Source organism: Chryseobacterium sp. GW821-FHT04C04 (genome assembly GCF_059420365.1).
On record NZ_JBWKTO010000006.1, the window covers coordinates 57,672 to 288,357 of the forward strand.

The 230,686-nt window shown below is 35.9% G+C and carries 208 protein-coding genes, 18 tRNA genes and 1 pseudogene (2 of these 227 only partly in view); 98 read left to right on the forward strand and 129 right to left on the reverse strand.

What is annotated here, in order from left to right; all coding sequences use genetic code 11:
- The 3 genes from AC07UM_RS19765 to AC07UM_RS19775 all read right to left on the reverse strand — a co-directional run.
- A protein-coding gene (locus AC07UM_RS19765) for a carboxymuconolactone decarboxylase family protein (protein WP_103234818.1) crosses the window boundary here: on the reverse strand, positions 1-172 show its 5' end (the start). 272 nt of this gene lie to the left of the window's left edge; the window shows 172 of its 444 coding nt (coding positions 1-172); its start codon is at positions 170-172; its stop codon lies off the left edge, out of view.
- Positions 173-179: 7 nt separating this feature from the next.
- Complete coding sequence (locus AC07UM_RS19770) at positions 180-611, reverse strand: DoxX family protein (RefSeq protein ID WP_494684314.1); 432 nt, start codon at positions 609-611, stop codon at positions 180-182.
- Between the two features lie 63 nt (positions 612-674).
- Positions 675-1,247 carry a Crp/Fnr family transcriptional regulator gene (locus AC07UM_RS19775; protein WP_494684315.1) on the reverse strand — a complete coding sequence of 191 codons (573 nt, stop codon included), beginning with the start codon at positions 1,245-1,247 and terminating at the stop codon, positions 675-677.
- A gap of 64 nt (positions 1,248-1,311) precedes the next feature.
- Between AC07UM_RS19775 and AC07UM_RS19780 the strand changes: the two genes are divergently transcribed.
- The 4 genes from AC07UM_RS19780 (at position 1,312) to AC07UM_RS19795 (ending at position 5,152) form a co-directional block, all read left to right on the forward strand.
- Positions 1,312-1,677, forward strand: a complete 366-nt coding sequence (locus tag AC07UM_RS19780; protein WP_494684316.1) for a DUF1304 domain-containing protein — start codon at positions 1,312-1,314, stop codon at positions 1,675-1,677.
- Positions 1,678-2,216: 539 nt separating this feature from the next.
- Positions 2,217-3,467: a quaternary amine ABC transporter ATP-binding protein gene (locus AC07UM_RS19785; RefSeq protein ID WP_494684317.1), complete on the forward strand. Its 1,251-nt coding sequence runs from the start codon at positions 2,217-2,219 to the stop codon at positions 3,465-3,467.
- Between the two features lies 1 nt (position 3,468).
- Complete coding sequence (locus AC07UM_RS19790) at positions 3,469-4,296, forward strand: ABC transporter permease (protein ID WP_076356605.1); 828 nt, start codon at positions 3,469-3,471, stop codon at positions 4,294-4,296.
- Between the two features lies 1 nt (position 4,297).
- A complete protein-coding gene (locus tag AC07UM_RS19795) occupies positions 4,298-5,152 on the forward strand; it encodes a glycine betaine ABC transporter substrate-binding protein (RefSeq protein WP_494684318.1) in 855 nt (284 codons plus the stop codon).
- Positions 5,153-5,472: 320 nt separating this feature from the next.
- On the opposite strand, the gene AC07UM_RS19800 is transcribed toward AC07UM_RS19795, so the two are convergent.
- Positions 5,473-5,850 (reverse strand): winged helix-turn-helix transcriptional regulator, encoded by a 378-nt coding sequence (locus AC07UM_RS19800; protein WP_494684319.1) that lies wholly within the window; start codon positions 5,848-5,850, stop codon positions 5,473-5,475.
- A 91-nt stretch (positions 5,851-5,941) separates the two neighbouring features.
- Between AC07UM_RS19800 and AC07UM_RS19805 the strand changes: the two genes are divergently transcribed.
- A complete protein-coding gene (locus AC07UM_RS19805; protein ID WP_494684320.1) occupies positions 5,942-6,931 on the forward strand; it encodes an NADP-dependent oxidoreductase in 990 nt (329 codons plus the stop codon).
- 3 nt (positions 6,932-6,934) lie between these two features.
- Positions 6,935-7,405, forward strand: a complete 471-nt coding sequence (locus AC07UM_RS19810; protein WP_494684321.1) for a cupin domain-containing protein — start codon at positions 6,935-6,937, stop codon at positions 7,403-7,405.
- Positions 7,406-7,681: 276 nt separating this feature from the next.
- Here the strand turns inward: AC07UM_RS19810 and AC07UM_RS19815 are convergent, their stop codons facing one another.
- On the reverse strand, positions 7,682-8,146 hold the full coding sequence (locus AC07UM_RS19815; protein ID WP_494684322.1) for a thioredoxin fold domain-containing protein: 465 nt from the start codon (positions 8,144-8,146) through the stop codon (positions 7,682-7,684).
- Entirely contained in the window at positions 8,143-10,209 is a 2,067-nt protein-coding gene (locus AC07UM_RS19820; RefSeq protein ID WP_494684323.1) for a TonB-dependent receptor plug domain-containing protein, read from the reverse strand. Before AC07UM_RS19820 ends, AC07UM_RS19815 begins: the two co-directional genes overlap by 4 nt.
- 123 nt (positions 10,210-10,332) lie before the next feature.
- On the opposite strand from AC07UM_RS19820, the gene AC07UM_RS19825 reads away from it, so the two are divergent.
- The 9 genes from AC07UM_RS19825 (at position 10,333) to AC07UM_RS19865 (ending at position 20,201) form a co-directional block, all read left to right on the forward strand.
- Entirely contained in the window at positions 10,333-11,484 is a 1,152-nt protein-coding gene (locus AC07UM_RS19825) for a homogentisate 1,2-dioxygenase (protein WP_077414097.1), read from the forward strand.
- Between the two features lie 160 nt (positions 11,485-11,644).
- A complete protein-coding gene (gene scpC / locus AC07UM_RS19830; protein WP_494684324.1) occupies positions 11,645-13,156 on the forward strand; it encodes a succinyl-CoA:acetate CoA-transferase ScpC in 1,512 nt (503 codons plus the stop codon).
- A gap of 211 nt (positions 13,157-13,367) precedes the next feature.
- Positions 13,368-14,642 carry an acetyl-CoA hydrolase/transferase family protein gene (locus AC07UM_RS19835; protein WP_494684325.1) on the forward strand — a complete coding sequence of 425 codons (1,275 nt, stop codon included), beginning with the start codon at positions 13,368-13,370 and terminating at the stop codon, positions 14,640-14,642.
- Between the two features lie 139 nt (positions 14,643-14,781).
- Positions 14,782-15,573 (forward strand): hypothetical protein, encoded by a 792-nt coding sequence (locus tag AC07UM_RS19840; protein ID WP_494684326.1) that lies wholly within the window; start codon positions 14,782-14,784, stop codon positions 15,571-15,573.
- A gap of 238 nt (positions 15,574-15,811) precedes the next feature.
- Positions 15,812-16,942 (forward strand): 4-hydroxyphenylpyruvate dioxygenase, encoded by a 1,131-nt coding sequence (hppD, locus tag AC07UM_RS19845; protein WP_494684327.1) that lies wholly within the window; start codon positions 15,812-15,814, stop codon positions 16,940-16,942.
- A gap of 70 nt (positions 16,943-17,012) precedes the next feature.
- Positions 17,013-17,474, forward strand: a complete 462-nt coding sequence (locus AC07UM_RS19850; protein WP_494684328.1) for a hypothetical protein — start codon at positions 17,013-17,015, stop codon at positions 17,472-17,474.
- A 55-nt stretch (positions 17,475-17,529) separates the two neighbouring features.
- On the forward strand, positions 17,530-18,777 hold the full coding sequence (fahA, locus tag AC07UM_RS19855) for a fumarylacetoacetase (protein WP_124530682.1): 1,248 nt from the start codon (positions 17,530-17,532) through the stop codon (positions 18,775-18,777).
- 100 nt (positions 18,778-18,877) lie between these two features.
- Complete coding sequence (locus tag AC07UM_RS19860; protein ID WP_494684329.1) at positions 18,878-19,327, forward strand: GxxExxY protein; 450 nt, start codon at positions 18,878-18,880, stop codon at positions 19,325-19,327.
- Positions 19,328-19,376: 49 nt separating this feature from the next.
- Positions 19,377-20,201: a flavin reductase family protein gene (locus AC07UM_RS19865; RefSeq protein WP_494684330.1), complete on the forward strand. Its 825-nt coding sequence runs from the start codon at positions 19,377-19,379 to the stop codon at positions 20,199-20,201.
- Between the two features lie 178 nt (positions 20,202-20,379).
- Here the strand turns inward: AC07UM_RS19865 and AC07UM_RS19870 are convergent, their stop codons facing one another.
- Positions 20,380-20,886: an Ivy family c-type lysozyme inhibitor gene (locus AC07UM_RS19870; protein ID WP_494684331.1), complete on the reverse strand. Its 507-nt coding sequence runs from the start codon at positions 20,884-20,886 to the stop codon at positions 20,380-20,382.
- A 49-nt stretch (positions 20,887-20,935) separates the two neighbouring features.
- A complete protein-coding gene (locus AC07UM_RS19875) occupies positions 20,936-21,778 on the reverse strand; it encodes an alpha/beta hydrolase family protein (protein ID WP_494684332.1) in 843 nt (280 codons plus the stop codon).
- A 155-nt stretch (positions 21,779-21,933) separates the two neighbouring features.
- On the opposite strand from AC07UM_RS19875, the gene AC07UM_RS19880 reads away from it, so the two are divergent.
- The 4 genes from AC07UM_RS19880 (at position 21,934) to AC07UM_RS19895 (ending at position 26,171) form a co-directional block, all read left to right on the forward strand.
- Positions 21,934-22,707, forward strand: coding sequence for a HipA family kinase (locus AC07UM_RS19880; protein ID WP_494684333.1), 774 nt, complete (start codon positions 21,934-21,936; stop codon positions 22,705-22,707).
- Positions 22,694-23,077, forward strand: coding sequence for a DUF3037 domain-containing protein (locus AC07UM_RS19885; protein WP_494684334.1), 384 nt, complete (start codon positions 22,694-22,696; stop codon positions 23,075-23,077). The genes AC07UM_RS19880 and AC07UM_RS19885 overlap by 14 nt, the downstream gene beginning before the upstream one ends.
- Positions 23,078-23,097: 20 nt before the next feature.
- Positions 23,098-24,135, forward strand: a complete 1,038-nt coding sequence (locus AC07UM_RS19890) for an alpha/beta hydrolase fold domain-containing protein (protein WP_494684335.1) — start codon at positions 23,098-23,100, stop codon at positions 24,133-24,135.
- Positions 24,136-24,329: 194 nt separating this feature from the next.
- Entirely contained in the window at positions 24,330-26,171 is a 1,842-nt protein-coding gene (locus AC07UM_RS19895; RefSeq protein WP_494684336.1) for a carbon starvation CstA family protein, read from the forward strand.
- A 260-nt stretch (positions 26,172-26,431) separates the two neighbouring features.
- On the opposite strand, the gene AC07UM_RS19900 is transcribed toward AC07UM_RS19895, so the two are convergent.
- A complete protein-coding gene (locus tag AC07UM_RS19900; RefSeq protein WP_494684337.1) occupies positions 26,432-29,200 on the reverse strand; it encodes a TonB-dependent receptor plug domain-containing protein in 2,769 nt (922 codons plus the stop codon).
- A gap of 407 nt (positions 29,201-29,607) precedes the next feature.
- On the reverse strand, positions 29,608-31,938 hold the full coding sequence (locus AC07UM_RS19905; protein WP_494684338.1) for an ATP-dependent helicase: 2,331 nt from the start codon (positions 31,936-31,938) through the stop codon (positions 29,608-29,610).
- A gap of 277 nt (positions 31,939-32,215) precedes the next feature.
- Here AC07UM_RS19905 and AC07UM_RS19910 point away from each other — a divergent pair, with 277 nt between their 5' ends.
- The 3 genes from AC07UM_RS19910 (at position 32,216) to secG (ending at position 36,108) form a co-directional block, all read left to right on the forward strand.
- Complete coding sequence (locus AC07UM_RS19910; protein ID WP_494684339.1) at positions 32,216-33,529, forward strand: M16 family metallopeptidase; 1,314 nt, start codon at positions 32,216-32,218, stop codon at positions 33,527-33,529.
- Between the two features lie 53 nt (positions 33,530-33,582).
- Complete coding sequence (locus AC07UM_RS19915; RefSeq protein WP_494684340.1) at positions 33,583-35,628, forward strand: M16 family metallopeptidase; 2,046 nt, start codon at positions 33,583-33,585, stop codon at positions 35,626-35,628.
- 132 nt (positions 35,629-35,760) lie between these two features.
- A complete protein-coding gene (secG, locus tag AC07UM_RS19920) occupies positions 35,761-36,108 on the forward strand; it encodes a preprotein translocase subunit SecG (RefSeq protein WP_494684341.1) in 348 nt (115 codons plus the stop codon).
- Positions 36,109-36,160: 52 nt separating this feature from the next.
- Here secG and AC07UM_RS19925 read toward each other — a convergent pair whose 3' ends face one another.
- Together AC07UM_RS19925 and recR are read right to left on the reverse strand one after the other, a co-directional pair.
- Positions 36,161-37,000, reverse strand: coding sequence for a glycosyltransferase family 2 protein (locus AC07UM_RS19925; protein WP_494684590.1), 840 nt, complete (start codon positions 36,998-37,000; stop codon positions 36,161-36,163).
- The gene (gene recR, locus AC07UM_RS19930; protein ID WP_494684342.1) at positions 36,996-37,607 is read right to left on the reverse strand and encodes a recombination mediator RecR; all 612 of its coding nucleotides are present in this window, start codon (positions 37,605-37,607) and stop codon (positions 36,996-36,998) included. Before recR ends, AC07UM_RS19925 begins: the two co-directional genes overlap by 5 nt.
- A 252-nt stretch (positions 37,608-37,859) precedes the next feature.
- Between recR and AC07UM_RS19935 the strand changes: the two genes are divergently transcribed.
- The 5 genes from AC07UM_RS19935 to AC07UM_RS19955 all read left to right on the forward strand — a co-directional run bounded on the left by AC07UM_RS19935 (position 37,860) and on the right by AC07UM_RS19955 (position 41,725).
- Positions 37,860-38,465, forward strand: coding sequence for an LURP-one-related/scramblase family protein (locus AC07UM_RS19935; RefSeq protein WP_103234885.1), 606 nt, complete (start codon positions 37,860-37,862; stop codon positions 38,463-38,465).
- 22 nt (positions 38,466-38,487) lie between these two features.
- On the forward strand, positions 38,488-38,979 hold the full coding sequence (locus tag AC07UM_RS19940) for a hypothetical protein (protein WP_494684343.1): 492 nt from the start codon (positions 38,488-38,490) through the stop codon (positions 38,977-38,979).
- 81 nt (positions 38,980-39,060) lie between these two features.
- A complete protein-coding gene (locus AC07UM_RS19945) occupies positions 39,061-40,503 on the forward strand; it encodes an aminoacyl-histidine dipeptidase (protein WP_494684344.1) in 1,443 nt (480 codons plus the stop codon).
- Positions 40,504-40,568: 65 nt separating this feature from the next.
- The gene (locus tag AC07UM_RS19950) at positions 40,569-41,111 is read left to right on the forward strand and encodes a hypothetical protein (protein WP_494684345.1); all 543 of its coding nucleotides are present in this window, start codon (positions 40,569-40,571) and stop codon (positions 41,109-41,111) included.
- Between the two features lie 32 nt (positions 41,112-41,143).
- On the forward strand, positions 41,144-41,725 hold the full coding sequence (locus AC07UM_RS19955; protein ID WP_494684591.1) for an LOG family protein: 582 nt from the start codon (positions 41,144-41,146) through the stop codon (positions 41,723-41,725).
- Positions 41,726-41,782: 57 nt separating this feature from the next.
- On the opposite strand, the gene AC07UM_RS19960 is transcribed toward AC07UM_RS19955, so the two are convergent.
- On the reverse strand, positions 41,783-42,112 hold the full coding sequence (locus AC07UM_RS19960; RefSeq protein ID WP_494684346.1) for a 2Fe-2S iron-sulfur cluster-binding family protein: 330 nt from the start codon (positions 42,110-42,112) through the stop codon (positions 41,783-41,785).
- Positions 42,113-42,124: 12 nt separating this feature from the next.
- Positions 42,125-43,180 (reverse strand): NAD(P)/FAD-dependent oxidoreductase, encoded by a 1,056-nt coding sequence (locus tag AC07UM_RS19965; RefSeq protein WP_109738698.1) that lies wholly within the window; start codon positions 43,178-43,180, stop codon positions 42,125-42,127.
- 153 nt (positions 43,181-43,333) lie between these two features.
- Here AC07UM_RS19965 and AC07UM_RS19970 point away from each other — a divergent pair, with 153 nt between their 5' ends.
- On the forward strand, positions 43,334-44,104 hold the full coding sequence (locus AC07UM_RS19970; RefSeq protein ID WP_494684347.1) for a DUF3108 domain-containing protein: 771 nt from the start codon (positions 43,334-43,336) through the stop codon (positions 44,102-44,104).
- 281 nt (positions 44,105-44,385) lie between these two features.
- On the opposite strand, the gene pheS is transcribed toward AC07UM_RS19970, so the two are convergent.
- Positions 44,386-45,396: a phenylalanine--tRNA ligase subunit alpha gene (gene pheS, locus AC07UM_RS19975; protein ID WP_236851331.1), complete on the reverse strand. Its 1,011-nt coding sequence runs from the start codon at positions 45,394-45,396 to the stop codon at positions 44,386-44,388.
- A gap of 127 nt (positions 45,397-45,523) precedes the next feature.
- Positions 45,524-46,183 (reverse strand): YceI family protein, encoded by a 660-nt coding sequence (locus tag AC07UM_RS19980; RefSeq protein WP_124530702.1) that lies wholly within the window; start codon positions 46,181-46,183, stop codon positions 45,524-45,526.
- 75 nt (positions 46,184-46,258) lie between these two features.
- Here AC07UM_RS19980 and AC07UM_RS19985 point away from each other — a divergent pair, with 75 nt between their 5' ends.
- Positions 46,259-47,194 (forward strand): sulfate/molybdate ABC transporter ATP-binding protein, encoded by a 936-nt coding sequence (locus AC07UM_RS19985; RefSeq protein WP_494684348.1) that lies wholly within the window; start codon positions 46,259-46,261, stop codon positions 47,192-47,194.
- A gap of 293 nt (positions 47,195-47,487) precedes the next feature.
- Here AC07UM_RS19985 and AC07UM_RS19990 read toward each other — a convergent pair whose 3' ends face one another.
- Positions 47,488-47,832 (reverse strand): zinc ribbon domain-containing protein YjdM, encoded by a 345-nt coding sequence (locus tag AC07UM_RS19990; protein WP_124530704.1) that lies wholly within the window; start codon positions 47,830-47,832, stop codon positions 47,488-47,490.
- A 305-nt stretch (positions 47,833-48,137) separates the two neighbouring features.
- On the opposite strand from AC07UM_RS19990, the gene AC07UM_RS19995 reads away from it, so the two are divergent.
- Positions 48,138-49,343 carry an RsmB/NOP family class I SAM-dependent RNA methyltransferase gene (locus AC07UM_RS19995; protein WP_494684349.1) on the forward strand — a complete coding sequence of 402 codons (1,206 nt, stop codon included), beginning with the start codon at positions 48,138-48,140 and terminating at the stop codon, positions 49,341-49,343.
- Between the two features lie 27 nt (positions 49,344-49,370).
- Here the strand turns inward: AC07UM_RS19995 and AC07UM_RS20000 are convergent, their stop codons facing one another.
- Positions 49,371-50,321, reverse strand: a complete 951-nt coding sequence (locus AC07UM_RS20000; RefSeq protein WP_494684350.1) for a hypothetical protein — start codon at positions 50,319-50,321, stop codon at positions 49,371-49,373.
- Positions 50,322-50,506: 185 nt separating this feature from the next.
- On the opposite strand from AC07UM_RS20000, the gene AC07UM_RS20005 reads away from it, so the two are divergent.
- The 13 genes from AC07UM_RS20005 to AC07UM_RS20065 all read left to right on the forward strand — a co-directional run bounded on the left by AC07UM_RS20005 (position 50,507) and on the right by AC07UM_RS20065 (position 63,010).
- Entirely contained in the window at positions 50,507-52,174 is a 1,668-nt protein-coding gene (locus tag AC07UM_RS20005) for a GLPGLI family protein (RefSeq protein WP_494684351.1), read from the forward strand.
- 319 nt (positions 52,175-52,493) lie between these two features.
- The gene (gene asnB / locus AC07UM_RS20010) at positions 52,494-54,164 is read left to right on the forward strand and encodes an asparagine synthase B (protein WP_494684352.1); all 1,671 of its coding nucleotides are present in this window, start codon (positions 52,494-52,496) and stop codon (positions 54,162-54,164) included.
- A 242-nt stretch (positions 54,165-54,406) separates the two neighbouring features.
- A complete protein-coding gene (locus AC07UM_RS20015; protein ID WP_494684353.1) occupies positions 54,407-55,249 on the forward strand; it encodes a hypothetical protein in 843 nt (280 codons plus the stop codon).
- A gap of 141 nt (positions 55,250-55,390) precedes the next feature.
- Positions 55,391-56,794 (forward strand): MFS transporter, encoded by a 1,404-nt coding sequence (locus AC07UM_RS20020; RefSeq protein WP_494684354.1) that lies wholly within the window; start codon positions 55,391-55,393, stop codon positions 56,792-56,794.
- Positions 56,795-56,913: 119 nt separating this feature from the next.
- The gene (locus AC07UM_RS20025) at positions 56,914-57,789 is read left to right on the forward strand and encodes a pirin family protein (protein ID WP_494684355.1); all 876 of its coding nucleotides are present in this window, start codon (positions 56,914-56,916) and stop codon (positions 57,787-57,789) included.
- Positions 57,790-57,938: 149 nt separating this feature from the next.
- Positions 57,939-58,250, forward strand: a complete 312-nt coding sequence (locus AC07UM_RS20030; protein WP_494684356.1) for a GNAT family N-acetyltransferase — start codon at positions 57,939-57,941, stop codon at positions 58,248-58,250.
- Between the two features lie 56 nt (positions 58,251-58,306).
- Positions 58,307-59,206 carry a pirin family protein gene (locus AC07UM_RS20035; protein ID WP_152290815.1) on the forward strand — a complete coding sequence of 300 codons (900 nt, stop codon included), beginning with the start codon at positions 58,307-58,309 and terminating at the stop codon, positions 59,204-59,206.
- 14 nt (positions 59,207-59,220) lie between these two features.
- Complete coding sequence (locus AC07UM_RS20040) at positions 59,221-59,760, forward strand: NADPH-dependent FMN reductase (protein WP_494684357.1); 540 nt, start codon at positions 59,221-59,223, stop codon at positions 59,758-59,760.
- Positions 59,753-60,331 (forward strand): TMEM175 family protein, encoded by a 579-nt coding sequence (locus AC07UM_RS20045; protein ID WP_236851342.1) that lies wholly within the window; start codon positions 59,753-59,755, stop codon positions 60,329-60,331. Before AC07UM_RS20040 ends, AC07UM_RS20045 begins: the two co-directional genes overlap by 8 nt.
- A gap of 1 nt (position 60,332) precedes the next feature.
- Complete coding sequence (locus AC07UM_RS20050) at positions 60,333-60,551, forward strand: (4Fe-4S)-binding protein (RefSeq protein ID WP_494684358.1); 219 nt, start codon at positions 60,333-60,335, stop codon at positions 60,549-60,551.
- Positions 60,551-60,946 (forward strand): OsmC family protein, encoded by a 396-nt coding sequence (locus tag AC07UM_RS20055; protein WP_494684359.1) that lies wholly within the window; start codon positions 60,551-60,553, stop codon positions 60,944-60,946. Before AC07UM_RS20050 ends, AC07UM_RS20055 begins: the two co-directional genes overlap by 1 nt.
- 1 nt (position 60,947) lies before the next feature.
- Complete coding sequence (locus tag AC07UM_RS20060) at positions 60,948-61,235, forward strand: GNAT family N-acetyltransferase (RefSeq protein WP_002984420.1); 288 nt, start codon at positions 60,948-60,950, stop codon at positions 61,233-61,235.
- A 215-nt stretch (positions 61,236-61,450) separates the two neighbouring features.
- Entirely contained in the window at positions 61,451-63,010 is a 1,560-nt protein-coding gene (locus AC07UM_RS20065) for a sodium:solute symporter (RefSeq protein ID WP_494684360.1), read from the forward strand.
- Positions 63,011-63,079: 69 nt separating this feature from the next.
- On the opposite strand, the gene AC07UM_RS20070 is transcribed toward AC07UM_RS20065, so the two are convergent.
- Positions 63,080-65,314 carry a reprolysin-like metallopeptidase gene (locus AC07UM_RS20070; RefSeq protein ID WP_494684361.1) on the reverse strand — a complete coding sequence of 745 codons (2,235 nt, stop codon included), beginning with the start codon at positions 65,312-65,314 and terminating at the stop codon, positions 63,080-63,082.
- A gap of 550 nt (positions 65,315-65,864) precedes the next feature.
- Here AC07UM_RS20070 and AC07UM_RS20075 point away from each other — a divergent pair.
- From AC07UM_RS20075 to AC07UM_RS20085, 3 genes are read left to right on the forward strand one after another with little or no spacing between them, the layout of a single operon-like run.
- Positions 65,865-66,719 carry a transketolase gene (locus AC07UM_RS20075; RefSeq protein ID WP_494684592.1) on the forward strand — a complete coding sequence of 285 codons (855 nt, stop codon included), beginning with the start codon at positions 65,865-65,867 and terminating at the stop codon, positions 66,717-66,719.
- 8 nt (positions 66,720-66,727) lie between these two features.
- Entirely contained in the window at positions 66,728-67,381 is a 654-nt protein-coding gene (locus AC07UM_RS20080; protein ID WP_494684362.1) for a hypothetical protein, read from the forward strand.
- Between the two features lie 15 nt (positions 67,382-67,396).
- The gene (locus AC07UM_RS20085) at positions 67,397-68,341 is read left to right on the forward strand and encodes a transketolase family protein (protein WP_152290811.1); all 945 of its coding nucleotides are present in this window, start codon (positions 67,397-67,399) and stop codon (positions 68,339-68,341) included.
- 193 nt (positions 68,342-68,534) lie between these two features.
- On the opposite strand, the gene AC07UM_RS20090 is transcribed toward AC07UM_RS20085, so the two are convergent.
- The 5 genes from AC07UM_RS20090 to AC07UM_RS20110 all read right to left on the reverse strand — a co-directional run bounded on the left by AC07UM_RS20090 (position 68,535) and on the right by AC07UM_RS20110 (position 71,256).
- The gene (locus tag AC07UM_RS20090) at positions 68,535-69,053 is read right to left on the reverse strand and encodes a hypothetical protein (RefSeq protein ID WP_494684363.1); all 519 of its coding nucleotides are present in this window, start codon (positions 69,051-69,053) and stop codon (positions 68,535-68,537) included.
- Positions 69,031-69,510 carry a hypothetical protein gene (locus tag AC07UM_RS20095; protein ID WP_124530721.1) on the reverse strand — a complete coding sequence of 160 codons (480 nt, stop codon included), beginning with the start codon at positions 69,508-69,510 and terminating at the stop codon, positions 69,031-69,033. Before AC07UM_RS20095 ends, AC07UM_RS20090 begins: the two co-directional genes overlap by 23 nt.
- Before the next feature lie 70 nt (positions 69,511-69,580).
- Entirely contained in the window at positions 69,581-70,132 is a 552-nt protein-coding gene (locus AC07UM_RS20100) for a hypothetical protein (RefSeq protein WP_494684364.1), read from the reverse strand.
- 14 nt (positions 70,133-70,146) lie between these two features.
- The gene (locus AC07UM_RS20105; protein ID WP_494684365.1) at positions 70,147-70,683 is read right to left on the reverse strand and encodes a DMP19 family protein; all 537 of its coding nucleotides are present in this window, start codon (positions 70,681-70,683) and stop codon (positions 70,147-70,149) included.
- A gap of 39 nt (positions 70,684-70,722) precedes the next feature.
- Positions 70,723-71,256 (reverse strand): DUF4303 domain-containing protein, encoded by a 534-nt coding sequence (locus AC07UM_RS20110; protein WP_494684366.1) that lies wholly within the window; start codon positions 71,254-71,256, stop codon positions 70,723-70,725.
- 791 nt (positions 71,257-72,047) lie between these two features.
- Here AC07UM_RS20110 and AC07UM_RS20115 point away from each other — a divergent pair.
- The 10 genes from AC07UM_RS20115 (at position 72,048) to gwsS (ending at position 80,620) form a co-directional block, all read left to right on the forward strand.
- Positions 72,048-72,257 (forward strand): TIGR04139 family peptide modification target, encoded by a 210-nt coding sequence (locus tag AC07UM_RS20115; RefSeq protein WP_494684367.1) that lies wholly within the window; start codon positions 72,048-72,050, stop codon positions 72,255-72,257.
- Positions 72,258-72,384: 127 nt separating this feature from the next.
- Positions 72,385-73,215, forward strand: coding sequence for a hypothetical protein (locus AC07UM_RS20120; protein WP_494684368.1), 831 nt, complete (start codon positions 72,385-72,387; stop codon positions 73,213-73,215).
- Complete coding sequence (gene gwsG, locus AC07UM_RS20125; RefSeq protein ID WP_494684369.1) at positions 73,172-74,074, forward strand: grasp-with-spasm system ATP-grasp peptide maturase; 903 nt, start codon at positions 73,172-73,174, stop codon at positions 74,072-74,074. The genes AC07UM_RS20120 and gwsG (AC07UM_RS20125) overlap by 44 nt, the downstream gene beginning before the upstream one ends.
- Positions 74,075-74,588: 514 nt before the next feature.
- Positions 74,589-75,158: a GNAT family N-acetyltransferase gene (locus tag AC07UM_RS20130; protein WP_494684370.1), complete on the forward strand. Its 570-nt coding sequence runs from the start codon at positions 74,589-74,591 to the stop codon at positions 75,156-75,158.
- Positions 75,151-76,047 (forward strand): helix-turn-helix transcriptional regulator, encoded by an 897-nt coding sequence (locus tag AC07UM_RS20135; RefSeq protein ID WP_494684371.1) that lies wholly within the window; start codon positions 75,151-75,153, stop codon positions 76,045-76,047. Before AC07UM_RS20130 ends, AC07UM_RS20135 begins: the two co-directional genes overlap by 8 nt.
- Positions 76,048-76,286: 239 nt before the next feature.
- Positions 76,287-76,487, forward strand: a complete 201-nt coding sequence (locus tag AC07UM_RS20140; RefSeq protein WP_494684372.1) for a grasp-with-spasm system A modified peptide — start codon at positions 76,287-76,289, stop codon at positions 76,485-76,487.
- Positions 76,488-76,546: 59 nt separating this feature from the next.
- Positions 76,547-77,437, forward strand: coding sequence for a hypothetical protein (locus tag AC07UM_RS20145; protein ID WP_494684373.1), 891 nt, complete (start codon positions 76,547-76,549; stop codon positions 77,435-77,437).
- A gap of 58 nt (positions 77,438-77,495) precedes the next feature.
- Complete coding sequence (gene gwsG, locus AC07UM_RS20150; RefSeq protein WP_494684374.1) at positions 77,496-78,398, forward strand: grasp-with-spasm system ATP-grasp peptide maturase; 903 nt, start codon at positions 77,496-77,498, stop codon at positions 78,396-78,398.
- 175 nt (positions 78,399-78,573) lie between these two features.
- Complete coding sequence (locus AC07UM_RS20155; protein ID WP_494684375.1) at positions 78,574-79,458, forward strand: hypothetical protein; 885 nt, start codon at positions 78,574-78,576, stop codon at positions 79,456-79,458.
- A 91-nt stretch (positions 79,459-79,549) separates the two neighbouring features.
- On the forward strand, positions 79,550-80,620 hold the full coding sequence (gene gwsS, locus AC07UM_RS20160; protein WP_494684376.1) for a grasp-with-spasm system SPASM domain peptide maturase: 1,071 nt from the start codon (positions 79,550-79,552) through the stop codon (positions 80,618-80,620).
- Positions 80,621-80,706: 86 nt separating this feature from the next.
- Here the strand turns inward: gwsS and AC07UM_RS20165 are convergent, their stop codons facing one another.
- From AC07UM_RS20165 to AC07UM_RS20175, 3 genes are all read right to left on the reverse strand, one after another.
- Entirely contained in the window at positions 80,707-81,084 is a 378-nt protein-coding gene (locus tag AC07UM_RS20165; protein ID WP_494684377.1) for a hypothetical protein, read from the reverse strand.
- Between the two features lie 69 nt (positions 81,085-81,153).
- On the reverse strand, positions 81,154-81,624 hold the full coding sequence (locus AC07UM_RS20170; protein WP_034696982.1) for an Lrp/AsnC family transcriptional regulator: 471 nt from the start codon (positions 81,622-81,624) through the stop codon (positions 81,154-81,156).
- A gap of 134 nt (positions 81,625-81,758) precedes the next feature.
- Positions 81,759-86,555: a translocation/assembly module TamB domain-containing protein gene (locus AC07UM_RS20175; protein ID WP_494684378.1), complete on the reverse strand. Its 4,797-nt coding sequence runs from the start codon at positions 86,553-86,555 to the stop codon at positions 81,759-81,761.
- A 4-nt stretch (positions 86,556-86,559) separates the two neighbouring features.
- On the opposite strand from AC07UM_RS20175, the gene tsaD reads away from it, so the two are divergent.
- The 3 genes from tsaD to AC07UM_RS20190 are packed head-to-tail and all read left to right on the forward strand — an operon-like array spanning position 86,560 to position 88,660.
- The gene (tsaD, locus tag AC07UM_RS20180; RefSeq protein WP_494684379.1) at positions 86,560-87,576 is read left to right on the forward strand and encodes a tRNA (adenosine(37)-N6)-threonylcarbamoyltransferase complex transferase subunit TsaD; all 1,017 of its coding nucleotides are present in this window, start codon (positions 86,560-86,562) and stop codon (positions 87,574-87,576) included.
- Entirely contained in the window at positions 87,573-87,968 is a 396-nt protein-coding gene (locus AC07UM_RS20185) for a hypothetical protein (protein WP_494684380.1), read from the forward strand. The genes tsaD and AC07UM_RS20185 overlap by 4 nt, the downstream gene beginning before the upstream one ends.
- Complete coding sequence (locus AC07UM_RS20190) at positions 87,965-88,660, forward strand: RsmE family RNA methyltransferase (RefSeq protein ID WP_494684381.1); 696 nt, start codon at positions 87,965-87,967, stop codon at positions 88,658-88,660. Before AC07UM_RS20185 ends, AC07UM_RS20190 begins: the two co-directional genes overlap by 4 nt.
- A 74-nt stretch (positions 88,661-88,734) precedes the next feature.
- Here the strand turns inward: AC07UM_RS20190 and AC07UM_RS20195 are convergent, their stop codons facing one another.
- On the reverse strand, positions 88,735-89,409 hold the full coding sequence (locus AC07UM_RS20195) for a TrmH family RNA methyltransferase (protein ID WP_494684382.1): 675 nt from the start codon (positions 89,407-89,409) through the stop codon (positions 88,735-88,737).
- Positions 89,410-89,577: 168 nt separating this feature from the next.
- Between AC07UM_RS20195 and AC07UM_RS20200 the strand changes: the two genes are divergently transcribed.
- From AC07UM_RS20200 to AC07UM_RS20215, 4 genes are all read left to right on the forward strand, one after another.
- Positions 89,578-90,594, forward strand: a complete 1,017-nt coding sequence (locus tag AC07UM_RS20200) for an asparaginase (protein ID WP_494684383.1) — start codon at positions 89,578-89,580, stop codon at positions 90,592-90,594.
- A gap of 55 nt (positions 90,595-90,649) precedes the next feature.
- A tRNA-Ser gene (locus AC07UM_RS20205) sits at positions 90,650-90,736 on the forward strand.
- Between the two features lie 236 nt (positions 90,737-90,972).
- On the forward strand, positions 90,973-91,389 hold the full coding sequence (locus AC07UM_RS20210; protein WP_103231625.1) for a hypothetical protein: 417 nt from the start codon (positions 90,973-90,975) through the stop codon (positions 91,387-91,389).
- Positions 91,390-91,527: 138 nt separating this feature from the next.
- Positions 91,528-92,262, forward strand: a complete 735-nt coding sequence (locus tag AC07UM_RS20215; RefSeq protein ID WP_494684384.1) for a hypothetical protein — start codon at positions 91,528-91,530, stop codon at positions 92,260-92,262.
- A 71-nt stretch (positions 92,263-92,333) separates the two neighbouring features.
- Here the strand turns inward: AC07UM_RS20215 and AC07UM_RS20220 are convergent, their stop codons facing one another.
- Entirely contained in the window at positions 92,334-94,805 is a 2,472-nt protein-coding gene (locus tag AC07UM_RS20220; RefSeq protein WP_494684385.1) for a TonB-dependent receptor domain-containing protein, read from the reverse strand.
- 454 nt (positions 94,806-95,259) lie between these two features.
- On the opposite strand from AC07UM_RS20220, the gene AC07UM_RS20225 reads away from it, so the two are divergent.
- Together AC07UM_RS20225 and AC07UM_RS20230 are read left to right on the forward strand one after the other, a co-directional pair.
- The gene (locus AC07UM_RS20225; protein ID WP_494684386.1) at positions 95,260-96,051 is read left to right on the forward strand and encodes a hypothetical protein; all 792 of its coding nucleotides are present in this window, start codon (positions 95,260-95,262) and stop codon (positions 96,049-96,051) included.
- A gap of 181 nt (positions 96,052-96,232) precedes the next feature.
- Positions 96,233-98,401 (forward strand): right-handed parallel beta-helix repeat-containing protein, encoded by a 2,169-nt coding sequence (locus AC07UM_RS20230; protein WP_494684387.1) that lies wholly within the window; start codon positions 96,233-96,235, stop codon positions 98,399-98,401.
- 179 nt (positions 98,402-98,580) lie between these two features.
- On the opposite strand, the gene AC07UM_RS20235 is transcribed toward AC07UM_RS20230, so the two are convergent.
- Positions 98,581-99,276, reverse strand: coding sequence for a hypothetical protein (locus AC07UM_RS20235; protein WP_494684388.1), 696 nt, complete (start codon positions 99,274-99,276; stop codon positions 98,581-98,583).
- Positions 99,277-99,579: 303 nt separating this feature from the next.
- Positions 99,580-101,112, reverse strand: a complete 1,533-nt coding sequence (locus AC07UM_RS20240; RefSeq protein WP_494684389.1) for a M20/M25/M40 family metallo-hydrolase — start codon at positions 101,110-101,112, stop codon at positions 99,580-99,582.
- A gap of 174 nt (positions 101,113-101,286) precedes the next feature.
- On the opposite strand from AC07UM_RS20240, the gene AC07UM_RS20245 reads away from it, so the two are divergent.
- Complete coding sequence (locus tag AC07UM_RS20245) at positions 101,287-101,874, forward strand: FMN-dependent NADH-azoreductase (RefSeq protein WP_494684390.1); 588 nt, start codon at positions 101,287-101,289, stop codon at positions 101,872-101,874.
- A gap of 302 nt (positions 101,875-102,176) precedes the next feature.
- Here AC07UM_RS20245 and map read toward each other — a convergent pair whose 3' ends face one another.
- Positions 102,177-102,941, reverse strand: a complete 765-nt coding sequence (map, locus tag AC07UM_RS20250; protein ID WP_236851371.1) for a type I methionyl aminopeptidase — start codon at positions 102,939-102,941, stop codon at positions 102,177-102,179.
- 89 nt (positions 102,942-103,030) lie between these two features.
- Between map and AC07UM_RS20255 the strand changes: the two are divergent.
- A pseudogene (locus AC07UM_RS20255) lies at positions 103,031-103,123 on the forward strand (XRE family transcriptional regulator); the annotation flags it as partial.
- An 88-nt stretch (positions 103,124-103,211) separates the two neighbouring features.
- On the opposite strand, the gene AC07UM_RS20260 reads toward AC07UM_RS20255, so the two are convergent.
- The 14 genes from AC07UM_RS20260 to AC07UM_RS20325 form a co-directional block, all read right to left on the reverse strand.
- Complete coding sequence (locus tag AC07UM_RS20260) at positions 103,212-103,604, reverse strand: hypothetical protein (protein WP_103231633.1); 393 nt, start codon at positions 103,602-103,604, stop codon at positions 103,212-103,214.
- A gap of 42 nt (positions 103,605-103,646) precedes the next feature.
- Complete coding sequence (locus AC07UM_RS20265; RefSeq protein ID WP_494684391.1) at positions 103,647-104,879, reverse strand: RHS repeat domain-containing protein; 1,233 nt, start codon at positions 104,877-104,879, stop codon at positions 103,647-103,649.
- Between the two features lie 317 nt (positions 104,880-105,196).
- Positions 105,197-105,904, reverse strand: coding sequence for a hypothetical protein (locus AC07UM_RS20270; RefSeq protein WP_494684392.1), 708 nt, complete (start codon positions 105,902-105,904; stop codon positions 105,197-105,199).
- Positions 105,905-105,919: 15 nt separating this feature from the next.
- On the reverse strand, positions 105,920-107,068 hold the full coding sequence (locus AC07UM_RS20275; protein ID WP_494684593.1) for an RHS repeat-associated core domain-containing protein: 1,149 nt from the start codon (positions 107,066-107,068) through the stop codon (positions 105,920-105,922).
- Between the two features lie 85 nt (positions 107,069-107,153).
- Complete coding sequence (locus AC07UM_RS20280) at positions 107,154-107,642, reverse strand: hypothetical protein (RefSeq protein ID WP_494684393.1); 489 nt, start codon at positions 107,640-107,642, stop codon at positions 107,154-107,156.
- The gene (locus AC07UM_RS20285; protein WP_494684394.1) at positions 107,617-108,516 is read right to left on the reverse strand and encodes an RHS repeat-associated core domain-containing protein; all 900 of its coding nucleotides are present in this window, start codon (positions 108,514-108,516) and stop codon (positions 107,617-107,619) included. Before AC07UM_RS20285 ends, AC07UM_RS20280 begins: the two co-directional genes overlap by 26 nt.
- A gap of 338 nt (positions 108,517-108,854) precedes the next feature.
- Complete coding sequence (locus AC07UM_RS20290) at positions 108,855-109,418, reverse strand: hypothetical protein (protein ID WP_494684395.1); 564 nt, start codon at positions 109,416-109,418, stop codon at positions 108,855-108,857.
- Positions 109,399-112,962, reverse strand: a complete 3,564-nt coding sequence (locus tag AC07UM_RS20295; protein ID WP_494684396.1) for a DUF6443 domain-containing protein — start codon at positions 112,960-112,962, stop codon at positions 109,399-109,401. Before AC07UM_RS20295 ends, AC07UM_RS20290 begins: the two co-directional genes overlap by 20 nt.
- Positions 112,963-112,967: 5 nt before the next feature.
- Complete coding sequence (locus AC07UM_RS20300; protein ID WP_494684397.1) at positions 112,968-115,805, reverse strand: hypothetical protein; 2,838 nt, start codon at positions 115,803-115,805, stop codon at positions 112,968-112,970.
- A gap of 5 nt (positions 115,806-115,810) precedes the next feature.
- Entirely contained in the window at positions 115,811-117,439 is a 1,629-nt protein-coding gene (locus tag AC07UM_RS20305) for a T9SS type A sorting domain-containing protein (protein WP_494684398.1), read from the reverse strand.
- A 492-nt stretch (positions 117,440-117,931) separates the two neighbouring features.
- The gene (locus AC07UM_RS20310) at positions 117,932-119,389 is read right to left on the reverse strand and encodes a TolC family protein (RefSeq protein WP_494684399.1); all 1,458 of its coding nucleotides are present in this window, start codon (positions 119,387-119,389) and stop codon (positions 117,932-117,934) included.
- The gene (locus AC07UM_RS20315) at positions 119,361-122,552 is read right to left on the reverse strand and encodes an efflux RND transporter permease subunit (protein WP_494684400.1); all 3,192 of its coding nucleotides are present in this window, start codon (positions 122,550-122,552) and stop codon (positions 119,361-119,363) included. Before AC07UM_RS20315 ends, AC07UM_RS20310 begins: the two co-directional genes overlap by 29 nt.
- A 21-nt stretch (positions 122,553-122,573) precedes the next feature.
- Positions 122,574-123,656, reverse strand: coding sequence for an efflux RND transporter periplasmic adaptor subunit (locus AC07UM_RS20320; protein ID WP_124530942.1), 1,083 nt, complete (start codon positions 123,654-123,656; stop codon positions 122,574-122,576).
- A 148-nt stretch (positions 123,657-123,804) separates the two neighbouring features.
- Complete coding sequence (locus tag AC07UM_RS20325; protein ID WP_103232168.1) at positions 123,805-124,191, reverse strand: hypothetical protein; 387 nt, start codon at positions 124,189-124,191, stop codon at positions 123,805-123,807.
- A 656-nt stretch (positions 124,192-124,847) separates the two neighbouring features.
- On the opposite strand from AC07UM_RS20325, the gene AC07UM_RS20330 reads away from it, so the two are divergent.
- Positions 124,848-125,240: a multicopper oxidase domain-containing protein gene (locus AC07UM_RS20330; protein WP_494684401.1), complete on the forward strand. Its 393-nt coding sequence runs from the start codon at positions 124,848-124,850 to the stop codon at positions 125,238-125,240.
- Between the two features lie 36 nt (positions 125,241-125,276).
- Entirely contained in the window at positions 125,277-125,711 is a 435-nt protein-coding gene (locus AC07UM_RS20335; RefSeq protein WP_494684402.1) for an META domain-containing protein, read from the forward strand.
- Between the two features lie 71 nt (positions 125,712-125,782).
- Here the strand turns inward: AC07UM_RS20335 and AC07UM_RS20340 are convergent, their stop codons facing one another.
- From AC07UM_RS20340 to AC07UM_RS20380, 9 genes are all read right to left on the reverse strand, one after another.
- Complete coding sequence (locus AC07UM_RS20340; RefSeq protein ID WP_494684403.1) at positions 125,783-126,040, reverse strand: SemiSWEET transporter; 258 nt, start codon at positions 126,038-126,040, stop codon at positions 125,783-125,785.
- 34 nt (positions 126,041-126,074) lie between these two features.
- Positions 126,075-127,109: an NAD(P)/FAD-dependent oxidoreductase gene (locus AC07UM_RS20345; protein ID WP_494684404.1), complete on the reverse strand. Its 1,035-nt coding sequence runs from the start codon at positions 127,107-127,109 to the stop codon at positions 126,075-126,077.
- 141 nt (positions 127,110-127,250) lie between these two features.
- Entirely contained in the window at positions 127,251-128,189 is a 939-nt protein-coding gene (gene porN / locus AC07UM_RS20350) for a type IX secretion system ring subunit PorN/GldN (protein ID WP_494684405.1), read from the reverse strand.
- Between the two features lie 22 nt (positions 128,190-128,211).
- Positions 128,212-129,801: a type IX secretion system motor protein PorM/GldM gene (gene porM, locus AC07UM_RS20355; RefSeq protein ID WP_494684406.1), complete on the reverse strand. Its 1,590-nt coding sequence runs from the start codon at positions 129,799-129,801 to the stop codon at positions 128,212-128,214.
- A gap of 53 nt (positions 129,802-129,854) precedes the next feature.
- Entirely contained in the window at positions 129,855-130,553 is a 699-nt protein-coding gene (porL, locus tag AC07UM_RS20360) for a type IX secretion system motor protein PorL/GldL (RefSeq protein WP_103232175.1), read from the reverse strand.
- A gap of 53 nt (positions 130,554-130,606) precedes the next feature.
- Positions 130,607-132,031, reverse strand: a complete 1,425-nt coding sequence (porK, locus tag AC07UM_RS20365; protein ID WP_236851389.1) for a T9SS ring complex lipoprotein PorK/GldK — start codon at positions 132,029-132,031, stop codon at positions 130,607-130,609.
- A gap of 108 nt (positions 132,032-132,139) precedes the next feature.
- Positions 132,140-133,993: a glutamine--fructose-6-phosphate transaminase (isomerizing) gene (gene glmS, locus AC07UM_RS20370; protein ID WP_494684407.1), complete on the reverse strand. Its 1,854-nt coding sequence runs from the start codon at positions 133,991-133,993 to the stop codon at positions 132,140-132,142.
- A 31-nt stretch (positions 133,994-134,024) separates the two neighbouring features.
- Entirely contained in the window at positions 134,025-135,662 is a 1,638-nt protein-coding gene (locus tag AC07UM_RS20375; protein ID WP_494684408.1) for a DUF4270 family protein, read from the reverse strand.
- Between the two features lie 13 nt (positions 135,663-135,675).
- A complete protein-coding gene (locus tag AC07UM_RS20380) occupies positions 135,676-136,446 on the reverse strand; it encodes a glycogen/starch synthase (protein ID WP_124530764.1) in 771 nt (256 codons plus the stop codon).
- Positions 136,447-136,617: 171 nt separating this feature from the next.
- On the opposite strand from AC07UM_RS20380, the gene panC reads away from it, so the two are divergent.
- The gene (gene panC / locus AC07UM_RS20385; RefSeq protein WP_494684409.1) at positions 136,618-137,466 is read left to right on the forward strand and encodes a pantoate--beta-alanine ligase; all 849 of its coding nucleotides are present in this window, start codon (positions 136,618-136,620) and stop codon (positions 137,464-137,466) included.
- Positions 137,467-137,507: 41 nt separating this feature from the next.
- On the opposite strand, the gene AC07UM_RS20390 is transcribed toward panC, so the two are convergent.
- The 4 genes from AC07UM_RS20390 to AC07UM_RS20405 form a co-directional block, all read right to left on the reverse strand.
- A complete protein-coding gene (locus AC07UM_RS20390) occupies positions 137,508-137,846 on the reverse strand; it encodes a hypothetical protein (RefSeq protein WP_494684410.1) in 339 nt (112 codons plus the stop codon).
- A gap of 116 nt (positions 137,847-137,962) precedes the next feature.
- A tRNA-Lys gene (locus AC07UM_RS20395) sits at positions 137,963-138,035 on the reverse strand.
- A 55-nt stretch (positions 138,036-138,090) separates the two neighbouring features.
- Positions 138,091-138,173 (reverse strand) — tRNA-Leu (locus AC07UM_RS20400).
- Between the two features lie 36 nt (positions 138,174-138,209).
- Positions 138,210-138,282, reverse strand: a tRNA-Lys gene (locus tag AC07UM_RS20405).
- Positions 138,283-138,397: 115 nt separating this feature from the next.
- On the opposite strand from AC07UM_RS20405, the gene AC07UM_RS20410 reads away from it, so the two are divergent.
- Positions 138,398-138,913: a shikimate kinase gene (locus tag AC07UM_RS20410; protein ID WP_103232181.1), complete on the forward strand. Its 516-nt coding sequence runs from the start codon at positions 138,398-138,400 to the stop codon at positions 138,911-138,913.
- An 18-nt stretch (positions 138,914-138,931) separates the two neighbouring features.
- Here AC07UM_RS20410 and AC07UM_RS20415 read toward each other — a convergent pair whose 3' ends face one another.
- Positions 138,932-139,369, reverse strand: coding sequence for an RNA-binding S4 domain-containing protein (locus AC07UM_RS20415; protein WP_494684411.1), 438 nt, complete (start codon positions 139,367-139,369; stop codon positions 138,932-138,934).
- A gap of 55 nt (positions 139,370-139,424) precedes the next feature.
- Between AC07UM_RS20415 and AC07UM_RS20420 the strand changes: the two genes are divergently transcribed.
- On the forward strand, positions 139,425-140,183 hold the full coding sequence (locus AC07UM_RS20420) for a hypothetical protein (protein WP_494684412.1): 759 nt from the start codon (positions 139,425-139,427) through the stop codon (positions 140,181-140,183).
- An 86-nt stretch (positions 140,184-140,269) separates the two neighbouring features.
- Here the strand turns inward: AC07UM_RS20420 and AC07UM_RS20425 are convergent, their stop codons facing one another.
- From AC07UM_RS20425 to AC07UM_RS20445, 5 genes are all read right to left on the reverse strand, one after another.
- Positions 140,270-141,787: an FMN-binding glutamate synthase family protein gene (locus AC07UM_RS20425; RefSeq protein WP_494684413.1), complete on the reverse strand. Its 1,518-nt coding sequence runs from the start codon at positions 141,785-141,787 to the stop codon at positions 140,270-140,272.
- A gap of 53 nt (positions 141,788-141,840) precedes the next feature.
- Positions 141,841-143,187: a tRNA (N(6)-L-threonylcarbamoyladenosine(37)-C(2))-methylthiotransferase MtaB gene (gene mtaB, locus AC07UM_RS20430; protein ID WP_152290525.1), complete on the reverse strand. Its 1,347-nt coding sequence runs from the start codon at positions 143,185-143,187 to the stop codon at positions 141,841-141,843.
- A gap of 66 nt (positions 143,188-143,253) precedes the next feature.
- Positions 143,254-143,844, reverse strand: a complete 591-nt coding sequence (locus AC07UM_RS20435; RefSeq protein ID WP_494684414.1) for a DUF1572 family protein — start codon at positions 143,842-143,844, stop codon at positions 143,254-143,256.
- Positions 143,845-143,932: 88 nt separating this feature from the next.
- Entirely contained in the window at positions 143,933-146,035 is a 2,103-nt protein-coding gene (locus AC07UM_RS20440) for an FIDD domain-containing protein (RefSeq protein ID WP_494684415.1), read from the reverse strand.
- A 155-nt stretch (positions 146,036-146,190) separates the two neighbouring features.
- Positions 146,191-146,988 carry a hypothetical protein gene (locus AC07UM_RS20445; RefSeq protein WP_103232617.1) on the reverse strand — a complete coding sequence of 266 codons (798 nt, stop codon included), beginning with the start codon at positions 146,986-146,988 and terminating at the stop codon, positions 146,191-146,193.
- 203 nt (positions 146,989-147,191) lie between these two features.
- Between AC07UM_RS20445 and glgP the strand changes: the two genes are divergently transcribed.
- Positions 147,192-148,856: an alpha-glucan family phosphorylase gene (glgP, locus tag AC07UM_RS20450; protein ID WP_494684416.1), complete on the forward strand. Its 1,665-nt coding sequence runs from the start codon at positions 147,192-147,194 to the stop codon at positions 148,854-148,856.
- Between the two features lie 56 nt (positions 148,857-148,912).
- Here the strand turns inward: glgP and AC07UM_RS20455 are convergent, their stop codons facing one another.
- Together AC07UM_RS20455 and AC07UM_RS20460 are read right to left on the reverse strand one after the other, a co-directional pair.
- A complete protein-coding gene (locus AC07UM_RS20455; RefSeq protein WP_494684417.1) occupies positions 148,913-149,101 on the reverse strand; it encodes a DUF6496 domain-containing protein in 189 nt (62 codons plus the stop codon).
- An 11-nt stretch (positions 149,102-149,112) separates the two neighbouring features.
- Positions 149,113-149,586, reverse strand: coding sequence for a hypothetical protein (locus tag AC07UM_RS20460; protein WP_124530772.1), 474 nt, complete (start codon positions 149,584-149,586; stop codon positions 149,113-149,115).
- A gap of 125 nt (positions 149,587-149,711) precedes the next feature.
- Here AC07UM_RS20460 and AC07UM_RS20465 point away from each other — a divergent pair, with 125 nt between their 5' ends.
- Both AC07UM_RS20465 and AC07UM_RS20470 read left to right on the forward strand, forming a co-directional pair.
- The gene (locus AC07UM_RS20465; protein ID WP_494684418.1) at positions 149,712-149,933 is read left to right on the forward strand and encodes a bacteriocin-like protein; all 222 of its coding nucleotides are present in this window, start codon (positions 149,712-149,714) and stop codon (positions 149,931-149,933) included.
- A 93-nt stretch (positions 149,934-150,026) separates the two neighbouring features.
- Positions 150,027-152,156 carry a S9 family peptidase gene (locus tag AC07UM_RS20470; RefSeq protein ID WP_494684419.1) on the forward strand — a complete coding sequence of 710 codons (2,130 nt, stop codon included), beginning with the start codon at positions 150,027-150,029 and terminating at the stop codon, positions 152,154-152,156.
- Between the two features lie 67 nt (positions 152,157-152,223).
- On the opposite strand, the gene AC07UM_RS20475 is transcribed toward AC07UM_RS20470, so the two are convergent.
- The gene (locus AC07UM_RS20475; RefSeq protein ID WP_494684420.1) at positions 152,224-153,021 is read right to left on the reverse strand and encodes a GLPGLI family protein; all 798 of its coding nucleotides are present in this window, start codon (positions 153,019-153,021) and stop codon (positions 152,224-152,226) included.
- Between the two features lie 202 nt (positions 153,022-153,223).
- A complete protein-coding gene (locus tag AC07UM_RS20480; RefSeq protein ID WP_494684421.1) occupies positions 153,224-153,397 on the reverse strand; it encodes a bacteriocin-like protein in 174 nt (57 codons plus the stop codon).
- A gap of 262 nt (positions 153,398-153,659) precedes the next feature.
- Between AC07UM_RS20480 and AC07UM_RS20485 the strand changes: the two genes are divergently transcribed.
- The 6 genes from AC07UM_RS20485 to recG all read left to right on the forward strand — a co-directional run bounded on the left by AC07UM_RS20485 (position 153,660) and on the right by recG (position 162,182).
- Entirely contained in the window at positions 153,660-155,315 is a 1,656-nt protein-coding gene (locus AC07UM_RS20485; protein ID WP_494684422.1) for a peptide MFS transporter, read from the forward strand.
- Between the two features lie 132 nt (positions 155,316-155,447).
- Positions 155,448-157,202 (forward strand): peptide MFS transporter, encoded by a 1,755-nt coding sequence (locus AC07UM_RS20490; protein WP_124530779.1) that lies wholly within the window; start codon positions 155,448-155,450, stop codon positions 157,200-157,202.
- 59 nt (positions 157,203-157,261) lie between these two features.
- Entirely contained in the window at positions 157,262-157,825 is a 564-nt protein-coding gene (locus AC07UM_RS20495; protein ID WP_494684423.1) for a DUF1016 N-terminal domain-containing protein, read from the forward strand.
- A gap of 70 nt (positions 157,826-157,895) precedes the next feature.
- Positions 157,896-159,371, forward strand: coding sequence for a peptide MFS transporter (locus AC07UM_RS20500; RefSeq protein WP_494684424.1), 1,476 nt, complete (start codon positions 157,896-157,898; stop codon positions 159,369-159,371).
- 34 nt (positions 159,372-159,405) lie between these two features.
- Complete coding sequence (locus AC07UM_RS20505; RefSeq protein ID WP_494684425.1) at positions 159,406-159,939, forward strand: thioredoxin family protein; 534 nt, start codon at positions 159,406-159,408, stop codon at positions 159,937-159,939.
- A gap of 155 nt (positions 159,940-160,094) precedes the next feature.
- On the forward strand, positions 160,095-162,182 hold the full coding sequence (gene recG, locus AC07UM_RS20510) for an ATP-dependent DNA helicase RecG (RefSeq protein ID WP_494684426.1): 2,088 nt from the start codon (positions 160,095-160,097) through the stop codon (positions 162,180-162,182).
- A gap of 616 nt (positions 162,183-162,798) precedes the next feature.
- Here recG and AC07UM_RS20515 read toward each other — a convergent pair.
- From AC07UM_RS20515 to dapA, 4 genes are all read right to left on the reverse strand, one after another.
- Positions 162,799-163,245 (reverse strand): response regulator, encoded by a 447-nt coding sequence (locus AC07UM_RS20515; RefSeq protein WP_494684427.1) that lies wholly within the window; start codon positions 163,243-163,245, stop codon positions 162,799-162,801.
- Positions 163,238-163,819 carry a helix-turn-helix domain-containing protein gene (locus AC07UM_RS20520; RefSeq protein WP_124530785.1) on the reverse strand — a complete coding sequence of 194 codons (582 nt, stop codon included), beginning with the start codon at positions 163,817-163,819 and terminating at the stop codon, positions 163,238-163,240. Before AC07UM_RS20520 ends, AC07UM_RS20515 begins: the two co-directional genes overlap by 8 nt.
- 295 nt (positions 163,820-164,114) lie before the next feature.
- Complete coding sequence (locus AC07UM_RS20525; RefSeq protein WP_494684428.1) at positions 164,115-164,618, reverse strand: GNAT family N-acetyltransferase; 504 nt, start codon at positions 164,616-164,618, stop codon at positions 164,115-164,117.
- A gap of 121 nt (positions 164,619-164,739) precedes the next feature.
- On the reverse strand, positions 164,740-165,615 hold the full coding sequence (gene dapA, locus AC07UM_RS20530; protein WP_494684429.1) for a 4-hydroxy-tetrahydrodipicolinate synthase: 876 nt from the start codon (positions 165,613-165,615) through the stop codon (positions 164,740-164,742).
- A gap of 107 nt (positions 165,616-165,722) precedes the next feature.
- Between dapA and AC07UM_RS20535 the strand changes: the two genes are divergently transcribed.
- The 4 genes from AC07UM_RS20535 to recO are packed head-to-tail and all read left to right on the forward strand — an operon-like array spanning position 165,723 to position 170,371.
- Positions 165,723-166,481 carry a 5'-nucleotidase C-terminal domain-containing protein gene (locus AC07UM_RS20535; RefSeq protein ID WP_494684430.1) on the forward strand — a complete coding sequence of 253 codons (759 nt, stop codon included), beginning with the start codon at positions 165,723-165,725 and terminating at the stop codon, positions 166,479-166,481.
- A complete protein-coding gene (locus AC07UM_RS20540; protein ID WP_494684431.1) occupies positions 166,481-167,431 on the forward strand; it encodes a bifunctional metallophosphatase/5'-nucleotidase in 951 nt (316 codons plus the stop codon). The genes AC07UM_RS20535 and AC07UM_RS20540 overlap by 1 nt, the downstream gene beginning before the upstream one ends.
- Before the next feature lies 1 nt (position 167,432).
- Positions 167,433-169,685: a type IX secretion system anionic LPS delivery protein PorZ gene (porZ, locus tag AC07UM_RS20545; protein WP_494684432.1), complete on the forward strand. Its 2,253-nt coding sequence runs from the start codon at positions 167,433-167,435 to the stop codon at positions 169,683-169,685.
- Entirely contained in the window at positions 169,685-170,371 is a 687-nt protein-coding gene (gene recO / locus AC07UM_RS20550) for a DNA repair protein RecO (RefSeq protein ID WP_494684433.1), read from the forward strand. The genes porZ and recO overlap by 1 nt, the downstream gene beginning before the upstream one ends.
- A 17-nt stretch (positions 170,372-170,388) precedes the next feature.
- On the opposite strand, the gene AC07UM_RS20555 is transcribed toward recO, so the two are convergent.
- From AC07UM_RS20555 to AC07UM_RS20570, 4 genes are all read right to left on the reverse strand, one after another.
- Positions 170,389-173,058 carry an MGH1-like glycoside hydrolase domain-containing protein gene (locus AC07UM_RS20555; RefSeq protein ID WP_494684434.1) on the reverse strand — a complete coding sequence of 890 codons (2,670 nt, stop codon included), beginning with the start codon at positions 173,056-173,058 and terminating at the stop codon, positions 170,389-170,391.
- Positions 173,059-173,179: 121 nt separating this feature from the next.
- Positions 173,180-173,989, reverse strand: a complete 810-nt coding sequence (locus tag AC07UM_RS20560) for a glucose 1-dehydrogenase (RefSeq protein WP_494684435.1) — start codon at positions 173,987-173,989, stop codon at positions 173,180-173,182.
- Between the two features lie 73 nt (positions 173,990-174,062).
- Positions 174,063-174,536 (reverse strand): GNAT family N-acetyltransferase, encoded by a 474-nt coding sequence (locus AC07UM_RS20565; protein ID WP_494684436.1) that lies wholly within the window; start codon positions 174,534-174,536, stop codon positions 174,063-174,065.
- 4 nt (positions 174,537-174,540) lie between these two features.
- Positions 174,541-175,158 (reverse strand): DUF1684 domain-containing protein, encoded by a 618-nt coding sequence (locus AC07UM_RS20570; protein ID WP_494684437.1) that lies wholly within the window; start codon positions 175,156-175,158, stop codon positions 174,541-174,543.
- A gap of 131 nt (positions 175,159-175,289) precedes the next feature.
- On the opposite strand from AC07UM_RS20570, the gene AC07UM_RS20575 reads away from it, so the two are divergent.
- Positions 175,290-176,870, forward strand: a complete 1,581-nt coding sequence (locus tag AC07UM_RS20575; protein WP_494684438.1) for a GMC family oxidoreductase N-terminal domain-containing protein — start codon at positions 175,290-175,292, stop codon at positions 176,868-176,870.
- Between the two features lie 2 nt (positions 176,871-176,872).
- Here AC07UM_RS20575 and AC07UM_RS20580 read toward each other — a convergent pair whose 3' ends face one another.
- The 3 genes from AC07UM_RS20580 to mqo form a co-directional block, all read right to left on the reverse strand.
- Positions 176,873-177,739 (reverse strand): AadS family aminoglycoside 6-adenylyltransferase, encoded by an 867-nt coding sequence (locus AC07UM_RS20580; protein WP_494684439.1) that lies wholly within the window; start codon positions 177,737-177,739, stop codon positions 176,873-176,875.
- Position 177,740: 1 nt separating this feature from the next.
- On the reverse strand, positions 177,741-178,142 hold the full coding sequence (locus AC07UM_RS20585; protein ID WP_103233227.1) for a hypothetical protein: 402 nt from the start codon (positions 178,140-178,142) through the stop codon (positions 177,741-177,743).
- Between the two features lie 64 nt (positions 178,143-178,206).
- Complete coding sequence (gene mqo, locus AC07UM_RS20590) at positions 178,207-179,712, reverse strand: malate dehydrogenase (quinone) (RefSeq protein WP_124530799.1); 1,506 nt, start codon at positions 179,710-179,712, stop codon at positions 178,207-178,209.
- 512 nt (positions 179,713-180,224) lie between these two features.
- Between mqo and AC07UM_RS20595 the strand changes: the two genes are divergently transcribed.
- The 3 genes from AC07UM_RS20595 to AC07UM_RS20605 are packed head-to-tail and all read left to right on the forward strand — an operon-like array spanning position 180,225 to position 182,942.
- Positions 180,225-181,328 (forward strand): phage tail-like protein, encoded by a 1,104-nt coding sequence (locus AC07UM_RS20595; protein WP_494684440.1) that lies wholly within the window; start codon positions 180,225-180,227, stop codon positions 181,326-181,328.
- 11 nt (positions 181,329-181,339) lie between these two features.
- Entirely contained in the window at positions 181,340-182,161 is an 822-nt protein-coding gene (locus AC07UM_RS20600) for a phage tail-like protein (protein ID WP_494684441.1), read from the forward strand.
- Positions 182,162-182,171: 10 nt separating this feature from the next.
- Complete coding sequence (locus AC07UM_RS20605; RefSeq protein ID WP_494684442.1) at positions 182,172-182,942, forward strand: phage tail-like protein; 771 nt, start codon at positions 182,172-182,174, stop codon at positions 182,940-182,942.
- Positions 182,943-183,018: 76 nt separating this feature from the next.
- On the opposite strand, the gene AC07UM_RS20610 is transcribed toward AC07UM_RS20605, so the two are convergent.
- Positions 183,019-184,059: an NAD(P)H-dependent glycerol-3-phosphate dehydrogenase gene (locus AC07UM_RS20610; protein WP_236854343.1), complete on the reverse strand. Its 1,041-nt coding sequence runs from the start codon at positions 184,057-184,059 to the stop codon at positions 183,019-183,021.
- A gap of 225 nt (positions 184,060-184,284) precedes the next feature.
- Between AC07UM_RS20610 and AC07UM_RS20615 the strand changes: the two genes are divergently transcribed.
- Positions 184,285-185,310, forward strand: coding sequence for a M23 family metallopeptidase (locus tag AC07UM_RS20615; protein ID WP_494684443.1), 1,026 nt, complete (start codon positions 184,285-184,287; stop codon positions 185,308-185,310).
- A gap of 205 nt (positions 185,311-185,515) precedes the next feature.
- Here the strand turns inward: AC07UM_RS20615 and AC07UM_RS20620 are convergent, their stop codons facing one another.
- From AC07UM_RS20620 to bamJ, 5 genes are all read right to left on the reverse strand, one after another.
- Positions 185,516-186,688, reverse strand: coding sequence for a MoaF-related domain-containing protein (locus tag AC07UM_RS20620; RefSeq protein WP_494684444.1), 1,173 nt, complete (start codon positions 186,686-186,688; stop codon positions 185,516-185,518).
- Between the two features lie 16 nt (positions 186,689-186,704).
- Entirely contained in the window at positions 186,705-187,358 is a 654-nt protein-coding gene (locus tag AC07UM_RS20625) for an NAD(P)-dependent oxidoreductase (RefSeq protein ID WP_494684445.1), read from the reverse strand.
- A 59-nt stretch (positions 187,359-187,417) separates the two neighbouring features.
- On the reverse strand, positions 187,418-187,828 hold the full coding sequence (locus AC07UM_RS20630; protein ID WP_494684446.1) for an Rrf2 family transcriptional regulator: 411 nt from the start codon (positions 187,826-187,828) through the stop codon (positions 187,418-187,420).
- 65 nt (positions 187,829-187,893) lie between these two features.
- Entirely contained in the window at positions 187,894-188,844 is a 951-nt protein-coding gene (locus AC07UM_RS20635; protein WP_494684447.1) for a hypothetical protein, read from the reverse strand.
- Positions 188,845-188,979: 135 nt separating this feature from the next.
- A complete protein-coding gene (gene bamJ / locus AC07UM_RS20640) occupies positions 188,980-189,414 on the reverse strand; it encodes a BamJ family beta-barrel-assembly machinery protein (RefSeq protein WP_103233616.1) in 435 nt (144 codons plus the stop codon).
- A gap of 226 nt (positions 189,415-189,640) precedes the next feature.
- On the opposite strand from bamJ, the gene AC07UM_RS20645 reads away from it, so the two are divergent.
- Positions 189,641-190,648, forward strand: a complete 1,008-nt coding sequence (locus AC07UM_RS20645) for a catalase family protein (RefSeq protein WP_494684448.1) — start codon at positions 189,641-189,643, stop codon at positions 190,646-190,648.
- Positions 190,649-190,746: 98 nt separating this feature from the next.
- Here the strand turns inward: AC07UM_RS20645 and AC07UM_RS20650 are convergent, their stop codons facing one another.
- The 9 genes from AC07UM_RS20650 to AC07UM_RS20690 all read right to left on the reverse strand — a co-directional run bounded on the left by AC07UM_RS20650 (position 190,747) and on the right by AC07UM_RS20690 (position 198,054).
- Positions 190,747-191,160: a DUF1348 family protein gene (locus AC07UM_RS20650; RefSeq protein WP_494684449.1), complete on the reverse strand. Its 414-nt coding sequence runs from the start codon at positions 191,158-191,160 to the stop codon at positions 190,747-190,749.
- 3 nt (positions 191,161-191,163) lie between these two features.
- Positions 191,164-191,691 (reverse strand): TetR/AcrR family transcriptional regulator, encoded by a 528-nt coding sequence (locus AC07UM_RS20655; protein WP_494684450.1) that lies wholly within the window; start codon positions 191,689-191,691, stop codon positions 191,164-191,166.
- Between the two features lie 351 nt (positions 191,692-192,042).
- Positions 192,043-193,089, reverse strand: coding sequence for a TerC/Alx family metal homeostasis membrane protein (locus tag AC07UM_RS20660; RefSeq protein ID WP_494684451.1), 1,047 nt, complete (start codon positions 193,087-193,089; stop codon positions 192,043-192,045).
- Between the two features lie 85 nt (positions 193,090-193,174).
- On the reverse strand, positions 193,175-193,783 hold the full coding sequence (locus AC07UM_RS20665) for a TerD family protein (protein WP_494684452.1): 609 nt from the start codon (positions 193,781-193,783) through the stop codon (positions 193,175-193,177).
- An 80-nt stretch (positions 193,784-193,863) separates the two neighbouring features.
- Positions 193,864-194,811, reverse strand: coding sequence for a hypothetical protein (locus AC07UM_RS20670; RefSeq protein WP_494684453.1), 948 nt, complete (start codon positions 194,809-194,811; stop codon positions 193,864-193,866).
- Positions 194,812-194,827: 16 nt separating this feature from the next.
- Positions 194,828-196,003, reverse strand: coding sequence for a toxic anion resistance protein (locus tag AC07UM_RS20675; RefSeq protein WP_185151294.1), 1,176 nt, complete (start codon positions 196,001-196,003; stop codon positions 194,828-194,830).
- A 2-nt stretch (positions 196,004-196,005) separates the two neighbouring features.
- Entirely contained in the window at positions 196,006-196,563 is a 558-nt protein-coding gene (locus tag AC07UM_RS20680) for a TerD family protein (protein WP_124530814.1), read from the reverse strand.
- Complete coding sequence (locus AC07UM_RS20685; protein WP_494684454.1) at positions 196,553-197,377, reverse strand: phosphoribosyltransferase family protein; 825 nt, start codon at positions 197,375-197,377, stop codon at positions 196,553-196,555. Before AC07UM_RS20685 ends, AC07UM_RS20680 begins: the two co-directional genes overlap by 11 nt.
- A gap of 8 nt (positions 197,378-197,385) precedes the next feature.
- Positions 197,386-198,054 carry an HAD family hydrolase gene (locus AC07UM_RS20690; protein WP_494684455.1) on the reverse strand — a complete coding sequence of 223 codons (669 nt, stop codon included), beginning with the start codon at positions 198,052-198,054 and terminating at the stop codon, positions 197,386-197,388.
- 625 nt (positions 198,055-198,679) lie between these two features.
- Between AC07UM_RS20690 and fusA the strand changes: the two genes are divergently transcribed.
- Positions 198,680-200,746, forward strand: a complete 2,067-nt coding sequence (gene fusA, locus AC07UM_RS20695) for an elongation factor G (RefSeq protein WP_494684456.1) — start codon at positions 198,680-198,682, stop codon at positions 200,744-200,746.
- 125 nt (positions 200,747-200,871) lie between these two features.
- Here the strand turns inward: fusA and AC07UM_RS20700 are convergent, their stop codons facing one another.
- Complete coding sequence (locus AC07UM_RS20700; RefSeq protein ID WP_494684457.1) at positions 200,872-202,410, reverse strand: SulP family inorganic anion transporter; 1,539 nt, start codon at positions 202,408-202,410, stop codon at positions 200,872-200,874.
- A gap of 618 nt (positions 202,411-203,028) precedes the next feature.
- On the opposite strand from AC07UM_RS20700, the gene AC07UM_RS20705 reads away from it, so the two are divergent.
- The gene (locus tag AC07UM_RS20705) at positions 203,029-203,457 is read left to right on the forward strand and encodes a transposase (protein WP_494684458.1); all 429 of its coding nucleotides are present in this window, start codon (positions 203,029-203,031) and stop codon (positions 203,455-203,457) included.
- 12 nt (positions 203,458-203,469) lie between these two features.
- Complete coding sequence (locus AC07UM_RS20710; RefSeq protein WP_494684459.1) at positions 203,470-203,808, forward strand: helix-turn-helix domain-containing protein; 339 nt, start codon at positions 203,470-203,472, stop codon at positions 203,806-203,808.
- Positions 203,809-204,824: 1,016 nt separating this feature from the next.
- On the opposite strand, the gene AC07UM_RS20715 is transcribed toward AC07UM_RS20710, so the two are convergent.
- The 4 genes from AC07UM_RS20715 to AC07UM_RS20730 all read right to left on the reverse strand — a co-directional run bounded on the left by AC07UM_RS20715 (position 204,825) and on the right by AC07UM_RS20730 (position 208,671).
- Positions 204,825-205,046, reverse strand: a complete 222-nt coding sequence (locus AC07UM_RS20715; protein ID WP_494684460.1) for a phosphate ABC transporter substrate-binding protein — start codon at positions 205,044-205,046, stop codon at positions 204,825-204,827.
- Positions 205,047-205,288: 242 nt separating this feature from the next.
- On the reverse strand, positions 205,289-205,912 hold the full coding sequence (locus AC07UM_RS20720) for a DUF6584 family protein (RefSeq protein ID WP_494684461.1): 624 nt from the start codon (positions 205,910-205,912) through the stop codon (positions 205,289-205,291).
- 421 nt (positions 205,913-206,333) lie between these two features.
- Positions 206,334-206,990: a hypothetical protein gene (locus AC07UM_RS20725; RefSeq protein WP_494684462.1), complete on the reverse strand. Its 657-nt coding sequence runs from the start codon at positions 206,988-206,990 to the stop codon at positions 206,334-206,336.
- A 163-nt stretch (positions 206,991-207,153) separates the two neighbouring features.
- Entirely contained in the window at positions 207,154-208,671 is a 1,518-nt protein-coding gene (locus tag AC07UM_RS20730) for a TROVE domain-containing protein (RefSeq protein ID WP_494684463.1), read from the reverse strand.
- Between the two features lie 492 nt (positions 208,672-209,163).
- Here AC07UM_RS20730 and AC07UM_RS20735 point away from each other — a divergent pair, with 492 nt between their 5' ends.
- Positions 209,164-209,616 (forward strand): VOC family protein, encoded by a 453-nt coding sequence (locus AC07UM_RS20735; protein ID WP_494684464.1) that lies wholly within the window; start codon positions 209,164-209,166, stop codon positions 209,614-209,616.
- Positions 209,617-209,763: 147 nt separating this feature from the next.
- On the opposite strand, the gene AC07UM_RS20740 is transcribed toward AC07UM_RS20735, so the two are convergent.
- The 3 genes from AC07UM_RS20740 to AC07UM_RS20750 are packed head-to-tail and all read right to left on the reverse strand — an operon-like array spanning position 209,764 to position 214,686.
- The gene (locus tag AC07UM_RS20740; RefSeq protein WP_494684465.1) at positions 209,764-211,107 is read right to left on the reverse strand and encodes an SWIM zinc finger family protein; all 1,344 of its coding nucleotides are present in this window, start codon (positions 211,105-211,107) and stop codon (positions 209,764-209,766) included.
- A gap of 3 nt (positions 211,108-211,110) precedes the next feature.
- Complete coding sequence (locus tag AC07UM_RS20745; protein WP_494684466.1) at positions 211,111-213,807, reverse strand: DUF6493 family protein; 2,697 nt, start codon at positions 213,805-213,807, stop codon at positions 211,111-211,113.
- 6 nt (positions 213,808-213,813) lie between these two features.
- The gene (locus AC07UM_RS20750) at positions 213,814-214,686 is read right to left on the reverse strand and encodes a DUF7825 domain-containing protein (RefSeq protein ID WP_494684467.1); all 873 of its coding nucleotides are present in this window, start codon (positions 214,684-214,686) and stop codon (positions 213,814-213,816) included.
- Between the two features lie 358 nt (positions 214,687-215,044).
- Between AC07UM_RS20750 and AC07UM_RS20755 the strand changes: the two genes are divergently transcribed.
- The 3 genes from AC07UM_RS20755 to AC07UM_RS20765 are packed head-to-tail and all read left to right on the forward strand — an operon-like array spanning position 215,045 to position 216,706.
- Positions 215,045-215,470 carry a MarR family winged helix-turn-helix transcriptional regulator gene (locus AC07UM_RS20755; RefSeq protein WP_494684468.1) on the forward strand — a complete coding sequence of 142 codons (426 nt, stop codon included), beginning with the start codon at positions 215,045-215,047 and terminating at the stop codon, positions 215,468-215,470.
- A 7-nt stretch (positions 215,471-215,477) separates the two neighbouring features.
- Positions 215,478-215,816 (forward strand): GIY-YIG nuclease family protein, encoded by a 339-nt coding sequence (locus AC07UM_RS20760; protein WP_494684469.1) that lies wholly within the window; start codon positions 215,478-215,480, stop codon positions 215,814-215,816.
- 2 nt (positions 215,817-215,818) lie between these two features.
- A complete protein-coding gene (locus AC07UM_RS20765) occupies positions 215,819-216,706 on the forward strand; it encodes an alpha/beta fold hydrolase (protein ID WP_494684470.1) in 888 nt (295 codons plus the stop codon).
- Between the two features lie 65 nt (positions 216,707-216,771).
- Here the strand turns inward: AC07UM_RS20765 and AC07UM_RS20770 are convergent, their stop codons facing one another.
- From AC07UM_RS20770 to AC07UM_RS20895, 26 genes are all read right to left on the reverse strand, one after another.
- A complete protein-coding gene (locus AC07UM_RS20770; protein WP_494684471.1) occupies positions 216,772-217,323 on the reverse strand; it encodes a 3'-5' exonuclease in 552 nt (183 codons plus the stop codon).
- 106 nt (positions 217,324-217,429) lie between these two features.
- Positions 217,430-217,972 (reverse strand): 3'-5' exonuclease, encoded by a 543-nt coding sequence (locus tag AC07UM_RS20775; protein ID WP_494684472.1) that lies wholly within the window; start codon positions 217,970-217,972, stop codon positions 217,430-217,432.
- Positions 217,973-218,078: 106 nt separating this feature from the next.
- The gene (locus tag AC07UM_RS20780; protein ID WP_494684473.1) at positions 218,079-218,642 is read right to left on the reverse strand and encodes a metallophosphoesterase family protein; all 564 of its coding nucleotides are present in this window, start codon (positions 218,640-218,642) and stop codon (positions 218,079-218,081) included.
- A 191-nt stretch (positions 218,643-218,833) separates the two neighbouring features.
- Positions 218,834-219,778 carry an MBL fold metallo-hydrolase gene (locus AC07UM_RS20785; protein WP_494684474.1) on the reverse strand — a complete coding sequence of 315 codons (945 nt, stop codon included), beginning with the start codon at positions 219,776-219,778 and terminating at the stop codon, positions 218,834-218,836.
- Positions 219,779-219,951: 173 nt separating this feature from the next.
- The gene (locus AC07UM_RS20790; RefSeq protein ID WP_494684475.1) at positions 219,952-220,968 is read right to left on the reverse strand and encodes an RNA ligase, Rnl2 family; all 1,017 of its coding nucleotides are present in this window, start codon (positions 220,966-220,968) and stop codon (positions 219,952-219,954) included.
- A 6-nt stretch (positions 220,969-220,974) separates the two neighbouring features.
- Positions 220,975-221,538, reverse strand: coding sequence for a DinB family protein (locus AC07UM_RS20795; RefSeq protein WP_494684476.1), 564 nt, complete (start codon positions 221,536-221,538; stop codon positions 220,975-220,977).
- Positions 221,538-221,909, reverse strand: coding sequence for a cyclic-phosphate processing receiver domain-containing protein (locus AC07UM_RS20800; RefSeq protein ID WP_494684477.1), 372 nt, complete (start codon positions 221,907-221,909; stop codon positions 221,538-221,540). Before AC07UM_RS20800 ends, AC07UM_RS20795 begins: the two co-directional genes overlap by 1 nt.
- A 39-nt stretch (positions 221,910-221,948) precedes the next feature.
- Positions 221,949-222,434 (reverse strand): ribonuclease H-like YkuK family protein, encoded by a 486-nt coding sequence (locus AC07UM_RS20805; RefSeq protein WP_103232785.1) that lies wholly within the window; start codon positions 222,432-222,434, stop codon positions 221,949-221,951.
- 78 nt (positions 222,435-222,512) lie between these two features.
- Positions 222,513-222,583 (reverse strand) — tRNA-Trp (locus AC07UM_RS20810).
- An 8-nt stretch (positions 222,584-222,591) separates the two neighbouring features.
- Positions 222,592-222,663, reverse strand: a tRNA-Gln gene (locus AC07UM_RS20815).
- Between the two features lie 97 nt (positions 222,664-222,760).
- Positions 222,761-222,833: transfer RNA gene (locus AC07UM_RS20820), tRNA-Phe, on the reverse strand.
- A gap of 38 nt (positions 222,834-222,871) precedes the next feature.
- A tRNA-Leu gene (locus AC07UM_RS20825) sits at positions 222,872-222,947 on the reverse strand.
- Positions 222,948-223,467: 520 nt separating this feature from the next.
- Positions 223,468-223,539, reverse strand: a tRNA-Glu gene (locus AC07UM_RS20830).
- 81 nt (positions 223,540-223,620) lie between these two features.
- Positions 223,621-223,704, reverse strand: a tRNA-Tyr gene (locus AC07UM_RS20835).
- 483 nt (positions 223,705-224,187) lie between these two features.
- A tRNA-Asn gene (locus AC07UM_RS20840) sits at positions 224,188-224,261 on the reverse strand.
- Positions 224,262-224,265: 4 nt separating this feature from the next.
- Positions 224,266-224,339 (reverse strand) — tRNA-Ile (locus tag AC07UM_RS20845).
- A gap of 5 nt (positions 224,340-224,344) precedes the next feature.
- Positions 224,345-224,416 (reverse strand) — tRNA-Glu (locus AC07UM_RS20850).
- A 6-nt stretch (positions 224,417-224,422) separates the two neighbouring features.
- Positions 224,423-224,494, reverse strand: a tRNA-Pro gene (locus AC07UM_RS20855).
- 68 nt (positions 224,495-224,562) lie between these two features.
- Positions 224,563-224,636 (reverse strand) — tRNA-Arg (locus AC07UM_RS20860).
- A gap of 3 nt (positions 224,637-224,639) precedes the next feature.
- Positions 224,640-224,716: transfer RNA gene (locus tag AC07UM_RS20865), tRNA-Lys, on the reverse strand.
- A gap of 75 nt (positions 224,717-224,791) precedes the next feature.
- A tRNA-Ile gene (locus tag AC07UM_RS20870) sits at positions 224,792-224,865 on the reverse strand.
- A gap of 8 nt (positions 224,866-224,873) precedes the next feature.
- A tRNA-His gene (locus AC07UM_RS20875) sits at positions 224,874-224,941 on the reverse strand.
- A gap of 575 nt (positions 224,942-225,516) precedes the next feature.
- On the reverse strand, positions 225,517-225,645 hold the full coding sequence (locus AC07UM_RS20880; RefSeq protein ID WP_047428305.1) for a hypothetical protein: 129 nt from the start codon (positions 225,643-225,645) through the stop codon (positions 225,517-225,519).
- Positions 225,646-225,830: 185 nt separating this feature from the next.
- On the reverse strand, positions 225,831-226,859 hold the full coding sequence (locus AC07UM_RS20885; RefSeq protein ID WP_494684478.1) for a soluble NSF attachment family protein: 1,029 nt from the start codon (positions 226,857-226,859) through the stop codon (positions 225,831-225,833).
- Positions 226,846-228,543 carry an APC family permease gene (locus AC07UM_RS20890; protein WP_494684479.1) on the reverse strand — a complete coding sequence of 566 codons (1,698 nt, stop codon included), beginning with the start codon at positions 228,541-228,543 and terminating at the stop codon, positions 226,846-226,848. The genes AC07UM_RS20885 and AC07UM_RS20890 overlap by 14 nt, the downstream gene beginning before the upstream one ends.
- On the reverse strand, positions 228,533-230,686 hold the 3' portion of the coding sequence (locus AC07UM_RS20895) for a hypothetical protein (RefSeq protein ID WP_494684480.1). Its footprint extends 225 nt past the window's final position; the window shows 2,154 of its 2,379 coding nt (coding positions 226-2,379); its start codon lies beyond the right edge, outside the window — the gene reads right to left on this strand; the stop codon is at positions 228,533-228,535. The genes AC07UM_RS20890 and AC07UM_RS20895 overlap by 11 nt, the downstream gene beginning before the upstream one ends.

Genomic DNA, 230,686 nt, shown 5'->3' on the forward strand with positions numbered 1-230,686 from the left:
CTTTTGTATGCATATCAAGACAAAAAGCACATTTATTGATCTGTGAAGCTCTGATCTTAATCAGTTCCTTCTGAATGTGTGTCAATGAAATTGTTTGTAGGTATCCTTCCAATCCAAGCATCGCTTTATACGCTGCTGAGTCTACTGTTGCAATATTTAATCTTGCGCTCATTATATTATTATTTTTGGGTTAATTGATCTATACTTAGAGAATATTGGTGTTGAACTGCCAATAAAAGAGCCGCAGCACTTGCCACCCAAACAGAATAGTTCAGTGGAGCTTTTGGTCCTGATGCAATGGTCATGGATATGGCGAAAATCAACAGCAGCATACTGCTTCCGTAAGCCGCCATTTTAGTTTTAAATCCTACAATCAGCATCAGAGGAAAAAGGATTTCTAAAAAGGTAGCAGCATATGCTGAAAATGTACTCAAAGCTTCCGGCAGAAAAAACGTCAGCTGTCTTGTATATTCTTCAAAACTGGCCATGTTTCCCCATGATGAGTTTTCTTTGCTCCATAACCCGAACCGGTCTGCCACTGCAGAAAGCATGGTTATACCAAGAGCAAGTCTTAAAAATAACTGTGGAAATTGATTTTTTGTTTCTGTCATTGTATTGGCTTTTAATAACATGACAAATTTCCGGTTTCTGATCCGTAAAAATCTTAAACTGGTTTAAGAACGTAATTTTGCCCTGATTTCACTCAGATATTCCGGAGTAAAACCTAAAAAGGAAGCAATTAAGTATTGCGGAATTCTTTGGATAAACCAAGGATACAACGTACTGAAATGCACATAATATTCTTCCTTCGTCATCTCATAAATATAACGGATTCTTTTTTCCGCAGCAGCATAAGCTGTTTGGTATACCATTCTGAAATAACGTTCCATAACGGGATGCTTTTCCAATAAAAGTTCCTGAGATTGAAAATCTATGGTTAAAATTTTGGAATTTTCTACAGACTGAATATTGAAATTTGATTTCATCTGTTTTTCAAAAGCAAAAGTGTCTGACATCCACCAGTTTTCTATAGCAAACTCCGTGGTTTGTTCTACTCCTTTTTCATTGACAAAAAACTTTCTCAGACATCCTTCCAAAACAAAATACTTCAACTTACAAACATCACCCTCAAGCATCAGGTTTTCTTTCTTTTTAACTTTTAAAACTTGAAAAAAAGAAATGATGGAAGCAAATTCCTCGTCATTAACCGTAATAAATTTATCTAAATGTGCTTTGAAAGTTTCCATTGTAAAATTTAGTAATCAAACTTAACTTTATTTTTTTAGTTTTACAATGAGAAAATATTGAATCATGGAAATCATTGCTAAAATTCTGATCGCAGTCGTTGCACTGGAACATATTTATATTCTTTGGATGGAAATGTTTGCATGGGAAACCAAAGGAAAAGAAGTTTTTAAAGCTGCTCTTCCTGCGGAAATGTTTAAACCTACCAAAGGATTAGCCGCCAACCAGGGCCTTTACAATGGTTTTCTGGCTGCAGGATTGATCTGGTCATTTCTGATTAAAGATCCGCAATGGCAGACGAATGTAGCACTCTTCTTTTTAGGATGTGTAGCCGTAGCAGGAATCTATGGAGCTATTTCAGCGACTAGAAAAATATTTTTCGTTCAGGCTTTGCCCGCTATCTTGGCCATTATTGCCGTTTTATTGAAGTAATTTCATTGTCCCTATTTTTAAAGATCTTCTTAAAAATATTTACATGATCAATACCTTATTATCTTTTATGATAAGGGAGAAATTGCTATGAATATCTCCTCCCGGCATCAGACTTAAAACCAGCTTCTTACGTCTCAAAAAATCCATTTAATATAAAATTCGTAAATTTGCATCGTCATAAAAGATTGATACACAGTTTTTTTATATGGACCTGCATTGTGATGAAGTGCAGAAATTCAAGTTGTTCAGTACACATATCCGTAATTACTTCATCAGTAATTTAATTGTAGAATCGATGTAAAAGATTAAGTTCTTTTTACATGATACACTCTTTTTCTAGAGTATAATCTATTGAAATATTTAAAATAAACATAAGGCTTAGATGCTTTGTGGCTTTATTTTTTTGTAAAAAGCTTCTATCATGATAAGAAGCTTAGTAGATTATTTTATGCTATCGTCATCACCAGAACAACAACGTAAAATGGGGTATAATGAATTGGTGTACAATTTTTTATACCATTAATTAAAAAAATCTGAATATGGAAAAAAATGAAAACAGTAGAAAAGTAAAACTTAAAGTTGAAGATCTGACTATTATTTTTGGTAAAAACAAAGAGAAAGCACAGGAACTTTTAGACAAAGGTTTTTCCAAAAAGGAAATTCTTGAAAAAACAGGCTGCACCATAGGAATCAACAAAGCAAGCTTTGAAATCTATGAAGGTGAATTCTTTGTCATCATGGGATTGTCAGGAAGTGGAAAATCTACTTTACTGCGCTGTCTCAACAGACTGAATGAGCCCACTTCAGGAAAAGTATACATCAATGACGATGATATTACCAGTAAAAACAATAAAGAACTTCTGGAAGTAAGAAGAACAGAAATGAGTATGGTGTTTCAAAAATTTGGATTGCTGCCTCATCATACTATTTTAGACAACGCCGGTTTCGGACTCGAAATCAGAGGAGAAGACAAAACTTCCCGTGATGAAAAAGCACAGAAAGCACTGGACATTGTTGGATTGAATGGTTTCGAAAATCAGTATCCTTCCCAACTTTCAGGAGGAATGCAGCAGAGAGTAGGACTGGCAAGAGCTTTGGCCAACGATCCGGAAGTATTACTGATGGATGAAGCTTTCTCCGCACTGGATCCTTTGATAAAATCTGAAATGCAGGATCAAATGCTTGAGCTGCAAAATACCTTGCAAAAAACCATTGTCTTCATTACCCATGACCTGGATGAGGCCATTAAAATTGGTGACCGTATCGTCATTATGAAAGATGGTGTCATCGAACAAATAGGAACAGCCGAAGACATTTTGACTAATCCTGCAAGCGACTATGTAAAAGCATTTGTAGAGAAAGTGGATCGTAAAACAATTATCACCGCCAGATCTTTGATGTTCGACAAAGCTACGGTGGTACGTTTCAGAAAAGACGGCCCTGAAGGAGCTTTAAGAAAAATGAGAGCAACAGGATTGGAAAACTTACCTGTCGTAGATTTTCAAAATAAATTTCTGGGATTTGTGACCCTTAATGATGTCGTTCGAATTGCAAAAAAGAAAGAACCTACAGTAGAATCAATTATCAACAGCAACGTTCCTTCAGTCTATCCGGAAGTTACTGTAGAAGAAATGTTACCGTTAATTTCAGGAAATAAATCGGCCATCGCCGTGGTAGACGAAAACAATAAATTTTTAGGTCTTATCACCCAATTATCTCTCATCATAGAAGCGACTAAGTTTAACGAAGAAGAGATCATTGAATTAAAAGAAATCGCAAACAATCAATAAGATGAATAAAACTATAGATATAGGTCAATATGTAGAAACTGCAATCAATTGGCTCACAGAAAATGGAAAACCTGTATTTGATGTCATAAAACATGTGGGAAACTCTTCTATTATGGGAATTGAATGGGTTTTGGTACACACTCCCTTTTATGTTATCATTCTCTTTTTTACGTTGCTGGCATTATGGAAAGCCGGAAAAGGCATCGCTGTTGTCACGGCAGCCGGGTTGAGTTTAATATTTTTAATGGGATTATGGAAAGAAACCATGGAAACCCTGGCCCTTATTTTTGTAGCAACCATTACGGCCCTTATTATTTCTATCCCTCTGGGAATTTGGGCTGCCAAAAGTAAAATAGCCGCAAAAATTATCCGCCCTTTACTGGACTTAATGCAGACAATGCCTGCATTTGTCTATCTGATTCCCGCTGTCCTATTTTTCAGTATTGGTAAAGTACCCGGAGCTTTTGCAACGATCATTTTTGCAATGCCGCCTGCGGTACGATTAACGACGTTGGGAATTGAAGCCGTTCCGAAAGATATCGTAGAAGCAGCCAGAGCTTTTGGAGCTACCAACCGTCAGATTCTTTTTAAAGTAGAACTTCCTTTAGCCATGAAAACGATTTTAACAGGGATCAATCAAACCATACTATTATCCTTATCCATGGTTGTTATTGCGGGGATGATTGCTGCAGGTGGTTTAGGTGAAAAAGTATTGGAAGGAATTAATAATCTGGATATCGGATTAGGATTTGAAAGTGGTTTATCCGTTGTGATTTTAGCCATTATCCTTGACCGGATTACCCAGGGATTTGTAAAGAAAAAACAATAAGATGAAACAATTAAAATATCTATTTTTTCCCTTTTTAATAGTGGTATTTGCTGCCTTACATTCGTGTGAAAATATAAAAAACTCTAAATATATCACCATAGGAATGGTAGATGGCTGGGCGGAAGATGTGGCGATGACTCATGTTGCTAAAGCCATTTTGGACCAGCAAGGGTATCATGTTATTATTCAAAAAGCCTCTACGGATATGATTCTGGCTTCGATGAATAATGAAGATACAGACCTTTTCATGGGAGTCTGGCTTCCTTACACGCACGCTAAAAAACTAGCTAAATTTCCAGGATTAGTTCATCTTGGAACCAATTACAACAACGGCCGTATAGGATTGGTCGTTCCGGAATACGTTCCGGTTCATTCCATTGAAGAACTTAATCAACATCAGGAGCAATTCGATCATAGAATCATTGGAATTGAGAAAGGAGCCGGATTAACAACCGGAACGGATAAAGCCATTATTGATTATAAATTGGATTATAAACAGATCAACTCTTCTACCATTGCCATGATCACTGAATTACAGAATGCCATACAACGTAAACAATGGATTGTGGTAACTGGATGGCAGCCCCACTGGATGTTTGGCAAAATGAAGCTTAAGTTTCTTGACGATCCCAAAAAGATCTTTGGTGAAGCAGAACAGATTAAAACATATGCCAGAAAAAGCTTTGGTAAAGATTATCCGGAGTTAGCCAAATTCTTTTCTAAACTCCATTTTGATGATGAAACGATGTCTGATCTTTTAATCCAGATGGAACAGAGTAAAAATAAAGAAGCCACCGCTAAGGAATGGGTAGAAAACCATTCTGAACTGGTCAAATTATGGCTAGATAAAAATTAATATAACGATACAATTTGGTATTACTTAAAATCCTCAACTCTCCATGAGTTTGAGGATTTTTTTATTGATACATCTATGATTCAGAAGAATTCATCGATTATTTGATCTTTTCTCTATGAAACAATATTTATTAGTAATCGCAAAGGCGCAAAGAAATTTAATAACATACTGCTTTAAGGCGCAAGAAAATCAAAGATTTTCAGCAAGTTTGTTTCAGTTAAATTCAACAGAATTAAATTTTATCAAAGATAAAATCCTTGCGCCTTAAGACATATTTAAAGGAAAATTCTTGCGTCTTTGCGTTTTCCAATATCTCATAACTATCCCATTGATTCTTTGATCTTTTCTCTATGAAGTATGCCCCAGTTAACCAGCGTTTCTGTCACCGGAAATACGGATTTCCCATACTCTGTCACTGCGTAGGTTACTGTAATAGGTTTCGTATCCTGAATCGTTCTTGTTACCAGGAGATTGGTTTCCAGTTCTTTTAATTCTTTGCTCAGCATTTTAGCGGAAATCCCCTCAATACTGCGTTCCAGTTTTTTAAAATGAATCATCTGATCCGGTCTGTTCGTCAGATACCGTAAAATCATCAGTTTCCATTTTCCTCCCAATACATCCAGACTGTCACGCATTGCAAACAATTCTTCCGTGCAGTTTGCTTCTCTTTCGATGCCGTTTTCTATGATTTTTGCCATAATAGTTTCATCAAGGTAACTAGTTACCATTAGTTAACTAGTAGCAAATATAAACTATTCCCTCTTTACATTTGTATATCAAATTAAACGTATGAAAGCAGTTATTATAAATAAAAACGGAAAACTGGAAGACGGTTTTGCCGAACAGCCCCAGCCCAAAGGCAATGAAGTTTTAATCCAAATCAAAGCAAGCGGTTTCAATCCTATCGATTACCAGATGCTTGAAAACGAGCTCGAAAGAAAACTGATCAGTTCCCCGATATTGGGAAGAGAATCATCGGGAATTATAGTTGACAAAGGTCCCGAAGCTACACAATTTAATATCGGTGACGAAGTCTATTGTGGCAGCGGTTCTATGGGAAGCAATGGTACTTATGCTGAATATATTTCTGTCCCTGAATCTATTGTTTCTTTTAAACCAAAGAATATTTCGTTTGAACAGGCGGCTTCCATTCCTTCGGTAGGACTTACTTCTTTACAGATCTTTAACCGTTTGAAACTAAATCCGGAAAATACTATTCTTGTAACGGGTGCAACCGGAGGAGTTGGTTCATTTTTGATTAAACTCTTACTCGCTCATCATATCCGGCAGATCACAGCAACTGTTGGCAGTGAAGAAAACAGACAGGTTCTTCTCAATATGGGGCTAAAAGATCATCAAATCATCAATTACAGAGAAGAAAACATTATTGAAAACATTTTAAAAGCCAATAATAATCAACCTTTCGAGTTTGGGATTGATCTGGTTGGAAACTACATGTCGGAAGTGACTGCAGAAGTTTTAAAGATCAACGGAACATATGTGGATGTGACAGCCTTGGTCACTAAAGATGCCCATGAAACCCTTTTCAACAAAGGAACTCTGATTATGAATATCTCCAATTATACTTATGGAATGGTCAAAAAATATGAGTATTACAAAAACAGTTTACTTGAAATAAAAAAACTCATCGAAACCGAAATTATTACACCACCTCAGCATAAGATAATAGGAAATCTTTCTCTCGAAACCATTCTGCAGGCACATTCTATTTTAAAAAACAATCAGACCCAAGGTCATAAACTCATCATGAAACATTAATCTATGAACAAAATACCAAGACGAATCGTAACAGGAAGTAAGGATGGAAAATCTATCATTATAGAAGACCAGCAGGTAGAAAATGCAGTGGAACATTTTCCGGGACTTATCATCTCAGATGTTTGGAATACGCAGACAATGCCGGCAAGCTTAGATATTGAGACCAGGATTCCCAATACAGGATTTCCACAGACTCCTAAAAATGGCACCTATTTTCGGTATGTAGTTATTCCTCCTGATAAAGACTTAGGGGTTAAATGGAAGGAGAATGAGCCTCACCCAATGATGCATCAGACTCCGACACTGGATTATATCATCATCCTTTCCGGTGAACTCTACCTCATCATGGAAGAAGGAGAAACCCTTCTGAAACCTGGAGATATTGTCATTCAAAGAGGGACTAATCATGCGTGGAGTAACCGCTCTGATGAACCATGTATTCAGCTGGCGGTGTTGATCGATGCAGAGATTTAAATTAAAATTTATTTTGTTGGAAAACGCAACGGCGCAAAGAAGAATAAATTATATGTTATTTTTAAGACGCAAGAAATGATGTATAAATTATTAGGAATGTACAATTTTATCGCAGATAAAATCCTTGCGACTTAAAAACAGTTAAAAAAAGAAAAGCTTTGCGCCTTCGCATTTTCCAACAAAACCCAGAAACATTAAAAAAACTCACGCAGATTTTACATAAACATCTGCGCAATCTGTGTAATCTGTGGGAAATAATATATAAATAACATTCAATTACAAAGCCAAAATTTCCAACAGTTTCTGCTTCATTTTTTCAGGCGTCATCTGCCCTTCCTGATAATAGACCAAATTCTGATGCTTATCAAGGAATACCCATAACGGATACACCGGCTGATTTTTATTCTTTGATAAGGCCAGCGCCAATTCATGAATTCCGGAATTTCCATTCTGCAGATATTCAAACTCCTGATTCTGGAAATGGATTTTCTCCTTCGTTTTCTCTGCCTCGAAATTGACAAAATAAAAATGATCATTTAATATATTCACCAGCTCTTTATCTTTACTCAAGCGAAAAGATTCAATTTTACACACAGCACACCAATCGGTATAAAGATGGATGACAACCGGCCTCGGATTTTCTTTTTGCAAAACATCCAGATCAGAAAAAGTGCCTGTCTTCATCTGAGACAGATAAAAACAGGGCACTAACATTAAAAATAAAGCTATTTTTTTCATCATAAGGTATATTTTACCCCCAGAAATCCTCTGATACGCTGCATAGGTGCATAGCCGTATGCGGTATCAAATGTATAATGATTGGGATTGTTGATAGGGTCATCAACATGTTTATTAAATGGGTCAAACGGTCTCATCAAAGGATCTTTAGGAGTAAAATTGAATAAATTCTTCACTCCGCAATACACCTCAAGTCCTGATTTGAAACTCTTGGACACCTGAATATTGGCCAAAGAATAGAATGGTGAATATTCAGGACGGTAGTCGTTCACTAAAACAGGAAGTCGCATCGGTCCGTAAAACTGTCCGGTAAAATCTACCGTCAGGTTATTCGGAAATTTATAGGTCAGGTTATAAGTTCCACTCCACTTTGGAGCATGCAGTTGCTGTGTTTTCTGATTTTCATTATCAAATTTCTGATAGACATCCAGATAAGTCACTCCCAGATTAACACTCAGGGGAAATTGAAAACTAAAATCCACATTCAATGAAGCTCCTCTCGAAATTCCATATCCATGCAGGTTATCATAAATAATTTTAGTAGGATCAGAATCAAAATCACCTACAATTTTATTACTGAAATAGGTATAAAATGCAGAAGCATCAAGGTTTACCATTCGGTTTCCTACAGGAATCTTCCAGATATAATTCAGGTTTCCATTGACCGATCTTTCCGGTTTCAGGTCTGATTTTATAACCACTTCCCGGGAGCCTGTTAATGCTGCATGATCTTCTGTAAATAAATTGACAACTCGGAATCCTGTTCCGAAATTGAAACGCAGGGTGTGATATGGGTTTGGGGAAAACTTCCATGCGAATCTCGGAGAATGAATAGAATGATGTACTTTATCATAATCATATCTGTATCCTAGCAACAAAGTGTGTTTTTCATTGATTTCCCATTGATCCTGGATAAAAGATCCCCAGATCGGAGATTTCATCGGTGCATTCGTGATCCCGTCCGGCGCTAAAGTTCCCGGTGTGTTATCATCATAAAATGTTCTTTTAAAAGTAAGTCCGGCCGTGATATCGTGTTTTCCGAACCTTCTGTCCCAATAGGTCTGGACAAAAGCTACTTTTTGTGTGGCATTGAAAGAATTGGTTCCGTAAAACGAATTCTGGTCATGGTAATTGTAAGAAAATTGGGTTACGATATGTTCTTTCATAGGCCATTCATACAATCCGAAAACCTCTGCCCTGTTCGTATAAATACTTTCTCCGTAGACCTGATCACTACCGCGAAAAGATTTGTTCCATTGCATTTCTCCCCCAAAACGATCTTCATACAGATACCTCAAAGCGAAACTCGCCTGTCGGTTTTCTTTTCTTTTAAAATTCCATTTGTTGAAGATGGAAATTCTACTCTGCAAAGTAGCATCCGTAAAATTATCTTTATTCTGATCTATTTTTTCTTTAAAACTGAAATAATTTAAACTTAATAATGAAGCAGCATTTTTTCCTACATTGAATTTGGTTGAAAGATCCACATTATTTTCAAACCAACCGGTTGTCATCAGATCAACACTCAGCTTGGGAGCCGTCAGTGCATTTTTGGTGATAATATTGATCACACCTCCCATTGCTTCAGAACCGTAAATAGAAGATGCAGGACCTTTTACCACTTCTATTCTATCCACCAGGCTATTCGGAATTCCGCTCAGTCCATATACTGTGGAAAGAGAACTTACAATTGGCATTCCATCAATCAGGATCATGGTGTACGGTCCTTCCAATCCGTTGATATGAATATCTCCTGTATTGCACACAGAACAATTCAGCTGAGGCTTTACTCCATTTACCATTGCAATAGCCTCAAAAATACTTGGTGTCGGGTTTTTCTGAAAAAATTTCTGACTGTAGATTTCAACCGCTACCGGGCTTTTTGATCTGCTCATCGGTTTTATGGTTCCCGTAACCACTACATCCTCTATATTACTCGTCTTGATTTCTCTTTTGGTAACTTTTGCAGAATCTATGTTTTTATTATGTTGTAAACTTAAGCTGTCTGTCTCCTGGGCAAAACAATAGGTTGATAAAAAAGTAATAGAAAATAATATTCGCTTCATGAAATTAAAATTGTTAGACAAATCTAACAATTATTTTTTAATTACAAAACTTTATGGAGAAAATATTGATTGAGCCAATTCATGAAAAATGATTAAATTTGAGAAACTACATATGAAAGTAAAATGAGATATCATCTAGCGGGAAATATCCCACCAAAAAGACATACGATCTTTAAGTCTCCAGAAGATAAATTTTACTATGAACAGCTCTTCGGCACAGAAGGCTTCCATGGTATTTCTTCTCTGTTATATCATATCCACCGCCCTACACAGATTAAATCTATCGGTGAGCCGAAAGATGTCACTCCCAAAATAGCTGTGGAAAAAAACATTGCCCCAAGAATGTTCAAAGGGATGAATGTTACTCCTGAAGATGATTTCATGGACAGCCGAAAAATCCTTTTGATGAACAATGATCTGAAAATGGGATTGGCAAAACCAAGAAAATCAATGGATTATTTCTACAAAAATGCGGAATGTGATGAGCTTTTATATGTTCACCAGGGAACAGGAATTTTAAAAACATTTGTAGGAGATCTTGAATTTGTAACCGGAGATTATCTTATTATTCCAAGAGGAACAATCTACCAGGTAGAGCTGAAGTCCGATGATACTGTATTTTTTGTATTGGAAAGCCACTCGCCTATTTATACACCAAAAAGATACAGAAATGAATTCGGACAGCTTTTGGAGCATTCTCCATTCTGCGAAAGAGATATGATTGCACCTGCTTTTAAAGAGCCTATTGACGAAAAAGGAGAATTCTTAATCAAAGTAAAAAAAGAAAACCAGATTACAGATTTCATCTATGCTACTCATCCATTTGATGTAGTAGGCTGGGACGGATATTTTTATCCTTATAAATTCAATATTAAAAACTTCGAACCTATTACAGGAAGAATTCACCAACCGCCACCGGTGCACCAGAATTTTGAAGGACACAATTTCGTAGTTTGTTCATTCTGCGCAAGAATGTATGACTATCATCCACAGGCTATTCCGGCACCTTATAATCACTCTAATATTGATTCTGATGAGGTATTATTCTATACAGAAGGTGATTTCATGAGCCGTAATCACATTGATCTGATGGACTTCACCCTTCACCCAGGCGGAATTGTACACGGACCTCACCCGGGTGCGATGGAAAGAAGTATCGGTAAAAAATTCACAGAAGAATATGCGGTAATGGTAGATCCATTCCGTCCATTAAAAATTACGGAAGAAGCTTTAAAAGTGGAAGATCCTTCTTATAAAACTTCATGGCTGGAATAAAACAAAAAAGTATTGGTGAATACATACAAAAGACGCTTTAAATCCTTTATTTAAAGCGTCTTTTTTCGTAAATTTGTGAGGTATGGTTAACATATTTGACCATCATTATTTTTCATAACGTATCCTAAGTAATGGTGGTTTAAAACAAAATCAATATTACATGTTAGAAAGAATCAGATTAGAAAGTTTACGCCAAAAAGTAACCACGGCAGAAAATGCTGTAAAAATCATTAAAGATGGTATGACCATAGGGTCCAGCGGCTTTACAAAAGCAGGTGACAGCAAGGCTATTTTGCCGGCACTCGCTGAAAGAGGAAAAACAGAAGACCTTAAAGTCACTTTAATGACCGGAGCTTCACTCGGCCATGGTACCGACGGAAAACTGGCCGAAGCTAATGTTTTAAAGAAAAGAATGCCCTTTCAGGTAGATCCTATCCTAAGAAATAAGATCAACAGCGGAGAAATTCTCTTTATCGACCAGCATCTAAGCGAAAGTGCCGAACTTCTTCACACTAAAAATCTTCAAAGCATTGACGTAGCAATTATCGAAGCGGCTTATATTGAAAGAGACGGAAGCATTGTTCCTACCACTTCTGTGGGAAACTCAGTGACATTTGCAGCTTTGGCTAAAAAAGTGATTATCGAGATCAATACGGAAGTTCCTGAAGAAGTCTACGGAATCCACGATATTTACCAGGCAGAAGATTATCCTTACAGAAATGTTATTCCTATTGTAGCACCATGGAACAAAATCGGAAGAAAAAGTATTCCTGTTGATCCCGATAAAATTGAAGCCATTGTTTTTACCAACCTTAAGGACAGTCCTGCAGACATTGCAGAACCGGACGAAAAAACAACCGCTATTGCCAAACATCTTCTTGGTTTCTTTGAAAACGAAGTGCTTTTAGGACGTCTTACAGATCGACTGCTGCCGCTTCAGGCTGGTATTGGTAAAGTGGCGAATGCAGTGCTTACAGGATTCAAGGACAGTAACTTTTATGACCTGACGATGTTTTCAGAAGTCCTTCAGGACAGTACATTTGATCTGATAGATTCCGGTAAACTAAGCTTTGCTTCTGCATCATCCATTACTGTTTCCAAGGAATGCTATGAGAGAGTCCTGGGAAATCTTTCAAAATATAAAGACAAGTTCGTTTTAAGACCTCAGAATATTTCCAATACTCCGGGACTGATCAGAAGATTAGGAGTAATAGCGATCAACACTGCTATTGAATTTGATATCTATGGAAACGTAAACTCTACCCATATCGGAGGTACAAAAATCATGAACGGAATTGGAGGTTCCGGAGACTTCGCAAGAAATGCTTATTTAAGTATTTTTGTAACTCAGGCAGTTTCAAAAGGTAACAATATCTCCCATGTCCTTCCAATGGTCTCTCATACCGATCATACAGAACATGATGTAGACATTCTTGTGACAGATATTGGATTGGCTGACTTAAGAGGATTAGCACCAAGAGAAAGAGCACAGAAAATTATTGATAATTGTGTTCACCCCGATTATAAGGAAGAATTACAATCTTACTTTGACAGAGCTTGCGAAAAAGGAGGTCACACCCCTCATTTGCTACAGGAAGCATTCAGCTGGCATCTGAGATTCTCCGAAACAGGAAGCATGAAACAGAAAACAATCGCTGAAATTTCTAATTAAGAATTTCATCAAATAGTATAAAATAAAAGGACTGAATGCAAAGTATTTAGTCCTTTATTTTTAGATTTATCCCAATCTGCTCCACATGACAAAAGTCTTTCTATTCTAGTTAAGATATTTGGAATCGGTGTGATTATAAATATTATCTTTGAAAGAAGAGGTATTGTATGAACAATATAAATACTCTGAACACCCTTAAAAAGAACAAAATATGAATAATTACATCAGCGCAGAAGAAGCAATATATACCATAAAAAGTGGAAACCGTGTCTTTTTTCACGGCAGTGCATGTACTCCCAATTACCTGATTGATGAGCTGGCAAGACAGTCTAATCGTTTGCAAAATGTGGAAATGGTTTCCATTACTCAGCAGGGCAATGTGGAAATTGCAAAACCGGAATACAAAGACAGTTTTTTTATCAACTCTTTATTTGTTTCCACACCTGTGCGTGATGCTGTGAATTCTGACCGCGGAGACTTTGTACCAGTCTTTCTCAGTGAAATTCCTATTTTATTCAGAAAGAACATTCTGCCTCTGGATGTCGCAATTATTACGGTTTCCCCTCCTGACAGACATGGCTTCTGTACATTAGGAACTTCTGTAGATATCGCTAGAGCAGCCGTGGATACTGCAAAGATTATTGTTGCCATTGTGAATCCCAGAATGCCCAGAACACACGGAGATGGTATGATCCACATCAGCAGAATCCATAAACTGGTTTGGCATGAGGAAGAGCTTCCAACAGTAGATTATGGTTCAAAAGTAGGCGCTGAAGAAATGCTTGTAGGAAAAAATGTGGCTGAACTTATTGAAGACAGGTCTACCCTTCAGATGGGGATCGGAACTATTCCTGATGCGGTTTTGAAATGTCTTACCAATCACAAAGACCTGGGAATTCATACCGAAATGCTGAGTGACGGAGTTATTGACCTGATTCAGGATGATGTGATCAACAATAAATACAAAGGGTACAACGATAATAAAACCATTACGAGTTTCTGTTTTGGAACCAGAAAACTCTATGATTATGTGGATGACAACACTGTATTTGCCTTTAGGGATGTAAGTGAGGTCAATTTCCCGATCAATATCATGAGAAACAAAAAAATGGTAGCCATCAATTCGGCCATTGAAATAGACCTTACCGGACAGGTTTGTGCTGATTCTATCGGAACGATGCAGTACAGCGGAATCGGAGGACAAATGGACTTTATGCGCGGCGCCGCTTTAAGTGATGACGGAAAACCTATCATAGCCATTACCGCAAGAACGAAAAAAGGAATTTCAAGAATTGTTCCTTTCCTTAAACAGGGAGCAGGCGTAGTAACAACCAGAGGTCATATTCATTATGTTGTTACCGAATACGGAACGGCTTATCTCTACGGAAAGAATCTCCGACAGAGGGCACAAGAGCTCATTAGCATTGCCCATCCAGACGATAGAGAAATGCTGGAGAAAGCCGCCTTTGAAAGATTTAAACATTGATAACCAAAACATAAGAATTTTTAAGTTACTTTTACGTCTGAAACGGTAAAACATATTTTGAACCGGCATCCGTAAAATCATAAAAAAGCACTAATATTTTGGCAGTATTTTTGATAAAACTCTTTCAAAAACAAGGAAATTGAAAACTATATATAATTCGATACGAGAAGAAGTTGTAAAGCATTCTAAGGTAAGGAATTCTGTTTTGGGGAATGTGAATGAATGGAAAAGAAGCCATTATATTATTCTTTCCGAAATTATTAAAGATGAACTCTCTGAGGCTGAGGAACTAAAAGGAGGGAAAAAATTTGAAATTGGAAATACCATTTCCCATGTCACCCTTCAGCGATTTTTTGAAAACGATTACCAGGACAAAACACATAATGATCTCAGGTTTTTAAAAACCCTGGATAAGATCTGTATTTTCTTAGGGTACAAGGATCTTAATGATTATATCCTTTCTATAAGATACAAGAAACAGAACGATGAAGAAACTGATGATCAGTCCTATCTTACACAGATGGTTTATGACTACTGTGCAACAGCTTTTGAGTTCTGTAAACAGTTTCCCAATCATAATACAAAACTTTTTAAAGACCTGGTTTTTGATGACTCTCCATTTTTGGAAAGGGTTTCGCAGTTCAGCAAAGAATTGTGTGATAAAGATTTCCATCTGGTCACCAAAAATAACAGATCCAATTATGAAGTTTTTGACATTCAGGTGGTCACTGATGAGCCGGATAAAAAAATACTTGAGTCTCAGGAATTCTGGAATCTTCTGTTCAAAGTAGGAGAAACAGGAGAAGAACATTTTGTTAATCAGCTGAGTACACAGATTTATTTCATCCGAAAAATAAACAACACCTGGAAGATATGGGATAACTATAATCCCGATGCCGGTATGCTCAACAGGAAAATTGAAACAGTCTAAAAAATAAAAAGCCGTAGAGAATCTCTACGGCTTTCATGTTTCGAAACATTTTTTCTCACTTGTATTTTGTATTACAAATGTAGGAAGACGATTTTAAACGTAAGAAACTTAAATATACTTAAGTAAACTCTTCTTTAACGTTATGTTAAATATATTCAATGAATACAAGGGAATATTTTCGCCATATCTAAGAATTTTGTAATTTGCATACCAATAAAATAAAAGTAAAAGAGAAAATATGTCAACACTTACATTTGCCGAGAAAATTGCTCAAGCAGAAAATTTCTTACCGATTAACGGTACAGATTACATTGAGTTTTATGTAGGAAATGCAAAACAGGCTGCCCATTATTACAAAACCGCTTTCGGTTTTCAGTCTGTAGCTTATGCCGGTCCTGAAACAGGAGTAAGAGACCGTGCATCTTATGTGCTTCAACAGGGAAAAATCAGATTGGTATTAACGACCGGATTGAAGTCTGACTCTCCTATTAGTGAGCACGTAAAAAAACATGGTGACGGAGTAAAAATTTTGGCACTTTGGGTAGATGACGCTTATGCAGCTTTCGAAGAAACAACTAAAAGAGGTGGAAAACCTTATTTAGAGCCTGTAACGTTAACTGATGAGCATGGTGAGGTAAGAATGTCGGGAATCTATACGTATGGAGAAACCATTCACATGTTTATTGAAAGAAAAAATTATAACGGAGCTTTTATGCCTGGATATGAAAAGTGGGAAAGTGATTATAAGCCTGAAGAAGCAGGTTTATTATACGTAGACCACTGTGTAGGAAATGTTGACTGGAACAGAATGGTCCCAACCGTTGAATGGTATGAAAAAGTAATGGGATTTGTAAATATTCTTTCTTTTGATGACAAGCAGATCAATACAGAATATTCTGCATTGATGTCTAAAGTAATGTCAAATGGAAACGGATTTGCAAAGTTCCCTATCAATGAGCCTGCAGAAGGTAAAAAGAAATCTCAGGTAGAAGAATATCTTGATTTCTATGAAGGGGAAGGAGTACAGCACATCGCTGTGGCTACAAAAGACATTATTCACACGGTAACTGAGCTGAAAAAACGTGGTGTAGAGTTCCTTTCTGCTCCACCAGAAGCTTATTACGATATGGTTCCTGAAAGAGTAGGCCATATTGATGAAGATCTTAAAAAACTTCAGAATTTAGGTATACTTATTGATCATGATGAAGAAGGGTATTTACTACAGATCTTTACTAAACCTGTAGAAGACCGCCCTACTCTATTCTTCGAGATTATTGAAAGACACGGTGCACAGAGTTTTGGTGCCGGAAATTTCAAAGCTTTATTCGAAGCATTGGAGAGAGAGCAAGAAAGAAGAGGTAATCTTTAATTTTACGTTAAAAATATAAGTTTTGTCAGAATACCGTATTCTGGCAAAACTTTTTTATAAAACACAGTATATGAGAAAATTTTTAATCGGGACTCTTTTTCTGGGAACATTAGGGCTTAAAGCTCAATATGGATCTTTGAATGAAATCCTTAACCGACTTGAACAAAGAAAGGGCATCAATCAGCATCTTGAAAATGTAAATATTGACAACAAAAAGTTCATTTTCATCAAAGATGAAGCCGATCATACAGAACGGGACTTTATTATTATCAAAGGCAATAATGCCACTTATGTAGAAGTTTTCGATGATAAAGCTACAGGAGAAAGCAGTTCCAATGTTTTTACCGGTGATATTATCAGGAAAAAAAATATTATTTCTTTAAGAGCAGACATGCTTGAAAACAAAAAAATCCCAATGCCTGTTACCAAAACTCTATTATTGACCCAGCAGGACAATATTCTGTACCTCATCGATGTCAATACCAGAGATCGATGGATTGATGAAGCATCTTACTCAAAAAAAGCAAAATAAATATTCTGAGGAAATCTCTCAGCGTGATCTTTAAATCTAACTAAAATCTAAACTTATGAAATCATTTGTAGACTATTCCTCAAATTCGGATTTTTCCATCCACAATATTCCTTTCGGAGTCGCAGTTTTTAACAAAGAATATATCGGATGCTGTACAAGAATCGGAGATCAGGTAATTGATCTTGCTACCTTGTACGATCTTGGGTATTTCGAAGATATTGAAGGATTAGACGACAATGTTTTTGAAGCCTATACCATCAACGAATTTATCGAACTGGGTAAACCTGTTACCAATGCCATTCGTACTAAAATTCAGACCTTATTACAGGAGGGTTCCATTTTATCAAAAGATCAGAAAACGATTGAAGAAGCCTTCTATGATCTGGATAAAGTAAAAATGATGATGCCTCTTCACATCCCGAATTACACTGACTTTTACAGCAGCATTGAACATGCTACCAACGTAGGAAAAATGTTCCGCGATCCTGAAAACGCTTTATTACCCAACTGGAAACATTTACCGGTAGGTTACCACGGAAGAGCCTCCTCTATCGTAGTTTCAGGTACAGAAATCAACCGTCCAAAAGGTCAGATGAAGCCTGCAGATGCAGACAAGCCTGTTTTTGGGCCATGCAAACAACTGGATTTCGAATTGGAAATGGCTTTCGTCATCAACAAAAATACGGAGATGGGAGAAAGTATTTCTACAAAAGAGGCAGAAGATGCTATTTTCGGAATGGTAGTTTTCAATGATTGGTCTGCAAGAGATATTCAATCATGGGAATATGTTCCACTAGGGCCATTCCTTGCGAAAAACTTCGGTTCTTCTATTTCTCCCTGGGTAGTTACTCTTGAAGCTTTAGAACCATTCAGAACGGCTTCTCCAACTCAGGATCCTGAAGTTTTGGATTATCTAAAATTTGAAGGTGATAAAAACTACGATATCAACCTTGAAGTGTACATTCAGCCTGAAAATGGAGACCAAAACCTGATCTCCGAGAGCAACTACAAACACATGTACTGGAATATGACTCAACAACTGGCACACCACACCGTAAACGGATGTAATGTGGAAGTGGGTGACCTGTATGCAAGTGGTACCATTTCAGGAAGTGATCCAAAATCTTTCGGTTCTATGCTTGAACTTACCTGGAGAGGACAAAATCCTTTATCACTTAGCAACGGCGAAGAAAGAAAATTCATTGAAGATAATGATACCGTTACCATGAAAGCTTGGGCTGAAAAAGATGGTGTGAGAGTAGGCTTCGGTGAAGTTTCCGGTAAAATTATTCCAACACTTTAATAACTATTTAAACACTTTAGTTTTTTAAGCTAAAAAATTATGATAAAATCAAGTTCACTTTAGTTTTTGAAAATCTACGATTTTCATTTTTCCCTTCATTATGATTACTCAAAAAATAATTAATGATCTGTCTTATAAAGTTGTTGGAGCTTGTATTGAGGTCCATAAACTAGCAGGTCCTGGCTTATATGAAGAGGTTTATCATCAGTGTTTGGAAAAAGAATTTAAATTATTAGGTTTAAAATATCAAAGTGAACTTGAAATACCATTTTTCTATAAAGAAAGCTATATAGATTGTAAATTAAAATGTGACTTTTTGATTGAAGATTTGATTGTTTTAGAAATAAAATCAGTTGCTGAAATTCATCAGATTCATAAAGCACAAACTATGAATTACATGAATCTATTAAATCAACCTCGCTCAATTTTAGTTAATTTCAATGTTACCAACCTTTATCACGAAGGCTGTGAGTTCTTTGCTTCTAACTATTTAAAGAACTTCCCAAAGAATGAAAATCACAGATTTTCAAACTTAAGTGCTCTTCAATAAGGCATTGTCATAAATTACTAAAAACAACTTAAGTGTTAAAAACAAAAATATGAAAACAGTAATCCCCTCCGAGATAACCTCCGTACAACTGCAGACGATCATGCAGACGGCTGTTTCACCACGCCCGATTGCTTTGGCTTCTACTGTAGATAAAGATGGTACGATCAACTTATCTCCGTTCAGTTTTTTTAATATGTTCAGTACGGTTCCTCCGATTTTGATTTTTTCACCATCAAGGAGAGTACGTGACAATACAACGAAACACACGCTGGAAAACGTTCTTGAAGTACCGGAAGTCGTTATTGGAACAGTAAATTTTCCAATTGTACAACAAATCTCTTTAGCTTCTACAGAATATGAAACCGGAGTGAATGAGTTTATCAAATCCGGTCTTACGATGAAAGAGGCAGATCTTGTACAACCTAAACTGATTGAAGAATGCCCCGTAAACTTTGAATGTAAAGTTTTAGAGGTAAAATCGTTGGGAGATCAGGGAGGCGCCGGAAATCTTGTGATTTGTGAAGTTCAGAAAATCCATATCAGAGAAGAATATCTGAATGAAGCCGGAAATCTGGATCAGAAAAAACTGGATATGGTAGCCCGTTTAGGCAGCAATTGGTATTCCAGAAGCAACGAAAACAGTCTTTTTGAAGTTCCAAAACCTTTGGTAACGAAAGGAATTGGCTTTGACCTGTTACCGGATTCCATTAAGTACAGCAAAGTGTTTACTGGAAATGATCTTGGGATGCTTGCCAATACAGAAATATTACCTGCGGGTGACTTCCATGCCGATGAAAATATTCATGCGGATGCCCAGAAATTACTTCTGGAAAGCAAAGTTGAAGAAGCCTGGGTTTTACTCACTATCCAATAAAAAAGCGGCCTGAAATTTCAGGCCGCTTTTTTATTGGAAGTTGGATACCAGAGGCTGGGAGTTTATAAAGTCTTCTGAATAACTTTTTCCCAATTAATAATCTTTTGGAAAAAATTTCTATTTTGGTTTCAATAGATATAGAACACAGTTAATAACTTTCAGCTTCCTTACTTATATTTTACTTTGCTTTCAATGATTCTGAAATAGTAATTTTTCCTTTTTCAGCAAAGTCTGCCGCTTTGCCATTTTTATCAATGGAAACATTCAGGTTGTCATTTTTAGCGTCATAGTAAATGCTGGTAGCATATCCTGGACAATCGTGCTGCTTGCATCCTGTCAGCTTATAAATTCCGTTGTCGGAAGTAACAGGACTTTCCACATTGAAATTCTTTACCATTTCATCATATTGGGTTCCTACTAACTTTTTCAGCCTTTCTGTGATGCCCTTATCTTCAAAGAATTTAATATCATGGGGATACTTTCCTACATTTTTAGTAATAATAGTGGATGCTCCTGAAGCAGAAGAAGGAGATGCAACAGAATCGTTTTTTGGAGTTGATACAGAATCTTTGGGCATTACTGTGGCTAAGGTATCTGTGTTTACGGAAGATTCTGTTTTTGTCTCTTTTTTACATGAAACAACACATAATGACAGCGCAAATGCGCCTGCAATAATTTTTTTCATAATGATACTGATAAGGTGGTTAATCTGTTATAACGTAATTTCAAACGTTTTATTTCAATTTTTTATTTATAAAATCAATAGACTTCTCAGTTACGGTGTTCAGATCTTGTGGTAAAACAGTTTCTATCCATGGTTCTTTGGCTCCGAATGTATGGTTGGCATTTTCAATCAGAAACAGTTCAGAATTGGGGTGAAGGATATGAAGATGTTCAGCCTGTTTCACCTCCACTGCTTCATCCTCTGTTCCATGAATAATCAGCATATGAGCCTTGGCCATTTCTGTAGCCCGCTCTACATCAAAACGATGAATATAGTTCTCATAATCTTCATAAAACTGATAATAGTGGGGCATTTCCTGTTGGGTACGCCCGTTCAGAGCATAATATACCCCGTTATTTTTCCAGTTTTCGAATGCTTCTCCCTTTGGAAAACGGTCTAAAGTATCTACACTCGCCAATGTAATCAGACCATTGATTCTTTCGTCCTCAAAAGTTTTAACAATCGAAATACCTCCTCCTCTGCTGTGTCCGATCAAAATAATCTTTTCATCATCAACATGAGGATCTTTGCTAAAATGATCAATAACGACTCCCAGATCAGAAAGTTCCTTAGAATAATTATTATGACCAAAAGCTTCAAGATCTGCAAAATCCGTCGGATTATCCGTTGTTGTTCCGTTGTGTGAAAAATTAAACTTAACAAAGAAAAAACCTGCTTCAGCAAATTTTTTGGCCATCAGATCCCAGGCTCCCCAATCTTTATAACCTTTATATCCATGAACAAATATGACGAGTGGAAGCTTTTCTTCAGTATCTGTATAAAAAATATCCGCAAGAAAACCTTTCGTTTCTTTATTTTCTAAATATATATTCTTTTCACTAATTACATTCATAAAACAAATGGGGCTTATTTTTTAATATTATATACACTTATGTCATGTATTCAAATTGAAATTTATGAAAAAAACTCTGTTTTTCAATGTAAATTCCTAGTTTCTTTTATCTAAAGTCAAGCTGAAGTTTATAAAAATAGCCTTATTTTTGTTTCATGCAGAATTTAAGAACTGTAACCGTGATGCGTTACATTCTGCCCCTGAGAGAAGGAGGATCTCTTCCCGCTCTGGCAGAAGCTGATGATGATTTCAAATATGTATTAAAATTCCGTGGTGCAGGCCATGGGGTAAAAATGCTGATCTCCGAACTTTTAGGCGGAAAAATTACCGAAGCATTAGGACTTAAGATTCCTGAACTTGTTTTTGTCAATCTTGATGCTGACTTCGGAAGAACGGAAGCTGATGAAGAAATACAGGATCTCCTGAAGTCTTCCGAAGGCCTGAATCTTGGGTTACATTATCTTTCCGGTTCTATTACCTATGATCCTGGAGTAAATGTTGATCCGCTTCTGGCCTCAAAAATAGTGTGGCTGGATGCTTTCATTACCAATATTGACCGTACTTTTAAAAATACAAACATGCTGATGTGGCATAAAGAACTTTGGATCATTGATAATGGAGCTTCGTTCTATTTCCATCATTCATGGCAGAATTTTGATACTGCGGCAAAAACGCCTTTCAAATATGTGAAAGACCATGTACTTCTTCCAAAAGCAAAAATGCTTGACGAAGCAGACAAATTTGGCCACGAAGTATTGAATGACAAATTTTTCAGAGAACTTGTCAATATGATTCCTGAAGACTGGTTACATTGGAATGATGCCGATGAAACGCCTGATGAAATCCGTGAGATCTATTTTCAGTTTATGAAAACCAGATTAGAAAATTCTCAAATCTTTGTAAACGAAGCGAAAAATGCAAGAGGATAAAATATATGAATATGCGGTAATACGCCTGGTACCTAAGGTTGAAAGAGAAGAATTTTTCAATATCGGATTGGTGATGTTTTCCAAAAAGGAAAAATTCATCAAAGCGGAATTCTATTTGTGTCCTGATAAATTCAACCTGATGCATAGCAAGCTGGATTATGATGATGTTATCCATAATCTGGAAAGCTTTCAGAAGATTGCCAGTGGAGATAAAAACGGTGGTCCTATTGCTCTCCTTGACATCCCGGAACGCTTCCGCTGGCTAACCGCCGTAAGAAGTGCTGTTGTACAGACATCGAGACCTCATCCCGGAAAATCCAAGGATCTGAATGCTACTTTTGGTAAGCTTTTTGAGGAGTTAGTAAAATAGCACATCCTAAAAAATTTATTATGAATTTATCGATAAACAACATATTAAACTACAGGTTTTTAACAAACCTGTTTTTTGTTTTATTCTTAAGTCTTTCAAATTTATTTTTTTCTCAAAACTTTTCACAAGTTCCCAACCCGGCACCTTCCGTAAAAAGTACATTACTTCCCGAAATAGCCAATCTGTCTGAAGATATTGTCTATAAAACCAACAGGAAAGGAAATCCTGTTAAACTGGACGTTTTTACACCCAAAAACATTTCAGCCAGCCAGCAGCTTCCTGTTCTGATCTATGTACATGGAGGCGGATGGGTTGAAGGTGATAAGATAATCCATTCGGATAATTATGTTGAAACTACCATTGCAAAACTGATGGCAAAGCAGTATGCTGTAATCAGTATCAATTACACTCTTCTGAATGACAGTACTCATTTTCCGTTACCTTTGGAAGACACTAAAGATGCCATAAGATGGGTAAGAAAGAATGCCGAAAAATATCATTTCGATGGTAATAATATTGGGCTTTTCGGAGCCTCAGCAGGAGCTCATCTTTCTTTGCTTGCAGCCTATACTCCGGATAATACTTTTATTGGAAATCCGGAACTTTCCTCTTATTCTGCCAAAGTCAATTATGTGATTGATCATTATGGACCTGCTGATCTGAACAAGTTATTTCATACCAAACTTGGAACAATTCCTGTAGCCATGATCGGACTGATGTCGAAAAAAATCGTCAGTTTACAGCAAAATCTGGTGAAGGGACTTTCCGGCTATGATGTCAGAAAAGATCAGGACAGAGCGATCAATTATTTAGAAACCATATCTCCCGTTAATTTTGTTTCAGGAGGTGTCCCAACTTTAATTGTTCAGGGAAATAACGATAAAATCGTCCCTTTGAGCCAATCTAAAAAGCTTCACAGGAAACTCAACAGGGCAAAAATTCAGAATTCTTTAATCATCGTTGATGGCGGAGTACATGGTTTTGGTACTACTGATAAAGCTTATCTGGATCAACTTACAGATCAGATGGTAGATTTCATTCTTTCACAGAAGAAATAATATACATTGAGCTATTTAAAATAAAATCAATTCATTAAAAACCAATATAATAAAATAAATAACAACAACAAATTTGCTAAATTGATATACATATTGATATTTTTTAATTGAGAATTAATTACCTTGGCTATTGTTTAAACTATTTATAACAAAAATGCTAATAATTTAGTTATTCATTAATAAAAATAAGTAATATGGAATATTTAAATAATATCAATGCTCTTACCCTCATATTTGCTTCTGTTCTTATTTTTGCCATAGCGTACCGGTTCTATGGTATTTTTATCGCTAATAAAGTTCTCAGGCTGAATGACCAGAATGTAACCCCTGCTGTAGAGTTTGCAGATGGTAAAGATTACGTAGCCACCAATAAAAATGTGCTTTTCGGGCATCATTTTGCCGCTATTGCTGCTGCCGGACCGTTAGTAGGTCCCGTTCTCGCAGCACAATTTGGGTATCTTCCAGGCGCATTATGGATTCTGATCGGTTGTGTATTGGGAGGCGGGGTGCATGACATGGTTGTACTCTTTGCTTCTGTAAGACATAAAGGTCAAAGTCTCGCGACTATCGCTTCGAAAGAAATCGGAAAAGCAACAGGAACGGTAGCTGGTTTTGCGATTCTTTTCATCCTTATTCTTACGCTTGCCGGTTTATCTTTGGCTTGTATCAATGCGATGCATGAAGCCTCATGGTCTCTTTTTACGGTAGTGATTACCATGCCCATTGCAATCATTATGGGACTGATCATGCGTTACAAAAAGAACAGTGTTTTGTTTGCAAGTATTTTAGGCGGTATACTTTTGATTGCCGGAATCATTGGAGGTCACACTCTGATGCAGAACCCTACCATGAATAATCTGTTTTCCTGGGATATTAAAACAATTTCTATCGCGATTCCTCTGTATGGTTTTATTGCTTCTGTATTACCTGTCTGGCTGCTTTTGGTTCCCAGAGATTATCTTTCTACCTATTTAAAGATAGGAACGATTATTATGCTGGCAATCGGGGTAATTGTCATTCATCCAACAATACAGATGCCGGCTATTACTGAATTTGTAAATGGTGGAGGTCCTATTATTGGAGGTCCGGTACTTCCTTTTATCTTCATTGTGATTGCCTGTGGGGCGATTTCCGGATTCCACGCTGTGATAGCGACGGGAACAACTCCGAAAATGCTCACTAAGGAAAGGGAAATCCTTTTCGTAGGATATGGAGCAATGCTTGTAGAAGGTTTTGTAGCTTTAATGGCACTTATTGCAGCCTGTACATTGATGCCGGGGGATTATTTTGCAATCAATACGCCTAAGGAAGCGTATGATACTTTTCTTGCAACGCACCCTTCTCTTCACGGGGTAGACATCGATTATTATTCCCAAAAGATTGGCATTGACCTTTATGGCAGAACCGGAGGGGCAGTTTCTCTGGCGGTAGGAATGGCTCATATCTTCAATAAAATCCCGTATATGGATCAGCTGACTGCGTATTGGTATAATTTTGCGATTATGTTTGAAGCAGTATTTATTCTTACTGCCATTGATGCAGGAACAAGGGTTGGACGTTTCTTTTTACAGGAAATGCTGGGCTCTGTAGTTCCAAAATTTAATGATAAAAACTGGATTCCCGGAATTATTATCAGCAGTCTTCTTTTCACTTTTGCCTGGGGATATCTCGTGTACACCGGAAATGTAAATAGTATCTGGCCGTTATTCGGGATCAGTAATCAGCTATTGGCAGCCTGTGGACTTATCGTCTGCACAACAATGCTGATAAGGATGAACAGAGGAAGATATGCTTTATGCTCGGCTGTTCCCGGAGTTTTTATGGCCATTATTACTTTCTGGGCCGGCTATATTCAGGTCACCGCTATCTATATTCCAAAAGGACAATATTTACTGGCTGCATTAGCGGCAACAGCAATGATTCTTATGCTTATTGTATTTATAGGAGCCTTCAGGAAATGGTATCAACTTCTTCGGATCAACACAACGGAGATTGATCATTATGGTGAACCGGTGAAAGAACTGGTAGAAAGATAACATTCATATTATCATAAAGAAAAAACAGTTCAGAAATTCTGAACTGTTTTTTTATAAGAGTTGTTTAAACTTATAAAAAATGTAAGATATATATTAAAACCATTAAGAAGGATTTAAGAAATAAAGTATACTTAAGATGAATCATTCTGATTTTAAGCTTAAAGCAAAGCTTATCTTAATACTCTTAACACCTTAATACAGTCTTAATGTTTCCAAAATAAAAGTTTAAACAAGTTGATAAGTATGATCTGTTATTGTATTTAAAAATTAAAATTAAGTCTTGCAAAAACATATCTTCCATTCTGCCCAAACTGTGAAGTGGAACGCGAATAGATGAACTGATCGTTATTTGTAGAAGCAGTAAGATTTTTCGTTGGATAAATATCAAATAAGTTATTTACTCCCAATGTCAATCCTACATTTTTCGTAAACTGATAGGCAGCAGACAGGTCAGTAATAATCTTATCTCCGATCTGTTGGTGCTCATTAAAATCAATGATACCATCTCCATTCACATCAATAATATCAGCCCCTGTCACTTTTCCAAAATAAGTATTTCTCAGATAGAAAGTAGCACTTTTCCATGCAAGAGTATGGGAAAGACTGGCTTTCACTCTTGGCACTGCTTCTTCCAGATACACTCTTGATTTTTCTGAGAAATATACTTTCTCAAGCTGTGGCGACTGTAAAAGTCCAGCAGAATGAATATCTCCTACCTGTTTGGTTTTATTAAGGTTAATGGCAAAGCTGTTATCCAACTTAAATCCTGAGAATCTTGCATTATGGGAGATGACAACATCCAGCCCTTTTGTTTCTGTATCAATCGCATTGGTAAAGAACTGTGCAGCATTGATTCCTAATTGATCATAAGCTTCCTGTGCTTTCTGAGGAACATTTGCTCTTAAAAACTGATCGGTAAGGATGACACGGTTATCAATTCTTGTGAAATATCCATCTGCAGTGAAGCTAAGCCCTACTGAAGGAATTTTGTAGGTAAATCCTACACTTGCAGATTTGGAAGTTTCCTGTTTCAGTTTTGGCATATCCAATAACCCGGCAAGTTGAGAATCATTACTGAAAGTCCCTACTTCCAAAAGTTGATTATTCGTAAATAATGTAGATGTTACATTATAATAAATCTGGTGGATAGATGGTGCTCTGAATCCTGTAGAACCTGCAAATCTCACGTTGAAATTAGGGGCTACTTTAATTCTTGAAGCTAATTTATAATTGAATGTAGAGCCAAAATCAGAATAATTTTCATATCTCGCTGCAGCATCTACCAATAACCAGTTTGTGAAATTGAATTCAACATCTGCATAGGCTGCCACCGATTGTCTGTTTTTATCCACAGCATTCTCAGGCTTGAATCCGTTGAATACCTGTGATCCTCCCGGAAGCGCTGCTCCAAAGAAATCCGTAGGTCTTACAGAATTTCCGTTCCATATATTTCCGGAAGCATCATACGTTGCATAAGAAGCTTCTTCACCCTGGGTAATTTTAAAATTTTCATAACGGTGTTCTGCTCCAAAAGCAACATTGATTCCTTCCCAAACATCATATTTTTTTGAGAAATCTAAATTGATCGTATTTTGAGAAAATCGTAATCCACCTGCATTAAATTCTCTTGGTGAAGCAAAACGTAAGGAAGTGTTTCCTGTATTCTGAATATTATAAGTAAATGAATTCTGTCCATAAGTGTTACTGAAATCAATATTCCAGCCCTCCCATTTTCCTTTGATTCCGGCAGCTAATGAAATATCCTGAATATCTGTTCCAATCTGTGGAAGATAACCGTTTGGATATAATCCTGTAAAAGTTCTGCTTTCGCTTGGTCTTCTGTAAAATCCTCCTGAAGTTCCGTGTCTTATGCTGTAACCACCAAAAGTATACACTTTCCAGTTGTCATTGATTGGCAGCTCGGCATTCACAAAAAACTGGTGATTGTTGAGCTTAGACTGCCCTACCTGCATATTAAAATCCTTTCTCGTCTGCCCTCTGTAAGCCAGTTCCTGATCTGTGATATAATTAAGCTGATCTCTGGTAAAACTTGCTGACTTCAAAACATTCTGCAATGCGGAAATGGTATTGGCCCCCTGGATAGAATTTTGCAAATCCTGAGAAAAGTAATTTACATTCTGTGCATACTGGTGTACATAGTTTACAATCTGCTGTGAATTGGGTGTATTATTGATATTTGTAAAAAGAGAAGAAAGATTCACACCGTCATTCAATGCACGTTGTTCAATCGCGTTATAAGCGTTGTAAATAGGACCACTTTCTGTTCCTGCTCTGTAAGTCGGATTTCTGAACTGTGAAGACCATGTAATATTAAAAAAACCGCCTTTGGTTCCGATTTTATTCCCATAGTTCAAATCCAGCTGAATATTCTGACCATCGAAATCTCCGGTATGGTCGTTTGCCGTTGGCGTAAGGTTCCCTCCATAGCTGATCTGCCCTGCCAGTTTTCCTGTATCTCTTTTCAGATCAAGATTGATCACTCCGGCAATGGCATCAGATCCATATTGTGCAGAAGCTCCATCTCTTAATACTTCAATTCTGTTTAATGCAAAGGACGGAATGGCATTCAGGTCGGTTCCTACTGTACCTCTTCCCGGTGTTCCGTTGACATTGACCAATGCGGAAGTATGTCTTCTCTTTCCATTCACCAAAACTAGCACCTGATCTGGTCCCAGCCCTCTCAGCTGTGCGGGATCCAAATGGTCTGTTCCATCTGAATTAGTCTGAATAGTGGATGTGAAAGAAGGCGCTACAGCATTCAGTATTTGCCCGATATTGGTTTGAGGAAGTATAATTGAAGATTCTTTCACGTTGAATACATCTACAGGAACCGGGCTGTCTGTTTTAGATCTCGCTCCGGCTCTTGATCCCAATACGACTACTTCTTCTACATTATTGGTCTTTATAGTGTCTTTTTTAGTTTGTATGCTGTCTTTTTCCTGTCCGTAAGTAAATACACCGAGGAAAAATAAAACAGAAGCCGAAAGAATAGTTTTTTTATTAGTCATAGTTTAGAATTTGATTAACATTTATGTTTTTTACAAGGTGCAAATGTAAAATTTATTTATTAGTCTACAAAAACAATAGACTTTGTTTTTGTAAAAAATGGTAATCGTTTCTTTCTATCCCTCATTTAAAGTTATGATAAATTAAGAACATTTCAATAAAAAACATTGTTTTATAGAGTTTTAGATCTAAAATAAAAACGCCATGATCGCAAAAAATTTGTAGCTTATTAGTCTGACGATCGCAAAGGCACTTCGTTCAGCAGAGAAATCTGTCTTTGCTAAGTAAACACCTTTGCGATCGAAAAATAAACAGATCTTAATAACCACATTGTGACCTCAGCGTTTAAACAATAAAAAAACGGATCCAAAAATTGAATCCGTTTTCTTTATATTGTATTATTCTGAAATTAAATCTTGGTCAGTTTAGCATATTTCAGGATCAGGTTTTTCTCTCCTTCATGGATGAAAATAACCTTCGCTTTGATATTCTGAGGATCTGTTCCGTCCAGAAAACTTACTTCTCCTATTCCGAAACGGTCGTGTCTTACTTTATCTCCCACTTCAATATCCTGGGACGAAGCTCCGCTTGGATTGATAATTTTTGCGGTGCTTACCGGCTTCAGTTTTCTTACCTCCTGTGCCGGTTTTGACATATCTCCTTTATCAATTGTCTTTTTCTCAACCTTTTTAAAAGATTTCATTTCAGAAGGATGTTCATCAAAAATATTAGATTTCACTCCTGCATTATTGATAAATCTTTTTTCCAAAGCCGGATTAAGAAATTCAATGTATTCATCATCAATTTCACTTAAGAATCTTGAAGGCTCCGCATCCGTGATTTTTCCCCATTGGAAACGGGAAACAGCATACGAGAAAAACACCTGTTTTTCAGCTCTTGTAAGTGCTACATAAAATAGTCTTCTCTCCTCTTCCAAATCTTCTCTGGTTGCAGAACTCATAAAGCTTGGGAAAAGATTTTCTTCAAGTCCTACCAAATGAACTACCGGGAATTCCAATCCTTTTGAAAGGTGAATCGTCATCAATGAAACCATATCATCTTCCAGATTCTTATCCTGGGTATCTGCAGAAAGCGCAATGTTTTCAAGGAAGTTAGAAAGGCTTGGATCTCCATCTTCCAGCTGTATCTGCTCCTCAATGAATCCCTGCATAGAGTTCATCAATTCCTGAACGTTTTCTACTCTGGAAATTCCTTCCGGAGTCTGGTCATCTTTCAAGAATTTGATTAAACCACTTCGTTTTGCCACTTCCATAGCAACACTATAAGCAGTCTCTGTTTTCAGCAATACCTGGAAAGCTTTTATCATGGACCAAAAGTCATTCAGCTTGTTTAAAACTCCATTGTTCAAACCTAATTGCGGTGAATACATCGGAAGATTATCCAAAACTTTTGAAACCGCAATATTATGAGCATCTGCAAAAACGATCAGCTTGTTCTGTGTGGTCTCTCCAATTCCCCTTGCAGGATAATTGATAATTCTCATCAACGCTTCAGAATCATTTTCATTGATCAGAAGACGCAGGTATCCAATAAGGTCTTTCACCTCCTTTCTTTGGTAGAAAGAAAGTCCTCCATACACTTTATATGGAATATTTTTACGTCTCAGTGCATCTTCAAATGCACGGGTCTGAGAATTGGTTCTGTATAGAATAGCAAAATCGCTGTACTTCCTTTGGTCTCGGTTGCGAAGTTCCCAGATATTTCCGGCCACGAAATTCGCTTCATCCGCATCGGAAAGAGACCTGTATATTTTGATCTTATCCCCTTCTTCATTATCACTGAACACGTTTTTCTTAAACTGCTGCAGGTTTTTTGCAATCACAACATTAGCCGCATTTACGATATTCTGTGTAGAACGGTAATTCTGCTCCAGCGATACCGTTTTAGCATCCGTATAATCTTTTTTAAAGTTTAAGATATTGTAGATATTCGCACCACGGAAAGAATAGATGGACTGTGCATCATCTCCCACCACACAGATATTTTCAAATTTTGAAGCCAGTGCTTTTACAATAAGATACTGTGAGTGGTTTGTATCCTGGTACTCATCTACCATGATGTATCTGAATCTATCCTGATATTTTGCCAGCACTTCCGGAAAACGAGTAAGCAGCTCATTCGTTTTCAATAACAGGTCATCAAAATCCATAGATCCGTTTCTGAAACACTGATCAACATATCGCTGGTAAATCTGACCGATGAATTTCATATTTGCCTTTTCATCAGCCTCCATCAGTTCGGGATTGTTGAAATAGGCCTTTACCGTAATCAGGTTGTTTTTATAATTTGAAATTCTTGCCTGAACTTTCTTTGGTTTATAAAGATCTGCGTCAATATTCATATCCTTCAGCACTTTTTTGATCACGTTCAGGGAATCCTGCTGATCATAAATGGTAAAATTGGAAGGATATCCAAGATAATGCGCTTCAATTCTTAAAATTCTTGCAAAAACCGAGTGAAAAGTTCCCATCCAAAGGCTTCTTGCATTACTGTCTCCTACTACTTTTGCGATACGGTCTTTCATTTCACGTGCCGCTTTATTGGTAAAGGTAAGAGCCAGGATATTGAAAGGGTCTATTCCATTGTGTATTAAATGGGCAATACGCATGGTAAGTACACGCGTTTTCCCGGAACCAGCTCCTGCAAGCACCATCAAAGGTCCTTGTAAAGAAGTAACGGCTTCATATTGTGATTCATTGAGTCCTTTCAAATAATCCATACAGCAAAAAAATTTTGGGAACACAAAATTAATGTATTCAGAGGAGAATTCAAACTTTCATATAGAAGTTAGATTATTAGAGGTTAGAATTTAGAGACTAGCAGGCCGTTGGTTTGAAAAAAGGGTTTGTAATTGAATTGGTGAAATAATGAAGCGGTAACAAAAATATATTTTTTATAGATGGGTTCTGGTTTTCGATTTCTTATGATATATTTTATAAAGATCTGTAACAATTAATTCACTTTTTATACTAATTGGTAAACAATTTCTAAATTTTATGAAAAAGCGACTTCTTTCTGCTGCTGCCGTAGCTTTCTTCGGGCTAATGCTGAATGCACAGCAAATCAAATTCGAAGAATATGACCTTCCCAATGGTCTTCACGTAATTCTTCATCAGGATAATTCGGCACCGGTTGTCACGACAGGTGTAATGTACCACGTAGGTGCAAAAGATGAAGTAAAAGGCAGAACAGGTTTTGCTCACTTCTTTGAACACCTTTTATTCGAAGGAACTCCTAACATTAAAAGAGGAGACTGGTTCAAAATCGTTTCTTCAAACGGGGGAGAGAACAACGCCAACACGACCAATGACAGAACGTATTACTACGAAACATTCCCTTCCAACAACGAACAGCTTGGACTTTGGATGGAAGCGGAAAGAATGCGTCACGCAGTTATCAACCAAATTGGAGTGGATACACAGAGAGAGGTTGTAAAAGAAGAAAAAAGATTGAGAATGGATAACCAGCCTTATGGAAATCTTTTCACAACAATTCAGAAAAATTTATTTACCAATCACCCATACAACTGGCCAACAATTGGTTCTATGGAAGATTTAAATTCTGCTAAGCTAGAAGAATTCCAGGCGTTCTACAAAAAGTATTACGTTCCGAATAATGCTACTTTGGTAGTGGCAGGAGACATCAAGCCTGAGCAGACTAAAAAATGGATCGAAACCTATTACGGAGGAATTCCAAAAGGAACAATTTACCCGAAAGATTTCCCGAAAGAAACTCCTATTACTCAGGAGAAAGAAGTTACTGCTACTGACCCGAACATTCAGCTTCCAGCTTATATCTTTGCCTACAGAACCCCTGCTAACAAAGAAAAAGATGCTTATGTTTTAGATATGCTTTCTTCTTATTTAAGTAATGGTAAATCTTCAGTTTTATATAAAAAATTAGTTGACCAGGAAAAGAAAGCGCTTCAGGTAGGAGCCTTCAATCAGGGTCTTGAAGACTACAGTATTTTCGCATTCTATGCGATTCCGATGGGACAGACTACGAAACAGATTTTACAGGCTGACATTGATGCTGAAATCAAAAAGGTACAGACTACTTTAATCTCTGAAGAAGATTATCAGAAGCTTCAAAACCAGTACGAAAACCAGTTTGTAAACGCCAACTCCAGTATTCAGGGAATTGCTGCTTCATTGGCAACCAACCATGTATTGATGGGTAACACGAATTTGATCAATAAAGAAATCGACATTTACAGAGGGGTCACAAGACAGGATCTTCAAAATGCGGCTAAAAAGTATCTTAATTCTAACCAAAGAATAATCATTAATTACGTACCTGAAAAAAAGTAATCATTTCAACTTCTCAGGTTAAACTATGATTATTTAAAATTAAATTTTTACAAATGAAAAAGCAATTAACATATATAGCTGCAGCGTTTTTCTTTACAGGAATGGTTTCAGCACAAAAAATAGATCTTAATGCAATGCCGAAACCGGGACCTACTCCTGCGATCAACATTGCCAAGCCAAAAACTTTCCAGCTAAGCAACGGTCTTACGGTAATGGTGGTGGAAAATAACAAACTGCCAAGAGTAAGCGCAAGCCTTTCTATGGACAGACCTCCGTACAATGAAGGAAGTGTAACCGGAGTAAGCCAAATTATGGCTGAACAGTTCGAAAACGGAACAACAAACATCAGCAAAGATGACTTCAACAAAAAAGTAGATTATCTTGGTGCTAATCTTAATTTCTCTTCTAATGGAGCTTCTGCCAACTCACTTTCAAAATATTTCCCTGAAGTATTAGGTTTGATGGCTGATGCGATCATTAATCCTAAATTCTCCGCTGAAGAAATTCAAAACTCTAAAGAAAGAGCGGTGGAAGGATTAAAGTCTGAAGAGAAAAATGCATCTTCTATTGCTGGAAGAGTTTCTTCTGCTTTGATGTATGGAAAAAATACGTCAAGAGGTGAATTTGAAACGGTTGAATCTATCAACAAAATTCAGTTAGCTGACGTACAAAATACCTATAAAAAATACTACGCTCCGGATAATGCTTACTTAGTAATCGTTGGAGACGTAAAATTTGACCAGGTAAAATCTTTGATCGAGAAATCTTTCAACGGTTGGAAAAAAGCCAATACTCCTGTTGCACAGTTAGAACCGGCTTCTAATGTTGCTAAAACAGAGATCAATGTAGTGGATGTTCCTTCTGCAGTACAGTCTGTTGTTTCATTAAACAACCTGAACAACCTGAAGATGAAGGATGCCAACTATTTCCCTGCAACAATCGCTAACTACATTCTTGGTGGTGGTGGTGAAGCAAGGCTTTTCATGAACCTTCGTGAGAAGAACGGATTTACTTACGGTGCGTATTCTAGTATGGTTGCCAGCAAGTATTCTCCACAATTCTCTGCAAGTGCGAGTGTAAGAAATGAAGTTACAGACAAAGCTGTTAAAGAATTCATGAATGAACTTAACGCTATTTCTACTGTAAAACCGGAAGAGTTGGAAAATGCTAAAGCTAAACTGAAAGGCTCTTTCATCATGTCTTTGGAGCAGCCAGCTACTATCGCAAGATTTGCTTTAAACCAAAAAGTTCAGGACTTACCTGCTGACTTCTATACCAATTACTTAAAATCTATTGATAAAGTAACTGCTGCAGACGTATCAAATGCTGTAAAAACTACAATTTTACCCAACCAAAGCAGAATTTTCATCGCGGGTAAAGCGTCTGATATTTCTGAAGGATTGGAGAAACTTGGATATCCTGTAAAATATTTCGATAAGGAAGCAAATCCGGTAACTAAACCTGCTGTACAGAAAGTAGATGCAAACGTTACCGTTGGATCTGTTGCAGATAAATATATCAACGCGATCGGAGGAAAAGCTAATCTGGCAAAAATTACTTCTTACACAACAAATGCTTCAATGTCTATGCAAGGGCAGAATATAGATTTTAAAATCGTTAAAGCACAAGGTGGAAAGGAGCTGACAATGGTAACAGCAATGGGACAGGTTGTTCAGAAGCAGGTATTCGACGGAAAAACCGGTTATTCCATGCAAATGGGACAAAAAGTTGATATCACGCCAGAAGAAATTGCTGAAAAACAAAAGAATCCGGAACTTTTCGAAGAATTAGGTTTTGCAAAATCTGCTGATTATAAATTAGGGGGAATTGAGAAAATCGCTGGTGAAGATTCATATGCAATCAAAGGTGGAGATACTACATATTACTATAGTGTTGCAACAGGATTAAAAACCGGAGAAACAAAAAAAATAAAAGCTAAAGGTCAGGAGATAATAATTCCTACAACATTCTCTAACTACAAAGATGTAGAAGGAGTAAAAATGCCTTACACAATCTCTGTAAGCCAAATGGGAATGGACATGACGATGACTGTAAAGTCTTATGAGATCAATAAGGCTACTGATGCTGATTTTAAATAATAACATCCTATTTTTATAGAAAAAACGGCAACAATTGTTGCCGTTTCTATTTTTATCAACATTTGGCGACATCTTTCTTTGTCATTCAGTAAAAAAAGATTAAATTTGCCCATTCAAAAAGATATCAAATTAATGGATACTATATTTACACTATTGATGGTTCTTGTTATGGTTGCCAGTGTTTTATTGGTAATTATCGTTATGGCACAAAATCCAAAAGGAGGAGGCCTTTCCAGTACATTCGGAGGTGCATCATCTGCACAATTTGGAGTACAAAGAACCAATGATTTCATGGAAAAAGCAACATGGACTCTGGGCGGAACTATCATCGTTCTTATCCTTTTAAGCGTTGTTATTACAGGTAAGCCGTCTCAGGTAGCCCCTAATCAGCCAGCGAAGAAAGAAGCTCCTGCAAAACAGTCTGCTCCTGCTTCTTCTACAACAACTCCGGCTAAAGCTCCTGTGGCACCGGCAAAATAAGAAGAATACAATCATACATAAAACAAAAGCAACTCAAAATTGAGTTGCTTTTTTATTTTAACTTGATCTTTTCTATCTGATGCCGAAGCTTTAATCCTGCTTTTAAAAATGAATACTGCACAGGCTTCGATTCTTTATAATATTTATCAATAAAGATCTGCATAGCGCCGTAGAATCTCTTAAAATATACTTCATCTTTGATCGTACTTTCTCCCTTGTGATGAAGAATGGAAACTTTTCCATAATAAAAGTTCTTATACCCGTTTCTTAAAAAAGTATAGCAAAGATCAATATCTTCACCATACATAAAGTAAGCTTCATCCAGACCTCCTATTTTTTCGTAAACCTCTCTTTTAGCCAATAAGAATGCTCCTGTGATCACTTCTATTTCAGCAACAGCATCTTCTTCAATATCATTTCTGTAATAAGTTTTTGAATTGTTCTTTTTAAAATTGGTAAACAGCTTTTCAAAAGAATTAAACATATCTGGTACCGAGCGTTTACTTTCAGGCAGAAAATGCCCTTCCGCATCATGCATTCTTACTCCCAGACACCCGAAAGAAGGCTGCGAATCTGCAAAGTCCAGAAGTTCTTTCATATAAAACCCTTCTAATTCCGTATCAGGATTCAAAAGCAGGATATATTCTCCTTTTGCAGTTTGAACCGCCTGGTTATTCGCTTTTGAAAACCCTCCGTTCGTTTCAGAAGATATAAAATGTACACTTGGAAACTCGGAAATAAGGTTTTTCCATGAGTTGTCTGTAGAAGCATTATCAATAACAACCACTTCATATTCTACTCCTTGTATATACTTCTGAAGAGACAAGAGACAGCTTCTGAGCAATCGGGCAACATTATAATTAACAATAATAACGGACAGCTTCATATTAATCCTTTTCGTTGTATGGAAGCCTGTTGATAATAGATCTTCCTAAAGAAATTTCATCCGCATACTCCAATTCATCTCCTACTGAAATTCCTCTTGCAATGCTTGAAAAATTCACATTAAATCTTTTAAATTTCTTGTAAATATAATAAGCTGTAGTATCCCCTTCCATGGTGGCGCTCAAGGCAAAAATAAATTCTTTCACCTTACCGTCATTCAGTTTCTTTTCAATGCTTGGAATATTCAGCTGGCTGGGTCCTACCCCTTCCATTGGAGAGATTTTCCCGCCAAGGATTAGATATTTCCCTGTATATTTCCCTGTATTTTCAATCGCAATTACATCCCGTACATCTTCAACAATACAGATCAATTCACCATTTCTCTTTTCATTGCTGCATATTTCACAGATATCAAAATCTGAAAAATTATGACATTCTTTACAATATTTTATTTCGTTGACAAGATTAATCACGGAATTTCCAAGACTTACGGCTCTGGAATTGGGCTGCTTCAACAAATGTAATGCTAATCTTAAAGCCGTTTTTCTTCCAATCCCAGGTAATCCCGAAATCTCATCTACCGCCTTTGCCAACACTTTACTTGGGTAATCCATAGGTACAAAAATAAGGATTAAAGTTCAAAGTTGAAGAGTTAGATGAAAGTGAATAGTCAATGGTCAATTCGCCGTGTTTCTGAATTTTCATACAGCTATCATTCACTATTGACTTTGCAAAGCAAAAATTGACTATTGAAATACAAGTCCAACATTGTCTCAAAACGATATTTTAAATTTTCCCAATACCCATAAACTCTAAAAAAACCTTTATATTTGCGGCTTAAATTAATATGAAAAAAACAAACTAACATGGTACTTAACAATCTTAATTATCCTCTGGATTTCAAATTCAAAATCACTACTTTAGCAAGTGACTTCAACATTACTGACAAAAACGGGAATTATGTAGCGTATGTTCGTCAGAAAATGTTCAAGTTAAAAGAAGATGTTATCGTTTTCAATGATGAGAGCAAGTCTAAAGAACTTTTCAGAATCAGAGCAAATAAATGGATTGATTTCAATGCATCCTATTCTTTGAATGACATTGTTGATAATAAAAACTTCGGTAGATTGGCAAGAAAAGGAATGCGTTCTATCTGGAAAGCAAGTTATGATATTCTGGATGCCAAAGACCAGCCTAAGTTTAAAGTTCAGGAAGACAGTGCATGGGTCAGATTCTGGGACAGCTTTGTAGGAGAACTTCCTATCATTGGAATGTTCACGGGATATTTCCTTAATCCTTCTTATACTGTAACAGGTATTGACGGAAAGGCTTATTTTAAACTGAAAAAAATGCCTTCATTCTTTGGAAGAAGATTCCAGCTGGACAGATTGATCGATATTGATGACGAGGAGGAAAGCTTGGTAATCCTTTCTTTATTAATGATGACACTTCTTGAAAGAGCAAGAGGGTAATAAATAATAAAACCACAAACACATGAAATATTTAATCATTGTATTTTCCGCATTTCTACTGGTAGCCTGCAAAAAGGAAAAAGAAACCGTTTCAGGTTCTGCTCCTGCTGATTCTTTACATATTGCTAAAGACTCTGCTTCAACTGGATCTTCATCAGGAAATATTCTGGTGGGAACGATTCCTTTTCCGAAAGAGATCAAAGAATGTTCATGCTATTTTGCTATAAGCAAAGCTGATTTTGAAAATGAAAGATACATCTATGCTGATGATGCCGGAAAAACAGCTTATATGATGCTGGACGGCAAAAGACTGGCTCTTAATCTTATCTCATCAAGTGATATGGAAGTAGATGAACTGCTTACCAAGGAAATAGAAAACGATGATTATAAAATTTCTGTAAAAGGTAAAAAAATAAAAGGCGAAGAAGCTTTACTGTTTGAAGGAACTCTGACAATTGAGAAACCTGATGGCACTACATTCACTACTCCCATCTATGGAGAATGTGGATGTTAATAAAAGCGAAATCATACAAAAATGCTTCTGTACCTCACGGAAGCATTTTTTATTTCGTAAATTTGAGAAAAATAAAATTCAATGGAATTATCTAATATAGAACCGCAGATTATATGGAAAAATTTCTCCAAATTAAATGCTGTTCCAAGACCTTCAAAAAAGGAGGAAAAAGTAATAGCTTTTATCAAAGGATTTGGTGAAAATTTAGGACTGGAAACTACGGTAGATGAAGTAGGAAACGTTATTATTAAAAAACCTGCTACTGCAGGAATGGAAAACCGTAAATCGATTGTGCTTCAATCGCACCTTGATATGGTTTGCCAGAAAAACAATGATGTTAATTTTGATTTTGAAACGGAAGGAATCAAAATGGAGATTGATGGGGACTGGGTAAAGGCAAAAGGAACTACTTTAGGGGCCGACAATGGCTTGGGAGTAGCTACTATCATGTCTATCCTTGAAAGCTCAGATATTCCTCATCCTGCATTGGAAGCTCTTTTCACGATTGATGAGGAGACAGGAATGACGGGTGCTTTAGGATTAAAACCAGGTCAATTGGCAGGACAAATTCTATTGAATCTTGATACGGAAGAAGATGACGAGATCGATATCGGTTGTGCAGGAGGAGTTGATGTAACGATTACTCAAAGTTATCCAACTGAAGCATCAAAAGGACAAATTGTAAAGATCACTGTAAATGGTCTTCAGGGAGGACATTCCGGAATGGATATTCACAAAGGGTTCGGAAACTCAAATATTATTTTGGGAAGACTTCTTTATAAAGGGTTGGAGAAACAAAATATAGAATTGATCTCTATCGACAGCGGTGGATTGAGAAATGCAATTCCAAGAGAAGGTGCTGCGATTATTTCGGTAAGAAATGCGCAGGAATTTATGGAAGAAGCAACCGCTCTTAAAAAGGATATTTTGGAAGAATTTGCTTCTGTAGAACCGGGACTTCAGATCAATATTGAGAACTCTACGTCTTCTGACAAAGCTACTTCTGAAGCAGATTCTAAAAAGATCATCCTTACTTTAAAATCTCTTCACAACGGAGTATACAGAATGAGCCCGGATGTGGCAGATCTTGTAGAAGCTTCCAATAATGTAGCAAGAGTAGAACTAAAAGGTGGAGAGCTTAAGATTTTAAATCTTACGAGATCTTCTGTAGATTCTTCTAAATATTCGGTAGCTGAACAATTGAAATCTGTAGCAGAACTGGCTGGAATGAATGTTGAATTCAGCGGTTCATATCCAGGATGGAAACCAAAACCAGGTTCAGAGATTGTACAATTGATGGAGAAGCTTTACACTGAGAAGTTCAATGAAAAACCTCATGTAGTAGCTTGTCACGCTGGTCTTGAGTGCGGTATCATCGGTGCCAACTATCCAGAAATGGAGATGGTAAGCTTTGGACCAACGATCAGAGGAGCACACTCACCTGACGAAAGAGCCAATATTCCTTCAGCACAAAAATTCTGGAGTTTCCTGAAAGATATTTTAGCGAATATTCCTCAGAAATAGAACATTAAAATTACTATATTGAATATCCAAAGTCTTATGATTTTGGATATTTTTAATTTTTAAATATGATGAAAAGAATATTATCCCTAGTTTTTCTCATAATATCATTTTTATATGTAAAGGCTCAAAATTTAGAGTTTAGAGTTTATTCTTGTGAAACGACGAGCTTAGTGATAATAAAAAATGGAAAGTTGCATTTTTTGAATACACTTCTAGAACATGTTGAATATGAATCAGAAATTTCAAAAGATGACTTAACCATATTAAATAATAAAATTAGAGATATAGCTAATAAAAAAGGTGATGAAGTATGGCTAAACCATTGTATAGATGACGGAACAAATTTAAAATTCAAAATCATTGATAATAATGTTCTTGTTAAAAAGGTTTTTGTAGGAAATTATATGGATCGACGACTAAATAAAATTATCTTAATTATTGATAAGTATTTACAAAAAATCAACTCCAATAAATTTATAGCAACATTTAGCTATGGCTCTGATGATGAAAAATACATCAAAACTAAAATTGCTAATCAAAATTCATGTCCAATGATAGCACCAAAAAAATATAAAAAAGCAATGTTAAATAATTGGTGTGAGTTTTAAAAAATACATAGATAATGAATATATTAAAAACAATGAAAAGTATCACCGTATTCTGCGGCTCAAGTTTCGGCTCGCATGACATTTACAAAGAACAGGCATTTCTGCTTGGACAAACCTTAGCAAAACAAGATATACAACTCGTTTATGGCGGTTCGGAAACCGGCTTAATGGGAACAGTAGCCAATGGGGCTTTAAGTGAAAATGGTAAGGTAATCGGAGTCCTGCCCCAGTTTTTACAAACCAAAGAAATTGCCCACAAAAATCTGACAGAGCTCATCATCGTGGAAACAATGCATGAAAGAAAGACCAAAATGAATGAACTCTGCGACGGAGTCATCGTTCTGCCAGGCGGTTATGGAACACTGGAAGAACTCTTCGAGATGATCACCTGGGCACAACTTGGGCTTCACAAAAAGCCAATCGGAATTTTGAATATTGACGGTTTTTATGATGATCTGATCAAACTGATTCAAACCATGGTAGATAAAGAATTCTTAAAGCAGGTCAACAAAGATATGCTTCTAATCAGTGATACTATTGAAGAGCTGCTGGAAAAGATGAGAAACTATCAGGCTCCTACAGTTTGGAAAGTGATTTCTAAAGACGAAGTATAAAAACAAAACCCGTCCGAAAATTCGGACGGGTTTCTTATTAAGATTAAAAAATATTTTCTAAGGATAAGGAGCAATTACCACTTCGAGCCCTTCCATGGCATCGGCAATATGTAACTGACATCCCAATCTGCTGTTCTCTTTCACATGGAAAGCTTCAGCAAGCATGGCATCTTCTTCATCTCCCATTGTTTCCAAACCGGGATCATTGATTACATATACCTGGCATGAAGCACACATCGCCATTCCTCCGCATACACCAATAGTACCTTCTTCTGCCAATTCATAAGCACGGATAATTTCCATTAGATTCATGGACATATCCGTAGGAGCTACGACATCGTGGGTTACACCTTCTCTGTCGGTGATTTTAATATTAACATCTGACATAATTCTGCAAAACTAGTCAATTTTTTTCACAACTGCTTTCTCTGCTTCTTTACGGCTTCCGTCAAATCCGTCTACACCACTTACGGTTGTATATTTTAAAACGAATTTTTTACCTGGATTTAATCTGTTGTACACACTCTGACACATCAAAGTAGCTTCGTGGAAACCACAAAGGATCAACTTCAATTTTCCAGGATACGTATTGATATCTCCAATGGCGTAGATTCCGTCAATGTTTGTCTGATAATCAAGAGCATTGTTTACAACAATTGCATTTTTCTCAATATTCAATCCCCAGTTTCCGATCTCACCCAATTTTGGAGTCAACCCGAATAAAGGAATAAAATAATCTGTTTCAATATCGTAAGCATCCTGCCCGTCAACCTGTACTGTGATAGCTTCAACCTTTCCGTCACCTTTAACACCAGTAACTTCAGCAGGAGTAATTAATTTAATTTTCCCCTGGTTTTTAAGATCCTGAACTTTCTCTACAGAATCCAAAGCTCCACGGAACTCATTTCTTCTGTGAATCAATGTCACTTCACTCGCAACATTGGAAAGGAAAACACTCCAGTCCAAAGCAGAATCTCCCCCTCCGGCGATCACTACTTTTTTGTTTCTGAAATGCTCAGGCTCTTTAACGAAATATTCAAGACCTTTTTCTTCATAATCAGCAAGATTATCGAAAGCAGGTTTTCTAGGTTCAAATGTCCCTAATCCACCAGCGATTGCAATTGCTTTACATCTGTGAACCGTTCCTTTGTTAGTGATCACTTCAAACCACTCATCATCTACCTTTGTATAAGAAACAGCGGTCTCACCTAAAGTAAATCCTGGCTGAAACTGCTTGATCTGCTCCATCAAATTATCCACCAATTCTCCAGCATTCACTGAAGGATAACCTGGGATATCGAAAATAGGTTTTTTAGGATAAAGTTCCGCCAACTGCCCTCCCGGTTGTGGAAGCGCATCAATAATATGGCACTTCATTTTTAATAAACCAGCTTCAAAAACTGCAAAAAGTCCTGTAGGTCCCGCACCTATGATCAATATATCAGTGGTTATCATAATCTTTAAGATAATTTAATTATACATGTAGCTGCAAATTTACTAATTTTAATGCGAAGCATATTTAATTGATTCTAAATAAAAACCTGAGATTTGTCAAATATCTATCAATTAAGATTTTAAATTTGGCAACGTTTTTGTAAATGTCTTGTTATGAAGAAAATTTTAAACCTTTTTGCAGTACTTATATTCTTTTTAGGTTCGGCCCAGATTGATAACATCGCAGACGGCGAATCTATCACTCTTAGAATTCACTACGGTTTCCTTAATGCAGGAACTGCGAACCTTACGACAAAGCAAACCAACTACAAAGGGGTACCCCATCTCTATGTGAAAGGGACAGGGCAGACTACAGGTGCTGTAAAAGCTTTCTTCAAAGTGGAAGATTTATATGAAAGTTTTATCAATACACAGACAGGGTTACCAAGCTTTTATGTCAGAAATGTACGTGAAGGAAGCTATCGCCAGCATTTTGAAACGGTTTTCAATCACGATAATAATACGTTGATTTTAACGGATAAAAAGACACCTGCCAATGGTTCTAAGGTTTTAAAATCTATAAAAGGAGTTCAGGATATGCTTTCCTGTTTTTACTATTTAAGAAGTAAAAGCCCGGATGAATTGAAAGTGGGAACTATCATCAATATGAATGTATGGATTGATGACGAAATGTTTCCTTTTCAGCTAAAGGTGACAGGGACAGAAAATTTAAAGACAAAATTCGGTACCATCAATTGTTTAAAAATTATTCCATCTGTAAAAAGCGGAAGGGTATTTAAAGAAAAAGAAGGGGTAACGATGTGGGTTTCCAACGATGCCAATCACGTTCCTATGCTGTTGAAAGCTGAACTGGCAGTAGGTTCATTAAAAGCTAGTATTGATGATTATAAAAATGTAAAATATCCTTTAAAGTTTAGCAAATAAAGAATATTTTTTAAAATTAAAGCCTGTAAATAATTTTACAGGCTTTTTTCATGTTCAATGTAATAGAATGTTAATATTGATTGTCTTAATGATAGAGGCAGACAAAAGAGCTGCAGCATGTCAATACTTCGTTGAGGTATCTAACAGATTCGAAACCGAAGTATGGGCATAAGAAACAGACACGTGTAAATTTTTCAATAAAGATCAGTTTTTAGTTACGTTTTGTTTCTTAGGTCAGTAATTAAAAACAAAAACCTCCGGAGCTCCGGAGGTTTGATTTTTTATAGTGTTTTGAACTGTTCCAGTGTTCTGATATCATTTTCGAAGAACATTCTGATGTCACTCATCTGGTAAAGAAGCATCGTGATTCTTTCAATACCCATTCCGAATGCATATCCTGAATATTTCTCAGAATCAATATTCACATTTTTCAGTACGGCAGGATCTACCATTCCGCATCCCATGATCTCCAGCCATCCTGTTCCTTTCGTGATTCTATAATCTGTTTCAGAGTTCAATCCCCAATACACATCAATTTCAGCACTTGGCTCAGTGAACGGGAAGAATGAAGGTCTCATTCTGATTTTAGATTTTCCGAAAAGTTCAGTCGTAAAGAACTGAATCGTTTGCTTTAAGTCTGCAAAGCTTACATTCTCATCAATATACAATCCCTCAATCTGATGGAAAATACAATGAGAACGTGAAGAGATCGCTTCATTTCTGAAAACTCTTCCCGGAGATAAAATCCTGATTGGCGGCTGGTTTTCTTCCATATAACGGGTTTGTACGGAAGAAGTATGCGTTCTTAGAAGAATATCAGGATTCTGCTCAATAAAGAACGTATCCTGCATATCTCTTGCCGGGTGATATTCCGGAAGGTTAAGCGCCGTAAAGTTATGCCAGTCATCTTCAATCTCAGGACCGTCTGCTACTGCAAAGCCAATCGATTTGAAGATTTCGATAATTCTGTTTTTAACAAGATTGATCGGATGTCTTGAGCCCAAATCCAATGGAAAAGCAGGTCTTGTAAGATCTTCTTTTTCTACCACAACAGAAGATTCAGAAGAACTTTTCAAGTCTTCCAATTTTACAGCAACTGCTTGTTTTAAAGTATTGATCTTCTGTCCGAATTCTTTCTTCTGGTCGTTAGGAACTTCTTTAAATTTTTCAAAAAAATCATTCAGAACCCCTTTTTTACCGTTGTACTTGATTCGGAAGTTTTCGATATCTTCCTTAGAGCTAGCATTGAAGCCGTTTACTTCGATCAGTAGTTCTTCTATCTTTTCTATCATTATTTTACCCTTTCAAAATGTTTTGCAAAAATACGACTTTTAAGTTTAAAAATAAGTCCGTTATAAAAAAATCTGCCTCTTTTTCGGGAGGCAGACTTCAATCACTTATTTCACTTAAATAAAAAAATTATTTCTTTTCTAAAGCTTTAACGCTGATCTGAAGAGTTACCTCGTCTTTAATTACACCGTTTTCAGCAGGAGCCTGGAACTTCACCCCAAACTCTTCTCTCTTGATATCTTTCGGTTCAGTAGCTACACTCACCTCTCCATCCTTCACAGAAACATTAGCCTTAAACTGAACGGGTTTTGTAATTCCTTTAATGGTTAAATTACCTTCTAAAAGAGTATTATAATCTCCTTCCGTAGCCGGAGTTACTTTTGTAATTTCATAAGAAGCTGTCGGGAATTTTTCAACTTCAAAGAAATCCCCGCTCTTAAGGTGACCATTTAATTTCCCTAAATCTTCCGGGCTGTCTTTCAAGTCCACAGAAGTTAATGAGTTCATATCAGCAACGAATTTTCCGCTTTCGAGTTTTCCGTCTTTCACCGTCACATCTCCACTTTCAAACTTGATTGTTCCAAAATGGCTCGTATTTTCAGATTTAAATACTTTATATCCCTTCCATTCAACCTTACTGTTTAACGTATCCAAAGTGAACTGGCTACCTTCTTTGGTAGTCGCCACCTCATTACTTTCACTAGTAAGCGGTTTATCTTTTTTACAAGAAACCATTACAGCAGCAATAAATAACGCAGGAATCGCTAACGAAAACAGTTTTTTTCTCATTTTTGATTTATTTTTATTAGTTCCGCTAATATAATAAAAAAAATTATGTTTTCATAAAAACCTTACATTTGTAATATGCTATTAGAAATAAACAATTTATTTTTCTCTCACACCAAAGAAACCCCCCTGTTTCAGAACCTTAACCTAAGGTTTGAAGAAAACAGAATTATAGCACTTGCGGGAGAAAGCGGATGCGGAAAATCTACTCTTCTCAACCTTATTTATGGTCTTCTTGACTGGGAAAGCGGAGAAATTATTTTTAACGGAACACGGCTTTTGGGACCGAAAGGAAACCTCGTTCCCGGAGAAGCAGAAATGAAATTCGTAGCACAGAATTTTGACCTTATGCCTTACGCTACCGTTGCCGAAAATGTAGGGAAATTTATTTCAAATATCAATTTAAAACAAAAGAAAGAAACCGTAACGGAACTTCTAGAGGTAGTAGGACTTCAGGAATTTACCAATGTACTTCCCAAATATTTAAGCGGCGGGCAACAGCAAAGAGTGGCCATTGCCAGAGCCTTATCTGTGCTTCCAAAACTTCTGATTTTAGATGAACCTTTCAGCAATCTGGATTTTCCGAGAAAAATTGAACTCAGAGAACGGCTTTTCAGATATGTAAAGCAGCATGGCGTTTCTTTAATCATCTCTACTCACGAACTTCAGGATATTATGCCATGGCTGGATCAGATCGTCATTTTACAGGATGGAAGACTGATTCAAAATGACAGTCCGGAAGAAACTTACAGACGTCCTTACAACTCTTATGTTGCGAAATTATTCGGAGAAGTAAATATCTTCAGTGAAACTGAAGCTGAAAATTTCCAGCTTTCAAAATTCTCCTATTACCCTAAAGAAATAAAAATCACTGAAACCGGTCTCGAAGCCGAAGTCCTTGAAAGCCGATTTGCAGGAAACTATTATTGGAACAAAATTAAAGCAAGGAATAAAGAAATAGTGGTTTATACTGATGAAAAACTAGAGGGATTGATTACTATTTCTTTTATGTAAAGCAAAAGGCAAATTTATTTACCAGATGAGTCTTTATTTACAATTTTGCTTTTCAGTATACATCACATAAGACCTACATTTCCTTATACTTACCCATAAAAAAATACAAACATAAGAATCAGTTATAAAACTTTTTCTTACATTTGTACCTCCAAAGCATAAGGAAATTTTTGGTTATTTCTCTTTCTGCCTTCCAGACGGACATTAGCAATCTTGCAATTAAGTCTTATGAAAGATTACCCTGTCCAATCTTTTCCTTTTCTTATTTTTATGACATAAAAAACAACGTTTTCTTATGCTTTCTTTACAAACTCTGACTTAAGAGCCATCGCTCCGAAACCATCAATTTTGCAATCAATATTATGATCACTTCCTGGTCTTAAACGGATATTCTTCACTTTAGTACCCGCCTTTACAGGTTTTGGCGCTCCTTTTACAGGAAGGTCTTTTACTACCACTACAGAATCTCCATCCTGAAGTTCATTTCCGTTTGAATCCAATATTTTTCCTTCGCTGGCTGCCTCAGAAACTGCTTCCTCAGGGTTCCATTCGTAGAAGCACTGGGAACAGACCATCATATTATCGCTCGGATAGGTAAACTCGGAGCTGCATTTCGGACAAAGTACTGTATCACTCATATTTTTAATTTTTGCAAAGGTAGAGCTTTTTAGGGGTTGAAGTCAAGGGGAATAACAGCACTGTCAATAAGTCAATTTTTGCTTTGCAAAGTGAATGAGCAATCTCCCATTAGAAAATCTCTCTGTATAATATATTGATGGTTCATAACCTCGCCTCTCGAATCACGCAACCCGAACAAAAAAATTCACAAGCCAAGCGGCTTGACCATCCACTATTCATCGTCCTTTATCAACTCTCCCACCCCAAATTCTAAACTCTCAATTAAAAGTCGTATTTTTGCAGATTCAAACAGCGAAGCAAATTTATGGAACTTATTCACAGAAACTTGGCAATCGGAATTCACGATGCCCTACAGGAGACATTTTTTGAGAAAAACAAATATGCCGATAAAGTTATTGAAAGACTTTTGAAAGCAAACAGAAAATGGGGAAGCCAGGACAGAGCTGTTGTTTCTGAAATTTTTTACAATATTATCCGTTGGAAAAAACGCCTTGAATACTATATGGGTGAAGGGGTGAAACCAAACAATATCTACAAACTCATCATCGCCTATTTGCTTTGGAGCAAAACCAATTATAAAAAATTTGAAGAATTTGACGGAATCAAAATCGCCGATATTCTTACAAAGCTTAAAAAGAATAGTGTTCCTACAAAAGCAATAGAACATTCTATCCCTGAATGGCTGGCTGAAACCCTTGAAAAAGAATTGGGGACTAACTGGGAAAGAGAAATGCTTGCTTTGAACGAGCAGGCTCCTACAGTTTTAAGAGCGAACTCTCTAAGAACAACTCCCAAGGAACTTATTTCGGATCTTTCTGATGAGGGAGTCGTTGCTTTTCCTATTAAAAATTATCCTGATGCTGTTCAGCTGGAAGAAAAGAAAAACGTTTTCCTTACCACAGCTTTCAAAGAAGGATTATTTGAAGTTCAGGATGCCTCTTCTCAGAAGATCGGTTATTTCCTTGATGTACAAGAAGGCCAGAGAGTAGTGGATGCGTGTGCAGGTGCAGGAGGAAAAACACTTCACTTGGCAGCAATCATGAAAAACAAAGGTCAGATCATAGCATTAGACATCTTTGAGTGGAAATTAGCTGAATTGAAGCGTCGTGCAAAAAGAGCAGGTGCTCACAACATTGAAACCCGTATGATTTCTGACAACAAAGTCATCAAACGTCTTCACGAAAAAGTAGACAGACTTTTGATCGATGCACCGTGTTCAGGTCTTGGAGTTTTAAAAAGAAATCCGGACAGTAAATGGAAAATTGATCAGGACTTTATTGACAGAATTAAAAAAGAACAGCAACAAATTCTTCAGGACTATTCTAAAATGCTAAAAAAAGGAGGAAAAATGGTATACGCAACGTGTTCTATCCTTCCTTCTGAAAACAATATGCAGGTAGAAGAATTCATCAAAAGCAATCCTGGATTCAAAATGGTTAAAGATGAAAAAGTAATGCCTAGCCAAGGGTATGACGGATTCTATATGGCTTTGATTGAGAGAGTTTCTTAATCCAAACCCAATTGACAATACATAAAACTACTCTATTCTTTGGAGTAGTTTTTTTTTGAAATTATACACATAGAAATACCTATTATTATCAAATAAAATTATTTTATCCCTGAAGTTATCTTTCGAGGACTGAAACGGATACCATGAACTATTTTCAACTTCTATTTTAGCTGATGTATTATCACGGCTTCCATCAAAATAAGTAAATAATTTGGGAGAATGAAAAATCAAAAAATATTTTGAATAAGCAGAATCTACATAATATTTGAAATCTTCAATTTCATAATCACTTAATTCACACTTATGGTAATCACCGCTGGTTGGATAAATGCAATTCATTCCAAATATAAATTTTCCATTTTTCCAGGAAATTTTGGTTTCTAAAAATCCATTATTCAATAATTCAACATTGTTATTAATAACTTCATCGACTAATTTGGATTGCATTTTACATATTTTTCGAATAAAATCTTCAGAATTTGCTAATATCATCAACTTTTCTTCTCCATAAAAGTAGGTTTTGGTAATAAGTTTCTTATTAAGTTTCTTGCGATTCAGAATAGAATATTCCACAAGCTTTAAAACATCAACCACGTTTATATTTTCACTCAAAATCCTTATAGCTAACCCCTTATTATTACTTTTCAGCAAAATACCTCGATCCAAAACAGCGAGCTTATACTGAGAATTATTATTTTCCAGAATAAAAAACTTCTGATTGGGATCATGAGGATAATAGGTTTTTCTTTCAATCATAATCGTATCAGAATATCCCAGGTTTTCAGCAATAACACTTGAAAGCTGCCCAATGACCCGTATCTTTAAATCTTCTGATCCAATTGTTTTAGGATTAAAATTAAATTCTGATTGAAAATATGTCTTTACATTTCTAAAAGTTTCAACTCTTATTTTAGGTTTATGAGCCTCTGCAAAATTTGATGATATAAGAAATAGGAAGAATAAGAAAAAATGTTTCAAGGTTAGTTTTTTGATTGAACGTAAGATTTGTAAAATTATTTCAAGCCCAAGATTGTTTTAAAATCTTTCCAAAAAATGTAATAATTTTTGTAACATTTCTACTACGTTGTCTACTAACTGTATAGATTAAAACCGTATGATGCTGTGGAAAGTTTATAATAACTTTGCAGCAAACTCATTTATTTATGCATATAAGAATTGTTTTCAATTTTCTAGCTGTTTTTTTATACTGTCTGTTTTCTGCACAGACCTACGAAATTCAGTATATCAGTTCATATAACGGAAAAACAACTGCTGACCAGCCCTCCACCATAGTTTGGGTTAATGAGAAAGAAAATTTCATCCTCAACAGCACAATCAAAGAACAAAAAAGCAACTTCCCTTATGAAATCACTAAGGTTGAAAAGCCGTTAAATACAATTGTTTCGTATGCTTTTTTAAAACCAGAATCCATTATTTCAACATCTGATGCCGAGTCTGTAGGAAAACAGGATTTTGAACTCACCAATGAAACAAAAAAAATCTTAGGATATAACTGTAAAAAAGCCGTTACAAAAGTCAATTCAAATACCATTGAAGTCTGGTATACAAATGACCTGAAGCTGAAAGGCGGACCTTCTGTTTTGGGACAGAATTTAGGGCTGGTTCTGGAAGTTGAGCGAAATAAAAACTCTTTAGTGACAGCCAGTTCCATTAAGAAAATTAAAAATACAGGAATTGAAAATATCCTGAAAGGAAATATACAAACTACCGATCAGCTAGGGTATAAAGACCTTCTTTGGAAAAGCAGATTTACCACCCTGACCGTTTTTGAAAATGAGACCATCAATTTCTCTGATGCCTCCAAATCCGACGATCAGATCAAGAGATATGCTAATGGTACCATTATTCTTAAAAAGATAAAATTTCCTGCTATTACAGAAGGTGAAAATATTTTTGTAGAACTGAAACAACAGTCGAACGGAGATGCCTATGACAGAACCGGAACTGTATTTTTCATTCCACAGGATAAAGAAAAGTCTTTTTTTGATGGATTAGAAAAAGGAGCAAAAACACTTCCTGTCTACGAAAACGGAAATGGAAAGCAGTATTACGGGATAACGACTACAGACAGCTACAGCCCTGCTATGGAAATGATGCGATTCTTTACCCCTTTTGGAATCCAGAAGTTCAATCATATTCAGCTTAAAGGAAAAACCTGGCAGACAATCAGCCCTTACCGAGAAGATATCACAGAGCTGAAACCTGCATTATCAGGAAAAGAGCTTTGGGTAGGTACATTTATTGGCAATTATGATAAGGGAGGACACAAAGTAAGTCTTGATATTACCATTCACAAGAGTGACCAGAATATTTATAAAAATAATATCGCCATCCCTTTGTTTAATACTTTAAATATTATGGAAATGGCTGGGCAGGATTATTCCACAATGTTTAATCAGGATAAAGGACTGCTTGTTAGTTTCACTCTACATAAAGATCTGAAGAACGCGCAGCTAAGATATACTACTACCGGACATGGAGGCTGGGAAAACGGAGATGAATTCGTTCCAAAAGCCAATTCTATTTTTGTTGATGAAAAACCGGTATTTTCATTTGTACCATGGAGAACAGACTGCGGATCATATCGTCTTTACAATCCTGCTTCAGGAAATTTCCCGGACGGACTTTCTTCATCAGACCTCAGCAGATCAAACTGGTGCCCGGGAACGGTTACCAATCCTAACTTCATTCCTCTTGGAGATTTGAAAGCGGGAAAACACACAATTCAGGTAAAAATCCCACAGGGTCCTACAGAAGGAACAAGTTTCAGCTCATGGAATGTTTCGGGAACGTTACTGGGAGTCCAATAAAAACAAAACCTTCTTGCATGAGAATTGCAAGAAGGTAAAAACACAAATGATGAAAAAAAATTATTTCGAGCCACAAAGTAAGGGTTAAAATTCATATAATAAATTACCATAGATTAATAAATATGTCATTTTTATTTCGTATGGAAATTGCATAAATTTTAGCCAACGAAAAAAATTAATCAAACACCTGTCAATTTCAATAAATAGTTAAAATTTTTAACTTAAAAACACAAATTGATTAAATATTTTCTCTTTTAAATATTTTTTATTGTTATTTATAAACATCGCCTTTACATTTGTTTCATAAATAATAAAAATTATGTGTGGAATTGTATGTTTATTCGACGCCCAGCAGAAAACTGAAGTATTAAGACCTCAGATTTTAGAAATGTCAAAAAAAATCCGTCACAGAGGACCGGATTGGAGCGGAGTTTTTCAGAACGAAAAAGTAATTTTCTCTCATGAAAGACTTGCCATTGTAGACCCTACCTCTGGAAAACAGCCTTTATTTACAAAAGACGGAAAAGTAGTATTAGCGGTCAACGGCGAAATCTACAACCATAGAGAATTAAAAGAAGAATTTCCTGATTATGAGTTTCAGACCCAGTCTGACTGTGAGGTTATTCTGGCTCTTTATAGAAAATACGGAAAAGATTTCATTGAAAAACTGAACGGGATCTTCGCATTCGCATTATATGATACTGAGAATGATGTTTATCTTATCGCCCGTGATCATATGGGAATCTGCCCTCTGTATCAGGGCTGGGACAAAAACGGAAACTATTATGTAGCTTCCGAACTGAAAGCTCTTGAAGGCGTATGTAAAAAAATAGACACCTTCCTACCGGGACACTTTGTTTACAGCAAAGACGGTGCTGATCTTCAGCAATGGTACACCAGAGACTGGGACAGTTTTGATCAGGTAAAAGAAAACGAAACAGATATCGCGAAGTTGAGAAAAGGTCTTGAGGATGCTGTTCACAGACAATTGATGAGCGATGTACCTTATGGAGTACTTCTTTCAGGTGGCCTAGACTCTTCTGTGATTTCAGCAATTACTGCAAAATATGCCCGTCAGAGAATTGAAAGCGGGGATACACAGGAAGCGTGGTATCCAAGACTTCACAGTTTTGCTGTAGGACTTGTAGGTTCTCCCGATCTGGCAGCAGCTCAAAAAGCAGCGAAACATATCGGATCTGTTCATCATGAAGTCAACTTTACAGTTCAGGAAGGGCTGGATGCCATACGCGATGTCATCTATCATCTTGAAACATATGATGTAACCACGATCAGAGCCTCCACCCCAATGTATCTTCTGGCTAGAGTGATCAAATCTATGGGAATCAAAATGGTGCTTTCAGGAGAAGGTTCTGATGAATTGTTCGGTGGATATCTATATTTCCATAAAGCACCCAATGCAAGAGAATTCCATGATGAAACGGTAAGAAAGCTGGGTAAACTTCACCTTTACGACTGCTTAAGAGCCAACAAGGCATTGATGAGCTGGGGCATTGAAGGCAGAGTTCCTTTCCTTGATAAAGAGTTTATGGATATTGCGATGACTCTTAATCCACAAGATAAAATGATCAATACTGCTGAAGGAAAAATTGAGAAATGGGTATTGAGAAAAGCTTTTGAAGATATGCTTCCTGATTCTATTGTATGGAGACAGAAAGAACAATTTTCAGATGGTGTAGGCTATTCATGGATCGATACTTTAAAAGAAGTTGCTGAAAAAGAAGTGACGGATGAAATGATGGCTAATGCAAGATTCAGATTCCCGCTAAACACTCCTCAGAACAAAGAAGAATACCGATACAGAACTATTTTTGAAGAGCATTTTCCAAGTGAAACAGCTGCGGCTACAGTGCCATCTGTGCCATCCGTTGCCTGCTCCACTCCTATCGCTCTGGAATGGGATGAAGCTTTCAAAAAAATGAATGACCCAAGCGGAAGAGCCGTGAAGGTGCATGAAACTTCATACGAGTAGAGAATAGATTAGTCGATTACCAACCGTCAATTCGTTGCCTTTGTGAATTTTCATCGTGTAAAATAATTCACGATTCACTTTACACAGTAAAAACTGCCTATTGACAATCAGGCACAACCGCTAACTCCCTCAGTTATAATTTATCAATCCTGTAGCAATACAGGATTTTTTCTTGAATTAACGATAATAATATAGCATAATTTAACTGACAATCCAAAATAATATCTAATAAATAATTATATTTGGAAAACGAAAATATCAATTATAAAAAAATGAGAAGAAACCTTACTGTTTTATTTGCTTTATTAGCCATAAGTTTTGCTTTTGGACAGGGAAAATATGGCAAATATCTGAATTCAAAAAAGCTTGCTTTAGCTTATAAGAGTGTGAAAGATGCAGATAAAGATGACTACTATCAACAATTCTACTGGCTTGTAAAAGCAGAGCAGCTAAAAACGTATCCTCACCTTAAAGATATAAAACCTATCGTTTTATATGAGTTTGTAAAATATGTAAACCCTCAGAATCCAACAAAAAAATTGGATGACAGAGGCAAAGAACTAAGGGCGACAGCAGAATTATCATTAAATCAATATTTTAAAAATAAAAAATTTGAAAACAATTCTGTTTTAATGTACAACCTTGAAACGTATGTAGATCCTTCAAAAGGCCAGTATTACACAAAGGTAGATCCTGAAAAAATCAAGGAGCTTGTACCGAAGGAATTATTTGCTTTCAACTCTGTCAACAGAAATGTTGGAGAAGAAAAAACATATTACCTTTGGATCGATAAGAAAAAAGATGATCTGAACATTGTAGATATCATTCCTAACGAAAAAGAAGATAAAGCTTTCTACGCTAGACTGAAGCAATATCTTCCAAGCTATAAGTTTTCAAAATATGTTCCTTCTGTAAAAAAAGGAAACAAATCTGATAAAACGGATATCGATTACTATTACATCATGCCGTTTGAACAAAACACTGATAACATTGAATATAAGACAAAGGATTTCAAAACTTTCATCTTAAGCCAGTATAGAAAAGCCGGTGACGAATGGAAAGGAGTAGAAAAACCTAGAAAATAAATCAAAAAGTCCTGTGAAATATCGCAGGACTTTTTTAATTTTATATGGATTTCCTGATCTAAAGATCAAACCGCTTAAAGCAAGCAATTTCTTCACATAAAAATAAGTCTGGAAGTTTTTTGACTGCCCAGCCTATACCCAATGACAGAAGTAAGCACACAACAGACGTCCATAAAGAAAATACTTCCCCTGATTCTCGCTACTGCTATTTTCATGCAGATGCTGGATTCCACAATCCTGAATACTTCCCTGCCTTCTATTGCAAAAGACCTGAAAGAATCTCCGCTTAATATGCAGAACGCCATTATCAGCTATGTTCTGACTTTAGCCGTTTTTATGCCTGCCAGCGGATTTCTTGCAGACCGGTTTGGGACAAAAAAAATATTCATCTTTTCATTGGTATTGTTCAGCTTAGGTTCACTGTTTTGTTCCCTGTCGCAAAATCTTACCCACCTGGTTATTTCAAGGGTTATCCAGGGAGTTGGAGGAAGTTTGATGACCCCTGTGGGAAAGCTGGCACTGATCAAAACGTTTGATAAAAGCGAACTGCTCAAGGCCATGAACTTTGCTATTATCCCAGCTCTTATTGGTCCCGTACTGGGTCCGTTAGTCGGAGGTTATATGGTAGACTATCTTTCCTGGCACTGGATATTTTTGATTAATATTCCCATTGGTATTTTGGGAATTATTTTGGGATTAAAATTTATGCCCAATTATAAATCTGATGATGTAGATTTTGATTTAAAAGGCTTTTTAATTTTTGCGGCCGCCTCTCTCCTGCTTTCCATTTCACTGGAACTTTTTGGAGATATGCAAAATATTTCCCCTGTTTTACTTGTATTTATCATGGGCTTTCTATTCCTGTACTATTATTATAAACATGCAAAAAGAGGAGGAAATCCTATATTCCCATTAAATCTGTTTCAGGTAAGAACTTTCCGCGTAGGTATTGTAGGAAACCTTGCTACCAGATTAGGCATCAGCTCTGTTCCACTACTCCTTCCACTCATGATTCAGATTGCATACAAACAATCTGCCGTAACTTCAGGCTGGATCATTGCTCCCATGGCTTTAACGGCTATCTTCGGGAAATCATCTGTTATTAAAATTTTAGACAAATATGGTTATCGTCAGACTTTAATGGTAAATACGTTCATTATTGGTACCCTGATCTGTCTGCTCGCTATTCCTGATATACACACTTCTTTATATTGGTTTGTACCTATTATCGCTGTATTAGGTTTTTTCAACTCCATCCAATTCACCTCTATGAACACTATTTCTATTGCCGACCTCAGGAATTTCCAGACGAGCAGTGGAAACTCATTAATTTCAGTGAATCAACAGCTGGCCATCGGATTTGGAATAGCATTCGGGCTGATTGTTTTAAAACTATTTGAAAATACAGACCTGATCAAAGGTGAAATTCACAATGCATTCCGTTATACATTTCTCACCGTAGGAATATTGACAATTGTATCTGGGTTTGTTTTCAGAAGACTTCATATTTCGGATGGAAAAAATATGAAGTCGAAGGAAGAATAGTCGGGTAAAATCACAATCCCGAACATTTGCCTTTTCACCCTTCCTACGAACTTATCACAGATCAATGCTTTTCGTTGATAACTATGATATTTTTGCTTATATAAAAAATCAACAATGTGATGGCAACTAAAAAAGTAGAAATCGTAGTATCTCCACGACCTGCACATTTTGTAGGCGATGGTTTCAGGGTTCATAATTTTATTCCGGGAGTACCTGGTTTAGAAATGAAAAGAATGGATCCGTTCATTATGCTGGATTACAATTCGAAATTTCATTTCAATGGATCAGAAATACCAAAAGGTGTGGGAGTTCACCCGCATAGAGGTTTTGAAACAGTAACCATAGCTTATAGCGGAAAAGTGGAACATCATGACAGTGCTGGCGGCGGCGGCGTTATCGGAGAAGGTGATGTTCAATGGATGACTGCCGCAAAAGGAGTTCTTCATAAAGAATATCATGAAACAGAATGGGCAAAAGAAGGAGGAATTTTTCAGATGGTTCAGCTTTGGGTGAATCTTCCGGCAAAAGATAAAATGAGCTGTCCAAAATATCAGGCTATTGAAAACTCAGCAATGGAAAGAGTCGATTTAGGGGAGAATGGTTTTATAGAAGTAATTGCCGGAGAGTATAGCGGTCATAAAGGTCCCGCTTCTACTTTCACTCCACTTCATATGATGAATGCAAAGCTTAAATCAGGAGGAAAAGCAGAATTTAATTTTCCACCTCACTTCAATACTGCCGCTTTGGTTATTGAAGGAAGTATCATCATCAACGGGGAGGAAAGTGTGAAGACCGATCATTTGGCACTGTTTAAAAATGAAGGCGAAATTTTCACCATAGAAGCAAAAGAAGATTCAATTGTTTTGATCATTAGCGGTGAGCCTATCAACGAACCCATTTATCCTCATGGCCCTTTTGTAATGAATTCCAGAGAAGAAATCATGCAGGCCTTCGAAGATTTCAATACCGGAAAATTCGGATATCTGGAAGATTAAAAGATTTAAATATATCTTAATCTTTGATTATTCCTTTTTTATTAACTTTATATAATGGCAAACCTTATAGGTTTCTAAAACCTATAAGGTTTAACTGTCATAATGAGCAAATCTTGTTAAAAAAACAGACCGCTCTTAATACAAAATACATGAAAGCAGAATTTGAAAATATACCTCTCATAAAAGCAGAGAAAAGATTTGAAATAGAATTCAACGGGCATTACGCATTCATCGATTATCGTGAGACGACCCACCAGATTGCTTTGGTACACACAGAAGCAGAGCCTGAATTAGCAGGAACCGGTGCCGCTGCAGCCGTAGTTGAGAAAACGCTGAATTACATTGAAGAAAGTGGGAAAAAGCTTCTTCCATTCTGTCCTTACGTTTTTGCTTTTATCAAGAAGCATCCTGAATGGAAACGTATCGTGGATGAGAAATTTGAAGGATATGACAAACTTTAACCCTTCAGCAAAACCACTTATTTATTGAATAACATTTTAACAAGTATCACATCATCATGTCAAATATCGGACTTATCATTGAAGAAAAAGCAGCAGACATCGGAAACTTTCTGGTAGGAAGGCTTCTTCCTTTCCGTGAAAAAAGAGCTGTTGGACCATTCGTTTTTATCGATCATATGGGACCTTCGGAATTAAAGGATTATCAAAACCTTGATGTTCCGCCTCATCCGCATATCGGTTTATCTACGTTAACGTATCTGTTGGAAGGTTCTATTTTCCACAGAGACAGTATCGGAAGTGCTCTTGAAATAAAACCGGGTGCTGTGAACTGGATGACGGCCGGAAAAGGGGTTGTACATTCAGAAAGAACACCTGAATATTTAAGACACAGTGATAAAAGACTTCACGGATTCCAGATTTGGGTAGGACTTCCGAAGCACCTTGAACAATCGGAGCCTACATTTCATCATAGTGAAGCGGATGATATTCCGGTTTGGGAAGAAGATGGCATTCAGTATAAATTAATTGCCGGTGAAGCATTTGGAAGAACATCTCCGGTTCCTGTACACAGCAAGTTATTTTTCATTGAGATCAAAACAAAAGAGGCTAAGAAAATAAGCATTGGAAAAGATCTTTATGGGGAAGCTGCAATGTATGTGCTGGACGGGACTGTTACTACAGATGGAAACTCATATGGTTCAAAACAGCTGATGGTTGCTAAAGACACCAAGCTTTGTGAATTTGATATGAGCGAAAACGGAACAGTTTATCTTTTTGGAGGTGAACCATTTGATGAAGAACGGTTTATATTCTGGAATTTCGTTAACTCAGATAAAGAAAAGCTCGACCAGGCCAAAGTAAACTGGAATGATCAGAATCATGATGCTTTTCCTTTGGTTCCGGGTGACGAAAAAGAATATGTTCCACTTCCTAAGGCTATTTTAAACAGAAAATAAATTCAGTTCAGATCATGAAAATATTAGCATTTGCGGGAAGTACTTCTTCCACTTCTATCAACAGGGAACTGGTAAAATTTGTTCTGAAAGATTTTCAGGATGAAGAAATCAATCTGATAGACCTCAACGATTTCACAATGCCTGTTTTCTCCGTAGATCTTGAAAAGAAAGGTTTTCCGGATGAAGCCCATCGGTTTTTAAAAGTTATTGAGGAGTGTGATGTGATTATCTGCTCTCTTGCGGAACACAACCGTTCTTACAGCGCTGCTTTTAAAAATGTTTTTGACTGGTCTTCAAGGATTAATGTAAAAGTATTTCAGAATAAACCTATGCTTCTGATGAGTACGTCTCCCGGAGGTTATGGCGGCGGAAATGTGATGAATACAGCCAAAACATTTTTCCCTCAGTTTGCAGCAGATATCAAGGATACTTTTTCATTACCAAAGTTTTATGAAAATTTTGATATGGAAAGCGGAGTGATCAATCCGGATATGCTGAATGATCTGAAAGATAAAATACAAAACTTTAAAAATCAGGTTAAAACGAATGACTAAAGGAAGATTAGAGGCATTCAGCGACGGTGTCCTCGCTATTATTATTACCATCATGGTGCTTGAACTCAAAGTACCTGAGGGAAATAGCTGGACAAGTCTCAAACCTCTTCTTCCCAAATTCCTGGCTTATATTTTCAGTTTTATTTATGTAGGAATCTACTGGAACAATCATCATCATTTGTTTCAGACGGTAAAGAAAGTAAATGGCAGTATTCTTTGGGCCAATCTTCACCTTTTGTTTTGGCTCTCTCTGATGCCAGTTGCCACAGAGTGGATCGGCACTACAAGTTTTGCAAAAAATCCTGTTGCCGTCTATGGTATCGGGCTCATTATGGCGGCGATTGCTTACACCATTCTGGAGCATGTCATCATCAAATGCGAGGGTGAAGATTCCAAGCTGAAAGAGGCCATTCACTCGAAATATAAAGAATATATCTCTATTATATTTTATGTCCTCGGGATCGCTACTTCATTTTTTTATCCTTATATTGCCATAGGTTTTTATTATCTCGTGGCTCTCATATGGCTGATTCCGGACAGAAGAATCGAAAAAACATTAAAAGAAAATTAATATGGAAACACACGAATATCCCAATGGTAACATTACGGTCATCTGGCAGCCTGAAAAGTGTATCCACTCTGCTATATGTGTAAAAACACTTCCAAAAGTCTACAATCCTAAAGAAAGACCTTGGATAAAAGCAGAAAATGCAACTCCGGAAGAACTTAAAAAGCAGATAGACTTATGCCCTTCAGGTGCATTAAGTTATAAATTCAATACAGAAAAATAATGGCGGTAACAGTAAAAGCAAGTTTAGGAAAAACAAAATATTATACAGAAGTAACAGCCGGCGAAAATACGATCATCACTGATGAACCGATTGATAAAGGCGGACAGAATAAAGGTCTTAATCCTATGGAAATTCTGGCTACATCTCTGGCAAGCTGTACAGCTGCTACACTGAGAATGTACATTGAAAGAAAGGAATGGGATGTGGAAAACATCAATGTGGAAGTAGAACTTGAAAATTATCCATTAACAAAAAGAGCCGTTTTCAAAAGAGATATCACCTTTGAAGGTATTCTGGATGAGGAGCAGCTGAAAAGACTGCATACCATTGCTGATGCCTGCCCTGTTCATAAAATATTAACTAACGACATAGAAATACTAACTAAATTCTCATAACATGATCGAAGTAAAACAAAACAACGACGAAAAACACGGAAGTTTTGAAGCTTTCATAGATGGAAGACGCGCAGGAATGATGACCTATACCTGGGCAGGAGAAGAAAGATTTATTATAGACCACACGGAGGTGGAAGAAGCCTACAACGGAAAAGGTGTAGGTAAGGAAATGCTTCTGGCAGCAGTAGATTTTGCCAGGAAAAACGGGAAAAAGATTATTCCCCTCTGTCCTTTCGCTAAAGCAAGTTTTCAGAAAAGTGAGGAACTTCAGGATGTATTAGTGAATTAATCACTGTTTCCACACTTACCATATAAACCTTTCAGAGTATTTCTGGAAGGTTTTTTATTTTTAAATTTTTAAACAAAATCTATATCCAGAGCACTTATAAAATAAACTGCAGAGCAAATTAACGGTTCATAATTCACTATAAAACTGACAGCTTTGTAAATTCGCAATTCACGACTGATCTTTTTTATATATTTGCTAAAATTTAAAAATCAAGCATGAATCCAGGAACTATCCTTTTGCTATTTGTTTTCATTTATTTTATCGGCCTTTTGGTGATTTCTTATTTCACCAGCAGGAACTCTGATAACCAGTCGTTTTTTATTGGTAACAAAAAGAGTAAATGGTGGCTCGTTGCATTCGGGATGATAGGAACCAGCTTAAGTGGGGTTACTTTTATTTCAGTTCCGGGAACTGTTGGTAAAATGACCGGTTCCGAATATATTTACGGTGGTTTTGAGTACTATATGATGGTCATTGGGTTCTTCATCGGGTATTTTATTGTAGCAGCTGTACTGCTCCCACTCTATTATAAGATGAATCTGACTTCCATTTATACCTATTTAGGAAGAAGATTCAATGTGGAAGCCCATAAAATAGGCTCTATATTTTTTATTATCTCAAGAGCCATTGGTGCTACGGCAAGATTATACCTGGTGGTGAATGTTTTACAGATTTTCTTACTGCAGGGCCTGGGAGTCCCTTTCTGGGTGACTTCTCTTATTCTTTTGCTGATGGTCCTTCTGTACACTTTTGAAGGCGGTGTAAAGACTATTGTTATCACCGATACTCTGCAGACTTCTTTTATGATTATCAGTCTTGTAGCGTGTATCGTTTTTATTTTATCAAACCTGAATTTATCTTTTGGTGAAGCATATACGATTCTGGAACAGAAAAATTATACTCACTTCATCAATTTTGATCCTAATTCTAAAACCTTTTTCCTGAAAACCATTTTGGGAGGGATTTTTATTACGATTGCCATGACTGGACTGGATCAGGAAATGATGCAGAAAAATATTTCTGTAGACAATCTTAAGAATTCAAAGAAAAACATGCTGACTTTTGCAGGAACCCTTCTTTTGGTAAATCTTGCCTTTTTATTCCTTGGAGGATTACTTTATCTTTTTGCGATACAACACGGCGCTGAATATGGAACTCTTAATTCTGAAACGATAACTAATATTTTTGGATTTAAAGATTCAGCAGGAAATATTAAAAATATAATGGGCGACGACCTTTTTCCTGCTTTATCACTTCAGGGGTATTTCCCAATGGCTATTTCCGTTATTTTCATTATCGGATTGATTTCAGCATTGTTCCCTTCAGCAGATGGAGCTTTAACGGCTGTAACGAGCTCTTATTGTGTAGATCTATTAAACCTTAATGAAGATAAAACCAAAACTGAAAAAGAAAAGAAACGTCTTCGTATGAAAGTACATTTAATTTTCACAGTAGTTTTCTTCATCCTGATTATGGTTTTCAAAGCATTGAATGACAAGTCTATTGTTTATCTGATCATGGAAATTGCAGGGTATACATATGGACCGCTTTTGGGACTTTTTGCTTTTGGAATTTTCACTAAGTTTCAGATTTCCAGAAAATACTCCATTCTTGTGGTTACTCTTTTAGCTCCTGTATTAACTTATTTCATCAATCTGGCGGTTACGACTTATACAGATTACAGAATTGGGGTAGAACTGATTGTCCTTAACGGGCTTCTAACCTTTATTGGTTTATGGCTGGTCAAAAACAAACAATATTTAAAAGTTGTTTAATCTTTATACAAAACAAAAAAGGCTGTTTTCAATAGAAGACAGCCTTTTTTTTATTCAATAGTGGATTACTTATTCTTTAATCCACTTGATTGTTTTCTCTAAATTCTTAGATTTAACCTTGATCAGATAATCTCCTTTTATCAGTTGAGATAGGTCAAAAGTACCTACTTTATCATGGTTCAATTTATTATTTGCCTGGTTGAATACTAATCTTCCGCTTACATCATACACTGTAATATCATACACTTCATTTGAGCTGGTAAATTTGATATTGAGAAGTCCTTTACTTGGATTAGGATATACTACGAAGACATCTTGATTTGCAGCTGCTTCACTCACCCCCAATGTCTGAGTAATGGTAAAGTTAATAGGGTTAATGTTGTAGAAAACATTCGTCTCTGCTGCTACCATAATTCGTGCTTGTGTGGTACTCACATTAGGAATAGTAATGGTCTCGGAACCATCGTTCGGAGTAGAAGCTAAGATCACCGTGGGATACGTAAGACCTCCGTCCGTTGAAAGGTAAATATTCACAGTAGCAGCATTCACAGGAAATGCTGTTGTATTCGCTACATTCCATGTGATGGTTTGAGTAGAATTACCCGCCCAGCTTACGGCTGTAGTCGGCGCCGTTACAGTGAACGGTCCTGAGTTTCCATCAACGGTAATGATTGCATCATCATTGGCAACTCCTGCGCAGCCTGCATTATTATCTCTTACAGTCAGTCTGAATTCCATCGTTCTGGCATAAGATGGTAAAATTTCTCCTCTGGTTACTGTATTATTGATTACATCTGTAATTTTAGGGAAATATCTGTAAGGAACTGTTACAGGAACAAATGATCTGAATATAGCAGCGTTTAATGTTGGTGCATTCCAGTCACCTTGCGGGCCTACATCATTCTGTTCCCAGCAGTAAGTAAGTGGATTGTTGTCTATATCTGAAGCGGATCCTTCTAGTCTAAAAGGTGTACTTTTAGGTATGGTATAATCACCTCCTGCATTTACTGTAGGAGCAAAATTATTAGAAGGAATTGTTACCTGACATGATGTTGACTGAACTTTCGCCGTGATAGATTGGAATGATTTGGTATGGAAAATAGGAATACTATTGGCTGCTAGGTTATTGACACTTCCACAGATACCGGCATAAGCCATAATGGTAATACCACTTCCTGGCTCTACGGCATTAGCTCCACTACGGTTACCATTGCAGCTTCCTGTGACTGCATTAAAAGTATGTGGACCTCCAAACTGATGTCCTACTTCATGGGCAACATAATCAATATCATAAGGATCCCCTACAGGATTAGATGAACCGGTGATTCCTCTTCCTTTACCACTATTATTACAAATCACTCCCAGCCCTGCTAATCCACCACCACCGGTACTGAAGGTATGTCCGATGTCATAATTGGCATTTCCTATAAGTAAATCAATCTGAGTCTGACTTTCGTTAATTAATGTACCCGCAGCATTATTTCCGTTAAATGGATCTGTGAGTGCATTGGTAAAGACTACATTGGCTTCATTATCCACTAATACCAATCTTGAAGCTACTTCCTGCTCATACACTCCATTTACTCTGTTTACAGAAGTTACAATTGCAGAAAGCGTTTGTGCAAGAGTAGGCGTAGCTGTACCTGTTGCCGCTACTGCATATTCTCCTGTACAAGCTACAGCAATCCTGAACACTCTAATTTGAGTTCCTACGCTTGGAGCTGTGGTTTTTTGAGCGTTTTTTTTTCCTAGCGGAGTATCGTCTTCATCTTTTACTCCACAAGACCTTGGGGTTTTATCAATTAAGTCACTTTTCTTATAAATGATATAATTGTTAATATCCAATTTTGCATAAGGATCAATATAAGTATCTCCAGCTACCACAGATTTTATTTGCGCATGGAATCCCAACTCGGTAAAATCAAGTTTTATAGTAGCATATTTATCATCTATTCCCTGCCCTGTCAAAGTAACGATCTGAGGGAATTGGCTGGCGAGTCCTGGAGCCATTACGGAAGACTTCCAGATTCTGAACTTTGCTTTTGTACCGTCAGGCATTGGCAGTACAATAATGGGTGCGTTATCTTTACGATCACTGTCTTTTAGCTCCGGAACGGAATTAAAATAGCTTTTCATTCCAGCTACATCCAAAGTATAGGTCAATGACTTTTCCGGTTGTACTGTTCTATTTTTAGGATCTGCCTTAATAGACCTTTCACTGATGACTTTAAAGAAGTCCTGTGCCTTCCCTGAGGAAATCGATATGACGAATATCCCCAAATAAAATAATTGTTTAATTTTCATATATAATGGTATGTAATTTTTATTTAAATAAATAATAAGACCAAAAACTAAATAATTTTTAGTTAAAGATCAATAATTCAAATAATATAGAATTATAAAATTAGTTAAATTATTCCAATTATCACATATTAAAATTCAAAAAAAAGCAATGTTCAATTGCAAAAAAGCAACAATCAAGCTACCACAAAGCATTCAACTTAATAAGTAAATTTTTAATTTTTCTCTTTATTAAAATAACTGATTTTATAGACTTTTACATTTTACTTATCTTTGAAAAGGATAATATAAATCCATTAGAAAATTCATTAGAATAAAAAAACAAAACGATTAAAGATTCCGGTTATTTCAATGTAAAAGAAAGCCAGGCGGGGACCCTATTAAGCTTTAAGTTTGTTAATAATATTGTTACTGAAATTTCCGTTTACCTCAACGAAGGCTGTTAAAAGCGGGAAAATATTCAAATTAGTCAAAATCTGGATTTTTATATCTGGATTTTTGCATTTCCATAAGCCGGTAAAAAATTGTAAATTCGCATGTAAATAAATCAGATATAATGAGTAAAAGTATTGAAGAGTTAAAAACTCTTACTACGCAGATCAGAAGAGACATTTTAAGAATGGTTCATGCTGTAAATTCTGGTCATCCAGGTGGAAGTTTAGGTTGTACAGAATTCTTCACAGCCCTTTACGGAAAAGTAATGAATTATACTTTGCCTTTTACAATGGAAGGTAAAAATGAAGATCATTTCTATCTTTCAAACGGACACATTTCTCCGGTATTCTATTCTACTTTAGCTAGGTTTGGTTTTTTCCCGGTACAGGAATTAAGTACTTTCAGAAAATTAGATTCAAGATTGCAAGGTCACCCTACAACTCATGAAGGTCTTCCGGGAATCAGAGTGGCTTCAGGGTCTTTGGGACAAGGTCTTTCTGTGGCTTTAGGGGTAGCTGAGGCTAAGAAATTAGATAGAGACAGCTCTTTGGTATATACTCTACATGGAGACGGAGAATTGCAGGAAGGTCAGAATTGGGAAGCTTTCATGTATGCTTCTGCTAAGAAGGTGGATAACATCATTTCTACAATAGACTATAACGGACAACAAATTGATGGAAGCACAGACAATGTACTTTCATTAGGAAATCTTCATGCAAAACTGGAAGCTTTTGGATGGACTGTTTTGGAAGAGAAAAACGGGAACGATCTTGAAGCGGTAATTGCTATTCTTGAGAAAGCAAAAACAGAAACTGGAAAAGGAAAGCCGGTTGTTATTCTTCTTCATACAGAAATGGGTTACGGAGTTGATTATATGATGGGTTCTCATGCTTGGCACGGTAAAGCTCCTAATGATGAGCAACTGGACACAGCATTCAAGCAATTATACTTAGAAGCTCCAGCTGATTATTAATTATTAAAGTGAAAGCTCAATTATTTTTTTTACTATTATTCATATCCATCAAATTATGGAGCCAGCGTTCTGTGGTTTTAAAATATGAACTGGATTATCAAAATGATAATAAAGTATATATTGATAAGGATAATGAAATGATAATAAAAGAAATTAGCGCAGACGTTCCATACAATATTGAGATTATAAAAAACAGAAAATCTAACTACTATGGAGGGAGCATCAAAAAGACCTTCAATTTAGTAGTAGCTTCTGATTATAATACTGAGGTTAAGGATGTTGTAAATACCTATGAAATTTTATACAACGAGAATAAAGGAATCACAAGTATAAATGGCTTTACCTGTAAAGAGTATGTAGTTCTAAAAAATAAAGAAATTTATTTCCGGGTACTTATTGATAGTGAAAATGCTATCAATAATACAGAATTACTAAATTTTATGACAAGCATTCCTTTTTCACAAGTTATTTTTCCCAAAGGTTTAATTATAGGCATTAAAAATGAAAAAGGAAAAATGTCATTTGAGCTTAAGAAAATTACCAGTATCAATTTCAAAATTATGTACGATATTGAGAATGACATCAAAAAAAACAATGAATTGGAACGTAAAAAATCACAAAAATTCAAATCTAGCGGTGTTTATTATACTCCCCCTAATTAAATTTAAATAAAAAAAATGAAATATACATATACAGAAAAAAAGGACACTCGTTCAGGATTCGGAGCAGGATTAGCTGAACTTGCAGATAAAAACCCTAATGTTGTAGCACTTTGTGCAGACCTTATCGGTTCTTTGAAAATGGAGAAATTCATTGAAAAAGCTCCGGAAAGATTCTTTCAGGTAGGGATCGCTGAAGCGAATATGATTGGTCTGGCTGCAGGTCTTAGCATCACAGGGAAAATTCCTTTTACAGGAACTTTTGCTAACTTCTCTACTTCAAGAGTGTATGACCAAATTCGTCAATCTGTTGCATATTCTAATAAAAATGTAAAAATCTGTGCCTCTCATGCAGGTCTTACTTTAGGAGAAGACGGTGCTACCCACCAGGTTCTTGAAGATATAGGAATGATGAAAATGCTTCCTGGAATGACGGTAATCAATACTTGTGATTACAACCAGACAAAAGCTGCTACATTGGCAATTGCTGATCATGAAGGTCCTGTATATTTAAGATTCGGAAGACCGGTAGTTCCTGTTTTCATTCCGGAAGATATGCCTTTCGAAATCGGGAAGGGAATTATGCTTCAGGAAGGTACTGATGTAACGATTGTTGCAACAGGACACCTTGTATGGGAATCTCTCCTTGCTGCTGATGAGCTTGAGAAAGAAGGTATTTCTTGTGAAGTAATCAACATTCACACAATCAAGCCTCTGGATGAAGAGATCATTTTAAAATCTGTTGAAAAAACAGGGAAAATTGTAACGGCTGAGGAGCACAACTACCTTGGTGGTTTAGGAGAATCTATTGCGGGTATGCTTGCAAGAAAAAGACCTACAAGACAAGAATTCGTAGCGGTAAATGATACTTTCGGAGAGTCTGCAACACCTGCAGAATTGATGAAAAAGTATAAAATAGATGCTGCTGCAGTGAAAGAAGCTGTAAAGAGAATTTTAGCTTAAGATAAGCTATTTTATAGAGACAAAACTCGGCGGTTTCTTCGAAACCGCCGAGTTTTTTTATTGTAAAAAGTTGATTGTCGCTGATAACTACCCCGTCAAAAATTCTTTGAATTTTTGCCACCTCTCCGGAGGATGGGAATGGTAATACTTATAGTCGTCATTTGAACCTCAACCTTACGTTTTCGTTACGATTTTATTGTTCTTGGTGATTCAGGGGAATTCCTGCAGCGATCAGAACAGGAGATAAGATTTCCTGTATGTATTCATCTTCTCTTCTGCCGGAAGCTTTTGAACCTGAAAAATAATTGCTGATTCTATAGTTTTTTACAAACTGATTTCTCTTCTTCCCGATGGAATAATAATACGTTCCTCTTTCATCATTAACAAAATAGGTCATTTCATCAAAGTTCATGAGCTTTTTGGAAATTAACAGTTTTCTGTAAATACACTTCTCGGATTTATCAAATACATATTTCACAGGAACTCTGAAAACCAGGTCAAACAGGAAGTAGATCATGTAAATTGCCCATATTCCCAACGTAATATTAAACTGGTCTCTGGACATTTTATCCATAAAATAATATATAATCACTGGAAGGGCAATCACCCCCAAGGCAAGCCACCACACCAAAGTACGTAGGAAATTGTAATTGGGCATAAAGCTTATTTCACTTCCGTTTTCTTCAAATTTATAACGGTCTGTTACGTTCATTGTCTGCTCCGTTGATGTTCATAATGTCTTCTGTTTCGTTTACCATTTTCTGTATTCCTTTTTGGGTAATGGCCTGTCCTATCGTAAGTTTCTTTTCTTTACCCTCTACTTCAAAATAAATAGACAGTATTACATTGGTGGTAATAAACCCCATGTATTTTGTTGCCAGTACATGGAAATTCCTGAAATTCTCTATCGGATAGGTTCTTGCCGGAACAAAAATGGTGTGTTTTCCTGTAATGGTCATTCGGTCCATATCAATGATGAATTTCTTGGTAAAAAAATTAATCGAAATAAGCACTACCACTGCAATAAGAACATAGCTAAGAGTTCTGACACTATTAAAGAGTAATCCTGCTACGATCAGAAAGAAAATACAAAGCACCATTACAAATACGGGCTGATTTTTAAAGATATATTGGTTTCCTTCTTGTTTGTAAAATTTGTAATTGTTCATAATTAATAATTGCTGTTGATAATTTGATTTGGGTTTACTGTTATAAAAATAGGTTTCTCAAAGATTCCATCTATTCAAAACGCTGGGCAATTTCATCTTCATTAAGGGTTTTCAGAGTATTCAGATCTGTTCTGAAATAGGTGTCATGAATGGAGAAATAGGCATCCATTTGTATGCTGGTCTGTTCTGATGCTTTTTTCCAGCATGTAAAAAACCACTGTTCAAACAGGCGGTACTTTTCATCATTATATTCATCCATAATTTCATCAAAATCATCCTCTTCATAATCATCCTGAACATCTGAAGCTTTCTGCCATATTTCTTCTGGAATCAATGCAGTCCACTTTTCATCATCATTCTTGTTCTTTTTTGCTGGCAGGGAGATTGTTTCTGTTGCGATTTTACCTTTACTGTTAACACCCCAGAAGATGATATTCAGATATTCAAATTCATATTCAAAATAAAAAGCTTTGATATCGGATTGCGTATTGCCGTTAAGATAATTGATTCCTTTACCTTCCAACAAGTGAATCAGGTCTTCAGTAAGCGGTACACTGATGTCATCCAGGTAGTGTTCAAATTCAATATTAAGTTTCTTAAGGTCTTCCATAGCTCTATTCATGTAAGAATTCAATATTATCTCTCGATTTCCCTTCCTACCCATTTCTCAAGCTCTGAAAACATGTCATCGATAGTCAGAACTTTCAGATCCGGGTGATTTTTTAACCATTGGGCATGACGCTCTGTTAAGTCTTCCTCAAGATCGTAAAATGAATCATTTTTCAAGGCATCTCTTGTTGGATTGGAACCAAAATATTCGCTTTCCAAAAACGTTTCCAATTCTTCTTTCTTCAAACTCTCTACCTTTGAGGACTGTTCCAGAAACAGGTCCAAATGTTTTTGAGCGCCTATTTTCTTTAAACCTTCTTCAATAATCTTGTTAAGTTCTGCCGACCATCCGGAGTTCCATACAAACTGAGAAAAGTTTCCGTTTTTATACTGACTGATATAGTAATCAACATAGTAACTGGTGATTGAATCCTCATGCATATTCTCTTCTTCTATTCCTTCTTCGCCTAAGAGGTTTACCACAGAGATATTAGAATGGATTATATCATAAGGCTCGCTGCTTTTATAAGAGGCTTCTGAGACAATTATTTTATCGGTCTTCATATGTATATATTTAAAGTGTTTTTTTAATTCCCCATTCTTTTAATTGCCCCAGGTAGCCATCCAGTCCAGATATTCACTTTTGTATTCATTATCATTGAGTCTGATGATAATATCCTGCAGATCTTTCGTCTCAAACTCATACTCTGAAACTGTAAATATCAGAAAAACCTCTTTGCCTGCGATTTGTGTAAAAAAGTTTTCATTTTTAAGTTTCTCCAACACTTCGATGCATGTAGAATAAAGCGTAGTCTGAAAACCTTCAAACCACTCATCATCATCGTCATGTTTATCCAATTCTACCCTCAATTGAGTACAGATTTCATTGAATTCTTTATCGGCTCCCTGCATTTCATAGATCCATTCTGCCGGCTCATATTTATAATAAAGAATATCATCTTCATCTGCTGTTTCCATTACTTTCATCGTATTGGCAGCAGGACATACCGTCATTGCTCCCTCGTCACTGTACAATGCAAAACTGTAAATTTCTTCAGCTCCATGTTTTTCATACACTTCTAAAAAAGCCTTCTTAGCAGCATTTTCTATCTGCTGTTTCAAAATTTCAAAATCCATACTTCTTTTCTTTTTTAAAATGGGCGGTAAAATTACCTTTATCCTGCCAAATCAGAGCATTATATTTTTTAGAAGTCTAGCCAGATTCATGATTATGGATAACTTATTTTAGATTTCTGTAATCATCAGACTTGTCATTTCGTCGATCAATCCTCAAAAATATTACTATGATCAAGAATATATCCTGCTTCTCTTAGAATATTATTTTTTATTGAAATTCTGCCATATCATTTCTCAATCTAGTGATATTTTTAGAGAAATTTGTTTCGGTAAGCATTCATATTTGTTGCATGATGGGAATTATCAATGATTTTTTGAGTCCAAAATCTTCATTTCGAAGATGATTACCCGAACTTTTTGGGGCAAAAGTTTATGAAACTACGAAATTTTCTCACAAAAAAACGTACTAGAACCCTGATTTTCAATACCAATTTAGCTTATTGTACAATAGAATATATTCCCGTACAACATATTATAATGATCTGATATTTTCTTTACATAATCAGACTTCACTTTATACTTTTCCTAATTTCAGATATTTCACTAAATCCAAGCTATCGTCCAGGTCAAAAATTGCATTTGTGCATAGAATAAAAAACAAATGAATTGCACATTTTATCCTACCGAAGTGATCTAAATATTTATAGTTTTACTCCAATCAACGTTGACGAAATACATTCTACATCTTTAAAATGTATGTGTACAGTACATGATAAATATGAGAATTATTGACCCCAATGTCAGGGATTACATGACATAAATAATCTATATAAATTTAAAAATTTACCAACATGAAAAAATTAAATGGAATGAAGAGAAGCTTCTCTTCTTTGGAAAACAAAAGACTGAAAGATCTTAAAACAATTCAAGGAGGCAGCTATAATGTTAAATCCAACGTTTCCGTTGGAGAAGGCTGTGAAGAATATGATACCTATACAAGCCCAGGAGGTAAATATATAGGTAGAATTACTGTGTGTAATCCAACACAGTCATTAAACTAATGAATGGGGGGCCTTGCCCTCCATTTTCATACTTTAAGTTAACCTTCGTTACAGGCTTATGAAACAACATACTAATTATATTCTATTTTTTATTTTGACCTCAATGTTATCATGTAAAAATCGGGAAGTGAATTATATTACTTATTATAACAAAGTAAATGAAATTGACAGTATTTACAGAATGGCTAATAAACCTGAGAAAGCCTTAAAAAAATTCAAAAAATTATTTCAGAAGTATAAACCTAAAAACCAAGAGCTTACTGAAGAATATAAAACCTATATTACACTTGCAGATCAGTATCATAAAAACTTTGGTGGGAAAAAGGGTCTATACAAACTTATTACATTGGTCGCTCCTTATCGTAATGAATATAAAAAGCTTTATCCGCTTTGCAAGAAATATGGAATAGACAGTCTGGAAGTCAACCAAAAAGTAGCCGACTGGAAAAAGAACTTGAATAAAAGACTCGTAGACTCCTTTACTATTGCTATGATCCGTGACCAGGAGGGAAGGCCTGAAAATATAGCCCTTGTAAATAAAAACATTGAAAAAAATGCAGATCTTTTTTTCTGGACATTCAAGCACTATGGGTTTCCTGATGGACAAAAAATAGGTAAGTTCGGAAACAATGACGTTTTCATCACTATGCCTACATTGCTAAGCCATATGATTGCTTCAACAAAGTATCCTGAATTCAGAAAAAAATTATTCGAATATGTAAAATCAGGCAATTGTTCTCCACAAGAATATGCTTTAATGTCCGATACATATGACTACTATAGAAATACTGCTGTACGATACAGCTTACGGAACAATAATCAGGATTCAGTGCGGATTAACCGCAACCGAAAAAGTATTGGACTTCCTAGTATAAAACATTCATCTAAAATCAGAAAAGATAAAATTAAGAAAAATGATTCTCATTCTTTCTACCAATCAGGAAACAACAACAAATGAAGTTATTAAGTGGCTCAAAGCATTAGGTAAAGCCTTTATTCGTATACATGAAGATGAAATTTTTGAAATAAAAGAATATCAAAAAAGAATCTTTTTGAAAAGTCAAAGACATAGTTTTTTTATTAATGATATTACCAGTGTTTGGTATCGAAGAGGAGGACTACAATTTATAAGAAAAGAATATGATAACCCTTCGATTAATGCTTATATGGATGAGACTCAATATTGGCTTGAAGATTATGTAATAAAAATGCTTGAGACAAAAAAACATATTAATAAGCAAAGCAACAGTCATTTGAATAAAATTTTAGTACTTGAACAGGCAAAAAAAGCAGGCTTGAAAGTCCCGGAATATTACTTAGCAGAAAACACAGATCAACTAATTGTGAATAAAACTATTACAAAATCTATTGCTGAAAATATAATATTAAAATCAGTTGATAATTTTTCTGAAGGCATTTTGTATACTTCACTTGTTACAGAAAAGGAAAAGGAAAATTTCTTTATTACCTTTTTTCAGGAGATGATTGAAAAAGATTTTGAAGTACGAGCCTTTTATCTGGATGGTAAAATATGGGCTATTGCTATTTTTTCTCAAAATGATAAGAAAACCCGAATCGATCATAGAAAATATAATCATGAGATGCCCAATCGGAATGTCAGATATAATCTTCCAAAAGAGATTGAAGAAAAAATACATACCCTTATGCAACAACTCAATATAAACTGTGGCTCACTTGATTTTATAAAAAACAAAAATGATCTTTACTTCTTAGAAGTAAACCCTGTTGGTCAGTTTTTGGGATTATCTGCAATTTGTAATTATTTACTTGAAAAAGAAATAGCAGAATACTTATGAAAAAGAAATTCAAAGAAAAAAATAAACTACCTCTTACCCTAAAGTATATAGAAAACTTTAGAAATGCTTCAGCTGAAATACAGGATAGTCATAAGATTAATTATGTTACCTCTATAGAATATCAAACTGATTTTTTAATGAGAATAAAACCTACAAAATCACTTGTAAGATTAATATGAAATCAATAGTCTTATGCTAAATAATATGAATTCATAACAGTAAGCGAAACTTCAGAGAGTAAGCCCATCTATCTGATGAGCTGATGAAGATGTATAAAATTGCAGCAGCAGCGAAAGTGGCTGTAAAGGGAATTTTAAAAAAATAATTTTCTGTTAAAAACAAAGTAAAGCATCTCATTTAGCATATTTTTTTGATATATGCAGAAATAAATACCACAAAACAACAGTAAAATATAATTTATTTCACCTATAAAAACAAACATAACTAACTGAATATCAATAAACAAATACGCCGTTTTACATAATTATTCATATTTTTAAAAAAAACAAAATGTATGAAAAAAGCTACTTATCAAGATAGAGAAAAGGCAGTTGATATATTATGTCAGGCTTTTATGGATGTTCTTATCCCCAACTCTATCAACTTTGTTATAAATAAATCGGGTAATAGATATAGCCGCTTGAGAGCTTTAATGGAATTTCAGTTTGACTTATCAATGCTCAATGGGAATGTTTTTTTAAGGGATGATTACAAGGGATGCATTTTATATCTAGATAAAACAGGGTTTAGCTTTAAAAAGTTATTGTTGGAAATTAAATTATTATTTGCTTGTATTGGTTTAACCAATATGTTTAAAGTTTTAAGAAGGGAAAAACTTTTGAAAAATTTTCATCCTAAAGAAAAATTTATTCATTTATGGTTAATGGCTGTTGTTCCAAACGAACAAGGAAAAGGTATAGGAACAAAACTATTAAACGAATCATTAGAATTTTATACAGGCGAATTAATTTATATAGAAACGACAACTGCTGAAAATTGTACTTTTTATACTCAAAATGGATTTACTATTTTTCATGAAACTTTTGAGCTAAACTACCCCCTTTATTTTTTAAAATATGTTTAATACTGAAATGAACTTTAGTACATTTCTTTATATAATAATATTTGTACTATTAATTATAATTGTTTCCATACAGCTTACTTTGGCTTGGAGAAGAAGAGATAGAAGATTTTATTTAAAATTTTTAGGACTTATTTGTTCTGGCTTAATTTACAATGCTGTAGAAGGATTACTTCCTGATAAAAATCTTGGAGTCAATATCATGTCCCAGAATATTTTTGCCTGGATTGTAGGAGTAGGTGTAGCTTATCACTATTTTACTTTTATAAAAAAAGAATATAATTTGAACTTTATTAAAGAGTTCTCTTTAAGTACAATAGCTATTTTTGCATTGCTAACACTTATTATTCTTTTTATACTTCCTTATACAATTACTGGTTCTTTAAGTTATTCACGAATATGCTTTTTAACTTTTATTCTTGCCCTTTTATCACTTACAATAATTCTAGTAGGTAAGCAGCAAATAAAAAAATTGAAAAAACACAAAAATGTCATATTCAAAATTCATGATATTGTAGGAATATTGTCATTCATAGGGCTAATCTCATTGCCTTTGACCATACTACTATTCGGAGATAATCAATTGATTGAACAGACATTTTTCAGCGTAGGCTTTTTCATAATATCAATTGACTATTTTTTATATCCCTTTAGAAAAAAGGAGATCAAAAAGAGTATCCCGTTTGAAAAACTTTCAGTAAGAGAAGCGGAAGTTTTAATGATTCTTTTAGAGAACCCTAATTTGAAATATCCAGAAATAAGTCAAAGATTGAATATCTCAGAGAAAACATTATCGACTCATTTATCAAATATTTACAAGAAAACTGAAATAAAAGGGAAAAAAGAAATACAGGAAATGAGTAAAGTATATAAACATTCATTAATAATCTGAATATTTTAAAAACCTGAAAATCAAAATTTTACTCACCCTTATTTTATATCCTTAGTAATTTAAGTAAAAGTTTAAGGGTGAAAATTTAAACTTTTAATGGTTGTTCATTCTATGTTTGCTGAAGAAAACACAAGTGATCTTTTTGTTTGTGCGCACGACAAAAAATAAAAGCTGATCAGCAAAACCCATGTCAGGGATTGTATGACAAAATTAAATATTAAAATTTAAAAAAATTCAATATGAAAAAACTAAATGGAATGAAGAAAAACTTTTCTTCTTTGGAAAACAAAAAGTTAGCAAATACAAGAAGTATTATTGGTGGAGGAGCAACCAATGAAAAAACTACTTCTCCCTCTGGGCCTAACGGTCAACCAGGTAATACCGGTGATACTGTCATCTGCATTGATGGAAAGCAAGTAGCTACCGTAACTATTGATTAAATATGACGGGAGGGGGAAACTCCTCTCCTTTTTCAAAAACCAGAATATAAATTTCAACAATGAAGGGAAAAATAAATTTCATACTACTTATTGTGTTATTCTTCTTTTCTTGTAAAAGCAAAAAACTGAATTATATTGATTATTATAATAAAGTATATGCTATAGATAGTACACTTAGAGTAAATAAAGATACTCTTGCTACCATCAAAAAATATAAAAAATTATTTAAAAAATATCCACCATCACAAAATGAAAGAATAGAAGAATATGAAAATTATATTAAATATTCTGACCGATACAATAAAAATTTCGGAGGGCATAAAGGCTTAGATAAACTGATAACGCAGGTAGCACCTTATTGGAAATATAAAAGAGAAGATTCAGCTTTTTTTAAGCTCTATAAAAAATATGGAATTGATAGTATAGCAGTAGAACAAAAGGTTGATCAATGGAAAAAAGGACTAAATAAAACATTAGTTGATTCTTTCAGTATTGCATTTGAAAGAGATCAATACAATGAACGAAGTGGGCCAATAGTTGAAATCAATGATAGAAAAAATGCCCATCTTCTCTTATGGTCGTTTAAAAATTATGGTTTCCCATCCAAGCAAAAAATTGGACTGACAGGCAACAATAACAGATTCATGCCAATGGGTGTACTGCTCAATCATATGGGAGGATCACAGAATTATGAGTATTTTAAGGTGATGTTATTGGAATATGTGAAATCTGGGGAGTGTACCCCTAGAGACTACATAGATATGATAGATAAACATCAATATATTAACCATCTTGAAACTATTTACGGGATATTCATTCATTATTCCACACCTGATTTTAGTGCATCAGATTCAGCACGGATAAACAAAAACCGAAGAGCAATTGGATTTCCAAGCCTAAAGCAATCTTCAAAGATCACCAAAGATTTTCAAAAGAAAATGAAACAATAACATCCCCTGTCATTCGTAATCTAAATTGATCTACAAATATTTTCCATAAAAAACACTTATGATACTTATAATCTCTCAAAAAAATGAAACAGCTACTATAGAAGTCATCAGGCATTTGATCCTCATGAAAAAAAAATTTATTAGAGTTCATGAAGATGAAGTATTTGAGATAAAAACTATAAAAAAAAGAATTCTAATTGAAAGCAGCCGTAATAAATTTTTTATTGATGAAATTGAAAGCGTTTGGTATAGGAGAGGTGGATTAAAGTTCAATCGCCTGAAATACAACAATCATTCAATCCTTCTTAATATGAACGAAACTCAATATTGGCTTGAGGATTATATACAAAAAACATTAGAATCTAAAAGACATATCAATAAGGAAAGTACTTCAAATGTTAACAAACTCATTGTACTTGATAAAGCCAAAGAAATAGGGTTGGACATACCTGAATACTTTTTGGCAGAAAACACAAATCAGGTTAAACTTAATATGACAATTTTAAAGACAATCACTGGAAATGCAATTTTAGATGAAATAAAAAAAGATTTCAGCGGGTTTATGTACACAACTATAGTTCAAGAACATGAAAACAATGATTTTTTCATCACTTTTTTTCAGGAAAAAATGGAGAAAGATTTTGAAATAAGAACGTTTTATTTCAATGGTAATTGTTGGTCGATGGCCATTTTTTCGCAAAATGATGAACAAACCAAAATTGACTTCAGAAAATATAACAAAAAGAAACCCAATAGAAATGTACCTTATATGCTGCCAAAACATATTGAGAAGAAAATCAGTTTATTAATGAGATCTTTGGATATCAATTGTGGTTCTTTAGATTTTATAAAAGAGGGAGAGAAATATTATTTTCTGGAAATCAATCCAATTGGTCAGTTTTCAAGCTTATCTCATATCTGCAATTATTCATTAGAACAAAAATTGGCCGAATATTTATGAAAAGGTTATATAAAGAAAAAAATAAACTACCATTAACTTTCAAATATCTTGATATTTTTAAAACTAAGAATACAAGTAAATTAAATAGTAAATCCTTATACTATTTGAGCTCGGATAAATGTCAGACAGCATATTATCCCAGAGAAAAGCCACTTAAATCACTAACCCGGTTATTATGAAGTATTTTAATATAAAAACACAAAATAAAAACATTAATACTTATATAATTTGTTCGATTCTATGTATATTTCTTTGTGCCTGCAAAAATCGAAATTATATTTTATATTATAATAAGGTAAACGAAATTGATAGCATTTACAGAATAGCCAATCAACCAGAAAAGGCTATACAACAATATAAGAAGTTATTCAGTAAGTATAATCCGAAAAATCAGGACCGCATTAAAGAGTACGAAACCTATATCAAACTTTCGGATCAGTACCAACAGAACTTCGGAGGAAAGAAAAGCCTTTACAAACTTATTTCTTTGATTGCCGCTTATGAAGGTTCTTATCAGAATTATTTCCCCCTTTACCAAAAATATGGCATAGACAGCACTGAAGTCAAACAGAGAATTGCAGATTGGAAAAAGGGCTTGAATAAACGACTGGTAGATTCTTTCAGTATTGCTTTTGTCCGTGATCAGGCGGAAGACAGGAAGAATCCTCAGCTTATGGAAAAGAATGACCTTATCAATGAAAAACTACTGAAATGGACTTTTGAAAACTATGGGTATCCTTCGATACAGAAAATAGGACTTATCGGAAATGATGGAGTCTTTATGCCAATGCATCCTTTGTTCAGTCATATGATAGATTCAAAAGAATATTCTTATTTCAAAGCGAAAATGCTGGAGTATGTAAAATCCGGAGATTGTATTCCCAGAGACTACGCCAATATGGTTGACAGACATGATCTGCAAATCAGTAAAAAAGAGATGCCTTATGGTTCTTACCCAAATTATACCTCTATCATTGATACTGTAAAAGTAAACCGCAATAGGAAAACTATAGGATTACCTGCTTTAAGGCGTTCATCTAAAATCAAAAACAAATTGTGAAATGATCCTTATTATTTACAATAACAACTAAAGAACTACCATTAAAATTACAGAATGGTTATTTCAAATGTAAAAAAAATTATCTGTATTCATGAACTATTTTAATCTATTCAGCAACATTCTGATCACCAAAGGAGCCACCCGGATATTGATCTCAGATCTGCAGAGAAATGCGTCAGAATTGTATCCATTGGAACTGTATGAGCTTATAGCAGAGCTAAAAACCCATTCTATTGAAGATATCCTGAAAGATTATGATAAAGAATCCATATCAATTGTTCAGGAATATATTAATCTCCTGCTGGAAAAAGAATATGGATTTATCACAGAGAATGATTGGGACAAAAATTTCCCTCCTCTTTCTTATGATTACCATGAACCCAGTATCATTACAGATCTCTTTGTAGAAATGGAAGACATTGAGTTACTGAAAAAAATAAAACCTTCCATAGAAAACCTTGGAAGTAAGCATTTGGTTATTTACAGTATAAAACCATTAACAACAAAAGAATTTATAGAAATTGATGATCTCTTTAAAACTTCAGTATTATCAGGAATAGAAATATTTTCACCCTTCCATCAGGAAACAAATCTATCTTTTATACAGGTCCTTCAAAAAAATACAGTCAGAATATACAGCCTCATTTTCTACAATTGTTCGAAATCTCCTTTCAAAGCTAAAGATGAATATAGATTCTCACTTCATTTCCTAGAAGATGATCTGAAACTATCTGCCTGTGGAAAAGTGGAATTGAAATATTTCAATACCAACCTTCCTAAAGTGCTGGAAGCTATGAACCACAATTCCTGCCTGTATAAAAAGATAGGTATTGACAAAAACGGTAATATCAAAAACTGTCCGCTGATGATCGAAAATTTTGGAAACATCCATAATCAAAGCCTTGAAGAAGCAATCGCCCAACCGGGTTTCAAAAAATACTGGGATCTGACCAAAGATAATATAGAAATCTGTAAGGACTGTGAGTTCCGTTATGTCTGCACAGACTGCAGAGCGTATACCGAAAATGCAGAAAAAAGTAAAGAAGGCCTGAATGTATCAAAACCTTTAAAATGCGGCTATAATCCCTATACAGGAGAGTGGAAAGACTGGACAAAAAATCCTTTGAAGCAAAAAATTTTTCATTCGTTAGAACTCAGATAGCATTTCTCATCCTCTTATATTCAACAAACGGCTTTTAAATTCCATTTAAAAGCCGTTTGTTGTTTTTATTATAAAGTGATTAATTCCTATTTGAAAAACTTCCATTTCGGGATAATGGCAAGCATTCCGAATCCTGTAAACAGGAAAAGATTGGTAACATCTGTATACAGGAAAGTAGACAGATAATAATTATGCATAAAGAAATGCATTACCAGTAAAGCCGGGAACATAAAGATCCCCACTTTTCTGTAGAAGAACATCAGTACCAGCCCAATCATCATCAACACATCAATTGAAAAAATAACGTAGAAATACCACCTCGGGATCTGCAGGTATTCATGCTGCAGATATTCATCTACATCAATTCCCAAACCCATTATCGTAAACAACATCAACGCTGCAAATGCCAGAACAAATCCCCATCCTTTCTTCGGATTTTCGTCAAAATAACTGTATTCTTCCATACCTACAAAAATAAAGAACTTATGAGAGATTTCATAAGTTCTTTTATAATTATTCGTTTAAAATTTGACTTACACAGATATAGCGTTGATCAGTCTGTTTTTGTCACTTAAGAATTCTTCCATAGAAATCATACTTTCAGTTCTCATTACGTCCTGAATGTCATCTATCTGGTAAATAATTCTTTTAGCATCATCAGTATTCTTAGCTCTTACTTTACAGAAAATATTATATTTTCCGGAAATAACGCTAGCCTCAATTACGTTTGGTAAAGTTGACAATTCTTTCAATACTTCCTGAGTACGGTTTGATTTTGTCAAAAGGATACCTATGAAAGCTGTAAAGTGGTAATCTAGCTTACCATAATCGATATTAAGAGATGATCCCAAAATAATACCTGCATCTTCCATCTTTTTCACTCTTACGTGAATTGTTCCAGCAGAAACGTCCATCTGCTTTGCAATTTCAGTAAAAGGCATTCTTGTGTTTTCTACTAAGAAATCAAGAATCTTCTTGTCTATTTCGTCCAGTTGATAGTTCATATTAGTTAAATTACAATTTCTTTAAAAAATCTATGTATTTTTTGCAAATTTACGAAAAATAATTTAACTAAAAAATATATATCAAATATTAACAATAATTAACACAGATGATAAAAATCATTAAAATATTCTAATTATTTAGCATTCGATTTTATAGAATCTGTTTTTATTTCACCTTTTGCACCTGTGGTTTTTTTGTCTTTTTTCTTCTTTTTAAACAAAGAATTGAAGCTTTTACTCCACACGACCCCTCCTCCATAGGCTTGGTTAGCAGAACCGTTTGTACTCACCATACCCATACCAATATTGGTAGGTTTAGAATATCCACGTATGATTAAACTTCCATCATTCTTTTTGGAAAGGTCATATTCTACAGATCCTTCTCCGGAAAGATAGTTATTCTGTGTGTTATCTGTTTTCGATAGAGGAATTCCCAATCCGGTCTTAATATTAACTCTAGGAGAAAGCGCTACACTTACTCCTGCATTAGCTCTGTCTCCGACGGTCGAGTTCTGGTCCCCTTTTACATAATTAAGGTCAATCTGAAATTCATTACTCATGGTATTAAGAACAGATCCCAGCTGTTTAAGAAGCATGTTATATCCTTGCGATTCCGCAACATTACCTACATTTACTTCTACCCCACCACTGTTGGATACGTTAAAGGTACTCAACAAAAGAACTGAACCGAATTGGAGTACTTTCTCCCCCTCCTGGCTCATTTTAGCTGCCAGCGTTTCTCTTACTTGGCTGGACACATCCATAGCAGTTACATTCAGATCAATCTGAGGGTCTACCAAAGACTGGGTAATATGGGCCTGTAAAAGAACACTGATAGGCTGCAGCTTTCCCATACTCAGATATTCCCCAACATTGGCCACCATTCTCATATAATTGGCATTAATATCTAATGCAGGCTTCATGGCATCACCATCCCATCTGATACTGCTGTTTTTTTCAATCTGGAACGTTTTATTAAGGATTGCCTTAGAGACAAATGTTCCGTTATCCACTTTATAAGTACCACTCATGGCAATATTCCCCTGTCTGTTCATATGGAATCTCAACGGATCTGCAGAACCTTTTACGGTAATATTTCCAACATCATCACCCACCAATACATTTACAGTGGTTCCTTTATCTACTGCCAGATTGAAATCGATATTCATATTGGATCCTGTTTTTTTCTTTTCTTCCAATGTAATCAGACCGTCTTTTCCTTCTTTCAGGAACCTCAGCATTTTGAATTCTTCAACATTGGAAGTGGAACTGGAATTAAAGGTAAAAGTACTTCCATTAAGTGCCTTCATATTAGGAGTGGTTATACTCAATCCCGAAACGGGTCCGTCTACGTAAAGATCCCCCTGCCCATAGACTCTTCCCCAGAACAGGTCAAAATCTTTTTGTGAGGTATTCAGCATCAGCAGGTTGTCTGCTCTCATTACAAGAGACACCCCCATTGAAGAAAGGGTTTCAAACTGGATCGCCCCGGAAATGTTCCCTTTAGAATTACTTCTTCCGTCATGCACCTCAATATTGTTGAGAATGGCAAGACCTTTTGTCAGCTGAATCACTGTGTCATCAAACGCATAATCTACTCCTGTGAATAAAAGCTTTAATCCAAAATCTTTTAAAGCAATATCTCCATTGTAATCCAGGTTGCTAAGTTTTCCATTGATTTTAAGATCTCCTGTAGCCTTACCACGAATGTTTCCAAAAATAGTATGTACAAACTGTTGTGTAAATGACAGGTCAAAATCACGCATTTCCGCGGTAAGATCAATGATCGGCGAAGAAGTGTTATTATTGACAGTTCCTGTCAGATTAAGGCTGTTATTTCCAAGTACTCCTGCAGAATGTACTTTTACATCAATATCATATACATTCAGAGAGAATCCATTGGTAGCAGAAATAGAGATATCCCCCATATCATTGCCATTCATTTTGATATCATCAATGGTAAGATCTACCAGTGGCTGCAGTGTGCTTTTATCCATTTTGATTTTCACACTTCCGTTGGCAAGCCCCTTTATATCCATGGTGTTACCTCCGGATTGCATTTCAAGAAGCTTTTCCACAGAAAATTCGTTGATATCAGCATCTACGTAAAAATCTTTAGCTGATTTAAACTGTGCTTCTTTAATAAACAAAGCACTCTTATCAGAATAAACCCTCAGGTTTCTGATATCAAAATCCCCGGTTTCTCTTCTATATGTAATGGAATGATTCAGTTCCGGACTTGTATCAATAGCCCAGGTAACTTCATTGAATTTCACTTCTGTAGGTTCAAACCTGAATACATAATCCCCTGCTGCATCGGTAGACTGATCTACATTGATAGCATATTCTTTAAGCTTTTCATTCAATTCATCATCAGGACTTCCGTGTTTAAATACGGTCGCTAAATGAAGGGTATTTCCATTTTCATTATTCCCTTTAAGCTCAAAATCCTTGATTACGTTTTTGTTGTAAACAACTCGGTTGATCTTGGCATACAATTGCTGGTTAAGGTCTGCTGTGTTGATTCTAACTTTAACACTATCAACCATAGCACTATCTCTGTTGAGATTCTTGCGGTCATTCACTTTATAATCAGGATTGGAAGCTGCCAGAGCCTTATCAGCATCAGTAATTTCCTCTTCTTTCGTCATGATATATTTCAAAGAAGCTGCATCCAGATTCAGAATCAGATTATTTGAATTGCCGTCATATTCTCCTTCCACCAATGCTCCGCTTGGCAATTTCAGGTCGGGTAAAAAGTAATTAACCAGTCCTTGCTGAATATCAAACTTCAGGGCAAAATTCTGCCCATGGTATAGTTTTCTCGGTGGCGGTCCTACCAAAATTCGTCCTACCCCATTCTCTACCATTCCGACAAGATCTGCCAGGCTGTATCTTCCGGATATTTTCCCGGTAGCTGCTCCCGGCGCATCTACATCAATCACACGTCCTCCCGCTTCTACGAATGTTTTCAATTTGGCATTCGGAATATTATATTTTTGAGTAGCTGTAGCAAAGTGAAGATTATTGGCGTTAACATCTAAAGTAAGATCATTAATGGAAGACATGGCCATCTTCCCATCAACCTGACCGCTTACCACCTGACTGCCAGGCTTATTGGTGAAATAGTTCATGTTCAGGTAAGTGACATCTGCATTGACATCCATTGCCACTCTTGAAGTACTGAAATCTATCAATCCTTTGATCGTAGCTTTTGCCTGCTCATCATTGACAGTGATAAGTCCGTTGTATTTTTTATGATCTAATAATCCGTCCAGATAGAGATTATTGATCGTTTTATTCATAATTTCAATACTAGCAATCTGAGATTTGGTTGTCAGACGCATTGTATTCACATCAAAGCTCTGTCCGTTCAGATCAAATTTACCGGAAATTAAACCTACTGTTTTATTTTTTGTAATGACAGAGGTATTAAGATCTTTCACATCAAGATATCCTGAGTATTTGGGCATCACAGTACTATAGCCTGTCAATGTCAGCTTAGAAATTTTAGCCTGCCCGATTCCTGTCATTAAGTTTCCGCTATCCACATAGATCTGATCCGGATTTACTCTTGCCGTCCCATTGTACTTTAACTTTCCGAAATCATCTGCAAAGTTCTTCATCTTTTTGGAGATAAAGGAAGGCATCATTGCTTTTAAATCTTTATAAGTAAAATCTGTAGAAAGGTCTTTCGTTTCAATGGCAAAATGTCCTTTCAGCAGATTGTCAACCTTCATTGTTTTGGTTGCAATATTGACATCTGGGTTTCTAATCAAAAAGTTTTCCAGGTGGAATTTATTCAAAGGACCCGTCATCGTTCCCGAAAGATTAAACGGTTTTATATTATCCCAGTTCGTTACAAAATAACTGATATCGTAACCACTAATCTGGCTTCCCTGCTGAATATTCATGTCCCATCGTACCCTGTCAGCAAAGTCTGACCATGAACCGTCATGAAGATTAAATTTAATATTCCCCTGAAGTAAAGTATGGTCCGTATTCAGCGTAAGATCTTTTAACGATAAAAACTGTTTCGTTAAAGACAGTTCTGTGGAAAAGGTATCTACAATATGAGATTTCCCCCATCTTGAAGTGACAAATGACATGTTATTGATCAAGGCTGAAACATTCGGACCGTTGACCTTAACATTGGGTGCTTTTAAATTGAATTTGGTTGCTGTAAGCCATTTCCCCTGTTCTCCGGGAGAATTTTCATTAACAATAGAAACTTTAGAATCAATGATCTGCACTCTGGAATTGAGCTGAAAAGGAGGTTTCTTAGGATCTCTTTTTTTCCCGTCATCAAAGAGTTCTGTAAATCTTACAAAATTGGAGATACTGTCTCCTTTATAGGTAATAACTTTTACATCAGCATTTACAAGGGTCAGAGAATTGAAACTTAGAGAATTGCTTTTTCCGGAGATGGCATTCACCGCGAGGGATATCCAGTCCGAATCTGCACGGAATTCACGGGCTGTAATAAAATCAAATCCTTTATAATCTTTTACTTTTAAGCCTTTTATAGTGACATCTCCAAAGTAGTTTACATCTACACTTTCTGTGGAAAAACCTGATTTAAAATCTTTGTTTACGATCTGAAGAGCCTGATCTGCTGCCCATTGTTTGGTGACCGGAAGATTGATGACAACAAGTACACCTCCAACAAGAACAATACCAAGCCAAAAGAGAATCAAAAGGAGTTTTGCCCACCATGTATAGCTGGTAACATCCTTCACCGCCTGCTTCCCAAACTCCTCAGCTGTTTCCACAGGATGATGTATGGCATCTGAAGCCAGCTCAGATGCTTCTTTCACTGTCTCCCGAACTTTTCCTTCTACATTTTCGACAGTTTTTTGTACCTGATCCCCTAGGTTTTCAGCTACTGATTTTTTATTCTTATTCTCGTTATTATTCTCTAACTTTGCCATTATTATGAGCGACTCTATAATTTTAGGTATTGAATCGTCCTGTGACGACACCTCAGCAGCTATCATCAAGGGAAATTCTATTCTTTCAAACATTGCCGCGAATCAGGCCATCCACAAAGAATATGGAGGTGTTGTTCCTGAATTAGCTTCACGGGCCCATCAGCAAAATATTATCCCCGTTGTTGAAAAATCTTTTTCTAAAGCAAATATACAACAAAATGCTATCTCTGCTATAGGATTTACACGTGGACCTGGACTTTTAGGATCTCTTCTTGTAGGAACATCATTTGCTAAGTCTTTGGCTATGAGCCTTAATGTTCCATTGATTGAAGTAAATCACCTTCAGGCACACATTTTAGCCCATTTCATCGAAGATGCAAATCCTGTGCCGCCTACCTTTCCTTTCTTATGTCTTACCGTAAGCGGAGGACATACCATGATTGTATTGGTAAAAGACTATTTTGACATGGAAATCATCGGGAAAACCATTGATGATGCCGCCGGAGAAGCTTTTGATAAAATCGGAAAGATTTTTGACCTCGACTACCCTGCCGGACCTATCATTGACAGACTCTCTAAAGAAGGAAATCCTGATGCTTTTACGTTCAATAAACCAAAGCTTGAAAACTACGATTATTCTTTCAGCGGAATTAAAACTTCAGTATTGTATTTCATTCAGAAAGAAGTCAGAAAAAATCCGGATTTCATCAAAGAAAACTTAAATGATCTATGTGCTTCTGTACAAAGGACTATTATCGAAATTCTGATGAATAAACTTGAAAAAGCAGCCAAAGATCTCAATGTGAACCAAGTTGCTATTGCAGGGGGTGTTTCTGCCAATTCTGCGCTAAGAAAAGCCATGGAAGATAACAAAGAAAAACTAGGCTGGGATATCTACATTCCCAAATTCGAATATACTACAGATAATGCTGCAATGATCGCCATGGTAGCGAAACTGAAATTCGAGAGAGGAGAGTTTACCGATTTGAGAACTTCAGCAACAGCAAAATATGATTTATGAAAATACTCTTAGAAGAAAAGGTACTGGGAACACAGTCTAAAAAAAATTCAAAATATTACTGGGTATTAGAAACCATTACAGGAAAAAATGATAGCCCGGAAAATTCTTTAGATTATTTTCCATCAAATTCTGAAAAAGGATACATTCAGGATATAAAAGAAGAAATTTTAAAATCAATCAATTCTGAACATCTTTTTAGTTTTCCTTACACTCCAAAAGAAGGAGATTATTTGTCTATTAAAAATAATCTGAGAAAGCAGGAATACTTAAATCTTATTTTTATTAATAATAATTGGATTGAAGAAATATTCATGTGCTCTTACCGGGACTGCGATACAGACATCTATACAACCATCAAAACAGGAGTTGCATTTTTAACCCAGGATATATGAAATTATTTTACGGAGAAATAGCAGATCAAAAAGTGATCATCAACGATGAAGAGCAGCTGCATATCATAAAAGTTCTTCGGATGAAAGATGGTGAAGGTATTCATGTAACAGATGGAAAAGGAAAGCTGGCTGCCGGAAAACTTTTTATAGAAGGTAAAAAAGCAGGTATTGAAGTTTCTGAGATCAAAGAAAACCTGCCGGAATTCAATCCAAAGCTTCATATTGCTATTGCTCCAACCAAAAATATTGACAGAATTGAGTTTTTCGTGGAAAAAGCTGTGGAGATGGGCATTTCTGAGATCAGTATTATCATCACTGAAAAAACGGAACGTAAAAATATCAATATTGATAAGATCAGGAAACAGGCTATTGCTGCATCAAAACAAAGTTTGAGATTTCATTTTCCTGTCATCAATGATGCTGTAAAGCTGTCAGACTTCCTAAAAAATATTGATCCGGATTATACTTTTGTGGCGCACTGTCATGAGAATCTGGAAAGAATTGACCTTAAAAATATTCCTCAACTGGAACAGCTTACTTTTTTAATAGGGCCTGAAGGTGATTTTTCTGAAAAGGAAATTGCATTTCTGGCAGAAAATAATGTAAAAGCAGTATCACTCGGAAATCAAAGACTGAGAACAGAAACTGCCGGAGTTTTTGTAGCAGCATGGAATTATTATAATATGATATAGATATTAAATCAAAAAATAGTTTTCTGAGCTATTGACGACAATAATAAAGGAGGCTACTAACCTCCTTTTTTTATTTATTTCCAATCAATATTATTTTCTCTCAGATATTTTTCAAAAATCTGCTGTCCACTTCTGATGGAATTGACCGTCCAAAGGATTTTCATTCTCAAAAGTTTTTCTTCATCCAATTTATACTCAATACCAGATTTTATAAGCTTTTGTTTCAATTCATACATACAGATGGAAGCTGCCACTGACACATTAAAACTTCTCGTAAATCCATACATCGGAATTGCCAGCGTTTCATCTGCAAAATCCAGAATTTCCTGAGATACACCTTCCATTTCGGTTCCGAAAACCAAAGCAATGGGTTCTGTGATCTCATATTCGGGCAGCATTTTAGCATTATTTTCCAAAGAAACCACTACTATTTTGTATCCTCTGTCTTTAATATTCTGAAAGGATTCCATATTTCGGGGAAGCTTTTCAACCTCAACCCAGGTATCTGCCCCTTTTGTGACCCGGAGATTGGGCTCAAAGCTGTATTCTTCCTGCAAAGCCACTACTTTATGAAAACCACAAGCTTCCACAGAACGTACAATGGCTGCGGCATTTCTAAACTGATAGACATCTTCTACAACCGGAAGTACAAAATCTGAACTTTCCTGGGAGAAATGTTCAATTTTCGCCAGTCTTTCTTCTGTTAAAAACTGTTTTAAATATTCAAAAGTAGGTGCTAAATCATTCATCTGCATTTAATTATTTTTTTCAATAGCCTAATGTAATACCTACGATTATTATCCTATTATCATAAAATTTTACCGTAAGCGTTTCATTCATTTTCAAATCTTTGCAAATTAACGTAATTTTGGGCTATGAACCCTAATCGGGCTCCAATTCTTAATTAAAAATAGTACATGAAGCGAAAAGTCCTGCTCATCTATACCGGTGGAACCATCGGGATGGAAAAAGATTATGAAACCGGAAGTCTCCGTGCCTTTGATTTTGGTAATATATTTGAAAAGATGCCTGAAATGAGACTCATGGAATGTGAAGTCTTTGTTCATCCTTTCGAAACACCGCTTGATTCTTCGGATATGGGGCCTGAAGAATGGAGAGTTATCGCCAACTATATTCATAAAAATTATGATGACTACGACGGTTTCCTGATTCTTCACGGAACAGATACCATGTCTTATACAGCATCAGCATTAAGTTTTATGCTAAAAGGATTAAGAAAACCTGTGATTATGACCGGATCTCAGCTTCCCATTGGTGACCTGAGAACGGATGCCAAAGAAAATCTTCTGACCAGTCTTTATTATGCCAGCCTTTATGAAAATGATGAAGCAGTCATTCAGGAAGTTGCCATTTACTTTGAGTATAAATTATTAAGAGGAAATAGAACTTTGAAATATTCTGCTGAATATTTTGACGCCTATGCAAGTCCGAATTATCCTATATTAGGACAGTCCGGAGTGCATTTGAATATTATCAAAGACAGCTTATTCCGTTGTGATCCTAAAGTAGAATTTCATGTGGATGAACATATTTCAGAAGATATTTTATTCTGGAGAATCTTTCCGGGTATGCATCTGAGCCATTTCAAAGAGATCCCAAAAATGAAGGTTCTTATTCTTCAGGTTTTTGGCTCCGGAACGATTTTCAGCAGTGCAAAAACACAGGAAACACTTCAGGAAATCAGAAACAACGGAACTGAAATTGTAGTGGTAAGCCAATGTATTTCAGGAGGTATCTCATTCGGAAAATATGAAAACAGCAATATTTTCTCCAGAATCGGTGCCATCAGCGGAAGAGACATGACTGCAGAGACAGCGATCACTAAAGCAATGCACCTTATTGATAATCCAAGCTACTCCGGAAGCTTTGCCGATAATTTCACCAGAAGCCTTTGTGGAGAAATTACAGATTAAATTGCAAGAATAATTTGGATATTAAAGAAAATAGACTATTTTTGCAATCTCAAAAAGAGAGGTGTCCGAGTGGTTGAAGGAGCTACCCTGGAAAGGTAGTATGCGGGTAACTGTATCGAGGGTTCGAATCCCTTCCTCTCTGCAAAGAAAACTAAAGCCTGTGCTAACATTAGCACAGGCTTATTTTTTGGATAAAACTCTTTACTTTTTTATCATTTTTTGATGGAAGATTTCTACCCATTTACAAAAGGGTGATATCGCTCCTCTTCTTTAATACGTATTTATACCCAACTTGATAATTGGTCATTTGTACTATAAAATATCTCTTTTGTTCTTTGTTACTTTGGAATATAAAACAACCACAAAAACCAACTTAACATGACATCTACAAGTGTAAACGCAAATTCCTCAGGCAATGTGCAACTTGGAAACGGAGCACAGTTCTGGGTATATCTTTCTCCTCAAAACGAAACATCCAAGATGATTTCTACATGGAGAGTTACATTCTCACAGGGAAACTGGAGTGATTCCATTTCAAGTGAAAATCCTACCAAGCAAATTCACACCCCTAATCTTTCAGGGATCTTTGATATTAAGGTAGAATTATTAAGTGCATCTACCGGTACATGGCGTCAGATTCCGCCTCAGGCCGGAAGCTATAATGAAATAGGCTGCAACTCCAATTGCGCCTCTATGGTGGGGATCGTTGCTGATAGCACAAAACCTCCTATTGGAGCGATCAATGCTCATTTTTGGACCACATGGGATGCCATGTGTAAAACAGGAAAAAACTAAACTAAAAATCACAGTCCACAGTTCCATAAATCAGAATTGCCACAGTATTAAATATTGTGGCAATTTGATGTGAAATAACAAAATTTTCCATATCCCATTTTTCACTACATTAGCCTATTAAAATATGATTTGATCAATATGTATAAACTACGGACAGTATTCCCTTTACTGTTATTTTTAGCTGTTTTTCTATTTCCCCAACTTACAAAAGCCAGTGCTTACTGGATGGAAATTCATGGATCGGGAAAATTAAAAGATCCTGTAAAAATTCAGGTCTGCTATGGCTTTATTAATGATCTTAGTGAGCGACATCGTACTACCGGACCGGAATTTCATGAGATTAAGAATTTCAAATTCTATATTCTTAACATCAAAGGAGAAAAATCAAAGCTTGAATTACAAATGATGGGAGATCATTGGGAAGGAACTTTCACTCCTGATAAAGAGGGAAGCTACCGGATTTTAGGAATGAACGATCAGCTGCCTGTACTGCTGCGTTCTAAAAATCCTCAGGAAAATGTACGTCCCATTGATTTTATGTGTGGTGATTACCATGTTGGACAGCATTCAAATATGGCATCCCCTACCCAGTTTATGGATATTATTCTTCAGGAAAAAAATGGTGTTTACACCGTTTCTCCATATCGAAATATGAAACCCGTAGAAAAGGGAACTCCAATCAGAATATTCAACCCTGAAAACTGGGAAAAGAATATTTCAATTGATGAAAATAATCAAGCGGTTTTTAAACCTACTCTTCCGGGATTGTACGTAATCAGGCAAGACTGGCAAGACAATACTCCAGGAACATTTCAGGGAAATACCTATGGAAAAATACGGTATCGCAATAATTATTGCCTTTGGATCAACTGACCCTATCTTAATTATAAAAAATAAAAATCCCAGACTTACATCTGGGATTTTCCAATTATTGTATATTCTATTTAAAACTTTAAAGAAACGCTTCCAAGAAAACGCGATGGAGCCTGAGGGGTCAAACGTACAGACCACGCTTTTTCATTGGTAATATTATCGAATTTCAGTCCTACTCTATATTTTGGCTGATCATAGAATATCCCCAAATCAAACATTTTATAGGATGGAATAATTACTTTGGCTGTTTGTGTATTGGTCTGATAGGAAGATGACCCCATATTTCCACCACCCCCTATTCCAAGGCCTTTTAATTTACCTTCAGAAATCCTGTAGCTGATCCAAAAATTGTACATATTGGCAGGTCCTGATAATGCAGGTCTTAAACCATTAACGGAAGGATTGGCATTCGTATATTTACTGTCGTTATAAGCATATCCAGCTACAATATTCAATCCATCAAACGGATTGGCAGTAATTTCAGCTTCTATTCCTTTGCTTAGCTGTGTCCCATCCTGTATTGAATAGTTGATATCATCAGGATTGGTTCTTAAAATATTATCTACACGGATGTTATAATAGCTTAATGTTCCTACCAATCTGTGGTTGAAAATATCTGCTTTCACTCCAAATTCCAACTGATTGGCATATTCCGGTCTGAATGTATTTCCATTAATATCTACTCCGCTTACATTATTAAAACCATTCATATAATTTCCAAATAAGGAAAGTTTATTCTTTAATACTTCGTAAACAATTCCCATCTTAGGTGAAAGAGCCGTCTGTCCATAAGGTCCCGATTGAGTTCCACTATTGCTCAGCCCCCCTTTGATCTCCCCTGTGGTGATATCATATACTCCTTTAAACTGAAACCGATCTACCCTCAAACTGGCCATCACCGTAAGCTGGTCGGTGATATTGAATACATCCGATACATACGCAGCATAGGTATTATCACTATTATTTTCTTTTCTGAAAGCAGACGTTGCGGTAAGGGCATCAATTATATTTTGATTGACTCTAAAATCTGCTGAAGGATGAACAAAGTTGAATACCTTGGTATTGGTATGATAACGGTCAAAATGATTGGAATTGTTATAATAATCTAATCCTACAACCATTCTGTTTCTAAAACGTCCGATATGGAAATCTCCAATAAAATTCTGTTGGATATTGGTTGCAATAAACGAAGTTGTACCCACCATCACCTGAGCACTTGCCGTAGAGTCTGTTTTCCCGTTAATCGCAGAAATATACCCATTGATTGTAGATCTTGCTCGGGATAATATAGTCTGTGAGGTCCAGTTTTCAGAAACTTTATAATTCAATTGAGCAAAGATGTTCATCATCTGTGTTTCATACGCCAGATCATCACCCAGGAATTTTTTATAGTAGGGAAACTTCATATCCGCAATAGACTGAGTTTTATTGCTTCCTGTATAAGGATTAAAACGAACAACGGATGTTCCCTTTGCCTGGTTGAATTCCACATCCAGAAGAAGCGACATACGATCATTTATCTGATAAGAAAAACTTGGAGCAATGGCTAAAGAATTGGTAAATCCGAGGTCCTGAAAACTCTTTTCAAACGTTCCTGCAGCGTTAAGACGGAAAAGAGCTGTTCTGTCTTTGTTTACGGGGGTATTCACATCCACTGTCAATCGGTTATAACTCCAGCTTCCTCCTACATAGCCTACTTCGCCACCAAATTTATTATAAGGTTTTTTCGTTACTCTATTGTATACACCTCCATAGCTGCTGGCTACACTTTTTCCAAACAAGGTAGCCGACGGCCCTTTAATAGCTTCTATACGTTCAAGATTTACAGGATCAATTACTGAAAATGCAGCTCCCGCTACACCGTTTCGTGCGTTGGGTTCTGTTTCGAATCCTCTTGAACGAAATGTTACTCTTCCCTGATTGGCAATCATAGGAACTCCGGCTCCCGGTACATTTTTGGAAATACTTCCAAGATCTACAGCCACCTGTTCTTGAAATAATTCTTTGGTAACCGTGTTGTAGACTTGTGGATTTTCTAAATTTTTCAACGGCAGTCTTGCTACAAATCCGCTTTCCTTTTTGGAAAACCTATTTGTATTTTTCATTATGACAACCTCCTGTATTGCCTGAATATTTTCTTTTGTCAGCTGATAGTCAAGCTTTGTATCTTCACCCGCTTTCACTTCAACAGAAAGGCGGACTTCTTTGCTTCCAAGAATCTGTAATTTTAAGGTATATGTTCCCGCGTTAAGGTTTGCAAAATGATAATTCCCATCATCATCTGTCAGGGTCTGGCGGTCTGTTTCCAACAATGAAACTGATATTGCTCTCAGAGGCTGCCCATCTACCATATTCACCTTTCCTGTTATGCCTCCCTGTAAATCCTGAGCATACAGAGTTGTAAAACTAAGCAAAGAGAATAAGAAGATTAGAACTCGTTTAAGCGATTGTATTTTGTGATGGATTGCAATATCATTCCGTGTGGTAATTCCAGAATGAGTCATATGCCCCAATGAGAGCACACATTCATTAGATTGTATCATTTTTCAGCCTTATTTAAAATAATTATAAATAAAAGTGCAAAATAAAGAAATAGCAAATTCTCCCACAATATTAATTTGAACTATTCTAAATAAATTTTAAATCCTAATTGAGCTTGTGCCTAAGTAAATGCCTTGAGACAGTGAGTAGATCAAGTAGTAAGAGGGGTTCTTACTTTAACTTATTTATAGGAGAATTACTTTCATGTAAGTTGTTAATAAGTTATCCACATATTATCCACAATTTATTTCATTCCTAATTCTATCCTAAATCAGGTCTTTATTTTGTCTTGTTTTTAAACAGCATTAAAAGATTTTGAATAAACATTCTATGAACAAAGCTTCTAAATTTGGGACGATAAAGTATTCTTTCTGCGTATCAATGATATTTTTATCCATTCTATGGTTTCGCAGTCATTTTAAATCAATTATAAAACAGTTATCTATACTATTGAGCATGAAGAAAATTTTTGCAGGGTTATTTTTATTGGGATGCATAGGAACTTGCATCAAGGCACAGATCAGCGCCCCAGGATTGGGAGATGCCCACAATGCATTCTGGGGTGCTTCCGGAGTGAAGCAACAGTTGGATTCTTTAGGTAAGAAACAGGCTTTAAGCTATGTTGCCATCGGAAGAAAAAGCAGTCCGGATAACCATAATTTATTTTCAAAGCAAGCTATCATTGTTTTAAATCACGAGGTTTATCATTCCTTTGCTCCTCACCAACAATACAGCTATGCGATCAGCTACCGCAGGCAGCCTCAGTATGAAAGTACGGCTCCTTATGAGAAAGAAAATACAGAACAGGAATTCAGGATATACGGAAGATATGCCTATACTTTTGACCTTGGCCAACAATGGAAACTGAAAAATACGGTGCGTCAGGAATTCAGGAAGTTTTTTGATGCAGACTTTCATAAGGTAGAGGAAGACTTTCAACTGCGAACCCGTATCAAAAGTCAATTAACTTACAATTTATCCCCTAAAAACAACCAAAAGCTAGCATTGAGTGCTGAAGCTCTGTTTTCTATAAGTCATCTCAATGAACCGAATTCTGAGTGGGGATCATTCGGATACCGTGAAATGCGTATTGCGGCTTATTATATGTTTACAATCCCCAATTCGCCTTTTACAGTAGATGTAGGATACATGGATGACCTGATCAGAGGCAGCCAAAGTATTCATCATGGAGGGGTACATTATCTGGCGGCTGATGTGATATGGAATATCCCTTATAGGAAAAGATAAACAATCGAAGTAACTTAAAAATCTAAGGTCTTATACGAAAATGTATGAGACTTTTTATTTATTTAAATCACGCCAAGTTCTGTCGCATCGGGCATTTATTTTTGCTGTAGATCAAAACAAAGAATCTTGCAAGAGTTTGTAACATCTACAATTAAAATAACAACACCAAAAACAAAGAACAATGATTTACACTAATGATTTTTTCGCAGCAGGAAGCACTTACCCCAACGATAATTTAGTACAGCTGGTGGATAGTTTTACTAACGAAAATGTAAATTTTAAAAAAGTCACTTTATGGCATGATGGAACGGCGATGAATCCTTCCAAAGCTGATGGCATTATTTACAGACAAAAAGGTAACGACTATTATGTTGATGTAGACTGGCTGGCCAACCGTACCGTATATGTAAAAAGATTCGGGGCAGTAGGTGATGGAATTACAAATGATGCGCCTGCTATCAGAAAAATGATTTCATTTCTTCCTCAGAGAGACTTTATTGTAGTATTTGAAAATGCAAAATATATGCAGGGAGATGGAAGTTTTACGGATCGCTACCCATTAAAACAAGATTGTAAAACAGGAATTTGGATATATTCAGGAGACCAAAATATAGGACCTGAACTCTTCTTCAGTTTTACAGATAAATCTGATTTTACGATATATGGTAATGGGGCTCTAATCAAAGCTCATCCAGATAATCCGCCCATTATTAACATGCGTGGTTTTGAATTTATCCGATGTAAGAATTTTAAAGTAGAAAACCTTAATTATGATGGTTCTAAAAACGATAGAAAGCCGGATGGCGCAGATCCTAATGTGTATAATAATCAGTCTGGCTTTAAGGTTAGTTCTTCCAAAAAATATGAACTGACAGACTGCAGATCTGATAATTGCTGTATGGATGGATTTTTTATTTCTTCAGATGAGCTTTTTGCTGATGTAAAAACCAATAACTGGAATGAAGACGGAATATTAAGAAACTGCCATGCAGATAATAACTACAGACAAGGATGTTCAATAGTAAACAGTAAAAGATTTAAAGTAATTGGTGGATCATATACCAATACAGGAAAAACCTATGGAACATCACCAAAAATGGGAATTGATGCGGAAGAAGGTACTACTTCTGATTTTGGAAGAGGAAATACTGATGCTGTTTTTGATGGTGTTTTATTTGAAAATAATGAAAATGCAGGATTAGCTCTTCATTTTGGTACCCATGATGCAAATGTCACCAATTGTGTTTTTAAAAATAACCCTCTATTTGTTGCTCCGGATGAAGACGCTTTAAGCTGTAATAATACTATTTTCAATAATAATTTTTATGATTCTCATGCAGAGTTAAGAGGTGGTGGAGAGCATTTCTATGGCAATCGCTTTTATTTATCTCCACAAAATTCTTTTCATATGGACATAGTTTGTAAATATCCACATTTTAAAAATAAAAAATGTCGAGAAACTCTGGTTTATGACAATTATATTCAAAGAGAAGCCGGAAGCGGACCTATCGGACAAGTAGCAGGATCATTAACTATAGGAGAATACAAGGATGGAGTAAAAGTATTCAATAATACATTCATTAATCTCGCATCTAAAGACAATTTCCTATTCATATATGGTCCGCAAGACAGAACATTGGAATTTTATAACAATACATTCCATAATACTACCGAATTTATTGCTAATTCACCTATCACTAATCTTATTTACACCAATATTGAAAGCTTTTTCAAAAATGCTTACAACAATAAAATTGAGATTCCCGGGATATCCCCAATGGTTTCTACCATTAAAAAGGCTCAGGCAGGTAAACTGGTGAGAAGCTTTCACCTGACAGACCTGCCTAAGAATAAATTTGTAGATGTTACCTTTGACAGTATTCCGTCTTCCTTCGAAGCCAGAGATCTTTACCTTAAAGTAACGACTAAAGGATACTGGTATAATATAGATTCTACACAAATTAAAGAAGAAATTATATCTCTTTTGGATGTAAAACCTATCAGCTACACCGGTACTTTGGATGATTTTAAAAGACTTCCCGTCTCTACAGGACTTTATGTCAAAAATAATAAAGTAACCCTGACCTTTGCACAGAGCAACACAGACGCAGCAGGAAACAATTTATGGGCATTGGATATTGTCATTGAAGTATTAGGAAACTATACTGATGATTTTCCTGTAAATATCTCCAGTGCTTATGACACCAATAGCCAACCTTTGATCCTCAATTTACCAATGGTTAAATCAATTAACCAGACAGATTCATCAGCCTCTGATGTAGCTACTCTTCGTAATGATTTCAATAGTTTATTATTAAAATTAAAAAATGCAGGAGTAATGCAAGACTGATAAAATCCATTCTGCTTATTTAGGTTGTCTCAATCATGAGGCAACCTTTTTCATTATAATATATAAAGATCATTCCCTATTATCCAACTGAAAAATCCCAATCAGTGATGATTGGGATTTGTTTGAAAAACATAAGTTTTTCCGCAATATAATTAAGTATGAATGTTTGGTGTAAAATCTTAATTGCACAACGTCAGAAACTGGCGGCTCATCTGTACTTTAAATTTCGCCTCTGACCTCGAACTGGCATAAATAGTGTGTTTAAAAGCATGCACATTTTTCAGCTTCTGATCTATAAATTCAGCAATCTGCACAATGGAGAAGAGAAAATCCCTATATACCGCCATATTAACCGTCTGTCCATAGTATGGAAGATAAGCCTTTAAAAAGGGAATTGCCTTCTGATGCCTATTGTAGCTGATACAAAATCCCACTCCTTCTACCGATGTGATGACAGCATAGTTATTGATATAGTCCAGAATATTTTTACTGCTATCCAGGCCATTGGCATTTTTTGAACAAAACTTGTTGATTTTATCGAGAATATGCTGGGCATATTCCATCATTGAAATATTTTTAAATTCAAATACATGATGGATGCCATTGGCTGGCGAGGTTCCGTTTTCACAATCAATACAGAAAGAGATTCCGATTTTCTCATGGTAAGGAAAAAAGCAGTCTTTCACTTCTATGGAAGCATCCTGCTTTAACCTGTCTTCTGCAAAATTGTAATAGACGTAAGGGCTGTAAAGTTCAGCCAGCGCTTTCAGATAATCTGTTTCGCTGGTATTATGATATTCTTCAAACCATTTTTCAAGGTTATCGTAATAATTACTTTCAAAGTCGTTAAAGTTTAAGTAAAATGGCAATTCCATAGCTCTGTAATTTTGATATGACAAAGCTATACTCGTAATGCGACAAAACTTGACGCAATATATTTTTTGTAAAAAAGATTTGAAAGATTATTAAGCCAAGGATGAATCATTATTAACGCTAATGTTCGCAAGGCTTGTTAGGTAACGTTTTATATTTTGTTCGCAAAGGCACTTTGTTCAGCCAGGATCTTAGTTTATACATTGCTGAGTGCAACGCCTTTGCGACCGGACTTAAAAACAATAAAATATCTTAGCGAGCTTCGCGTTAAAATAAAAACTCATAAGCAAAACAAACTGACTCATTTATTTATCATAGTTTTTCATGATGTACTCGAAGTAGTGAATCATTTTCAGGTAGTTTTCAATGCTGAGATATTCATTGGTACTGTGAATGCTCTGCTGTTCTGCACTGTTGATCTTGATGGGCATAAATCGATATACGTTTTTGCTCACAATCTCATATTTACCGGCATCCGTTCCAGCCATAGTAAGGTATGGAGTGACAATCGCTCCGGGATGAATTTCCTTCACTCCGGCTTCAATTAATTTAAAGGCTTTTGTATGGGTTGGAGAAATTGCGGAAGCTTCTCTTGTATTGTCAATTTCTTCTACCTCAACATCAAAACCTTCTGTGGCCTTGGCAATATGATCTCTTACATCTTTCACCGAATTGCCGGGAAGGAGTCTGAAATTAACGACAAATTCCACTTCAGGAGAAAGTACATTGGTACCATCACTTCCTTTCATCATGGTGAGTGCTGTTGTCGTTCTTACCAGTGCATTGGTCGTATTATTTTTGGTAAGCTGGGAAATCAATACAGGTTTTAACAGCCATTGATTCGCCAGTGCCATTCTTGTCGTGAAGGGCATTTCACCTCCAATATTATTAAAAAACTCTTTAATGAGTGGAGTGATTACAGGTTTCATCTGATGATCTTCCAGGCGCTGCATAATAACGGCTGCTTTTCCAATAGCGCTTTCCATAGGAGGCATAGAAGAATGCCCGCCCAGTCCTTTGACTTTTATTTTTGCGGAAAGAAATCCTTTTTCAGCACATCCCACAACAGCAACATCTGTATCTATTCCCGCTACATTTCCTTTTCGCATAATCAATCCTCCTTCGTCATAAACGGCATCGAACTTCAGTCCTTTTTTCTTAAAGTAATCGGCAATCTGAATTGCTCCTTTTTGTCCGCCCACTTCTTCATCAAAACCAAAAGCCAGATAAATATCACGCTGCGGAATCTGTTTGTTTTTGATCATAGAATTCATAGATTCCATTAACGAAAAAAGCATTCCTTTCATGTCTATCGCTCCTCTTCCATAGATCCTTCCATTGGCAACCGCTCCTGAAAAAGGGGCATATTCCCAGTCTTCTGATACTTTTGCAACAGGATCCAGCGGCTTATCATCCGGACGGAATATGTTTTCTTCATTATTTTTGATATCGGCATCTCCCGGAGGAACAACATCCATATGGGAAAGGAATAGAATAGGTTCCAAAGACGGATTGCTTCCTTTAAGTCTGAACACCAATCCATATTGGTTCACTTCAACATTTTCTGTATTCTGATATACTAAAGGATAAGATGTTTTTAAATAGGTTTTGAACTGATCAAACGGTGCATAATTGAATTCACCCAAACTTCCGGTAGAAACAGTAGGAATTTTTATGCCGCCTGAAAACCTCATTACGGCAGAATCATTTTTTACAGGTTTCCACCCCTCACCTGCTCCTATATTATTTTTCTTAAATGGATAGGTGTAGGTTTTGATCAATACTACAGCAGCCAGAATAATAACGATTCCCAAAAGGAGTAAAAGAACTTTTTTCATAGCGGTTACGTTTTTGTGAAGTGGTTTGATCCTATAAATATAGCAAAGTATTTGGTCTTTAACAATTCAATTTGAACTTTCAAGGGTAAAACACTTTAAGAATTCACAACGGATAAAACTATATGAACTTGTCCCCATGATGAAAATAAGATCGTCATTAGGACAAAAAATAGTATGAAGAATATTCTGCACATCATTTCCAGCGCGAGAGGAAATCTATCCTACAGTAAAGGTCTCAGTTCGGCTATCGTTGACAAACTTTTGCAACAAAACAAGAATCATCAAGTCACTGTACGGCATCTGGTGAAGGACTCACCACCATATCTGGATGAAGAGTCAATCTATGAGTTTTATAAACATCCTGGATTATACGATGAAAAAAGCAAACTGCTTCTTTCGTATGCCAATACGATTGTGGATGAAGTACGTGAGGCTGACATTATTGTCATTGGAACTCCTATGTTTAATCTGGGAATCTCAACCCCTTTGAAAGCATGGCTGGATCAGCTGATCCGGGCGGGAGTTACGTATGTTTTTGATGAACAGTGGAATCGTGTGGGGCAGTTTAAAGATAAAAAAGTGTATTTCGCTGTTGCTTCAGGCGGGAGAAGTACCGAAGGTGCTCCGGATTATATTTCTGCTTACCTCAAAGATGTTTTCAGAAGTTATACCGGAATTACGGATGTTGAAACGTATCGTGTGGAAGGGACTATGGAAAATGGTTTTAAAGCGGATTATGAAAATATTCTGAAAGACTTTTGATCATAGATACTACTTTTTTTTAATTTTATTTTTAACGCAAAGTTTTTAATTGTGAATATTGAATAGAAGGAAGCAAAGATGGAATCAACAAGTTGATTGGATGAAGCTTTGAAATTAAAAGAATAACTTTTTTTAACGCAAAGGCGCAAAGGCTTTTAATTCTAATATGTTTTTTAAGGCGCAAGAAAATCAAAGATTTCCAGCAAGGAAACGATGATAGAATTCTCGTGCCTTAAAAAACTTTTATTGTCATATCTATCTTGGTGGTTTATCCTCCATACAATGAACGATATTTTATTCTTCTAATTCAGGATTTCGTTCATTTGGGTTAAAATGATTGGTTTTCCGTCGGTCACTACAATGGTATGTTCGTGTTGAGCCATATACCCTCCTTTGTTTCCTACCATGGTCCAGCCATCTTTTAATTCTACAGCAATATTGGAATCGGTAGAAATAAAAGTTTCAATAGCCACAACAGAGTTTTTCTTAAAACGTCTGGAATCATAACGGTTTCTGTAGTTCAGCAATTCATCAGGCTGTTCATGTAAGCTTCTGCCTACTCCATGCCCGGCAAGGTTCTTAATGACTTTAAGACCTCTTTTCTTCGCCTCTGTTTCCATTAAATGTCCTATGTCCGCGATTTTCACTCCGCCTTTTATGTTGCTGATCGCTTTTCTCAAAATATCTTTTGATGCTTCCACCAGTTGCTGATGTCCGTGGATATCTTTTCCAATGACAAAAGAACCTCCATTATCCGCCCAATATCCATCCAGCTCTGCAGAAACATCAATATTGATCAGATCGCCTTCTTTCAAAATCCTCTGATCTGTCGGAATACCGTGGCAGAATTCATTATCTACGCTGATACACGTCCAGCCCGGGAACCCATACGTCAGATAAGGAGCAGATTTTGCCCCGAAATCTTCCAGAATTTTAGCGCCATACTCATCAAGATCTTTTGTGGTCATACCCGGTTCAGCATAATCCATCATTTTCTTCAAAGTATAGGCAACGGCTTCACTTACTTTTTGCATTCCGATCATTTGATCTTCGTTGGTGATTGACATATTTGTTTGATTATTGTTGATTGTTACAAAGTTAGGAAATTAAAATATGCAGACACATACCGTTTTAAATCCTATTGAACAAGTAATAAAAACTTCATGAAGAAAAAATCGCGTTGTATGAACGTATGCTGAAAGGAAAGGATGAAATGATGAGCAGACTGGAAAAGTTGCTTGAAAAATAACAGACAAAAGAATAAAAACCACTGCTGATACAGTGGTTTTTCGTTTTATTTTTGGACACGAGCGAGACGCTCACGCCAGCGGTTTTTTTTATTCTATAATCTTTTTATAACAATTCTCCCCATCATGGTAGCCAAAGCAAAGTACAATATTCTTATCTTTTTTCTCAAAAAAAGTAGTATAGGTCATATCAGTATCATTCACATCTTCTGGAAAGGCAATTAAATCTTTATCAAAATTTAAATAAAAATCATTAAACTCTATTGTGTTACCTTCTAATTTGTATTTCGAATTGTAATTCAACAATTTCTTCCCTTTTATATTGTAAATTACTCTATTATAAACCCCATCCTTGTTAATCGTTAAAGTGTCGTATGTATTCTTGTATGATATGGGTGAATATTTTCCATATATATCTTCATTACTAATATTTTGGCAAGAAAATAAAAAAGGTAATAAAATTAAACTTATACTTTTTTTCATATTTATTAAATTTAAGTTGTTCGATTTAAAATCTAGGTCTTGTTAGTATGGTGGTGTTATAGCTTGTTTAAAAACGTTCTTTAAGGTTGGGTTAATTACTTTTTTTTGAATTTCGGAGTTGCTTTCAGTCCATATATAAGTCTGATATGTATTTCCAAAGCTTTTTAACTTTCCTTCGGTTCTTTCAAAATTATTTACTGGTAATCTATAAAACAATGACTCTTGTGACTTAGAATCAGTCATTAAAAAAAGTGTTTCATCTCCTAATTTATACCAAGACACATTTGATCTTCCCCACATTTGCTCATTCCAATCAAAATTTGCTGTGATGGGGTTAGCTTGAAGATAATCCATTTTAACAACTCCTTTTGAATCTTTTGAATTTAGTGCTTTCTGTCTTGCTAAAGAAGAATATGGAGACGATGGCTTATCTAGAGAAGCAAAAGGTCCATCATTAGAATCATTAAAATCACTAAATAGACTGCGAGCAGGTCCACTTCCTCCAAAATATTCAATTGCTATAGTTCCCCATCCTACATCTTTTCCTCTATGCGTATAACCTCTAATAATAGATTCTCCGTCTTTAATAATATTTGAAGCTCCAGTTTGTCGACTAACTACTTTAGTGTCTCCATTTCTTTGATGGTAAAAATCTATTTTATTTCCACCTAAATTACTAATCATCTTGCCATTCTTATCATACTCATTATACAATCCCGTAAATACATTTCCTCCCGAAGATTCACTACTTGTAGACATCGTTGCTACATAAGCTTTAAAAGCTTCTTGTGCTGCCTCTCCAGAATAACTTACTGCAAAATTTCCATCTGGATCGATAACCATTCCAGGGCTATTTAATGCATAATTATAAGGGCTATGACGACGCATTTTCTCCGCTAATGGATCTATCACTCCCCATCTCCCAATATCCGACATATACATTCTCGCTCCATAATCATACATTCCCGTTTCCTGCAGCTCCTTTCCGTTGTACTTATACTGATAAGCATTTTGTTTTGTAGTTGTATAATCATGCAGCATCCCAAAAGGGTAATAGCTATTGACTTCTACAATCTCTCCAGGTTTCCAGTCATCTATACAAAACCATTTTGTGCAGCTTGAAGCATTATATCTTCTGGGCTGGATTATCCCGTCTCCGCTTATATCGGTATAACTTAATCTTACATTTCCTAAATGGTCTGTAAAATTGTAAACATATCTATTCAGCAAAGCATCATAATATCCTTCTGAAGTAGGGATAATTCTTAATTTCAATTCCGGAACTTCATTAGGATCAGGTTAGTAAGTCCCTTGTCCATCCCATGATTCTATTCCAAATGTGCTTTTATAATGAAATCCATCCAAATAATGGGTTTCTAAATTTTTAAAGAGCTTCTTTATCTTTACTCCATCTGCCCTATAGGTATATTGGGTGATATTGGAGGTTTAGGTAAATTTATATAATTATATTGAATGTAGAAATATGATTGTTTGAACATATTTATAAAATAATACCACTGCTCTAGCAGTGGTATTATTTTACTTGTGGACACGAGCAGCACTCACGTCAACGATTAGACTTAATAAAATATTTACCTAGACATAATATCTAGATTTCCAATACAATCCATAAATTTTTTTTGATTTTCTTTTTTTAGGAAAGGGATATCTTCTACACCATCTTTAATATCATTATAATTTATCTTGATAGCTCCATAATTATTGATTTTCTTACCAGTAATGTAATAAATTTTAGTAAAAACCATTGGTTGGGGTGTATACGCATCGATTGCCAAACATTTTTTCAATGCATCTACTTTGTTTTCTATGGCTAGTTTATATCTATAATATTCATTAAAATTGTTATTTTTGAAGTCTTCCATTGAAATTCTTTTTGCATAAAATATAAAATTACCATTCTTAACTTTTGTGTAAGAAAGACTATCAATTTTTAATTTATATGGACTGGTTGTTATCTCACAAATATCTTTATTATCAATAATAATAATAATAATAATAATCCCATTATAAAATCCCTTTTCATCATGAAAACCATCTTCAATATAAATATGTGAATATTTTTTTTCTGAATTTATATTACAAGATTCTGCTCCTAACAATCTAAATTTTGTTAAGGCATCTTTCATTCCCTCATTTTCTTTATGGTTTAAATAAGAATTACTAAAAGGAACATTATCATTATTTAGTAAATTTTGATTTCCTTCTTTTAATGAGACTTTACTTTGTGATAAACAGCTAGTAAATAATATTAAGTATAATAATAAAATATAATTTTTCATTAGTGATAATTTGTATTAATTTGATCTATTTTTAAATCTTTGATAATGAAAATATGCAGCTGCACCATAATAATTATATCTATTTTGTAATATATTATTGTTTACCCTAAGCACATTTTTAATACTATCAACACTTGGAATGGGGGCTATTTGACTTCTATTTGAATCATAGTATACACTACCTCCAGCACTATCAATTAATCTACTACCTTCACCAGGAAATGATTTTCCAGTTCCATCTATAATTGTTTTATAATGTGTTCTAAGTGGAAGACCTGTTTCCGCTCGTACAATGTTCTCAACATGTGTACCATAAATTTCAGCGGTTGTATTTCCAAACCTTTCATCTGGTACAGCTCTTTGCCCTAAAGCAAAATATCCATAAACATGACCCATTTCATGTGCAATAATTGTGTATAAAGGTGAATATTCAGCATTCCTACCTAATGTTGTCCATAATCCTTGCCCTGGTGTTATGTTTAACTCAACGATATTACTAATACCATGTTTTATTTGTGACTCTCCAGTTGTATAATTAAAATGTATATCTCTTACTCTTCCATCGCTACTTTGCCCTTGATCAAAGTATCTTATCATTTCATTTCCTATTGATGTTTGATTATATAAATAACTTAATCCTGATACAGTTTGTAAAACATAATCTGATAAAGCTGTAGATGCATCTATCGTACTCCATTTCCCATTTACTTGATGTTGAGTTGCTCCATTATGAAACCTGTATTGCGTTCCATCTTGATCATTAATGTATATCCACTCTCCATTAATATCAATAAATTTAATTGGATTCCCTGCTACATAGCTATATGGAGATAAAGAATTATAATTCTCACTATAGTTATCTATCACTCCCCATCTCCCAATATCCGACATATACATTCTCGCACCATAATCATACATACCCGTCTCTTGCAGCTCCTTCCCATTGTACTTATACTGATAAGCATTCTGTTTTGTAGCTGTATAATCATGCAATAATCCAAATGGATAATAGCTGTTGACTTCTACAATCTCTCCCGGTTTCCAGTCATCTATACAAAACCATTTTGTGCAGCTTGAAGCATTATATCTTCTGGGCTGGATTATCCCGTCTCCATTGTTAATGGTATAACTTAATCTTAAATTTACAAGATGCCCCTTATACAGGTATTATATAATAGTTTTTCTACTTAAATAATTAAACCATAGCAATGCTATGGTTTAATTATTTAAGAACATGATTTACAAATCATTACTCCAAACTTTTGCAGTTATTTTCCATAAAGTAGTGAATCTTTTTATCATTAGTAATTAACTTATTATTTTTGAAATATAAGATATAACCATTAATAAGACTTTGATTGCCTTTTGGTAACATTTTTATATCATAATTTATGGATTGTAAATATTTGTCAAAAAAATTTATATTTTTCTTATTAACAATTTTATCATCAATCTCATAAATTATTAACATTCCTTTATATTTATATGTTTTATATGTCTGGATTTTTTTTTCATCATAGTAAATCAAATCTTTTTTACTAACTGTAAATAACAATTGATTTTTACAATCTACGATTAAATTTATCTGAATAAATTTAAAATTCCCTTCATCCTCTTTCCATTTATCGAGATAAGTATATAAAGATTTTTGTCCCTTATCTTGGGCATTTGAATAATTAAAAGTAAAAAGTAAAAATAAAATAATTAATATTTTAATTTTTTTTGTATTTCCCCTCATAAGCTTTAATTATTTTAGAACTATTATAGATTATTGTTGTATCATATTCAACAGCATAAACAAAATTGACTGCTTTACTGGTACTTTCAGCAGATACCCTATCTCCTTCATTCGTTTTTCCAATTGAAGTAAACGTATATCCATTTGCTTTAGTTGGGAACTTTGACATTATAAAACCACTTGGATTCAAAGCTCCTGAAAATGGAGTACCTTCATTGAAGTTTAACAGTCCGGGATGTAAATGACCATGCAATTTAACATTATCTCCATCATAAACAGGAGACACAGATGTTGGTTTTCCAGATGTATATACTACAGTTTTATCTTTACCTCCTATATCTGCTGTTTGTATTCCAAATTCTACATTAACATCTCCAGCTTTCATCCAATCAGCAACCTGATAAAAGTAGTCGGATCCTTTTTGTTCATTTTGACCAAAATCAAGATACTTACTTCCATCTTGTAAGTATTGGTGAAGATTATTTTTTATATAGCCTTTTTCTCCCACATCAAAACCTCCATCATTTTTTTCTTTTAATTTTCTATATTTTCCTAGGCCTTCAAAATTTTTGGATGTATATACAACATCTCTATCAGATGGTGCTATATTACTTAATTTTCCATTTTCATCCATCTCATATATATCTTCTAATCTTCCATCTGGATCAATAAAACGAATTGGATTATTGTATGCATATCTATAAGGAGACCAAGCTCTATTTACCTCTGCTAGCGGATCTACAACACCCCACCTTGCTATATCCGGCATATACAATCTCGCTCCATAATCATACATTCCCGTTTCCTGCAGCTCCTTTCCGTTATACTTATACTGATAAGCATTTTGTTTTGTAGTTGTATAGTCATGCAGCATCCCAAAAGGGTAATAGCTATTGACTTCTACAATCTCTCCAGGTTTTCAGTCATCTATACAAAACCATTTTGTGCAGCTTGAAGCATTATATCTTCTGGGCTGGATTATTCCATCTCGACTGATATTGGTATAAATTAATCTTACATTTTCTAAATGGTCTGTATGTTTGTAAATATAGTATTATTTCCAAAGTTAATGTAGTTTTTATTGGTTGTAATAAGTTACAAATATTCTAATATTAAACATAAAAAACCACTGCTCGCGCAGTGGTTTTTTATGTTATTTGTGGACAGAAGTGAGACGTTCGCGCCAGCGGAGGTCTAAAATTTAATAACATTTTAATCCATGTAATTTTTTGAAAATTTTAAATTTTGTTTTTCTAAAATACTCTTTATAACCTTTGCTTTTTCTTCTGGAAAAATTTCAATAATGTTATTTTTGGAATCAAAAATAATATTCCAGTAATCAGTATTATAAGAAAACGGAATTTTGGCCAAATTAAAATTTTCATACTCAACTTCCATATTTTTAAACACCTTATGTAGTATATCTTTTCTATTTAATGATTCATCAATAATCATTTTATAACCTTGGATGGTATATACTTTAGAATAATTAAAATTTATTAATAGTTGAGGATTTATAAAATAAAAGCTTAGACTTAGATTATTACTCCTACCTTGGACAATTTCATTTGCCCCAACTACTAATATGTTTTTTTTATTATCAATTAAAGTTTTTTCATTTTTATATTTTACAAAACATTCAATTATTGGCACCACATTAACACTTTCACCTATAAAATCTTGACTTTTACAAGATATTGCCAATAAAAAAAAACAAAAAAAACTCATTAAATGTAATTTATTCATATTTATTTTATTATTTATTTTTTCCAACATATATTGCATTATTATTATCATATCTTATATATCCACTACCTGGCTTTGGCCATTTCCAACTACTATAAAGGTGTAAGCTCTTATATATGGCATCACCATGAGTAGCCATTTTTACATCTCCACTATCTCCAGCTATTCTATAAAATGTAGGTATATTACCTTTAAAGCGACCGGCATTAAAGCCACTTGGAGCAATATTCCCACCTAAAGGATGTGAATGATCATAATCAATACCTGATGCTTGGCTTACAATATGAAATTTATCACCACCTAAATTCAAATTTGGAACTACGAAGTAGGCACTTACACTTTCATTTTCTGAATGGTTGGTTCCAATTATATTTGAAGAAAAACCATCTGAAAAAGAAAATCGATCTCTAGTAAATTCTTTTTTACTATTTTCTGCTGCAAATTCAAAAAATGATTTTGCAGCACCATCATTTCTTATTTGTAAATATGTGTATTCACTTCCTCCAGGTATTCCATCATGTCCCGGTGTCTCAAGAGGTATTGTTTTAGCCTCTCCTATTTGGGAATCACCTCTTGGATTATTTTCAGAGATATTTGTACGAGCAATCCTTATTGACTTAGATTCATCTTCATTTGTAATAGTATCAAAAGGATTGTCATCAACAGTACGTTCTATTTCTCCGTTATTCTTAATTTTAATAATATCCTGATTAGATCTTCCATCTGGGTCAATAAATCTCATTGGGTTATTAAATGCATAAGTATAAGTAGACCAACGACGTGAAGTTTCCGCTAACGGATCCACAACTCCCCATCTCCCAATATCCGACATATACATTCTCGCACCATAGTCATACATACCCGTCTCTTGCAGCTCCTTCCCATTGTACTTATACTGATAAGCATTCTGTTTTGTAGCTGTATAGTCATGCAGCATCCCAAAAGGGTAATAGCTATTGACTTCTACAATCTCTCCCGGTTTCCAGTCATCTATACAAAACCATTTTGTGCAGCTTGAAGCATTATATCTTCTGGGCTGGATTATCCCGTCTCCGCTTATATCGGTATAGCTTAATCTCACATTTCCTAAATGGTCTGTAAAGTTGTAGACATACCTATTCAGCAAAGCATCATAATACCCTTCTGAAGTAGGAATAATTCTTAATTTTAATTCCGGAACTTCATTAGGATCGGGCTGATAAATCCCTTGTCCATCCCATGATTCTATTCCAAATGTACTTTTATATTGAAATCCATCCAAATAATGGGTTTCTAAATTTTTAAAGAGCTTCTTCACTTTTGCTCCATCTGCCCGATAGGTATATTGGGTGATATTGGAGTTTTGGGTAATCTGTTTAGGTAAATTTAAATAATTATATTGGATTGATGAAATCCCTTTATCAGGCTGGCTGATCATATTTCCGTTTCCATCTCCGGTATCATTATCATACCCTATCATATTGGGCGTTGAGGAGTAGGGATACCCCGAAGGATTCTGCTGCTGATCGGTAACTTTCACCAACTTGTTTCCTACATAATCATACTTTAGATTATCGATCATCAAAGTGGTATTAGCTCCCGGAAGTAGTCCTTGAGTTCTCACCAGATTCAGAATATTTCCATTTACATCATAAGCCAGAAGCTCATTGTACTCTTTAGCATAGGGATTCGTATCATTTTGATAAAAGCCTGCCGTGAGCCTATTTAAAGCATCATAAGCATATCCATATCTTTTTAAAGGTTCGTTATCTTCAGTAAGGGTTTTCCAGGATACTTCAGCAATATTTCCGTTGTATTTTGGTTTTACCTTTTGATTCGGGTAGTCTGCGTTGGGAACTTCAAGTCCCTCTACTTTATTATAATTCATCTTATACCCAAACAAATCACTTCCTAAGTTGGCAGGATCATTGATCTGAGTCATCCAGCCACGGATATTATACTTATAATCTATCTGCTGAAGTGGAGAAGCCGCTGTAATACCTCCTACCTTTTTAGATTCTAACTGGGAAAGTTCATTGTACTTATTCTGAGCAAGGATCTCTACTGGATTACTGTCAATCTGGTGCTTATGAACTAAAAGTCTGTTTTGATTATCATAGTCAAAAGTCTCTGTGATGGTTCTTTCTGTATCGCTATCTAACCGCTTATGTCTGGTAATGGTTTGTTTGGGTAAACCTGCAAAATCCAGTTTGGATTCTGTATGGGTAAATCCTCCCAGATGATTGATAGAATGGCTTCCAATCACTCTTCCTTTTTGATCATAGTAGGTATAATTTTTCGTCCAGTTATCGTCTTCAATATTCTTTACAAAGCTCACAACAGGAAAGCCTTTTGTGCTTCTGCCATCAGCAGTAGGACTTTCTGTCAACACAGGCTCTCCCTGAATGTTTGTTGGAACAGGAGGATTAAAGCTATATTGCTGGGGATAGGTATCATAATAATTAACAGACAGAATGTTTTCAGGGATAAAATAGACAGCGGTATAATAAATATTTATTCCATTTCTGAAGAATCCTGTAGAATGGCGCGCATCATAAATAACCAAATCCTTAATTTGATTTTGCAACGTACTCCGGCTGTCATTAGAACTGAATGTTCCTGTATATGCCACCCTTCCCAACTCATCATATTTGGTCATCAGCCACTTTCCTGATCCTCTCATATAAGCATCCTGAGTAAGCATCAATCTGTCGGCTTTATCATACACCATATATTCCCAGCCCTTACCTGGCAGCTTTTTTTCCACCAAGCGGCCTTTTCCATCATAGCGGTACTGATAACATAAATTATCAAGCAAATCATCTGTAATAGCCTGATGAACGGCTTTGGGAGGAATGACAAATGCCAGCTGGTCATATTCATTATAAACATAATAAGTATCTATATGCTCCATAGGACTCATTACTTTTCTCACCAATACAACCTGACCTTTTCCATTTTTAAATTCTATGGTTTCATTTCCATCTTCATCTTTTACTGAATTTTTATAAAGCTGGTTAGGTGCATAGACAGTGGCAGATGATAAACCGGGTTTACTTTTTGCAACACCATTCTCCCATATATTGGGGGTAGTAACAAACTGGTATACTTCGCCCAATCCGTTAGCATCATATTCAAATTTAACAGGTTTATTACTCCAATCAGTACCTACCTGAATCTGCTGCTGAATTCTGTCTAAAGGGGAATTTTCCAAAATCTTCTCAGAATAGATTTTCTCTGTACCATAAGGCGTACTGTTTATATTACTTAAGGGATCTGGAGTAAATGCTCCGTTTAGAGTTCCACCCTGAGGAACAGGAAGGTAATTCAGAACCTGTCTCCCGAACTGGTCATATTTAATAGGGGTAACAACATCTCTTCCTAATGGTGATGCCTTTACATTGACTATTTGTTTTGGTCTTCCCAAGCCATCAAAATACTGAACCGTTTCTGAAGATTTTGTAGCCGAAGTTCCGTTATAATCCAGATATGTTTTGGTTTGAATATAGTTTTCTGTATTGGGAAGCTGTGAAAGCTGGGCGTATGTTATGTTAGATAGAAGCAATACTCCTATTGGTATTATTATTTTTTTCATCGGTGTTAGTTTTTATAGTTGTATTTCATCTCCTTCAATACTTTGCCATCCATATTAACCACTTTTTCAAGTCGGCCTGCCCCATCGTAAACATAACGTTCTCTGATTCCGGATGGCGGAGTAATGCTTCTTACTCCAATGAACGGATCGTAGCTGTATGTAGTAATTTTGTAATCGGGCAGACTATTTCTGAAATTATTAAATGCTGTCAACAAATCCGTTTCATCATTATTTGCAACGGCTAGGGCATCTGTATTAGAAGCATTTACAATTGAATCAATATATAATTGTTGGATATCTGTTAATTTTGCTCCTACAATTTTTGCAATAGGCTGGGTTTGGTTATAGCCCCATATGATCACTGTAGAAATACCGTCTTTTGTAGTGTATTGCTGAAGATTCCCTTGGGAGTCATATTTGTCATACGTAATATCCGTTGATGGAATATTCTGAAGATCATAAGATACTCCTGAACTTGGAAATAAATGAGAAGGATCATCATATTTGGTTTCTACACGAGATAGTGTTTTTCCATTGAAAGTCTCTTTTTTCTCTAATAGATATTTATAGATATTTTTATCCAATAATTTGTTCAATAACTTAGCTTGTGGATAAGAATAATAGGTTTCATATACTCCTCTTTCTGTAGTTTCTTTAGTATAATCTACATTGAAGTCAAGTTCGTTCACCTGCGTTTCTTTTGATGAAGTAACAAATCTGTTTTGAGGATAATAGAGGGTATTATCTATCTTATGGTTCTTTACAAATATGGTGTTAAGCGTTAAGTATCCAAAGTTTCCTTCTATAATAAATGGCTGAACAGGTAAAAGCGGAGTATTATATTCATGACTCTCTGAAGCCACAGGCTGGTTAGCTGAATCAAACATCTCTTTCTTTTTTAACAATCCGCTATTGTTAATATCTTCCATGTAATATAACTGACTGTTATTCATCAAAGGATTTATATCATCTATTCCGATAAAGGTATATTTAGTATATCCACCATCACGGTCAACTTCCTTTACATTTTTATAGATGATATTTCTATTAAATTCATACCCTCCATACATTGTTATAAAATCAGAACTTTTCTTAAAACCGGTAAATGGAGAAGGAACACCACTGGAACTGTTGATATCCGAAAACTTCTCATAATAATAGGTTTTAGAATTAGAAGCTTTTATTGAAGATTCCGAATCAAAAGTTTCTATACTTTTGATTCTTACCCCATATTTACTTATATAGCTTTGGGGATGCTCAGCTTCTGTTCTTTCTGCAACTGATAAGTGTCCAACACCAGTAGTGTTTCCTCCAATAGTAATAGTATGAGATCCCGCCAAGCCTACAGGCATATATATTCTTCCATACCCATCAGCAGTCTGCATTAATGGTAATCCATCTACAAGAAAAGTAATATTAGGAATTGCTTCAGGATCAAGCAAAGGACTCGGATCATAACCATACACTTGAAAGCAAAAGACAAGTTCTCTAAAGTCATCCTGGGGTTTCCCGGTAGTTGTTACATTAAAAGTGAAAGTGCCATTTATTTTTGTATCAAAGTCGAAAGAGGTAATAGGTTTAAAGTAATAAGATTCTTTCCCACTTATATATCCTGTTCCCCACAGCCAAGATGGCACTTCAAATTGATTGGATTCAAAATTATATTTAACATAGCCTTTAGTAGGCAAGATCATTTTTGACAGGCTTCCAATAGCAGAATATTTGGGATTATCTATCCACTCCCTTATGGGCTCAGGGTCAGTAGGACATACATCAAATCCAAAATTAGGAGATGGTCCATAATATCTGTCGGTTCCTGTGGTGTTATAAACAAATGAACGGGTTTCTGTTTCATTCCCCTGACTATCTTTTTTTATGATTTTGTCCAGTGTTCTCGTATTATAAGTAACCGTATTACCCAGCTCATATTTATAATAGGCAAAACCACCATATTCCAAATCGAGTTGCTGTATAATCCTGTTTTGCGTATCTTTTAATTCTACTTTTTTTATAAGATAACTATCAGCCAGATTTGTAGTATTAGACTTGTACCTGTTCTCTGGAAAATAATCGTATTCAAGATTGATCACTCCATAATCTTTAGAAGTAATTTTCTTTGGCTTATAATCAACCATAGCGAGTTGGTATTCTGAATAAGGATATTCTGCATACTCAATGTTAATAATTTCCTGATTCTGGGCATCCAGTACTTTTGTTAAGTAATATGCTCCTGTATAAACCTCATTATAATAATGATCGACTACCTTAACTATTTTGTTAAAAATATACTTATTCCCATATTCATCAGTGATTTTAAAATCTAAAATATCATAGAATTTATTGGGCGAATTGGTAAATTCTATTTTTTCTTTGGAGGTTCCTAAATTATGCACAGTAATAGTATTACCTATTTTTCTGAAAACAAATTTTCCGGAAATTCCAAATGCATTAAAATAGAAGATATCATCAAACTGGAATACATCCATGTTCATCTGAGGATTATTAGCAGCTCTTTCATCCATCGCTCCAATGGTTACTTTGGAAATAGCATTATTAATATTCATCAGACTCCATCCTAAACCAACATCTGAAGATTTTTGAAATCGGGCTGAATTTTTGACATGATAAGACATTCCCAAATTAATATTGACATTCTTATTTCTTGTGGGAAGACCAAAAACAGGTACATCTATTTTGGGAATACCTGTTGAAATATCAACAGGGGTATCCACATAAGTGGATAAATAAGAAAGAGTAGGTATAGGTTTGTCGAATTCTGTAGGACTTTGTGCTTTCAGGCATATACAAAATGCCAACAAAAGAAAAATAAAGTGTTTTCTCATGTGTATTATTTCTTAATTAATTTGGCATTCGCCGTTTTATTGTTATCCGTTTTTATGGTAACCAGATATGCTCCCTGAACCAAAGCCTGAGTATTAATCTTAGTTACTCTGTTCTTTGTTTTTATACTTTGAAGCTGTCTTCCGCTCATATCATATAGCAGAATATCAGCCTCCTTAAAATCAAAACCGATTTCTACATAAGCATAATCTGATACTGGGTTTGGATAGATTTTGATATCGTATTTTTCGATTAACTGATCAACCTGCTTATCTCCCAATTTCACAATCTTCCAGTTCTCTTTGCCCAATTCTTCTGCACTGGTTCCGGCTAAAACAATTGAACCATCTCTGTTCAGTTTTAAATCGGAAAGCCTTTCCTCTTTCTTTCTGGATTCTCCTTTGACATGTTTTCTCCACTGTTCATTGCCATTCTGATCAAGATACAGCATCCAAAAAGTTTCGTCATCGGTTTGTATTCTTCCCTCTGCCTGGGTGTAGCCTCCCAACAAAATTCCTTTGGAAGATTTATCATCTGCAGAATGAAGGACACTCATACTCATTAAAATGTCTCTGTTTTTGAAATTGTAGGATTTCTGCCATTGTTCATCGCCTCTTTCATTTAAAGAAATAAGCCAAAGATCTGTTCCTTCTTCAATGCCTACGGTTTTGTTTCCTGATCTTTCTGATCTTGATTCACCACCAATGATAAAACCATTTGATGTTAAAGCCAGGGTTCTGATATGATCATCTCCTTTCCCACCAAAGTTCTTTTCCCATTCTACTTTTCCGGTTTTGTCTAGCTTGACAATCCAGTAGTCGCCTTCACCAAAATTGTCGCTTTGTTTTGAGGTTGCAGATAACAGGTTGCGGGTTGCAGGTTTTTCAGACGGAGTATTACTATTGGTCGTTGATTGCTGATGAGTTGTTTTAACGGATCCGCTTCTCGAATACATTCCGAGTAATGCTCCACCATCTTTTGTGGGAATCATCTTCTCCACTTCGTCTAAACCTTTTCCGCCTAAAATCAGTTGGGATAATTCTTTTCCATCCTTATCCAGTCTCGTAATCAAGACATCTTTGGAACCGTAACCTTTTGCAGCATTTTGTATATTTCCGGCAACAAAAAATCCTAAATCGGTCGTTTGAATCACAGCTCTGGCTTCTTCATCGGAAGAACTTCCCAACGTTTTCTGCCATAGTTCATCTCCGAATTCATTGATTCTGATCAGCCAGATATCTGAGCCTCCTTTGGAATCCTCTTTTTTATCCAGTCCTTTTCCTGAATAGGAGGTTCCGGCTAAAAGAAAGCCACCATCCTGTGTGGTAACTGTGGCTGATAAATAATCATGGTTGGTTCCGGAGAAATATTTTTCCCAGACTTCATTTCCTTGCTGGTTGAGCTTAACCAAATGGAAATCGTAACCGTTGTTCTGTTTTTGGCTGCTTGCTGCTTGCTGTTGGCTCTTGGCCTGAATGCTGCTTCCGGTGATCAGATACTGCTGATCGATGGTTGTGGTGACCTGGCTGAGAAAATCCTGAGTAGAGGATTTGATGTCTTTCTGCCATACCACTTCCTGAGCAGAGATGCCCAAAACCGTGCATAAGGTGAATGCACTGAGATAGAATTTTTTCATTCCCGTGTTTTTTAAGTTAACATTGTTTGTAATGATAAAATCATGGTTAAAACCAATCCTTTTCTTAAATCATTTAGATATTTAAGAAAATAAAATACTGTTTATATGGTAAAAAATATTTTCAAAATTATTCAAAATACTATGCTGATCATGTGAAAAATATTGCATTTATGATGTACAATAAATCGACACGATCGTGTACACATTAAACTGATTTTGAATATTCAAAAAGTTGATGGAGATTATACACTGAATGGGTGTAAGTAAATAAAAATTTCATAGTTATCGTCTTTTTTAGCCATCACTGACCAGGTTATAAAACTTTGCAAATTTAACATTTTTTTAACATATTCAAACAAATATGAATGTGATATAATGCAAAAATATCTCTTCATAACGACAGAATGTGTCGCATTAAAAATAAAAAAAGGGCCAATCCTAAAAGAATTGACCCTAAAACATTAACTGTTTATTGATTGAATTATGATATTTTTATTTCCAGCCGCCGCCTAAACTTTTATAGATATCGACTACTGTACTAAGCTGTTTCTGTTTTGCTTCAATAAGCTCCATTTTAGCATCCAGCGCATCTCTCTGGTTCAAAAGAACTTCAAGATAGTCTGCTCTTGAATTACGGAACAATTGATTGGCAATATCAATAGATTGATCCAGCGCTTTGGTTTCCTGTGATTTCAATTGATAATACTGATCTATGTTTTTAACCTTTGACATGAGATTGGCAACATCCAGGTAAGCATTCAAAATCGTTTTATCGTATTCATATAATGCCTGGATCTGTTTTGCATCTGCAGTCTGGAAATTGGCTTTTATCGCGCTTTTGTTAATCAGCGGCCCTGCCAGTTCTCCCGCCAGATTATAAGCAATGGATTCCGGTAACTTAACAAGATAAGAGGGTTTGAAAGCCTCCAGCCCTAATGTTGCAGAAATTTCCAAAGAAGGATAAAATTCTTTTCTTGCCGCTTCCACATCCAGCTTTGAAGCCTTTAACTCCAGCTCTGCCTGCTTGATATCAGGACGGTTTGCCAGTAACTGCGATGGAATTCCGGTATATACTGTCGGAGGAATCGTAGACATAAAGTTTTCCTTTGTTCTCACGATTGGCTGTGGATATCTTCCCAACAAAGCATTGATTTCGTTTTCCTTCTCAGTGATTTGCTGGCGGATCGTATATTCTGCAGCCTTAGATTTTGCCAATTCTGCTTCAAATTTCTTTACAGCCAGCTCAGTTGCAGCAGCAGCTTCCTTCTGAATTTTAGAGATTTCTAATGCTCTTTGCTGAAGCTTGATATACTGCTGTATGATGTCCAATTGGTTATCAAGAGCCAACAATTCGTAATAATTGTCTGCCACTTCTTCAATAAGATTAGACAACACAAAGTTTTTACCTTCTACTGTAGAAAGATAATGGGCTACTGCAGATTCTTTTTCCGTTCTGAGTTTTTTCCAGATATCAATTTCCCAGCTTGCATTCAACCCTGCTTCAAAATTCCCCAGCGGATCCGGCATTTCCTTTCCGGGCTCTATTTCCGTAGTGGCATCACCGGCTCCTTCGCTCGTATAGCGGCCTGCTTTTTTCAGCCCTGCACCTATTCCTGCGGAAACAGTTGGAGTAAGTCTACCCTTTTTAGCTAAAACACCACTTTTGGCAATTTGAATCTCCTGAAGGGTGATGAGTAGTTCCTGATTATTTTTTAAAGCTGTTTCAATCAGGGTTACCAGGTTGGGGTCAGTAAAGAACTGTCTCCAGGGAGTCGTTCCGCTATTGTTGTTAGCATCCTGCTGTTCTTCCTGGTTAAAGTTCTGAGGAATATTTTCTTTTACCTCGTCTTTTATGACAGTCGCCATCGGCGCCTTACAACTTGCAAGAACAAGTGATAAGGCAATGGCTGTGATTATATTTTTAGTCTTCGAATTTTCCATCATGTTCATAAGGTTCAGTTTGTTCTGTTAAAGGATTCTCTTCTTCATATTTTGCCAGTCTGGATTTGTCTGCAATGGTTCCGAAGATGTAGTACAATCCTGGGATAATCATCAATCCGAAAATAGTTCCGATCAACATCCCTCCTGCTGCTGCAGTACCAATTGTTCTGTTACCAATTGCTCCCGGTCCTGTTGCAACTACCAATGGAATCAATCCGGCAACGAATGCAAATGATGTCATTAGAATCGGACGGAAACGAATAGCGGCTCCTTCAATAGCGGCTTTTGCTACAGGAATTCCTTCTTCGGCTTTCTTCTGTACGGCAAACTCTACAATCAACACGGCATTCTTACCTAAAAGTCCGATGAGCATGACCATAGCCACCTGTGCATAAATGTTATTCTCCAATCCTAAAAGTTTTAAACATAAGAATGCTCCGAAAATACCTACCGGAAGGGATAAAATTACCGGAAGCGGAAGGATGAAACTTTCATATTGTGCAGAAAGGATCAGATAAACGAATCCTAAACATACCAGGAAGATAAATACCGCTTCATTTCCACGGCTTACTTCATCTTTGGAAATACCCGCCCAGTCGATCCCGAAACCTCTTGGAAGGGTTTTATCCGCCACTTCCTGAATAGCCTTAATTGCCTGTCCACTACTGTATCCAGGTGCCGGAGTTCCACTCACCTCTGCAGAGTTATACATATTGTGTCTGGTAATCTCAGATAATCCATATACTTTTTCCAGTCTCATGAAGTCCGAGTAAGGAACCATCTGATCTTTATCATTTTTAACATACAGCTTCAGCAGATCTGTTGGTAAGGCACGATATTGTGGTCCTGCCTGAACAATTACCTTATACGGCCTGTCGAAACGGATAAAACTCGTCTCATAGTTGGACCCGATCAATGTGGATAAGTTATCCATCGCTTTTTCAATGGTCACTCCTTTTTGCTCAGCCAAATCATTATCAATCTTAAGCATATATTGCGGGAAACTCGCCGAATAGAATGTAAATGCAGATCCCAGTTCCGGACGCTTCTTAAGCTCCTTCACAAAGTCATTACTCACCTGCTCCATTTTATGATAATCTCCACTTCCTGCTTTATCCAGCAAACGAAGTTCAAAACCTCCTGCAGCTCCATATCCCGGAACGGAAGGCGGTTGGAAAAATTCAATATTGGCTCCCGGAATATTTTTGGCTTTTTCTTCCAGCTTTTCAATGATTTCTGCAGCAGATTCTTTACGTTCTTCCCAGCTTTTAAGGTTAATCAGACACGTTCCTGAATTGGATCCTGTCCCTTCGGTCAAAATCTCATATCCTGCAAGAGAAGAAACAGACTGTACACCGTCAATATCTTCAGATTCTCTCAGAAGTTCTTTGGCAATCTGATTGGTTCTTTCTAATGTAGATCCCGGTGGAGTCTGAATAATCGCATAGATCATCCCCTGATCCTCTGCCGGAATAAATCCTGTAGGCAAAGAGTTACTCAGGAAGAATGTACAGGCACAAAATGCTAACAATAACGGCAATGTTATTGTCTTTTTTGTCACTGTTTTATTCAGCATCTTCTCATATCTTCCTGCTCCTTTTGTAAATACGTTATTAAATTTATCAAGGAAAATAGTAACCGGAGTTTTCTTTTTGGCTTTTCCGTGGTTATTTCTTAAGATCAACGCACATAATGCCGGTGTCAATGTAAGTGCCACAACCCCTGACAGGATAATAGATGAAGCCATTGTGATAGAGAACTGACGGTAGAATACCCCTACCGGACCAGACATAAATGCAATCGGAATGAATACAGATGCCATTACCAGCGTAATTGCGATAATTGCTCCACTGATCTCATGCATTGCTTCTTCTGTCGCCTTTAATGGAGAAAGATGTTTTTCTTCCATCTTGGCGTGAACGGCTTCAATCACTACAATCGCGTCATCTACCACAACCCCGATCGCCATTACAAGGGCAAAGAGGGAAATCATATTCAGGGTAATGCCAAAGGCTGACATAACCGCAAATGTTCCTACCAATGAAACGGGAACAGCCAGCGCTGGAATCAAAGTTGAACGCCAGTCTCCAAGGAATAGGAATACCACGATAGCAACCAAAACGAAAGCCTCAAATAAAGTATGGATTACTTTTTCCATAGAAGCATCCAGGAATCTTGAAACGTCATAACTGATGTCGTAATGCATTCCTTTAGGGAAGTTATTCTTTTCAAGATCCTTCATCAATGCTTTTACATTTTTGATAACGTCACTTGCATTGGATCCATAAGATTGTTTTACGGTGATCGCTGCGGAAGGTTTTCCGTTCAATGTAGAATAAATATCATACATGGAACTTCCGAATTCTATATCGGCTACATCTTTTAATCTTACCGATTCTCCATCAGGTTTTGCTTTTAAAATGATGTTTCCGTAATCCTTTTCGTTGTTAAAACGACCCGAATATTTTAAGATGTATTCAAATGACTGAGAACGTTTTCCGGAGCTTTCTCCTGTTTTACCCGGAGATGCTTCCAAACTTTGCTCATTCAGAGATTCCATTACTTCATCAGCTGAAATATTATAAGCTGTTAATCTATCCGGTTTAAGCCAGATACGCATTGCATATTCACGGGTTCCCAGGATGTCGGCGAAACCAACACCTCCTACTCTTCTCAATTCAGACATTACGTTGATATCTGCATAGTTGAAAAGGAATTTCTGGTCAGCTTTAGGATCATCACTATACAAGTTAATGTACATCAACATGTTGGGTTCCTCACGGGTGATCTTTACCCCTTCACGCACCACAAGAGGCGGAAGTTTATTCACTACTGAGGATACACGGTTCTGAACATTTACTGCTGCTACGTTAGGGTCTGTCCCCAGATCAAATACAAGCTGAATGGAAGCTTCTCCATCATTTCCAGCATCTGAGGTCATATATTTCATACCCGGAACTCCATTTAATCCTCTTTCCAAAGGTATCACTACGGATTTAATCAACAATTCGTTGTTAGCTCCGGGATATTCTGCGGTAATATTTACTTTAGGTGGAGAAATGGATGGGAACTGAGTCACTGGAAGCTTTACCAATGACAGGATTCCCATAAATACAATAATCAATGAGATTACAATAGACAGAACTGGTCTGCGAATGAATTTTTTAAACATACTGCTTCATTTTAGAGACCACTACTCTGCTTTTAATTTCAATGACTGAAGAACTTTTTTAGGGTCCTGGAATTTTGTTTTCACCTTCTGATCATCCTTCACTTTTTGAACTCCCTCCAGAAGAATCTGATCTCCTTTTGATATTCCTGAACCTACAATATAAAGATCCGGAAGTTCATACGCTACTTTGATGTTTCGGGATTTTGCCACTCCATTTTTGTCAATGACAAATACATATTTCTGATCCTGAATTTCATAGGTAGCTTTTTGTGGGATAATCAAACCGTTATGAACAGGCATTGTCATCTGGATTTTTCCTGTTTCTCCATTTCTCAGAAGCTTATCTGGATTTGGGAATTTTGCTCTAAAAGCAATATTTCCTGTTTCGTTATCAAATTCTCCTTCGATAGTTTGAATTTCTCCTTTCTGCGAGTACATTTCTCCGTTTGCCGTGATCAAAGATACCTGGTTACTGCCTCTGTCTGCAGCGTGCGTCTGATAACTTAAATACTCAGGTTCAGAAACGTTGAAATATGTATAGATACTTGTGTTATCTGATAACGAAGTCAACAAATCCCCTTCATCTACAAGACTTCCCAGTTTCAAAGGAATTCTGTTGATAACCCCTGAGAACGGTGCTTTGATATCCGTAAAAGAAAGGTGGATCTGAGCGAGTTTCATTTCTGCATTGGCAGCGTCCAGTTTGGCTTTTGCCATTGCTTTTTCATTCTTGGAAACGATATTGTTTCCTGCCAGTGTACTTGCATTTTTAAGTTCGATAGAAGCTTGTTCTACCTCTGCTTTTGCTTTTAATAATTCTGCCTGATACAGCTTAGGCATAATTCGGAACAAGGTCTGTCCTGCCTGTACGTATTGTCCTTCATCTACAAAGATTTTCTCCAGGAAACCTTTTTCCTGAGCCCGCACTTCAATGTTTTTTACCGATTGAATCTGGGCTACGTATTCTTTGTTGATTACAGTATCCATTACTACAGGGGATGTCACCGGAAAGATGGTAACTTCTTCTTTTTCTTCTTTTTTCTTATTGCAGCCAACCGCCAACAGAAGGGCACTCAGCGCAATTCCCGAAGCAACTCTTTTTATCATAATTCTAGAGCTTATATAAATCGTTAATGTTTTGAATAGAAATAAAACGGTAATAAAAGGGGGTACGATGTAATGATTACCAACATATACAACGCAAAATATATCCACCTGGAATCAGGCAGAAAATGAATAGATCGATAAAATTTTAAATTCTGATAGAACGGATAAGAATAAATCTTTTGGCAGTAAGGCCAAAGACAAAACCGTGAATATCTGATTGGAATCGTTTGTAGCTCTTTAATCCAAAAATATAAACAAGACTAAAAACTCCTGCAAAAACAACAACAGCCTGCCATATATCAGACAGCTGGAAATCATTCTCGGCAAGTTCTAAAGTAGAATTATCTACATTGTCGGACATTTGTTGAACAGAAAGTTTTTCAAAAGTCTGATTCAAACGGTTAGCTTTTTTGGGTAAATGATGAGAAACATGACCGTTATAGTCATTTCGAAGAGTTTTAACGTCGAGTCTACTTTCTACTACAAAGAGCAGAAAAAGACCGGTTAAAAAGTATACTATAAAGTTTCTCATTTTGAAGTTGCAAATGTACACCCAGATTATGACATTATCATCATGGATTAACAAAATTTAACTATCCTTTAAAATACCTGAATATAAAAACCTGATAAATATTAAATATTTCCTTTATTCAAGCATAATCTGAACAATTCTGACATCTCATCTGTGCAAATTTTAGTTTTCAAAAACTAAGCCATTTTTGTCGATTTAAGGAAATTTTAATTTTAAATCTGTTGCGTTTTTGAACATTTTAAATGCAAAAAAGCCTCTATTGTAAAGCCCTTTTTTGATTGAATTAAAATAACTTAACCTAACTTTTATCATGATTTCATATAATTAATAGTAACTTATTGTTTGTCTCTCTTTTTTGAATTACTTTTGCCGAAAATTAACACAAAAACAAATGAAAAATGAAAAAAAATTACAATATCTCACTGAAAATAAGACGCTTAAAAACCCTGTATTAGCCTCTATTTCCTTGATTTTTCTACCCTAATTATTATTTCCCGTATCCTAAAAAATGATTCAAAAAACAGTGAGATAATTCCAATTTGATTTATATTTCCTGTTAGTTTATGAAAAATTAACACATATTTATTAAAAATATTTGTAAATTTATAAGGTATTAACACCACAATTCATGAAACACTTTAAAATCACTTATCACTATGAAAAAATTATTAACACCAATCCTTTTTGGATTGACCGTTCTTTCCCTAACAGCGTGTAAGCATCCCGGAAAAGAAGCTGAAACGATTGCCACTGCTGCACCCGAAAATACAGACAACATTTCCAAAGATGTGTATGTTGACAGCTATGGAGAAAAGATAGAAGTCACTATCAACAACACTAAAAATACAGCAACAATACATTTAAACGGTAAAACTTTTGATCTCAAAAAAAGTGATGCTTTGCCTGAGTATACTGCCTCCAATGAAGAGTATCAATACTCTGATATTAAAGGCAATATAACGTTCCTGAAAAAGAATGTAGATATGGTTCTGTTCCACCTTAAACAGGCAAAAAAAGAGTCTGGTCCTGCTAAAATGGCATCGTATTAGCATAAGGATTAGCATTCATCTAAAAAAATAAACATTATGAAAAGTTTATATTACTATTTATCAGCACTTATTCTCGCAGCTTTTTTAGTTGTTTCTTGTAAGACACAAAATGCAGAAAAAACAACTACTGATATTACAGGAAAAACTTGGAAACTTACAGAGCTTAACGGGAAACCCATTGAACTAAAGAATCCTAAAAATAATCCATATTTCAAGCTTGACATGAAAGAAATGAGATATCAAGGGAATGCAGGATGTAACGGATTGGGAGGAACTTTTGAAATCAAGCCTGATATCATGAGAATTAAATTCAATCAGGGAATGTCTACGATGATGGCTTGTGAAGATTTGGATATTGAAAACCAATTTACAAAAGCAATCCTTGCAGCAGATAACTATTCTGTAAACGGAAATACTCTTACTTTAAATAAGGCAAGAATGGCTCCTTTAGCCAAATTTGTTCTTCAATAATATGATTTCACTTAAATAAAAATACAAAGACGCCTCATTATAAGGCGTCTTTTTTTATGTTGTTTTATTAACTATTTTTTATTGTATTTTATATAACAGATTAAAAGGCTCATATTCACCAAAACGGCAAATGAGTTTGATAAAATAATAGGCAGTTCATCTTTTTCAAAACCATACCATACCCATAATGACAGTCCTGAAATAAGGACTAAAAGCATAAGTAAAGAAATATCTTCCACATTCTTTTCTCTGATCACTTTTACAAGCTGTGGGATCATAGAAACAGAAGTAAGAACTCCGGCAATGATACCTAATATATTTTCATTCATAGATTTACGCTTTGGAACTGTACACTAAGGTACACTATTTAAATCTGTTCAATGACACTTCTTCATGCAATGGAATATCTTCTTCTATAAAACGGAATAAATCTCTTGAAAAATAGCATCCATTGAGGATTCCACGAGCTCCAAGCCCATTAAAAACATACAGATTACTAAGTGTCTCGTGCCTGCCAATAATCGGTCTTCTGTCTTTTACCGTAGGACGGAAACCAAAGTGCACTTCTTCTACTTCAAAATCGTAGGGATAGAATTCAGAAAGTCCCTTTACCAATTGTGCAACCGCTGATTCATCGATATGATGATGAAGCTGCTCTCTGTCATAAGTTCCACCGTAAAAATAAAGCCCGGTTCCAGTTGGAAATAAAAAGTGTTTCTTTTTAATGGTTATATTTTCAGGAATCGGTTGGGAAAGTTTCACTTTTATATGATGCCCTTTATTGGGAACGACTGCTATTTCTGAAAAGTATGGATTGTCTTTCACTCCCATACCTTCGCAGAAAATAATATTTTTAAACGTAAAATCTTTGTAGGTCGATTCGGCAGGGTTCAATCTGGTATAATCAAATTTTTCTTTTACCAAATGATCATTTTTTTCAAAATAACTAAATAAACCACTGAAAAACCTATTAACTTTAAGCCTGGCAGATTGATTCACCTTTCCGGTCTGAAAATCGTTTTTTACTACCTCTAAACGATTAAAATTTTTGTCAAGAAAAGCAGATAATTCTTCATTTCCTGATTTTTTCAACCATAAGTTCTGCTCATTCTCATCATGAAAGATTCTGTGAATGGAAGCATTGATCAGATAATTTTCTCCTGTATAGGACTCTATTTCTTTAAGACTGTCCTTAAGAAAATCTATTTGTTCCTGTGCTTTCCAGAATGTTGTGAACTTCTTTAGAACAACAGGGTTGATAATTCCTGCTGAAACCTGGGAAGCACTTTTTCTTCCTTCAGAAAAGATCACAAAAGACTTTTTATTTTTAATGAGCTGATGAGCCAGAAAAAGCCCTGCATATCCGTCTCCTACAACAATATAATCTACATTTTTCATATGAGAAATTTCATTTATTTAAAGGTCATATGCAATCGCCTATATCATTGGTTATTGATTAGCAATAAACAAAGAGCGATTTCATAATAAAAAAAAACCTGAGTAAAAATACTCAGGTTTTCTATAAATATCAAGTGAAATCTAGTAATTCCACATATCATTTTCCATGTTAAGAATCTGTGCCTTGATTCTGTCACTTTCTTCCAGCTGCTCATCAGCATTTTTAGGAATATAGTCTTTAATAGTACCATCTCCTAAACCGCTTGAAGATTTATAAATGATAGAAGAGAATCTTCTTGCATTGATAACATCATCGAAAGATAGATCAGCAGATGAATTCTTTCTATTGAAAACATAATTATTTGCTAAAATATCTCTTGCACTTGGATAATAGATCCAGAATAAGTCGATCAATTCATCAGCACCCGCTAAAGGCTGACCATCAGGACCAATTCTTCCAACAGATGTAGGATCTGGGCCCATAGCAGCAATACCAAGAGGTCTGTATTTCATCTGACCGTCTCTTTTATCGATAAACCACATACCCATCACTTTAAGAACTTTCACTTTATCAGTTGTTGTTCTGATGATATCTGTTAATCTTTTCTTCTCGTCCTCTGTAAGTGTTCTTCCAGAGTTAAGGATATCGATAGCTTCTTCATCAAGTCTTACACTTTCCAATCTTTTCTGAATGGCTTCAGGGGTAAGTCTTGTAACGAAATTTTCATCATCATAAACTTCTTTGATGTCACCTTTAAGCGCTCCATCAAGCAATAACTGATATAAGGATCTTGTAGAACTTGAAAGAAGTCCATCTGGATTGTCATAATAGAATGGCTGGTTGATCTTATCATTCATATCAATGATCTCCCAAACAAACATACTCTTGTAAATATCTTTGTCATCAACAAAACCATATTCAAGAGGTTTTACTTTATTGCTGATAACAGTATCCCCTGCTTTTCTCATTGATTCAGACCTCATTTGTCTAAACTCCTCGGGAGAAGCAGCATTCAGAATAGTCTGGGAAAACGCGAATCCCGAAACTAAAACTAAAAGGGTGCTAATATATTTTTTCATAATATGATTTTACAAATTAACCTTATTGTACATTAATAATTACAGGTGAAATCTCCTTAAGCCTCTGGTTTCCAAGTCCTGTAGCAGTTGCCTGAATATCATAGATCTGAACTACATCGCCAGGTCTAAGATTTCTAAGCATACCTTCTGCTCCTGATAATGAACTACCTTGAATCAGAGTACCTGCTTTTCCTGGAAGCTTAATGATAAAGCTATTTACAGTAAACGAAACCGGGAAGTCAAAGTCTGGTAAAGTAGCTGAAATAATCTGGTTAGGTATAGAACCTGCCGGCATAAAGTTTACTGCTTTACCTCTGATCTGACCCTGAGGTCTAGGAATATTCTTAATTCTATATTCAAATACCTGAGAAACAGTCTTACCATATGGATCAGTTCCTGATAATGTTAACTTAACTACATTTCCTGTAGTAGGAGTAACATCCCATTTACCTGTACCTGTACTTTTCACAGTAGCTCCTGCAGCAGATAATGAAAGTCTTGAATTGTCAGCTCCTAAGATTGATCCTGAAACAGGGTTCTCAAGTCCTCTATACATTACATTCATTTTGTCTGCAGAAAGTAATAATCCTTTTTCAAGTTTTACTTCTCTAGGTCCTGCGATTACATTATAAGTATGCGTCCATGGGAAACTTTGCGGCTTACCTGAAGCATCTGTTAATGTAATAGTACCTCCTAATTTATGTTCACCAATTCCAGAACCTGAAATTTGGGTAATACCTTTACCGTTTTCTACTCTGCTTACTCCAGAGATGCTGATCTTATTACTGTTAGAATACGTCCCTAGCATTACTTTTACTTCTGCCTGTTTTCCTGCCTGGATATCTACCGGACCTGAAACGATAGGCTCATAGCTTGAGAATTTAATATTCGCATCTACTTTTTCCTGAAGTAATAGTGCCAATGCATCAGACTGTACGTTTCTGGCATCATTTTGGATAATCTCCAAATTAGATATTGCAGCAATTAACGGCTGATGATAAAATTTATTTTGGAACCAAGTCTTTTCGTTTGGAGAAGTTCCCTTAGGATATTCTGCAATAAGAGACTTGTTAGCTCTTTCAACTAAATCTTTAAGCTGAGGATTATTCCCAAAAGTAGCATTGATGTAGTTTCTTACGTCATCAATTTTAGCTTTTAAATCTAATGCATTCTTTGAAGGTGAATTTTCATCTCCTTCTTTAAAGAAATATTCAGTAGTTGCTTCGTTATTGTTAAGTGCAGCAAAATTCTCACTTACATCAATATCTTTTCCTTGAGCATCTTTTTCATGAAATTCAGATTGTTTTTTCAACAGATCTTTGATATCCTGAGAAGATTTTACCAATACATCAATCTTAGATTTCAGTACTTTATACTGAGACCAAGGCTGTGCGTAAGTATCAGGAACCTGCTGAGCTTTAGCTTCCAGCGTTCTTTCAAATATCTTTTCGTTCTTTTTTTCTGTTAAAGTTCTGGTTTCATTCAATGCTCTGGTAGAGTCATAGTATGATCTGATGATTTCTGCATCAATATTTAGGGCCATCATCGCGATGAACACCAAATACATCAGGTTGATCATCTTCTGACGAGGGGTCTGTTTTCCTTGTGCCATTCTCTTTTCTTTGTTTTTTGATTAAGTAGTTAAATTTAGAAATGGTTTAGGAATTAAGACTTCATAGCAGTTAGCATACCACCATAAACTCTATTTAAATTATTAAGATTAGAAGTTAAACCTTGTAGTTCTTGATTGAATTTCTCAGACTGCTCTGCAGATTTCTGCATGTCTGCTACATATTTGTTAGCAAACTCAGATTGTTTTTTACCGCTTTCCAATTGCATTGTATAAAGAGCGTTCATACTTTCCATATGCTGAGCTGCTTTATTTAATTGGTCATTATATTTATGAGTAGAAGCAGAAACATCAACAGTTTGGTTGATCTGATCTACAGAGTTTGAAAATTTATCAATTCCTGTTCTTAATCTTTCAAATAATTGAACATCTAATCTAGCATCTTCAAGCATTTTGTCCAATTTAGTAGAAAGAGAGTTTTCTAATTCAGCAAATTGAGCTGCAGCATTATTATTTCTAGAAGAAACATTAGAATGTAAAGGATTTGGGTTAGCATGTTTATCTAATAACTCAGGATAAACATTTTCCCAGGCATAAGACTCTTCAGATTTTGGAGGGTCAAATGCGAAAATAATAAAGATAATAGCCTCAGTAATAAGTCCTACCGTAAGAGCGATATTACCATTAATAGGCCCCAAGGTAATGTGAGTAATTTTAAGCCAAGCTCCAAGAATTACAATTGCAGCACCGAATGAATAAAAGAAATTCATCCAAGCATCTTTAGTCTTAAACATATTGAGTTAGTTTTTTTAATGTTAAATAAAATTGTTATTGAAAAATTGTCTGATTAATTTCTGTTAACTCTTCTTGGCTTAACAGCTGCTTCAGGAATATCCTGTACAGTTCTGAATCCGATATAGCTTCTTGCGGAATCTTTTCTTTCCCAATCTCTAGCACCTGTCATTAGGGCATATCCTATATCTTTCCAAGATCCACCTCTTACAGATTTCTTCGTATCTTTTTTATCCTTAGTAGAAGGATTTAATGTAGAAGAGAATCCACCTGAAGAGTTGTTAAATGAAGATAATGTCCATTCAGAAACGTTTCCAGCCATATCAAATAACCCAAACCCATTTTTCTTAAATTTCTTAACTGGAGCTGTATATGTATAAGTACCTTTTTTCTCGTCTTCCATGTAGTTACCTCTCTTCGGTTTGAAGTTAGCAAGGTAACAACCTCTGTCATCCATTAAATATGGACCACCCCAAGGGTAAGTAGCATTTTGCATTCCACCTCTTGCAGCATATTCCCATTCTGTTTCTGTTGGAAGACGGAACATTAATGGTTTTTGTTTTTTTCTTTTTAAACTTTCGTTGTAATCAGATTTCAATTTAGATCTGAAGTTACAATAAGCTCTTGCCTGATCCCAGGTTACTCCAACTACAGGATAGTCTTTGTAAGCTTTGTGCCAGAAATACTGTTCAAACAAAGGCTCATTGTAAGCAAAGTGGAAATCTTTTACCCAAACGGTAGTATCAGGATAGATCGCGATACTTTCGCTTTTCAGATAATTAGCTCCTCTTTCGTTATCAGCAACTGCAGCGTCCATATCTCCCCAACGGTAAGTATATTTAAGCTTGCTTACATCTAAAATTCTTTCGTTTCCAATTCTGGAAGAAGAAGGTAGATACAGAGATTCTAACACTTCTGCGTATTCTACATCCGGATATTTTGTTGTGCTCCAATGCAAAGGAATTTTCCAATCTAATCTTTTGCTGGCATCATAGCTTCCGTCTTCTCGGCCACCCTGGCCTTCCATATATTCTTGATAAGGTGTTAAGTTTTCTTCTTTTTTAGCAAGATATGCATAGTCTCCAATGCTCGCTCCTTTACGTCCGCCTTCATCACCACCTTCTCCGGCAGCTTCAGCTAGTAAAGTTCTCGCAATAGAGTCTCTTACATAATTGATAAATACTCTGTACTCCGAGTTGGTAGTTTCTGCTTCATCCATGAAGAAAGAAGAAACAGTAACAGTCTTCAATGCTGACTTTTCAGGAGTATTTGTTGGATCCTGGTCTGCTAAACCAGCAACAAATGAACCTGCAGGAATTGCGACCATTCCGTATGGTCTTTCCGCAACAAATGATTTAGTTTTTTCTCTTGGTATCAATTCTCCTTTTGTTCCTGGCTTCCCTACAGAAGAGCTGCCACCACCTGAACAAGATACCGATGCTACCGACGCAGACAATAATAAAAGAAATATCCTTTTCATGTTAATTTTTATAATTAAGCCGTAAATATATAATTTTTTTAAGAAACTTTTAAGATTTTTTTTGAAATAACGGAAGAAATCTAAATTTATTTTATTTACAACAACTTTTTACTCCACGGTTACAGATTTTGCAAGGTTTCTCGGTTGGTCTACGTTGGCTCCTCTATATACTGCAATGTAATAAGCAAGCAGTTGCAGAGGTACGGAAGCAACAATAGGTGAGAAACATTCTGAAGTTTCAGGGATTTCAATAACATAATCTGCCATTGCACTCACCTGACGGTCTCCTTTATTCACTACAGCGATAATTTTTCCTTTTCTCGCTTTAATTTCCTGAACATTACTTACAATTTTATCATAGTGACCTTTTTTAGGTGCTATAATTACAATTGGCATGTTTTCATCGATCAGGGCAATCGGACCGTGCTTCATTTCTGCAGCCGGGTATCCTTCTGCATGGATGTAAGAAATTTCTTTTAGTTTTAATGCTCCCTCTAAGGCAGCAGGATAATTGTATCCTCTTCCTAAATAAAGGAAGTTGGTCGCTTTCACAAAATCTTTTGCAATATTCTGAGTCAGCTCATGGGTCGTATTCAACACTTCTTCAATTTTCTTAGGAAGAGCATCAAGCTCAGCAATTAAGCTCATAAATTCAGCATTTCCTAAGTTTCCGTTGTGTTTTCCTAATTTAAATGCTATTAAAGTAAGAATAGTAAGCTGTGCTGTAAATGCTTTTGTAGAAGCAACTCCAATTTCAGGCCCAGCGTGTGTATATGAACCTGCATCTGTAATTCTTGCAATGGAAGAATCTACAACATTACATATCCCATATATAAATGCACCTTTTTCTTTTGCCAGCTTCAAAGCAGCCATTGTATCAGCTGTTTCTCCAGACTGAGAAATGGCAATCACCACATCTTTATCTGTAATGATAGGGTTTCTGTATCTGAATTCTGATGCATATTCTACTTCAACAGGAATTCTTGCATATTCTTCAATAAGGTATTCTCCGATAAGACCGGCATGCCATGAAGTTCCACAAGCAATGATGATAATTCTGTTAGCGTTTTTGAATCTCTCAAGGTGATCCCAGATCCCAGCCATTTTGATTACTCCTTCATCAACAAGAAGTCTCCCTCTCATTGTATCATGTACAGATTTAGGCTGTTCAAAGATCTCTTTAAGCATAAAATGCTCATATCCACCTTTTTCAATTTGTTCAAGGCTCATTTTAAGCTCCTGAATTTCCGGCTCAATTTTAGAGTTATCATTGATGGTTCTGATATCTACTCCATTTTCAAGAGAAATCGTTGCCATATGTCCTTCTTCAAGATAAATGGCTTCTTTTGTAAATTCTACGAAAGGTGAAGCATCAGATGCAATAAAATATTCTTTATCTCCGATTCCTATGGCAAGAGGAGATCCTAATCTTCCTACTACCAATATCCCAGGATAATCTTCATGAAGTACAGTAATTGCATATGCTCCATATACTTCATTCAACGCATATCTTACAGCAGTCGGGAAATCTATTTCTGGATTAAGATCCATAAAATATTGAATAAGGTTTACCAACACTTCAGTATCTGTTTCAGACTTGAAGGTAAATCCTTTGTCAGTAAGCATGGTTTTGATGGTATCATAGTTTTCGATAATACCATTATGTACAATTGCTATTTTTCCGTTGTTTGACAAATGCGGGTGGGAGTTTCTGTCACTTGGAACTCCATGGGTAGCCCAACGGGTGTGTCCCATTCCAATTTTGTACTTCCCTTTTAATTCTTTCGAAATATTCACCAAATCCTCAACCTTACCTTTTGTTTTTTCAACCTCCAGTTTATGATCTGGACCTTCTAAAACAATCCCGGCACTGTCATACCCTCTATATTCCAATCTTCTAAGACCATTGATTACAATTTCGTAAGCGTCTTGAAAACCTGTATATCCTACTATTCCGCACATATTATTTTGTCTAGTGTTTTTTTATTGTATTCTATTTTTTTGTAGCGTAAGTCACTTTCAGCTGGACTCTGTTCGCATTCGTTTTATCTGATGAACCTGTAAGAATAATTCTATTCATATCAAATGCTCTTGTCGTATTACGAACTCCTAAAAGATTTCCTGTGGAATTTGCAGCAAATGTTCCAGCATTGATCCAAAGTGGTTTATTGGTTATCAACTGTTCAACTCCATCAACTGTTTCTTTCTTTCCTTCAACAAGATCCTTGATTGTTTTTGTTACTACAAAATCGTAATACCCTTTACTTTGATTATAATTATATAAACCAAGCCCCGCTAACAAATCTGATGTAAAGGCTAGTTTTGAGAAATCAACAGTACCGTCAGCCTTCATTGGATTCACAGCAAATCTGCGGTCTTCTGTTGAATTGGTATTTTTCCAGCTTGCCGGATCTAAATATACTCTGATCTTAGCACTTAGAATACCTGCTTTGTCTTTGTTATAGATGTCTCTAAGAGCTGCAATGGTAGCATCAGGAATTTTCACTACTGCAGAAGGACCTCCCATTCCCTGAACGTAAAGTTTCGCATCCCCGATATCAGTATTAATTGATGCCAATGCGTTTGCTGAAGGGGTTCCACCTCTGTTGTATTCATATTGTCCAATATGAGCATTAAGGCCTCCTACATTGAAAGCAAGTGTGGTTTGCGGTCTTGTAGTTGTTCCGTTATCTGTTTTATCATATTTATAATACATGATAAGCTGCAAGTCGTTAGGAGAGAACTGGTAAAGATATTTATCAGTTTCATCCACAGAAATTCTTATTCCTTTAAAATATCTGATAAAGTTAGAAGCATCCTGAAGTTCAGGTTTTCCTTTTTTATCAAGAATATGAGTCTGGAAAAAGTCTGTATTGCTCAGTTTCATTCTGAATCCAAGATTTCCTGTAAATACAACAGAATTATCAGATTTTTTGGTAATAGATACAGAGCTTACATTTCCGTTAAATACTCCTGAACCTAAAAGTTCACCAGTACTTACCCCTACATTGGAACGTTTAAAAATATCGTTGTTTGAGTCTAAGAACGTAGTCACTTCATGTACATTGATTTTCATTGATTTTGAAGCCCCTCCTATTTTACCGTATTTACGAACAGGATACGTTTTCTTCTCGATCGAAACCGCTGTAGCCACTCCGTCTACCGGGAAATCACTTTTCTCGAATGTATTGGTTTTTAATGAATCACTTTCAAAGAAATAAGTATTGGCAATCGTATTTGCCGGAGGTCTTACTACCAAAACAACAGAATCTACCTTTGGATTGGCACCGTTAAAATCAAAATTATCTACTGGCATTCTTAGCTGAGTAATGTAAGAAGCTCTCTGCATTCCGAAGTTGCCTTCTGTAAAAGCACCAAGTACCCCCACTGTAAGGGCACCACCACTTTCATTTAATCCATTGATCAATCTGGCAGCATCACTTCTGATGGAATCATTATTATTGTAGTTATATGCAACAACGTCATATGAAATTTCATTCCCTTGTGCTGCATCATTATTGAATAACTGTTCTCCAAGAGAATCCGGATCAGGTTCGCAGTTATAAAGGATTGTACTTCCGAAAATCGCCAGTAAAAGTACGGCGAATGTCTTTTTAAGATTATGAGTCATTAAAAATGTGTTTTTAATAAAGTTGATTTATAGAATCTATATCCAGATATTCCGACTTTTGGATAGTTGTTTCGTTGAAAGCCTTATCCAGGTCTTCATCCAGAAACTCGTCACCTTTCACAACGGCATCTACATAGTTCATACTTTCGATAACAAAGCTTTTAATCGTTGGGTTATCTAACGCTTTTAATCCTGAAATATTATCGAACTTTAGTTTTTCGTCGATCTTTTTATCCAGGTCAGCATCTTTCTCATTGTAAAGAGAAAGTACAATTTTTGCGTCTTTGAAATAAGTATCTGATTCGTAGTAAGTTTTAAGATAAATTGGAACAAAAGAAGACATCCATCCGTTCAAATGAATAACATCTGGCACCCAGTTTAGCTTCTTAATGGTTTCAATAACCCCTCTCGCAAAGAAAATAGCTCTTTCGTCATTATCTTCGAAAGGGTTTCCTTCATCGTCGAAATAATATTGTTTTCTTTTGAAGTATTCTTCATTGTCAATAAAGTAAACCTGAAGTCTTTCCCCCGGAAGAGACGCTACTTTAATGATTAGAGGCTGATCCAGGTCATTGATAATGATATTCATCCCTGAAAGGCGGATTACTTCATGAAGCTGGAACTTTCTCTCACTTATTTGTCCAAATCTTGGCATAAAAACTCTTACATCATTGCCTTCTTGGTGCATCTTAAGTGCCATTTTGTTTACCACTGCAGCCATATTCGTGTCTTCTTGATATGGATACATCTCTGTAGTAATGTACAGTATTTTTTGATTCGGCATAAACTTTCTATCTAATTTTTGTAAAAATGCTTTAATGTGCAAAATTACAAAAAAACATCCAACATTATTTTAATTAACATTTTTTTACGAAAATTCCCATTTCCAAATTATTAAAACTGCATATTATTATGCGATATTTTTACTATTTTTGAAATAGCATTAAAATAAACTATGGAAGTTATAAAAAACAGGAAAGTCCTTCAGGATTTCATTGAAAGACAGAAAGAAATGGGAAAAAGAATTGGCTTTGCTCCTACTATGGGCGCTTTACATAAAGGCCATCTTTCTCTGTATGAAGAGGCAAGAAAGGAAAATGACCTTGTTATTTCTTCAGTTTTTGTAAATCCAACCCAGTTCAACAATCCTGAAGATCTTGAAAAGTATCCAAGAGATATCAACAGAGACATTCTGATTCTTCAGAATTCGGGTCTTGTGGATGCTGTTTATATCCCTGAAGTAACAGATATTTACCCTGAAAAAGCTGAAAGCCAGCGTTATGATTTTGATGGATTGGAAAATGAAATGGAGGGAAAATCAAGACCAGGACATTTTGACGGAGTTGGAACTGTCGTAGAGGAACTTTTCAGACAAATAAAGCCCGATAATGCTTATTTTGGAGAAAAGGATTTCCAGCAGCTCGCTATCATAAAAAAAATGGTAGACAAAAAGCACATTCCTGTTAAAATAACGGGAGTTCCCATTTACAGAGCAGAAAACGGATTGGCGCTAAGCTCAAGAAACCAAAGGCTTCATGAAGATCGAAAAGAAGCTTCTAAAATAATTTATGAGACGTTAAAAAAAGTAAACGACTGGTTCAGAACCGTTACCATACCGGAAATCAAAGAAAGAGTTGCTGATATTTTTGACAACCAGCAGGGAATGAAACTGGAATATTTTCTCATAGCAGATGAAAAAACACTACAGGAAACAGATTTCTTCTACAAGGACAGAAATTTCAGAGCGTTTATCGTAGTGGTTGTGGACGGAGTAAGATTAATTGACAATATGCATCTGGATTGATGCAATATATTTTTATAAAACAAAAACTCTGATGGCAGCCATCAGAGTTTTTTTGATTTATTATAATAAAAGCCAATTAACCAGATAATCACAGGGGATAAAAATAATATTACTGAAAACATTCCTACAGCAATACCATCATCCCCATCACCCCACATTTCAAGAAATAAGAGACAGAAAAGTTCAAAGCTCATAACAATCCCTGCTCCTAAAATATAGCCATATGACCTGGTATCCCTACATCTTATCTTTTTTCTATTGAATTTTATATAAGCCAGAATAACATGGTACACAAAAATAAAAAAAGAAATTCCAGCAGACAACAATAAAGCAATGATGATCCACACTGTTGTTTCATCAACGATACTTATATCACTCATTTTTATTATTTATTACTGTAGATATAAACAAAAATCAAAGGCCTCCTGAGGGAAGCCTTTGAAACACCAAATCACAAAATATTAATATGAAAAAAATTTACTTTTCAGTAAACTTGTGACCCGGCTGGGATTCGAACCCAGGACCCATACATTAAAAGTGTATTGCTCTACCAGCTGAGCTACCGAGTCGGCCACAATTAAAATGAAATAAATTTCAATATTAATTATAAATTTTTCTTTGCAGTGCCTGCGACTGGACTCGAACCAGCACATCCTTAGGAAACCACCCCCTCAAGATGGCGTGTCTACCAATTTCACCACGCAGGCAATAAAATTACAAAATTTAGTAATTTTTATTGCTAGTGACCCGGCTGGGATTCGAACCCAGGACCCATACATTAAAAGTGTATTGCTCTACCAGCTGAGCTACCGAGTCGGTCACCTATTTAACAAGTTTTCATTAGAGTAATGTCCCTTGTTTTAAGTGGTGCAAAGATATGACTTTTTTCTTTATCTCAAAACTTTTTCGCAAATTTGTTTAAAAAAAATTCATGGTAATTTCATTGATCGGATACATGGGAAGTGGCAAATCTCACATTTCCAAAATATTAAGCGAAAAAATCAATTTTAAACTCATTGATCTCGATAAAGAGATTTCCAGAAGAAATAAATTAACCATTCCTGAAATATTTGAAAAGAAAGGCGAAATTTACTTTAGAAAGCTGGAAAGAGAGGCCCTGGAAGAGATATTAGCTTCAGAAGAAAATTTAGTTTTAAGTCTAGGTGGGGGAACTCCTGTTTATTATAACAACATGGAGATCATCAATCATAATTCTAAAAGTATTTTTCTGAGAACTTCTGTAGGTACATTGGTTGAAAGACTTTCAAAACAGAAGGAAAAAAGACCGCTAATTGCTAATATATCTGATGAAGACCTCCCGGAATTCATCGCTAAGCACTTATTTGAAAGAAATCAATTCTACAGTAAAGCTCAGTTTAGCATAGGAACAGATTCCAGGGAACCTGAAGATATTGTTAACGAAATAGTAGAAAAGCTCTATCTCTAGAGCTTTTCTATTTTTATTTTAATCTTCCTTTTCGTCCTCATTATTGGTCTCTCCAAAGAAATCATCCCAATCTGTAAAATCAGAAGCAATATCATTTCCTACATAGTCGTCCATTTCTCTTCTATCTTTTTTGGTAGGTCTTCCCTCTCCTTTGTTTCTGTAATAGTCTTGTGACATTTTACGAATTTTCAACAGTTCGTACTGTTCCTTATCGGTCACATCCTGGATATGAAGCGGGACTAATTTGGCTCCTATTCTACTTTTAGGTATCTGAATGACCTTTATTTTATAGTCAATTTGATTCTTACGGATTTTAATAGTATCTCCTTCTTTTACCTCCTTAGATGACTTTACGGCAGACGTTCCTATAGAAATTCTATTCTTTTTAATCTCCTCTGCTGCAATATTTCTCGTCTTATAAAAACGAATGCTCCATAAAAATTTATCTATTCTCATAATTTTTTATACTTTTGCCGTTATATTATTTGTAAAGTAATTAAAGTTTTTTGAAATGAAAAAAATATTTTTCTATATCCTTGCAGGATCTTTGTGTTTTTCTGCTTGTAAAAAAGATGATGATGTACAAAGCTATGTAGAGCCGGAAGACATTACAACACAAAACACATATGACGATCAAGCCATTAAGAAGTTCATGAATGAGAACTATCTCGATGCACAGGGAAATATAAAAGCTTTTAGTTCTACGGATACTTCAGATGATAATGAAAAGAAATTATCTGAGTTGAATCCTGTAACACTTCCTTCAGGAACTATTTATATCATTAGAAACGGAGCGCAGCCTTCACCAGCTGATGAACAAGCTATTGGCAGCACAGATATTCTTAAAGTAATGATGAAAGCGACCACGTATCTTGCGATCAATACAGACGGACAGTCTTTATTTACTGCTGCTACAGATTTCATGAATACAGTAAACGGAACCGGAATTCCTGCAATTGATCCTAAATATTATTATATTTCTCCAAATGATCCATTAATCAAAAATGCAACTACTGATGCTGCAAAACAGCAAAGTTATTATATGATTGAAGGGTTCAGTGAAGCGATGCAGAAGTTTAAAGCATTTAATAACTATCCTAGCGAAACGGCTTATAACTTACAGGGAGTAATTATTGTTCCTTCAAGAGCTGCGTTTGCAAGAGATCCTTATTTCCCTTACAATTACCCAGGGTATAGCCAGGTGATCTCATTGAGAAATAAAACTTTTGTTTTCAACTTCCAGGTATATAACAGATCAACAAGACCATAAATTATAACATAAAGTTTAAATAAAATAATAAATAACCCCCGCAATACGTATTGCGGGGGTTATTTATATCTCTATTGTAGCTAAAACTAAGGTCTTGCCTTTTGCTTTACATTTCCTAAAATATCCGGGAAGTAAAGGTCTGCAAGGTGGTCAAATTCATCCCCTCTCATAAACATGGTAGCATCTACTTCTTCATAAGAGCTTCTTCCAGCAGCAGCAATCAGTTCATTGCAGGTGTGAAGTGTATTTTTGTGGAAGTGATATACTCTTTCTGCTTTGTCCGTGACATCAAGCCCTTTAATAAGCATTTTATCCTGTGTGGCAACTCCTGTAGGACAGTTGTTAGTATTACATCTTAATGCCTGAATACATCCCAAAGAGAACATAAATCCTCTGGCATTGTTACACATATCAGCTCCCATTGAAATGGCTCTCAGAATATCAAGGCTGGTAAGAACTTTTCCGCTCGCAATCACTCTTAATTTACTTCTTACGTTGTAATTATTAAGTGTTCTGTTAACGAATATCAAAGCGGGTTCTAGTGGCATTCCTACTCCATCTGAAAATTCCGGTGGTGCTGCACCTGTACCCCCTTCTGCGCCGTCTATGGTAATAAAGTCTGGATAAATTTTCAAAACATTCATTTGTACACAGATATCTTCAAACTCTTTGGTATCTCCGATACAAAGTTTAAATCCAACCGGTTTTCCTCCTGAAAGGTCTCTTAACTGCTGTACAAATCTCAGCAATCCGGCTGCATCTGAGAATGATGTATGTGATGGTGGTGAAATAACAGTCATTCCTGGTGTTACATGACGGATTGCAGCAATTTCCGGAGTATTTTTCACGCCGGGAAGTACTCCTCCATGCCCTGGTTTTGCTCCCTGTGATAATTTGATCTCAACCATTTTCACATTAGGAAGTGTAGCATATTTTTTGAAGAGTTCAGGATTGAATTTCCCTTCCTCATCACGGCATCCGAAATATCCTGTTCCTATCTGCCAGCATAAGTCACCTCCTTCCATGTGATGGGGCGAAACTCCTCCTTCTCCTGTGTTATGATAAAAATTTCCTTTTTTTGCGCCTCTGTTCAGGGAAATCTGAGCTCTGTCACTCAATGCTCCGAAACTCATTGCAGAGATATTAAGCAGAGATGCATGATAAGGCTGTGTACACTGTTCTCCTCCTACCCAGACTCTCGGAAGTTCTTCTGAAGGAGATTTTGCATAAATAGAATGCTTAATTCCTTCATATTTTCTGTGATTAACCTCCAGCTGTGTACCAAAAGCTACAGTATCGCTTAGATTTTTGGCACGTCTGTATACTGCAGAACGCTGATTTCTTGGAAATGGTTTCCCATCTGTTTCCCTCTCAATAAAGTATTGCTGCATTTCGGGTGAAATACTTTCGAAAAAATATCTGAGATATCCCAATACAGGAAAGTTCCTCAAAATAGCATGTTTCGATTGGTAAGCATTGTAAACACCCAATGCATAGATGGCGGATAACAGCGTTGGTATCCAATAATGCGTTCTGATCAGCAGTGCTATAATCCATGTAGCAACTACTAATACAATTCCCCAAGATAAAAACTTATCTCTCATGAATGTAGTATTTAAAGTTTAAAAATAAATTTAGTGGAAATTTTGCAAAGAGCCTATGCTTTTGCTAAAAAATTTTGGTAGGAAGATTGCACTGAAACCGTGCCATCTGACAGGATTTTTTCTAAATTTAGAAATTCTATTTGATTGACAAATGCTGGGTCAAAGTCTTTCTGGACTCTCACATAATTTTCTGTGAAGCCAAACATTTTCCCATCTTTATTTTCATGCTCCCAAAGAACAGGAAGCGTTTTTCCAAGTTGTGTCTGATAAAATGCCATTTTCTTCTTTTCAGAAAGAATTCTCAGCATTTTATTACGTTTTTTTCTTTCAGGTATAGGAACTACTCCTTCCATAGCAGCAGCTTCTGTATTTTCTCTTTCAGAATACGTAAATACATGAAGATAGGTAATAGGAAGTTCATTAAGGAAATTATACGTTTCCATAAACTTCTCCTCTGTTTCTCCCGGGAATCCTACAATAACGTCTACACCAATAGCCGCATCAGGCATTACCTCGCGGATTTTATTGACTCTGTCATTATATAATTTGGTAAGATAACGACGTTTCATCTTTTTCAAGAGGTCATCGCATCCCGACTGTAACGGAATGTGAAAATGCGGAACAAAGCTTTTGCTTTTGGAAACCAGCTCAATGCTTTCATCTTTCAAAAGGTTAGGCTCAATAGAAGAAATACGGATTCTTTCAATACCATCCACTCTATCCAATTCTGAAATAAGATCAAGAAATGTATGCTCATGTCTTTTATTTCCGAATTCACCTTTACCGTAATCTCCGATGTTTACCCCTGTAAGAACAATTTCTTTGATGTCTTTTGCCGCAATTTCTGCCGCATTTCTAAGAACATTTTCAATAGTATCCGAACGTGAAATTCCTCTGGCTAATGGAATCGTACAGTAGGTGCATTTATAGTCACAGCCATCCTGTACTTTAAGGAAAGCTCTGGTTCTGTCACCAATAGAATAACTTCCGATAAAGAAATCTGTTTCTTCAATTTCACACGAATGAACGACTCCTTCACTCTCAGATTTCTCTAAATCGTCAAGGTAGCTTAGAATATTGAATTTTTCTTTTGCCCCTAAAACGAGGTCAACGCCTTCAATCTGTGAAATTTCTTCAGGCTTCAGCTGTGCATAACATCCAACAATGACTACCAGCCCTTCCGGATTGGCTTTCATTGCTCTTCTTACGTGAAGTTTACATTCACGGTCTGCATTTTCTGTCACAGAACAGGTATTGATAACATACACATTCGCTTTTTCATCAAAGCTTACCTTATCATAACCTGCATCTGTTAATTGACGGGCAATAGTAGATGTTTCTGCAAAGTTTAGTTTGCAGCCAAGTGTATGAAACGCGGCAGTTCTGTGAAAAGTAGACATTTGTTACTCCTGAATTTTATGGGTGCAAAGATAGTAATTTTAATAAGAACGCAAGATCGATTCAATCTATTGTTTATATTCATCCCTTACTTCGGGGCTGTTTTGAAAACAGACGGGGGATGAATTGGCTTCTGGTTGACTATTGGAAATTTTGCTTTTCATTTCAGTATTAAACTCTTGAGAGCGGTTTTTTGCAATCGACAATGTACTCCAATCTTCATTTTTCATCATTTTAGCAATATAAACAACTTGTCCAATATGATAGGGGTAATGAGCCAACTGTCGGAAAACAGCATCAATAACAGAATGTGCCTCTCCTCTTATATAAATTGTTGAATAGATATTTTCATCATTTATCTGATTCAAAGATTCAAAAAGACATTTCCAGCCTCTTTCCCAGTAATCAAGAACCTCATCCTTTGTCTTAAAAGTATTGACAAATTCTTCATCGCGATTACGCCAGGATTTCTCACCATCTTCTGTCAGAAAGTTTGTCCACCTGGAAAGCATGTTTCCTGCAAGATGTTTTACGATGATGGCAATAGAATTACTTTCTTCATTGTACTGCCAAAACATCTGCTCATCCGTCAATTGACGAAATGCTTTATCACCAAGCGATTTATAGTATTCGAATCGTTTTATAAACAGGTCTTTCATTTTTTCTATTTTGATCCCTAATTTAATAACTTTTAAAAATAAAAACCACTTCAACGAAGTGGTTTTATCTATGTATTATATTTTTTTGTTATTCTCTGTTTTTCACCAATACCCAACCTGTAAATTTGATTGCTGTATTCTTTTTATCATTTTCATTCCATGTGATAGAATACCAATAGGTTCCGGTAGGCACTACTCTTCCGCCCTGAGTACCATCCCATTTATAACCATTTGATTTGTCTGCCTGGAAGATTTTATTTCCATATCGGTCAAAAACATTCATGATCAGGTTTTGTTTTCTTGCTAATGCGGAATAATCGATCACATCATTCATCCCATCTGCATTAGGGGTAATTACGTTTACCAGATTAGGTACAACAATTCCTATCTCTATTGGATCGCAGTCATAAGCATCTTTTACTAATACTTTATGATCTCCTCTTGAAAGATTATTGAAAACATTGGAGTCCTGCCAAATAATATTATCCATGGAATATTTATAAGCTGGCGTTCCTCCTATTACAGATATCGTAACCGTATTATTGGAAATATCAATACCGGAAACAACAGGCTGATCAGAAGGCAATACTTTCACAGTTTGTGTGGTAATACATTCTCCGGTTTTAAGTTTCACCCAATACACTCCGATTCCTGCTTTAATAGTTCGTGTAGTCGCTCCGGTACTCCATTCATAGCTTTTAAATCCGGCTCCCGCATCTAATGTGGTCTGATCTTCTGCGCAAATGGTTACATCTTTCAGAGTATCAGAATATACCGGTGCAATAACGACTAAAGTAATTCTGGCTACCGTATAACATCCCTGAGCATTAGAAACTCTTACATATACAAATCCATTAGGAGCAATATAATTATTAGGGGTCAGAATCTCATTGGTCTGGCTGACAGCATCTGTCAATGAAGGATAGTATTTTTTTGTCGGATTTGTCTGACCCGTTACTGAAGCATTCACAAGATTGAAAGAAGCAGTAGATGGATTAGATTCGATGAAACATGATCTCAAGGTGGCCTCATTCACTACCACTACCGGATAGAATTTCAAGGTTATCTGAGCAACGGCAGTACAGCCAAATTCTGATATGATTTTTACATAAATAATCCCTTCTGCAGAGACAAATGCCATAGGAGTGGTAATTTCATTGATCCCTGCGTTGAGATCTGCCATCGTATGATAATATTTTTTAGTAACATTTGGATTATTAATGACATCTGCTGTTGTTAAATCAAACAAGGCCGTTCCTGCATTATTATTGTTACATTGAGTCAATGTTACATTTTTAGCTGTAATAGAACCATCTTTGAATTTAAATGTTCCGACCTGTTTACATTTATTAAGTGGATTGGTCGCATTCGTTGGATCGGTATAATTGATACTGTAATAGTAAACAGTAGTTGTATTTACCGTTATTGGAACTATAATAGGATTATTTCCTGTTAAGGCATCATTCTGAGTAAGATGATAGCTTACATTAAAGTTTTGATTTCCGTTAAGAATTCCCATAGACAGCGTAGAAAAATCAAATAAAGCTGTAGGAGAACATATTACAACTTCTCTTGGGTCTGCAGGATTCGCAGCCGGAATCCCAGGAGGATTAAATGGCTGGGTCTGGATATTCGGATCTGTGAACGGAGAAGCCAGTGTTGCTGTTCCTCCCCATGTCAAAGAAAATGGAGCTGTGGTAGAACTGGTTGCGCTCACCCAGTTATCGATGAATAAATAATAGGTTTGTCCCGGTAAAACATCCAGGTATTTACAGTAAGGTGTAAGAGAACCTCCGGCAGCACTCAGAAGGGTGCTTGTCATATTTAATCCTGTAGCAGGACCTGGGCCGATAACCGTTGCAGCATTACAACGTATTGGAGATCCCAAACTTCCACAGGTTACATTAGGACCAAAAATAGCCCAATCGTAATCGGCATCAGGATTATTTGGAACAAGATCAAAAGTAAGTGTACCTCCGGTAGCAATTGTAATTTTATACCAAATTGAATTGTGCTCTCCAGTAAAATCGATACAGCTTCCCGAATTCACCAGCTCTTTTATGTTACCATATCCTGTAGGGCTATAGGTAATATTTGAGTTTCCGCAAACAGACAATGCAGTGGCACAATCTGCTTGAGCATAGAAAGTATGAGAGATACACAGAAGTATGAAAAGTAAAAGTTTTCTCATATATTAATGTTTTTATGGTTACATTAGTAAGACATCATATTGATAGTCAATGCACACCAAATATACCTATATTTTAATTACAAACAATGAAATCTGAATAATTTTAAATTATTTCAAATTAAAACATTAAATAATTAAACATATAACAAAAAACATCATTTTATACTCGTAATATTCCCACAAAGATTTTCGAGGTGGAATATTTTATGAAAGGGACTTTTCACTTCTTTCAAATGTTCTTTATCCTGAATAAAAGTATATCTGGAAGCAATAGAATTCATATCTGAAACTATTACCAGCCAGCATTCATCCACTGAAGTGTCATAGTAGGGAAATTTTTCGTTCTTTTTTTCTATGAGTTCCAGAATCTTTTCTGAACAGAGTTCATCAAAAAGATTCATATTGTACTCATGTGTGATAAAAACATTTCTCCGGTGAAAGGATTTCCTTATACTTTTGACACAGCCTACTCCCTTATTCCGCTTGATACTTTTATAGATACTGATGATATTATCCTGCTGTACTTCCAGGTTATCAAATTTTGTTTCCGGATAGAATTCTAAAAAATAAACACCACGATATTTCGTAGTGTCTTCTTGTTCTAATAATATTTCTGCCTGACGAAACATCTTATTCAAAGTACTTTCTACTTTCTTCATTTCCAGATGATTGATCACTTCAGTCAGTTCTATTCCAATTTTTTTGTCGTTCAATTTTGCGATAAAGTCTGGACTCTCGCAGGTAAGGTTTTCAAATTTAACTTCGGGGAAATGATGCATAAAAGAGTTGAGAAGAAGGATCTCCGACTTCTTTCTGTATTTTTCACGATCATGAAGCAGAGATTCGTCTATGGTACGGTGATACTTCTCCATGGGCTTTTTTTTCAAATGCCGATTCAGATAATATAAACTCAGATTCTTGATCAGATCTTCCTCAGAAAATGTCTTTTTCATGTGTGATTTTTTTATTTAATTAAGAACACATGCTGCCATTGGCTTTCACCACTAAAAGTTTTTGATAATCAAAATTTTACACTCTTAAAGGTAAGTAAAAAAAGTATTCAATGCTTCATTTTAAAATTAATTTATCTATTAATTAATGTAAAGTTTATTTTCATTATTAATACCTTTGGCTTTTTAAACACAAACACACATTTATGGATTTTAGGAATTTCAGAATACCCTACAACATCAATCCTCAATATTCAAAAAAAACCGCTTATTTCTCGATGGAATTTGCTCTTGAGCAGGTTCTGAAAATATATTCGGGGGGGCTTGGCTTTTTAGCAGGATCTCATATGAGAAGTGCCTATAATCTTAAGCAGGATCTTATCGGAATCGGTATCCTATGGAAATTCGGCTACTATGACCAGGCAAGAAATCATGATCAGACTTTACAGCCGGTATGGACAAGAAAAATGTACAGCTTTCTTGAAGACACCGGAATAAAATTTCAAATCGAAATTCACAGTGCTCCTGTCTGGGTAAAAGTATGGTATCTTGATCCTGAAATTTTCAATACGGCACCGATGTTTTTTCTTTCAACAGATGTTCCGGAAAATGATCATGTTTCCAAAACAATCTGCCACAAATTATATGATGCGAATGAGTCTACAAAACTGGCACAATATATTTTATTAGGAAAAGGAGGAGCAAAGCTTCTGGATGAAATGAATATTGAAAGGGATGTTTATCACCTTAATGAAGCTCATGGACTTCCCGCAGCATTCTATCTGTTAAAAAAATACAACGGAGACCTCAATAAGGTAAAAGAAAAATTGGTTTTTACCACCCATACTCCTGAAGAAGCAGGTAACGAAAAGCATAGTTTCAGATTATGTTATGATATGTCCTATTTCTCCGGCTACAGCATGGAAGAAATAAAAAACATTGAAGGTTCCGACGATGACCGCTTCAACCATTCTCTTTGTGCATTAAGAATGGCAAGAATCGCCAATGGAGTTTCCCAGCTGCATGGTGTCGTTTCCCGAGCGATGTGGAGTAAATATCCGGGAATCTGCGAAATCACATCGATCACCAATGCCCAGGAGTTTAAATATTGGTCGGATAAACCTTTATACAACGCAAAAGATGAAAATGATGCAACGGTTTTCGATTACCGCAAAAAGCATTTAAAGAAAAAACTATTCAGCATTGTAGCGGACCAAACAGGAAATTTGTTTAATCCCAATATTTTCACCATTGTCTGGGCCAGAAGATTTGCAGGTTATAAAAGAGCAGATCTTCTTTTACATGATAAAGAAAGATTCTACAGGCTTTTGAATAATCCAAAATATCCCGTACAAATCATTTGGGCTGGAAAACCTTATCCAATGGACTATTCGGCTATTTCTACATTCAATACACTGGTGGAGGAAAGTAAAAACCACAAAAGCATAGCCGTTCTTACCGGTTATGAACTTTCTTTAAGTAAATCTTTAAAACAGGGTTCTGATCTATGGCTTAACAATCCTAGGGTTCCAAGAGAAGCGTCTGGTACTTCTGGTATGAGTGCGGCGATGAACGGGTCTATCAATTTATCCACAGATGACGGATGGATTCCGGAATTTGCAAAACATAGAGAAAACTCTTTCGTAGTTCCAAAAGCTGATTATCAGAATATGAGCATCTACGAACAGGACAATTATGATTTAAACAAATTATATGAAATTCTTGAAAACGAAATTCTTCCGATGTATTACGACAATCCAGATCAGTGGAGAAAGATCCAGCACAACGCGATGGACGATGTGAAAGATCATTTTAATAGTGACAGGATGGCAGATGAATATTATAGAATACTTTATAATGAAGTGAAATAGTAATTTTGCTTTCTATAAAAAATGCCTGGAAAAATTTCCGGGCATTTTTTATAAGTTTATTTACTTTTTTTCTTTGCAGGCACTTTCAACCCTTCTTCCTTCGCTTCAGAAATACCGATAGCAATGGCTTGTTTTCTATTGGTCACTTTCTGTCCGGAAGAAGATTTCAATTTCCCTTCCTTGAATTCGTGCATTACTTTTCCTACTTTGTCCTGAGCTTTTTCTGAATATTTAGTCTTGCTCATGATAATTTTTTTTAAGATTTTGGCAGGGATACCCCTAATTCATAAACGCAGGCGTGCTTTAAATATTTTGAACGCTCTCTCGATGTTACCGACTCAAAATGATCATTCTTGATGACAATGATCGGATCTTCTATATTTTCAATTTCAAAATTGGCAAAATACCGTTCATCCGGGCTGGTCTTATCATTTTTAGCCTTTATTTTCTGCAGTTCGTCTGCATATTTTCTGAATCCGGGGTCTGAGGAATGGATAAATTTGTATTCATCACCTGCATATACATAGTAATGAATCTTTTTCTCAATTAAACCTCCTTCATCTGTAATTTCGGGATTATCATTTCCATCTCTAAATACCACTTCCACCAATGTACCTCCTTTTTTATGAGCACATTCTTCGGCATCATTAAAACTTGAAAAACCTGTATAAACAATCTGGTCTTTCAATACATAACGGTTTAGTTTCTGGTTATATGCATTTGTTTCCATAATTATTATTGAATTTGATTTATAATTATAACATATTCAATTTTTTTGCCAAATTGCCTTTTTTTAAAATTTCATTACTGAATATTTTTTATTATTTTAGAGTCGAAAAACTAAAAATATTTACCATGAAAAATGTCAAAAAAATGTCAAGATTACAATTAAAGGAAGTACACGGAGGTGTTTTACCCGGAATGAGAAGATGTGTAGACGAAGTTACCTGCCAACTTAGAATCTGGTGGATTGGAGGTGGATTAGATTCTCCTTGTGCTCACGCCTACCCTTTCTGTGCGCCTGAAGGATATTATCCTCCAGAAACCGAAGATCCGGGAACAATGCATGAAGCTTAATAACAATACAGAATCAGGACTTGAAGTCCTGATTTTTATTTTATATGGTTATATAAGTAAGAATTATTAAATTTGGAAGCATTAAAATTAGAAATGAAAAAACTCCTTTTAACTCTTACTGTTGCAGCTGTATTCCAAAGTGTATCAGCACAGGAAATCACTTTAGATAAAATATATTCAGGATATTACCGTGGAAAAGGGATCGCAGGGATCACTTCCATGAAAAACGGTGAAAATTATCTTGTCATCGAATCATCGGGAATTGCAAAATATTCTTACAAAACTTCTCAAAAAGAGGGAAATCTTGTGGACGGAAGATTTGAAAGCTATATTTTTTCTGATGATGAATCTAAAATCCTTTTACAGACAGGAAGCCAGCCTATCTACAGACATTCTTTTCTTGGGAAGTTTGATGTAAAAGATTTAAAATCCGGAAAAGTAATCAGTCTGAACAATGGTAAAACAGTTCAGGAACCAACGTTCTCACCAGATGCAACGAAAGTGGCGTTCATTTCTGACAACAATTTATTCTATCAGGACCTTTCCTCAGGAAAAATCACACAGATTACTACGGATGGTAAAAAGAATTCCATCCTGAATGGTTTGGCAGATTGGGTATATGAAGAAGAATTCGGACATGCAAGACAGTATGAATGGACCAAAAATTCTGATGCCATCGTGTTTGTAAAGTCTGATGAAAGCCAGGTTCCGGAAATCTATATTCCGATCTACGGAAAAAGTCTTTATCCGGCTGAAATGCGTTATAAATATCCAAAAGCAGGTGAGAAAAACGCTGTGGTTTCCGCACAGTTATACCGTCTTGACAATGGGAAAACAACACCGCTGAATTTAGGTTCTTTCAAAAATTATTATATCCCGAATGTATTCCAGACAGCAAAAGCTGATGAAATTGTTTTAATTACTTCTGAGAGAATTCAGAATGCTTCAGATATTTTAAAAGTAAATACAAAAACAGGAGCAGTTCAGAAATTATTCACTGAAACAGATGATAAATGGATTGATACAGATAGCCCAACTCTTGAATTCCTTGAAGATGATTCTTTCCTTTGGTCTTCTGAAAGAGACGGGAACCGTCACCTTTACTGGTATGACAAGGATGGTAAGCTTAAAAAGCAAATCACCAAAGGAAACTGGGAGGTAACCGATTATTATGGTTTCAACCCAAAATCTAAAGAAATTTACGTTCAGACTACTGAAAAAGGGAGTATTAACAAGGTCGTTTCCAAAGTAAATATTGAAACCGGAAAAGCTCAGCTGATCTCCAATGCGGAAGGAAATAATTCTGCTAACTTCAGCAAAAACTATAATTATTTTATTGAAACCTCTTCTACTGCGTCAAAACCTTACACGTATGTTTTAAAAGATGGTAACGGGAAAGTGGTAAAAGAGCTTCAAAACAACAATGATCAGTTACAGAAATTAAAAACGGATAATTTTGTTGAAAAAGAATTCATCACGATTCCCAATGCTGTAGGCGATCAAATGAACGCATGGATTATGAAGCCTAAAAACTTTGATCCTAATAAAAAATATCCTCTGTTTATGTTCCAATATTCAGGACCGGGATCTCAGCAGGTGGCGAACTCATGGGATAACGGAAATGCAATGTGGTTCAATCATCTTGTACAAAAAGGATATATTGTAGCTTGTGTAGACGGACGTGGAACCGGTTATAAAGGGGCTAAGTACAAGAAAATAACCTACATGAACTTAGGAAAATATGAGATTGAAGATCAGATCACTGCAGCAAAGTGGCTTGGAAACCAGTCTTATATTGATAAAAGCAGAATCGGAATGTTCGGATGGAGCTTCGGTGGTTATATGACCAGCTTAGCAATGACTAAAGGTGCAGATGTTTTTAAAGTGGGAATTGCTGTTGCACCGGTAACCAACTGGAGATATTATGATTCTGTATATACGGAAAGATTTATGAGAACTCCTCAGGAAAACCCTGATGGATATGATAAAAACTCTCCTACGGAATATGCTAATCTGTTGAAAGGAAAATTCCTATTAATCCACGGAACAGCTGATGACAACGTTCACTTCCAGAACTCTATGGAATTCTCTGAAGCTTTGATCCAAAACAAAAAACAGTTTGATTTCATGGCTTATCCGGATAAAAACCATGGAATTTATGGTGGACAGACGAGACCACAATTATATCAAAAGATGACAGATTTTATTTTGAATAATTTATAAGTAGTCAACTTACATCTCATAAAAATCCCTTTCAGAAATTCTGAAAGGGATTTTATTTACCTATTTATTAAGGGTATTTTACAGCTTTATCCAGTTCTATAGGGTTGTTACCTTCTTTCATCTGTCTCCGAATACTTTCTGTGATTTCTTTAAAACTTATATTAACAGGATTTCCATTAGAATCACCAATTTTTGTTTTAATATTTCTGATTTTTATTTCAGCAAATGGATCATTATAATAATCAATTTGTAATTTCTTATAAACATCCCAGGTTATTTCTTTTCCCTTTCGTAGATAGAACATATTATTTTTATCAGACTTTTTAATTTTAATAAGGTTAAAATCAAAATCTATTTGTTCATCTGAAAGTTTCATAATCAATCCCGGAAGCCCATAAAATATATAAGGTCCCTCTTGTATCGGACTTGTAGGATCAAACCAGGCAATCCAATTACGCCCCCCATACTCTGTTGTAGCTTTCTGGCATTGCACATCACCAACTTTCATTGTATCAGATAGAATTTTCCAGTTTAGTTTATCATTAATATTGATGTAATATAAATCATACATAGCAGGGTGTGTGACACTTTTGTAAACTTTATTATTGATTAGGTTTTTGAAAGAATACATATCTTCAAAAATAGGCTTACGACTGTTCCAATAACCATTTTTTTGCATTAAGGAATCTGCTTCCCGTATTTTTTCTGACCTGAAGACGGATTGCTTACCCAAAACGTCCAAATAATAGTATTCTTGTCTTACATCTTTATTATCAGTCCTGAACGTAAGCTCATATATAAAAGTAATATTCTGTGCAGCCAAAATATTCGATACCAGCAATAAGATAAAAAGTAATTGTTTCATGAAAGTCTACCTATTAAAAAAAGGGCTGTCTCAAAAGTGTCATTCTGAATGAAATGCAATGTAATGAAGAATCTCAAACGATTGATTCTAAATAAGATTCTTCCTGCGTCAGAAATCGAAGATTCGACGTAGTTAATGACAAGAGTCCAATTATATGAATTTTGAGACAGCCCCCTTAAAACTGTAATTCAAGTCAACATCATTACATACAAGCATTATGGGACTCTATCACTTGACCATTTTGCACGGTATACCAAAAACCACATTCAAGTCCATATTGTGCACATACATCATCAGCTCCCGGTTGACAGAAATCTCTTCTACCTCCCTGAACATTTTTTAAATTCTCTCTTGAAATCTTTTTTAATTTTTTCATAATAAATGTTTTTAAAATTATTTGTCACTATTGACACTGCCGAAAATAGAAAACAAACATCACACAGAAATGAAATACATATGTATATTTTTTGCTTTTTCATGTACTTGTAAATTGCAGAATATGTACAGATTTTTAAATATAGAAAACCCTTATACACATTTATATTTCTTATTTATTTCATTAATCATTTACGCAAGTATTATTTATTTTATCAATTAAAATTAAAAACTTATTTTTGGGAAATTTGAAAATTGAATATATGAAGACTAAACATCCTAAAGGGCTGCCCTTTCTCTTTTTTACAGAAATGTGGGAGCGTTTCGGGTACTACCTGATTCTTGGAATCTTTGTTCTGTATGTTATTGAGCCTACCGGAATGAAAGGAGGACTTGGACTGCCAGACAAAACTGCTGATGACATTTTCGGAACCTATATTGCACTAACTTATCTGACTCCATTCATTGGCGGATTCCTTGCAGACAGAGTTTTAGGATATATTAAATCTATTTATATTGGTGGTTTTTTAATGGCTGCAGGATATATAGGAATGGGTGTTTTTAAGGATTTACCTTTGTTTTATACCTCATTGGCTTTAATTATTATTGGAAACGGGTTCTTTAAACCCACTATTTCGACTTTATTAGGAAATCTTTATTCTGAAGAACCTTATAAAGCCAATAAAGACTCCGGGTATAATATTTTCTATATGGGAATCAATATCGGAGCATTTATTTGTAACATTATTGCGGCTTTCATGCGTAACAAGTTCGGTTGGGGTGAGGCGTTCATCACTGCAGGAGTCGGAATGCTTATCGGTATGGTTATTTTTACGATCGGAAGAAAGCACTACATTCATGCTGCACAGATGAAGCCTGTACAAGAAGGAGATACAAAGCTTTCAGAAATTATGCTAAAAGTCTTTGTTCCTGCTATAGTTGCCGGTGCAATAGGCTGGTTTATTCCTAACAATATCTTCGGAAGTGACAGTACGGATGCCTTTATTTTTGCCTGTGTGCCTGTAATTTACTTTTATGCCTCTCTTTACTTTAAAGCTAAGCCTGACGAAAAAGCACCTATCGGAGCACTATTATCCGTATTCCTTATCAGTATGTTCTTCTGGGCTGTTTTCAAACAGAATGGAACGGCTTTAACAAGATGGGCGAATTATTATACGGACAGAAGCGTTCCTGCTTCTCTTGAAAAGCCATTGGAAGGAATTTATATGGTGGATGGCAAGAGCTATGAAGATAAAGAAACTCCTGTTTATGACAATCAGTTCCGTTCTCAAAAGGATGACAGCGGAGAAACGAAGAAGGAAACAGGAAAAGATGTTTACTTTAAAAACATTTCGCCTGAACAGCGTGCCGCCCTTGAGAAAAATCCAGAGAGCAAAGTATATCTATACAATACAGAATTATTTCAGTCTATCAATCCGTTCTGGGTTATTGCTTTAACCCCTGTTATCGTAGGATTCTGGGCATTATTAAGGAGAAAAGGAAAAGAGCCTTTGACACCTACCAAGATTGTTTTAGGATTATTTATATCTGGACTTTCCTGTCTGGTGATGGTTTTAGCCGTCATGGCCGGAGATAACGGAGCAGTAAAAGTTTCCCCTCTATGGCTGGTAGCCAGTTACGGTGTCATTACCATCGGTGAATTATGTCTGTCTCCAATGGGGCTTTCCTTTGTCTCGAAACTGTCTCCTGCGAGGATTACAGCATTGATGATGGGAGGGTTTTTCCTGGCCAACTCTGTTGGTAATAAGCTTTCAGGAATCTTAGCAAGTACGTGGTACAATTACGAAAACAAGACCAATTATTTCCTTGTGAATTTTGCTTTGTTAATATTTGCTACACTTTTAGGTCTTTCTATGTTAAAAAGACTGAACAAAATTATGAAGGAAAAAGGGCATTAATCCCTGATATTATAACGATTAGCAAGCTGCGGAACTCCTCCGCAGCTTTTTTATTTAAAAATAAAATTAAAACCTTGCCAAAAACCTAAAATAAACTATATTTGTCAGTCTTAACAAAAATTAACAATAGAAATGGATAATATTGAAGCATTGAGTCCGAAACCGGATGAATTTGTAGAGAGTAAGAATTCCAGGCATCCTAAAGGATTATGGGTTCTTTTCGGAACGGAAATGTGGGAGCGTTTTAACTTTTATGGAATGAGAGCTCTTTTGACGCTCTTCATGGTAAATTCCTTATTAATAAAAGAAGCTGATGCTGCGATCATCTATGGTGGATTTCTAGCTTTATGTTATTTAACCCCTCTTTTAGGAGGTTTTATTGCTGATAAATATATTGGAAACAGATTTGCCATTATCATTGGTGGGTCATTAATGGCTATTGGCCAATTTCTATTATTCATCAGTGCATCTACCTTTTCGGCAGATTTGGGTAGTTCCAAAATGATCATGTGGTTGGCTTTATTCGTTATTATTTTTGGTAACGGATTCTTCAAACCAAATATTTCTTCAATGGTAGGAAGTCTTTATCCAAAACAGGAAAAGTCTAAACTGGATTCTGCTTTCACCATTTTCTATATGGGAATTAACATCGGAGCATTCCTAGGTCAGTTTATCTGTCCATACGTAGGAGATGTAAAAGATGCTGCAACGGGAGTAAGAGATATTTTTGCTTTCAAATGGGGATTCTTAGCTGCTTCTATTGCAATGGTAATTGGAACAATAACATTCTTTATCCTTAAAAATAAATATGTAGTAACTCCGGAAGGAAGACCTATCGGTGGATTGCCTAAAAACAATACAAGTGCCGACTTTGAAGAAGGAGAAACGCAAACGGCTAAATTCTCAGGTCAGTCTTTAGGGATTACTGGGGGGATATTTATCATTCTATTCTTTGCTTTCAGATATCTTCTTGTAGGAGAATTTGGATTTAAAGCGGTAGAAATGGGCCAGCTAATCAAAGGAATTATTTATCCTTTCATCTATGCAGCGGGTATTTCTTTAGCATTCCTGATCATGTCTTCTGCTGAAAACAAGATTGAAAAACAAAGAATCTGGGTAATCTATATTGTATCATTCTTTATTATTTTCTTCTGGGCTGCCTTCGAGCAGGCAGGTTCATCTTTAACATTTATAGCAGATAACCAGACGGACAGAAATATTTTTGGGTGGAATATGCCTCCTTCAATGGTTCAGATCTTTAACGGAATTTTCGTAGTTCTATTAGCAGTTCCTTTCAGTTTATGTTGGGATAAGCTAAGAGCAAAAGGAAAAGAGCCGGTATCTCCATTCAAACAAGCGATGGGATTAGCATTAATTGCCCTTTCTTATTTCATCATTGCACACAATGTAAAAGATCTTGGAAACTCGGGCTTATTAGCGATCAAATGGTTAATGCTTTTATACTTCATCCAGACTTGTGGTGAACTTTGTTTATCTCCAATCGGATTATCATTAGTAGGTAAACTGGCTCCAAAAAGATTTGCTTCATTATTGTATGGTGTTTTCTTTATCTCTAATGCTGCAGGATATGCTTTGGCAGGTTCATTAGGAGCACTTATCCCTGCAACAGGTGATAAATTCAAAAAAGCTCAAGAAATAGGAGTTAACCTTCAGGATGTTTTAGATAAAAAAGTAACTCTAACCGCTGATCAGGTAGCTGCTTTTGATAAAGCTCAACTTCCATTACACAACCCTACTTTTGTAGGATTTGAGATTCATAACCTATTCGAATTCTTCATGGTATTCGTAGTACTTTGTGGTATTGCTTCTGTGATTTTAGGTTTAATTTCACCTATCTTAAAGAAAATGATGCATGGTGTAAACTAACTGCATTAACAAAATATGAATAAAACCTCTGCTAAGTCAGAGGTTTTTTTTATTTTCGTATGATGGAAATTTCCGAAGATTCTTTATTCCAATCCGTAAAGGAAATTATTAGACAGTCGCGCGAAAAGATTTTTCGAATAGCGAATTCTACACTACTGCTTAGCTATTGGCAGATTGGAAAACTTATTGTTGAAGATGAACAGCAAGGAAAAGAACGTGCTGAATATGAAAAATATATCCTAAAAAACCTTTCTCAAAAACTGACTTTAGAGTTTGGAAAAGGGTTTGATGAAAGTAATTTGAGAAATATGCGTTCTTTTTATCAAACTTTTCCAACATGTGACGCACTGCGTCACGAATTGAGCCGGACCCATTACAGACTATTATTCAAAATAGATAATATTCGGAAAATCAATTATTATATAGATGAAGCCATTCAAAATAACTGGAGCTCAAGAGACCTGAAAAGGCAAATTAATTCCCTAGCCTACGAAAGAGTTTTAAAACATAAACAATCTTCTACCGAAAGTATTCACAGTGTTTTAAAAGATCCCTATATTTTTGAATTTCTGGGTATAAAAGCTGTACCTCCCCAAAGAAGAAGTATTAAAACAAATCATTGATCAGGACAGAATCCGTTTTGAACTGGATCAGGAAAATAAAAACCCTTAATTAAAACAATCATATATCATTATGAGCTTAACTCTAGAAGAAATACAAGACTTTAAAGGAAAGTATCCAAAACAGCTTTGGACCTTATTCACAGTAGAAATGTGGGAACGTTTCTGCTTTTATGGTATGCGGGGAGTCCTTACCATTTTCATGGTAGACCAATTGGGGCTGCTGGAAGACAAAGCTAATTTACAATATGGAGCTATACAGGCTTTTATTTATGCATTTACTTTTATCGGCGGTATCTTTGCAGACAAAATCCTGGGTTTCAAAAAGTCTCTTGTTTTCGGAGGTCTTATCATGGCAGTGGGAAACCTTATCATCGCTCTTTCCCCACATGACTTTTTCTATTTTGGGATCACGTGTTCTATTATAGGTACTGGATTTTTTAAACCTAATATCTCTTCTATGGTAGGTGAACTTTACAAAGAAGATGATCCAAGAAGGGATGCCGGGTATGGGCTTTTCTATGCGGGAATCAATATTGGTGGACTTTTAGGTGGAGCTTTATGTGTTTATCTTGGAAAATACCATTCTTGGTCATGGTGCTTCCTAGCTGCTGCCATTGTAATGGTCTTAGGTCTCATTACTTTTTTTGCTACCAGAAAAACTTTAGGACCAATTGGAGATTCCCCACTACAGCTAATTCCTAAATCCAAGAGAACCTTACGTGAAGTATTGGTATATATTGGTGCATTATTAAGTATGCCGCTTATTTTTATTATGGTTAAAAATACAAGCTTTACAGATTATTTCATGTATCTGATTGGTATTGCCGCTGTAGGTTATTTCATAATGGAAACCCTAAAACAAACTTCTGCTTATCAAAAGAAACTGATTGCTGCCTTTGTATTTATATTCATGTATTTTGTTTTTAACTCCATTTACGAACAAAGCGGTGGATCTCTATCTCTATTTGCAAAAGATAACCTTGTGCATAATTTGTTAGGTTTTGGTATGGACCCTAATGTAATTAATAACAGTGCCAATTCTTTCTTTATCATTATTTTCAGTCCACTTATTGGTTTAGCCTGGGTTGGTTTAAATAAAAAGAAACTTGAGCCTAACACTATTAATAAGTTTGGAATTGGATTTTTATTTCTGGCAGCAGGATTCTTCTTATTCTATAGTCTGAGATATTTTGCAGGTGCAGACGGAAAATCTTCGCTTAACTTATTTACTTTTACATGGCTTGTCATTACTTTTGGAGAATTATGTTTAGGTCCAATCGGGATGTCTATTATCACCAAATTATCTCCTAAAAAAATGTTTGGAATGATGATGGGGTTATGGTTCTTAGCAAGTGCATTCGGACAATTTGCAGCTGGAAAAATTGGGGCAAGCTTATCTGAATCCAACACTGGAAATACCAATATGAGTAAACTATTAGCCTACACAGATGGGTATAAAACACTGGGTATTTATGCTTTAATTGCAGGAGTGGTATTAATATTGCTTTCTTCACTCGTGAAAAAATTAATGCAAGATGTAAAATAAGTAATTATGCTTATTTTTACATAAATATCACAATATGAAGAAAATTTTAAGCATAGTTCTCTTATTACTATTAAACTTTAGTTTTGCACAAACTAAATGGATGACTATTGAAGAGGCTTTAAAGGCACAGAAAGAACATCCTAAAAAGATTCTTATTGATTTTTATGCTGACTGGTGCAGTCCTTGTAAAATTATGGACAAGAAGACCTACGGGCACCCAGTACTTGCTCAAATATTAAATGAGAATTTTTATCCTGTAAAATTTAATGCAGAAGAAAAGAAAACTATTGAAATTTTCGGAAGAACATTTTCTAATCCTAATACAGAACAGAAAAAAGGAAGAAACTCCTTACATGAGTTCACTCAATATATGAATGTAGGTGCTGTTCCAAGTACTGTATTTCTGGATGAACATGGTGATCCTATCACTATTCTTCAGGGAGAATTGTCAGCCAAAGAACTTGAACCCTATCTGGAACTGATTTCTAAGGATTTATTTAAAAAAATCCGTACCAGAGAACAGTGGGAAGATTACCAGAAAAAATTCAAATCTAAGATCAAAGATTAATTTAGAATTTCAGGATTCAGACTTTTTGAGTTCAATTCTAAAAATTCACTATAGAGACTTCCAATTTTTTTGGAAGTCTTTTTTATTTTCCCGAAATTCGAACCTTTGTTTTTTCATACAAACTCAGGTCTTGAAACCCGGGTCTCAAATTAAAAATGACTTTAGAAACCTCCATAGAATACGTAAAAGGAATAGGTCCGGAAAGAGCCAAACTCATCAAAAGTGTGTTAGGCTTATCTACCGTGGAAGATATGCTCAACTTCTATCCTATCCGCTACCTCGATAAAAGCAAAATTTATAAAATATCTCAGCTTCAGGAAGAAAGCAGCCAGGAAATACAATTTAAGGGAAGAATTACTCAGGTACAGGAAATCCAGACTGGTAAGACTAAAAGATTGTCTGCAAAATTCAATGACGATACGGGCAGTATGGATCTGGTATGGTTTCAGTATTCAAAATGGCTGAAAGAACAGCTTCCAATTAATAAAGAGGTTTATATTTTTGGAAAGATCAATGTTTTCAACCGCCAGTTTTCTATGCCGCACCCGGAAATAGAAGCTGAAGAGAGTAAGGAGGGTGATACACGGCTTAAACCCATCTATCCAAGTTCTGAAAAACTAACCAAAAGAGGTTTAAATCAAAGGTTTTTTCAAAATGCCTTAAGAAATATCTGCAAAGAAATCCCGAATCTTATTGAAGAAAATTTCCCGGAATACCTGATGAAAACCTTTACATTCATGTCAAGGCAGCACACTTTCCTGAATATTCATTTTCCTAAGGATATGGAGCATTTTGACAAGGCTGATTTCAGATTAAAATTTGAAGAATCATTCTTTTTTCAGTTGGGATATGGTTTAAAAAAACTTCATCATAAGACTCAGTCTTTTGGGAACTCATTTCCTATTATAGGGGATCATTTCAATGATTTTTATGAGAATTATCTTCCTTTTGAGCTTACCAATGCTCAGAAAAGAGTTTTAAAGGAAATCCGTATGGATATGAAAAGGCCGATTCAGATGAACAGGCTTTTACAGGGAGATGTAGGTTCCGGAAAAACGATGGTAGCGCTTCTCACTATGCTTATCGCCATGGACAACGGTTTTCAGAGCTGTCTGATGGCTCCCACAGAAATTCTTGCCCAGCAGCATTATAACGGAATCAAAGAACTGCTAGAAAAGACAGGGATCAATATCCGCATTCTGACGGGTTCAACTAAAGCAGCAGAGAGGAGAATTATACATGAAGAGCTTGAAAACGGTACCCTTTCTATTTTAGTAGGAACCCATGCTGTGTTGGAAGATAAGGTTAAATTTAAAAACCTTGGACTCGCCATCATTGATGAGCAGCATAGATTTGGAGTTGCTCAACGGGCTAAGCTTTGGGCGAAAAATAAAATTCCTCCTCATATTTTGGTAATGACTGCTACTCCTATCCCAAGGACTTTGGCAATGAGTTTTTATTCTGATCTGGATGTTTCTGTCATTGATGAAATGCCGGTGGGAAGAAAGCCAATCATAACCGCTCACAGACGTGAAAAGGACAGAGTGTATGTTTATAACTTCTGTAAAGATGAAATAAAAAAAGGACGACAGGTCTATTTTGTATATCCACTCATTGAAGAATCTGAAACGTTGGACTATAAAAACCTGATGGAAGGGCTGGAACATGTCATGGAGTATTTTTCAGAATACAACGTAACCATGCTTCATGGAAAAATGAAGCCGGATGAAAAAGATGCTGCAATGGCTTATTTTGCTTCCGGAAAAGCCGAAATTATGGTTGCAACTACAGTGATTGAAGTAGGGGTAAATGTTCCCAATGCTTCTGTAATGGTGATTGAAAGTTCTGAAAGATTTGGGCTTTCACAGCTTCATCAGCTGAGAGGACGTGTGGGAAGAGGTGCTGAGCAGAGTTACTGCATTCTGATGACTTCGGATAAATTATCCAAGGAAAGCAGAACCCGTATCAAAACAATGACGGAAACTAATGATGGCTTTAAGATTTCTGAAGTAGATATGCAGCTTCGCGGTCCTGGAGATATTCTGGGTACACAGCAAAGTGGTGTGGTAGATTTTAAGAGACTTGACCTCATTAATGATTCGGCGATCATTAAAACAACAAAAAATACGGTAGAAAAAATCCTGGAAGCCGATCCTATGCTTTCCAGACCAGATAATCTGATTATCAAAAACTATTATATCAGATACTACAAAGGAAAAAATAAGTGGAGCAAAATATCATAAAAAAACCGCAGAAAAAAAATTTCCTGCGGCCCCCTTATAAAACTGTTATTTAGAAGAAATTACTTTTGGTCTGTCTATAAAAAATTTATTTTAATAGTCTTGGCTTAATATTTTGTGGTGTGGTGTGAAAATATTTATATAAAATATATTATTTGAATAAGGTAAGGCCGCAACTATTAAAATAAATTTATAAAAAAACAAAATGAATTATTTTTTTCCAACTTGCTTATTATAAAAACTAACTGTGTATAGGTGGAGATGAGGGAATGAAACGAATAAAAATATCTCCAACTACTTTAAGTTTTCATGATTGTACCGTTTTGTTTAAAGATCTTCTGTGCTTTAAAATTGGAAAATTAATATAATTCATTTTGTTAACTAACATCGTGATTTATATAATTTTGTTTTTAGAAACAATTACTTCTCATTCATGAGTATCTTTTTCTATATAATGAAATTTGTGTCTGAGTTTGCTTTTACAAATGTCAGAATATTAATCCGGATGCCTTTTATATTATTTTAATTATTAGTTATAAAATTTTCACTTATTTGTGAATAGTATGCATCAAATATGATTTACATTCTTTTAATATTGAATTAATAAACCCTTTATACATCACACTTTCAAAATAAAATTATCTTTATTCAATCCTGAAGTATGATACTGCCAATTGATGGTAATAATATCCGTAAGAGCTTTTTTGAACCTTTCAAAACACTCTGGCTTTTTCATATAAATATTGGCTCCTTTTACAAAAATATCTTCAATATCATCTTCTGAAATCGGTTCAGAAAAAATGGCGGTTACCATGTTGTTGAATTTCGCATTTGAATCTATTTCCTCAAGACATTCCAGACATTCTTTTCCGGGAATGGTATATTTTATGAAAACAAGCTCGGGAATTACAGCATCCTCATTATTCAGGTATTTCATCAGATCTTTTCCGTTGCTGAAGCATTGAACTTTTATAGAGATTTTCAACTCTTTCAAAATGTTTTTAAAAAAAATCAAGGTGCTTTCATCGTTATCTGCTACTATTACGTTCAGAAATTCTTTATTCATACTGCATTTTAGGATTTATTGCCGTGCTTTGGGCTCTTCTTCGTCTTCCAATAATCTTTTGAAACTGAGAGGGAGTGATTCCTGTTGTATTTTTAAATTGGGTACTCAAATGCGCCACACTCGAATAGTTCAGTTTATGGGCAATTTCTGTAAGGCTTTGCTTATTTCTTATGATCAGAGCTTTCGCATGCTCTATCTTTTGCAGAATAATAAAATTCTCTATAGAGGTATACGCAACTTCCGAAAATAGGTTGGAAAGATAACCATAGCTGTGATTCAGTTTCTCAGAAATGTATATCGATGCTTTTACCGGTATGATCTCATTAGAAAAGACAAGTTCTACGATAGCATCTTTTATTTTTTGTACCAGAGCAGTTTTTTGACTTTCTATGATCTCAATACCATACTCTTCAAGATTTTGTTTAAAAAGATTGTGTTGTTCTTGTGTAAGGGGCTCATAGAATTCTACCTCACCGAAGTTCAGCAACCTGTACTTCAGTCCGTGTTCTTTAAGTTTCTCGTCCAATATCTTTTTGCAAAGAGCATTGAAATCAAATTTAACATACATTTTCATCCTAGTATATATAAGCCGTTTAATTTTAGTAAATATAATAATTTATTTCAATTAAATGTGAAATAGGTGCATATTTTTTTATTTTGACGTATATACGCAAAAACTCCTGTATTATTGAATACAGGAATTTAAACACTAAGGATGAAAAAAATATACTGATAAAAAGCTGAGTCAGCTCAAAACCAAGCATATGAATGTATTGTTATAAGTGATTTGGTTCTGAAGCAAAGATGATTCAAAAAAAGAAGTCACTTGTTATAGAATTACAGGATAAAGTTACAAAATTTTAAGTCAATTATATGTGAATTAGAAATTCCATCAGGTAATCATCCATCACATATCCGTTCCCGATATCAAAAACACCTTCATCATAAACCCTGTATCCTTGGGACTCATAGAAGTTTCTGGCGGAATTGAACTTATTGACATTCAAAATAATTCTTTGGTTTCCGTTTTCAGAAACTTTTTCATTCAGAAACTGAAGTGCTTTTTTACCAAATCCTTTGCCTTTACTTTCCGGGACAAGATAAATACGGTGAAGCTTGGTTGTATTTTCTTCATAATTATGCTCATAACCGATAAACCCCTCATACTTATCACTTTTTTCATCCTGAATCATGTAATAATGGTAATGAGGATTTTGAAAATGAATTAGAATTTCAGTTTCAGAATACATTTCAGAAAGCATATACTCCATCTGTTCTTTGGAAAGAATATCTGCGTAAGCATTTTCCCATGACCTGCGTGCCAGATCCTGAATTAAATGAATATCTACTGTTGTTGCCTGTCTTAATTTCATGATTTATTATATTATGATGATTAAAAAAAGTGAAAAGCCTAAACTTTTCACCTTATTATATTTTCCAATAATGCATTGTTGAATTTTTAAAGCAATATTAAAATTCATTTTTCTCAATCCATTATGAGATGGTTGCCATTTCAGCTTTAATTTTTGCGTGAAGACCTTCTGAAGCTGCTACTAAAGGAAGTCTCAAATAGTTTTTGATGATTCCTTTTTCAGTCAAAATTACCTTAATACCGCAAGGATTTCCTTCTGCAAAAATTAAACGGGTAATATCAACCAGTTTATTGTGAATTTCATAAGCCTCTTTTACTTTACCATCGAAAGCTAATTGTACCATGGTAGAGAATTCTTTAGGATATGCCTGCCCAATTACAGAGATTACCCCATTTCCTCCGGCCAGTGTTACTGGCAATGTATACTCATCATCTCCGGAAACCAAAGAAAATCCTTCAGGCTTCTTTCTGAGAATATCAAAATACTGTAAAATATTAGGTGCAGCTTCCTTAATCATGAATAAATTAGGGAATTCTTTCGCAAGACGAAGAGTCGTATCTGCGTCTACATTCTGCCCGGTTCTGGAAGGAACATTATAAATAATAATATTCTTCCCTGTGGAAGCTAAAGCTTTGTAGTGCTGATAAAGACCTTCCTGATTCGGTTTATTGTAGTATGGAGATACTGAAAGTACGGCTTCAAATGCAGAAAGATCTGCTTCTTCAATCTGTTTCTTGACGTCAAGAGTATCGTTGCCGCCAATTCCCAAAACCAAAGGAAGACGTTTATTATTCACCTTAATGATATGCTCAATTACCTGTTTCTTTTCCTCTGCAGAAAGCGTTGCGGCTTCTGCCGTTGTTCCCAATACAACCAAATAATTGGTTCCGTTTTCGATATTGTATTCAACCAGTTTTGTTAAACTATCGAAATCAACGGATAAATCTTCATTAAAGGGCGTTACCAACGCAACACCTACTCCTTTTAAAATGCTCATCTGTTAGAATTATTTTTGTCAAATTTAATAATTTACAGTAAGAATTTGTAATAAATAATAATGTTTTATTATACATATAGTTATATTTGCATATACTAAAAGAGATTATGAAAAATAAATTCTTGTTACTAGGAATTGCTCTGGTGTCCCTTACAGCATGCAAAACGGCTTCTATGCCGCAGCTTGTGAATGTAAAGACTCAGAAAAATATTTCTATTAATAATGAGCTAAAAAATGATGAGGAGTTTGCAAAATTTATTGAGCCTTATAAGCAGAAACTGGATAAAGAAATGAACCAGAAGATCTCTCACACCAGTGTAGATCTTACAAAGCAGGGTGATAACAGCAATCTGGGCAATCTTTTAGCAGACTATACATTTGAAGGAGGTAATGAATGGATAAAAACTCATCTTACCCAAAACGTAGATGCTGCACTGATTAATATCGGTGGAATCCGTACCACAATCGGAAAGGGAGATATTTTACTTAAAAATGTTTTCGAAGTAATGCCATTCGAAAATGAGGTGGTTATTGTGAAAATGAAAGGAGCAGATTTGCAGGGCCTTTTTGAGTATTATGCGAAAACGCAGGTCAACAATCCTGTTTCTCATTTATACATTGAAACAAAGAATGGGCAGGTCATTAAATCTTTAATCAACGGCAAAACAGTAGATCCGGCAAAAGACTATTATATTGCTACCTCAGACTATCTTGCTCTGGGAGGAGACAATATGAAATTCTTTGCAAAAGGAGAATCAATCTCAACAGGAATTAAAATGAGAGATTTATTTATCGATTATTTTAAGAAAACTCCTGAAGTGATAGTCAATTCAGATGTTCGTTTAAATTTTATCGGGAAGAAATAATGGATAGAAAAAGTTTTTTAAAAGCAATAGGAGGCGGATCTTTAGCAATGGCTTTAGCTCCCAATATGATGATGGCGGAAGAATTAAAAATTCTTGACTTAAAATCTGCAAATAAACTAACTATCCTTCATACCAATGACCAACACAGCAGAATAGAGCCTTTTGATGAAAGCTATACAAGAAATCCTAATCAGGGAGGCTTTGCAAGAAGAGCCAGCTTAATTCAGCAAATCAGAAATCAGGAAAGTAATGTACTGCTTCTTGATTCCGGAGATATTTTCCAGGGAACTCCTTACTTCAATTTCTTTGGAGGAGAGCTGGAATTCAAACTAATGTCCATGATGAAATATGATGCCTCTACCATGGGAAATCATGATTTTGACAATGGCCTTGATGGATTTTTAAAAGTACTTCCTCATGCGAAGTTTCCTTTTATCTGTTCCAATTATGATTTTAAAAATACAATTCTTGACGGGAAAACTTCTCCTTACCAGATATTCAACAAGAATGGAATCAAAGTAGGGATTTTTGGAGTGGGTATTCAGCTGGATGGCCTGGTAGGTAAAAAACAGTATGGAGAAACCGTTTATTCCAATCCGATTGATGTTGCACAACATTATTCAAATTTCCTGAAAAATGATCAGAAATGTGATCTGGTAATTTGTCTTTCCCACATCGGTTATGATTATAAAGATGAACCGAATAAAATAAGTGATAAAATTTTAGCGGCCAGTACGGAAAATATTGATATTATCCTGGGAGGCCATACGCATACATTCTTACCGGAACCTCAATCCTATAACAACAGAAAGGGCAAAAATGTCCTAGTAAACCAGGTTGGATGGGCAGGTCTTCTTTTAGGTAGAATAGATTTTTATTTTGATACAAACAAAAACATACAGCATATTTCCTGGAACAATCAGGCAATAGACAGCAGCATAACCGCATAATATGAAAAAACTCTCAATAATTTCTCTTGGTATTTTAGCATCCCTGCAGTTTACAAAAGCACAGGTCATTTCATCAAAAAAATGGGCAGATCTATTTTCCTATAACAATGTCATAGCGATGAAAGAAGACAATGGGAAAATCATTGCAGCTACACAAAACGGAATATTCTATTATACAATATCAACAGGGGAAATTACGAAGTTGTCCAAAGCCAATGGCCTGCACAATATTGGAATAACAGCTTTCGATTATAATCCGCAGACTAAGACAGGACTTATTGGTTATGAAAACGGTTCTATGGATGTCATTACTCCACAGGAAATCAAATATATTGTTGATATTCCAATTGCTACCGGCTATAATGGGAATAAAAAGATCAACCATATTTCCATAACCGGGAATCAGGCTGTCATCTCTGCAGGCTATGGACTTTCTATATTTAATCTGAATAATAAAGAATTTGGAGATTCTGCATTTTTCCTGAATGGCGGGGTTTATGAAGCGAGTAATGAAGCTACCATCTTCGGAAATAAAGTATATTCTGTAACCAATACAGGGTTGAAAAGCCATCAAATGAATACTACTTTTCCGGTGTATTCAACATGGACAACTGAAGTTCCGGGAGCATTCAAACACATAGATTCAGAATCTGAACTGGTTTATTCTAATGCTACAGCAGCATATGTTTACAACAATGGTACTCCAACACAGCTTCCTACAAGCTTTGGAAACATCCGCGATGTAGTTATTACCTCAAATAGTATTGTTGTTACCGATAACCGAGTTTACACTTACGGTATAAACGGAGTCGCACAAAACGCGGTAAGCCTTGGTGAAGAATGTAATACGGCATTAGCAGCTGGCGGAAAAATATTTGGTGGAACCGTATTATCAGGTATAAAAGACGAGGGCAATACGACCTTTAAACCATCAGGACCCTACTTCAATTTTGCCTATAATATTAATCTTTTCGATAATAATCAACTCTTGGTTTCCTCTGGTGCCAGAACAAATAATTACAACCATCCGTTTATACAGCCACAAGAACCAGGATTTTATTATTTTAACGGCACAGATTGGATTTATCCTTCATTCTTTGTTAATAATCCAAAACAAATCAATGTATTAGATGCTATTATAAGTCCTTACAACAACAATGAGGTGCTATTTACCAATTATACCATGTTTGATAATGGAGTATATAGAATGAAATATAATGCCACAAGCAAAGATTTTGAGCTGGTAAAATATTATAATCTTGGCGCACAACCTTATTACAGACGTCCCGTAGGTTTTGCTGTAGATACTCAGAACAACCTTTTTGTTTCTTTTGGATTTAATGACGGAAGCCCATCTATGGGAATCTATGATAAAGCAGCTGATGATTTTATTATCAAGAAAATCGTTCTTGCCAGTGATGGTATACAAAAGACCGTTTTCCACGAAAATATGTTATGGACTCCACTCCCGAGATCTAATAACTTCTGGGTGTATGATTATAAAAATGCAACCAACCTTTCTGATGATACGGATTATATTTTGGGTACGGCTAATGGGTTTAATAGTTCAGGAGGAATATTATCTGTAGCATTTGACAAATCCGGAGATGCATGGATCGGTACAGATGGAGGCTTAAGAATAATGCCGAATGCAGCATCTGAAATAAAGAGTTCACAACCTAAAGTAGAGCCTATAGTCATAGAACAAAATGGCCTTGGGGAAGAACTTTTCAGAGATTCTGCTATTCTACAGATTGCTGTAGATGCGGGAGATTACAAGTGGGTATCTGTTGATGGCGGTGGGGTATATTACCTATCTTCTGACGGCCAGAGAACCATAAAACATTTCACTAAAGAAAATTCTCCACTTCCTACAAACAGTGTTACCGATATAAAAGTTGACAAAAAAACAGGTAAGGTATATTTTGTAACGTATAATGGTATTGTAACCTACCAGGGAGATGTTGCAGACGTAACTTCTAATTTTGGTGATGTTATGGTTTATCCAAACCCTGTTGTCTATTCTAATTTTAAAGGAAAAGTTACTATAAAAGGTCTTGCAGAAAAAACCAATATAAGAATCGTAGATGCTGCAGGAAATGTAGTACACTCTGCAGTGGCTAGAGGAGGTTATTATGAATGGGATCTGAATAATCAAAAAGGAGCAAGAGTAGCTTCAGGAATTTACTTTGTATTGATGACCAATGAAGATGGGTCTGACAAAGCTACAGCCAAAATAGGAGTGGTTAATTAATGAATTCACAAAACGGTTTTTTACTTTCATTTATAAAATATGGAGAAAATGATGCTGTACTGCATTGTTTTACAGAGGAAGAGGGTTTTCAAAGCTATTTTCTAAAAGGAATTTATTCTAAAAAGAACAAAAAGAAAGCCCTGCTGCAACCGCTGAGCCAGCTTAGTTTTTCTATAAATCCAGCCAGGGGAAATGGTATACCGTCTGTTTCAAAATTTGAACTGGTAAAAAACAATGACATTTATACGGATATAAAGGTCAATACTGTTATTTTCTTTATCTCAGATTTTTTGAGCCATATCCTTAAACATGAAAATAAAAATATTCCCATCTATTTCAGTATTGATCATTTGATCAATGAATTAACCAACAAAAACTATCAGGCACATCTGCTCTTTTTATTGGCTTTTTTAAAAATTCAGGGAGTTGCACCATTACTGAGTGATGGACATTTTTTGGATCCGGAAACCGGAACATTTTCATTAGCCATCAGCCATCAGCTGTTCAATGAAGAAATTTCCAAGCTATGGAAAGAAGCCCTTTGTGCAGAAGACTTTTATGCCACAAAAATCCCTTCCTCATTGAGAAAAGATTTTCTTGACAGTCTTTTGGTGTATTATCATTATCATATTACAGACTTCAAAACTCCGCCCTCATTGGAAATAATACAACAGATATTTGAATAAATCAGCAAATCTGTTTCTTACGACTCTTTTGTTTTTTCAACATCATCCGGCATTTCAGTTTCAGATTCTGCAATTTCTTTTTTAGAGAATCTCGGCTGCAGGATCTTGGCAATGAGCCCCGTCCAGCCTGTCTGATGGGAAGCTCCTACTCCACGGCCGTTATCCCCGTGAAAATATTCATAGAACAGGATATAGTCTTTAAAGTCAGGATCTGTCTGAAATCTTTCATACTGCCCATGAACGGGACGTTTTCCATTTTCATCCTTTAAAAAAATCTTTGCAAGCCTTCCGTTCAAAGAGTCGGCAATCTGATCCAGATTTGAATAGCTTCCACTTCCTGTAGGGTATTCCACCAAAAAATCAGGACTGTAGTAGAAGAAAAACCGCTGCAGACTATCGATAATCAAAAAATTAATAGGGAACCATATCGGACCCCGCCAGTTGCTGTTACCTCCAAACAGTCCGCTGTCACTCTCTGCTGGGGTATATTTCACTCTGTAATCCGTTTCGTTCAATGTTAAAGTATAAGGTTTGCCCTCATATTCTTTGGATAAGGCTCTTACTCCATAATCACTTAGAAATTCACCAGGGTTCAACATTCTGCTCAATAGCCTTTTCAAACGATGTCCACGGAGCAAAGATAAAAGGTGCTTGGAATCCTGCCCCTTAACTTCCCATCTTGAAACCAGAGAAGCCAGTTCAGGTTTATTATCCAATACCCACTTCATTCTTTTTTTAAAATTGGGGAGATTTTCAATCATTTCATCATCAATAACCTCAACGGCAAACATCGGGATAAGCCCTACAATAGTCCTTAATTTCAAATACATATGAGTTCCGTCGCTTGAAGCTATCGCATCATAAAAAAATTCGTCTTCTTCATCCCAAAGACTAAAGTTTTCATCCCCCATATTATCCAATGAATGGGCAATCGACAGAAAATGCTCAAAAAACTTCATGGCCATTTCTTCATACACATTATTGTAAAGCGCCAGTTCCAATGCAATACGCATCATATTCAGGGCAAACATAGCCATCCAGCTTGTTCCATCCGACTGTTCCAGCTGTTCTCCGTTGGGTAAAACAGCATTCCGGTCAAAAACACCAATATTATCAAGTCCTAAAAAGCCTCCTTCAAAAATATTGTTACCATTGAGATCCTTTTTATTAACCCACCATGTGAAGTTCATCAGTAGCTTCTGGAAGGCACTTTCCAGAAATTCCAGATCTGGTTTATCTTTTAAATATTCATCAATTTTAAAGACCCTGAAAACAGCCCATGCATGTACAGGTGGATTGACATCACTAAAATCCCATTCGTAAGCAGGAAGCTGTCCGTTGGGATGCATATACCATTCAAAAAGGAAAAGTTTCAATTGTTGTTTTGCAAAATCCGGATCAATCAGCGAAAAACTGATGGTATGAAAAGCCAGATCCCAGGTTGCATACCAAGGATATTCCCATTTATCAGGCATGGAAATAATATGTTCATTATTAAGATGCTTCCAGCCGTAGTTTCTGATTTTTTCCCTGGATTTGGGAGGTGGTATTTCGGCAGGATCACCTTTCAGCCATTTTTCAACATTGTAATGATAAAACATTTTATTCCAAAGCATTCCTGCAAAAGCCTGTCTCTGTACCAGTCTTTCATCTTCTGAAGAAATTCCTTTCTGGATTTCAGCATAAAATTCGTCTGCTTCTTTCTTCCTTTGCTCAAAAAAGATATCAAAATCACCAAAGGGTTCTCTTAAGTCTTTATCTGATAATCTGAATTCAAATGTTTTGGATTCCTTTCCTTTAAAATCTTCATCAATAAAAAAAGTAGCCTTGGTTCCAATATTCTGGGGGTTTACAGACTGAGAGTTTCCTGTCATCACAAAATTATTGATCCCGTCTTTACAGTATCTTGATTCATTGGGTGAATGATAGAGCCTTTCATTATTCGTTTCGTTATTACAAAACAGAGTCTTTAAAGATTGTTTTGCATATACATTTTTAATATCTATATCCTGATGATTTACCTTAATATGGTCTGCATCTTCTGCATACAATTGTGGCCTATAGTCATCATAACCCCAATTCCAGGTATTTCTGAACCAGATTGTCGGCAATATGACAAGGGAAGCTTCTTTTTCTGATTTATTGGTAATTGTTACCTTAACTAAAATATCATTTTGGCTTTCTTTTGCGTATTCAATAAAGATGTCAAAGTATTCATTGGTATCAAAAATCCCGGTCTCAATCAATTCATATTCCGGTTCATCTTTGTCTCTTTCTGCGTTTGTTTTTAACAGATCTTCGTAAGGGAAAGCATTCTGAGGATATTTGTACAGCATTTTCATGTAAGAATGCGTGGGGGTAGAATCCAGGTAATAAAAATATTCTTTTACATCTTCACCGTGATTTCCCTGGCCGTTAGTCAACCCAAAAAACCGTTCTTTTACCATTTTATCCTTCTTATTCCAGAATCCCACAGAGAATACAAGCTTCTGAAGGTCATCGCAGATTCCGCATATGCCCTCTTCACCCCAACGGTATGTTTTGGCTTCTGCTGTATCATGATTGGTATAATTCCAGGCATCTCCGTTTTCACTGTAGTCTTCACGAACAAGCCCCCATTCACGGTTGCTTACATAAGGCCCCCACTTTTTCCATGAAATATCTGAAATTCTCTGTTTTTCTGACATAAGCGATAATTATAAGTAATGAATAATAGCAATACGTTATATTCTGTCTCATTGTAAAGATAATCACATACTGATGACAATGACCCCAAAACATTGAACGTTAAATTTTAGACCTTGAACTTTATCCTCCCGTAGAAAAGCTTTCAAACGTAGTCATCCCGCCATCCACGAAAATGCTGGTTCCTGTAATATAATCAGCTAGATCACTAGCCAAGAATACAGCTAAATTTCCGATGTCCTGCGGTTGTCCGATTCTGTTATAAGGAATTAAGGTAAGAAGTGAATTGAGCGCTGCCTGAGTATTCCATGCATTTTGGTTAATAGGAGTCTGAATAGCTCCCGGACAAATGGAATTGACACGGATTTTATCTGCACCATATTCCTGAGCAAGAGTCTGCATCAGCATTCTGACCGCTCCTTTACTCGCAGCATAATTGGCGTGCCCGGCCCATGGAATAATTTCATGCACCGAACTGATGTGAATAATTTTTCCACAAGCAACAGAACGTGAAGGATCTATTCCCCGGCGTAGAAATTCTTTAATGGCTTCTCTTGCACAAAGAAACTGCCCCGTCAGATTGACTCCGATAACGGCATTCCATTGGTCTAAGGTCATTTCGGTAAATTTCGCATCTTTCTGAATCCCTGCATTATTCACAAGGATATCTACAGTCTGATACTCTGAAACAACATCCTGAAACATTTTGATTACCTGATCTTCCTTGGAAACATCACATTGGTAGGTCATTCCCTTTCCTCCGGCATCAGTGATTTCTTTCAAAACAGCTTTGGCTTCTTCTATAGACCTTTCCGATGAATGATTGACTATGACTGTTGCCCCTGCTCCGGCTAATGATTTTGCAATTCCCGAACCAATTCCGCTAGAAGCCCCTGTGACCACAGCCACTTGATTTTGAAGTGATATTTCCATGTTTTATAATTTGATGTTACTCAAAGTTATGGAAAGATATCAGCAGATGAAAAATTATGATTTTAAAATTTTATTAAAGTTTTTTGTACATCAGATATTGAGGACCGCTTCTCCCCATTCTTGTTTTACCGTCATAGATATATCCGGACTGAAGGTAAATATGGTAAGCAGAATCATTTTTCTGGTTGACGGCAAGTACAATTTCGTTGCAGGAATTGAAATGATCCTTCACAAAATCACCCACTTTCACCATAGCTGATTTTCCTATTCCTTTCCCCTGCATCTGAGGATTCACAGATAAGGAACGCACTAAGACAGAGCCTTCATTATCTGTCAGCTCAAACTTATCTTTTCCAAAATCCAGTACAAAAAAACCGACAGGAAGATCATTTTCAAATATGGTTACCGGAAATGCATCTTCGTCATCCCGTTCGCTGATGCTTTGTAAAGCTTGTTGAGCTGTTGCGGTAAACTTCATCTGATTTTCATCCAAAGCATAACTGACTCCGGAAAGGTCTTCTTTTTTAAAGAATTCTAAATGTATCATAATTCTAGTGATGGTAAATATCTTCATACATTACCCCTGCACGGATTTCCACGGGAAGTTTATTTTCCTCCGGAACAATGGGACAATTGTAATCGTAAGCATTATAAGCACAAAAAGGATGATAAGATTGATTAAAATCTAGCACAATGGTGTTTCCTTTCGGTATTTTAAGATCGATATATTTCCCTCCTCCATACGTTTCTTTTTCATTGGTCGCATCGCGGAACGGCAGGAAAAGATAGTCTTTGTATTTTTCCTGTTTGATCAAAGCCAGACTCTGGTATAAAGTGACAGTATAAGGTTTGCCATCTAATGTAAATGTTGCTTTTCCGTATTCCTGATAAGATTTTGTTTTCCCTGAAGAAGTAGGAAGTTCAAAAGGCTTGGTATCTTCTGATTTAACAAAATCTGCAGTGACCCTGTATTGGGTATCAAAAGGAAAAAAAGGATGTCCTTTAAAGTTTTTAAAATTATCTCCCCTTAATGGAGTTTCTTTTGGATTGCGATATTCCGCGTTAAGTTCCTTCTGAAATTTCTGTACCTCTTTCTCTTCCTTTGAAACATTTTTTTGAGAAAAAGCCCATAACGGAAGAAGTAAAAAGAGTACTATATATTTTTTCATACGTATAAAATTATAAGTAAAACTATGAATTTTCGTAACAACAAAAGTTAAAATTGTAATAAAAAAGTATAATCTGTAATAAATACAATAAGCGCCTGCGGCTGTAGCATACTTTTTGAGAAACAAAGTTCATGAACAGGAAAAAATTCATTAAGACAAGTGCATTGATGATATCAGGTTTTTATTTTCTTCAATCCGAATTATTCCATGCTGCAGAAAGAAGAAATAGTAGGGTACAAGAAAATACTGATGCTCCGATTATAATCATTGGCAGCGGGTACGGAGGAGCTGTATCTGCCTTACGTCTTTGTGAAGCCGGAAAAAAGGTGGTGATGCTTGAAATGGGTCTCAACTGGGAAAAAGCCGGAATTCCATTTTCTAATCTTCTGAAACCCGGAAAAAGTTCTGCATGGCTGAAAAAGAAAAGTATTGCTCCTTTCATGAATATTTTTTCTTTAACTCCTTTTACCGGAACATTGGATCGTCTGAGTTTTGACCACATTAATATCTGGGTAGGAAGAGGGGTCGGTGGAGGTTCGCTGGTGAACGGAGGTATGGCTGTAACCCCGAAAGAGCGCTATTTCAAAGAAGTTTTCCCTGATCTTGATACTGAAAAATTTTACAGTCATTACTTTCCTCTGGTAAGGGAAGAATTGAAAGTAAATGTTATTGATGAACAGTTTTTAAAAGACTGTCCTTATTATAAGTTTACGCGAGTAGGTGAAGAAGAGGCTCATAAGGCAGGTTTTAAAACTATTAGAGTTCCGAACGTGTATGATTTTAAGTATATGGAAAAAGAGTTCCGGAATGAAGTTCCGCGCTCTGCTCTTAATACTGAAGTTATCTATGGGAACAATCACGGGAAAAACAGTTTAGATAAAACCTATCTGAGAAAAGCACTGGAAACCGGAAATTTGGAAATTCTTGACCTTCACCGTGTGCAAACGATCCAACTTAATGATGATAAAAGCTATACATTAAATGTCCAGCAGATTGATACTTCGGGCGCTTTGGTTGCCAATAAAGTCTTCAACTGTAAAAAACTGATTCTTTCTGCAGGAACTATGGGTACTTTACAGGTTTTGCTTCAGTCCAATGCTGAGAATGGCTTCCCTATTCATGAAAAGATCGGAAAAAACTGGGGAAACAACGGAAATTTCATGACGGGCAGAAACTGGGTGCATCCTTTATCAGGCGGCACAGGTGCTAAGCAATCTACTATTCCGGTAGGCGGAATTGACAATTGGGATGATCCGGAACATCCGTTTTTCACGGAAATTGCTCCTTTACCGATGGGAATGGATGTTGCTACTGCTTTATACCTGCTGATCAACAGAGTAGATAAAAAAGGAGAAGTTGCCTACAATAAAGCCAGCCAATCCTTGACCTTGAATTGGGATGAAAGTAATACGGTCAAAATGAAAGAAAACGCCCAATATTTTATCCGGAAAATGAACAAGGCTAATGGCGGTACCAGAAGTCATTTGCTTTTCAATAATGGTTTCGGGGCAGATATCTGTTATCATCCGCTCGGAGGATGTGTCTTGGGTGAAGCTACCAATGAGTATGGAAAGCTAAAAGATCATGAGAATCTGTATGTACTGGATGGCTCCTTAATTCCCGGAACAATTGGTGTCAATCCGTTTGTTACGATTACTGCCATTGCAGAATATTGTATTGAGAACCTCATCAGCAAGAATGAGTTTGCCTGAAATTAAGATATTGATTGTATTTCGGTAAGGTAATTTCTGATATCAGCTTCCAGCTTTGCCGGATAGGTACATTTAAGTTTTTCCGCCAAAGAAGTTCCTAATTCATGCACCAGATCAGCATAATCAAACAAAGCTTTCCAGTTTTCATCAATATCACTTCCGGAGAAAGTGTCTTCAATTCTATTCCATAGATCTGAGGGCAGATATTTTTTGAAAAGCCTTCCGTGTTTATTGGTCGTTATATTATTCCAGTTATGATTGCTGGCAATATACCATTCTATCAAAGGAACAAGATAGTCTGTTCGTAAAACATTTTCAGACATAAATTTGGCATAAAAAATATCCCCACGCTTAAGACATTTTGCCACATAAGTGGTATCCCACCAGAAATCATTCATCAACTGTTGAAACTTTTTTTCTGTTGGTTTCTGAATCATGATTGACTGGTACGTTGGGGGCTTCAGATTTTTGGTCAGATTATCTTTATCTATTAAAACTTTATAGCCTACGTCCCAATCTTCAGGAAGGGTTTTCTCATTCACTTCTCCAATAAAGTCTGCTACCTTATAGAGCTTAAAATCAACTTTCACATGGTCTTTATACAAGACCATTTTCATAGCATGTTTTCCCTCAAAAACACAGTCATCTTCCTCAATCATAGAAATGGGATCCCCAAAAAACCTGATCCATTCATTCCCGGATTCATAAGATGTTCTGTTTTCAAATACAAGTTCTATATCAAGATCACTAAAATCATCTACAGGAGCATAAGGGTTTACCAAAGAGCTTGTAAGGAGCACAGCACGGATATCAGGATTGTTTTCAGCCCAATGAATAATCTGTTCCAGCTTTTCTTCCCTTACTTTCATATTAATAAGATTCTGATATTTTCACACGATAAACGTCTGAAGAATTTCTTTTGATTGATTCTACAAAAAAGCCTCCTTCCTCAGGAATAACCTCTTTTAAGTCAAAACTTTTACAGTCTCTTGGAAGCCCTGAAAATATGAGGGTAAACCAAAAGTCTTTCATAAAAGGAACTGGTGTCCAATATGGAGAGATGGATATATTTTCGGCATGAATCATCTTGCTTCTATGCTCAGACTGTTTGTCAAAAAGATAGGTTGAATGCCAGATTCTGATCAGATTCCCTAAAAACGGAGATGCCGGGAAACAGCAATGTACAATAACCTGCCTCTCCTCTTCTATTTTCGTCTGAAGAGATTCCAGAATTTCCTTTGCAATAACAGGTTTTACAATTATTTCTTCCACCTTTTTACCAATAATAAATAATGAACAATGAGTATTATAGACTACTCATTGTTCATTACTGATGTTAATATTCTAATTCTAATTTTTCTTTTGTATAATTTCTCACCTCATTGGTCAATTCAGGATTTCCTGCTAATCTTTGTCCATATGAAGGAATCATTTCAAGCAGTTTTCCTTTCCATTCCCCATTAAGTTTTTCCGGGAAACATTTTTCCAGAACATTCAGCATTGCATATACTGCTGTGGATGCACCCGGTGAAGCTCCCAATAGAGAAGCAATAGTCCCGGTCTTGTTTACCACAACCTCAGTTCCGAACTCCAATTTTCCTCCTTCTTTTTCATCTTTTTTGATAATCTGAACTCTCTGCCCTGCCACTTTCAATTCCCAGTCTTCTTCCTTAGCATCTTTGATAAATTCTCTCAGGTGCTGCATTCTCTGAGATTTTGTCATGGCAACCTGCTGAATCAGATATTTTGTCAGAGGAATATTATGCCACCATGCACCAAAGAGTGATTTTAAGTTTTTCGTGTTGACACTTTCAGGAAGGTCAAGGTAACTTCCTTCTCTCAGGAATTTGGTCGAGAATCCTGCAAAAGGTCCGAAAAGAAGGGCTTTTTCACCATCAATGATTCTAAGATCAAGGTGGGGCACAGACATCGGAGGGGCATCTACCGTAGCCTGTGTGTATACTTTAGCCTGATGTTTTTCTACCAGCTCCTGATTATGGCTTACCAGCCACTGTCCTGAAACCGGGAAACCTCCATAGCCTTCACTTTCTTTAATATCTGAACTGTCTAACAGTGGAAGTGCATATCCTCCTGCACCGATAAATACAAAATCAGCCACCACTTCCTGTTTGTGACTGTGGATTCTGTCTTTTATCTTCATTTCCCATTGTCCATTTTCTCTAGGATTCACATCCTTTACTTCGTGGTATAAGAAAACCTCTACATTGGAATCTTCCAGAAGGTGTCTTCCCATTTTTCTTGTTAGTGTTCCAAAGTTTACGTCTGTCCCCATATCCATCTTCGTTGCCGCCATAACTTCAGATTGATTTCTTTTACTCATCACCAGAGGAATCCATTCTCTCAGTTTCTCATGGTCTGTTGAGAATTCCATTCCTGAAAAAAGAACAGATTCTGCCATTTTATCGTGGCGTTTTTTAAGATATTCAGCATCTTTTTCTCCGAATACCAGACTCATATGCGGGCAGGAATTGATAAATTCTTTGGGTTCCTGGATATATCCTTTGGTAAGCAGATAAGCCCAGAACTGTTTTGAGATTTCAAATTGTTCCGCAATGCTTTCTGCCTTGGTGATATCAATAGACCCATCTGGTTTTTCGGGGGTATAATTTAGCTCACAAAAAGCGGAGTGCCCTGTTCCCGCGTTGTTCCATGCTGCTGTACTTTCTTTGGCAAATCTTCCTAGCCTTTCGAAGATAGCGATTTCAAGATTGGGATCAAATTCATGAAGCAGTGTTGCTAAAGTGGCGCTCATGATCCCGCCGCCTATCAGTACAACGTCATATTTAGGTTTCGGTGTTCTGCTTGTAAGCGATTGTGACATAACTTTTAAATTTTACTTCAAATTTCGGGAAAAGTTTTAAAAACCGGAACGCGTTTAACGATTTTAACATGTTATTTTTTGTTCCTAAAATACTTCTTGAGTACACAACAAAAAACCATGGAAAATTTCAATAAAGAATCATTGAAATGATTGATAACAGTAAGATTTTCATTAAAAAAATATTAAAAATTTACTTTTTTTAATTCACTAATTAGTAAATAATTAATTCACTTTTCACTGTTAAAATTTCATAAAATTTTAAGTTTTTTTAAGTTCATATCAATAAATACCGCAACCATAAACCTTTACGGCATTATAATTTATCAACCATAAGTGATTAACAATTACACAGGATGTAAAAAAAATCACATTATATTGATAAATACACAAATTAATCGATATAATTCTATATGAAACCCATAAAACAATTGTTTTTTTTACGTACCTTTCAATTAAATTAATACATATTCTAATAAGTATTTAATTAAAATTATTTCATAAACATACTAAAGATGAAAATTATTATCTTCTTGGGTACATTGTTTGCGACAGCGACATTTGCCCAGAGCGGAAGTGTAGGAATCAACACGTCCACTCCAGACCCCAGTGCCATTCTGCACATTGAAAACTTTAGCGGAACTCCAGCCACTGCAACTGCAACTATTTCAGGAGGAGCAGTTACCGGCATTACAATCAACAACGGAGGAAGCGGCTATACCTCAGCACCAACAGTCAATTTTTATGGAGGAGGACCTGTTGTAAACGGAGGCTCTAAAGCACGTGCCACGGCTACTCTTTCAGGAGGAGTCATTACGGGCATTACGATCAACAACGGAGGTAGCGGTTATACCACAGCCCCTACAGTAGTGGTTTCAGGCGGTAATAAAGGAATGTTATTTCCCAATCTGAATCTTGCCAATCTAAGCAGCACAACGACCCCGGTTGCATCCCCTGCCAATGGACTTATTGGATTTAATGGCGGAACTAACAGCAATAACAAAGCCCTGCATGTTTTCAATGGTACGACCAATTCCTGGCAGAGTACAATTGATGCTCAAAATACACCGAAGATAGCTTACCTTGATTTTACAGGTTCTTTATCTGCGTTGGATAATGCAGTGGCAGGTGCCAGCACCCAGCTTCTGGTAAATAATCCTGCTGTTTCCGGAGTGTCAAATATCAGTGGATTTAAAGTACTTCCGAACACTTCAGGAGGATATTCTTTGATTCTTCCACAGGGAAATTATTTGGTAGAAGTGAATCTCAATCTAAACTCGCCTCAGGAAAGCCCGGCAGGTGTAAACAGCACTGCTCCACTTTCAGGAAGCACTTATTATCTGATGGGGTATTTTATTGATTTCATCAACGACAGCTATAACAATACAACGAATGTATTTACAGGAGGAAGTGCTACCAGAAAAGAGGTACCTATTGTTTCAAAGGTAAGTACCAACCACCTGGCTACCTGGTCTTTTTATTATACTGTTCCTACTAATGCGAATGCGAATATCATCGGAGGACTAAGACTAAATCTTGGAAGAATGCAAAACAGCACATTCTACGATCTTGTGAATGTAATCCCAGCCGGATCTTATATCAAAATATCTCAGCTTTAAAAACAATGAATATGAAAAAAAGTTATATCCTGCTATTATTGATCATAGCACAGACCATATATGCACAGGTTGCTATCGGGAAATCCACAGTTACCAATTCTGCTGTTCTGGATGTATCCTCATCAACCAATAAGGGAGTTCTTCTTCCAAGAGTGGACATTGTAGATGTACTGAGCAATACTTCTCCGGTAAATAACCCAACAGAAGGACTTGTTGTATACAATAAAGGAAATTCTATCAGCCCTGGTGTTTACATCTGGAAAAACAATATGTGGACACTGCTTTCTGACACTTATAATCTGGTAAGCTATATGATGCTTCAGCGAACCACAGACTATGCTGTATTAGGAGGTCTCGCCAACGGTACTTATAAAAATTTCAATGATGCAGCATTTACTGTTGTGTCCAATGATATCGGAGCTTTATATAATACTTCTAATGGAGTGATTACTCTTCCCGGAAACAGTGGCTATCTGATGAATGTCTGTTTGAATATCAGAACAGCTCTTGAAACTGCAACAGGCGGAATCGGAGGAACTCAAGTTCATCTGCATCAATATCTGGTAAAACTTATAGATCCTTCGAGTGGGACTCAGTATGGTAAAACAATCAGTATCAATGCACAATCTATTGCCAACAATAAAACGCACACACTGAATATGAGTTTTTCATTTGTAACGACCTCTGCATCCCCCATCCTTTTAGTACCTGCCATTGCTCATGATGCAGGAGGAACCTATCAGAATGGATCCGGAGGAGCTGCTCCTAATAATGGAGAGATCATTATTACCAATGCGAAAGTTGACATTCAAAGATCAGCACTTAACCAATAATTAAAACACAATGAAAACATATATTTATATTGTCTGTATGGTACTATTTAGCGTTCACACAAACGCACAAGTTGGTATCAATACTAGTACTCCCAATACAAGCAGTGTTCTGGACATTAATTCTTCGAACAAAGGGGTTCTTTTTCCACAATATGACCTTGTTGTTCTTAACAGTACTTCTACTCCTGTAGCTAATCCGGCAGACGGACTTATTATCTACAATAGCGGAGGCGCTTCCACCTTCCCGAAAGGATATTATGTATGGGTCAGAAATCAATGGCAGCGTACCCTTATTGCAGGAAGTGAGCCTCAGAATATGTCTTTGCTTATAGGTCCTGGAATATTAGTTCCTACCGGAAGCACAAATAATACATTGACTAACTTTAGTGTAACATCTAATAGAATTACCGGTGCATCATTAGGTGCAGACACCTCTACCATTACATTACCTGCGGGAACTTATGTCGTTCGGTATTCTGTGGATGCCAGTAATGCCAACAATAATAATGGAACAGCTAATACACAGTATCTTGGTCAGAATTTTACCTGTACAAGATCTTATCTGATTAATACCAGTACCAGCGCAACGATTACGGAAACCAACAGAATGTGTCAGTTATCCAGTTCTTTTACCTTTTTTCAGGGAAGTTATTTTTTAACACTGACCTCTCCAACCACTATTCGTCAGAAGTTTGAATTTGATACAGGAAACGGTTTTACAGCCAGTAATCTTAATGTAAGATCATCATTATCACTGGTGATTACTAAGATGGGGCAATAAAAAAGCTGAAGCATTTCTAATGCTTCAGCTTAATAATTTATATTCAAACAGGGCTTTAATTACAAGGCCCTTTTTTTTAATTCAATTTTGCAGTCAGTTTTTTAAACTGCTTTTCAGCATTTTTACCTTCATAAAGGATTGCATATACTGCATCTATAATGGGCAGTTTAAGATTTTTCTGTTTTGCCGTTTTATAGATAGAATCTGCAGCATAATATCCTTCCGCCACCATATTCATAGACTGAATCGCTGACTTCACAGTATATCCTTTTCCGATAAGATTCCCTAGGTTTCTGTTTCTTGAGAAAAGTGAATAAGCCGTTACCAAAAGGTCACCCAGATAAGCACTTTCATTCACATCTCTAGGCGCTTCGTAGATAGCTTCAAGGAATGTTTCCATTTCACGGATCGCATTGGAAACAAAAACAGCTGTAAAGTTATCTCCATAGCCTAATCCGCTTGCGATTCCGGCTCCAATGGCAAAAATATTTTTAAGAATAGCACTGTATTCATTCCCTAAGATATCTTTACTTGTCTGTACTTTGATAAAGTCTGAACTGAAAATACCTTCCAGCTTTTCTGCAGTTTCATCTTCTACTGTAGCAATAGTAAGATAAGAAAGTCTTTCCATAGCAACCTCTTCTGCATGGCAAGGTCCGGCAATAACCGCCTGATTTCTGAAACCTATTTTAAATTCATCGCGCAGATAATGGGCAACTACATCATTTACTTTAGGAATAATCCCTTTAATTGCAGAAATAAAAATTTTATCTGAATATTCACAAGTCATTTTATCGAGCGTATCAGACAGGTAGATAGATGGTGTTGCCAAAACAATAACATCGCAGGCAGAAACCAGTTCATTGATATCTGTTGTCAGTTTTAAGCTCTTGAGATTAAAATGAGCAGCGGTAAGATAAGTCGGATTATGTCCACGAAGTTCAATGGCTCCTTTTACAAATTCACTTCTTACACACCAGTGTACGACTTTGCAATTTTCAACAAGCATTTTTACGATTGCGGTAGCAAAACTTCCGCTCCCTACAACTCCTACAGAAATATCCTTTTTATTCTTTTTTGGATTCGAAGATTCTGAAATAATTTTCTTTTTAGCCATAATTGGAATGTGAAATGCAAAGATATTAAAACAAAGACGTAACGGAGGTCTTGAAACTATGATAAAAGCCATTTTTTGAAAAAATTAACACTTCAACACAATTAAATAGCTAATTAACCGTTAAATACAGAAAAAACTGAATTTTAACTAAAAATAACCTGTAAAGACTATTTTTAATTAAATTTGCAGCTTCAAAACCGTTTTAATTTTACTAAGAGAAGAAATATGAAAAAATTTCTAAGCAGCAAGAAGAACGTAAACATTCTCCTGGGAGGACTTTTACTAGTAGTTTTTGCACAGGGTGTCTTCATTGCGAAGCTCTTTTCTGAAAGAGACGACAAAACCTACGAAGTCAATCTTGTAAAAATAAACACTGAAAAAGACAGTGTAGATTATCTAAAAATGAAAACTGATCTTACTCTCGTAGATCAGACAGTTGCCCAACTCAACTCCTTCCTGAAGTCCAAAGACATTACCAATGAAAAACTGATGATGCTCGAGCAGGACAGTATTTCAAATTCTATTTATCTTTCCAAACAGGCAAACCGGTACAGCAAGTATCTGATGGATCTTCAGCAAAAACTGATGCAGGTACCATTAGGTATGCCTACAGACGGATATATTTCCTCTAATTTCGGAGTGAGAAAAAATCCGATTCCCTTCAAAACTGTTTTCGCTTCGGTAAAAACGAGTGCAGCAACGGAAGCTAAACCAGCAGTTGCTGCGGCTTCAAAACCTGAAGTAAAAGCTGAACCTGTTGAGAAGATCATAGAACTTACAGACAGCTATGGAAATAAGAGAGAAGTAAAAGTAATGGTTACTCCAAAAGCGGCTCCTGTGGCTGCTGCCTCTGCTCCTGCCACTACCAAAACAACTGCCGGAACAACAACCAAAACTGCCGTTGCTGAAAAAAATAATCCACCTGCTGAAGCGGATCAGATGCAATTCCACAAAGGATTGGACATTGCTGTTGCCTATGGTTCTGATGTAAGAGCTGCGGCTGCCGGAACAATTATTTTTTCTGGACAGAAAGGAGGTTATGGAAACTGCGTGATTGTTTCTCACGGAAACGGATTGGCTACGCTCTACGGACACTTATCACAGCTTGTATCTAAAGTAAATGATAAAGTAAAAGTAGGTCAGGTGATTGCTAAATCCGGAAACTCAGGGCGTTCTACAGGTCCTCATCTTCATTATGAAGTACACAAAAACAATACTCCGATTAATCCGAAATTGTTTATGAATCTATAAAACAAAAGGCTGTCAAGATAGACAGCTTTTTTGTTGATGATGAAATTTTTAAACCATTAAGATACTATTAAGGTTGTAAGCATATTAAGATGAACTTCGCTTTAAGCACAGTCTTTCTTTTATTTTCCTTAAATCAGCTTCAATCCTTCAAAAAATCTTAATGGTTCAAAAAAAACCACCATCATATGATGGTAGTTTTTTTATCTTATTTCAAAATCTTAAGAGTTCCTTTTGGATGGGTAAATGTACCGTCCGGACCTGCAATATTTGAGTAAATAATATTTTTATTATAATCCTGTATGTGGGTTACATTGAAACCAAGATGAGGTTCATGCCAATACACCATAAAAATATTCTTTGCTACTTCTATAGCGGTATATTCTACAGTATCTGTACTGTTTTTTGAACTTCCGGCTGTCCCTTTAAAGGTCATTGTTTTGTTATCTTTAAAATCCAGAATGAATCGTACTGCTCCAAAATCTACTTCAACTTGATGCCCGATTGCTGGATATGGTGATTTTAAATCCCAATCCATTTCTTTAAGGAAAACCTTTACTCCCATTTCCAATTCTTCTTTTCCGTGTAGATTAGGATATTTTTTTACCATAAAATCCACAATGGCGGGTAAAGTTTTATTTTCAGTCACCGCTTGTTTGTAGTTTTCGAGATAGCTTTTCACAAAATCAAGTGATTGTGGTGATGTAGACAATTCTGCAAAATGGGAAGCAATCACCTGATTCGGGTTCAATGCTTTCATGGCATCAATCTGTCCTATCCATTGATCAATCGCCTTTACACTCTGTGTATCTGCCATCCAAAGATGGGATCCTACTGAAACTGAAATTCCCCCTACAACGGTTTTAATGGATGGGATCCAAAGAAAACTGTGCGCCGGATCTTCAGGGTTTTGTCTGATCTCAATTTTGTTTCCTTCAAGATCAGGAATAGAAAAAGCGGCTTCAGGAATGATGATCTCTGATGGGGCATCTGCTTTTAATTGTGGTTTCCACACTCCCATTTTCTCATCTTTCGAAGCTGAAATCAGGTAAGCTGTCTGAGCTGTTGAGATAATCTTTGCATTGGGAAAAGCTTTTTTGATCACATCTAATCCAAAATAGAAATCAGGGTCGCTGTGAGAAATAAAAACTGTTTTCAGGATTTTTCCTGTCGCTTTTATTTCTTTCACAAGCTGCTCTGCATACTGTTTCTGAAACTGGGCATCAATGAGTATGGCGTCTTTATCTCCATAAATAATAGTAGAAGTGATCGGAAAAATAGCTTTGGTTCCCGGATTATACACTTTCACTTTGAGGTTTCCAGCAAATATGCTGATAAAACTCAACAGCGTTAATATCGACAATAATTTCTTTTGTATCATTTTGTTCTTTTATCTATTAGTAAGCTGCTGTAAAACGTTCACGGATGTGGTTGTTCTGCTCCAGTTCATCTACCAGAACTACTGCTACGTCTTCTACAGACAAACGGCTTCTTCCGTTTTCATCAAATACAGGAGTTTCTAATGATGTTCTGTATTTTCCTGTTCTTTCCCCTACATTCGCCTGATTCATTTCTATGGCAGGGCTGAAGAATGTCCAATCCAAAGTATTATTTTCTTTGATTTTGTTTAAATAATCTCTCGCTGCTGTTGCACCTGGTTTGTAAGCTTCCGGGAAATCCGGAGTATCTACGATCTGTATATTATCCGGAGTGTAAAGACTTCCTGCTCCACCTACTACGATTAGTCTTTTTACACCTGCTGCTTCTACTGCTTTTTGAATATTCTCAGATCCATTCAGAAAATCGTTGTAAAGATTAGGGTTTGTCCATCCTGCATTGAAAGTACTGATCACAGCATCACTTCCTTTTAATGCTTCAGCCAATTCATCTACATTGTTTACATCAATGCTCTTTGCTGTTACATTTTCCTTTGTATCTACTTTTGATGCATCTCTTACTAATGCTTCTACAGCATAGCCTCTGTCTGCTAATTCTGATACTACGTGTGTTCCTACAAATCCTGTTGCACCGATTACTGCTACTTTTTTCATAATGTTTTATTTTTAATTAAATTGTAATAAATTTTGTTACATTTAAGGTTAAAAAATTTTTATTCGAACTGGTCAGCGAATTCCTGCAATGACTTGTCTCCTAAAAAGTTTACCACCAAACGATCTGTTTCTTCAAATAATGTATTTAAATGAACGTTAATTTCCTTTCCAACACTGCATGCCGGATTGGGATTCTGATTTTTCTTTCCGAGTACTTCAGTATTTTTTACTGCTTTATAGATTTCAGAAATTGTAATCATATCAGCATTCTTTGCAATCTGGCTGCCTCCTTCTTTTCCCTGTCTGCTGATAATCAGACCTGCTTCTTTCAATACGCTGATCTCCTTTCGGACAATCACCGGATTTACATTGATACTACCGGCTACCCATTCGGAAGTAAGCCAATCCTGAGGGCTCTTTGCCAATAATGTCATTATATGTACTGCCGTAGCAAATCTTGTATTGTTCATTGTAATTACTTGGCAAAGATACACATTTTTTAAATGTAACAAAACTTATTACAGTTAATTTTTTCTTAAAGGATTAATTTGTCCAGATCAAGTAACAAATAATTGATGTTCTGATTGATGGTACGTGTTGCCGACTGCATCTGATTGAGCATAGCAGCACGGTTATGAAGATCATCTGCCCTATAGAATCCGCCGTCACTGAAAATAACAGACTTATCTGCGACTTCTTTTACATCATCAAACTGATAGTGAAGCCATCTCGATTTCATATTTCCAATAATGGAATGTTCTTCCCTGTTGGAAAATTTTTTCTCAGTATACATATACCAAATGAAAGGTGGAAAATTGGGAGATTCTAATTTTTCTTTCCAGATATCCCTTAAAAGATTTCTCTGATGGATAAACTCAACTTTTTTCCCTTTGGGATTAAGGGTTGCCAAACCAAACCCAGCACCCAAAATACCTCCCCCGATACCTATTGCATTATCCCAACCGTCACTTTTAACGATTCCTCCCGCTATGGACGAAGCCGCACCGGCAATGATTGAATATAAAATCAGTTTATTATTTCTTGAAGAGTTCAGATTATCTACATAGTTTCCAATCTGTGCAACTCTTTCTCCTTCACAATCGAATTCTGCTGCTACGGCATCCAGCTCTGTTAAGGCAATAGTAATTCTACTGTTAATTTTCGTCTTCAGCTGTAATATTTTCACCTGTGATGTCAGTGAAGAATCTTTTTTAAGTTCGATGATCTTGTGAACGTCCTCCAGATTGTTCAACGCATTTAAAATTAAAATGCTCTGATCGCTAAACATTTCTTTAAGATCTTTATTCGCTATTAAAATAGAATCCGAATGATAAGATGGAAGTTTATTATTGTAGTTATACTTAAAAGGAGCCTTACAGTAGCTGTCCTTTAGGGTAAGAATATTCTGCTGGATAGCCTGATTCTTTTTGGAAACACAGGATACCAGTAAGCCCACCACAGCGAAAAGGTAAAAGAGTTTTTTCATTCAGTTATATTTTTGTGTTAGCAGGATCAATTGCAGAACAGATCTCTCCATTATACCATTTATCTATACGAAGATAGTACAAATAAAAAAATTTACCTGATTTCAGGTAAATTTTTAATCTATTTTTAAGAAGGATTATTTAATATCCAGCAATTCAACTTCGAAAACAAGCGTACTGTTTGGCCCGATCTCTTTGCTGATTTCCTGATCTCCATATGCTAAATGCGGAGGAATAATCAGTCTCCATTTGCTTCCAACTGGCATCAGCTGAAGTGCTTCTGTCCAACCTGAAATCACTCTGTTTAAAGGGAAAGATGCAGGAGTTCCTCTTTTTACAGAACTGTCGAATACCTTACCGGAAATAGTCGTTCCGTGATAGTGGCATTTTACAGTAGACTTAGGTCCTGGTTTCTGCCCATCCCCTTCTGTAATGATTTCATATTGTAAGCCGCTAGGTAACTGCACAACGCTTTCTCTTTTACCATACTCTACCATATATTCTTTACCATCATTCAGGTTTTTCTCTGCCAATTCTTTTTTACGTTTAAATAACATATCTGCTACTCCCATATTATAATTTTTTTACAAAGATAAGATTTGTTGCCGGAAGTAAGAAGTGGGAATTATTAAACATTAAAAATCAGCAACTTAAACAGGTTACTAATCAAAATAAGAAACTCATATTTGTATATTTTTCGTGATTCAAAGGCTCTCAATCAACAAAATTCAAATAATTGTAATACTTGCTTAACACAGATTCCGAAACTTGGCGTTATAATTGAATTTTAAAAACTAAATGCCAAATCCATTACAATATAATAAGAAGTTTGATGAACTAAATGAGGAGGAAAAAAAACTTCTGGAGATCAATAAAAAAACAATAGCGGATTTTGTTGAGCAATCCTCTTCTATAAGTGACGTCAATTATGCTACCCGGAATGCTCATGCAAAAACGTATGCAGTAGCAAAGGGTACATTCTGGATTGAACCGGATATCCCTGAATCATTACAGCCTTTTTTTGATAACGAAAAGTTCGACCTAACTATAAGATTTTCTAATGCTCAGCTGAAAATTAAAAATTCTAAAAAAGATATTCCCGCCTACGGATTTGCTGTACAGATCAGGGATGAAAACAGCGTGTTACTTGCCAATTACCCTTTGGTGAATTTTCCTTTATTCCCTGTAAATTCGGTTTCTACTTTCCTAAAACTGTTTACAGCAGTCAATCGTCTTTATATGAAACAATGGAGAAGTTTGTTTCCGATGTTTATTCAGCTGGTCAAAATGATTCCAACTCTTTGTACAGTTGATTTTATCCGGCGTAGTTTACAACTGATCAGCAAAAGGAATGATTTTATCCTGTCGTTCGATTACTATTCTGTAGGCGCTTATCGTCTGGGAGATCAGATGATCAAAATAAAACTATGTCCAAAGTCTGTAGATAAAAATACAGGCAGAAAGCAAAATATAAAAGATTCATTAATAGATTATCTTCAGACTCATGAATTTGAAGCAGATGTGATGATACAGATTTGTTATGACCTGAAAGATCAGCCGATCAATACACTGAATGTAGAATGGAAAAATTCTCCTTTTATTAAGATTGGTGAGGTTAGGATCAATAAAGACTCACTTCTGGATTCGCGCAATTGTACCAATGAACTTCTTTCATTCAATCCTTTTGAAAGTAAAATATTTTTCCAGCCTGTAGGAAAAATACAAAAACTGCGTGATGAAGCTTACAAAGTATCTGTGCAGACGAGGAGAAAAATCAATAAATTACTTCATGGGAAAGGAGGCTAGATGAATGATGAGCTGGTGACTTGAAAAAACTTCTTTGCGCCTTACCATTTATCAAATAGATTAAAAAAAGACTGTCATTGTAACAGTCTTTTTACTTTTTATTTAAATTTCCGGTCTTCTTCTTTTATAGCCAGGTCATTGATGCTTGCATATCTTTTTGCCATCAGTCCGTTTTCATCAAATTCCCAGTTCTCATTTCCATAAGCTCTGAACCAATTCCCGTCTTTTGTCTGATATTCATATTCAAAACGAACTGCAATGCGGTTATCGGTATGTGCCCAATATTCTTTTTTAAGCTTATAATTGAATTCTTTCGCCCATTTTTTCTGCAGAAATACTACAATATTTTCCCTTCCATTCACGAAAGCATCTCTGTTTCTCCATTCGCTGTCGATCGTGTAAGCTTTAGAAACCCTTTCAGGATCCTGACTGTTCCAGGCATCTTCTGCCAGTTGAATTTTTTCCATTGCCGTTTCAAGTGTGAAAGGCGGAAGTGGGTGTTTCTGTTCCATAACTTATTGTATTAAATTGGTGGCTATTATCTTTGATTTTTCAATGAGTTCATTGGATTTGAAAAGTTGGCTTTCTATAATACTGCTCTCAAAAAGCATATAAATATGAGTAGAAAGACTATCATCGTTCAGTATTTCTAAAAAGTAGTTTCTGAGATCTGTTTTATGGGATTGGATAACCTTCAGGATTTTAATATTATCCATCGGTATTTCCGACAAAATGTTTAGAAAACTGCATCCCCTGAAGTTCTCTTTTTCATTCATGTACACAAGGAAATCGAAAGCTTTCATGGTTTTAGATCTTTTCTCTTTTTCCTGCGATACAAAATTGTTTAGCTCCTTAAACCAATACTCATGTCTTACTTTCAGAAATTCTACACACAGGTCTTCTTTAGATTTAAAATGCTGATAAAAACTTGCCCTGGCTACTTCTGCTTCAGAAATAATCTGGTTGATTCCTGTAGAGTTATAGCCTTGTCTGGCGAACAATTGAAAGGTAGTTTCTATTATTCTTTCTCGTGGAGATTTCATATTGCTTTTCTTTTACTGAACAAATGTATGAAAAAAAACAACGAACAGACTGATCTGTCTGTTTTATTTTTAAAAATAATAATTTTGGAAAACGAAAAGGCGCAAAAATTCTTATAAAATAATGTAGTAAAGCGCAATGATTTTATCTCTAATAAAATTTAACACTGCTAACCATGATTCTTGATAAAACCGATAATAAAAGGCAACCTTATTGAAAATATTTGATTTTCTTGCTCCTTAAAACCATCATAAATAATAAACCTTTGCGTCTTTGCGTTTTCCAACAAAAAATTTTAAATAAAAAAGCCTCCAGAATAACATTCCAGAGGCTTTTCATCTATTTTAAATATTTTATTTTTCTTCTAATTCTTCTTTTTTCTCTTCTTCTTTTTCAGGGAAGATGATGGATAAAAGAACAGAGATAACCAATACTCCTCCTACGATTCCCAATGAAACCGGAGATGTAATATGAATCCAAGGGGCAATAAGCATTTTAACCCCGATGAAGGATAAAATAATGGCCAATCCATAAGGAAGTTTGCTGAACATATGGATAAAGTTCGCCAACAGGAAATATAATGATCTCAATCCTAAAATAGCGAAAATATTCGATGTATAAAGGATGAATGGGTCATTTGAAATCGCGAAGATTGCCGGAATAGAGTCTACAGCAAAAAGAACGTCTGTAAATTCAATAACTCCAACCACGACTAAAAGCGGTGTTGCCATTTTGATCCCGTTTTGAACAGTGAAGAATTTATCACCATCATAATTATCGGAAACTTTCCAGAAACTCTTGATCAATCTTGCTCCTGCTGTATTGCTGTAATCTTCGTCATCATCATCACCTCCATCGCCCCAGGATTTAATCCCGGCATAGACAAGGAACAGACCGAAAAGAGCCATTACTATATTGATCTGTACTGCTTTTCCAAAAATATTCATTTCAGGAAGATACGTCAGGTTAATCAATCCTACTCCTGCAAAAATAAATATTGCTCTGAAGATCAATGCCCCAATAATACCCCAGAAAAGGACTTTATGGTGAAGAAATTTCGGTACTTTAAAGAATCCAAAAACCAGAATAAATACAAACAAGTTATCTACCGAAAGAGCCTTTTCAATCCAATAAGCAGCCTGGTACTGTGTAAATTTCTCCACCGCTACTGCATGACTTGCAGGCGACCCGTCTGTATTGAATACCCAATACACCACCCCTGAAAATATCATGGAAAGTGAAATCCATACGATAGACCAGATAGTCGCTTCTTTGGAAGAGACTTCATGACTTTTTTTATTAAATACCCCTAAGTCCAGGAGCAGCATGATAACAACTGTTATCGCGAATCCCCACACCAGACCTGGGTGCAGTTCTAAAATACTTTGATGTTTATCCACTTGAGTTATGTTATTATATGATAAAAGCAATAGATGTACAGCGTACAAATATTGCTATTTTATTTATCTCTTGATTGTCAATTGATTACAGGTAATTCATCTGTACTGTCTGAATCGTCTGCTCCAGCTTTCTATCTGCTGTAGGATCTCCAACGGCATTGAATTTCCATTCCCCATTTCTCTTATAGAAAACTCCCATTACCATGGCAACATGCCCGTTGAAAGAAGCATCATTTGCAACATCATATTTTGCAAAAACTTCTCTTACATTAGTAGGTGTTCCTTCATAAATACGGATAGAAGCAAAAGGAATCGTACCGAAATCCTGACCTTTATAGCTGTTCAGCACCATTGCCACATGTTCTACATTGGGCTCCAGCTGGCTGAAATCAACAGTTATTACTTCGTTATCCAATCCGTCATCTCCGTCTACATCTCCAGTAAGGTCATCTCCACTGTGTTTTACAGATCCGTTTCTGGATTTAAGATTTCCAAAATAGATTACTTCCGTAACATTTTTGTTTGAATCATATAAAATACAGCTTCCGTCTAAGTCTACTGCTTCTTTTTTGGTGCCGAAAAATCCTTTCTTTTCGATTGCTCCCCAGTTGATTCCTACACAAGCTTGGGAAAGCTCAGCCCCATTTTCTTTTTTAAGGTTTATTCTCTGACCTTTTTGTAAGTTGATAGCCATCTTTTTATGTTTAGTTATTATTTACTTTTTGCAAAGGCTAAGCCGCCAATTTGTGATTGTACTTTTTGCTGTTTTGCCTTCTAGTTATTATTCAAATTCAAATTAAGCATTGCGCGCAGAATATTCGTTTCTTCATCGAAATCAAATATTTTGCTCATAATATCTATATTTTCCAGGTTTCTGATATAGTCTTTCAAAACGGCTTCCACCTCGGCTGGTAACGTACGTTTTCTTTCGTTCATACTATGCTCCAGCACATCATTTTTAGTTCTCAGCTGATCAATAATGGAACTCTGGTTAGACTGATTTTCAGAAATATCCAGCTTATCCAATTCTTTGTCGAAAAGATACAATTTCTTTTCGTCTACACTGAAAATAAAATAATCGTCAGACTGAAAGACCCTGAAGAGTTCATAATCGCGATTCCCAATAAGGTAACCACAAACAAAACGGACTTTAAATCCCTGTATATTCAATCTCCCTAACAGTTTTCTTTCAATGGCGTAGTCTTTATACTGATAGGCAGGAAAAGCACTGGACTGCAAAAGAGATTCATCGGCTTCAGTTCTGTAAAATTCCTGAGCATATTTTTTATGAAAATACAGAACATTCTCCCAATTGGCCGTAAAAACATCTTCTGTAAGATCTTTGTACAAAGTTTTCAGATGTTGGGAAAATACACCGCTGTACATTTTCCTGTCGGTCTGAAAGCTGTCTACCCGTCTTTCTTCAAAACCTGAAATATATTTATTGTTGATGTTAATTTCATTAATGACAGCCAGCATATCATTTTCCTTTTGCCGTTTTATCTTCGTCAAAAGTTCTATGAGGCTGTCGGTATACTGCAGGTGGAAAAGTTCCAGTTTATTATAATCTAAAGCCGTATTTTCCTGGAACAGATTGTGGATAATATCTGTTTTGATGTAAATCGATATTATGTCAATATGTTCAAAAAAATTCGCAAGAAGCTTAAGTTTTGTTAATCTTCTTTTGCTTTGCGACAATATGGTTGCTGCATCATCCCCCACCTTGGTATCCTATAAATTAACCTCTGACATTCGCTTTAAGTTCATGTTCCAATGTCTGAAGATCCTGATCCAGTTTTCGTCTGTTATCTGCTCCTTGTTTCTGGATTTGTTTCACTTCATTCAATGTATTGATAAGCATTGATGTTGTTTCTCTTAATGTTTCTACTGACACGATAGTCTGCTCGTTCGCTCTCGCAACATTCACTGAGTTCTGGCCAAGACGCTCTGCATTCTTTCTTAGAATCTCTTCTGTAGTAGAAGACACTTTCTGCTGAATTTCAATATTCTGCTGCTGTCTGTACATCGCTACAGCAAGGGAAAGCTGGTTTTTCCATACAGGAAGCGTAGTGGTAAGAATCGTCTGTGCTTTTTCAGCAATAGAAACGTTATTATTCTGTACCAGTCTGATCTGTGGAAGCGACTGCATCATAATCACACGCACCACTTTAAGATCGGCCATTCTTCTGTCTAGCCTTGCAATGAAATCTCTCTTATCTGCAATCTGATAATCCTGAAAATTCTGAGGACTGGCTTCCATTTGAGTAAGCTCAACAGCGGCTCTTTCCATTCTGATATTCCCAGCAATCACAAGACTTTCGATCTGCTTGATAGAATTCACATTACTTTCAAAAATAGTCTGAAGAACAGCATTATCTTTTGTAGAAGTAATGATTCCCGCATTTACTTTATAGGAGATCTGCTCAATATTATTGATGATCTTGTCATATTTTGTAAATAAGTTTTCCACCTGAGTGATCACCTTTTTCATGAATGGTAATTTGCTCAGGAAGCTTTTCACTTTATTTCCGTTAAGCTCTTCCACATCTACATAGTTAAGCTCTACTAAAAGGTCATTGATAAGCCCGCCTACTTCTCCGGAGTTTGATCTTCTTACATTTCCTAAGAAACTGTCACTCTGGTTTGTTAACGTTTTCTGAAGCTCTGCCCCGAAATTTACAATCGAACCTGGGTTGGCTTCGTCAATAGAGTTCGCAAGAACTTCATATTTCTGACGTTCTTCTGACTGCAACTGAGTCAGATTTACATTTCCCTCTCTGTCCACAAGAACTGCCGGCGCTGCATTTTGAACAGGCTGAGCTGGAGTTGGGGGAACCATTGGAGTAGGTTCAAATGTTTTAAGAGGTTCTATTGATCCTAATGGATCTATGGGTTGATTTTCCTGATTGTCCATGATTACTTTTGATAAATTGATACAAATTTGTCAAGGCCGTCTCTCTGTCCTGCACCTACAGCCTCAAATTTCCATTCTCCGTTTCTGTTGTAGATTCTTCCAAATTCTACTGCCGTTTCGATTGAGAAATCTTCGTCTAGTTCATATTTTAAGATCTCTTCATTGGTATCTGTGTTGAAAATTCTGATGAAAGAATTTCTTACCTGTCCAAAGTTTTGTTTTCTCGCATCTGCATCGTGAATTGTTACCACTACTGTAATTTCTTTGATGGCATCGTCAATTTTTGTAAGATCAATTTTGATCTGCTCATCATCACCTGTTCCTTCTCCTGTAAGGTTATCACCTGTGTGGATCACAGATTTGTCCGGAGACTCAAGATTGTTATAGAAAATAAAGTGGTTGTCTGAAACTAATTTTTTGTCGTCACCCAGCAAAAATAAAGATGCATCAAGGTCGAAAGCAGTTCCTGTAGATGTGTTATTGATATCCCATCCTAAACCTACAGTAAATTTAGGTGCGTTAATATTTTCTCTTTGTCCTTTTTGTAAGTTAATAGCCATAATATAATTCCGTTTGTGTTAAAGTATTGATGTTATTTTCGTATTCTTTTATTAAATGATAATTGTTGCTGATGGCCAGCTCCAAAAGCAGGTCCATCTGTTCTTTTTTTACTTTAGACGTAAGATAATCAAAATTACTTGAATCCAGGCCTAAAATATATTTCACAATCCTTGTATTGAACTGAAAACTGTCTTTATTCATCACTTCTGCAACATGTTTTACATTTTGCACTGCATAATAATTAAAAAAGTTTTCGATCTTAGGATCAAGGTCAAAATTCATCAGCTCTGCATAATACAGGAACATAAAGTCTGCTTCCACGTTATATTCATCCAGAATTCTGTTGACTGTATATTCATGACTTCCCGTGATTTTTATATCGTCTATAAAAATACAAAGTTTTCCTCTTAAAAAATCTTTATCGATATAATAAGTATCATTGGCAATCAGATTTTTACGATCTTCAAAATTAAGATTGCCATAATCTGTTATATACGTGTGATTTCTATTGATTTTGGATAAAATACTTGATTTTTTTCCTTTTTGAAACCTATAGAAATCCAAATACTTCTTAAAGTAAAAGCATAAAAAATTGGAAGCAGTAGGAATAGCCATATACGGGCTTGGAAGCACTACAATCTCTTTATCAGTTTGTAAAAGTGCTTCGTTTTCGGAAATAAATCCGTCGAATAATTCTTTTGCAAATTTTTCAGCATACGACTTATCGCCATACTTGAAATAGCTGTATTCTGCAGGTGAGAAGCTAAATTCATCTGCCGAATGAATGTGGTGTAAGCTGTATCTTGTATTCATGTTTATTTTTAGTGTTTAAGTAAGTGTGCACTGAAACCGTAGTCTTTTGCCCCTTGATAATCGGCTACCGGATTGTCTCCGATATGCAAAATCTGATGCAGTGGCAAATCCTGGTCTTTGATCTTATTCTTCACTTCCTGAAAAATAAGTGGGTTCGGTTTGGAACAGTTGATTTCATCAGAATAAATATGAAAATCAATATACTGATCCAGGTTTTCATGAATCAGAAATTTTCTCATCGTTTTTCCTTTGATAAATCCTGTGTTGCTTAAAATATTAATGGTCTTTCCCTGGTTTTTGATATCCTCAAAAAAACCATGAATATTTTCAAAAATTATAACCGGTCTGTACTCCAGAAATAAGTTTTCACTCTTTACATAAAACTCATTGAGTTTTTCTTTATTTAACTCTTTTATATCTACATTCAGGGAACCAAGAATTATCAGATACATCTCAAATGTATCTATATTCCCTCCTGTCACCTCATTAATAGTATTACAAAGATCATCGTAATATTTTACGGTTTTCGCAACCTCCTCTATTGGTTTATCTACATTAAAAAACGAGGAGAACAGCTCAACTCTTTTTGCTTTAAATTCAGGATGAGATTTGATTAAGGTGAGCCACAGGTCAAAAGAAAAATGACAGTGGTTATGGATGTCGATATCTGTTTTCAATAGGTTTTAAGTTAAAAGTTTTTATTTAGCTTTCTTGAAAAAGATTTATTTTTTTTTAATCATCAACAAGTGTTTAAATACTATTCTTCCCAAAGATAAAATTTTTATCATAAATGCATTACGTTAGTTCTGTGTTTTAAGATATTTTTATGAAAATTGAAGAATTTCAAAGACTCTCAGAAGATGATTGATGAACCGTTTAATTTCCGTTCACAAAAAAATAGTTGCAAAAATTCTTTGGAAATCAAAAAAAAATTATAATTTCGCAACCGATTAACAATCAACAATGTCAACAAAAATGATAAATATTATAACTTTAAGCAATCCTGTCAGAGCTGTGTTCTTTGGCAGCACTGAATATTTATCTGAATAGTTCTATAGATCTTTTATACCCAAAAATATATTGAAGACCTATCTATTCGGATAGGTCTTTTTTGCTGCCCTATTTTCAGACTTTAACAATTCAAACAACTTCTGTTATTTGTTAAGATCTCTGAAAATTTTTCTCAACTCAAAATACAAAAATGTTTTGCCGGTTTTATCAAGCCGGAGTGTATTTTGTGTTCATTTTTTCAGAACCTTTTCAAAATACAGATCTAAAAATCAACAATTTAAATCAAACAAAATGAAATACAACACACGAAATATAGGGATCATAGCACATGTAGATGCAGGAAAAACAACATTATCGGAAAGACTTCTGTATTACACGGGACTCATTCATAAAATCGGTAATGTAGATGATGGAAATACCACCATGGACAAGGATATTCAGGAAAGAAACCGAGGGATTACCATTTCTTCAGCTGCTGTTTCAACGCAATGGAAAAAACATCATAAAGTCTATAATATCAACATTATTGATACTCCCGGACACATTGATTTCGCAGTGGAAGTAGAACGTTCTCTAAGGGTTCTGGACAGTGTTGTGGCAGTTTTCTGTGCTTCATCCGGTGTACAGCCGCAAACTGAAAATGTATGGTACCAGGCTGAAAAGCATGGCACTTCCAAAATATGTTTCATCAATAAAATGGACAGAATTGGGGCAGACTTCTTTGCGGTTCTCCATGAGATAAAAACCAAGCTCAATGCTGTTCCTCTTGCTCTTCAGATTCCAATTGGCGCTGAAGTACATTTTGAAGGAGTCATTGATCTTGTCAAAATGAAAGCGTTATACTGGACCGATGAAACCGGGGAAACCATTGATGAAAAGGACATTCCGACAGCATCCCGTACTGAAGCTGATGAATATAGAATGAATTTAATGGAAACTCTTGCAGAATATGATGAGACTTTCTTTGACATTTTTATGGATACCGAAAATTCAGTCACCGTTGAAATGATCGTAGAAGCTATACAACGAGTCTGCAGATCCGGAGCAGCTGTTCCTGTTCTCTGCGGTTCTGCCTTTAAGAATAAGGGAATCCAGCCTCTTCTTGATGCTGTGGTAACTTATCTTCCAGCTCCGGATCAGCTTGCTGACCTGCAGGGAAGAGACCCTCATACAGAAGAAGCAGTCATACTGGAAAGAAATGAAGCAGCTTCTTTTTCGGGGCTTGTTTTCAAAGTTGTGATTGATAAACATATGGGAAGACTGGCCATGCTTCGTGTCTATTCCGGAATGATAAAATCCGGCGATACAATATTGAATGTAAGAACGGGTGAAAGTTTTAGGATTTCCAGAATTTTACAGATGCAGTCGGATAAAACATTATCAATGGATGAAGCTAAAGCGGGAGATATTGTTGCTTTAACAGGAATAAAGGATGCCAAAACCGGAGATTCTTTATCTTCTCTGGACAAGCCGGTATTACTGGAAGCGATTACGATCCCAACTCCTGTTATCAGAGTTGCTATTGAGCCGAAAACGAATGGTGATGAGAAATCTTTTGGTTTGGTACTGGCTAAAATTCAGGAGGAAGATCCTTCATTAGTTGTTGAGAGGGATAAACAGACTGGAGAGACTTTATTGAGTGGGCTGGGAGAGCTTCACCTTGAGGTTACTTTGGAAAAAATCCGTCTGAATCATGGTATTGAAATCAATCAGGGAAGACCTAAAGTTTCTTACCGTGAGATCTTAACGGGAACTAAAATCCATAGAGAAAAGCTTTCCAAACAAAACGGAGGAAGCGGACAGTTCGCTGATATCAGTTTTGAAATCGGACCAAGGAATGACAATGAACAGGGACTGGAGTTTGTCAATGTAATCAAAGGAGGTGTCATTCCCACTGAATTTATTCCTTCTGTTGAAAAAGGATTCAGAGAAGCTATGGAACAAGGCCCATTAAAAGGATATCCTCTGGAAAACATGAAGATTACCCTTCTGGATGGTTCTTTCCATGCTCAGGATTCTGCTGCATTTGATTTTGAAATTGCTGCCAGAGAGGGATTCAAAGCCGCTGCCAGAGGATGCAGTCCTAAATTGATGGAGCCCGTCATGCAGATAGAGATTCAAAGTATTGAGGAATACACGGGGGCTGTCACTGCAGATATCAACAGAAGAAGAGGAATCATCACTTCTATTGATGAAAAATCAGGAAGAAAGATTTTTGCGGCGGAAGTTCCGTTAGCTTCAACTTTCGGGTATATTTCCGATCTGAGAACGCTGACAAGCGGACGAGCTTCCATCAGCATGAAATTGTCGCACTATGCTTTAGTGCCTGATTTTATCGCGAATACATTAATAACCTAAATAAGCAAGGACTGTAGATTTATCTTACAGTCCTTGTCTGGTTATTGAGGTGGTTTATATATTTTAATTGATAATTGATAATTGATAATTGATAATTGATACAAAATTCACCGTTGATGTTTCAACTATTTTTCCGGAATTACCTTATAAGTAGGGTCCTCTTCAATATTAATTTCAACTACCGCTTCTGCATTTCTCAATATTTTCCGGCAGTCTTCGCTGAGATGCCGTAAGTGTAATGTTTTATTTTGTTCTTTATATCGTTTCGATAACTTATCTAAGGCATCTATTGCACTCATATCCACAATACGGCTTTCTTTAAAATCAACCACCACCTGATCCGGATCATCCGCAGGATCAAACTTATCTGTAAATGCTGTCACTGAACCAAAAAACAGAGGTCCATATATTTCGTAATGCTTCACTCCATTCTCATCAATATGTTTTCTTGCCCTGATTCTTTTAGCATTATCCCATGCAAAAACCAATGCTGAGATGATAACCCCAACCAAAACCGCCAACGCCAGGTTATGTAAAATAACGGTAATCAATGCTACCGTAACTCCAACAAAAATATCGGACTTCGGCATTTTATTAACAATCCTGATTGACACCCACTGAAATGTGCTGATGGCTACCATCATCATCACTCCTACCAAAGCCGCCATAGGAATTTTCTCTATCACAGGAGCTCCAAAAAGGATAATGATCAAAATCAGCAGCGATGCTATAATCCCCGACAGTCTCGCTCTGGAACCTGCATTAAGGTTTACCAGTGTTTGTGCTACCATTGCACAGCCTCCCATTCCACCAAAAAAACCGTTGGTAACATTCGCCAATCCCTGAGCCACAGATTCTTTATTTGCGCTGCCTTTGGTATTGGTGATTTCATCTACCATTGATAAAGTAAGAAGAGATTCTATAAGACCTACTCCCGCCATGATTAAGGCATATGGAAAAATAATCTGTAGGGTTTCCAGAGAAAAAGGAATCTTTGGAATATGGAAACTGGGAAGGTTTCCGCTGATATGGGCAATATCTGCTACCGTTTTTGTTGGAATATTAAATCCAAGAACTACGGCGAAGACTACAATAATCGCTACTAAAGAGGCTGGGACTGTTTTTGTTATTTTTGGGAAAAAGTAGACTACGGCAATTGTCAGGGCTGTTAAACCAGCCATTATATATAAAGACATTCCCTGCAGCCAGCTTACAGCCCCATGGGTGTCTGTAATTTTGAACTGTTCAATCTGTGCCATAAAAATAATAATAGCCAATCCGTTCAGGAATCCGTACATAACGGGTTGTGGAATCAGTCTTACAAATTTTCCCAGTTTAAAGATCCCAACCAACATCTGAAGTATTCCGGCTAATGCTACAGTGGCAAAAAGATATTCTATTCCGTGAGACTGTATCAAAGCAATCAAGACAACAATGGTTGCTCCTGCCCCACCGGAAACCATTCCCGGGCGTCCCCCAAAAACAGCTGTTATCAATCCCATCATAAAGGCAGCATAAAGCCCTGTGAGTGGAGACAAACCGGCAAGAATCGCAAATGAAAGAGATTCAGGAATCATCGTCATGGCTACTGTAAAGCCAGCCAGCAGTTCATTCTTGTAATTGATTTTCTTCGAAAAATCAAATAAGCTTATGGTATTCTTCATTGATTGGCAAAGGTATGGACTGTCCCGATGGTATACAATTTTTTCTTTTTATCATTTTTTACGGCTACGTTTTTCACTTTAAATAATTCACACATTAAATCTTATAATATGTTAATTTTAATTAAAATCAATAGATAAAGCATGATTTTTATATTTCCGGTTGTTTTTACTTCTTATTTTTGTTTACATTTGAAAGCGAATAAGCAATTATTTGGTACTAATTAAAAATTCAACGCGGGAAAAGCTGTTTATCAATCTATCTACAGCTTTAACTCATAGAATTATATAAAAATCTTAATAGGTTATATATTATTTTACACAAATGGCAGGAAAAAGAAGTTTGAAAGAGAAGAAGAAGAATCCATTGAAAATAAAGAATATATCCCAAGTACATTAAGGTGCTCCCTACTCACCTTTTTTAAAGTTATTTGGTAAGTCACAAATCCGTTTTTTAGGCTAATAGTCTCATCAAACGCATTTACCTATTCTTGAATCATAATTTCTATTTTTATCAATCTCAAACTAAAGTGAATTATTGTACACTCTACAAAATAATATATATTCTATTATCGTTTTTTAATACATAAGTTAAAACAAAAGAATAATATTCAATAAACAATGTTATATAAAGAAATCCATATTGGAAAGTTTATTAAGGAGAGGGTTGATGAAAATGAAATAACAATAGAGAGAATCTGCAAATTTTTAGGCAAAGACGAAGGAACTATCGAAATGATGTATGTCAGCAGATCGATGGATACAGATCTTCTTTTAAGATGGAGCAAATTATTAGAATATGATTTCTTCAGGCTCTACAGCTCACATTTGATTTTATATGCACCTCCTTCTGCCATCAACAAAAACCAGCAGAAGTCTGAAAAAACACCTTATTTCAGGAAAAACATTTACACCCAGGAAATCAAAGACTTTATTATGAAAAGAATTCTTTCCGGTGAGATGACGCAAAGCGAAGTCATTAAAGAATATTCTATTCCGAAAAGTACTCTTCACAGATGGCTTCAGAAGAGTGATAATGCCAACGGATAAACAGATAAAGACATGCGCCCCAATTACAAAAAAATCTATCAGGATATGCTCAGAATAGAACATCCTGAAAAGCTGAAGGATCCGAAAATCAAAGAACTTCTTGAAAAGCTCCATAGCAGTGAGGATGTTCTTAAATTTAATGATAAACTTTTCAAACAATCCAGTGAAAATCAAAAGCTCAGAACCTATGACAGGCAGACTATGCTAAAATTGCTGCAATATCAGAAAAAGCATGGTTATTCTACCAGTTATATGTCGAGAAAATATAAAATAAGCAGAACGACTCTTACCAAATGGAAGATGCTGTTTGAAGGAGAGCTGGAAGAGACCATGAAAAATGCCGGTAAATAATCTACCGGCATTTTTATAAAGGTAATAATAAGGAAAAAAAAGGGCTGCCGTTTGCCGGAGTCGAACCGGATAGCCTTGCCAGAGTGACCGGCTTCGCTATTCCTCCCATAGTTGTGTTACGATGAATTTTTTCCTAACGACACTTCATAATATGAATATAAAGAAGCTGAAAATGGGAAGAAGGAAGGTATTAAAGTCTGAAAAAATCATCTGACTTTATAGAAAATTATGATACAAAGATTCTTCCAACGTCCCAATTTCGGCTTCTTGTTGTATGAAAACAAGGCGACAGGTGAATAATGCAGTCGTGCTCTAACCAACTGAGCTACTCTTCCTATATCAATCGTGTTTTTTTATTGTGGAAGAGACGGGATTCGAACCCGTGACCCCGTCGTGATGAGCGAAGTAACATTTTTCTACGGCACTTGTTTGTTTGTTTGTTTGTTTGTTTGTTTGTTTGTTTGTTTGTTTTAAATAAAAAGAGGCAAGATTCGAAAAGACTTATACAAGATCATTTTCATAACCTTCTGGAGTCGAACCAAATTAAACCGAAGTAGGCCTTTTCTACGGCACTCTTTTTTACTATCAAGGTAAAATTCTCAGAATCTTCCGTGCATTTGCTCTACCTGCTGAGCTACTTCTCCTTTTCGAGGGAAAAGGCAGGATTCGAACCTGCGACCCAATGTTTATTCAATCTCGAAGTACGATTCTAAAACGACACTTGATTATTGTTTATTTCTTTATTTTTTGATTTATATTTTTTTAATAAAAGAGACTAGATTCGAAAAGGTTTTTACAAAATTACTTTCATAATCTGTTTTGGAGTTGAACCAAATTATTCCCAAGTAAACCTTCTCTACGGCACTCTTTTATATGATCAGGGTAAAAATGGCAGAATCTTTCTGTCTCATCTGCTCCACCTTCTGAGCTACATTCCGTTTACAACAAGAATGACAGGAATCGAACCTGTGACCTGATGGCTAATTCGAAGTACGATTCCAAAACGACACCTGATTTTAATTTTTCCATTGGGTTCTTCTGTACTTCTTCCAATTTCGCTGGAACTTTGTATACTTTGCGTTCACCACTTCAAAACCGTGTGTAAAACAGCGCGAACAACCCATTTCATCCCCGTACAAGATTCTGGAAATCTGTATACCGGAAATTTTCATTGGAAAGTCAATTAATCCATATTCATTGAATCCGAATTTTTGTCTTACCGCTTTAATTTTTTTCATAAGTATTGAGTATTAACCTCAATACACGGCTTATTTTAGATCTGGTTTATAGTTATTCATGGTTATTAGTTTTTTATCTTTTGCAAATTTATATTTCATGTGCGCATTCTTTTTACGCAGTTATTTTTTATTAAAAACCAAGCAATGAATGATAAGAGTAATTGATGTTCAATTGGAAGTTGACGATGAAACTCTTATTGACGGCATTGGTTCGTTACCGGGCGATCTGGTGAAAGACTCTGTCAGTTTGGAATCGAAGGATGTCTTTCTAATGGCACCAGTAATATTAACACTGCAAAATTATATTGCATGTACGCAATCTTTTTACGCAGCTTGTTTTGTTTTAAAAATAATGACGAGATTAATTCAAGCAATTTAAAAATTCCTAAAATTGGAATTAAAATAATGAATCCGACTAATAAGAAAAATCCAATTTTGCTTATAAAATCCGTGTGCTTTTCTGAATAGTTTCCTTTTTCTCTTGTTTTAGCTTTAAAAGCAGGAATATGTTTTGTGGTTTTGAGACTATGCTGCTCAAGTTCAGTGATTACTTTAATGGCGTACTCATTAAGCAAGCCTTTATCTCCTCTGAAAATAATATCTTTTAAAATTGCATTTCCCGAATTGCTTAAAGACTTTCTGTAAATCTCCACGGCCTTTTCCATTTCATGATTTTCTGGCGTGGATAGAATCCAGAATTTACCTGCTTCATCAAGGAATCCTGCGTCAAAATAAATTTGTCCTAGCTTTTTTCTCAGGGAAATATCATTGGGAAACTGATTGATCATATTTCTTAACCTGTCACATGCCTTTTTCTTTCTGCCTTCTTTAAGATCTTCTTCAGTTCTGTACAATAAATCTCCCATCGTTTTATTTCTATTTTAAAACCAAGTAACAATGTATAAGAGTTTTTGATTCTGGTCAAATTAAAAGTTTGATGATGGAACTCTTACGTAACGACATTGGTTTGTTCATTTTGGAATCGAAGACCCCTTTATATCACTGATTTTCATTAACACTGCAAAATTACACTATATGTACGCAGCCTTTTTACGCAGTTTATTTTTTTATTTAAATTTTGTTCGTTTTGCCTTGAAGCAAAAGAACCAAAAGTTCAAGACTTGGAAACTACGGCTAAAAATAACCTATCCTCTCTAAAAATTCTAAAACTTGCGCGAATGTAATGTTACTTCTTCGATTCACTTTCTGTATCGCGCTTCAAACAATAGAATTTTCTTAACGTTCGCATAGCTTATTTTCTTAACGCCTCCATTTCCTATGTCACTTTCAAATTCCGGCTAATTGCTTAGAAACTTTCTCCGGATATTTATAGTTCATCGTTTTTAAAATAGATAATATTCTGTTTTTAAAATTGATTTGATGCTGGATTACTTTTTCCAACTCAGTTTTGAGTTCGGATTCATCTACTTCTGCAACAATTTTTATATTTTCAATATCTTCAATATTGGATTCTGTATATTCTGAGAAACAGATTTTTCTTTTTTCTCTTTTATACAACACCCACGGATGTCCTATCCAGATATCTCTCCATTCTGAAGATGGATTTTTAAAAATATTTTTCCAATCTTCAATACTACTTATGTCACCACAACAATTAGGTTGTATCAATATTTTATCTTCTATTTTTAATACAATCCCACCGTCAAAAGCCATGACGAAAAGATCTTCTTCAGATTCCTCTGATTCTATGTCTTCAATTTTAGGTTCAATAATCATCTTCAGAGTTTCATCATCAATGGTTTCAATATCTACTAAATAAGACCCTTTCTCAATAGTCTCAAAATTAAAATTCAGCCGAGAAACAGATTCTTCCCATTTGGTAAACCATTCTTTATAATCGGGATAATCGGCAATTTCCGGTAATCCGAATTCTTCTTTGAAATATCGTAATGGATTAATTTCAATTGCATTAATGAGTTTCATAGTATATAGTTTAATTTACTAGCCCCGATTGCAACGGCATCCTTTTTCTGAATGGCTTGAAAAAAGCTCTGGCGAAAAAGATATAGTGGAAAGCGGGATTAAGCTTCTAAATATATTGATTGTTTTTATGATGGTTCGTTTTTATTTTTAAAAGCAGTGCCTATTACAGCACTACTTTTTGAATCATTTTCACTGCAGATTTTTTGTCTTCCAAAGCATTTAGTACATCGAAAATTTTGTCTGACCAACCTGCAATAAGGCACACATCATCTTTCCTGATATCTAGCGGCTGTGTACCATAACCCGCAAGGTCAAAAATATACAGTTTTGCATGAGGAGCGATGGCTTTGTATCTTTTCCATACGTCTTCAAAGGAGTTTCTGTTTCCTGTGCTATCCCACATCTGAGTATCGGTAAACAGCATTACTTTATCTACTTTTTCTCCTCTTTTGATCAAATCTTCGATGACCAGGTAACCATTGGTTGAATATCCTGCTTCACCTTCACGTTTGTAGAATGCATCTACGTTCCTCAAAATACCATTTTTAGGCATTGGAACCCTCAGCCAGCGGTCACCGAAGATACCTGTCACCACATTTTTACACTGTGACTGCAGGATCATCGACATCAGCAAACCGATGTCATACAGCAAAATTTTACTTTTGCTGGAAACCGCTTTCTGCATAGAACCCGAGACATCCGCAGCAATCACTACTGAAGTATCAAAACCAAAGCCTTTGATGTTTCTGGCACTCACCACTACGGCATCTTCCAATGCTTCCAATACTGATGACAGATAAGGAGAATCTATGGTTTTCAATTCTCTGTAAGCCGCCAGAAATCGGAATGGGAGTTGTTTTGAGTTGGATACCGCTCTTTCATCAGAAAGATATCGGCAAACTTTGTTCATTGCGTCAGATGATACTCCGGCTTCAAGGATATTCCTCAAGTTTCTCATCGTTGCCATATACCCCAATTTGTTACTGAAGATCAGTTCTTCCCATTTGTTTTTGAAGGCGAGTTTTCTTTCTGCATCATCTGCAAATTTCGTTTGACCAAGAACAGAAAGCTCAACTTCCCAAGTATAAGGTGTTTCCAGTGTATTGTTAGCAATTTTGTTGAAAACTGCCTGCTGGTTTTCGTCTTTAGCTTTTGGGTGAACCAGAAATAGGGCATCTTTCAAGGTTATATCTGCTTTTCTGTTGTATTTTGCAAACTGATATTCGTCAAATTTGTTGAATGACTTCACCAGACCTTTCTGAATCTGCTTTGACAGCTTGTTAAGCTTTTTAGTATCTGTTCTTTTATTCGCAAGCTGGTAATAGGCAAGCAATTCTGTGATTTCGTCTGCTCTTTGAACGATTCCATCTACTGTTCTGCTCACCAGGTCTGTACCGGAAGCTTGTTTTGCCAATTCAGTTGTCAAAACCAATGGAATGGAACGCAAGTACATATCTTTCCTTACATACACGGCCAGTTTTGCCACGAATTCAGGATCATTTTTTTTAATCAGAGACTGAATTCTTTCCAACCTGTCATTTCCTTTTTCATAGTTGGCATCTGACAGTCCTGTTGTAACAACAGCACTATACAATTCTTCTGCAGGTGTCATCGCATATACTTTTGCACCCTCGTAGTTCTGTACTACTTTATTTTCTTTTTTTAAAAAATTAAATTTCATGGTTACTGTTTTTTTGTTAAACATGGAGAAGGCTTGATACGTCCACTCTGATTTCTGATGCAAAGTAAAAACAGTATTACGCATTCTTTTTGCGTAGTATTTTTTTCTTTGATTTTTTTTAAATTTTTATTTTTGAAATATGATCAAAAGGATATTTATATTGAATATGATATTTGAATGACTCTCGCAGATTTTGCAGGATTATGCAGATTTTAAGTTTTGGCTGAAGCCGGCGGAATGAAGTCATAATTTATTACGTGGGCTAAAGCCCACCCCTATTGCATTAACATTGAAAACAATTATTGATATTTAACAACAACCTAATTCCTAATTCCTAATTCCTAATTCCTAATTCCTAATTCCTAATTCCTAATTCCTAATTCCTAATTCCTAATTATAAAATCCTTCTATGATTCATTTTCATTAAAGAAATCGTCTCCAACAGGTATTTCAGTAGAGGTTTTCTAGCTTTGTGTCATTAAAATTAAAGCTATGATTAACGGATTATATGAAACTCATGTACAGGTAAGTGATTTGGAAAATGGAATTCAGTTTTATACGGAAGTATTAGGATTGAAACTGGCTCATAGAGATGAAACCAGACCTATTGCTTTTTTATGGGTTGGAGAGGGTAAAGAATTTATGCTGGGGCTATGGGAGCAGAAGGAGAATCTTCAGACCAGACATTTTGCCTTTTCAAGCAGTAAGGAAGATATTTTGAATTACTCAGTAGAGTATTTAGAAAATAAAGATTTAACACCTTATAATTTCCTAAAAAACGGCAGTGTTGAGCCTATGGTATTCGCATGGATGCCCGCATTGGCTATTTATTTTAATGATCCGGATGGAAACCAGCTTGAGCTTATTTCTATTCTGGAGGGTGAAAGCAAACCGGAATTGGGGGTACTTAGCTATGAAGAATGGCTGAAGCAGGCAAAAAATTAATAAATAAAAGTTTATTAAATGTTATACAATGCAAAGGTGCGGAAAAATCAAAATTTTAAGGAGATTAAGGATGAGTTCTTCTTATAAAAACTAATTTTTGCACCTTTGCGATTGTTAACAAAATAATATAATAAGCATCAACAGTTTCTAATTATTTACCAGTTTTTTCACTGCCAGCATATGTTTACAGGGTCCTCTTTCCCCCTGATACTTACTAAACCATTCACAGGTACAGCGTTCTTTTTCGTCTTCAATGATGACCGTATGATGCACACCGGTTCCTTCTACTCTGGCTTCTGTTCTTTCTTTATTATTGTTTAAAATTTCTACTTTTCCCGCTTCTATCAGCTTTTCAGCATTTTTTATACGGGGGTTTAATCCGATGATACGGTTTAATTTAAAAGGAAGCCTTCGGTAGAAAAATTCATTATCATCAAGGTCGTAGCCTAACAATCCCATTGCAGCAAGCCTTCCTGTAATATTTTCAGTCTTATTAAAACTGATATTCTCTTCCAGAGCAAGCATGGCCGGGTTAAAAGATTGGTTGGCATAGGCATATTTGTCCAAAGCGTCAATCCACTCATCTGAAACTTCAGAAACCAAACTGTCCAGTAGAGCGCCTTCTCCTGAGAAACCTCTCCAGCATTCTCTTGACAAAGAAAAGCTGAATCTGATATTCCCCATATAAAGCTGCCAGGTAGTAGACTGCATATTAGCATGTGGAAAAACCTGCATAGAATCAATATACGGAAGCAAAGGTTCCAACAGACGAAGCCTGTGAAGTCCTCCTATACAAACGGCATCTGCAGATGTTACCGGAGAGAAGATTGGCTTATTTCCTCTCACAATAAGATAATAATCAGACTTTACTACTCCTTTCGGCATTCCACGAAATAGCTGTTGTGTCTGAATTCTATTAAAAGTATATCGCTTTTCAGATTCTGATAAATAGACCTGAACGGTTCCCAGACCTTTGATCCATTTTACGGGCAGAGGTACTTTTCTTTCTATTATTTTTTTTTCTTCCTGATAAAGCCCAACTTCTTTTTCACCAACGGAAAGCATAATCTTTTCATTCGGTCGGATACTTCCCAATGCGGTTATCATCGGCTGGTTAAAATCCACATTCGTTGTTCCGTTTTCTAGGAATTCACCATCAAGGCCATCAGGAAGAACGTCCAGCCTTGCGTAAACTCCTGCACAATGAGAAAAACCTTCAAAGCGTAATCTTCTATTTCCGGCAGTCACAATAGGATCTTTAAGAAGTGCCATCTGAAAAGGAGACAAATTAAAGCTGGATTTCACAATATTGGAAAGCGTGATCAGACACCTCGCTAAAATAAAGGGCTGTCCTACATTTCCCCAAAAAAAGCACGAAACACCAGTGTCTTTCTGTATCTCACTATATTTAGCAAGAAACAGTTCTTCCATGGCATCTCTCCTAGCCAGGGAGGATTTCCCTGAATAGTTATAAATAAGCGTATCTTCCATAATTTATTTTTTGAGAAGAAGATTGCAGATTTTTTTCAGACTCGAGTTTTCTTTCCAGTTGTGTAATTTTTCCTTGACCTCTCTATGAGCTTCTGACTGATTCAAAGCCAGTACTTCATGATAAATTTCCAGAATTTTCTTCAGGTTGGTAACGGGGGTATCCATTTGAAGTAATATATTGGAGATCAATTCTTCAAGGGCAATATTATGATTTTTGCTGACATTCAGCATATGATGTTGTATAAGGTCTGTAAATCTTTTTACCGGTGCCCATTCTAATTTTTCGTGCAGGCCGATCACTCTTCCTAACCACGCATTGTCCATCATATGATAAGAAACATGTTCCAGCCACATTTCTGCAGCCGTACCACGGATGGTTTTATCACTGTCCAGGAAAATAGTTCCTAAGAAGAGATATCCTATTTCATCCAAAGGCTTTTTGATCTTATAAAGTGCATTTGCGGTATTCAAAACCAGACTTCTTTCATAGACCTCAGCAATTCCGGAATAGAAAAGGCAGTATTTAATGACTTTCGCCAGAGCATTTGCAGGTGTATTTGGAAAGCAAAGCATCAGTGCGGGAATTTCTGAAAGCTCTTTCTGCTCCGCAACAAAATATTCCATGAACAAAGGTTCTTTTCTTTTTTCAAGATGATATTTTGGAATGGTAATATTCAGTTCTACAGGGTAATATGAGTTTTTTTTACTGTCAGTGGTTTTCCACTTGTAGGCACCTGAAAAGAATTCCACAGGAATATCATCATATCCAAAACTTCTGAATTCTTCAAAAACAGTTTCCGGTGAACGGGTAATTCCGGCTGTCATCCACCATGAAGGGTGTTCAAATTTCCCTTCTGGTTTAGCATTTTTGCCAAAGAAGAAAAGTAATAATTCCTTGTATTCACCTTTTAATCTTTTTTCAACTTCCGCTATAGCCTTTGAGGTATCGTCTAAAGCACAACGCTGGAGTGCCAGCTGAATATCCAGGTGATGGGGTTCAATATTATTATTCTGATAATTCTCCAATCTCTCTACCAGAGTGACAGGAGAAACCCAGCACGGAGCATGGGTGATTGGAAATAACAAAGGAGTCTTATCTCCTGATGCTATTTTTTGGAAAGCATAGACGGCAAGTTCTTTGAATGCCTGTCTGGCAGGGCAATCTACCCCAACTTCTTCTATCGGACCTAATTTTTTCTGATAATTTGAATAGGATTCTCTTCCTGCTTCCTCTTCTTCTGTTTTCTGGTATATTTTCTCCAGATTCTTAAGCTGAATCGGATATTTTTCCAGTAAGCTCAAACCGTAATTGATAATAGCGTTGCATAATAAAACATTCAGATAGGGAACTTCCCATTTCGCAATGGTTTTACAGGCTTTTAAAAATACAGGCTCTATCAATTTCACAGATTCGGCATCTACATCACCGGCAAACTGGATAAATCCTGTCAAAGCAATATCACAATGATAGCTATAGGGATCATCCATTGCCAAAGGAAGATAAAACATCAGATCTTCAAAATTTTGAAGTATCTGCACTGCATTTTCTTCTGCTGTCAGAGACAATTTCTCTGAATCTATTGCTTCCAGCTCTTGTTGTCTCTCTTCTATATATTTTGCCAAAAGAGGACGTACATTAGTCAGTATATTATCTGAATAATGGGACAGCGCCTCCATCATATTTTCAGAAGCCGGAATATATTTGAGGATAATCTTTGCTGTTTTTGATTGTATACCATCATCTTTACTTACAAATGCTGTACTTAAAGCCATTCCCAACATTTCAGGATCCATTTTCTTTCGCTGAAATATTCTTTCTGTAAGAACCAAACTGGAAACAACCACTGTTTTCACTTCTGAACTCAGCAGATTCGGAAGATAATGTGAAAATTCATCATTCTTAAAATCAGGACTCCCCACTATTTTCTTCAAATGTGATAATATGGTATTTACCGCTTTTGATTGTGAGGAAGATAATCCTGCAAGCAATTCATCCTGTAATTCAGAAAGCTCTCCGTCACTTGGTTTTAATGCTGTGAATGCGTCCATAAACCATCCTGTAACATTTTTATTAAAGTTTCTGTTGGAAGCCAGAAGGCATTCTCTTAAAAATCTTTTTCTTTCAATTTTTTTATCTGCAATCAGCTTTTGAACGATAGGAAACCACTCTTTACGGAAGGGTAAAGATTTGGAAGGGTATTCACATAAATACCAAAAGTGAGTATTAAGGGTTTCAGGATGATCGTCCAGGTCAGCCGGATAATTACTTAGGTGATGCCCCAGCAATTCCGGTTTAGGTTCTACATATCCTTTTTCCGTCCATCCCAGAATATCTTTATAATTAAAGGCAGTAAATTCTGCTTCTACAGATTCATTGATAAATTCTGAAAACCATTCCGGGCATCCCCACTCCAGTATCTGTTCTGTTTGTTCTGCATTACGGAAAAGACTCCAGTAGTTTTTACCGAAATTCTTTTTATCCATACAAACAAATGAAGCGATATCTATAATTGAATGCTGATTCACAGATCCTGCCGTATGGTAGGAATTTTTAGTCATTACAATCTTACTGATCTCACGGTCCATTTTCTTTATAGACGGTACCAGTATTTTCCTTTCTTCAGTGCTAAGCTCTTTTAGGAAGGGGATAATCTCATGTATTTTTTCCTCATTAAGGATCTCATAAAGTCTTTCTTTCATGTGCTTTTAATTTGATAATATAGTTTTCAGGTTATTTTCTTTTTTCCATTCTATAAGCAGTCCATTATCGGGCTCCAGAAGTTTTTTAAGATTAAAAACCGACTTCTCAACAGCTGATAGAATGGGCATCAGCATCTTTTTGAAATCAGGGTTATTACTGACAATCAAATTGATAAGATTCCAAAGACTATCTGTATATCTCTTTACAGGCATCCATTGAAAACTGATCTTTTTATCGCTTATTGCTTCCTGATTTTGTATCTTAAAATCACAGGAAACTACCTTGCTTATTATGACTTCAAAAGCCGTACCACAGAGGGTTTTGTATTTATTAAACAGTGTTGAAAACAGAAATAAATAATGTGCCGATGGCAAAGGTATATTCTTTTTCATCCAAACAGCTATATATTCTATATAATATTGATAATCAGAATTAAATATTATATTTTTATGCTTTTTTGCAAAAACAAGGTCTGAAAAATACGGTGCTCTATATAAAATCCGGATCAGGTTATCATGATAAACACCTTCATAAGAATTGAATAAATAGTCTAGAAAATAAGTATTTTCAGGAACGTCTTTATGGTTTCCAAACTTCACTATCCATACCGGAATGTAGGTTTCAAGTATTGGGCCGACAACATCAGCCGGTATTGAATAATATCCGGACCATCGTCTTTTGTACTCATTTCCCGCTTTGCAGCCAACCAAAGCAGCCCACACAGAGATTGTATCGCAGCCCCCTTTTTTATTAGTTTGTTTTTTTAAAAGAGCAACAACTTCTTTTTTATCTTTTGGTGTAAGCTTTTTAAGAAAAGGAACAGCTTCCTTTGTTTTACAGTTTAAATATTTTGTCTTAAAATCTTCATCAATAAGCATAAATTCATTCTTATCAGCTAAAATAAAAAAAAATGACTGACAGACAGTAAATTATCCCATTAAAGTGAATTTTTTAACAAAATATTAAGTTAATGAAACAACCACTATCAAAACCTTTAGTACCACAAAAACAATTCCCTGTTTAAAGATATATTGACAAAAAAGTGGATAGAAGCCCTATACTTCAATATTTACACACAATTCGGTGTCTTAATTTAAGAAATTGTAATACTATCTAAGACTATTAAATGACTATACAGATACGTTAATTTTTTTTAAAATAATTAAATAGGATTGTAATTCTCTAAATTTTATATATTTGCAAAATAAAAATACTTGACAACTCAAATACTTTTCAATGATAAGCACAGAATTATTATTTTTAATAAACATCAATAAACTACAGTCTGTAATCGCCAGAAAATTTGATTCTCTAAGTGTTCATGGACTGGGATTCAATGACTTTGTCATTCTTTACGTTCTCAATTCTTCCTCTGAGAATAGGATGCGAAGAATAGATCTTGCTGAAAAAATAGGCATTACAGCATCGGGAGTAACCCGATTATTGAGTCCACTGGAAAAAATCGGACTGGTGGCAAGAGAAACCAATGAAAGGGATGCCCGTGTGAGCTATGTGGTCATCACACCTAACGGCAAAAAGATATTTGAAGAGGCTAAGCTAAGTGCCGAACATATTACGAAAGAAATTCTTTCTTCTAAAAAGAGTAAATCTTTAAAAATAATCAACGAGATTTTATTTGATTTAGGAGGAAATATACAATAATGAAAACATGAAAAATGCATTAAAGAAACAGCTAAGGGAAAAAGCAAAAGACCACAAAACAACGATGGGAGTTCTTGCGATTACCAATACATTAAACGGAAAACAATATATCCAGGCTTCTTTAAATCTGGAAGCATTGGTGAATAAGATAAAGTTTCTTTTAAATAGCGGATTATTCAGTCATCCACAATTGCAGAAGGAATGGACAGAAACAGGAAGTGATTTTTTTACTTTTGAGTTTGCCATGATTGTTCCGGATCAGAACAATGAATATATCAACTATCGCCAGGAGATACAGAAGGCTGAACAGACGGTAATATCAGAAAGAAAAATAGAATTTTATTGATCATGAAGAAAGTTTTCCGAATGAAAGAGGTTGATCTATGCTACGAAATTTTTGGAGAAGGTCATCAAAAAAACATTGTATTAATTCCTGGATTAGGAAGTCAGATGATTCGTTGGGATATTTCATTCTGTGAGCTTCTGGTTGAAAAAGGGTTCAGAGTGATTCGTTTTGATAACAGAGATTCCGGGCGTTCTGTTTTCAATGCAAAAAGGGAAATACCTTCTGATAAAAGCATTGAAGAGATTTTTGCGATGCTCAGTAAAGAAGGGATTCCTTATTCTTTAATGGATATGGCGAATGATGTTATTGGTCTTCTTAATCATTTAAATATTGAAAAAGCTCATATTGCGGGACGTTCCATGGGAGGAATTATTGCACAGCTTTTAGGTTCCTATTATCCTGAAAGAGTTTTATCATTGACGATCATCATGTCAACATCTATGAATCCTTCCCTTCCCAAGCCTGATCCGGAAGTGATGGCGATGATGACACAGGTGTCTGCTGATCCTGTTCTTCATAAAGAAAAGTATTTGAGGGAAAAGATACGTTTTGCAAAGAAAATATCGGGTTCTGGATATGTTTTTGATTCGAATCAGGAAAAGGTTTTGCTTGAAGAGGAGCTTACACGTTCCAAAACCAAAAACGGAATTATCCGGCAGCTTCTAGCGATGGGTTCTTTTCAATATAATCCCGAAGTATTGAAGAAAATAACTGCAACAACTTTAATCATTCATGGAACAGACGATCTGATCTTTCATCCTGATTGTGGAAAAGATATTGCGGATTCTATTCCCGGTGCTGAATGGCTTCTTATTGAAGGAATGGGACACTCTATTCCTGTGGAACTTTATGATTTTATCAGTGACAAGATATCTGATTTAACAAAATAAAACAGACTGCCTCATTTTTGAGACAGTCTCCATTTTTAAAATGACCTGTTCTTATTTCAGATTACTTAATAATTTTTCAGACACCAATGCAGGATTTTTGCAATGTTTTTGGCATCATCCACTCCTCTATGGTGTGTTCCTTCCAGGGTAAAGCCTAATTCACCCAAAGCCCTGTTCATCCCGACACTTTTCCTGATTGTAGGATGAATTTCACCAAATAATGTCTTCACATTAATGTGGTCATCACTCATTGGATAATCTGTGTAGAATCTTCTTGCCTGATTCTGAAGCATATTCAGATCGTAGTTTCCATAACTTGCCCAAGTCAGTTCTTCCGAATCATATTCTGCTCTCAGGATATCGAAAGCATCATCCAGCATAATGCCTTCATGATCCAGCATATTTTGGGTAATAGTAGTCAATTCTGTACAGAACGGACTTACTTTTGAATACTGGGGTTTTACTAAAATCCCTTCATTTTTAGAGATCTTACCGGTTTTTACATTCATAATGCATACACCGATCTCGATGATCTCGCTTTCCTGACCTCTTGGCGGTCGGCTATCCCAACATGTCGCTTCCAGGTCTACTATTAATATATTTTCTGTTGTTTTCACTTGTTTAAAACTTAATTGTTAAAGGGAGGAAGAGGGATGCGGGAAGTTTTCACAGTGTCTAATTTACTTCCAGCCTCCAGCTTCTGTCTTCCGTCCTCATTACTATTTACAGAATCTTAGTTAAAATTCTGGCTGTATTGTAAGCATCGTCTGCTCCGCTGTGGTGAGTACCTTCAAAATCCATATTCAGATGACTCAAGGCTCTTTTAAGGCCTATTTGTTTATGTAATTTGAAATGTCTTTTAAATTCGTACATCACATTCATGTAGTTTTCTGAAAAAGGATTGGTTATACCAAGCCAATCACACTGTTCTATGATCTGCTCTCCATCGAAGTTTCCGTATCCGGCCCATGTAAGAGGTTTGGAATGGTATTCATTTCTGATTATTTCACAGGCTTCTTCGAAGTAGATTCCTTTTTCTGCTATCAGCTTTGGAGTAATTCCTGTCAGTTGTGTGCAGAATCTGTTGATATCTGAACGTTCAGGAATGACATAAATGCTTTGTTTTTGGGAAATTGCTTTTGATGTTACATTTAATTTGCAAATTCCTATTTCTATAATATCGACTTTCTGCCCGATGGGAATTCTGTCGTTTTCCCAGCACGTAGCTTCCAGATCGATGATGATGATCTCATTGGTTGTTTTCATTGTTATTGTAAAATGTACTTTGTAAAAAGTAAAATGTATGATAAAGGCAGTTGAATACTCAATAAATATCTTTTTCTTATACCAAGTCACTACTTTTTACCAGCAATTAATTTCTGGGAGCAAATGGAGGCGTCCATTTTTTCCTCTTCATCAATTCTTTGACTTCCTCGTAGGAAACCGGATAAAAATTGTGGCAGTCTACCCCAACGTCAAAACTCAGAGCCATCTCATCATCCGGCAATGTTCCGTGTGAGTGTCCGTATAACTGCCATACACCGCGGTGCGAGCCATTCCAGGTACGCATGGCGTAGTGGAAAAGAATGATTTTCTGTTTTCCGTTACTTTGGTCCGGTTCCTCAATTTTCAGTTCGTGATAATCTCTGATGGAAGCAAACCGCTTGGGATAAGTTAAAGCCGCTCCTTCATGGTTACCTTTGATAAGATGGATGTTTCCATTTAACCTGTCTAAAATTTCTTTCGTAAAATCCGGTTTCCCCAGACTCATATCTCCTAAATGATAGACTGTATCACCGGGTTGAATTTTCTCGTTCCACCTTTTAATGAGTTCTTCATTCATATGGTCCAGTGATTCAAAGGGTCTTTCGGAAAATTTTATAATATTTTCGTGACCAAAATGATGGTCTGCTGTAAAAAATATATTGGGTTTCATTTTTTTAATTGTTTTTTAAATTATAACATTCTCAATGTCATTCTGAATACAGACTAAAGGTCTGCGAACGCAGTTCAGAAGTGGAATGAAGAATCCCTAGTACTTTAAATAGATTCTTCCTTCGTCAGAATGACAACTGCATAGATTATTATACTGTGAATACTATAGTTTTGTTTAATAAATATTTTAAATTAATTCTTGCGAAATGCTTGATAAAAAGCGGTTTCGATTTCTTCCTGATCGCTCTCCGTATATCTTCTTGAAAAGTGAATCGGTATTGCCTCTTTTACCTGGCATTCATTCATGATTTTTCCTGATGCAGAAGCGAAACTGTGATAATTGATCTTTGCAAATTCCTGGTCTGTATCTTTATAAAATGTTTCGATATATACCAGATCAGCTTCTCCAAACACGTTTCTTATTTGTTTGTAATTGTTTTCGTCTACTGCATGATCCATGATAACACCAAGCTTATACCCTGCATTGCGGGTCAACAGATGAAACAAATCAGCTGCTTTGTACATGGTTTTCTCAATTTCGATTTCTTTATCAACATCATTATTTTCAAAAGCGGTCTTCATCTCACTGATCCATTTTCCTTTTTTAAAGCTGGAAGCTTCTTCATTAAAGGTGACCGAATCTTTTTCTTTAAACAGATAAGCAATAGAATCTGTTTTGTGATCAAGAATGGCAAAATCAACATTGATGTATTCATCTTCAAACAGTAAATCCTGTGTGCTGATCAATTCAGGGTTCCAGTGTGGCGGGCGAAGGATGTAGACATTAATTTCTTCTTTTGAAACAATCTCCCGAATTTCATACTCAATTGCGTTTTCAGCAATCAGATTCCAGGTGTAAGATTTTAACCTTGCCTCAACCTGTTGATGAATATGTTTTGGCCCACAGATTACTACTTTTTCTCCGCTTCCGATCTGATGCCTGAAAATTCCATCGAAATTTGAAAAGTGATCAATATGGGTATGACTGATGAATATTGCTGATATAGACTGTACTTCTTTTACCGTCAATAAACTTGCTTCACCACAATCACACAAATAGTGCTTTCCTGAGTTGGGAACTTTGATCAATATACTGATGTCTTCTTTTAAAAGACTTTTTATTTCTGCTTGTAACATTGCTTTTTCTTTTTTTAAACCACCCCGTCAAAAATTCTTTGAATTTTCGCCCCCCTCCAAAGGATGGGAATTCTCACACTTTCATTAGTAATATTTCTAAGTGTTTTCTATTTTTCTGACAGTAATGGCTGCGTTTTTATACATAAAAAAGTTTCGGTAAAAAATTACCGAAACTATACTTTAAGGGTCATCAACTCTTCTTTTATAAAATCAATGACTAAAGAATTCAACTTTTTGTTGATCCTTTTCTGCTCTTCTTTTTCAATAGTAGTGAAAGCTGCCGGGAAGTCTTTTTGGAAATCCTCTAAAATATCCTGTGAAAAAAGGCCAATAACCTTACCTATGATTTTAGGTTCGAATTCGCCAATTTTGCTTACCACGTTATTCAATCTGTTGGCAGTAGCATATTTTTGTATTTCTGCCCAGATTTCCTGAGCTTTTTCACTGAAATGGATCTGTTTCTGAACAGTTTTACCTTCTTTTCTAACCATTTTGGATTTTTCGACCCATTTTTCATTCTTATTTTTCAGAATGATTCTTGCACCGTTTCCAAAGTATTGGGTTTTCAAGGTTTTTACAATGGTACCTTCACACATATTATCTTCCAGTTCAGGAAGTCCCAGCCAAGCCGGAATTTTTGAATTGAAAACATTGGGGAATCTCAAAGCTTCTTCCAAAGTTCCCTGGAACAAGATTTTAGCATAGAAAAATCCTGTCTCCTGAAAAATCTGATTGACAACTTCTGTATCCAAATAGGTAATCCCATTCAGTTTAATATCGAAAGCGTAAAATTCGTTGTGAGGGGTATATTCAATACCTTTCTGTACCTTCACAGCATCTTTTACCGGTTCCACTTCATTATGTTTGTAGCCGCCACCGAACAATTCACCGTAGATTACCACCGTTTCAACATCCGGATAGATGGTTTTCACTTTTTGAAACACTTCTATTACATTTTTTCTGTAGCGTTCCAACATCTGATGGGCATTGAAAAATTTCTCATCTTTTTCGATGAAAGCAGTTCTCTTCGCGATTTTAATTTCCTTTCCATCGGTAAAGAAAGAGAAATTAGCTCCGTGAACTTTTTCCTGTACAATGAAAACCTCATCCCCAAAACCCTGCATCCTGATCTGTTTGATCACGCGGGTCTGGTAAGCATTTTCTATAGCGTTATATGTTTTGAAAATCATTTTGTTTTAGTTTTTAATCATTTCTGATTCATTTTTCTTCATCTGGGTAATGTGCCTTTGGGCATGAAGGGAAAGAAAATAAATATATTCATATACATTGATTTTTCCCAGCTCATTCACCGTCATTGTCGTTTTATACAATAGACCTTCCCCATTTTTCATCACCTCTAAGTATTGCAAACACTGAAGATATTGCTGAGTAATCAAGCTTCTTATTTCATCCAAGCTTAATTCTCCTTTCGGCTCCATATGTTCTGGCCTTATCCATTCAAAAGCAGCATACTCACCTACTTTGTCAAAGTTTTCTTTGTTAAAACTGTAGTTTTTCATTTCAGATTCCAGATCAAGATTCAAAGAATTCTTCATTGCTTTCTTGGAGCCTTTTTCAATAAGGATCAGCAGATAAAAATTCGTAAGATAAATATGCTCTAAAATCTGTTGAACTGTCCAGCCTCCGTTTGAAGGCTGACCATTCAACGTTTCTTTATCTTTTTTGAACCATCCGTCCACCTCATCAAAGGTGAATTTCAGATGTGTTTTTATATCCTGAATATATCTAAAAATGTCCATTACAATTTTTTAAAGTTTTGCAGCAGGCTTAAGATATTCTCCTTTCCTACCGGATTCATAGAGTGACAATAGAATTGTGGAAGGTCTAAATAATTGTCCATGCAATATTCTATCAGCCATTTGGCGCAGTCGTATCCTGTCTTTTCAACATATTCCTGAGAATACTGTTTCAAATAATGTGCATCTGCAAGGTCATGGTCGAAAGAAATCATTTCCGGAAGTCCTTTTTCCAAAATCCTGTTGACAAACTGTTCGTGATTCCGAACGATATGCCAGTCACTTCTAAGGAATATATCCTGTTTGGTATAATGATAGGCTTCAATAGGATATCTTATATCATCCAGAAATAATAATCTTTTTGTCTTTTCCATGATTTAACTTTTTATACATTCTTTAAGCTTCCAGCTTTATTACACCATCATATCAGCACAATTGGAACTTGCGAAGGCAAAAGGTTTTGCTTTAAACACATATCCCATTCCCAGAATGTATCCCATTGCATCTTTTAATGCTACATTGGATTTAAAATCCGGGTCGGTATTAATGTCTGCGTGTACCTCCATTTCCACCCCATAAGTATCCAGCACAGAACAGATAGCGTACGCAATTTCAACGGATTTGTTGACTTCATTCAGCATTCGCTCCTTGATACTGATACTCTGTATTGCTCTTTCTTTTCTGATAAAGGTAAACGCTCCTTTTCCTTCACGAATAAATACCACCGCCGTAGCATAATTGATGGCATCTCCATATACATGAGAGTCTGATCCCACACATACTTTCAGACGGTGTCCGTCTGCCTGTTCGCGAATGATGGCTTCTTCTACCAGCTGTGTGATAGAGTGTTGGAAAATTTTCCCGTTCATATTCTGCCATGTTTGTTGTTGCGTTTCCATTTTTTCTACATGTTTTAAATTTATAAATGATTATTGATAATTAATAAACGATAACGAATCGTTAATTTCTATTTTTTGCACTCCGAACCGGACTCGAACCAATACCATCAGTTTTGGAGACTGAGATGCTGCCATTACACGATCAGAGTAAATGCTGTTAATCCATTAGGACTCGAACCTAAACTACAAGAATCAAAATCTTGTGTGCTGCCTATTACACTATGAATCAAGGTTTAAATTTATGCGTAATAAGTAATTGATAATGAGTAATGCAAGAAACTAGTCAGGTATCAATGATTCCTCATTGCTTATCATTCATATTTTTGCGGAACAGACAGGAATTGAACCTGTACCTTTAGTTTTTCAGACTAACGTGCAGACCTTCTACACCACTCTTCCGATTATAATTGATCATTAATCAATTATCATTCATTAGTTGGTACGGGAAGAGGGATTCGAACCCCCAAAAGCTTGATCCTAAATCAAGAGTGTCTACCATTCCACCATTCCCGCAGGTTTTTTTATGAGTAATGAGTAATTTTTTTATGCTGTTTAATTACTCATCATCCATTGCTTATTACTCATATTCTGTACCTCTCCCCAGACTCGAACTGGGACTTTACGGGGTTTAAAGCCGTTTTCTCTGCCCATTGGAATAGAGAGGTGTAATTTATTAGTAATGAGTAATCGGTAATTAGTAATATGAAAATCTATGGTTATTACTCATTATTCCTTACTCATTACTCATATTATATCTAGGTTTGAGAAAGCTCTGTCTATTGATAAAACTATGCCTGTTAGTGTTTGTAAAGATCTTCTGCGCTTGACAAACCTTTCTCATTTCCTAATTGTATTTTGTTTTAAAAAAGTAAAAGGCTGTCTCTGTTTTTATTGATTAAAGATCTTCTGCTCTTGACAGTCCTTTTTTCTTTTCTTCTTTTTGTGTGAATGGTAACTGGCCAATTTTTTAAAAAAAAATCTGAACTTTCATGGTATTATATTAATTCTATATTGACCAGTCATTCACATCCAGTACTCTATAAGGGAATCGAACCCTTATTTTCTGCTCGAAAGGCAGGCGTCCTCACCGTTAGACGAATAGAGCTTTAATCCACTGACCAGGAATCGAACCTGAACAACAAGAGTACATTTCCTGCATGCTGCCATTACATTATCAGTGGTTGGGTGGAAGTAGTAGGATTCGAACCTACTCAGCTATGAAGCAACAGATTTACAGTCTGCCCCGACTCTCCAACTTCGGCGTACTTCCGGATTTCATGAGTAATTAACAATGGTTAATCAATAATTTCTCATTTTCATTTTAAAAAGAAAAGGCCTGTCTATATTGAATGTTTGACTAAAGATCTTCTGCGCTCGACAGCCTTTTTCTTTTATTAATAAAGGATATTTCATAAGAGTGATTGCATCTCATCACTCTTTTATTGAGATGGTTATGGGATTCAAACCCACTCAGTTTACACAACGGTTTTGCAGAACGCCCCGACTCTTCCACTTCGGCGAACCATCAGATTTATAAAAAATAAAGTTTGCTCTGATTTTATTTGATGTAAGAACTTCTGCGCTTGGCAAACTTTATTTTTACCTAAAATTTTATAAATGATATTCTTCATTATAACTGTTCTTTGGAGAGATCAGAAAAAGCTTGTCTGTACTTTTGTGTTTGGTGTAAAGATCTTCTGCTCTTGACAAACTTTTACTTTTTCTCCTGAAACAATTAACAATTAGTTACCTTCGATTTTGGAAAGACTCGAACTTTCAACTTCCGGTTTAACAGACCGGTGCTCTAACCAATTGAGCTACAAAATCATTGTAATTCCGGAAGGACTCGAACCTTCAACCTTCGGTGTATCAGACCGATACTCTAACCACTTGAGCTACGAAATCATTTGTATTCCATAAGGGGATCGAACCCTTGTCGTCCGGTAGAAAGCCGAATGCACTTACCACTATGCTAATGGAACAAATTGTCTGGAAAGCAAGATTTGAACTTGCGACCTCCCGCGTCCAAGACGGGTAAACAACCACCGTTATCTTTCCAGCTTTGGGGTTCACTTCGGTTTCTTTTCCGGGAGACAGCCGGATTGGAAATTTTCCATGAACCTTTTTGTGATTCCGAGAGGATTCGAACCTCTAACCCTGGGTTTAGAAAACCCATGCTCTATCCAGTTGAGCCACGGAACCGTTTGGTAATCCCAGAAAGATTTGAACTTTCAACTCCCGGTTTAAAAGACCGGTGCTCTAACCATTTGAGCTATGAGATTGTTTTAATTTTGAGAATCGTCAATAATCAATTTCGCTTCGCTTGTCAATTTTTAATTTCACAATTCACATTTTTGTAATCCCAGAAGGAATCGAACCTTCAACCTTCGACGTATCAGGTCGATGCTCTAACCACTTGAGCTATGAGATTTTATATTTTGGGTATCTCCGGGGATCGAACCCTGTTCTCCGGTTCCACAGACCGGCGCTTTACCAAATAAGCTAAAGAAACCATAAAAAAAGCGCCTCTTTTCGGGAGGCGCTTCATATATTTCAACGTAAAAGATCATTAGCTGACCCACGTATATAAGCACCTTTCATCCACAATTTCACTATCAAGAATACACAGAACTCCTGTCGGCTCCTGTCCGAATAGTCTTGAATACTGATTGAATATGTTGTGTAACTGTTTCATTTTATTTTTGTTTGTTTCTAAATTATTTTTAATTGAATCCTGAAAACCTGTTGCTTTCAATTTTCGGTTGCAAAGTAAATATGAATTTTTGGAATCCGCAAATAAATTTTAAAATTAAATAATTGATAATCAATTGATTGCGCATTAATTTTAGAGTAGGGAATTTCTGCCCGCAATATTCTGCAGATATCTTAATTACCTAAATGACTGTCTCTCATTGGGTTGCTTATCACTCTATTTTATCGTATTAAAGTTTCATTGTTAATTAAAAAATTTTCATGTTTATAGTTATTTTTTTTCATTCTAAATAATTTCTGACCTAAAAAACAAAAAACGCCTCGATTTTTCGAGACGTTTCTGTTGTATTTTGATTAATTTTTTACAAGTTTATAGTAAATAATTTCCAAAGTCAGCACATTTCGCCTCATTCCATATCACCTCATCATACCCGAATAACCCTTTATTAGAAGGACTTTCGAATAGTTCTGCATTGATATGTGCTCTTTGTATTGTCATAATTTTCTGGGGCAAAGATAAATATTTTTTGATATTATTTTATAATTTTCACAAGAATGGAGAATAAAACTAAGGGCTGATATCTATTTAAACGCAAAGTTTTTATTCGTTGGAATGATTATTTTAAGGGAGCTAAGAGAGATCAATTAAAATTGATTTGATGAAGCAACTGCTATATCTTTTCTTTAATTTCTGAACATTTTATTTCTTCCTGTCTTGAATCTCGAAATGTCTTTCAAAATTACCTCATCATTGGGATTAAAAAATTTCAGTTCATTCACAATTTCTGAGCGGGTAGCAACTTTCTCTGCAATGATTTCATAGGCTATATTTCGGGTTGCTTCGTGTAATTTCGAATCTTTTTTGAACTCATGCTTCATCGCTTCAAGGTAAGTGATCTTTTTGTGAGCCGGAGTTTTTTGATATAAATACTGTATTTCAGATTCCAGTTTTTTAACATCAAAGATATTGGCAAAGTAATTATTCAAGCAGTTGAATGCATCTTTGTCTTCTTCCCATCCTTTCAGCAGTACTTTTTGTGCATCTTCTGTTTTTTCCATTTTTTTACGAAATATCAAAGAAGCTTTTACCATCTGATTATTGGTAACATAATCATCTGCAACGATCTGATAATAGGCATGGGCATTTTTAAGATCGTTGATTTCTTTATAGAGATCTCCTACTTTTTCTTTCTGCTCCATTTCTTTGTAAAGGTCAATTGCCTTTTTGTATTGCTTTGCTTTTTCATAACAAATTGCTGCATCGGATTTATTATTCAGCTTTTTAAGATAGACTACGGCTGCTTCATTGTAGAATCCTCCATTTTCCAGCGTTTTTGCACCTCTGTAGTTATCCTGCAGCAGATTCATATAAACTCTTGCCGCTTTTTTATAATCATTTTCAGCAATATATTTTTCGGCAAGTTCTTCGTATTTACTACGGATCTTGTCAAAAAGAGAATTTTCCAGGTAGAAATTGCTGCTTCCACTCCCTTTTCTTCCTGCTGAATTCCTGTTGTTTTGTTCTTTATCTTTTAAAGAAGTGATTACAATAAGGATAATAAAGGCGGCTATTAAGAAAATAACCAATGTCCCGATGACACTCCAGAAACTCTCATGGAAAAGCTGGGCAACGATTCCGATGACTTTAAATAGGGCCAACAGCATGAAGGCAGCTATAAATTTGTCTATAAATTTCTGTTTATTCATCATCATCGGAGTTTAAAATGGTTTTATCATCTCTGAAAAGACGATATAAAAGTAGCATCACACAAATCACAAGAACCCACACAAACCAGTTGTATCCAAACATTTCTACCAACGGATAGAACAGATAAATCAGCATCGCTACAAGGATTGCTATTAAAATAAATTTCACCCAGGCAGGTACATTATCGCCACCAAGGTTTAATGATTTATTTTTAAACAGAAACAAATACAATCCTACGCCGGCAATCATCAGGATTACCATATACAGAATATCTGAAACCGGGGCCTTTTTTTCCAACGGTGTTCCTTCGGAGCCTATTCCTTTAACCTTTGATTGATCAATGGATGCAGAAGAAGGATCTACGATATCCAGTGTACCATAAAGTTTCCCCAGTGAGTCCGCCATCAAAGCCTTTCTTTTCTTCAGAAGAAACTTTACAACGTCCCCATTTACAGGTTTCCCTCTGGTATACTGCTTCAGAGAATCTGAAATTTTACGTTCCAGCTTCTCGGTTTTTCCTTCTATATGTTTTGTGATTTTTTTGGTATAAATGGCTTTAAGAGAATCCCGGCTTTGTTTTTCTTTATTCGCAAGCTTTTCGATGTCTCTTCCTATTTCTCCTACTTCTCTGCCACCGGCTTTTTTATAATTTTCTTTGGCTTCTTTTGTTTTGGTTTCAATGATTCCGGCATTAAGAAGTTCTTTAGACAATCCTTTTCTCGTCTGATGATATATAGAATCGATCTTAAGGTCAATTTCCGAGGTTCCGGACTGGAAAGCAATCATATCAGAAGGAGCTTTTACAGCATTGTTTACAATTTTTCCTGAAGAAGTACCATTTTCGTCCTGTTCGGGGTTCTTTTTATCTGAAGGCAATGCAATCCTTAAGACTATAGCTGCAATAATGACTGCCCAGAATATTCTGCGGAAATTTTTTGTTCCTGCACTCTCTATTTTACCTTTGGAACCACCGCCAAATAAACCTTCCAGCCAGGTGAATTTTCCAAAGCCATCCCCTCTGGAAGTTCCCATGACATCCAGAGAAACGCCCAATTCTACTGCTCTTTCAGGATATTTTTCAATGTATTTTAAATACTTTTCTATTTCTTTTTTATTCCCAGCCATTACTTTTTTAAGGTCAAACGGCAGGTTGTTCATCCATTCTTCTTCGGTTTGCTTTGGCTGTAATGTTTCCATCACTTTTTCATCGTCTATTTCAACGGTATAGCTTTCAATTTTTTGAGGAATTGAAACTCCGTTCAAAGGTTTTCTGATACTTTCATCGATAATGCCGGGTTGCTGAATCAATGAGATCCAGTCGATTTCTTCAGAAAGTTTTACCCGTCCGAATTCGGGATGCATAATCAGAAAATGGGAATCAAGCTGCCCCCAGTCTTCCGGATTTATTTTAGGATAAAAAGTAGTATTTTCAGGGATAAAAAGCCTGTTATCTGCACACTGGAAGTAAGCATTCCTGCCTATTTCCTGAGGGGCATGGTCATTAAAAACAAGTAAACAACCGTACAGCACATTGGGACTATTGGCCGGAATTGCATAGGATCTTACCTGGCTTACATCAATCCCAAGCATTTCCATTTCCTGAAGCCATACCACAGGTGAAGAGCCTCTGATCAAAAGCCCCTTTTTGGGATAGTTATTTTTCGGGAAAGGTTTTATTCTAAGCTCCATAATCCAAAATCTGTTCTATAAACGGTTTCAAAAACCTATCACACATATCATCCATTGTTCTTACTTTCAGCAGAGCATGCTCCGGGAGATAATATTCTGAACCTCCAAATTCGGTATAGGTTGCCAAAGAGAGAAATCCATTAGCCGTGGAAGGGATGAAAAACTCTTCAATACTCTTGTTACTGCTTCGGAAAGTCAGCATTCCCCGCGAGTCTGTAATAATCTCGCTCCCATCGGGAAATGTAAATTTATTTTTATGCTGCTCAGCAAAAATTTTAATATCATATTTGCTTCTGGAAAAATTCAGGGTATTTTCTGAGGCACTGTACAATTCATTTCCGGAAATGACTAGATTTTCATAGTGATTGATTCCTATTTTCTGAAAATTATTGATAATCTTCAATCCGCTTCCCTTAAGTTTGGCGACTTCGGCTTCGGCTTTTATGTTATTTTTTTCAAATTCTTTATCCTTTCCGGTAATAGGTTCTACAGAGATATTTCCATCCATATTTATTTTATAATAGGTAGGATTATCCGGATGATGCAGGTAAAAACTTCGCCCAAAATAAGCCAGTTTGCAGGACTCCGGAACATTCATCCCTGTAAGATTCTGCTCAGAATATTCTCCTGTATTAAGATTAAGCTTTGATATTAATTTTTGTTCAAACTGATACTGGCACAGAATAAAATGCTGCTGCCTGTTTTTGGCAAGGGCAAACTGTCCTTTGGGTTTTATGGAAATGTTATCGAATAATACTTCACAGCCATGATGTGTTTTATAGTAATCATAGGAGTGTTTGTCGTAATAGTTATCAGAAAGGTAAGTCTTCAACAATTGTTTTTTCGAACTCAGAATAAAAAATTCTCCTTCATATAAGAATTCAGCAATCTTATTAACAGGGGTTGGAAATAAGACCGGATAGTTTTGCGGAAGATCCGTTTTCTTTCCATTGAAGTTATGAACGGACTGTCTTTGTTGTGGGGGATTGGCCCACAACTCCTGCAATGGAAGTTTTATTTTCTGAATATGTTTTCTGGCTCCTTTGTGATGTTTATAAAAATTAATCTCACCATCTGAGGTGGTAGTGACCAAAAATTTAAGCCGGTTTCTGTTCTGATGAACTACCCGCTGAACTTTTTCATCCTCCATATTCTCCTGATGGGTAATGAAGAAAACTTCAATATCTTTTTCGGTGTGTTCCTGATTAAAAAAATGTTCCAACGCTTCCGAAACTTCGAGAACCGGACTCACCTGATTAAGGTTTTCAACGACTTCTTCCACTTTGTTGAGGGTAATCGGAACACCTGCCTGTCCTAAAGCAAAAACTTTACATTCAGAATGGGCCTTCGGATGCTTGATGACGGCAATGGCAGAAGCAAAAGCCAATACTTTTGGCGTCCCCCAGTTTCTAAGAGAAGTATCAATCAGGATAATTCTTTCGAAAACATTTTCTTCAGGCGGAATTTCTCTTTGAATGTAAAGGGCTTCATTATTGGCTACACGATTCATAAAAACATCATCTTCATTGGCAAATTCGGATAGAAGCATTCTGTGAAAGTCGCCTTTGTTGGTCATATCAGATATCCCTCCAATAGGCTGTTCTCCGGGAGAAAGATGACGCATCGGAATTTTCAGTCCGCTCCAGATTCTTTTGATCAGACTTCCTACCTGAAATGTTTTGGGTTCTTCAATCAATTCTTTGATAAAGTCTTTATCAGTATCTGCCGTTGTTTCTTCTTCTATGACCTCATCATCCAGCTCAGGCTCATCAACCAGGCCCTTCATAGCATCAATGATAGATTGTGCGGTAGGAAACTTTTCGTTGAGATCCAAAGCACTTAAATCTTTGTTTAAAACTGGTGAATCGGCATCTTGCTGTTCTGCACAAGAATCCAGTTCTTGTGGTCTTTTATAATAGATTCTTATATAAGCTTCAGCATTCACTGAAGATATTCTGTTGTGCCCATTGCTGAATAAGGTCTGCAGCAATACAATTCTGTTTTGTTTCTGCTTGTAAACTTTGGGAAGTGATCGTATTTTTTCAAGAAATTCAATTTGTCTTTCCGCATTGAATTCGAAATCCTCACCACTGTAAAACTCAGCGGTACGTCTTAACGGGCCGGCAAAATCTACATATCCGTC

Bases quoted from the DNA above. Each gene is read 5' to 3' on its own strand.
- bamJ (WP_103233616.1), bottom strand. From the start codon at position 189,414: ATGGGAGTAGCAGATATGTTATTTAAACGTAAAAAAGAATTGGCAGAG.
- AC07UM_RS20260 (WP_103231633.1), bottom strand. From the start codon at position 103,604: ATGAAAAAAAGTATAAGTTTAATTTTATTACCTTTTTTATTTTCTTGC.
- gwsG (WP_494684369.1), top strand. From the start codon at position 73,172: ATGATTCTCATTCTTTCTACCAATCAGGAAACAACAACAAATGAAGTT.
- AC07UM_RS20785 (WP_494684474.1), bottom strand. From the start codon at position 219,778: ATGTTACAAGCAGAAATAAAAAGTCTTTTAAAAGAAGACATCAGTATA.
- AC07UM_RS19870 (WP_494684331.1), bottom strand. From the start codon at position 20,886: ATGAAAAAAATTATTGCAGGCGCATTTGCGCTGTCATTATGTGTTGTT.
- AC07UM_RS19890 (WP_494684335.1), top strand. From the start codon at position 23,098: ATGAATTTATCGATAAACAACATATTAAACTACAGGTTTTTAACAAAC.
- mqo (WP_124530799.1), bottom strand. From the start codon at position 179,712: ATGTCACAATCGCTTACAAGCAGAACACCGAAACCTAAATATGACGTT.
- AC07UM_RS20410 (WP_103232181.1), top strand. From the start codon at position 138,398: ATGGTAATTTCATTGATCGGATACATGGGAAGTGGCAAATCTCACATT.
- AC07UM_RS19940 (WP_494684343.1), top strand. From the start codon at position 38,488: ATGAAATATTTAATCATTGTATTTTCCGCATTTCTACTGGTAGCCTGC.
- AC07UM_RS19815 (WP_494684322.1), bottom strand. From the start codon at position 8,146: ATGATGAAAAAAATAGCTTTATTTTTAATGTTAGTGCCCTGTTTTTAT.
- AC07UM_RS19945 (WP_494684344.1), top strand. From the start codon at position 39,061: ATGGAATTATCTAATATAGAACCGCAGATTATATGGAAAAATTTCTCC.
- AC07UM_RS20610 (WP_236854343.1), bottom strand. From the start codon at position 184,059: ATGGCTAAAAAGAAAATTATTTCAGAATCTTCGAATCCAAAAAAGAAT.
- AC07UM_RS19805 (WP_494684320.1), top strand. From the start codon at position 5,942: ATGAAAGCAGTTATTATAAATAAAAACGGAAAACTGGAAGACGGTTTT.
- AC07UM_RS20570 (WP_494684437.1), bottom strand. From the start codon at position 175,158: ATGAAAAAATATATAGTACTCTTTTTACTTCTTCCGTTATGGGCTTTT.
- AC07UM_RS20525 (WP_494684428.1), bottom strand. From the start codon at position 164,618: ATGAAATTAAGACAGGCAACAACAGTAGATATTCATTTAATTCAGGAT.
- AC07UM_RS20650 (WP_494684449.1), bottom strand. From the start codon at position 191,160: ATGGAACAGAAACACCCACTTCCGCCTTTCACACTTGAAACGGCAATG.
- AC07UM_RS20765 (WP_494684470.1), top strand. From the start codon at position 215,819: ATGAAGAAAGTTTTCCGAATGAAAGAGGTTGATCTATGCTACGAAATT.
- AC07UM_RS20435 (WP_494684414.1), bottom strand. From the start codon at position 143,844: ATGAAAGACCTGTTTATAAAACGATTCGAATACTATAAATCGCTTGGT.
- recG (WP_494684426.1), top strand. From the start codon at position 160,095: ATGACTTTAGAAACCTCCATAGAATACGTAAAAGGAATAGGTCCGGAA.
- AC07UM_RS20005 (WP_494684351.1), top strand. From the start codon at position 50,507: ATGCATATAAGAATTGTTTTCAATTTTCTAGCTGTTTTTTTATACTGT.
- AC07UM_RS20455 (WP_494684417.1), bottom strand. From the start codon at position 149,101: ATGAGCAAGACTAAATATTCAGAAAAAGCTCAGGACAAAGTAGGAAAA.
- AC07UM_RS20230 (WP_494684387.1), top strand. From the start codon at position 96,233: ATGATTTACACTAATGATTTTTTCGCAGCAGGAAGCACTTACCCCAAC.
- AC07UM_RS19915 (WP_494684340.1), top strand. From the start codon at position 33,583: ATGAAAAAGCAATTAACATATATAGCTGCAGCGTTTTTCTTTACAGGA.
- porZ (WP_494684432.1), top strand. From the start codon at position 167,433: ATGAAAAAACTCTCAATAATTTCTCTTGGTATTTTAGCATCCCTGCAG.
- AC07UM_RS20390 (WP_494684410.1), bottom strand. From the start codon at position 137,846: ATGAGTGATATAAGTATCGTTGATGAAACAACAGTGTGGATCATCATT.
- AC07UM_RS19810 (WP_494684321.1), top strand. From the start codon at position 6,935: ATGAACAAAATACCAAGACGAATCGTAACAGGAAGTAAGGATGGAAAA.
- AC07UM_RS20145 (WP_494684373.1), top strand. From the start codon at position 76,547: ATGAAGGGAAAAATAAATTTCATACTACTTATTGTGTTATTCTTCTTT.
- AC07UM_RS20105 (WP_494684365.1), bottom strand. From the start codon at position 70,683: ATGAAGACCGATAAAATAATTGTCTCAGAAGCCTCTTATAAAAGCAGC.
- AC07UM_RS20500 (WP_494684424.1), top strand. From the start codon at position 157,896: ATGAGCTTAACTCTAGAAGAAATACAAGACTTTAAAGGAAAGTATCCA.
- AC07UM_RS20560 (WP_494684435.1), bottom strand. From the start codon at position 173,989: ATGGAAATATCACTTCAAAATCAAGTGGCTGTGGTCACAGGGGCTTCT.
- dapA (WP_494684429.1), bottom strand. From the start codon at position 165,615: ATGAGCATTTTAAAAGGAGTAGGTGTTGCGTTGGTAACGCCCTTTAAT.
- glgP (WP_494684416.1), top strand. From the start codon at position 147,192: ATGGATTTTAGGAATTTCAGAATACCCTACAACATCAATCCTCAATAT.
- AC07UM_RS20190 (WP_494684381.1), top strand. From the start codon at position 87,965: ATGAAATTATTTTACGGAGAAATAGCAGATCAAAAAGTGATCATCAAC.
- mtaB (WP_152290525.1), bottom strand. From the start codon at position 143,187: ATGTCTACTTTTCACAGAACTGCCGCGTTTCATACACTTGGCTGCAAA.
- AC07UM_RS20375 (WP_494684408.1), bottom strand. From the start codon at position 135,662: ATGACTCATAATCTTAAAAAGACATTCGCCGTACTTTTACTGGCGATT.
- AC07UM_RS20100 (WP_494684364.1), bottom strand. From the start codon at position 70,132: ATGAATAGAGCTATGGAAGACCTTAAGAAACTTAATATTGAATTTGAA.
- AC07UM_RS20295 (WP_494684396.1), bottom strand. From the start codon at position 112,962: ATGAAAAAAATAATAATACCAATAGGAGTATTGCTTCTATCTAACATA.
- AC07UM_RS20805 (WP_103232785.1), bottom strand. From the start codon at position 222,434: ATGGAAACGCAACAACAAACATGGCAGAATATGAACGGGAAAATTTTC.
- recR (WP_494684342.1), bottom strand. From the start codon at position 37,607: ATGGATTACCCAAGTAAAGTGTTGGCAAAGGCGGTAGATGAGATTTCG.
- AC07UM_RS19835 (WP_494684325.1), top strand. From the start codon at position 13,368: ATGAATAATTACATCAGCGCAGAAGAAGCAATATATACCATAAAAAGT.
- AC07UM_RS19785 (WP_494684317.1), top strand. From the start codon at position 2,217: ATGGAAAAAAATGAAAACAGTAGAAAAGTAAAACTTAAAGTTGAAGAT.
- gwsG (WP_494684374.1), top strand. From the start codon at position 77,496: ATGATACTTATAATCTCTCAAAAAAATGAAACAGCTACTATAGAAGTC.
- AC07UM_RS20345 (WP_494684404.1), bottom strand. From the start codon at position 127,109: ATGAAAAATGTAGATTATATTGTTGTAGGAGACGGATATGCAGGGCTT.
- AC07UM_RS19905 (WP_494684338.1), bottom strand. From the start codon at position 31,938: ATGGATTATTTGAAAGGACTCAATGAATCACAATATGAAGCCGTTACT.
- AC07UM_RS20750 (WP_494684467.1), bottom strand. From the start codon at position 214,686: ATGCTTATTGATGAAGATTTTAAGACAAAATATTTAAACTGTAAAACA.
- AC07UM_RS20270 (WP_494684392.1), bottom strand. From the start codon at position 105,904: ATGAAAAATTATATTTTATTATTATACTTAATATTATTTACTAGCTGT.
- AC07UM_RS20555 (WP_494684434.1), bottom strand. From the start codon at position 173,058: ATGTCAGAAAAACAGAGAATTTCAGATATTTCATGGAAAAAGTGGGGG.
- AC07UM_RS20115 (WP_494684367.1), top strand. From the start codon at position 72,048: ATGAAAAAATTAAATGGAATGAAGAGAAGCTTCTCTTCTTTGGAAAAC.
- AC07UM_RS20885 (WP_494684478.1), bottom strand. From the start codon at position 226,859: ATGATGATGAATAAACAGAAATTTATAGACAAATTTATAGCTGCCTTC.
- AC07UM_RS20520 (WP_124530785.1), bottom strand. From the start codon at position 163,819: ATGAAAATGTATGTTAAATTTGATTTCAATGCTCTTTGCAAAAAGATA.
- AC07UM_RS20680 (WP_124530814.1), bottom strand. From the start codon at position 196,563: ATGGCTATTAACTTACAAAAAGGACAAAGAGAAAATATTAACGCACCT.
- AC07UM_RS20210 (WP_103231625.1), top strand. From the start codon at position 90,973: ATGACATCTACAAGTGTAAACGCAAATTCCTCAGGCAATGTGCAACTT.
- porK (WP_236851389.1), bottom strand. From the start codon at position 132,031: ATGAAAAGGATATTTCTTTTATTATTGTCTGCGTCGGTAGCATCGGTA.
- AC07UM_RS20280 (WP_494684393.1), bottom strand. From the start codon at position 107,642: ATGAGGGGAAATACAAAAAAAATTAAAATATTAATTATTTTATTTTTA.
- AC07UM_RS20310 (WP_494684399.1), bottom strand. From the start codon at position 119,389: ATGAACATGATGGAAAATTCGAAGACTAAAAATATAATCACAGCCATT.
- AC07UM_RS19885 (WP_494684334.1), top strand. From the start codon at position 22,694: ATGCAAGAGGATAAAATATATGAATATGCGGTAATACGCCTGGTACCT.
- porN (WP_494684405.1), bottom strand. From the start codon at position 128,189: ATGAAAAAATATATTAGCACCCTTTTAGTTTTAGTTTCGGGATTCGCG.
- AC07UM_RS19895 (WP_494684336.1), top strand. From the start codon at position 24,330: ATGGAATATTTAAATAATATCAATGCTCTTACCCTCATATTTGCTTCT.
- AC07UM_RS19900 (WP_494684337.1), bottom strand. From the start codon at position 29,200: ATGACTAATAAAAAAACTATTCTTTCGGCTTCTGTTTTATTTTTCCTC.
- AC07UM_RS20330 (WP_494684401.1), top strand. From the start codon at position 124,848: ATGAAAAAATTATTAACACCAATCCTTTTTGGATTGACCGTTCTTTCC.
- AC07UM_RS20775 (WP_494684472.1), bottom strand. From the start codon at position 217,972: ATGAAAACAACCAATGAGATCATCATCATCGATCTGGAAGCTACGTGC.
- AC07UM_RS20595 (WP_494684440.1), top strand. From the start codon at position 180,225: ATGAAAATTATTATCTTCTTGGGTACATTGTTTGCGACAGCGACATTT.
- AC07UM_RS20140 (WP_494684372.1), top strand. From the start codon at position 76,287: ATGAAAAAACTAAATGGAATGAAGAAAAACTTTTCTTCTTTGGAAAAC.
- AC07UM_RS19985 (WP_494684348.1), top strand. From the start codon at position 46,259: ATGCTATTAGAAATAAACAATTTATTTTTCTCTCACACCAAAGAAACC.
- AC07UM_RS20575 (WP_494684438.1), top strand. From the start codon at position 175,290: ATGAACAGGAAAAAATTCATTAAGACAAGTGCATTGATGATATCAGGT.
- AC07UM_RS20285 (WP_494684394.1), bottom strand. From the start codon at position 108,516: ATGCTGCATGACTATACAACTACAAAACAAAATGCTTATCAGTATAAG.
- porM (WP_494684406.1), bottom strand. From the start codon at position 129,801: ATGGCACAAGGAAAACAGACCCCTCGTCAGAAGATGATCAACCTGATG.
- AC07UM_RS20025 (WP_494684355.1), top strand. From the start codon at position 56,914: ATGGCAACTAAAAAAGTAGAAATCGTAGTATCTCCACGACCTGCACAT.
- AC07UM_RS20495 (WP_494684423.1), top strand. From the start codon at position 157,262: ATGATGGAAATTTCCGAAGATTCTTTATTCCAATCCGTAAAGGAAATT.
- AC07UM_RS20490 (WP_124530779.1), top strand. From the start codon at position 155,448: ATGGATAATATTGAAGCATTGAGTCCGAAACCGGATGAATTTGTAGAG.
- AC07UM_RS20045 (WP_236851342.1), top strand. From the start codon at position 59,753: ATGACTAAAGGAAGATTAGAGGCATTCAGCGACGGTGTCCTCGCTATT.
- AC07UM_RS20740 (WP_494684465.1), bottom strand. From the start codon at position 211,107: ATGGAAGATACGCTTATTTATAACTATTCAGGGAAATCCTCCCTGGCT.
- AC07UM_RS20635 (WP_494684447.1), bottom strand. From the start codon at position 188,844: ATGAAAAAACTCTTTTACCTTTTCGCTGTGGTGGGCTTACTGGTATCC.
- fusA (WP_494684456.1), top strand. From the start codon at position 198,680: ATGAAATACAACACACGAAATATAGGGATCATAGCACATGTAGATGCA.
- AC07UM_RS20620 (WP_494684444.1), bottom strand. From the start codon at position 186,688: ATGATACAAAAGAAATTATTGTCGATATTAACGCTGTTGAGTTTTATC.
- AC07UM_RS20185 (WP_494684380.1), top strand. From the start codon at position 87,573: ATGAAAATACTCTTAGAAGAAAAGGTACTGGGAACACAGTCTAAAAAA.
- AC07UM_RS20315 (WP_494684400.1), bottom strand. From the start codon at position 122,552: ATGTTTAAAAAATTCATTCGCAGACCAGTTCTGTCTATTGTAATCTCA.
- asnB (WP_494684352.1), top strand. From the start codon at position 52,494: ATGTGTGGAATTGTATGTTTATTCGACGCCCAGCAGAAAACTGAAGTA.
- AC07UM_RS19880 (WP_494684333.1), top strand. From the start codon at position 21,934: ATGCAGAATTTAAGAACTGTAACCGTGATGCGTTACATTCTGCCCCTG.
- AC07UM_RS20655 (WP_494684450.1), bottom strand. From the start codon at position 191,691: ATGAAATCTCCACGAGAAAGAATAATAGAAACTACCTTTCAATTGTTC.
- AC07UM_RS19850 (WP_494684328.1), top strand. From the start codon at position 17,013: ATGAGAAAATTTTTAATCGGGACTCTTTTTCTGGGAACATTAGGGCTT.
- AC07UM_RS20460 (WP_124530772.1), bottom strand. From the start codon at position 149,586: ATGGAAACAAATGCATATAACCAGAAACTAAACCGTTATGTATTGAAA.
- AC07UM_RS20725 (WP_494684462.1), bottom strand. From the start codon at position 206,990: ATGAAACTCATTAATGCAATTGAAATTAATCCATTACGATATTTCAAA.
- AC07UM_RS20790 (WP_494684475.1), bottom strand. From the start codon at position 220,968: ATGATTTTCAAAACATATAACGCTATAGAAAATGCTTACCAGACCCGC.
- AC07UM_RS20170 (WP_034696982.1), bottom strand. From the start codon at position 81,624: ATGAACTATCAACTGGACGAAATAGACAAGAAGATTCTTGATTTCTTA.
- AC07UM_RS20580 (WP_494684439.1), bottom strand. From the start codon at position 177,739: ATGAAAGTAAGGGAAGAAAAGCTGGAACAGATTATTCATTGGGCTGAA.
- AC07UM_RS20645 (WP_494684448.1), top strand. From the start codon at position 189,641: ATGCCAAATCCATTACAATATAATAAGAAGTTTGATGAACTAAATGAG.
- AC07UM_RS20290 (WP_494684395.1), bottom strand. From the start codon at position 109,418: ATGTTGGAAAAAATAAATAATAAAATAAATATGAATAAATTACATTTA.
- AC07UM_RS20245 (WP_494684390.1), top strand. From the start codon at position 101,287: ATGAAGAATATTCTGCACATCATTTCCAGCGCGAGAGGAAATCTATCC.
- AC07UM_RS19910 (WP_494684339.1), top strand. From the start codon at position 32,216: ATGAAAAAGCGACTTCTTTCTGCTGCTGCCGTAGCTTTCTTCGGGCTA.
- AC07UM_RS20040 (WP_494684357.1), top strand. From the start codon at position 59,221: ATGAAAATATTAGCATTTGCGGGAAGTACTTCTTCCACTTCTATCAAC.
- tsaD (WP_494684379.1), top strand. From the start codon at position 86,560: ATGAGCGACTCTATAATTTTAGGTATTGAATCGTCCTGTGACGACACC.
- AC07UM_RS20715 (WP_494684460.1), bottom strand. From the start codon at position 205,046: ATGAAAAAAATTAAAGCGGTAAGACAAAAATTCGGATTCAATGAATAT.
- AC07UM_RS20110 (WP_494684366.1), bottom strand. From the start codon at position 71,256: ATGGATTTTGAAATTTTGAAACAGCAGATAGAAAATGCTGCTAAGAAG.
- AC07UM_RS19970 (WP_494684347.1), top strand. From the start codon at position 43,334: ATGAAGAAAATTTTAAACCTTTTTGCAGTACTTATATTCTTTTTAGGT.
- AC07UM_RS20220 (WP_494684385.1), bottom strand. From the start codon at position 94,805: ATGATACAATCTAATGAATGTGTGCTCTCATTGGGGCATATGACTCAT.
- AC07UM_RS20465 (WP_494684418.1), top strand. From the start codon at position 149,712: ATGAAAAATGTCAAAAAAATGTCAAGATTACAATTAAAGGAAGTACAC.
- AC07UM_RS19865 (WP_494684330.1), top strand. From the start codon at position 19,377: ATGAAAACAGTAATCCCCTCCGAGATAACCTCCGTACAACTGCAGACG.
- glmS (WP_494684407.1), bottom strand. From the start codon at position 133,993: ATGTGCGGAATAGTAGGATATACAGGTTTTCAAGACGCTTACGAAATT.
- AC07UM_RS19990 (WP_124530704.1), bottom strand. From the start codon at position 47,832: ATGAGTGATACAGTACTTTGTCCGAAATGCAGCTCCGAGTTTACCTAT.
- AC07UM_RS20175 (WP_494684378.1), bottom strand. From the start codon at position 86,555: ATGGCAAAGTTAGAGAATAATAACGAGAATAAGAATAAAAAATCAGTA.
- AC07UM_RS20215 (WP_494684384.1), top strand. From the start codon at position 91,528: ATGTATAAACTACGGACAGTATTCCCTTTACTGTTATTTTTAGCTGTT.
- scpC (WP_494684324.1), top strand. From the start codon at position 11,645: ATGTTAGAAAGAATCAGATTAGAAAGTTTACGCCAAAAAGTAACCACG.
- AC07UM_RS20710 (WP_494684459.1), top strand. From the start codon at position 203,470: ATGCGCCCCAATTACAAAAAAATCTATCAGGATATGCTCAGAATAGAA.
- AC07UM_RS20440 (WP_494684415.1), bottom strand. From the start codon at position 146,035: ATGAGAAAACTTTTACTTTTCATACTTCTGTGTATCTCTCATACTTTC.
- AC07UM_RS19995 (WP_494684349.1), top strand. From the start codon at position 48,138: ATGGAACTTATTCACAGAAACTTGGCAATCGGAATTCACGATGCCCTA.
- AC07UM_RS20795 (WP_494684476.1), bottom strand. From the start codon at position 221,538: ATGGACATTTTTAGATATATTCAGGATATAAAAACACATCTGAAATTC.
- AC07UM_RS20305 (WP_494684398.1), bottom strand. From the start codon at position 117,439: ATGAAAAAATTCTATCTCAGTGCATTCACCTTATGCACGGTTTTGGGC.
- AC07UM_RS20735 (WP_494684464.1), top strand. From the start codon at position 209,164: ATGATTAACGGATTATATGAAACTCATGTACAGGTAAGTGATTTGGAA.
- AC07UM_RS20300 (WP_494684397.1), bottom strand. From the start codon at position 115,805: ATGAGAAAACACTTTATTTTTCTTTTGTTGGCATTTTGTATATGCCTG.
- AC07UM_RS19780 (WP_494684316.1), top strand. From the start codon at position 1,312: ATGGAAATCATTGCTAAAATTCTGATCGCAGTCGTTGCACTGGAACAT.
- AC07UM_RS19820 (WP_494684323.1), bottom strand. From the start codon at position 10,209: ATGAAGCGAATATTATTTTCTATTACTTTTTTATCAACCTATTGTTTT.
- AC07UM_RS20135 (WP_494684371.1), top strand. From the start codon at position 75,151: ATGTTTAATACTGAAATGAACTTTAGTACATTTCTTTATATAATAATA.
- AC07UM_RS20515 (WP_494684427.1), bottom strand. From the start codon at position 163,245: ATGAATAAAGAATTTCTGAACGTAATAGTAGCAGATAACGATGAAAGC.
- AC07UM_RS20095 (WP_124530721.1), bottom strand. From the start codon at position 69,510: ATGAACAATTACAAATTTTACAAACAAGAAGGAAACCAATATATCTTT.
- AC07UM_RS20480 (WP_494684421.1), bottom strand. From the start codon at position 153,397: ATGAAAAAATTAAAAAAGATTTCAAGAGAGAATTTAAAAAATGTTCAG.
- AC07UM_RS20085 (WP_152290811.1), top strand. From the start codon at position 67,397: ATGAAATATACATATACAGAAAAAAAGGACACTCGTTCAGGATTCGGA.
- AC07UM_RS20380 (WP_124530764.1), bottom strand. From the start codon at position 136,446: ATGCCGAATCAAAAAATACTGTACATTACTACAGAGATGTATCCATAT.
- AC07UM_RS20780 (WP_494684473.1), bottom strand. From the start codon at position 218,642: ATGAAACCCAATATATTTTTTACAGCAGACCATCATTTTGGTCACGAA.
- AC07UM_RS20420 (WP_494684412.1), top strand. From the start codon at position 139,425: ATGAAAAAAATATTTTTCTATATCCTTGCAGGATCTTTGTGTTTTTCT.
- AC07UM_RS20425 (WP_494684413.1), bottom strand. From the start codon at position 141,787: ATGAGAGATAAGTTTTTATCTTGGGGAATTGTATTAGTAGTTGCTACA.
- AC07UM_RS20165 (WP_494684377.1), bottom strand. From the start codon at position 81,084: ATGGAAGAATACAGTTATTTTGACGAAAATCCGAAGAAAGGATGGGGA.
- AC07UM_RS20565 (WP_494684436.1), bottom strand. From the start codon at position 174,536: ATGATACATTTAGAATTCTTTAAAAAAGAAGACCTTTCCGGAGTCAGT.
- AC07UM_RS20625 (WP_494684445.1), bottom strand. From the start codon at position 187,358: ATGAAAAAAGTAGCAGTAATCGGTGCAACAGGATTTGTAGGAACACAC.
- AC07UM_RS19955 (WP_494684591.1), top strand. From the start codon at position 41,144: ATGAAAAGTATCACCGTATTCTGCGGCTCAAGTTTCGGCTCGCATGAC.
- AC07UM_RS20060 (WP_002984420.1), top strand. From the start codon at position 60,948: ATGATCGAAGTAAAACAAAACAACGACGAAAAACACGGAAGTTTTGAA.
- AC07UM_RS20705 (WP_494684458.1), top strand. From the start codon at position 203,029: ATGTTATATAAAGAAATCCATATTGGAAAGTTTATTAAGGAGAGGGTT.
- AC07UM_RS20535 (WP_494684430.1), top strand. From the start codon at position 165,723: ATGAAAAATAAATTCTTGTTACTAGGAATTGCTCTGGTGTCCCTTACA.
- AC07UM_RS19790 (WP_076356605.1), top strand. From the start codon at position 3,469: ATGAATAAAACTATAGATATAGGTCAATATGTAGAAACTGCAATCAAT.
- recO (WP_494684433.1), top strand. From the start codon at position 169,685: ATGAATTCACAAAACGGTTTTTTACTTTCATTTATAAAATATGGAGAA.
- AC07UM_RS19875 (WP_494684332.1), bottom strand. From the start codon at position 21,778: ATGAATGTAATTAGTGAAAAGAATATATATTTAGAAAATAAAGAAACG.
- AC07UM_RS19770 (WP_494684314.1), bottom strand. From the start codon at position 611: ATGACAGAAACAAAAAATCAATTTCCACAGTTATTTTTAAGACTTGCT.
- AC07UM_RS20685 (WP_494684454.1), bottom strand. From the start codon at position 197,377: ATGAATACAAGATACAGCTTACACCACATTCATTCGGCAGATGAATTT.
- AC07UM_RS20755 (WP_494684468.1), top strand. From the start codon at position 215,045: ATGATAAGCACAGAATTATTATTTTTAATAAACATCAATAAACTACAG.
- fahA (WP_124530682.1), top strand. From the start codon at position 17,530: ATGAAATCATTTGTAGACTATTCCTCAAATTCGGATTTTTCCATCCAC.
- AC07UM_RS19960 (WP_494684346.1), bottom strand. From the start codon at position 42,112: ATGTCAGATGTTAATATTAAAATCACCGACAGAGAAGGTGTAACCCAC.
- AC07UM_RS20675 (WP_185151294.1), bottom strand. From the start codon at position 196,003: ATGGACAATCAGGAAAATCAACCCATAGATCCATTAGGATCAATAGAA.
- AC07UM_RS20335 (WP_494684402.1), top strand. From the start codon at position 125,277: ATGAAAAGTTTATATTACTATTTATCAGCACTTATTCTCGCAGCTTTT.
- AC07UM_RS20090 (WP_494684363.1), bottom strand. From the start codon at position 69,053: ATGAACGTAACAGACCGTTATAAATTTGAAGAAAACGGAAGTGAAATA.
- AC07UM_RS20200 (WP_494684383.1), top strand. From the start codon at position 89,578: ATGAAGCGAAAAGTCCTGCTCATCTATACCGGTGGAACCATCGGGATG.
- AC07UM_RS19935 (WP_103234885.1), top strand. From the start codon at position 37,860: ATGGTACTTAACAATCTTAATTATCCTCTGGATTTCAAATTCAAAATC.
- AC07UM_RS20035 (WP_152290815.1), top strand. From the start codon at position 58,307: ATGTCAAATATCGGACTTATCATTGAAGAAAAAGCAGCAGACATCGGA.
- AC07UM_RS20880 (WP_047428305.1), bottom strand. From the start codon at position 225,645: ATGACAATACAAAGAGCACATATCAATGCAGAACTATTCGAAAGTCCT.
- AC07UM_RS20155 (WP_494684375.1), top strand. From the start codon at position 78,574: ATGAAGTATTTTAATATAAAAACACAAAATAAAAACATTAATACTTAT.
- gwsS (WP_494684376.1), top strand. From the start codon at position 79,550: ATGAACTATTTTAATCTATTCAGCAACATTCTGATCACCAAAGGAGCC.
- pheS (WP_236851331.1), bottom strand. From the start codon at position 45,396: ATGATAGAAAAGATAGAAGAACTACTGATCGAAGTAAACGGCTTCAAT.
- AC07UM_RS19800 (WP_494684319.1), bottom strand. From the start codon at position 5,850: ATGGCAAAAATCATAGAAAACGGCATCGAAAGAGAAGCAAACTGCACG.
- AC07UM_RS20030 (WP_494684356.1), top strand. From the start codon at position 57,939: ATGAAAGCAGAATTTGAAAATATACCTCTCATAAAAGCAGAGAAAAGA.
- hppD (WP_494684327.1), top strand. From the start codon at position 15,812: ATGTCAACACTTACATTTGCCGAGAAAATTGCTCAAGCAGAAAATTTC.
- map (WP_236851371.1), bottom strand. From the start codon at position 102,941: ATGTCAATCACCAACGAAGATCAAATGATCGGAATGCAAAAAGTAAGT.
- AC07UM_RS20195 (WP_494684382.1), bottom strand. From the start codon at position 89,409: ATGAATGATTTAGCACCTACTTTTGAATATTTAAAACAGTTTTTAACA.
- AC07UM_RS20615 (WP_494684443.1), top strand. From the start codon at position 184,285: ATGAAAAAATTTCTAAGCAGCAAGAAGAACGTAAACATTCTCCTGGGA.
- AC07UM_RS20070 (WP_494684361.1), bottom strand. From the start codon at position 65,314: ATGAAAATTAAACAATTATTTTATTTGGGGATATTCGTCATATCGATT.
- AC07UM_RS20485 (WP_494684422.1), top strand. From the start codon at position 153,660: ATGAAGACTAAACATCCTAAAGGGCTGCCCTTTCTCTTTTTTACAGAA.
- secG (WP_494684341.1), top strand. From the start codon at position 35,761: ATGGATACTATATTTACACTATTGATGGTTCTTGTTATGGTTGCCAGT.
- AC07UM_RS20760 (WP_494684469.1), top strand. From the start codon at position 215,478: ATGAAAAATGCATTAAAGAAACAGCTAAGGGAAAAAGCAAAAGACCAC.
- AC07UM_RS20505 (WP_494684425.1), top strand. From the start codon at position 159,406: ATGAAGAAAATTTTAAGCATAGTTCTCTTATTACTATTAAACTTTAGT.
- AC07UM_RS20540 (WP_494684431.1), top strand. From the start codon at position 166,481: ATGGATAGAAAAAGTTTTTTAAAAGCAATAGGAGGCGGATCTTTAGCA.
- AC07UM_RS20055 (WP_494684359.1), top strand. From the start codon at position 60,551: ATGGCGGTAACAGTAAAAGCAAGTTTAGGAAAAACAAAATATTATACA.
- AC07UM_RS20730 (WP_494684463.1), bottom strand. From the start codon at position 208,671: ATGAAATTTAATTTTTTAAAAAAAGAAAATAAAGTAGTACAGAACTAC.
- AC07UM_RS19825 (WP_077414097.1), top strand. From the start codon at position 10,333: ATGAGATATCATCTAGCGGGAAATATCCCACCAAAAAGACATACGATC.
- AC07UM_RS20445 (WP_103232617.1), bottom strand. From the start codon at position 146,988: ATGAAAAAGACATTTTCTGAGGAAGATCTGATCAAGAATCTGAGTTTA.
- AC07UM_RS20240 (WP_494684389.1), bottom strand. From the start codon at position 101,112: ATGAAAAAAGTTCTTTTACTCCTTTTGGGAATCGTTATTATTCTGGCT.
- AC07UM_RS19950 (WP_494684345.1), top strand. From the start codon at position 40,569: ATGATGAAAAGAATATTATCCCTAGTTTTTCTCATAATATCATTTTTA.
- AC07UM_RS20665 (WP_494684452.1), bottom strand. From the start codon at position 193,783: ATGGCTATCAACTTACAAAAAGGTCAGAGAATAAACCTTAAAAAAGAA.
- AC07UM_RS19980 (WP_124530702.1), bottom strand. From the start codon at position 46,183: ATGAGAAAAAAACTGTTTTCGTTAGCGATTCCTGCGTTATTTATTGCT.
- AC07UM_RS20325 (WP_103232168.1), bottom strand. From the start codon at position 124,191: ATGAGAAACTTTATAGTATACTTTTTAACCGGTCTTTTTCTGCTCTTT.
- AC07UM_RS19965 (WP_109738698.1), bottom strand. From the start codon at position 43,180: ATGATAACCACTGATATATTGATCATAGGTGCGGGACCTACAGGACTT.
- AC07UM_RS20720 (WP_494684461.1), bottom strand. From the start codon at position 205,912: ATGGGAGATTTATTGTACAGAACTGAAGAAGATCTTAAAGAAGGCAGA.
- AC07UM_RS19775 (WP_494684315.1), bottom strand. From the start codon at position 1,247: ATGGAAACTTTCAAAGCACATTTAGATAAATTTATTACGGTTAATGAC.
- AC07UM_RS19795 (WP_494684318.1), top strand. From the start codon at position 4,298: ATGAAACAATTAAAATATCTATTTTTTCCCTTTTTAATAGTGGTATTT.
- AC07UM_RS20600 (WP_494684441.1), top strand. From the start codon at position 181,340: ATGAAAAAAAGTTATATCCTGCTATTATTGATCATAGCACAGACCATA.
- AC07UM_RS19860 (WP_494684329.1), top strand. From the start codon at position 18,878: ATGATTACTCAAAAAATAATTAATGATCTGTCTTATAAAGTTGTTGGA.
- AC07UM_RS20700 (WP_494684457.1), bottom strand. From the start codon at position 202,410: ATGAAGAATACCATAAGCTTATTTGATTTTTCGAAGAAAATCAATTAC.
- AC07UM_RS20235 (WP_494684388.1), bottom strand. From the start codon at position 99,276: ATGGAATTGCCATTTTACTTAAACTTTAACGACTTTGAAAGTAATTAT.
- AC07UM_RS20050 (WP_494684358.1), top strand. From the start codon at position 60,333: ATGGAAACACACGAATATCCCAATGGTAACATTACGGTCATCTGGCAG.
- AC07UM_RS20470 (WP_494684419.1), top strand. From the start codon at position 150,027: ATGAAAAAACTCCTTTTAACTCTTACTGTTGCAGCTGTATTCCAAAGT.
- AC07UM_RS20065 (WP_494684360.1), top strand. From the start codon at position 61,451: ATGAATCCAGGAACTATCCTTTTGCTATTTGTTTTCATTTATTTTATC.
- AC07UM_RS20745 (WP_494684466.1), bottom strand. From the start codon at position 213,807: ATGAAAGAAAGACTTTATGAGATCCTTAATGAGGAAAAAATACATGAG.
- AC07UM_RS20800 (WP_494684477.1), bottom strand. From the start codon at position 221,909: ATGGAAAAGACAAAAAGATTATTATTTCTGGATGATATAAGATATCCT.
- AC07UM_RS20605 (WP_494684442.1), top strand. From the start codon at position 182,172: ATGAAAACATATATTTATATTGTCTGTATGGTACTATTTAGCGTTCAC.
- AC07UM_RS20020 (WP_494684354.1), top strand. From the start codon at position 55,391: ATGACAGAAGTAAGCACACAACAGACGTCCATAAAGAAAATACTTCCC.
- porL (WP_103232175.1), bottom strand. From the start codon at position 130,553: ATGTTTAAGACTAAAGATGCTTGGATGAATTTCTTTTATTCATTCGGT.
- AC07UM_RS20475 (WP_494684420.1), bottom strand. From the start codon at position 153,021: ATGAAACAATTACTTTTTATCTTATTGCTGGTATCGAATATTTTGGCT.
- panC (WP_494684409.1), top strand. From the start codon at position 136,618: ATGGAAGTTATAAAAAACAGGAAAGTCCTTCAGGATTTCATTGAAAGA.
- AC07UM_RS20130 (WP_494684370.1), top strand. From the start codon at position 74,589: ATGAAAAAAGCTACTTATCAAGATAGAGAAAAGGCAGTTGATATATTA.
- AC07UM_RS20415 (WP_494684411.1), bottom strand. From the start codon at position 139,369: ATGAGAATAGATAAATTTTTATGGAGCATTCGTTTTTATAAGACGAGA.
- AC07UM_RS20225 (WP_494684386.1), top strand. From the start codon at position 95,260: ATGAAGAAAATTTTTGCAGGGTTATTTTTATTGGGATGCATAGGAACT.
- AC07UM_RS20890 (WP_494684479.1), bottom strand. From the start codon at position 228,543: ATGGAGCTTAGAATAAAACCTTTCCCGAAAAATAACTATCCCAAAAAG.
- AC07UM_RS20630 (WP_494684446.1), bottom strand. From the start codon at position 187,828: ATGAACAATACAAGATTTGCTACGGCAGTACATATAATGACATTATTG.
- AC07UM_RS20340 (WP_494684403.1), bottom strand. From the start codon at position 126,040: ATGAATGAAAATATATTAGGTATCATTGCCGGAGTTCTTACTTCTGTT.